Genomic DNA, 220,000 nt, shown 5'->3' with positions numbered 1-220,000 from the left:
GCTGACCCTACCGTGGTCGGCTGCCTCCATTGCTGGTTAGCGCACCGCCTTCAGGTAAAGCCAACTCCCATGGTGTGACGGGCGGTGTGTACAAGGCCCGGGAACGTATTCACCGTGGCGTGCTGATCCACGATTACTAGCGATTCCAACTTCATGGGCTCGAGTTGCAGAGCCCAATCCGAACTGAGACGGTTTTTTGAGATTTGCTAGGACTTGCGTCTTCGCTTCCCATTGTCACCGCCATTGTAGCACGTGTGTAGCCCAGCCCGTAAGGGCCATGAGGACTTGACGTCATCCCCACCTTCCTCGCGGCTTATCACCGGCAGTCTCCTTAGAGTGCTCAACTAAATGGTAGCAACTAAGGACGGGGGTTGCGCTCGTTGCGGGACTTAACCCAACATCTCACGACACGAGCTGACGACAGCCATGCAGCACCTGTGTTCCGGGCTCCGAAGAGAAGGTCACATCTCTGCGACCGGTCCCAGACATGTCAAGGGCTGGTAAGGTTCTGCGCGTTGCGTCGAATTAAACCACATGCTCCACCGCTTGTGCGGGCCCCCGTCAATTCCTTTGAGTTTTAATCTTGCGACCGTACTCCCCAGGCGGAATGCTTAAAGCGTTAGCTGCGCCACTGGTGAGTAAACCCACCAACGGCTGGCATTCATCGTTTACGGCGTGGACTACCAGGGTATCTAATCCTGTTTGCTCCCCACGCTTTCGTGCATCAGCGTCAGTATCGGGCCAGTGAGCCGCCTTCGCCACTGGTGTTCTTGCGAATATCTACGAATTTCACCTCTACACTCGCAGTTCCACTCACCTCTCCCGAACTCAAGATCTTCAGTATCAAAGGCAGTTCTGGAGTTGAGCTCCAGGATTTCACCCCTGACTTAAAGACCCGCCTACGCACCCTTTACGCCCAGTGATTCCGAGCAACGCTAGCCCCCTTCGTATTACCGCGGCTGCTGGCACGAAGTTAGCCGGGGCTTATTCTTGCGGTACCGTCATTATCTTCCCGCACAAAAGAGCTTTACAACCCTAGGGCCTTCATCACTCACGCGGCATGGCTGGATCAGGCTTGCGCCCATTGTCCAATATTCCCCACTGCTGCCTCCCGTAGGAGTTTGGGCCGTGTCTCAGTCCCAATGTGGCTGATCATCCTCTCAGACCAGCTACTGATCGTCGCCTTGGTGGGCCGTTACCCCACCAACTAGCTAATCAGACGCGGGCCGATCTTTCGGCGATAAATCTTTCCCCGTAAGGGCTTATCCGGTATTAGCACAAGTTTCCCTGTGTTGTTCCGAACCAAAAGGTACGTTCCCACGCGTTACTCACCCGTCTGCCGCTGACGTATTGCTACGCCCGCTCGACTTGCATGTGTTAAGCCTGCCGCCAGCGTTCGCTCTGAGCCAGGATCAAACTCTCAAGTTGAACTTGAAGCTTTGAACCGGCTGATCACAACGTTTGACGAGGTCCCACCTATCGATCTCCAACGCTTCACAGCGCTGAAAACCATGGTGTTACCTTTAAAACGTCGACCGCCGAAGTCTTCTCGTCCGATCCCGAAATCAAGCCGAAGCCCAATCCCGAGACCCGCAAGGACTCCGCCGTCCACGTTTCTCTTTCTTCTTCTTCACTTGTCAAACAGCCCGGGGCCGCAGCCCCAACCTCCACGAAGGGAGGGTCGCTCAACTTTTTTCGACGGCAATGAGCAACCGGGTTCTACCGGTTGTGCACCACTCATCAAAAGTGAGGAGCAGAACGGGCGCGAGTGCTTGCCTCGGTCAGTTCCGAAGCAGCGCCGCGCTCAGTGGTCGTGCTTATATGGGGGTCCGATCCGGGTGTCAACGGGCAATGTCAACAAATCGTCGCATCGAATCATTTTTTTGAGGCACGCTGTCCCTCGGCGTCTTTTGCCGGGGTCCCCCGACGGAGTGCCGCACTTGGGCCACAATCCTGCGACGATTTGTTAATACGTAGCTGAATCACCGGATCCGATGGGGGACCGCCGGTGATCCATATCAAGGAAATGGCGAGCCCTTCGCCTGATCCTGTCGGCCGAGACAACATCGAGAGATCCTGCACAAGCGTCGTGGTTCGTGTTTCCGGCTTCCCGGCCCAAGATTCCCGGACCCTCTGCAGCATGCCATCATCTTGAGCCGTTTCTGTTGAACGGTGTGGTGAGCGGGCGCTGCAGGTCATCGGAACAACGCAGGACGCTCGGTGCTGACGGTGAATTTGGGGGACGAGAGGTTGAACCATCGGACGTCACGCGGAGGGAATGGGCGCGAGATCGGCATGATCGATCTCGGCCATGAGCCCCCGCTTTCCGTCGATGGTTCCGAAGCCGCGGTCATCGACCGCCGCCGCGTCTCCGTGCAGTGGTTCAGCGGCACAATTCTGACCGGTCTATGCGGCGCGGCCCTGATCGGCGGCGCCGTTTTCGCATCCCTTGACGGAGAACTGACCTTCGCGCGGATGCCCGAGCGGGTCGAGACCGCGTTGCGCGGCGCCTTCGGCGGCAACGACCACACTGTGACCTTGCGCAAGAGCGACCGGCTGCCGCCGCCGAGCGAAGCCTCCGCAGCCCGCAGCATGGTCCGCATCTCGACCGTGACCCGGGTCGGCGCCCGGGACGTGATCAAGGTCCGCCCCTTCGTCCGCGTCTCCGGCAATCTTGCGATGGCGACCAGCGATCTGTCGGCCAAGATCCCGCCGTTTAATGCCCAGCGCCTGTTGAGCGACGCCGATTCCAACGCGAACGGAACCACCGCGGATCCGAACAATCCAGAGGCCGTCGAGCCCGACGCCGAGGTCTCCTTCGTCACCAAGGATCTCGCCGCGGTTCTGCCCAAGGCCAAGATCGCAGCTGCCGTGCCATTCGACGAGATCGTCATGCGGGTCCGCGACACCGCCAATTGGCGCGGCAATGGCGGCGGCGTTCGTTATGCGGCGCTTGCCAACGCGGCTGCGGATGCGACCGGCGCCCAGGGTGACTTCAAAGGCGACCTGAAACTGGCCTATGCCAATGACGGCAGCCTTCCGCCTGACCCCTACGCCGGCTTCGAGACACGCGTCGTTCCCGAGAACGTCACGCTGCTGCCGAAGACCAAGGAGCAGATCACCGGGGGCAATCCGATCGGCGAGCGGATTCATCTGGTCAAGAAGGGCGACACCGTTATGTCGATCCTGCGCGATCAGGGGGCGACGCCCGACGAGGCAAAAGCGATTGCGGCTACGCTTGGGCCCCGTGGCCGCGACGGCGGCCTGAAGGAAGGCGAGAAACTGCGGATCCTGATGGGGCCGTCGAGCACTGCGCCGGGGGCCCGGCTGCAGCCGTTCCGCGTCATCGTCGCCAACGACACGACAGTCGAAGCGGTCGCCGCGCTCTCCGATCTCGGCAAATATGTCGCCGTCGACGTGCAGAGCATGAACACGGTGACCGACACCGCCGACAACACCAATGACGAGGAGGACGACGGCTCCGGCGTCCGGCTCTATCAGAGCATCTACGAGACCGCGCTGCGCAACAAGGTGCCGACGCCGGTGATCGACGACATGATCCGGGTCTACTCCTACGACGTGGATTTCCAGCGCAAGGTCCAGCCCGGCGATTCCTTCGACGTGTTCTATGCCGGCGACGACGACGACAAGCCCGGCAACACCGACAAGACCGAGGTGCTGTTCGCCTCGCTCACCCTCGGCGGCGAGACCAAGAAATACTACCGCTTCCTGACCCCCGACGACAGCCTGGTCGACTACTACGACGAGACCGGCAAGAGCGCGAAAAAGTTCCTGGTACGCAAGCCCGTTAACACCGCGATCATGCGCTCCGGTTTCGGCGGCCGTCGCCACCCGATCCTGGGCTATGTGAAGATGCACACCGGCGTCGACTGGGCCACCGCCTACGGCACGCCGATCTTTGCCGCCGGCAACGGCGTGATCGAGACGGCGGGCCTCGAAGGCGGCTACGGCAAATATATCCGCATCAAGCACAACAACGGTTACGAGACCGCCTACGGCCACATGTCGGCGTTCGCCAAGGGCATGGAAGCAGGCAAGCGGGTCCGGCAAGGCCAGGTGATCGGCTTCGTCGGCTCGACCGGCCAATCCACCGGCCCCCACGTGCACTATGAAATCCTGGTCAACGGCCGCTTCGTCGATCCGCTGCGCGTGAAGCTGCCGCGCGGACGCTCGCTCGAAGGCCCGATCATGGCGAACTTCGAGAAGGAGCGGGACCGGATCGATCAGATGATGGCCGGCCGCAACGGCGCTTCCCGCCTGTCGGATGCCGGGCCGTTGCAGATGCAGGTCACCAACCGCTGATTCCAGTCTCATCGGCATGCGGCAACGCGGGCGCCGAGACACGACCTCCTGCACCCCTATCTCCGGCGACCCTATCGGCCAACGCAAACGGCCCTCGCCGCTGATGGCAGCGAGGGCCGTCGGTCTTATCCGCGTGGACGCGTAACGTCGGTCGGATCAGTTCAGCTTGCGCTTCGGGATCGGCGCCTCGAACTGCGCGATCTCCGCCGTCTGCGGCGCCTTGCCGTTGAAGGTCAACACATTGCCTTCCGACGAGATCGTCACCTTGTCCCCGTCCTTGATCTCGCCGGCGAGGATCATCTCGGCCAACGGATCCTGCAGATGGCGCTGGATCACCCGCTTCAGAGGACGGGCACCATAGGCCGGGTCCCAGCCCTTGACCGCGAGCCAGTCGCGGGCCGCGCTGTCCAGGCTGAGCTCGATCTTGCGCTCCTCCAGAAGCTTCTGCAGGCGGGCGAATTGGATCTCGACGATCCGTCCCATCTCGCTCTTCTGCAGCCGGTGGAACAGGATGATCTCATCGACGCGGTTCAGGAACTCGGGCCGGAAATGCGCCCGCACCGTCGCCATCACCTGGTCGCGCACCTCCGACGTATCCTCGCCCTCCGGCTGATTGACCAGGAACTCGGAGCCGAGATTGCTGGTCATGATGATCAGCGTGTTGCGGAAGTCGACGGTGCGCCCCTGGCCATCGGTCAGGCGGCCGTCGTCGAGCACCTGCAGCAGCACGTTGAACACATCCGGATGCGCCTTCTCGATCTCGTCGAACAGCACGACCTGGTACGGCCTGCGCCGCACCGCCTCCGTCAGCGCCCCGCCCTCGTCGTAGCCGACATAGCCGGGAGGCGCGCCGATCAGCCGCGACACCGAATGCTTCTCCATGTATTCGGACATGTCGAGGCGGACCATCGCGGTCTCGTCGTTGAACAGGTATTCGGCGAGCGCCTTGGTCAGCTCGGTCTTGCCGACGCCGGTGGGGCCTAGGAACATGAACGATCCGATCGGCCGGTTCGGGTCCTGCAGACCCGCGCGCGAGCGCCGCACGGCGGTCGCGACGGCACGCACGGCTTCGGCCTGGCCGACGACGCGCTTGCCGAGACTCTCCTCCATCTTGAGGAGCTTCTCCTTCTCGCCCTCCAGCATCTTGTCGACGGGAACGCCGGTCCAGCGCGAGACCACCTGCGCGATGTGGTTGGCGGTGACCGCCTCCTCCATCATCTCGCCGGCATTCTCCTTGGCCTCGATATCGGCCAGCCGCTTCTCCAGCTCCGGGATCCGGCCATAGGCCAGCTCGCCCGCCTTCTGGTACTCGCCGCGGCGCTGGGCATTGGCAAGCTCGATGCGCAAAGCATCCAGTTCGCTCTTCAGCTTCTGCGCGTTCGACAGCTTGTCCTTTTCCGCGCTCCACTTCGTAGTCAGCGCCGCCGACCTCTCCTCGAGCTCGGCGAGCTCCTTCTCCAGCGCCTGAAGCCGCGTCTTGGAGCCGATATCGCTCTCCTTCTTCAAGGCCTCCTGCTCGATCTTGAGCCGGATGATTTCGCGATCCAGCGAATCCAGCTCCTCGGGCTTGGAGTCGACCTGCATCTTCAGCCGCGCCGCCGCCTCGTCCATCAGGTCGATGGCCTTGTCGGGCAGGAAGCGGTCGGTGATGTAGCGGTTCGACAGCGTCGCCGACGCCACAAGAGCGGAATCGGTGATCCGCACGCCGTGATGCTGCTCGTATTTGTCCTTCAGCCCGCGCAGGATCGAGATGGTGTCCTCGACCGAAGGCTCATTGACGAAGATCGGCTGGAAGCGCCGCGCCAGTGCGGCGTCCTTCTCGACATGCTTCTGATACTCGTCGAGCGTGGTGGCGCCGATGCAGTGCAACTCGCCGCGCGCCAGCGCCGGCTTCAACAGGTTCGAGGCGTCCATCGCGCCGTCGGCCTTGCCGGCCCCGATCAGCGTGTGCATCTCGTCGATGAACAGGATGAAGCTGCCCTCGGCCGCAGTGACTTCCTGCAGCACGGCCTTCAGCCGCTCCTCGAACTCGCCGCGATATTTCGCGCCCGCAATCAGCGCGCCGAGGTCGAGCGCCAAGAGCCGCTTGTCCTTGAGGCTCTCCGGCACGTCGCCATTGATGATGCGCAGCGCCAAGCCCTCGACGATGGCGGTCTTGCCGACGCCGGGCTCGCCGATCAGCACCGGATTGTTCTTGGTGCGCCGGGACAGCACCTGGATCGTGCGACGGATCTCCTCGTCGCGGCCGATCACCGGATCGAGCTTGCCGTCGCGCGCAGCCTGGGTGAGGTCGCGGGCATATTTCTTCAGCGCGTCATAGGCGTTCTCGGCGGTCGCGGAATCGGCGGTGCGGCCCTTGCGCAAGCTTTCGATCGCCGCGTTCAGGTTCTGCGCGGTCACGCCGCCTTTGTTGAGGATGCCGCCGGCCTCGCCGTTCTTCTCCAGCGTCAGTCCCAGCAGCAGCCGCTCGACGGTGACGAAGCTGTCGCCGGCCTTCTCGGCGGCCTTTTCCGCCGCGTCAAAGGCGCGCGCCAGTTCGGGCGACAGATAGACCTGCCCGGCGCCGCTGCCCGACACTTTCGGCAGCTTGTTAAGCGCATCCTCGGTAGCCTTCAGGATCGCGCGCGAATTGCCGCCGGCGCGGTCGATCAGGCCGGACGCGAGACCTTCATTGTCGTCCAGCAGGACCTTGAGAAGGTGGAGCGGTGAGAATTGCTGATGGCCATCGCGCATGGCCAGCGACTGCGCCGATTGAATGAAGCCTCGTGCGCGCTCGGTATATTTTTCGATGTTCATGACTATCCCTCAGCCTGCCGTTCACGCCCCGAAGGCACGCTTTTGGCATCTTCATTGGGTTTCCGCCCGGCGATGTTGATGTCCGTCAACATCGCAAGCGGCCGCGTCGCCGATCGTTTCCATCGGCTTGACGGAAATGTGGGAAGCGCGGCCTTGAATCGGAAGAGGCAGCTTCACAAATTCGTGTCCGCTGGCACCGGCGCCCGGAATCTCTTAATGAAAGCTGATGTCAGCACATCCGTCAGCCGTGATCGCCGGCCTCTACCGCTACCCAGTCAAGGGCCTTACCCCCGAGCCATTGCAGCGGGTCCCCTTGCGTGTCGGCCAGACCCTACCTGCCGACCGCCGCTACGCCATCGAGAACGGGCCTTCCGGCTTCGATCCAGAGGCGCCCGTCTGGCGGCCCAAGACGGCCTATCTGATGCTGATGCGCAATGAGCGTCTCGCCGGGTTCCAAACCCGGTTCGACGACGCGACAAATGTCCTCACCATCAGCCGCGACGGCGCGGTCGTCGCGAAAGGCGATCTCGAAAGCGCCCAGGGCCGCGCCGACATCGAGGGCTTCTTCGCAAGCCACTTCGCAGACGAGTTGCGCGGGCCGCCGAAATTGCTGTCTGGCGGCGGTTACAATTTTACTGATCTGGCGCGGAAGGTGGTCTCGATCATCAATCTCGCATCCGTTGCTGAGATCGAAAAGCTGGTGGGCGCAGCCGTGCACCCGCTGCGGTTCCGCGCCAATATCTACGTGACAGGCTGGCCGGCCTGGCACGAGGGCTCGCTGCTCGGCGAAACGCTGCGGATCGGATCGGCGCGGCTCAAGGTCGTCAAGACGACGACCCGCTGCGCCGCCATCAACGTCGACCCCGACACCGCCGCGCGCGACCTCGACATTCCGCCCGCGCTCATGCGCCAGCGCGGCAACAATGAATGCGGCATCTATGCCGAAGTGATCGAGGCCGGCAACATCGCGATCGGCGATGCGCTCGCGGCGGAGCAGCCGAGCCTGGTGTAAGGCAGCAATTGCGCAGTTACCGATCGTGATCTCCGCCGTCATTCCGGGGCGGCCGCGCTAGCGGCTGAACCCGGAATCCATCGTGCCGGGAATCATGAGGCAAAATGGATTCCGAGCTCGCCGCGAGGCGGCGCCCCGGAATGACAGCTGGAGAGAACCCGAAGCGACTTATCAGTTCGGCATCACGTAGGCATAGACCCGGCCGCGTGACACCGGCGCCTCTCGCACCCGGTGGCCGCTGTTGCCCGAGATCAGGATCGGATTGCCCTGCGCATCGATGCCGGAGACGACGCCTACATGGCCGCCGCCGTGGCGGCTCATTACCGCGATCGCGCCGACCTGTGGGCCCGAGACGCGATGACCGTAGCTCGCAAAGGAACGTGCCAGATCCGAGCCGGTGCCGTGATGGCCGGTGCGCTCCAGCACCATGTTCATGAAGCGCGCGCACCACAGGCTCGCGCGGCTGGTCGGATTGGTGCCGAGATAACGGCGCGCCTCCGCCACCACGCTGCTATCGCCGAAGCCGCTCGACATGCCCGCGCCGGAGGAGGCTGTGCCAGGCATCATCAGGTTGGCTTGGGCGTTGTCCAGCCCTCGTACGTCGAGCCGGGCTACACGGCGATCCCAGCGCGAGACGCGGGCATATGATCTGACGTGACGGATATGACGCCGCGCGTAGTGGCCTCCATGGCTGCGATGGGCGTGATGCCCCGAGCCGTGATGAGAACGGGCCGAAGCCGGCGTAGCGGCAGCAGCGAGCGTAGCGGAACACAAAGCCAGCGCTGCGATGTGAAGCGACCGGCGAACGATAGACACAACCATACTCAATCCTTTTCTTGTCCCCCTGGTAGCCTGACTTGACACCCCCTGTTCTCTGGCCGGCCCCCGTGTGCGCAGCCAGCAGCGGCGCCCGTTAAAAGGCCCGGTGTGACCAAAACATGACGACGTCAGACGCCACGCCGGCATCGCGAAGGAGATTCCGGGCAGATTCAATGTCCAACAACAACGGAATCTTCCCGCATTGCTGCCTGAAGCATGAACTGCGATGCTGAAGGCACCAATGAGAAGGAACCCCACAATGCCCTACGCGACGGCGAAGGATGGTGTGCATCTTTATTTCGAAGAGGCCGGCAGCGGAACGCCGATCCTGTTCCTGCATGAGTTCGCAGCCGACTACACCAATTGGGAACCGCAGCTGCGCTACTTCTCGCGCGCGCATCGCTGCATCGCCTATTCGGCGCGCGGCTACGCGCCGTCGGATGTCCCGCCCTCACCCGACGTTTACACGTATCAACATTTCTACACCGACGCGCTGGCCGTGCTCGATCATCTCGAGATCGAGAAGGCGCATCTCGTCGGCCTCTCGATGGGCTCGTATTCGTCGCTGCAGGTCGCGTTGCACGCGCCGCAACGGCTGCATTCGATGACGCTGGCTGGTGTAGGCTCCGGCTCCAGCCTGGAGCATCTCGATGACTTCCGCGCGCAGTGTCGCGCCACGGCCGAGCAGTTCGAGACCTTGGGCTCTGTCGAGGTGGCGAAGGTCACGCGCGAGGCGCCGGGCCGGATTCCGTTTCTGGTGAAGGACCCGCGAGGTCACGCCGATTTCTATGCCGCGCTGGCGCGCCACGATGCTCGCGGATCAGCCAATACGATGCGCGGCTTCCAGGCTGGCCGTCCCTCGATCTACACGTTGGCCGAGGCAATCAGGAAAGTGAGCACGCCGGCACTGATCATCTGTGGAGACGAGGACGACGCCTGCATCGCACCGAGCCTGTTTTTGAAGACGCATCTCGCCGCGTCGGGTCTCAGCTTCTTCCCGAAGTCCGGCCACGTCCTGAACCTGGAGGAGCCTGCCCTGTTCAACGAAACGGTCGAGCGCTTCATCGCCATCGTCGAGGCTGGCCGTTGGCATCCGCGCGATCCGCGGTCGGTCATGACATAGAGCGTGATCCGGAAAAGTGCGAAGCGGTTTTCGCTCGTGACAAACGCGGACGCGTTTGTGCGGAGATCACGCTCAATCCAAGGCCTGGAGCGCGAGGGTGATTCGTCCCAATCCCATCGGGCTCTAGGCGCCATACCGCGTCTACGTCCTAAGCTGCGTCACACTGAGAGCTGCAGCTGCCTCACCGTGAGAGCCGCAATCTCCTGCGGATCGCGCGTGCCATCCAACCCGATCTCGATGACCTTGCGCGCGACGATCTCGCATACCGGATCGTTACGGTCGACCAGGTGCAACGTTTTGAGCGCGAGGCAGAACGCCTGTTTCAGCCTTTCGGAATCTGGCGGTCCTATCGCGCGCCTCGTGAGCAGGCGGTCTATCGGCATTGTCCGGCCTTGGCTGCGCTGAGATCCCACGACGCCAGGCGTCTGGCGCCGATGTCAGCGAGCCTGCGCGCCGGAAGACATAAAATCAACTAAACAATAGCCAGTCCAATGCAATAACAGCGACTTCGGCGTTCCTGGCGGATTGTCCACTAACCCATGTAAATGCGATTCGCGAGCTTAGTTAGTAACTGACGCACATTGCGCCTTTTTCCGATTAGGACTGACGCCGATGGGGCAGCTTAATCGAGCCGAGCGCCTCCAAATCATGCTGTCTGCGCAGGAGCTGCGGGCGATCGATACCTGGCGTTTCATGAAGCGGATGCCGAGCAGAGCATCGGCAATCCGGGAGTTGCTGAAGCGCGGCCTCGCCGCCGAAGGATTTTTGGAGGCGGAGGAAAGGCAGAAGTCCAAGGACTTCTCAGTTCTCTCGGATTGAGCCAATTCGCGCGGCCCAGCCGTCAGACCTAGGGTGCCGTCAAGCGCCGGCTAAACCGCGAGCTGCTCCAGGAGATCACGCACCAGGCCTTCGAGCAGATCCAGCTTGTAGGCGGTCATCGGCAGCGGCGTCGCGCCCGACACGGCCTGTCGGGCGGCGTCCGCGATCACAACCGCGTTCACCGCCCTGCCCTGCAGCGTGGCTTCGCAGGCAGCAAGGCGCAGCGGCACAGGCGCGACGCCGCCAGCGGCAAGGCGCACAAACTGAAATTTACCGTCGGCAATCACCGCGCGCGCGCAGAGCTCGACCAGTGGCCATTCGGCGTGAGCACGGCCGATCGCGCGCTTGTAGGCGGCGCGCTCCCCGGGAAGCGGGGGCGGCAAGACGATCCTGGTGATCATCTCCCCGGGCGCGAGCGCGTGGTCGCGTCGCCCATCGGAGCCGTCGCCGAGCAACGCAGTGATGGTCAAGGCGTCACGCTGGTTGGTCATGACGCGCGCATCATAGGCCAGCAGCGCGGCGGCCAAGGTCGAGGGATGCGGTGCGACGCAGCCGCCAAGATCGAAGGCAACGCCGTAGAGATGATTGCCAGTCCGCGCAGGACAGGCGTCGCCGCCTTTCTTCAAGCAGTCGATGTGCGGATTGCGGAAATACCAGCACCGTGAACGCTGAGCGAGGTTGCCGCCGATGGTCGCAAGATGCCGCACCTGCGGCGTGGCGAGACCTTGCGCACTCGCCGCAAGTCCAGGATAGCCAGCCGCGAGGCGCGCGTCCGCCGCGACCGCGGCAGTCGTCGTCAGCGCGCCAATGCTGGCCGCACCATTGGCATCCCAGGATATCCCGCTTTCGCCCGACCGGGTGATGTCGATCAACGGTCCCTTGGAGACGCCGCTCCGGCGGCGTTCGGAAAGATCGGTGCCGGCCGCGCGGAATTCCGCCTCCGGCATCATCACGGGTGCGATGCTCATGCGGCCGTCCTCCGTTTCAGCGCTGCGACCAGCCGATCCGGCCTGAACGGCATTTCGGTCAGGCGAATGCCGGTGGCGTTGCAGATGGCGTTCGCGATCGCGGGCGAGGTGGGAACGGTCGCGACCTCGCCAATGCCGACACTTCCACCGGGCACATGATCGAAGCCGGCCTCGTCGAAATGCACGTCGAGCCGCGGCATGTCGGCGATGCCCGGGATGCGGTAGTCCTCCATGCCGGCCGTGAGCACATGTCCCGTCACAGGATCGACTTCACGCGCCTCATAGAGGGCATAGCCGATGCCCTGGATCAGCGCGCCAGCGGCTTGGCTGCGCGCCAGCGCAGGTGCTGCGAGCCTGCCAATCGCAAGGCCGGTGTGGGCGTTGAGCACGCGCACCTTGCCGAGCCAGGTGTCGACCTCGACCTCGATCACCTGCACCGAGCTCGGTACGCCGGCGCCGACCTCTATATGGTTGAGGATGCGAAATACCCAGCCGAACACCAAGCCCATGAAGCCGGCCTCGCGGAGCGCCGGCCGCACGCCGGGCGGCGGCTTGCCATCGGCTTGACGCTTCGCCGACACGACGAGGTCCGGGGACGCCGCGATCAGGTCGCGCCACGGCGCATTGGAGCCTGGCAATGGCAGCCGCACCGCGCTCCGCTGAATCTCAGTCTTCAACTTCTCGATCGCGAGCAGGGTCGGCGGCACGATCGAAGCGGTGACGCGGCTGCCACCCGACCCCGGTCCCGCCGGCAGGTTCGATTGTCCGATCCGGACGTCGATGTCCTGCGGCTCCAGATCGAATGCCTTTGCAACCGTGTTCGCGATCACGCTGCGGGTGCCGGTGCCGATGTCCTGCACCGCGCAGCTTGCGACGATGCGGCCGCCCTTGATCGCGAGCTCGACGGAAGAGCCGTGCTGCCACAGATAGAGCCAGTAGCCGGTCGCCATGCCGACGCCGCGCCGGTAGCGGCCATCCTGCGCCGAGGCCGGCTTGCGGTTGCGCCAGACCTCCAGACCGGCCGCCCAATCATAGAGCCGCTGGCGGTTGGGATCGTGATCCCAGCGCTTGCGCAGCAGAATGGGATCGACGTTCATTCGCAGCGCAGCCTCGTCGATCGCCTGCTCCAGCGCAAACGCCATCGGCGGCCCGCCAGGGCCACGGAACGGCGCGCCCGGCGGCAGGTTGCTGAGCACGTCGAAGTCGACGAGATCCTTGGCTTGGGCCGGGTAGATCAGGCGCGCCAGTCCGGCGATCAACGAGTTCACGCCGGTGCCGGTGTCAGCATGGGCGGTCAGCGACAGCGCCTGGAGCGATCCGTCCGGCGACGGCAGCAGCGAGATCTGCAATTCCGCAGCCGGGCGATAGCCGGTCACGGACAGCTCTTCCTCCCGGTCGAAGGCGACCCGTACCGGGGCTTTGGCGGCGCGGGCGAGCTCGATCGCGGCGACGGTCTCCAGGCCGAGGCTGCCCTTGGAGCCGAAGCCGCCGCCGACGTGATCGGCGATCACGCGCACCTTGTCGCGGGGCAGATTGTAGCGCTTGGCGATCTTCTCCATCATGTCATGGACGGCTTGCGTCGACATGTGCACGGTGAGTTCGTCGCCGTCGAACCGCGCCACCGCGGCATGCGGCTCGAGGCACGCGTGCTGCTGCGTCGGCACCCGAAAGGTCTGCTCGACGAGGAGAGGGTTGCCGCCGGCCTTTGCCTCAGCGAGCCAGCCTTTCGCGCGTTTGCCCCTTTGCGAGAACACCGCCGAAGGTCCGCGGAGGTTTCCGTTCCACGAAGCCGGGCCGCCCCCGCCCTCGGCCAGGTTGTGCGCGCGTTTGCGGTCCTGCTTTTCGAACACCACCGGCGCATCCTCGCGGCGCGCAGCATCGAGACCGATCACCGCAGGCAACGCCTCACAGTCGAACGTGATGGCGGCGATCGCCTTGAGCGCAGCGTGACGATCCTTGGCGGCGACCGCCGCGATCGGCGCACCGACAAAGCGAACCACCTGGTCATCGGCAAGCAGCGAAACAACCGCGGCAACACTGGCTATAGCGCGCGCCGGCGCAAGGTTGAGGCCGCTGATCCTGGCATGCGCGACGGCTGAGCGCAGGATGACACCTTCGAGCTGTCCATCATGGTGAATGTCGACCGTGTAGCGCGCCAGGCCCGTCACCTTGTCGCGGGCTTCGATGCGCGGGGCGACCGGATCGCCGCCATCGAATCGCCCGGCACACGCATCCGCGACGGCGCGATAGATTCCTTCATAGGCGCCGCAGCGGCAGAGATGTCCCGACAGCGCTGCCGCGATCTCCTCGCGCGTCGGCACTGCCGTGCTGCGGGCTGCGCGCCATTTGTCATGAAAGGCGGCCGCCTCCACCACGAATCCCGGCGTGCAGAAGCCGCATTGAAGCGCATCATGTGCCATGAACGCGCGCTGGATCGGGTGCAGCTCGGCGCCGGCCAGTCCCTCGATCGTCGTCACCGTCTTGCCCGCAGCAGCGCTGGCCGGCAGCAGGCAGCTCACCACCGGCTCGCCGTCGAGCAGCACGGTGCAGGCGCCGCACACGCCGGAGCCGCACACGAGCTTGGTGCCGGTCAGATTCAAGCGATCGCGGATCGCGTCGACCAGGAGCGCCTCCTGATCGTCCGGGAGCGATTCGGCGCGGCCGTTGATGGTCACCGTGCTCATGTCCGGTCTCCTGTCTTGCGCTGGGATTTTCTTGCACGCGGCATCGCGGACGGCGCGAGCGCGCCGGCAACCAGCATCCGCAGCATCACGGCGAGCTGCTTCAGGAACGCGTCGGCCGGCTGCATCGCGGGGTATTGGGATTTGGTGCCGTAGATCGCCATCTCGACGCAGCGCGCCAGCTCATCAACCGATACGCCATTCACCAGCCTCAGCTTTCGTGCGGAGCAGACGCGCGCAATCGTCGCGGCAATCTCCTCGCGGAAACGCGCAGCGTAAGCCTGGTAGAGGTCGCGCGCCTGAGCCAGATGCTCCGAAAGCAGTTCCTCCAGATGCGGCGAGCCCTGCAGCTCGGATGACAGCACGCCGAGGCGGCCCGCGATCTCGGCCAGGATGATTTCGGCGAGATCGCGCCCCGCATCGTCCGCTGCCCTTGCCGCCGCGGCCTCGGCCACGAGCGCCCGCTGATAGAGCCGCTCGATCGCGCCGCGAAACAGCGCCTCCTTCGACGGGAAATGATGATACAGCGCCTGCCGCGTCAGGCCGGCTTCCTCGGCGGTCTGCTCGATCGAGGAGCGGCGAAAGCCATGCCGCCGGAACACGCGCATGGCGGCATCGAGAATACGGTCGTGGGGCAGTTCCCTGGCTTGCATCTTGTCGAATTTGACAAAGATAGCAAAACTGTCAAATCACGGATTAATGATGGGTGGCGACCGAGGGTCGCGGAAAAGAGATCAGTCCAACTGTCCCCCGTTGCCGATGTCAGGCCGCGAACCCGGAAGCTCGGACTGCGTGGCCGGGGGCGACGTCCGTCTCGCGGTGCGGAGATCAGCAGCTGCAAGAGCCAGGAGGCGCGTCAGCTATCAGCCAATGGTGGACTTTGACGGCGATGCGCAACGGCATGGCGGTTCGCCGGGACGACTTAGTGAGCCAAACATCGTCACATCAGGGACTGCGGGTCCGGCGCAGTCGTGAGGCTCAACCGCAGCTCAGTGCACCAGGCGCGCTCTTCATCGGAGAGCGTCAACCGGGCACGAGGGCCAACGCAAATTCACGCGATGCTCTTAGCGACAGAAGCGCCGGGCTGATATCGCTGTTCGCGATATCCATAACGCCTGTCTATCGCTGCGATCAAATCATTTCAATTGCACGATGCGGGAGGCCGGGCTCAATTGTGGGCAACCAACGGCAAGATCCCGGGAGAGGAAATGCATCGATCAGCGCTGCGGCGCGTCGCCATCATTGGCGACAGGGCTTACGACTGTCATCACCCAGTGAATTTCGTAACCGATGCGCTGCTCGCCGATGTCCTGGCGACCGCGGCGTTCGACACCGTGACGCGCTTGGCCGTCTCGGGGGGCGTTTGACCATGATGAAGACCTTCTGCGTCGGATCGCTCGCTTTGCTCTTGAGCGGCGGAGCCTATGCCGGTCAGCCAGCCCCGGCTTGGCTGCATGAACAGCAGGTCGCTCACTACGATGGTAAGACCGACGACCTGGTGACGGCGGGACTGGGTGCTGAGGCCATGATGGGCGCGCCGCCAAGCTTCGCGGACGCCCTGCACCCGACCGTGCAGGAACTGCGCCGCGCCGCGATCTTCTTCCGCGCCAGCAAGGGACAGGGCTATGGTCGGCTGTTCGGACCCAATGTCGATCAGGAGACCGGCAAGCTCCTCGATGACGGCGGCAAGATCGCAGGTGACGAGATTCTCGCCTTCGCCGATGATCGCGATGGCAAGCAGAACGTGGCGATGCTGCTGCAGATTCCCGAAAACCTCGCGACCGACCGGCGCTGCCTGATCGCAATTCCCGTCAACGGCTCTTCGAGCCTGTTCCGCGACATGGTCGACTTCGGCTATTGGGGCCTGCGGCATCGCTGTGCCGTGGTCTACAACGACAAGGGCCACGGCAACGGCTTCCATCTTCTGGAGACCGACTCCGTCAACCTGATCGACGGCCGGCAGGTGCCGGCACAGGACGCCGGCGCAGCTGCGCATTTTCGCGCCGATCTCGACGACGCGGCGCGTTCATCATTCCTGGCCGCGTGGCCGCATCGCGTCGCCTTCAAGGCCGCCCATTCGAAGCAGAACCCGGAGAAGGATTGGGGCACCGATCTGCTGCGATCCGTGGAGTTCGCGTTCTTCGAACTGGCGAAGCGCGATCCCGGCTTCATCCGCGAGAACACCATCGTCATCGCCACCGGAAGCTCGAACGGGGGCGGCGCCGTGCTCTATGGCGCAGAAAAGGACCAGCAGCATCTGCTGGACGGCGTGGTCGCGCGCGAGCCGCAGGTGCAGCTCAAGCCGGATGACCGGGTGGTCGTGACGCGCGGGTCGATGGAGCGCCGCGGCACGGGACGCACCCTGCTCGATTACTTCAGCTTCGGAAACCTCTATCAGCCCTGCGCGGTACTGGCGGTGCCCGATATCCCGCTGAAGGACCGCGTTCCCTACGCCGCCAACCGATGCCAGTCGCTGCACGACAAGGGCCTGCTGACGGCGACGACATTGGACGGCCAGGCGCATGAAGCGCTCGACCGCATGCATGCGTACGGCTGGGATGGCGAAACCGACGTCGGCCATGCCTTCGGCTATTTCGTCGCGCCGGATGCCACCGCGACCAAATACGTCAACGACCACGGCCGCTTCGACGTCCGCGATCGTGTCTGCGGCTACAGCTACGCCGCAACCGATGCCGACGGGCGGCCGGTCGCGGTCCCACCCGCCCTCGCCGCGACGATCTTTTCGGTGGCTCCGGGAGGCGCGCCGGCCGGCGCGATCGACGTGATCAACGACAACGATCCCACCGGACCCCGGCGCAGCTGGCTGTCGGTATCGCCAAGCACGGGCCGGCAGGACTTCGACCTCGATGGTGCCGTCTGCATTCGTGATCTCGTGACCGGCAGTTCGCCGGATGCAAAGCGCGTCAAGGCCGGCATCGATGAGTTCCTCGCATCGGGACATCTGCATGGACTGCCGACGATCATCGTGCACGGCCGCAGCGACGATCGCGTTCCCGCCGGCTTTTCCTCGCGCCCCTATCTGGGCTTGAACAGCATCGTCGATGGCGAGGACTCGAACCTGCGCTATATCGAGGTCACGAACGCCGAGCATTTCGGCACCGACCTGCCCGGCTTCGACACCCGAATGGTGCCGCTGACGCTCTATCACCTTCGCGCTCTCGATCAGATGTGGGCCCATTTGACCAGCAAGGCAGCACTGCCGCCGAGCCAGATCGTCAGGACGACGCCGCGCGGTGGCGAGCCCGGCAAGGCTCCCCCGCTTCAATCATCGAATGTGCCGCCGATCTCGGCGAGCCCATCAGAAGCCGACAGGATCAGCGTGGAAAAAGGGCGCGTGCGGATGCCCGATTGACCGCGGCGGCGAACACCGTCCGAACCGATCGACATCCGCTGCGGCCATCGACGGCGCTACGAGAGATTCGCCTTCACTGTTGCGTGATGTGGCGCATACCCAGCTAGGCGTCGGGGTTCATTGTCCAAACGAGGGAGGCGAAAAGTGAAGACAGCGATAACAACGCTTTCTGCCGCCATGTTCATCGCCGCCGCTCCGGCCGTGCTTGCAAGCAAAGCACCGCACCAGCACCATCAGGCGTCCAGAAAGCATCCGCCGAATATCTCCGGCTACGCCGCGTGGCCCGCTATGCACCCCAACGGCACGATGACGGGCTATCCCGGAGCGTCCGGCTACGCGCCCAGCGCACCCAAAGATTATACGACCGATAGTTCCAGAAATGCTGGCGGTGGCGGTGGTGGTGGTGGTGGTGGTGGTGGTGGTTCGGGCATGTGAGTCGCACGAAAGCTCGCATGCGGGTGACTAAAGCCCGCTTCTTCTGCGAGAGCCGTTCTATCACCGTCCACGACGGACTTCGGCCCGACTCCTCATATCGTGGAGGCTGCTAAGGCGAGAGCAACTGAGCGATCCGGAGATGACCCCGGTCCGAAGACGTCGCCGACGAGGCCACTGCGGAATGGCGAACTTCGGTTCGGGACACCGGCTTTCGAGGAGCAAGACGCGTGATCGGCCGCGGACTGGTCCGGTTGCACGAGGCCGCAGCGCTCCTATCCTCGGAAGAGCGCGCGCCGGTACGCTATTCCCCGATGATCTTGATCAGCACGCGCTTGCGGCGGCCGCCGTCGAACTCGCCGTAGAAAATCTGCTCCCACGGACCGAAATCGAGCTTGCCGTCCGTGATGGCGACGACGACCTCGCGGCCCATGATCTGGCGCTTCATGTGAGCGTCGGCATTGTCCTCGCCGGTCCGGTTGTGCCGATAACCCGATACAGGCTCATGCGGCGCCAGCTTCTCGAGCCAGAGCTCATAATCGGCGTGCAAGCCGCTCTCATCGTCGTTGATGAAAACCGACGCGGTGATGTGCATGGCGTTGACGAGCACGAGACCTTCCCGCACACGGCTCTCCTTCAGCGCCGCCTCGACCTCAGGCGTGATGTTGATGAACGCGCGCCGGCGGGGAATATCGAACCAGAGCTCCTTGCGGTAGGATTTCATGGGGCATCGCTCCAACGTCGTCTATACGACTCAATGTACAGGACGATAGCGACGGCACGGAAGACCCGTCGCGGTCCGCCACTCTGATGCCACGATGACGGGAATGGCCGGCAATGATCGCGCACGAGAAAGCGTCAAGGCGATCGCACCAGATTATGCTTGAACGATGTAAGGATGGTGGAGGACGGCGTGGGCTTCAAGATTTCGTGGATTGGATTTGACGGCACAGGAAAGGCCGCTGCGCTGGTCAAGCTGGGCCTGGTGGATACTGGCGAGCCGGATGAAGCCAATGAAGCTCCGTTCTCCGGAGCGGAAATTCCGGGCAATTGGTTCATCCTGTTCGCCAACGATTTCGGTTTCGTTTCGCATGAACGTCTTGCCGAGCTGTCCGGCGGTTGTCGTGTCGTCGCGTGCCAGGTTCATGAGGGGATCATGGTCAGCGCCTCGTACGCCTATGAGAATGGACGTCGTCTGTGGGAGTTGGTGCACGACGCGCAAGAGAGCATCGACCATCTTTCGGTTCTCGGCTCCCCGCCACCGTCGTTTGAATCAATTCGTCAGCGGGAACTGCAAAATCAACGAACCGCGAGCGGCGTCGATTACATCTTCGACGTCCCGCTCGAGGTCGCCGTGGACCTCTGCAACTATCGACATGATAAATGGAGATTCAACTGGGGCGAGCCGCGGTTCACCAAGCTCGTTCCAGCGCCAAGACGGTTGCACAGTTAATTCTGCACGACGGGCAATTCGCGCATGGACCTCATGCGAAGATTGCCCGTCGTGTTAGTTTGTCGCAGCCCTGTGCGCTTGTGCCGTCGGGCAAATCAGGAGCACCTTTCCGCCCGTCCCGCGCTCGATAAGAGGGGCGTACGCGTCGTCACGATACGTTGAGCGCGGGATGCGGTGGACGCGTCGGTGTTGCAGCGCGCCTTGAGCGAGCGGACGAACGATACTGGCGCGGACGTGAAATCGTGTGGTCCTGGCACCCCGACGCTGGTGTCAAGTTTGCGATGATGCTGCTCGACATCGCTTGGCGATGCGAGGGCATCGCGCGGATGACGGTGGCCAACAAGCCCGGTGCACCGAGGAGAGCACGTATAAGCGCTAAAACCATCGCGCAGGGAAGGTCGGGATGTCTCGGCCAAACCTGTGGTAGCTGCCGCCTGCTTTCTTTGCTGCAGGCGGGCCATGGGGGCGGCAAGCTCCCGGCCTTCCCTGCGCCCTCTTTCTTGGAGAGGGTGGTGAACCGGCAAAGCCCGGGCGCAAATCGCGTCGCGGCAAGGTGGCTGCGCGTCCACCCCCTGCGCATTCGCTGCAGCGGCGGACCAGGCGTTGTGCTAGGATCGCCTTGATATCATGCCGAAAATCCTGGCCGGAGTAGTTGACCATCCATGACCCCGTCGTCCGAAAAAGTCGCTCTCGTCACCGGTGCTGCGCGCGGCATAGGGCTTGCCACGGCAAGACGCTTTCTCGGCGAGGGCTGGCGGGTGGCGCTGCTCGACATCGAGAAGGAGCAGCTGCACGGGGCGGCGGCGGCGCTCAAGCGTCCCGACACGACGTTGGCCCTCGCCTGCGACGTCTCAGATCCGGCCATGGTGATGTCGGCCTTCGAGCAGCTGGCGCAGCGCTTCGGCCGGCTGGATGCGCTGATCAACAACGCGGGCATCGCGCTGTTCGCGCCGCTGATGGAGACCTCCGAACAGGATTGGCACCGGATGCTCGCCGTCAATCTCACCGGCCCGTTTCTGTGCACCCGCGCCGCAGTGCCGCTGCTACGCGAACGGGGCGGCGCCATCGTCAACGTCACCTCGATCTCCGCGGTGCGGGCCTCGACGCTGCGCTCGGCCTACGGCACCAGCAAGGCCGGGCTCGCACACCTGACCAAACAGCTCGCCGTCGAGCTCGCCACGGCCGGCATCCGCGTCAACGCGGTTGCGCCCGGCCCGGTCGACACCGCGATGGCCAAGGCCGTGCATACGCCGGATATCCGTGCCGAGTATCATGACGCGATCCCGCTCAACCGCTACGGCCTCGAAGAGGAGCTGGCGGACGCCATCTTCTTCCTGAGCTGCGAACGCTCCAGTTACATCACGGGCCAGGTGCTTGCGGTGGACGGCGGCTTCGATGCCGCTGGGATCGGATTGCCGGCCCTGCGCGGCGCAGGCCAAAACGGGTGACCTGAAACGGGGGACATCATGTTCAGTTGGACCCGCCTCATTCTGACGCTCGTGCTCGCAGTGACGCTGTGGGCGATCGCCTCGATGCTGGCGCGTGCGGAGGTCCGCATCATCGCAAGCCCTGGCGGCGAGGTCGGACCCTTTCTCGACCTGTTCGAGAAGGTGCGCGAGTCCGGCGAGCGCGTCGTGATCGACGGTCCGTGCCTGTCCGCTTGCACGCTGGTCCTCAGCCTGGTGCCGGAGGACCGCATCTGTGTCACCCGACGTGCGGTGCTCGGCTTTCATGCGGCGCGTTCCATGGATCGCCGCGGCCGCACCTATGCCGAGCCCGAAGCCTCGCAGCTCGTGCTCAGGGCCTATCCATATCCGGTGCGCGCCTGGATCGAACGCCGCGGCGGCCTGACGTCGCGGCTTCTGTTGTTACGCGGGCGCGAGCTCAAAGCGATATACCCGACGTGCCGCTGACATCCTTGCGAGCTCGCGCGGACGCGGGATCAATAGCCCTCGGCCGGGCAGTTGATCATCCAGGGAATGCCGAACCGGTCGGTGCCCATGCCGAACCCCTTGGCCCAGAAGGTCTTGCCGAAGGGCATGGTGATCGTCCCGCCTTCCAGCAGCTTTGCAAACTTCTGCTCGGCCTCCGCAGGATCGGCGACCTGCAGCGACACCGCGAAGCCTTGCGGCTTCTGGAAGTATTCCGGCGGCACATCGGACGCCATGAGCGCCTGTCCGCCGATCGAGATCGTGCCGTGCATGATCTTGTCCTTGCGCTCAGGCGCATACGGCATACCGGGAGGTGCATCCGAGTTACGGAACAGCCCCTTGATCTCGGCGCCGAGCACCTTCTCATAATGCTTGAACGCCTCTTCGCAATTGCCGTCGAAGTTCAGGTATGGATTGAGCATCGCTTCCTCCTTGGTGAAGTCGTTCAGTCGTCAGTGCTGCGAGCCGAGCAGCGTGCGGAGATGACGGTCGCGGAGCCAAAGCCCGCCCCAGACCATCAGCCCGAGATAGAGCCCGAACAGCGCGTAGCTGACCAACGGGCTGCCGATCCGGACGTGAGCGGCGATCGCGCCACCGAGATAGCCGGTGACCAGGATGGCTCCGACCATCGACGTCGGCGGGATCGCATAGAGGACAGTGCAGGCGATCGTGATGAGACCGAGCGCCCGCGCCATTGCCTCGCTCGAGCTATAACCCATCCGATCCATCGTTTCTGTAACACTGGAGAATGGCAACAGCTTGATCGCACCATCGAACAGCAGGAACAGGACGACCAGCCCACTCAGGAGACGTCCACTCCACAAGGCGGCTTTCGAAACGGGTTGTTCCAGCCTCTTTATCGGCATGTTCCGCTCCATCGTGATGCTTCGTCTCAAAGACGAACGAAGCGCACGACGGACGACAGTTCCGGTGAAGATTTTGTCGCGGGGCCGCGTCTGGGCGCGCGCGGAGCTGTTTTATTGGCCGACCTTGGCCCGCGCCTGGGCGCTATCGCGCATCAACCGGTCGATCTGCATGCGGATGTGAGCGGCCTCCGCCGAACTATGGGCGAGCGCAATGGCGCGATCGAAGGAGGTCCGCGCCTCGTCGTTGCGGCCGAGCTGCATCAACAGCGCGCCCCGGACGCCGTAGAAGTAGAAGTAGCTCTGCAGTCGCTCCGCCAGAGGCTCGATCATATCGAGCGCCGCCTGCGGACCGCGGGCCTTCGACACCGCGACCGCGCGGTTCAGGGTCACGATCGGCGACGGCTGCACGACCTCCAGCGCGCCGTAGAGCAGATCGATCTGCGTCCAGTCGGTGTCTTCGGGCGTTGCGGCCCGCGCATGCAGCGCGGCAATGGCGGCCTGGATCTGATAGGGGCCGCTGCGGCGGTGACGCATGGCCTTGTCGATCAGCGCGTACCCCTCCGCGATCATCGGCTGGTTCCACAGCGAACGGTCCTGATCCTCGAGCAGAATGAGCGCGCCGTCGGGATCGAAGCGTGCCGCAGCGCGCGCGTGCTGCAGCAGGAGCAGCGCCGTGAGCCCCATGATCTCCGGCTCGCTCGGAAACAGCCGCAGCAGCAGCCGCGCCAGCCGGATCGCTTCTTCGGAAAGCGGTTGGCGCAGATCGGCGGTTTCCCCGCTCGCGGTATAGCCTTCGTTGAAGATCAGATAGATCATGGCGGCCACGGCCGTGAGCCGCTCGCCGCGCTCGATCGCGCCGGGTGTCTCGAACGGCACATTGGCCTGGGCGACGCGTCCCTTTGCCCGCGTGATCCGCTGCTCCATCGCCGCCTCGCTGACCAGGAAGGCACGCGCGACCTGTTTCACAGTAAGCCCGGATACCACGCGCAACGCCAGCGCGATCTGCTGCGTCGCCGGCAGGTCCTTGTGGCAGCAGATGAACAGGAGCCGCAGGATATCATCGCGATAATGCGAGCCGTCGAGCCGATCGGCGATCTCGGCTTCCGCATCGTCGAGATCGGAGATGGCCTCATCGGCAGGCAACGGCTCCTGCCGACGGCCGCGCCGAACCTCGTCGATGGCCGCATTTCGGCCAACCATGATCAGCCACGCCGCGGGATCGCGCGGCGGGCCCTGCTGCGGCCAGGTCTTCAGCGCGCGCAGGCAGGCATTCTGAAAGGCTTCCTCCGCGGTATCGAGATCGCGGAAATAGCGCAGCAGCGCGCCGACGGCCTGGGGACGCGCCGATGTTAATGCCGCATCGATCCAGGCCGTATCGGTCATTTCAGCTTGCCTCCCGGCGCGAACGTGCCAACGGGGCGGATTTCATAGGCACCGCCGGGATTGGCCTGCCCAAGCTCGCGCGCGACCTCGAGCGCCTCATCCAGGTTCTTGCAGTCGACGATGTAGAAGCCGAGCAGCTGCTCCTTGGTCTCGGCATAGGGGCCGTCGATGACGAGCGGCGGATCCTCCTTGCGCAAGGTCGCGGCCGCGGTGGTCGGCAGCAGCCGCGCCACCGGACCGAGCCGACCCTGCTTCACCAGCTTCTCCTGCACCACGGCGAGCTTGGCCATGACCGCAGCGTCCTGCTCCTTGCTCCAGGAGCCGACAAAATCCTCGTCGTGATAGCAAAGCAGCGCATACAGCATGTGACGGCGTCTCCATTCGTTCTTAAGACGACGCAGTATGCCTTGAGCCGACAGCCCCGCGAAGAAAATTTGGCGGGTTCCAGCCCGCTTGCCGGTGTGGCCCGCCGGCCAGGCCTGTCACGCGATTTCATCGAACCAAGAAGGACGAAACAATGAGCAAGGGCGCGCTGGCGCTTCTGATCCATGGCGGCACCGACAACTGGTCGCCGCAGCGCTGGAAAATGCGTTTCGACGAGGTCTGTGGCGAACGCCGGGTCGCGCTGCTGCCAGACGCCGACCTCGATCCTGCCGATGTTCACTATGCGGCGGTGTGGAAGCCGGTTCCAGGCGAGCTGGCGGCGTTCCCGAACCTGCGCGCGATATTCAACCTTGGGGCCGGCGTCGATGCGCTGATGGCCGACACCACCCTGCCTGATGTGCCGCTGGTGCGGGTTGCGGTCGATGACCTGACCGCGCGCATGACCGAATATGTCGTGCTGCATGTGCTGATGCATCATCGCCAGGAACTCTATTTGCGGGAGTCGCAACGCGAGAAGCGCTGGGCTCCGAAATATCAGTGGCCGGCCTCGGCGCTCGGCGTCGGCATCATGGGCCTGGGGACGCTCGGCGCCGATGCGGCCGATGTGCTGAAGCGACTGGGCTTCCTCGTGGCGGGCTGGAGCCGCAGCGAAAAGCGGATCGATGGCATCGACTGTTTCCATGGCGCGGCGGAGCTCGATGCGTTTCTTGCGCGCACCGACATCCTGGTCGCGCTGCTTCCGTTGACGCCGGACACGCGGGGCATCCTCAACCGCGCCCTGTTCGCGAAGCTCAACCGCGAGAGCCCGCTCGGCGCACCGGTCCTGATCAATGCGGGACGGGGCGGCCTGCAGAACGAGGCCGACATCCTGGCCTGCCTCGACGACGGCACGCTCGGTGCGGCCTCGCTCGACGTGTTCGGACAGGAGCCGCTGCCCGCCGACAGCCGATTCTGGACGCATCCGAGAGTCGTGCTGACGCCGCACAACGCTGCCGATACCGACGCCGACGCCATCTCGCGCTATGTCGCCGAGCAGATCGTGCGTTTCGAGGCCGGCGGCGCGCTGCACAACGTGGTGGACCGCAGGAGGGGCTACTGATGTCCCCGGCTGTCGTCCCCGCGAAAGCGGGGACCCATAACCACAGGCGTTGGTAATGGAAACGGCTGGTCGTTGCAGTCGTGTCCGACCGGCACATCATGCGGTATGGGTCCCGGCGTTGGCCGGGACGACGCGCCTACGTCCTCAGCATCACGTCGATCGCGCCCTTGACGATGGCCTCCAGCTCCTTGCGCGGCGTGCCGGCGCGGGCGCGGACAGCAATGGAGTGGATCGTCGCCGACGCGAGCTGGGCCAGTACGAGCGGATCGGCACCGTCGGGCAGTTCGCCCTTCTCCTTGGCGCGGCGGAAGCAATAGGCGAAGGCCTTGTCGAGCTCGGTCAGCGCATCCTGCACCATGGCGCGGATGTCGGGATCGGCGACGGCCTCGGAGCCCGCCGTCATCACCGTGAAGCAGCCGCGCGGCCCCTCCTCGCCCGACAGATAGATGTCGAGCGCGGTCGCATAGATGCGCTCGAGCTGCTTCCGCACCGGCCAGTCGTTGCGGAATATCTCCGCCGTCCGGGCACGGGCCTCGTCGCGATAGCGCCGATAGCTCTTGATGTAGAGCTCGCGCTTGTCGCCGAAGGCGCCATAGAGGCTCGGCCGGTTCATGCCCGTCGCCGCCGAGAGATCATCGAGCGAGGTCGCTGCAAAACCCGTACGGCGGAACAGGTCCAGCGCCTTGCCGAGCGCGACATCCGGCTCATAGGCGCGCGGCCGGCCGCGTCGCTTCGGCGCGCCAGGCTCGCGCTGCGCCGACGAATCGGACTCATCTTTTCTTTTTTGTACCATATCGCATCAAATTCGTTGACGGCTTCCATATTATGCGAGACAGTATAAAAATCAACAACTGCTCCGGTCAGGAGCTTATGGAGGCGCCCATGGATCTCTATTTCTCGCCGCTCGCCTGCTCGATGGCCACCCGCATCGCGCTCTACGAGGCCGGTGCGCCCGCGACCTATCTCGAGGTCGACCCGAAAACCAAGGTCGTGCTGAAGGACGGGTCAGATTTCCGCGCCGTCAATCCGCTCGGACTGGTGCCGACCCTGCGCACCGATGATGGTCAGGTGCTGACCGAGAATGCCGCTATTCTTCAGTATGTCGCCGACCATCTCGCCGGCGCCAATCTCGGCACCCCACCCGGCATGGATCGCAGCCGGCTGCATCAGTGGCTCTGCTTCATCGGAACCGAACTGCACAAAGGCCTGTTCATTCCGATTCTGGACAGGACCGCGCCCGAGGAAATGAAGGCGCATGTGCTGAAGAAGAACCTCTCGCGGCTCGATTATCTCGAGACCTATCTAAAAGGCCGCGACTATCTGCTCGACCATTTCAGCGTAGCCGACGCCTATCTGGTCACCGTGATCAACTGGACCATGGCAACGCCGCCGGTGGAGCTGGCGAAATGGCCGGCTGTGAAAGCCTATTACGAGCGGCTGCGCGCGCGGCCATCGGTCGCGAAAGCGATGGCGGAGGAATTCGAGCTGTATAAAGCCGAGATCGCCCGCCACAAGGCGGCAGCGTAAGTCATGCCGACCGCGCCGCCCCGACCCTTGCCGAGGCGGCGCGGATGGTCAGAACGGATCGTCGCTCAACCCTGGGACGTCGGCCGGCCGCGGGCCGGGCGCCGGCCAATGAAAGCGGCGGTCCGCCTCTGTGATCACGATATCGTTGATGCTGGCCTCGCGCCGCCGCATCAAGCCTTGTGCATCGAACTCCCACTGCTCATTGCCGTAGGAGCGATGCCACTGCCCGTCGGCGTCGTGCCACTCGTATTGAAAGCGCACCGCGATGCGATTGCCGTCGAAGGCCCAGAGATCCTTGATCAGGCGGTAGTCCAATTCCTTCTGCCACTTGCGCGTCAGGAACGCGACGATGGCCGGCCTACCCTGAAAGAACTCGCCGCGATTGCGCCAGCGGCTGTCCTCGGTATAGGCCAGCGACACGCGCTCGGGATCGCGCGAATTCCAGGCGTCTTCCGCCATCCGGGCTTTCTGGATCGCGGTCTCTTTCGTGAACGGCGGAAATGGCGGGCGCGACATCGGGACCTCGTGATCGTCAATCGAAGCGACGAACACTCTAGCGCCGGAGCGTCGCGAGTCGATGGCGCATTTCCTATCGCGTCATCGCTAAACGATATCGGCCTTCAACAATTCGCGAAGCGCCTTCGGAATCGGATGCGCCCGGCCTTCGCTGATGAAGGCGACCCGCACCTCGGCTTTGACCAGAAGCTCGTCGCCGCGGCGCACCTCCTGCGCCAGCGTAATCGACGCGCCCTTCACGGCCACCGGCCAGGTCACGATGTCGAGCACCTCGTCCATCCGCGCTGGCCTGAGATAGTCGATGCTCATCGAGCGCACCACGAAGGCAAATCCGGGCGCTTCGGCTTCGGCCTGCGCGAACAGCGCATGCTGCTCGGCGCCCATCAGCCGGAGGTGATTAGTTCGCCCGCGCTCCATGAAACGAAGATAATTGGCGTGGTAGACGATCCCGGAAAAGTCCGTGTCCTCGTAATAGACGCGGACCTGCATGTGATGACGGCCGTCGCGAATCTCGCCGTCGAGATGGGGGTATGTCACCGGATGCCCTCAATTGCCGAGCAAAAGCCCGTTTTGCGCAAATCGAGGGACAAGCGCAAGCGCTGCGATGCGCTACGACACGACGCCGGAACCGTCACCGCTGACGGTCACCTGCACGATCTCCGGCGGCACGCCGATGCGGACCGGCATGATGCTGCAGCCGAGGCCACCGGAGACGATGACATCGCAGGCCATCTGTGCGTGGCCGTAAGCGAGCCTGTTGCCATAGCGGGAGGGAACGACCGGGGACCAGCCGAGCAGCCGCACCTGGCCGCCATGCGTATGGCCCGAGAGCTGCAACGACACCCGCCGCGGGACGCGACCCGCAATATCGGGCTCATGGGCAAGCAGGATGATCGGCGCGTCATCCGTGACCTTGTTCAGCGTGGCGGTGAGATCATCGACGCCGATCCGGTTCACAGGGCGAAAATGTCGCGCCGGCACATAGGCCAATTGATCGCCGAGACCCGCAACCCAGAAGGCATGGCCGTCCTTGGAGAGTCGCACGGTGTCGTTCTCATAGACGGGGATGCCGACCGCCTCCAAGGCCCGCCGCGCAGCCGTCGGCCCGCGGCCGGCGCGCTGCACGATGTGATCGTCCCAATAATCATGATTGCCGAGAATAGCGTGCACACCGAGCGGCGCCTTCAGGCCAGCCAGCACAGCGGCCCATTCCGGCGCCTCAATCCGGCCAGTGATATGGCGATGGCCGGCGACATAGTCGCCGAGCATGACGATGATATCAGGCTGCAGCGCATTGGTGCGCGCGACGATCTCTTCGATGTGGGCAAGCGACATCCAGGGATCGCAGGCATGGAGGTCGGCGACCGCGGCGATCTTGAGTGTCAAGCCGGCGGGCCAACGCCGCGGTCGGATTTGATAGTCGGCGACCTGCAGCCGGACGAGCGGCTCGACACCGACGCCATAGCTCGCAGTGGAAAATCCGGCCGCGGCGAAGCCACCGGAGAATCGCAGGAAACGACGACGTGTCAGCATGAATGATGAACCATGAAATCCGGCGCGATAGTTGCGGGGGATTAGAGCCGATTTCGGGTGGCTTGGTGCAGATTCTCTGCAGTTTCGTTAATCTTCGGCATCATCGCCGAACAGCCCGAACTGCGCTGGATCGCGGTTGGGCTCCGTGAGGCCGAGATGGCGGAACGCGTGCGAGGTGAGCAGTCGCCCCCGCGGGGTCCGCTGCAGATAGCCGCATTGGATCAGATAGGGCTCGATGATGTCCTCGATCGCATCGCGCGGCTCGGACAGCGCCGCCGCCATGGTCTCGACGCCGACCGGGCCGCCGCCATAGTTGAGCGCGATGGTCGTCAGATAGCGGCGGTCCATGGCGTCCAGCCCGGCAGCATCGACCTCCAGTGCGCTCAGCGCGTGGTCGGCGATCGCCCGATCGATCGCATCCGCATTGGCAGCGGACGCAAAGTCCCGCACCCGTCGCAGCAGCCGGCCGGCAATGCGCGGCGTGCCGCGCGCACGACGGGCGATCTCGTTGGCGCCATCGGCCGTCATGCCGACCTCCAGCACGCGGGCGCCGCGGGTGACGATCTTCTCCAGCTCCTCGATGGTGTAGAAATTGAGCCGGATCGGAATGCCGAAACGATCGCGCAGCGGATTGGTCAAGAGCCCTGCGCGGGTCGTGGCGCCGACGAGGGTGAATTTCGACAGATCGATCTTCACCGAGCGCGCCGCGGGTCCCTCGCCGATGATGAGATCGAGCTGGAAATCCTCCATCGCAGGATAGAGCACCTCCTCCACCGCAGGGCTCAGGCGATGAATCTCGTCGATGAAGAGGACGTCCCGTTCTTCGAGATTGGTAAGCAGCGCGGCGAGATCGCCGGCTTTCGCGATCACCGGACCGGAGGTGGCCCGAAAGCCGACGCCGAGCTCGCGCGCGACGATCTGCGCCAGCGTGGTCTTGCCGAGCCCCGGCGGGCCGACGAACAGCACATGGTCGAGCGCTTCGCCGCGCTTGCGCGCCGCCTCGATGAAGATCGAGAGGTTGGCGCGCGCCTGCTGCTGCCCGACGAATTCCGACAATTGCTGCGGCCGCAGCGCGGTGTCGCCGACATCGTCAGAGCGGCGTTCCGGGCTGACCATGCGGGAGGGCTGCTTCATTCGCCGCCGCGCCTGTATTTGTTCGGCAGCAGCTCGCCGATCGTCACAACCTCGGGCCCGGCGCCATTCGACGGAACGATCACCCGCGCTTTGGCATCGTAATCATGGATCAATTCGCGACAGGTCCCACAGGGCGAGACCACGGCGACCGACCCGGGTTCGCCGGGCTTGGGATGGCGAACCGCCACGATGGTCTCGATTCCATGATCACCGAATTCGGTGATGGCGCGGCCGATCGCGATCGCCTCGGCACAAACCGCGTTGCGGCCGAGATAGGCATCGATGTTGACGCCGGTAATGATGCGGCCGTCGCGGGTGCGCACGGCCGCGCCGACCTCCTGCCAATCGTTGCGGTAACGGCTTCTGACCGCGGCGGTTGCCGCGTCGATCAATTCCTTGTCCTTCTTGCTCACCATGGTGGAACGGTTGTCCTTTCGCTCGGCCGCGCGGCAACGATAGCCTATTTTGCCAGCTCTTTGAGGCCGAGCCGGATCAGTTGCGCGGTCTCGGCCTTTTCGCCCGCAGCGCGCGCCGCAGCGGCAATGGCGGCGGCGGCCTGCGGCTGGCCGTAGCCGAGGTTCACAAGCGCCGAAATGGCATCCGCCACCGGCTGCGGCGCCCGCGCCTCGTCGATGGCGCCGGACAGGCGGACCACCGTCGGATCGACGCTGGCAAGCTGGGGCGCCTTGTCCTTCAGCTCGGTGACAATACGCTCGGCGACCTTCGGGCCCACGCCGGGCGTACGGGCCACCGCCGCCTTGTCACGCAGCGCGATCGCATTGGCGAGGTCGGCGGGCGGCAAGGTCCCGAGCACGGCAAGCGCAACCTTGGCGCCGACGCCCTGGACCGTCTGCAGCAGGCGAAACCATTCGCGCTCGGCATCGGTCCGAAAACCGAACAGCTTGATCTGATCCTCGCGGACATAGGTCTCGATCGACAACATTGCGGCTTCGCCGGGCGACGGCAGGGCCTGCAAGGTGCGGGCCGAGCAGTGCACTTGGTAGCCGACACCGCCGACGTCAAGGATGACAAAATCATCGCCGTAGGAGTCGATCAGGCCCTTGAGCTTGCCGATCATCGCCCGGCGACCTTCATCCGCAGCGCGGCGCCCTGGCGGTGATGGGCATGCGTGATCGCAATCGCCAGCGCGTCGGCAGCATCCGCCGAACGCGGCTCGGCCTTGGGCAAGAGGATCTTCAGCATCACCGCGACCTGGTTCTTGTCGGCATGCCCGGCCCCGACCACGGTCTTCTTCACCTGGTTCGGCGCATATTCCGCCACATCAATACCGAACATCGCGGGCGCCAGCATGGCGACGCCGCGCGCCTGGCCAAGCTTCAACGTGGCCACGCCGTCCTTGTTGACGAAGGTCTGCTCGACGGCCGCTTCCATCGGCCTGAACTCGCCGAGCATGCGGGCAAGCCCTTCATGGATCGCGAGCAGGCGGCTTGCCAAGGGCAGATCATCGGGGGGCTCCACTGAGCCGCAGCCGACAAAGATCAGGCGATTGCCCTCGCTCTCGATCACACCCCAGCCGGTGCGGCGGAGGCCGGGATCGATCCCGACGATGCGGACGGAGGAGCGAATCGGCTGGGCTGTCATGCTGTACTGATAGCGTCCGCCCGCCCCAAGCGAAACATAAACAGAACGGGCGACGCCCGATGTGCGCGTTTGGTCAACAGGACGCTAGCCGCCCATCTTGGCCATCAGGGCATCGGAGATCTCGAAATTCGCATAGACGTTCTGAACGTCGTCATGCTCGTTCAAGAGATCCATCAGCTTGAGCAGCTTCTCGCCGGTCTCGTCGTCGACGGCGACCGTATTTTGCGGCTTCCAGGTCAGCGCGGCCTTGCGCGGCTCGCCGAACTTGGCTTCCAGGTTCTTGGCGACCTCGCGGAAGTTCTCCGGGGACGCATAGATCTCATGACCGCTTTCGCTCGACATCACATCGTCAGCGCCCGCTTCGATGGCTGCGTCGAGCATGGTGTCGTCGGAGGCAACACTGGAATCGTATTCGATGATGCCAACCCGGTCGAACATGAACGAAACCGAGCCGGTCTCGCCGAGATTGCCGCCCGATTTGGTGAAGTACGAGCGGATGTCGGACGCGGCGCGGTTGCGATTGTCGGTCAGCGCCTCGACGATGACGGCGACGCCACCCGGACCATAACCCTCGTAGCGGATCTCATCGTAGTTATCGCCTTCGCCACCGAGCGCCTTCTTGATTGCGCGCTCGATGTTGTCCTTCGGCATGTTCTCAGCCCGTGCCGCAACCACGGCGGCGCGCAGCCGGGGGTTCATGGCCGGGTCCGGGGTACCGAGCTTGGCCGACACGGTGATTTCGCGCGCCAGCTTGCCGAACAGCTTGGATTTCATCGCATCCTGCCGGCCCTTACGATGCATGATGTTCTTGAACTGGGAATGGCCGGCCATGCGAAGTCTCTTCGGAATCGTCTTGGGAAATGGGGGAGCGCGGCCTTATAGGCCGGAGATCACTAAAATCAAAGATAGGAACGCGAGTGGTATTTCGGTAGAGCAGCCTGAAGCCAATTGTTAACCATCACTTCACACCAAGGTGCAAGGATGAGGCCTCAGCCGTCCATTGCATCCAAGAGAGCCCCCGATGCCGTTCGCCTGGTTCGGAAAAGGCGCGCAACAGCGCGCTGCACAGGTGAAGGAGGTCGAGGTCAAGGACGCGCCGGCCAGGCCGATGCCGGAAACCTCGGTCGACCCTGAGGCCGAATCGGCCAAGTCGATCCTCGATCTTCTCGAGCTGGAACTCGGCGGCATGATCCGTCAGCTCGAGCGCGCCGCAAATTCGGTGGCCAGCGGTGCCGAGGCCACCGCCGGCACCCTTGCCGACATCCGCAAACGGGCCGATGCGCTGACCCAACGCAGCAGCGCCGCTCAGGGGACGGCAGCGACCTTTGCCCGGGCCGCGGAGAAAGTCACCCAATCCGCCCACGATATCGGCGCCCAGGTCCGCGATGCCGGGACACTCGCCGACCAGGCCAGTGCCGCTGCCCAGGAAGCCAGGGCCAATGTCGACCGTCTCCGGGAATCCTCGGCGGCGATCGGCAATGTCGTCAACCTGATCGCCCAGATCGCACGCCAGACCACGCTGCTGGCGCTCAACTCGACAATCGAGGCCGCGCGCGCAGGCGAGGCCGGCCGCGGATTTGCCGTGGTCGCGACCGAGGTCAAGGCACTGGCGGTGCAAACCCAGAACGCGACCGAGGAGATCACCAAGAAGATCGAGGCACTGCAGAACGATGCGACCGGCTCGGCCGACGCCGTGCACCGGATCGCGCAGGCGATCGAGGCGATCCGCCCGGTGTTTGCCCATGTCGACGGGACGATTGCCGAGCAGAACCAGACCACCGGCGAGATCTCCGACAACGCCGCGCAAGCCTCGAGCTTCATCGCCTCCGTCGTCGATAGCGCGGCCGAGATCGATGGTGCCACCAAGCAGGCTGAAAGCTACGGCGAGCGCGTCAGCAGCGCCGGCAAGGCCGTCACCCTGCATGCGCAAAAGCTGAAGGCCCGCGCGGCGGTGCTGCTGCGCCAAGGCGGGCGCGAAGACAAACTATCGAACCAGCGCCTGCCCTGTCATATCAAGGTGGACATCAAGGTCGGTGGCCGCACCATTTCGGCGCCGGTGTACGAGATCAGCAATGATGACATCCTGATCACCGGCCCCGACGCGGGCCGGTTCGCGACCAACGAACGTTTCGATGCGGTGCTGGACGAGGTCGGCCCCTGCAGACTGCGCATCACCGAGCAGGTCAAAGCCGGCGCGCAGGCGAGGTTCGATGCCCCCACAGCGGAGCTCCGCGAGAAGATCGAGGATAGGCTTTGGGCGCTCCATGAGGAGAACAACGAAGCCGTTGCCCGCGCCATGGAAGCCGGGACCGAGCTGACCAGAGTTTTCGAGAACGCCGTCGCCTGCGGCGAGATCTCGATGGAAGACATGTTCGACACCAACTATGTCGCGATCCCCGGCACAGATCCGCAGCAGCACCGCACCAGAATCCTCGACTGGGCCGATCGTGCGCTGCCGCCGTTTCAGGAAGCCTTCCTCATCAAGGACCCGCGAATGGCCTTCTGCGTCGCGATCGACTCCAACGGCTATCTGCCGGTCCACAACAAGATCTATTCCCACCCGCAGCGTCCGGGCGATGTCGCCTTCAACACCGCCAACAGCCGCAACCGTCGTATCTTCAACGATCCCGCCGGCCTTGCCGCTGGGCGGAACCAGCGGCCTTACCTGATCCAGAGCTACGCGCGCGACATGGGCAACGGCAATACCGTGATGATGCGCGAGATCGACGTGCCGATCCGGGTTCGGGGTCGGCACTGGGGGGGCCTCCGTACTGCGTACAAGCTTTGAAGTGGGAATTGGACGAAACAAGCGCTTTCACACTTATCCAACGAGGACCTGACGATGTCACTCGCGCAGCGCGTGATACTGGAAAATGCCGATGCATCCTCCGGCGTCGAACGCCTGATCGACGAGCTCGCCAACCGCATCGGCGGGCTCGGAGTTGAACTCGCCGACGTCGCGGGCAACGTCCAGGAAGTCGCGAACCGCGTCGCTCATCAGTCGGAGCGCTTCATCCATCTTCAGAGCACCGCGAAGACAATGGTCGCGGCCAATCACGACATCGCAGCGGCCTCACAAGCCGTGCAGACCGCCGCCTCGGCCGCAGTCGGCGAGATCACGCAGTCGCGCACGGTGGTCGAAACGGCGGTCAAGCACATCTCCGAGCTGATCGAAGCCGTGGACAGGATCGAAAACAGGCTCGGTTCCGTCGGCTCGGCGCTGTCACAGGTTGCGAAAGTGTCAGTCTCGATCGAGGCCATTGCCAAACAGACCAACCTGCTCGCGTTGAACGCAACCATCGAGGCGGCGCGGGCCGGAACGGCCGGGCGTGGCTTTGCCGTCGTCGCCAGCGAGGTGAAGAGCCTGGCGGAAGCGACGCGCCAGGCGACGCAGCAGATCGGCGACACGCTGCGGGGCCTCGATGGCCAGATCAAGGGCCTGCTCGGCGAAAGCGGCGAGGCGTCCTCGCGCGCCAAAAATGCCGGCGACGGCGCCCATCGGATCGAGGACATCATCGCGCGCGTGCAGGACGGCTTCACCCATGTCGGCCAGGAGATCGACGGGGTGGCGCGCGCGGCGACCTCCAATCTCGCCCATTGCGACATGGTCATCACCGAGCTTGCCGAGCTCGCCGCAGGGGTCGACAAGTCCTCGACCGAGCTGAAACAGGCGGACAGCCGCATCGCAAAACTGCTCGACGTGTCCGAAGGCTTGATCGCGTTGATCGCGGACAGCGGGGTGGAGACCGCGGATGCACCGCTGATCCGCACCGTCGTCGAAATTGCCAAGGTGATATCGGGCGCCTTTGATGCCGCCGTCGAGCGCGGCGAGATCACGCTGGCACAGCTGATGGACGAGAACTACCGCGAAATCCCCGGCACCGATCCCAAGCAGTACATGACCGACTATGTCGAGTTCACAGACCGGATCCTGCCGGCGATCCAGGACCCGATTCAGAAATCAGATCCGCGGATCGTGTTCTGCGTCGCCTGGGCCAAGGGCGGCTATCTGCCCACCCACAATCCGAACTACAGGCAGCCGCAAGGCTCCGACCCGGTCTGGAACAACGCGAATTGCCGCAACCGTCGCCTCTTCAACGATCGCGCGGTCAAGAAGGTCGCCGAGAACAAGCGGCCATTCCTGCTGCAGACCTACCGGCGCGACATGGGCGGCGGTCAGTTCGTGCTGATGAAAGATCTGTCCGCGCCGATCCTGGTCAAGGGCCGCCATTGGGGCGCCTTCCGCATGGGCTTCCGCCAGAGCTGATCAACGCGCCGCGAGCGCGGTTCGGACGCAAGCGCGGTGCAGGCCGGCCTGCACGCGCCGCGCCAGCGCTGATGCGCTTGCCGCCTGAAGCAGCAGCTCCTGCATTCGCCGAATCACGTTCGAGCGATGCCTGACAAAATCGCTCGATTCTATGACGATCGTCATCTAAGATCGCATCTCGGCTTGCGCCATCAGAGCAGACTTGCGCCATCTCGTAAACTCTGCCCGCTCCCGCGCAGGACAGCATTGCAAAAAGCATTCTCGTCCCATCACGACGATATCGTCTTCTATGATGGCACGCTGGCTTACCGCGCACCATCTAATCAACGAGGCTCTCATGGTGACGACGCTGACGGTCAATGGCGAACAGAAATCTTTCGATGCGCCGCCCGACATGCCCCTGCTCTGGGTGCTGCGCGACATTCTCGGCCTGACCGGCACCAAATTCGGCTGCGGCATTGCCCAGTGCGGCGCATGCACCGTGCATGTCGACGGCAAGCCGGTTCGCTCCTGCGTGCTGCCGTTGAGCGCTGTGCGCGATCGTTCGATCACAACCGTCGAAGGCATCAGCGCAACGCCTGCAGGAGCCAAGGTGCAGAAGGCCTGGCTCGATCTCGAAGTCGTGCAATGCGGCTACTGCCAGTCCGGCCAGATCATGTCGGCCGCGGCACTGCTTGCCGCGACGCCCAGTCCCGATGATGCCGATATCGACGCCGCGATGGCGGGCAACATCTGCCGCTGCGGCACCTATGTGCGAATCCGCGCCGCCATCAAGCAGGCGGCCAGCGGCCGGCAATCGTGAGGCGCGCCATGACCGCAACGACAAAGCTCTCCGAAGTCTCCCGTCGCGGCCTGCTTGCGGGCGGATTGGCCACAGGTTTTCTGTTTGCCTTTCATCTTCCGGCGCGCGGCGCCAACGAGCCGCTGCAGCCGGCGGACGTCACTGACGGCAAATTCGCACCCAATGCATTCATCCGCATCGACGAGGCCGGCCGCACCACCTTGGTGATGCCTCAGGTCGAGATGGGACAGGGCATCTATACCTCGATCGCGATGATCCTCGCTGAGGAGCTCGATGCCGACCTGGCCCAAGTGGTGCTCGAACATGCGCCACCGAACGACAAGCTCTACGGCAATCCGGTGTTCGGCCTCCAGGTCACCGGCAATTCCAATTCGGTCCGCGCGTGGTGGAGCGCGCTGCGCAAGGCGGGCGCGAGTGCGCGGGCGCTGCTGGTGCAGGCTGCCGCCGCGGAGTGGCAGGTCGAGCCTTCAAGCTGCACGACGTCAAAGGGCGAGGTCCAGCATCAGGCCAGCGGTCGCGCGCTCGGCTATGGCGCCATAGCCCTTGCGGCTTCCGGCCAGACGGCGCCAAAGGACGTGCCGCTGAAGGACCCCAAAGACTTCGTCTATATCGGCCAACCGCTGAAACGCTTCGACACACCCGACAAGGTCAACGGCAAGGCCGTCTACGGCATCGATGCCATGCTGCCGGGCATGAAATTCGCGACGCTCGCCGCCTGCCCGGTGCTCGGCGGCAAGGTCCGCAAGGTCGACGACAGCGCGGCCAGGACGATTCCGGGCGTGCACAAGGTCGTGGTGCTCGATGATCTGGTGGCCGTCGTGGGTGATCACATGTGGGCGGCGAAGAAGGGCCTGGATGCGCTCACCATCGAATGGGACGAAGGCGCGAACGCCAAGATCGGCACCGACGACATCTGGCGTGACCTGCGCGCCGCCAGCGACAAGGATGGTGCGGTCGCCAAATCGGTCGGCGATATCACCAAGGGGCTGTCGGGCGGCGAGCGGTTCGACGCGTCGTATGAACTGCCGTTCCTGGCGCATGCCACGATGGAGCCGATCAACGCCACCGTCCACCTCCGGCCCGACGCTTGCGAGATCTGGACTGGCACGCAGATCATGACCCGCGTGCAGTCGGAGGCCGCCAAGGCGGCCGGGCTGCCGCTCGAGAAGGTCATCGTCAACAATCACCTGCTCGGCGGCGGCTTCGGACGCAAGCTCGAGCCGGACATGGTGGTCGCCGCGGTACGTATCGCCAAGCAGGTCGACGGCCCCGTGAAGGTGGTGTGGACCCGCGAAGAGGACATGCAGCACGATGTCTATCGGCCGGTCTATCGCGACAGCATCGCAGCGAGCCTTGCGGGCGGCAAGATCGCGGCGATGAAGTACAAGGTCGCGGGCTCCGCGATCCTGGCGCGCTGGCTGCCACCGGCGTTCCAGAAAGGGATCGACATCGATGCGGTCGATTGCGCCGTCGACATGCCCTACGACATCCCGAACTTCCATGTCGAATACGTCCGCGTTGAACCGCCGGCGGTGACGACCGGGTTCTGGCGCGGCGTCGGGCCGAACAACAACGTGTTCGCGATCGAAGCCTTCATGGACGAGGCCGCCCGCAAGGCCGGCAAGGACCCGATCGACTTCCGCCGTGCCATGCTCGGCAAGACGCCCCGGCTGCTGGCAGCCCTTGACCTCGTCGCCGAGAAATCCGGCTGGGGCCAGCCGCTGCCGGCGCGCGCCGGCCGCGGCGTCTGCGTGCAGCCCGCCTTCGGCAGCTTCATCGCAACGGTGGTCGAAGCGGAGGTCGATGCCGAGGGCGAGGTGCATCTGCGCCGCGTCACCTCGGCGGTCGACACTGGCATTGCCGTCAATCCTGATACGGTCAAGGCGCAGATCCAGGGCGGCCTGGTCTTCGGGCTAACGGCTGCGCTCTATGGCGAGATCACGATCGCCAAGGGCCGTGTTCAGCAGTCCAACTTTCATGATTATCGGATGCTGCGCATCGACCAGATCCCGCCGATCGAGGTCCATGTGATCAAGAGCGCCGAAGCGCCCGGCGGCATCGGCGAGGCCGGCGTCACGGCCGCTGCTCCGGCGCTGCGTAACGCGATCTATGCCGCAACTGGCGTGGCGCTGCGCCGTCTGCCGGTCGATCGCAGCCTGATCGCCGCCGGGAGGAAGGCATGAGGAGGTTCGGTCGCATCCTGCTCGGCCTGATCGCCATTGTCGTCATCCTGGTGGCGGCCGGCGTCTGGTATGTCCGCGGCCCCGACCCGATCGCTTTTGCCGGCGGCTCGCGTGTCGCGCTCGCGGATTATCGTGACGGCCAGGTCAGTGGCGTCCCAGCCTCGCTGGCCAAAGCAAGCCTGATCGAACGCGGCGAATATCTGACGCGCGCCGCCGATTGCATGGCCTGCCACACCAGACCCGGCGGCAAGGACTTTGCCGGCGGGCTCGGCTTCACGCTCCCCTTCGGCACGCTGTATTCGACCAACATCACGCCGGACAAGGACACTGGCATCGGCAACTACACCGACCAGGATTTCATCAATGCGCTGCATCGCGGCGTGCGCCGCGACGGGGCGCGGCTCTATCCGGCAATGCCCTTCGCCTCCTACGCCGCCATGACGGAGGAGGATGCGCTGGCGATCAAGGCCTACCTGTTCAGCCTGCCGCCGGTGAAGAGCGCCCCGCCACCCAACACGCTGGAATTCCCCTTCGACCAGCGCTGGGCGATGGCATTCTGGTCAGCCGTATTCGACCGCGACCAGCGCTTCGCGCCGGATACGTCGAAATCGGCGGCCTGGAATCGCGGCGCCTATCTCGCGGAAGCGCTGGCGCATTGCGGCGAATGCCACACTCCGCGCAATCTCGCCTTCGCGCTCGACAACCGCATGAAGTTCGCGGGCGCCGTAACCGCCGGCTGGCGAGCCTTCAACATCACCTCGGACAAGGCGACCGGGATCGGCGGCTGGAGCGACGACGATCTCGCCGCCTATCTATCGACCGGACATGCCGCAGGCCGTGGCACTGCATCGGGCCCGATGGGCGAAGCGGTCGACCATAGCCTGAGCTATCTGGCGGCCTCCGACATCAAGGCGCTGGTCACCTATGTCCGCAGCGTGCCACCGGTATCGTCGCCCGACATCGCCGCCCCGCCGGCCCCGCCCGCACCCACCTCACACAAGGATGGCGGCGGTTCCGGCAACGCCCGCGGCAAGCTGGTGTTCGAAGGCGCCTGCGTCAGCTGTCACGGCTGGAGCGGCGAGAGCCTGGTGGCGGCGACGGCGACCCTGACCGGCGCCGCGGCCGTCAATGACCCCACCGCGCTCAACGTCGCGCAGATCGTGATCTCCGGCACCAAAAGACTGACACCGTCAGGCGCGTTGTCGATGCCGGCCTTCGGCAATGCCTATTCGGACGATGAGGTCGCCGCAGTCGCGAACTACGTGACCGCCCGTTTCGGCGCCAAAGGCTCGAACCTCACCGCACGAGAGGTCGCCGAGCTGCGCAAGCAGACCGCGCAGTAGTTGTCGGTAGCGCAAGCGCGATGATGCTCTGGCATCGTCGCGCGCTGTCGTCGTGCGGTCACTGGCCATCCCTATAACTCGCCGCGCCAATCCATGGACGGGAGTGAGAGATGAGCGACCATCCGGAGCTCGACGCGCTGCAGCAGGCTTACAAGGACGCCGTCGAGGAATGGATCGCGGCGATCCGGAAGGAGGAGGCGCTTGCGTCCGTCACCCACAGCATCGCCGAGGTCGACAAATGGGAGCAGGCGCATTTCGAAGAGGACGCGATGCGCGGGAAGGTCAAGGACGCCAAGGCCGCCTATGAGGACGCGCTGCGGGAGGAATTCTTCGGGTTCTGACCTGCCGTCACGCCGCGCCTCGTCCGCGGGCGTTCAGGGTCATCAGCCCTGCCAAAACTCCGGCATTGCCGGCGACAAGCGGCCGCCGATCCGCACCGGCGCCACCTTCACCGCAAGCCCGGTCGCGTCATCAGTCTCGACCGCAACGCCGCTGAGCGTGGCCGCGCCGGCCGCCGGCTCGAACCGCGACGACGGAATCCCCGAGGTGAAGCGGCGCAGCGGCTCGTCCTTCTGCATGCCAATGACCGAGTCATAATCGCCGGTCATGCCGGCGTCGGTCATGTAAGCAGTCCCGCCCGGCAGGATCTGATGATCGGCGGTCGGCACATGGGTATGGGTGCCGACGACGAGGCTCGCGCGCCCGTCGCAGAAGAAGCCGAGCGCCTGCTTCTCGCTGGTCGCCTCGCAATGAATGTCGACGATGATTGCGTCCGCCGCCTCGCGCAACGGACAGGCCTCGAGCTCAGCGCCGATGCCGGCGAAGGGATCATCGAACGGCGTCATGAACACGCGCCCGATCGCATTGATCACCAGCGCCCGCGCGCCGGTCTTGGTTTCGACCAGCGCCGCGCCGCGGCCGGGCGTGCCGCGTGGGAAATTGGTCGGACGCACTAGGCGCGGCGCCCGCTCGATGAACACCAACGCCTCGCGCTGGTCCCAGGCGTGATTGCCGAGCGTGACCGCGTCGGCCCCGGCGTCGCACAACTCCTGGTAGATAGCCTCGGTGATGCCGAAGCCGCCCGCGGCGTTTTCGCCATTCACAACCACCAGATCGAGCGCCCAATCGCGGACCAGGCCCGGCAGATGGTCTGAGACGGCGGCGCGGCCGGCGCGGCCAACCACGTCGCCGACAAAGAGAATTCGCAAGTTCATTTGCTCCGGAAGTCGAACGTCTGCGTCTCGGTTAGCACAAAATCCAGCGCCACGTCGTGGGCTAATGCCGGAACCGCAGCGGTTTCCTGCACGGCGAAGGCGAGGCCAATGCCGATCACATGTTTGGCCTTACGCAGATGCGAAAAGGTGTAATCGTAGTAACCACCGCCATAGCCGATGCGATGGCCGACGCGGTCGAAGGCGGCGAGCGGCACCAGCATCACATCAGGCGTAACCTCGGCGGATGCCGGCGACGGCTCGGGAATGCCGAGCGAGCCGAGCGTCAGCCTGTCTCCGGGCGACCAGGCGCGGAACGAGAGCGAATGACCGCGGGCCAGGATCACCGGGAGCGCCAGCCGCGCGCCCTCGCCTGCCAGCCGCGACATCAGCGGCATCGGATCGATCTCGCTGCGGATCGGCGCATAGGCGGACACCACCGCACCGGGCTGAAGCGCAAAGGGCAGACCGCGCGTGGCGATGGCTTTTGCAGCGGCCTCCCGCTCCGCTTCGCTCAAGGCCTCCCGAGCGGCGAGCGCGGCGGCGCGCAGCTGCTGCTTGGATTGGCTAGCCGCATTGACAGGCATGATCGATCTCCTGACGTCATCGCCGCCCACAGGGCGCGCCCCAGTATTCCACAAGCGTCGCAATCAAAAGCAACTGTCACGGGAACTGGAGACCCGCTTTCGCGGGGTATGACCGCCTGAGTCGATCAAGTCCGAGGATCATCAGGCCGGAGAAGAATAAGCGCGAAGCCGTAGACGCCGTTGGAACGCTCGATCCCGGAGTTCCCTACGAAAGTAGGTGGGCACCATATGTCCGGATCCACGGACCCGGCCAGGGACAGTTCCCTAAAGGATCGATAAGGCCCCGGGGATATGTTGGTCCCTGACGCGCGTCACAGCCTCGCAAGGCCCAATGTAGCAAAGGCTCTGCCGCTTCGCCAGCGGCAGCGCAGGAGATTGCCGCGCCCTGTTGGCAAATTCATCGGCCGATAGGAAAGGTCCGAGGATATCGATCCCGGCTCGCCGCATTCGCGGCGCCCGGGGATGGCGGTTGCTGAGCCGCCAGAGCCAGTGAAGGATCAATGCGCCTCGCCGGCGGCGACATGGCCGGGCTTTTTCAAGAACAGGGCTGCGACCAGCGCCACGATCAGCGCCACTCCGAGCAGATAGAACGTGTCGCTGAAGGCCTGGATGAAAGCCTGCTTCTGCACGATATGGCCGATTGCCACGAAAGCCCGGCGCGAGGCATCGGCGCGGTCGGGAACGCCGTGAGCGACGAAATATTGCGTGAGCTGGTCGAGCCGTGTCCGCGTCGCCTGCTCGAACAGCGACACCGACTGCATCAGCACGTTGGAATGATACTGCTCGCGCTTGGTCAGCACGGTCTGCAGCAGCGCGATGCCGACCGCGCCGCCGAGGTTGCGCATCATGTTGAACAGGCCGGAGGCAGAGCCCGCGTTCTCCGGCTCGATGCCGGCGGTCGCCACCGCCGACAGCGGCGCCATCACCAGCGCCTGGCCGATGGCGCGCACGACGTTCGGCCAAAACAGCTGATCGGCGGCGTAGTCGTTGGTCATGAAGATGTTCATGAAGTTGGAGCCGGCGAACAGCACGAACCCTACCCCGATCACGATGCGCGCGTCGATCCGCTGCATCAGCCGCGGCACCAGCGGGATCAGGACGAGCTGCGGCAATCCGGTCCAGGCCAGCACCATGCCGATCTGCTCGGCATTGTAGCCCTGAATGCGCGCCAGATATTGCGGCAGGATGAACACCGAGCCATAGAGCGCAACCCCGAGCAGGAAGTTGGCGAGGATGCCGAAGCCAAAATTGCGCCGGAGCAGCAGGCGAAGGTTGAGCAGCGGCTTCTCGACGCTGAACTCGATGATCAGGAAGGCGGACAGCGCGAGCGCGGCGATGACCGAGAGCTTGACGATGAAGGGCGAGCCGAACCAGTCGTCCTTGTTGCCTTCCTCGAGCACGGTCTGCAGCGCCGACAGACCGATCGCCATGGTGATGATGCCCGGCCAGTCGCCTTGGCGCAGCAACGAAAGCTTCATCGGCTTAGGCTCCAGCGCATACCAGAGCATGCCGACCATGATCGCGCCCGGCACGAGGTTGACATAGAAGATGTATTGCCAGCCGAAATTCTCGGTGAGATAGCCGCCGATGGTCGGGCCGATCGCCGGCGCGAACGTTGCCGACAGCGCGAACAGCGCCAGGCCCACCGGCTGTTTGGCGCGCGGCAGCAGCGTGATGATCAGCGTGAACGCCATCGGGATCAACACGCCGCCGGTGAAGCCCTGAATCGCGCGCAGCACGATCATCTGCGGCAGGTCCTGCGCCAGCGCGCAGGCCGCCGACAGGATCAGGAACAGGATCGCGTTGGTCAGAAGATAGAGGCGGATCGAGAACACCTGGGCAAGCCAGCCGCTTAAGGGGATGACGACGATCTCCGCAACCAGATAGGAGGTCGAGATCCAGCCGCCGTCATCGATGCCGGCGCCGATCGCGCCCTGGATGTCGGCGAGCGAGGCGTTGACGATCTGGATGTTCAAGACAGCCATGAAGGCGCCGAGCGTGGCGCCGATCACCGCGATCCAGGTCTTTGCAGAGACTGCCGTCGGCATGGACGGCGCCGCGACCGAGCCGCCGGAGGCTGCTGCAGAACTGGCGGAGAGAGATGATTGAGATGTGCTCATGGAGTGCCTCCTCGCGAACGAGAGACAGGTTGGATTTGTTTGTGAGTGAGCGGTCTGTCCGGCCGAAAGCGATCGTGGCCGGACGGGGAATGTCAGCCGCCGTTGGGCCGTGACGCGTTGCGGGCCAGCCGCTTGGCGTCATCGCGCGCGGCGAGCACGGTGGCCTTGGTATCGACGGTGGGCTCAGCCGACATGCCCGGACGCAACAGCCCGTTCAGGCCGTGATCGTCGAGCACGATCTTCACCGGCACCCGCTGCACGATCTTGGTGAAATTGCCGGTCGCATTGTCCGGCGGCAGCAGCGCGAATTCGAGCCCGCTAGCCGGCGACAGGCTGTCGACATGGCCGCGCAGGGTGTGGTCGCGGAAGCCGTCGATGCTGATCTCGACCGGCTGGCCGGCCCTCACATTCGTGAGCTGGGTCTCCTTGAAATTCGCAACCACATAGACCGCATCCAGCGGCACCACCGCCATCAGCTGCGTGCCGGCCTGCACGAATTGCCCGACGCGCAAGGAGCGCGCCCCGACGGTGCCATCGACCGGCGCGGTGATCTCGGTATAGGACAGGTTCAGAGCGGCCTGCTGCTCGACAGCATGCGCGCGGGCCAACTGCGCCACCGCTTTGGCACGCTCGGTGGTGAGCACGTCGACCTGCCGCTGCGCGGCTGCGAGGCCGGACTTCGCGCGCTGCAGCTGAGCGCTGCCGGCCCGCAGCGCGGCGTCGGTTTGCTGCGCGCGCTGCACCGTGCCGGAGCCCGACTTCATCAGCTCGTCGTAGCGGGCGCGCTCTTCCTGCGCGAATTGGAGATTGGCTTGCGCCGCGGCAACGTCGGCGCCGCCCTGCGCGATCACCTGCTGCTGCAGCTCGAGCTGCGCATCGAGATTGTGGACGGAGGCGTCGGCCGCGGCAACATCGGCGCGGGCCTGATCGAGCGCCGCCTTGAAATCGCGGTCGTCGATCCGCGCCAGGATCTGCCCGGCCTTGACCTTCTCATTGTCGCTGACCAGCACGGCGGCGATGTAGCCCGACACTTTCGGAGCGACGATGGTGGAATCCGCCTTCACATAGGCGTCGTCGGTCGATTCGAGGTACCGGCCGGTGGTCAGATAATCGTAGCCGTAGTGCGCCGCGCCAGCCACGCCGAGCGCGAGCAGCAGCCCCAGCGCTGCCCGCTTGATCGCGGCCCGCGACGGGCGGACAGTGGTTTCTTCTTTCGCTTCAGCGACATAGGTGAGGTTCGACATGGCATCCTCCGGAACGGCGCGCTGCTCGAATGCGCCACCCCCGCCGCCATAGATGCAGTGTCTCGCCTTCCGTGATAATCCCGGCGAAACCGAAAGGATTATCCAGCCAGAGCGGATAATTGGAGGACCTATATGGACCGCTTTGCCAGCCTGACTGCCTTCGTCGGGGTGGTCGACACCGGCGGCTTTTCGGCTGCGGCCCGGCGCCTCAACATGTCGACCACGATGGTCAGCAACCATGTCCAGGCGCTGGAGGACCGGCTCGGCGTCCGGCTCTTGAACCGGACCACGCGCAAGGTCAGTCTCACCGAGATCGGCAAGACCTATTACGAGCGCAGTGCGCAGATCCTCGCCGAATTGGAACAGGCCGACGATATCGCCGGCGCCTTGCAGGCGACGCCGCGCGGCACGCTGCGGGTCCATTCCGCGACCCATATGGTGCCGTTCATCGCTCCCGTCGTCACCCGGCTGCTGTCGGCCCATCCGGACCTCAAGGTCGAATTGATGATGGGAGAGACCAGCGTCGATCTGATCGACGAAGGTTTCGACGTGGCGCTGCGGATGACGACGCCGTCCGACTCCAGCCTGATCGTCCGCAATCTCGCCACGTGGCGACACGTGCTGTGCTGCTCGCTAGGCTACACCGAGACGCATGGGCGCGTGCAGGAGCTCGCCGAACTGTCCGACCGCAACTGCGTCCGTCACGTCAACTACCCGTTCGGCGACGAATGGCGCTTCGTCCACCGCGACGGGCACAAGGCCTCAGTGCGGATTGCGGGCAACCTGGTGTCCAACAGCGGCGAGGCCTTGCGACGGGCAGCTCTCGATGGCGTCGGCATCGTGCTGGCCGCGGGTTTCCTGGTGAGCGATGATCTGGAGGCCGGCCGGCTGGTCCGCCTGCTGCCCCACTATCGTCCGGTCGAACTGTCCATGATCGCGGTCTACCCGCATCGGCACCACGTCTCGGCCAAGGTCAGGGTCTTCATCGACATGCTGGTGCAGCACAGCGCCGAGCAGCAGAAGCTGATCGACCCCTACGCCTGAAACGAGACCGCGCCCGGACTACGCAGGGGCGCGGCGCAGCCGGCCTTTCATCTTGAGACCATCACGCATGTTGAGTGCGAGCAGCGTGAGATTGACGGCACCTGCGACCAGCTCGCACGCCTGCACGATGGAGAAGGCCGCATCAAACTCGCCGGCGCGCGCCTTGGAAGCAAGGAATAGCGCGCAGGGAATCAGGACGAGGATGCCGTTGCCTGCAATGAACGGCATGCGCTTGAGCTTGGCGCCAACCAGACCGGCACGCCGCCCCTTCGCCAGCGCAAATCCGGTCGCGCCGGTGGCGGCCAGTGCTGGAATGAGCAAGAGAAAGCCCCAGGGGATTGTCATCTTGACCAGAGCGATGAGCTGTTCGGACCCGCTCAGCTCCGACCATGCGGTCGAGAGCCAGAAGGTCGCGATCGTGAGAATCGCAACCGTGCCGGCGATCGGATGCAGCCTCTTCATGACACCCTCAGGCAACGCAGATGCCGGGCACCGCCACGGTCTGGAACAGATGCGGCGTCGCGACAGCGGAGGCCGGATAGTCCGAAAGCTTCGCCCTGAACTCGGGATGGCCGAAGGCGGCGCGGAAATGGGCGGTGCTCTCCCACACCGCGTAGTTCAGATAGGTCGGGCTGTCACCGAGCGCACGATGCAGCTGGGTGGAGATGAAGCCGGGCTGCCGCTTCATGAAGACGGCGTCCGCTTGCCAGGCCGCGAGGAAGCTCGGCTCGTCGGCCGGCGCGAGCGTGAACACGTTGACCAGCACGACAGGCTCAACATCGATCGCAAGCTGACGATCGATGGGAAATGCCGGGTCGAGGGGACGCATCATGGACATGGAAACCTCCGTCATATTGGTTCTATGATGTCATTACGAAACGATGGATACATACCCAATTTGACAACACGATGTCAATCGTGATTGATGGAGACAAATGAAGAAAGCGAAACGCACCCCTGCCGGCGACGCCCTGAGCGGGCTCATCCTCGACCTGTTCCGACTCAGCGGAGAACTCGTGACGGCCGGCGACCGCTTGGTCGCGCCGCTCGGCCTCACCAGCGCGCGCTGGCAGATCCTCGGCGCGATCGTCGCCGCCGAGCGCCCCCAGCCGGTGGCGTGGCTGGCGCGCGATCTCGGCGCCAACCGGCAGAACGTGCAACGGATCGTCAACGACCTGCATGCGGACGGGTTGGTCGCATTCGAGATCAACCCGCATCACCGCCGCGCCCAATTGGTGGTTCTCACCGACAAGGGGCGGCAGGCGTTCGAAGCCGCGATGGAGCTGCAGGCGCCCTGGATCAATGCCCTGGCCGAGGGGCTTCCAACGAAGGACCTCGAAGCGGTCGGACGGGTGATGACCAGCCTGCGGGAAAAACTCGAGAGCGCCGAGGCGATCGAGTGACAGGTTTCGCGGGCCGCGACCCGAGTGCGATGCGATCAGACCGATCGCATCATCACCGCACAGAGATATGCTTACCGCGACTGTGACGCCGAAGGCATCACCATCGGGTCAGCCTGAGGTCACGGTGCCAATCGCTTCTCGTAGCGCCAGATCTCCACCGGATACGGCCCCTCGGACGTCTCCGCCATGTTGACGATCGTGCCGGTGCGACACCAGCCGCTCTTCTCGTAGAAGCGAGCCGCACGATCATTGCCGATCGCGCAAGTAAGCCGTGCGATTTCGACGCTACGCTCTGCGAGCCGCGCCTCGGCGTCGGCAATCAATCGCACGGCGACACCCGAGCCCTGCGCCTGCGGTGATACGAACAGCTGATACAGTTCATCGCCCTTCAAAGCGCAAAAACCAACGGGAGCGTCGCGCGGACCAACGACGCGAATATCCGGAAGCACAGCTTGCAACCTATCGCGAAAATTCTCCCGGGTGCGGAACCGGACCAAGTCAGGCGGCGATAGTCGCGCATGCGATTGATGCCAGACATCGAACCACAACTCTGCGAGACAATCGATCTCCGACGTGTTGGCCTCTCTCACCATGATTGGTTTCTCATGACAGCATGATCCGGAAAAGTGCGAAGCGGTTTTCCCTCGCGACAAACGCGGAACGCGTTTGCGCGAAGATCATGCTCAAACAATAACCTAAGGCGCGATGACAAATCACCCTCATCTCATCGCGCTTTAGGCGGACAGTCGGCGGCCTGATGCGAACTTCGAGAACGGAGCTTCAGGGTCGCTTCGGCAGCACGAAGATCTGTCCGGGGTAGATCAGGTTGGGATTGCGGATCTGCTGCCGGTTGGCGTTGTAGATGACAGCGTAGTGAGCGCCGACGCCGAGCGCCTTGCGGCTGATGTTCCAGAGGCTGTCGCCGCGGGAGACGGTGATGCTGGCGATCTTGGGCACGACCACGGACGACGGCTTGCCGCCGTCCGACGCCACGGAGCCGGACCGATCGGCCGACGCGATCTTCGGCGCGGCAACGGTGTCCGCCGTTGCAGCTCCGGACTTGCCGAACGGCAGCGACGCCGTGCTCTCGGGAACCGCGACCGGTACCTCGGCGCGAGAGCGAACCTTGCCAGAGCTGGCGTCCACCTCGTCGAGCCTGACACGATAGCTGCCGGGCACCACCCCTTCGTTGATGGTGAAGGTGACTAGTCCATCGGCGCCGGCCGTCGCAGACGCAACGAAGCTGTTGTTGAGATAGAGCCTCACATCGGCCCCGGGATGCGCGCGGCCGCTGACATGAAGCTTACCGCTCGGATCGACATCGACGGCATCCACCGCCACGCTGTCTGCCGGCGCCGTGGGCCGCGACAACACCACCGTGGGCTTGTCGGGCGTCATCAGCGCCACCATCGGCCGCTCGCCGGGTTTCCGGCCCTGGTTGGCAGGCTCGATCACCACCGCGACACTCTGCTTGGAGGTGACCTCCTTGCCGTCGGGCTGCTTGGCGCGCAAGGTCAGATCGTAGGTCCCGGGCGGCAGCGGCGGTGGGATCATGGCGAATTGCCCGGATTGATCGGCCACGACGCGATCATGCGGTTCGCCGTTGAGTAACAGCTCCACGGTGGCGCCGGGCGCCGCCCGGCCGGCGACCACGGCCGCGCCAGTCGGATCGACATTGACGACGTCAAAGGACGGGGTGCCATCATCCGGCGCGGCGGGCGCGCGCGAGGGCCCCAACGTCGCGGCGAGTTCGCGGGCCTGCTGTTGCACCCCGGCAAGCGCTGAGGTGGCATGATCGGACGCGCTGTCCGGCTGTGTGGCGGCCGGCGGTGCCGCAGCGCTGCCATTGCTCTCCGTAGGCGCTCCGGCACTGGCCGGCTGATCGTGGTGCGTGAACCGGTCCATGAGGTAGAGCGGCGCCAGGCTGGCAGCGATCACAATCGCTGCCAGAGGCAGGACCACTCGGCTGATCGATCGACCGCTCGCGAGATTCATAGGCTGACCAGACGGTTAGCAATCCGCCCACATTGCGCCTCATCGGGGCGCTCATCAAGTCCGTCTTAGCCTCAAATCCCCACGGAGATCGAGGTCCTCGCTAGCTCGCCCAGTTTTCGCGGAATTCCGGAAACAGCGAGACGCCGCCGCAGGCATAGAGAGTCTGGCCGGTGATGTAGCTGGCTTCATCCGAGGCCAGGAACGCGAACACGGCAGCGATCTCCTCCGGCGTACCGACCCGCCCCATGGGAATGTGGGACTCGACCAACGCGCGCTTGACCGGATCATCGGTCCAGGCGGCGTTGATCGGGGTGTCGATCGCGCCGGGGCCGACCGAATTGACACGAATGCCGCGGCCGGCGAATTCCAGCGCCAATGTCCGCGTCAGTCCGGCCAGCGCGCTCTTGGAGATCGAATAAGCGAGATAGCCGGGCTTCGGGATGATCTGGTGGACGCTGGAGGTATTGATGATGTTGCCGCCGCCGGCGCGCGTGACGAAATGCGCCAGCGCCTGCCGGGCGCAGAGCACGGCGCCGGTAAGGTTGACCTCGATGATCTGGCGATAGGTCTCGACATCGAGCCTCTCGCTCGGCGATTCCCGCTGGAAACCGGCGTTGTTGACCAGACAATCGAGCCGCGGCCAGCGCGACAACAGCGTCTCGAACATGGCATTGATATCGGCCTCGACGCCGATGTCGGCATGCACGATGAAATGATCACGCGTGCCATGTCCCCGCTCGGCCGAGGCCGCCTGCACCCGCGCCAACGTGTCCTCCGCGCCCTCGGGCGAGCCGACATAATTGATCGCGACGTGCGCGCCCTCCTGCGCGAAGCGAATCGCAACCGCACGGCCGATGCCCTGTGACGCGCCGGTGACGAGGGCGTAGCGATCGACGAGGCGGGAGGGAAATTGGGACGGATTATTCGAAGGCGACATGCTTTGCTCCGGCTCTGGGACGTCTCAGGCTGTAGCAGACTCCCACGCGAGAATGGAGTTCCACCTTCCTCAATGGCACCTGCAACAGCTCAATGCGAACCAAGGGGGTGACGTGAATGCGCGGTCCGATGACCGGCTCCGCGACGCAATCCAGAACTGCACGAGGATTTCTGGATTGCTTCGGTGCGTGCGCCTCACAATGGGCAGTCGTGTAGGGTGGGCAAAGCGAAGCGTGCCCACCATCGTGATAACTCGAGAGTCGACGGGTGCGGCGCTCAGCACCTTTGCCTGCGCTACAGTGTTGCGGGATTTCGTGATTACCAATCCGCGTCGGTGTGATCACCCGATCGCGACGCCACCGCCGATGGTGCGGTTGAGCACCTGCGTCGTCTTCTCGATGCGCTCGGCGGCGGCATTGAGTGCTTTCGCCACGGCGGCCTGCGTCGCGCGGGCGCGATCGGCGGCGGCGTTGCGCACATTGCGCAGACTATCGAGCTCTTCCTCCAGCACGCGAATGCGCTGGCCCGCATCGAGCAATTCGTCGCAGACAGTGAGCGCCGCCATCACCGTGAGCCTGGCGTCACCGATCTCGCCGAACTTGCCGCGCAAATTCGTGATGCGCGATTCCAGGCTCTCGGCGAGCTTCAGAAGCCGCAACTCCTGGCCCTCCTCGCAGGCCATGCGATATTGCCGGCCGTTGATGGTGACGTTGATGTGGCTCATTCCTCGGCATCCTCGTCGTGGTCTCCGCCGCCATTGAGCACCGCTCGAATGGTGCCGATGGCGACGTCGAGCCGTTCGGCGATCTCGCGATTGGCGCGCTCGAGCTTGCGCGATTTCATCAAGGAACCATCGAGCTCGTCGGCGAGGCGCGAGCGATCGGCGCCGAGCGCCTGGATCCGCGTCGCCAGTTCGTCCTCGTCCCGGTCGGCCTCGCGCCGCCGCTCCACCGCGCTCTCCAATGCATCCAGCGCCCCCATCAGACGACGGGTCGCCGCTTCGAGCTCGATAGCGGCGGGTTCCACCTGTCCGACGGCGTTGGCGGGATGATCACTCATGGGGTCGAATGCGGGCCCTTCGACAAGCGCCCGGATACAAGGCAAAAGCCGTCATCCGGCAAGCGCTTACGCGCAGAACCTTACGTGCCAAGCGAGGCAAGCGCAACGCCGGGACAAAACTATGCACTGCAAAGCCGTGTTTTGCCCGTAACGCGGGTCCCGCGACGTTCCGCTTTGCGGAACGAGGGCGTGGTTTCCGCGTTTGACTGCCTTTCACTCCCGGAACCGAGGTGCTATCCAGCCGGCAAATCGCCCCACCACCCGCCAATACCGGCGGCTCCTCGACAATCGGCACCTCATTTCAAGACGGATCCCCATCATGACGCAGGTCGAACATTCCCGCATGGCCAATGCCATCCGCGCGCTCGCGATGGATGCCGTCGAGAAGGCCAAATCGGGCCATCCCGGCCTGCCGATGGGCGCCGCTGACGTCGCCACCGTGCTGTTCACGCGCTTCCTGAAATATGATGCCGCAGCCCCCGCCTGGCCCGACCGCGACCGATTCGTGCTCTCCGCCGGCCACGGCTCGATGCTGCTCTATGCGCTGCTGTATCTGACCGGCAATGAGCAGATGACGCTCGACCAGATCAAGCGCTTCCGCCAGGTCGATTCGCTCACCCCTGGGCACCCGGAGAATTTCCGCACCAAGGGCATCGAGACCACGACCGGTCCGCTCGGCCAGGGCATTTCGACCGCCGTCGGCATGGCGCTGGCGGAGAAGATGCTCCAGGCCGAATACGGCAAGAAGATCGTCGATCACCACACCTACGTGCTGGCCTCCGACGGCGATTTGATGGAGGGCATCTCGCAGGAAGCGATCGCGATGGCCGGGCACTGGAAGCTGAACAAGCTGATCGTGCTGTATGACGACAACGGCATCTCGATCGACGGCCCGACCTCGATCGCCGATTCGGTCGACCAGGTGAAGCGCTTCAAGGCCTGCGGCTGGGCGGCCGAGCTGATCGACGGGCATGATCCCGCCGCGATCGAGGCCGCGATCACCCGTGCGCAGAAGTCCTCCAAGCCGTCGCTGATTGCGTGCAAGACCACGATCGGCTTCGGCGCGCCGACCAAGGCCGGCACCGCCAAGGCCCATGGCGAGGCGCTCGGCGCCGACGAATTGAAGGGCGCCAAAGAGAAGCTCGGCATTTCGCAGGAGGCCTTCTTCGTGCCGGACGACGTGCTGAAGGCCTGGCGCGAGGCCGGCCGCCGCGGCGTGCCCGCGCGCACCGAATGGGAAGGCCGGCTCGCCGAGATGGGTCCGCGCAAGCGCGCCGAGTTCGAGCGGCGGCTGCGTCATGAGCGTCCTGCGGCGCTGGCGAAAGCGCTGAAGGATCACAAGAAGGCGTTGTTGGAAAATCCGCTCAACGTCGCCACGCGCAAATCCTCGGAAGCCGCGATCGAGGTCATCGCCGCCGCGATGCCGTTCGAGTTCGTCGCCGGCTCGGCCGATCTCACCGGCTCCAACAACAACAAGGCGAAATCGGCGGTCTCGTTCTCCGCCAAGACGCCGAAAGGCCGCTTCATCCACTACGGCATCCGCGAGCACGGCATGGCCGCGTGCATGAACGGCATCTTCCTGCACGGCGGCTTCACGCCGAACGGCGCCACCTTCCTGGTGTTCTCCGATTACGCGCGGCCCGCCATGCGGCTGGCGGCGCTGATGGGCGCCGGCGTCGTCTATGTGATGACGCACGATTCCATCGGCCTCGGCGAGGACGGCCCGACTCACCAGCCGGTCGAGCATCTCGCGGCGCTGCGCGCGATCCCGAACATGCGCGTGTTCCGCCCCTGCGACGCGATCGAGACCGCTGAATGCTGGGAGCTGGCGCTGAACCGCACCAACGGCCCGACCGTGCTGGCGCTGACGCGGCAGAACCTGCCGCAGCTGCGCACCTCGGCGCCGTCAGAGAGCCCGTGCGCGCGCGGCGGCTATGAGCTGGTCGCAGCGCAGGGTGACGCAAAAGTGTCATTGTTCGCCTCCGGCTCGGAGGTCGAAATCGCGGTGGCCGCACAGAAGCAGCTGGCCGAGCGCGGCATTCCCGCCCGTGTCGTCTCGGTCCCCTCGCTGGAGCTGTTGCTGGAGCAGCCGGCCGACACCAAGGCCGCTGTTATCGGCAAGGCGCCGGTCAAGATTGCGATCGAAGCCGCGGTGCGCTGGGGCTGGGACGCCGTGATCGGCCAGGACGGCATCTTCGTGGGCATGCATTCATTCGGCGAGAGCGGCCCCTACAAGGAGCTCTACAAGCATTTCGGCATCACCGCCGAGGCGGCAGTGGAAGCGGCCGTCAAGCGGCTGGGCTAAGCATCAGCAGAGAGACGACCAACGCGGCACGGCCGCGTTGGCTTTCCTGACCGTGAGACACCCCGTCAGTCGCTTGCCCCGTCCTCACCATGGCCTCAGCCGATAACGCCACGACCGAGACGGCCGCAAACGCGCTGGCCGTACTCAATTCGGTGTTCGGGCTGTCAGGTTTTCGCGGCGCGCAGGAAGCGGTCGTCAGGCATGTCACGGACGGCGGCAATTGCCTGGTGCTGATGCCGACCGGCGGCGGCAAGTCGCTGTGCTATCAACTGCCGTCGCTGCTGCGCAAAGGCTGCGGCATCGTGGTCTCGCCGCTGATCGCGCTAATGCGCGACCAGGTCGCCGGCCTGCTCGAGGCCGGCGTCAACGCCGCGGTGCTGAACTCCACGCTGTCGCGGGAGGAAGCCGACGAGGTTGAAAGACGGCTGATATCAGGCGATCTCGATCTGCTCTATGTCGCGCCCGAGCGGCTCGTCACGCCGCGCTGCCTCGCCCTGCTGGATCGCGCTGACATTGCCCTGTTCGCCATCGACGAGGCGCATTGCGTGTCGCAATGGGGGCATGACTTCCGCCCCGAATATATCGGGCTGTCGGTAATTGCGGAGCGCTTTCCCGACGTGCCGCGCATCGCGCTGACCGCAACCGCGGACGAGTTGACCCGCGAGGAGATCGCGGAGCGACTGGGGCTTGTCGACAGCCCGCAATTCGTCGCGAGCTTCGATCGCCCGAACATCCGCTACGAGATCGTCGACAAGCACAACGGGCCGGCCCAGCTCAAATCCTTCATCAGGGAACGCCACCTCGGCGACGCCGGCGTCGTCTACTGCCTGTCGCGCGCCAAAGTCGAGGACGTCGCAGCCGCGCTGACCGAGGCCGGAATCACTGCGCTGCCCTATCACGCCGGGCTCGATGCCAGTGTGCGCGCCCGCAACCAGGACCGCTTCATCAACGAGGACGGCATCGTGGTGGTCGCCACGGTCGCGTTCGGCATGGGCATCGACAAGCCCGACGTGCGCTTCGTTGCGCATCTCGATCTGCCGAAAAGCATCGAGGCGTACTACCAGGAGACCGGACGCGCCGGCCGCGACGGCAAGCCGTCGACCGCCTGGATGACCTACGGTCTTTCCGACGTCGTGCAACAGCGCCGGATGATCGACGAGTCCAACGGTTCGGAGGCGTTCAAGCGGGTGTCGATCCGCAAGCTCGACGCGCTGATCGCGCTGACAGAGGCTGCGGACTGCCGGCGCAAGCGCCTGCTGAGCTATTTCGGCGAGACCGCGACAGGCGAGAGATGCGGCAATTGCGACAACTGCCTGTCGCCGCCGCGTGTCCGCGACGGCAAGGTGATCGCGCAGAAGCTGCTGTCCTGCGCCTATCGCACCGGCCAGCGTTTCGGGGCGATGCACCTGATCGATGTGCTGGTGGGACGTGCGACCGAGCGCGTCAAGCAGTTCGGACACGACAAATTGTCGGTGTTCGGCGTGGGCCGCGAGCTCAACGAGAAGCAGTGGCGCGCCGCGCTGCGCCAGCTGGTGGCGATGGGCCATCTTGCGCCCGACAGCGAAGCCTTCGGCGCGCTGAAGCTGACGGACACGTCACGCGGCGTCTTGAAGGGCGAGACCGCGGTGATGTTGCGCGAGGAGACGGCGAACGCCGCCCGCGCGATCCGAAGCAAATCGCGGCGTGGCGATCTGGTTGCGCGGCCGGGCCAGGCAGTCGATGCACCCCTGCTCGCGAGCTTGCGGGCGTGGCGTTCGGAGGTGGCGCGCAAGCGCGGCGTGCCGGCCTATGTGGTGCTGCACGACACCACCATCGACGGCATCGCGGCCGCACGTCCGTCAACGCTCGGACAACTCCGCGACATCCCCGGGATCGGCGACAAGAAGCTCGAACATTATGGCGACGAGCTGCTGGCGTTGGTCAGGGCGGCGGGGTCGTCAGGATCGCCAGCGTGACAGGATCTGCGAAATGGCTGCCTTGTATACCAAGCCATCGCTGACCGACCGTTGCTGACAATTCCGTCGTGTCGGGAAGCCATCGCAGCCATCCACCCGCGACGCGGTGGCCGTGGGTGCGGTCACAACCGATTGAACAAATTCGGAACCCCGGCCTTCCGTCCCGAATATCCGCGCCCGGCGCTCCCAGTCCTGCGACAGGCGGTTGAGCAATCGCAAAAAAAGGACTACGAAAGGGCCATATTGTCCGCTCCCGTCCGGCAGAACCGGGCGTTAATACCGCGAAACACCCTGGTGGGCCTGTATGGCCTCTCGCAGGGGTGAGAAACGTCATTGAAGGAGACGAAGATGGCAGTCCGGGTCGCAATCAACGGGTTTGGCCGCATTGGCCGCAACATCCTGCGCGCTATCGCAGAGTCCGGCCGCAAGGATATTGAGGTGGTCGGCATCAACGATCTCGGCCCGGTCGAGACCAATGCCCACCTGCTCCGTTACGACTCCGTGCATGGCCGTTTCCCCGGCACCGTGACCGTCGACGGCGACTCCATCAGCCTCGGCAACGGCAAGATCAAGGTCAGCGCCGAGCGCGACCCCGCCAAGCTGCCCTGGAAGGATCTCGGCGTCGACATCGCGCTGGAATGCACCGGCATCTTCACCGCCAAGGAGAAGGCCTCCGCGCATCTGACCGCCGGCGCCAAGCGGGTGCTGGTCTCGGCGCCGGCCGACGGCGCCGACGCCACCATCGTCTTCGGCGTCAATCACGACACGCTGACCAGGGAGCACCTCGTCGTCTCCAACGGCTCCTGCACCACCAACTGCCTGGCGCCGATCGCCAAGGTGCTGAACGACACGGTCGGCATCGAGACCGGCTTCATGACCACGATCCACGCCTATACCGGCGACCAGCCGACGCTCGACACGCTGCACAAGGATCTCTACCGCGGCCGCGCCGCGGCGATGTCGATGATCCCGACCTCGACCGGTGCTGCGAAAGCGATCGGCCTGGTGCTGCCCGAGCTGAAGGGCAAGCTCGACGGCGTCGCGATCCGCGTGCCGACGCCGAACGTCTCGGTCGTCGACCTCAAGATCGTCGCCAAGCGCAACACCGATCCGAAGGAGATCAACGAGGCGATGAAGCGCGCCAGCGAGCAGCAGCTGAAAGGCGTGCTCGGCTACACCACCGCGCCGAACGTCTCGATCGACTTCAACCACGACCCGCATTCGTCCACTTTCCACATGGACCAGACCAAGGTCATGAACGGCAATCTGGTGCGCGTGATGTCCTGGTACGACAACGAATGGGGCTTCTCCAACCGCATGGCCGACACCGCCGTGGCGATGGGCAAGCTGCTGTAACCGCAACAAGTCATTCCGGGGCGACGCGACAGCGTCGAACCCGGTATCTCGGAGATTCCGGGTTCGCCTCTTCGAGGCGCCCCGGAATGACGCCCCCAAAACGATGCCCCGCCCTGACGAGGGAGCTCTCACATGAAACAATTCCGCACCCTCGACGACGTCGACGTGAAGGGCAAACGCGTGCTGTTGCGCGTCGACCTCAACGTGCCCATGGACAACGGCCACGTTACCGACGCCACCCGGCTCGAGCGCGTGGCCCCGACCATCAACGAGATCGCCACCAAGGGCGGCAAGGTCATCCTGCTCGCGCATTTCGGCCGGCCTAAGGGCCGCGACGAAAAGGACTCGCTCAAGCCGGTCGCCGCGGCACTGGCCGATGTCGTGAAGCGTCCCGTCGCGTTCGCCGACGACTGCATCGGCGAGCCCGCTGCAAAGGCGATTGCCGCGATGAAGGACGGCGACATCCTCTGCCTGGAAAACACCCGCTTCCACAAAGAGGAAGAGAAGAACGATCCGGCCTTCGTCGCCGAGTTGGCCAAGCTTGGCGACATCTGGGTCAATGACGCTTTCTCTGCCGCGCATCGCGCGCATGCCTCGACCGAGGGCCTCGGTCACAAGCTGCCGGCCTATGCCGGCCGCACCATGCAGGCCGAGCTGGAGGCGCTGGGCAAGGCGCTGGGCAGCCCGACCCGCCCCGTCATCGCAATCGTCGGCGGCGCAAAAGTCTCGACCAAGATCGACCTTCTCGAAAACCTCGTCACCAAGGTCGATGCGCTGGTGATCGGCGGCGGCATGGCCAACACCTTCCTGCATGCGCAGGGCGTGCAGATCGGCAAGTCGCTGGCCGAGAAGGATCTGGCGCCGACTGCGCTGAAGATCCTGGAGAAGGCCGAAGCCGCGAACTGCGCGATCATCCTCCCGGTGGACGCCACCGTCTCCTATCACTTCGCCGCCAACTCGCCCTCCTTCGCCTATGGGCTCGATGCTATTCCGCCCGACAGCATGATCCTCGACGTCGGCCCGCAATCGACCGCGCGCATCCATGCCGCGATCGACGATGCCGCCACGCTGGTCTGGAACGGCCCGCTGGGCGCCTTCGAGCTGGCGCCGTTCGACCGCGGCACGGTGGTTGCGGCCAAACATGCGGCCGAGCGCACCAAGGCCAAGAAGCTGATTTCGGTGGCCGGTGGCGGCGACACCGTGGCGGCCCTCAACCAGGCCGGCGTGGCGCATGATTTCACCTACGTTTCCACCGCCGGCGGCGCGTTCCTGGAATGGATGGAAGGGAAACCTCTGCCGGGCGTCGAAGTTTTAAAAAATCGCTGACTTAGGACATACGAGGCCCAAGGCTCACACCCAAGGCCCACAACGGAGAACAGGATCGATGGCTCGCATCACGTTGCGTCAATTGCTCGACCACGCGGCGGAGAACGACTACGGCGTCCCTGCCTTCAACATCAACAACATGGAGCAGGCGCTGGCGATCATGGAGGCGGCGAACGCCGTCGATGCGCCGGTCATCATCCAGGCGTCACGCGGCGCCCGCGCTTACGCCAATGACGTGATGCTCAAGCACATGATGGACGCGTTGACCGAGATCTATCCGCACATCCCGGTGTGCGTGCATCTCGACCATGGCAACGAGCCCGCGACCTGCATGACCGCGATCCAGTCCGGCTTCACCTCGGTGATGATGGACGGCTCGCTGAAGGCCGACGGCAAGACCCCGGGCGACTGGGACTACAATGTCGGTGTCACCAGGACCGTGACCACGATGGCGCATCTCGGCGGCATATCAGTCGAGGGCGAGCTCGGCGTGCTCGGCTCGCTCGAGACCGGGATGGGCGACAAGGAAGATGGCCACGGCGCCGAGGGCAAGCTGTCCCACGATCAGCTGCTGACCAATCCCGACGAGGCCGTGAAGTTCGTCACGGAGACCAAGGTCGACGCGCTCGCGATCGCGATGGGCACCTCGCATGGTGCCTACAAGTTCACGCGCAAGCCCGACGGCGACATCCTCGCCATGAACGTGATCGAGGAGATTCACCGCAAGCTGCCGAACATGCATCTCGTCATGCACGGCTCCTCGTCGGTGCCGCAGGAGCTGCAGGAGATCATCAACGCCAATGGCGGCAAGATGAAGCCGACCTGGGGCGTGCCGGTCGCGGAGATCCAGCGCGGCATCAAGAACGGCGTGCGCAAGATCAACATCGATACTGACAACCGCATGGCGATGACCGGCCAGATCCGCAAGGTTCTGACAGAGCACCCCGAGGAGTTCGATCCGCGCAAATATCTGAAGCCCGCGATGGAAGCGATGACCAAGCTCTGCAAGCAGCGGCTCCAGGAGTTCAATACCGCAGGCCAGGCCTCCAAGATCAAGCGCGTGCTGACCACTGCCGAAATGGCCAAACGCTATGCCAAGGGCGAGCTCGACCCGAAGGTGGCGTGAGCGGGCGCCCAAGAGGTTGGCTTCCCTTAAGCCACAACGATAGTGCACCCTCTCCCCTTGTGGGAGAGGGTGCCGAGCGAAGCGAGGCGGGTGAGGGGTTCTCGCGGCACATGCGCTCGCCGAGAGAGGCCCCTCACCCGGCTCGAATTTCGCTTCGCTCATTCTCGCCACCCTCTCCCACAAGGGGAGAGGGTGCACCTCGCTTCTCGGCCGGCAGCTCGTTTCGGCACCAGCGAACGTTCACACCTCTCCGGGAACCGCCTCCTTTCAGGCCAATGTTTTCTCGGCAACTGCCCGAGAACGGTCTATTTTGGCAGGCAGGGCAGGTGCACTCTGGAGCATGCCGTCATGAATCTCCCCGATCTCAACAAGGTCGCTGTTGCCATGGTGACGCCGGGCAAAGGCATCCTGGCCGCCGACGAATCCACCGGGACGATCAAGAAGCGCTTCGATGCGATCAATGTGGAATCGACCGACGAGACCCGGCGCGATTATCGTGAGATGCTGTTCCGCAGCGCCGAAGCGATGAACTACATCTCCGGCGTCATTCTCTATGACGAGACGATCTGGCAGAACGCCAAGGATGGCACGCCGCTGATCCGGCTGATCGAGCAGGCCGGCAGCATTCCCGGCATCAAGGTCGACGAAGGCACGCAGCCGCTGCCCTTCTGTCCCGGCGAGACCGTGACGGTCGGGCTCGACCGGCTGGCGGATCGTTTGACCAAGTATTACGCCCATGGTGCACGCTTCGCCAAATGGCGCGCGGTGATCGATATCGCGGCGGACATTCCGTCTGCGACCGCTGTTCATGTCAATGCGCATGCGCTCGCGCGTTATGCGGCGCTCTGCCAGGCGGCGCATATTGTGCCGATCGTCGAGCCGGAAGTGCTGATGGACGGTGATCACGACATCGACCGCTGCTTCGAGGTGACGCGACACGTGCTCGACGAAGTCTTCCGCGAACTACGCCTCCAGCGCGTCGCGCTCGAAGGCATGATCCTGAAGCCGAACATGGTGGTTGCCGGCAAGAAGTCTCCGAAGCAGGCTTCTGTCGATGAGGTCGCGCACAAGACCATCAGGCTGTTGAAGGAGTGCGTGCCCGCAGCCGTCCCCGGCATTGCGTTTCTGTCCGGCGGGCAGTCGGATGAAGAGGCCACGGCGCATCTCGACGCGATGAACCGGATCGGGCAACTGCCGTGGAAGCTCACCTTCTCCTATGGCCGCGCGCTGCAGGCGGCGCCGCAAAAAGCCTGGTCGGGCAAGGCGGAGAACGTACCCGCCGGCCAGCGAGCCTTCACCCATCGCGCCCATATGAACGGGCTCGCCAGCCTGGGCCAATGGACAGCCCAATTAGAACGGAAGGCGGCATAGAGTGGCCGGCAAGACGACCCCGCCGCGGCCGGCACCGCGGCTTTACCTCGCAACGCCCGTGATCACGGATCCCGCGCCGCTCGCCGCAGAGCTACCGAACATCCTGCGCGGCGGCGATGTCGCCGCTGTGCTGGTGCGGCTCAAGGAGAGCGATCCGCGCAGCATGATCCGATGCGTCAAAGCGCTGGCGCCTGCAATCCAGGACGCTGGTGCAGCGCTGTTGGTCGAGGGGCATGCGGATATCGTGGCGCGCGCCGGCGCCGACGGCGCGCATCTCAATGGGCTCGCCGCGCTCGACGAGGCGCAGCCAGGCCTGAAGCCGGATCGCATCGCCGGCGTCGGCGGGCTCGCGACGCGGCACGATTCGATGACCGCGGGCGAGCGCGGCACCGATTATGTGCTGTTCGGAGAGAAGGATGCGGCCGGCAGGCGGCCGTCCGTGGATGCGATCGTCGAGCGGCTGTCGTGGTGGGCCGAGCTGTTCGAGCCGCCCTGCGTCGGCTATGCCGCCACGCGCGAAGAAGCGACCGAATTTGTGGCCGCCGGCGCCGATTTCATCCTGGTCGATGATCTCGTCTGGAACGATCCGCGCGGTCCTGCCGCGGCGCTCGCCGATATCGACAGCGCCATCAAGCAGGCCTATATGGCGGTCCCCACGGCGGCAGCCGGACAAGGGTAACGCCATTCCGATGACGATGCTGCGCCTGACACCCGTTCTTGCGGTCCTCTTCTTGGCTCCGGCCGGCGCGCTCGCGCAGATCTCGCTGACCCCGCCCGCCGTTCAGCAGCCCCCGGCCGAGAAGCCCAAGCCGGCCGAAAGGGCCGCTGAGAAGCCCAAGCCGCCCGTGGCGAAGAAACCGGCTGCTCCACCTGCGCCCGCGGCGTCCGCGAAGCCCGCCGCGCCGCCGGCAAACCAGCCGGCAGCCAGCGCACCGCCGGCCGCGAACGATCCCAATGTCGATCTGGTCTATGGCGCCTATCAGCGCGGCCAATACAAGACCGCCTTCGACCTCGCGACCACCAAGGCGCAGGCCGGCGATGCCAAGGCCATGACCATGCTGGGCCAGCTCTATGAAAACGCCATGGGCATCCGGCGCGATTACGACAAGGCGGCGCTCTGGTACAAGCGCGCGTCCGAGGCCGGTGACCGCGAGGCGATGTTTGCATTGGCGATGATGCGGCTCGCCGGCCGCGGCGGGCCGGTCGATAAGCAGGAGGCGGTGAAGCTGCTGGCCTCCGCCGCCAAGCTCGGCGAGCCCAAGGCAGCCTATAACCTCGCTCTGCTCTATCTCGACGGCCAGACCCTGCCCCAGGACCTCAAGCGCTCGGCGGAGCTATTGCAGATGGCTGCCGACGCCGGCAACGCCGAGGCGCAATACGCGCTCGCGACCTTCTACAAGGAAGGAACCGGGGTGCCGAAGGATCCGGAGAAGGCCGCACGGCTGCTGCAGGCGGCTGCGGTTGCCGACAATGTCGATGCCGAGGTCGAATATGCGATCACGCTCTACAATGGCACCGGAACGCCCAAGAACGAGGCGGCCGCGGTGGCGTTGCTGCGGAGAGCGGCAAGACAGAACAGCCCGATCGCGCAGAACAGGCTCGCCTGGGTCCTGTTCTACGGTGCGGGGGGGACGCCGGTCGATCGAGCCGAGGCCTATAAATGGCATCTGGTCGCCAAGACCGCCGGCAAGGGCGATACCAAGCTTGATGAAAAATTCGCCGACCTCTCGCCCGAGGAGCGCGCCAAAGGCGAAGCGGCCGCCAAGCGCTGGCTCGGGGCCCAATGATCCGCCCTTGACGTCGGCGCCTGCACAGGGCACCCCACAGCTTCCATTTCACCGTTCCCCTCGCTTTCCGGCGCGAACCTGCGCCGCGAGGGCGCCAGCAGCCGGCCGCATCGAGATCATGATCCATTCCGCTCTCATCAACGTCATGGTCAAGGCCGCGCGCCGCGCCGGCCGCAGCCTCAAGCGCGATCTCGGCGAGATCGAGCATCTGCAGGTGTCGATGAAGGGGCCGGCGAATTTCGTCTCGCGCGCCGACAAGCGCGCCGAGGAGATGCTCTATGAGGACCTCGCCAAGGCGCGGCCCGGCTACGGCTTCATCGGCGAGGAAGGCGGCGCGCGCGAAGGCAGCGACAAGTCGCACACCTGGATCGTCGATCCTCTCGACGGCACCACCAACTTCCTGCACGGCATCCCGCAATTCGCGATCTCGATCGCGCTGCAGCGCGAGGATGCGGTGATCGCGGGCGTCATCTACAATCCCGCCAATGACGAGCTCTATATCGCCGAGCGCGGCAAGGGCGCCTTCCTGAATGACCAGCGGCTGCGCGTCGCCGCCCGCCGCCAGCTCAACGAATGCGTGATCGCCTGCGGTCTGCCGCATATCGGCCGCGGTGATCATGCGCTGTTCATGCGCGAGATGACCTCGCTGCAGACCAAGGTGGCAGGGCTGCGCCGCTTCGGTGCCGCCTCGCTGGATCTCGCGTTTGTCGCGGCGGGCCGCCTCGACGGCTATTGGGAACGCGACCTCGCGGCCTGGGACATCGCCGCCGGATTGATCATGGTGCGCGAGGCCGGCGGCACAGTCTCAGGAATCGACGGCAAAGACGATGCGCTGACCACAGGCCACGTCATCTGCGGCAACGAGGTGATCCACCGCGAGCTGGTGAAGGTGCTGAAGGCCGCGGCATAGCGAGCGGTGGCCACAACTCTGGCCTCACTCACGGTGTCGTCCCGGCCCTGAGCCGGGACCCAGAGCCACCGGCCGTCGTGGCGGGGCGAGAAACGTGCGAACAGCGCGCCTCGAATAGCTTCCTGGGGTTATGGATCCCGGATCTGCGCGCGCGTGCCGCGCGCTTGTCCGGGATGACGGCGAGGATAAGGTCGGGCCCTAGCGACGGCCGCTCGTGAAGGCCGAGGGTGTCTCGCCCGGCAGTGCCTGCGAGCTGATGTCACTGTCGAGACGGTCCGAGCCTTGCTGCGTGTAGCTGAACCCGAGCGACAGGCTGACATTCGGCGCGGGCTGAAACGCCACTCCCGCATGCGCGCGATAGCCGGCAGTCGCGCTGGATCTCGAATCGAACGCGGCAAACGGGCCGCCCGTGCCGGAATCATATTTCAGCGTATCGAAGCCGCCAAAGAGACTGACGCCACTGTTGATCTTGTAGCCGAACTGCGTGCCGTCGACCGAGAGCGAGCCGAGCGATCCATAGCGATTGACGAGCTGCGAGTTCAATCCGACGCCACCGAGCGCCGACCAGTCGGTCGAAAAACTGTAGCGCCGCGTGAAGAAGCCGCTGTCGCGGCCGCTGCCGTCGAAGCTCGGAAAGTTTCCGTAGCTGTCGAGGCCCTGACCACCGCTCCCGACATCGACGGGCCAGCCTGGGACCCAATACTGAATTGGAGCCGTTTGAGCATGAGCCACAGGGCCGCCCAGCGAGAGCGCGGTCAAAACCAGCGCGAGACTCAATCTGCCTGCGAAGTTCGACATGTCATTACCGTCACATGATGCCGGATCATACGCTTGGACCGGCGAGAATGCCAGTGGCGGCATCGTGACCGCGTCGTGGCAGACCCGCACGTCGTTCGGCGTCGTTCGCTATCGTCGTCATCATCCGCGAAAGCAGATGATCCAGTACGCCGAGACGCCGATTGTCAACGTCCGGAGTTTACTGGATGCGCGCCGGAGCCTGTCATCGGGCTCGCCGAAGGCGAGACCCGGTGGCGGTCATGCCGGACATCACGGTTTAACCGGCGTCGGCGGCCCATAGACGTCGCCCTGCCGTTCCGGCGCGGTTGTCTCCCGGTCTCCCGCCAGCACGCGCTGCACCGAGACGAAGAACACCGGCACCATCAAGAGCGCCAGGATCACGACCGCGATCATGCCGCCCATCACGCTGGTGCCGAGCGCCTGCTGGCTGGCGCTGCCCGCGCCTGAGGCGATCGACATCGGCAGCACGCCGCAGACGAAGGCAAGCCCCGTCATCACGATCGGGCGGAAGCGCAAGGAGCAGGCCTCGATCGTCGCCGCGACCAGCGGCTTGCCGTGACTGCGCAGGTCCTTGGCGAACTCGATGATCAGGATCGCATCCTTGGCGGCAAGGCCGATGATCGTGATCAGGCCGACCGTGAAATAGACGTCGTTCGGCAACCCGCGCAGGCTTGCGGCGACCACAGCGCCGAGAATGCCGAGCGGCACCGTCAGCAGCACCGCGAGCGGAATGGTCCAGCTCTCATATAGCGCGGCAAGACACAGGAACACGACGAAAGCCGACAGCGCTAGCAGGAACGGCGCCTGCGAACCCGATAGTTTCTCCTGCAGCGACTGCCCAGTCCATTCATAGCCGAAGCCGCGCGGCAATTTGTCGGCCAGGCGCTCCATCTCGGCGATCGCGTCGCCGGAGGTATAGCCCGGCTTGGCTTCGCCGGAGATGCGGATGGCGGGATAATAGTTGAAGCCGGCGATCTGCATCGGCCCTTTCGCCCATTCCACGGACGCAAAGGACGAGAACGGAACCAGCTGTCCGCTCGCATTCTTGACGCTGTAGTTCAGGATATCGTCCGCATTCATGCGGCTCAGGCGATCCGCCTGCACCACCACGCGCTGCATGCGCCCGCGGTTCGGGAAGTCGTTGACGTAATTGGAGCCGAGATTGGTCGAGATCGTGTTGTTGATGTCTTCGAAGGTCACGCCGAAAGCGCCCGCCTTCTCGCGGTCGATCATCAGGTTCACTTGAGGTCCCGGCGGCAGGCCCTCGATATAGACCTTCTGCAGCACCGGGCTGGCATTGGCCTCCGCGAGCAGCCGGTCGGCGGCAGCCGTCAGCGCCGCATAGCCTTTCTGGCCGCGGTCCTGCAGGCGGAAGCTGAAGCCGGAGGAGTTGCCGAGGTTGTCGATCGGCGGCGGCTGAAGCGCGGTGATCTTGGCGTCGCGGATCGAGGCGAGATCGCGGTTGATATCGGCGACGATCGCTGCCGCGCTATCCTTCGCACCGCGCTCCGACCAGTCCTTGAGCGAGATGAAGGCCTGCGCCGTATTGATGCCCTGCCCGGCATAGCTGAAGCCGGTGAGGAAGGTCACGTTCTCGACGCCGGCCCGCTCCGCCAGATATTTTTCGACCCGCTCGATCGCCCCCAGCGTCCGCGCGTAGGAAGAATCCGAAGGCGTCTGAACGTCGGTGGTGATGAAGCCCTGGTCGTCGACCGGCAGGAAGCCGCCGGGCATCCGCATGAACGCCAAGGTCAAGCCGCCAAGCAGGATCGCATAGATCAGCATCAAGCGGCCGGTGCGCGTCAACGCGCCGCGCACGACGCCGGTGTAGCGGTTGCGGCTGCCGTCCATGAAGCGATTGAACCAGCCGAACAGGCCTTTCCTGGCGTGGCCGTGACCGGTAGCCACTGGTTTCAACAAGGTTGCGCACAGCGCAGGCGTCAGCGACAGCGCCAGCAAGGCCGAGAAGCCGATCGCGGCCACCATGGTCACCGAGAACTGGCGGTAGATGATGCCGACCGAGCCCGGGAAGAACGCCATCGGCACAAACACAGCCATCAGCACCAACGTGATACCGATGATGGCGCTTGTGATCTGCGACATCGCCTTGCGCGTCGCCTCCTTCGGCGGCAGGCCTTCTTCCGCCATGATGCGCTCGACATTCTCGACCACGACGATGGCGTCGTCGACCAGGATACCCACCGCCAGCACCATGCCGAACATGGTCAGCATGTTGATCGAATAGCCCGTCAGCATCAGCGTGGCACAGGCGCCCAACAGCGCCACCGGCACTACGATGGTCGGGATGATGGTGTAACGGATGTTCTGCAGGAACAGGAACATCACGATGAACACGAGCACGACCGCTTCGATCAGCGTATGGATCACCTTCTCGATCGAGGCTTCCACCACCGGGGTGATGTTGTAGGGGATCTCATAGCTGATATTGGCCGGAAAGAACCGCGACAGCTCTTTCATCTTGGCCTCGACCGCCGCTGCCGTCGCCAGCGCGTTGCCGGTCGGCGACATCAGCACCGAGAGACCTGCGGTCGGCTTGCCGTTAAGGCGGGTGTTGAACTGATAGCTCAAGCCGCCGATCTCGAGGCGGGCGACGTCGCGCAGCCGCACCGTCGAACCGTCGGGGTTGGCGCGCAGGATGATCGACCCGAACTCGTCGGGCGAATCGAGCTGACCCTTGACCAGTACCAGCGCCGAGGTGCGCTGTCCTGATGCGGCCGGCTCGGCACCGATCGAACCCGAGGCGACCTGTGCGTTCTGCGCACCGATCGCTTTGGTCACGTCATCGGCGGTAAGGCCGTAGCCGATCAGCTTGGCCGGATCGAGCCAGACCCGCAGCGAGCGCTCGGTCGAATACAGCGTGGCGCGGCCGACGCCGGGAATGCGTCTGATCTCGCCGAGTACGTTGCGGATCATGAAGTCGCCGAGCCCGACCTCGTCGAGGCTGCCGTCGGTCGAGCGCAAGGTGATGATCTGCAGCACCGCGCTGGAGGCTTCCTCGACCAGGATGCCCTGTTGGATCACCGCGCGCGGCAGCCGCGCCTCGACGCGCTTCAGACGGTTCTGCACCTCCACCGAGGCATCGTTGGTCGATGTGCCCGGCACGAAATTCGCGGTGATCTCGACCTGCCCGAGCGAGTCGCTGGTCGATTCAAAATTGAGAATGCCGGAGGCGCCGTTGAGCTCCTCCTCGATCAGCCGCGTGACGCTGTTGTAGAGGTTCTCAGGCGAAGCGCCGGGATAGCTGGTCGAGATCGAGATCGAGGGCGGCGCGATGATCGGATATTGGGCGATCGGAAGCAGCGGGATCGAGATCGCGCCGACCAGACAGATGAACAGCGCGACGACCCAGGCGAAGATCGGCCTGTCGATGAAGAAGCTCGGCATGATCGCTTACCGCGTCGCCGACGATTGCGCCGAGACGTTTTCAGCGGAAGAGACCTCGGTCCAGGCTTGCGGCGCGACCTTGTCGCCGGCAGCGAATTTCTGAAAACCTTCGACAACGACCTTGTCGCCGGCCTTCAGGCCTTCGGTGACCAGCAGCAGGCCGTCCTGAATCGGACCGGTGCGGATCGGCTGCGCAATGACGCGGTTGTCGTCCCTGACAACGAACACCTCGCTGCCGCCGCCGACATTTCGCTGCACCGCCTGCTGCGGCACGCCGACGGAGTCGCTGTCGATGCCCTGCTCGATGCGAACCCGAACATACATGCCCGGCAGCAGCTCGCGCTTCGGATTCTTGAACTCGCCGCGCAACGTGACCTGACCGGTCGCAGCATCGACCTTGGCCTCCGAGAACAGGAGCTTGCCCGCCACCGGATAGGCGGTGCCGTCGTCCATCAACAAGCGCACCTTGATCGCATCGGGCGCGATCCGCTCGAGATCGCCGGATTCGAACGCGCGGCGAAGACGATGAAGCTCGCTGACCGACTGGGTGAAGTCGGCGTAGATCGGATCGAGCTGCTGAATGGTCGCAACCGTGGTTTCATTCTGCACAGCCAGCGCGCCTTCGCTGACCTGCGCAGCGCCCACGATGCCGTCGATCGGTGCGCGCACCGTCGCATAGTCGAGATTGAGATGCGCGCGCGAAAGCTCCGCCTTGCGGGCCTCGACGTCGGCCGCGGCCTCGCGTTCGGTGGCAACCGCCTTCTCGTTCTCGACCTCGGGAGTCGCCTTCTGGCTGAACAACAGGCTGATCCGGCGCGCCTGCTGCACGGCGCGCTCGTGCACGGCTTCGGCCTTGGCGAGCGCGGCCTTCGCAGAGAGCACCTCGACCTCGAACGGCCTGGGATCGATCCGATACAGCGGGTCGCCCGCCTTCACTTCGCTGCCCTGACGGAACAGGCGTTCGACCACGATGCCGGACACCCGTGGCCGCAGGTCCGAAACCCGCGTCGGCGCAATCCGGCCTGGCAGTTCGCGCACGATGGCTCGGGCCTGCTGCTCGACGGTGATGATCCCGACTTCGGGAATATCAACCTGCTCGTTAGATGAAGCCTGAGCCGTGATGGCGTCATCGCAGCCGCCAAGAAGTGGCGCGACGGCCGCGAGCAGCAATGCACTGCAAACCAATGACGCGCGAAGACGAGACATGGAAGAATAAGCCCCTGATGGTTGAAATGAGCGCGGATACGCGACGCCCCGCATGACGCCGTTCTGGCGTGGGTGTCGCCAACATAGAAATGTGCTGCTGCAGCGCAACGCACTTTGCGGCGGCTTGATGTCACACGATGCTATGCGACTGATTAGTTTCTATTATTTCTGATTCACCGGATTGTGAGGTGCAGGGAACCAAGCCGAAACCAAGAAGCCCCACAACAGACCCGCGAATCCCAGTCAGGCTGCCTGCGACGAAATCTCGCAAGCCACGCTGCACACACGGCTTCAACCGGTGCGCGGAGGACTCAGACCACGCTCATATCGCGCTCTGCTTACGGGGCGGCAGCGGAAAGAACGCGCTGGTGCGGTCCTGATAGGCCCGATAGCGCGCGCCGCGCGAGCGCAGCATCTGCTCCTCCAACGGCGGGATGCCGGTCACATGCACCAGGATCCAGTACATGAAGAGTGGCGCCAGTACGCTGGCCAAGCCCCAGGGGTAATCGGGCGCCAGCGCGATCACGGGGTAGGAGAGCCAGCACACCCATTCGAAAAAGTAGTTGGGATGACGCGACCAGCGCCAGAGTCCGACGTCGCAGACCTTTCCGTGGTTGTCTGGATTGGAGCGAAAGGCCTTCAACTGGGCATCCGCCAGCGCTTCTCCCGCAATGCCGATCAACAAGATCAGCGCGCCCAGCCCATCCTGCAGGCGCAGGCCGGCGGCTGGGACATGGGCCGCGACAAAGATTGCGAAGGCGAGCGGAAGCGAGCCCCAGGCCTGCTGCTGCAGAAACAGAAACATGCGACGGGGAGCGTCCTTCCCCCACTGCCTGGCGAATTCGGCATAGCGTGGATCATCGCTGATCTTGGTCGTGCGCCGCGCAACATGCGTGCCCAGCCGAACCGACCAGATCGCAACCAACAGGGCGACCAGCCATTGGCGGCCGTTCGGCGCTTCGCCCGTGACCGGCCATAGCGCGCCGGCCGCGCCGACCAGCCCGACCGAGAATGTCCAGATGGTATCGACCCAACCGGAATTTCCGGTGCGCTGCTGCACGACCCAGGCCAGAGCCATGAGGGCAGAGAGCGACAGCCCGATCAGCAGCAGGGCTTCCAGGTATCCAAGGATCGTCATGACAAACCCCGGGCAATCCCGCTAAATATGACTTGGGATAATTACGGGCCGGTCGCTGACCGGTTTCAGGACACAGTTCCATGCAGAGTCCGGGAATTGCGGCAATCGCCGCTTTTTTCCAGTCCCTGCTATGCCATAGTGAGCCTCAAGACCGGTTTTCCGTAACGGATGTCATCGACAATGCCTCAAGGCTCCTCTACCCGTTCCGCGATGGACGTCGAACTGACCAAATTGTCGTCGCCCCGGATCTTTCTGGTGCGCATGCTGGTCTTCCTGGTGCTCTGCGGCCTGGTCGGCGTCGTGCTGTACAAGCAGATCGTCCAGGCCTTCTTCGCCAATCCCGGCCTCAACGCGCTGATCGGCGCGGTGCTTTTCATTGGGACCATCCTGTCATTCCGCCAAGTCATCCGGCTCTACCCGGAGGTGTCCTGGGTCAACAATTTCCGCATCGCCGACCCGGGGCTCGCGATGGCCCGGCATCCGACCCTGCTGGCGCCGATGGCGGCGATCCTCGGCCGCGAGCGCACCGGGCGGATGACAATCTCGCAACAGACGATGCGGCACCTGCTGGACTCGATCGCCACCCGGCTCGACGAGGCCCGCGACATCTCCCGCTACATGACCGGCCTCCTGGTCTTCCTCGGCCTGCTCGGCACGTTTTGGGGTCTAATCGAGACCGTCGGCTCGGTGGGCAAGGTAATCGACGGATTGAAGGTCGGCGGCGATGCCGGCGCGCTGTTCGACACGTTGAAGGGCGGGCTCGCCGCGCCGCTGGGCGGCATGGGAATTTCGTTTTCGTCCTCGCTGTTCGGTCTCGCCGGCTCCCTGATCCTGGGGTTCCTCGATCTGCAATCCAGCCAGGCCCAGAACCGCTTCTACACCGACCTCGAGGACTGGCTCGCCGGCACGGTTCGCGAATATGGCGCCGGCGACTCGGCCGGCGGCGACCTGTCGGTCGCGATCGAGCGGCTACGCTCGGCGATGGAGGAAGGCTCCAATCGCGGCGCCACTGCCGCGATGGCGAACCTCGCCGAGGCGATCCAGGGTCTGGTGGCCCATATGCGCACCGAGCAGCAGATGATCCGCGAATGGGCCGATGGCCAGGGCGAACAGAACCGTGAGATCAAGCGGCTGCTCGAGCGGCTGGCCCGGCAAACGGAGAAGAGTTGAGCGGCTGGATGGCTGATCGATGAGATCAGCTTGAGTGTCGGAGGTCTCGATCGCTGGTGCCTGTCATGCTGAATGCTCTCGCCACAGCGACGGTGTATCCTCTCCCCTTGTGGGAGAGGGTGGCGGGCATGAGCACAGCGAAATGCGCGCCGGGTGAGGGGTTCTTTCCGTGGAGAGAGACCCCTCACCCGGCATGCTCGCGCTTCGCGCGACCATGCCACCCTCTCCTACAAGGGGAGAGGGTGCACCGAGTTCGCGGATACGCTGTGGATGCCGTCGACCCACAGGCCTATCGTTGTTGAGGAGACACTGAATGGCGCTCGCCCGTACCCGCCGCGACTCCGGCATGAACTATTGGCCGGGCTTCGTCGATGCACTGTCGACGCTGGTGTTGTCGGTCATCTTCCTGCTCACCGTGTTTCTGGTCGTGCAGTTCTTCCTCTCGCAGGAGGTGACGGGCAAAGACGAGGCGCTGCAGCAGCTCAATGCGAAGATCGCCCAGCTCAACGAGATGCTGTCGCTGGAAAAGCTCGGCAAGCTTTCGCTCGACGAGCAGATCGCCCAACTGCGCGCCGGCCTGTCATCGGCCGAGGCCGAGCGCGATCGCGTCAAAGGTCTCTATGAAGGCCTCGCCAATGCCGGCAGCGACGCGACCGGCCGCGCGAACGAGCTCAACAAGGCGTTGGATTCGGAGAAGCAGACGACCGCGCGCGCTCTCGCCCAGATCGAGGTTCTGAACCAGCAGATCAGCGCGCTGCGCCGCCAGCTTGCCGCGCTGGAAGACGCGCTCGATGCATCCGAGAAGCGCGACAAGGAATCGCAGAACCGGATCGCCGATCTGGGCCAGCGCCTCAATGTCGCGCTGGCGCAGCGGGTGCAGGAATTGTCGCGCTATCGCTCCGAGTTCTTCGGGCGGCTGCGCGCGATTCTCGGCAACCGGCCCGATATCCGCGTCGTCGGCGACCGTTTCGTCTTTCAGTCCGAGGTCTTCTTCGACACCGGACAGGCAACACTGTTGCCCGAAGGCCAGCAGGAGCTGAACACCGTCGCGACGGCGCTCATCGACCTCGACAAGCAGATCCCGAGCGAGATCGCCTGGGTGCTGCGGGTCGATGGGCACACCGACATCCGCCCGCTCAACAACAGCCCGCTGTTCAAATCGAACTGGGAATTGTCCTCGGCGCGCGCGATCTCGGTGGTGCAATATCTGATCTCGCTCGGCGTTCCGCCGCAGCGCCTGGTCGCAGCCGGCTTCGCTGAATTCCAGCCGCTCGATCCCGGCAATAACGAGGACGCCTTTCGCCGCAACCGACGCATCGAGCTGAAGCTGACGGAGCGGTGACGACCGCATTCACTCTCCGTCCCTACCGCGTCGCGGACGAAGACGCCACGATCACGCTATGGCAGCGCACATGGCAGCAGGCCTATCCGTCGATCGACTTTGCCAAGCGCGTGGACTGGTGGCGGGCGCGCTGGCGCAACGAGCTGGTACCGAACGCAGCCGTGATCGTTGCCGAGCAGGACGGTCAGATCGCAGGCTTCGTGACCATCGACCCTTCGGGTTATCTCGACCAGCTCGTGGTCGCACCCGAGCGCTGGGGCTCACCGCTCGCCACGGCGCTGGTCGATGCTGCCAAGCAGCGCGCGCCGTCCGGCGTCACGCTGCTGGTCAACAAGGACAATACGCGCGCGATCCGCTTCTATTTGCGGAGCGGCTTCGTCGAGGCCGGCGAGGACGTCAATCCGACCTCGGGCCGGCCCGTGCAGCGCATGGCTTGGAGACCTTGAGATACGACGAGATGCAACGAGACGATAAGAGTCGCAATGCCGCAACATCCACAGATGGGTCCCGGCGAACGCCGGGACCCATACTCCGCGGCAGACGTTGTTGAACGAAGATGCCTCAGGCATCGCGCGTCAAACGCCGGCCGGTAGTTACGGGCCCCTGCGTTCGCAGGAGCGACGGCGAGTATGTTGAAGCATCAAACTACAGCGAAGCGCAACTACACGCCGCGGAAGAGGACGCCGATCGTCAGCACGACAAAAGCGATCGCGAGCGCGTCGAATGCGTGGGCGGTCGAGAGCAGCGGCACGGAGGCATGGGTGTAATGCGCGAGCATGGCGACCAGCGCGAGCAGCAATGCGATGACGAAAATCACCATCGATGGGGGCGTGAGGGCAAAACTACCGCGACGATAGGGCATGTTCATTGTCCTGTCTGAGGGGGCATCCCGACTGACGCGACGCCAGCTGTTTCGCGGCAGGGAACGAACGAGCCCGGGAAAAAGTTGCAGGTACGAGAGCCTAAATTGAGGGCGCGATCACGCGCCCTCAAACTGCAGGCGCGCGAGCCGCGCATAGAGCCCGTTGGCGGCGACCAGGGAGGCGTGGGTGCCCTGCTCGACGATGCGGCCCTGCTCCATCACCAGGATGCGATCACATGACAGCACCGTGGCGAGGCGATGCGCGATGACGAGCGTCGTCCGGTGGCGCATCAGTTCTTCCAACGCAGTCTGGACCAGCGTCTCGCTCTCGGCATCGAGCGCGGAGGTGGCCTCGTCCAACAGCAACAGCGGTGCGTCGCGCAGGATCGCCCGCGCGATCGCGATGCGCTGACGCTGGCCGCCCGACAAGGTCACGCCGCGCTCGCCCAGCGGCGCATCGAACCCCTCCGGCAAACGGCGGATGAATTCGCTGGCATGGGCGAGTTCAGCCGCGCGTTCGACCTCGGCATCGCTGGCCTCGGGCCGGCCAAAGCGGATGTTTTCGCGCGCGCTCGCGGCGAACACGACGGGCTCCTGCGGCACCAGCGCCATGCGTTCGCGTACCTTGCGTGGATCCGCGTCGCGGATCGGCACGCCGTCGACGGAAATCGCACCCGACACCGGGTCGTAGAAGCGCAGCAGCAAATGAAACAGCGTGCTTTTGCCGGCGCCCGACGGTCCGACGATCGCGACCTTCTCGCCGCCTCTGATCGTGAACGAGACATCATCGATCGCTCGAACATCGGGACGCATCGGGTAGGCGAAGCTGACGTGGTCGAAGCTCAGGTCACCGCGCGCGGGCTCGGGCAGCGCACGCGGGTTGGCGGGCGGCGTGATCTCCGGCTTCACATGCAGCAGTTCGAACAGGCGTTCGGCGGCGCCGGAAGCCGCGGACACCTCGCCCCAGACCTCGCTGAGCTGACCGAGCCCTGCAGCCGCAAATGCGGCATAGAGCACGAACTGACCCAGACGTCCGGCGCTGATATGGCCTTCGAGCACGTCATGCGATCCGATCCAGAGAATCGCGACCACGCTGGAGAACACGATGAAGATGATGATTGCGGTCAGGACTGCGCGTGCCTTGGTCGACACTCGCGCCGCCTGATAGGCCTGTTCGGCCTCGCGGCCGAAGCGGTCGCCGGCAAGCCGCTCGCTGGTATAGGCCTGGACCGTCCTGATCGCGCCGACGAGCTCGGATGCATAAGCAGATGCGTCCGCCAAAGTGTCCTGCGCGTTGCGCGACAGCCGCCGCACCCAGCGGCCGAATGCGACCAACGGCAGCACGATCAGCGGAATGGCGAGCAGCACGAACCCGGACAGTTTCGGGCTGGTGAACACCATCATCGCGGTGGCACCAGCAAACATCAGGAGATTGCGCAATGCGATAGAGACCGATGCGCCCGCGGCCGATTTGATCTGGGTGGTGTCGGCAGTCAGCCGCGAGATCAGTTCACCGCTCCGCGCGGAATCGAAAAACGACGGCGACAGCGACATCAGATGCGCGAACACGTCCCGCCTCAGGTCGGCGACGATGCGCTCGCCAATGGTCATCACGAGGTAGTAGCGCGACGCGCTCGCCAGCGCGAGCACGGCCACGACCGCGATCATCACGCTGAAATAGCTGTTGATCAGCGCGATGCCTTTCGGGGTGAACCCGAAATCGATCATCCGGCGCACGGCGACCGGCACCAGCAGGGTCGTCAACGCCGCAACCGTGAGCGCGATCAGCGCCAGGATGGCGCGCCCCCGATAGCGGGCAATATAGGGCGACAATGCAAGCAACGGGCGCAGCCGGGAGCGACGTTCCGGCACGGCATCCTCGGCCAGCGCCTCGACCGCCGCGACGGCATCCCCCACCGGGTCCGGCCGGGTCTCGTCCTGCCTGTCCTCAAGCCGTTCGACTGCGCTCATGAGCCACCTGGAATGCTTCAAAACGTTGCCCGCCCTGATAGGCCTGCGCGGCGGGGCTTGGCAAATCCGGAAAGATACCAAGGTGGGAGAGTGCGGCGGAATTGGAGGCAGGCCGGCAGCATGCACGCCTGAGGGCCAGGAATCAGAGCATCGGCTTGTTTTGGGCAGGACGTTCGGCTATAGAGCGACCAATTGTCCCCCTTCAGTGATGACAGGAATAGGCGCGGTCGCGCCTCACCGTGCCGTAGGATATGCCATGAAAGCCGACATTCACCCGAATTATCATACGATTACCGTCGTGATGACCGACGGAACCGAGTACCAGACCCGCTCGACCTGGGGCAAAGAGGGCGACAAGCTCAACCTCGATATCGACCCGAAATCGCACCCGGCCTGGACCGGCGGCACCCAGCAGATCATGGATCGCGGCGGCCGCGTGTCGCGTTTCCAGAAGAAGTTCCAGGGCTTCCTCAAGAAGGATTGATCCTTCTCGGGCCGCAGCCGCTGCGGGGCTTGGACCGAAAATGCAAAACGCCCCCGATGTCGGGGGCGTTTTTGTTTCGGCTTGATCTCTGACCGCGCCGGCGGCGCGGGGGCCTTACTGCTCGAAGGCGGCCTTGAGCCGGTTGAGATGCGGCACCAGCGGGTTGCCGATCGCGCTCTGGTCCGCCGGCGTGTGGATCGAGCTGTCGAGGCGACGGACGCGGGCCTGCAGGCTCATCGAGCGGGAGATCAGGTCCTGCAGCTGCTGCGGCAGCTTCTCCAAGAGGTCGGTCGGGCCGGGATCGGCGGCCGTGAGCTTCACCTTGGTCTTCTCACGATTGGCCTGGCTCAAGGTCATCTCGCCTTCCTTCACCGCCCGGTGCAACAGCAACCAGGAAGCGAGCTGCATCAGGCGGGTGGTGAGCCGCATGCTCTCGGTGGCGTAGGTCAGGCTGACCGCACGGTCGAGCGCCTTGGCCTCGGTGCGGCCGATGCCGTCGAGATAGGCGGCGGTCTCCTCGACCAGATCCATGCCTTCGCGAAACAAAGTCCCGAATGCAGCGGAATTGGTGAGCCGCTCGTTGAACTGAACAAGAGCGCCATCGCCCTGCAAACGGTCCGACATGGTTAACGCCTCTTACGCGACTGTTTACGAACAACCGGCTTGCCTCGCCGGTATGATAAACAAATCATTGCGCGGGTCGTTGCCAGAGTCCAGCAGCAAGACGGAATATGGTTTCCGTGAAGTGGGAGTGTGCTCTGCAGCGTGCACACGCAGCGCCCGTCATAGCTGAGGCAAAAAAAGAGCCGCCGTTTCCGGCGGCTTTGAAAGTTGATAACAGGGAGGCGTCAAACAGAGTGGACAGGAGCCACTCGGTGTCCAAACGAGGACAGTCCGGTTATAAAGGCGAAAGCTTAATCAACCGTAAATAGCGCGAAAAATTCAGGCTTCGTTAGCCATGTCGGCCATTGGCCGAGCACATTTGCGCCTTCACATTTACGATTTGAAGATGTTGTTCGCCGCGTCGCGCGAGGCACGCTTTTTTGCAACCGCCTGCTGCAGCCGTTCGATCTCGCCCTGCAGCAACGATATCCGCGCGGTCAGCTCCTCGAGCGAGAGCATCGACAGATCCTGACCGATCTCATGCGAGGCCGCCTTGCGCGGCCGCTCGTCGTCTTCGCCTGCCATCCTTCGTCCTCCTTAAATCCTCCTGCCGGTTGCCAGCCGCAGCCCGGCTGGCTAAGCAGCTTGCCAGGATTCCCGCCGTCGCGAAGGACATCTCATGGAACAGCTGCCCGCGCAAATGACCGTCGTCGCCATCAGCAAGCCCGGCGGTCCCGAGGTGCTCAAGCCGGAAACCCGCCCCGTGCCGAAGCCGGGCCCCGGTGAGATCCTGATCAAGGTGAAGGCCGCGGGCGTCAACCGCCCCGATGTGGCGCAGCGCTCCGGCAGCTACCCACCACCGCCCGGCGCCAGCGACCTGCCGGGACTTGAAGTGGCCGGCGAGGTGGTGGCGCTTGGCGAGGGTGCGACGAGGCACAAGCTCGGCGACATCGTGATGTCGCTGGTCGCCGGTGGCGGCTACGCCGAATATTGCATTGCCCAGGACGGCCAGGCGATCGCGGTGCCGCCCTCGTTGTCGGTGCTCCAGGCCGGCGCATTGCCGGAAACCCTGATGACGGTCTGGCACAATGTGTTCGAGCGCGGCGCGCTCAAATCCGGCCAGACGCTGCTGGTGCATGGCGGATCGTCGGGGATCGGCACCATGGCGATCCAGCTCGGCAAGGCCTTTGGCGCGACGGTCATCGTCACCGTCGGCGGCGCCGACAAGGCCGAGGCCTGTCTCAAGCTCGGCGCCGACCATGCGATTAACTATAAGACCGACGATTTCGTCGCCGCGACCAAGGCGGCGACCGGCGGCAAGGGCGCCGACGTGATCCTCGATATGGTCGGCGGCGACTATATCGAGCGCAACTATGACGCCGCTGCAACCGACGGCCGCATCGTCCAGATCGCCTTCCTGGGCGGCCCGAAGGCGACCGTTAATTTCGCCAAGCTGATGGTGAAGCGGCTCGTCCACACCGGCTCGACCCTGCGCCCCCGTAGCAATGCGGAGAAAGCGGCGATGGTCGCAGCGATCGAGCAGAAAGTGATGCCGTTTCTGCGCGAGGGTCGCATCAAGCCACTGATGGATTCGAGCTTCCCGCTCGCGGATGCCGCCAAAGCACACGCACGCATGGAGACCAGTCAACATATTGGCAAAATTGTGTTGGAAGTCTAGGCGAACTCTAAACAGAGTGTGTGTGGAAACCCTTTGATTTTCCACGCTTTCGTGGCAATGATCGCGCAATCCTAAGGACATTGCCATCCCTTCCGGCTGCGCTTTCGGTTTGACCTGTTTCGCTTTGGATTGGCGTCGAACGCGGAGATTTGACATTGCATCTCATCAGGTGCCTTGCGTCCCTTGCGCTGGGCCTCGTGATTGCTGTTGCCGCAGCCCCTGCGCATGCCGTCGACGCGGTCAGCGTCCGCGGTGACGCACCTGCGATCGACCTCACCGGCATCCTTGAACATCAGAAGAGCGAAGGCGATCGCATCCAGGTGTCCACGGCGCCCGGCACCGACGGCATCGTTCGCCGCATCGAGGTGCGGGCGCGTGAGGGCGGCCAAAACTGGGTCGTGTTCGCGCTGGCCAACAACACTGACGACCAGCTCGACCGTCTGATCGTCGCGCCGCATTACCGCGTAGTCGGCTCGGGCGTGTTCTGGCCGGATCTCGGCCTCTCCCGTATCGCCACCATCACGCCCTCGATCGGCGATCTGCCGGAGCGGCAGGAAAGCCCGACCGCGGACGTCTTCCGCGTCACCCTCGATCCCGGCTCCGTCGTCACCTTCGTCGCGGAGCTGCGCACCGATAAGCTGCCGCAGCTCTATCTGTGGGAGCCCGAGGCCTACAAGGACAAGGTCAACTCGTTCACGCTGTACCAGGGCATCGTGATCGGCATCTCCGGACTTCTTGCACTCGTCCTCACCATCCTGTTCGTGGTCAAGGGCAGCATCATGTTCCCGGCGGCCGCCGCGCTGGCCTGGGCGGTGCTGGTCTATATCGGCGTCGATTTCGGCTTCTGGGGCAAGGTGCTCGATATGTCGAACAACGCCGAGCGCGTCTGGCGCGCCTCGGGCGAGGCGATCCTGGCCGCCACCCTGCTCGTCTTCCTGTTCGCTTATCTCAATCTGTCGCGCTGGCATGTGCGCTATTCGCACATCACGGTGGGCTGGCTGTTCTTCCTGGGTTCGCTGGTCGCGGTCGCGCTGTTCGATCCGGCCGTGGCCTCCGGCATCGCGCGCATGTCGCTGCTGTTGATCGCGGTCGCCGGCTTTACGCTGATCGTCTATCTCTCGAGCCACGGCTTCGACCGCGCGGTGCTGTTGATTCCGACCTGGTTCCTGCTGACGGTCTGGGTCGGCGCCGCCGGCATGACGGTCGCGGGCTCCGTCACCAACGACATCGTCGGCCCGGCCCTGCTCGGCGGCCTCGTGCTGATCGTGATGCTGATCGGATTCACGGTCATGCAGCACGCCTTTGCCGGCGGTGGCGCCACCACCGGCATCGTCTCCGACGTCGAGCGCCGCGCGCTGGCCTTGACCGGCTCGGGCGACCTGATCTGGGACTGGGACGTCTCTGCCGACAAGGTGTTCACCAGCCCCGAAACCGAACATCTGCTCGGACTGAAGCGCGGCACGCTCGAAGGGCCGGCGGCGAAGTGGCTCGAAGTGCTGCATCCGCTCGACCAGGACCGCTTCCGCGCCGCGCTCGACAGCGTGCTCGATCAGCGTCGCGGTCGCTTGGTGCAGGATTTCCGTCTGCGAACGCCCGACGGCCATTTCATGTGGTTCGCGCTCAAGGCCCGGCCCGTGGTCGGCTCGGACGGCGAGGTCTCGCGCGTGGTCGGCACGCTGACCGACGTGACGGAGTTCAAGAATGCCGAGGAGCGCATGCTCCACGACTCCGTGCATGACAATCTGACCGGGCTTCCCAACCGCAAGCTGTTCATCGACCGCCTGGCCGCCGTCGCCAATTTCGGCAAGACCATGCCGAACCTGCGGCCGACCCTGATGGTGATCGATCTCGATCGCTTCAAGCAGGTCAACGATTCCGTCGGCATCGCGGTCGGAGATTCCATTCTGCTGACCCTCGCACGACGGCTGTCCCGCATCCTCAAACCACAGGACACCCTGGCGCGGCTTGCCGGCGATCAGTTCGGCCTGATCCTGCTCTCCGAACAGGATCCCGCGCGCATCACCGCCTTTGCCGAAACCATCCGCAAGACCGTCCGCGCGCCGATCGCCTTCAACGAGCGGGAAATCTTCCTCACCGCCTCGATCGGGCTTGCGCTGTCCGACCCGCAGGTTCAGCTCTCGGAAGACATCATCAAGGACGCCGAGCTTGCGATGTATCACTCCAAGCGGATCGGCGGCGACCGTATCGACGTCTACAAGCCGGCGATGCGTGCACGCAAGAACGACCGCCTGACGCTCGAGAGCGAGTTGCGCCGCTCGATCGAGCGCCAGGAGATCACCATCCTCTATCAGCCGATCGTGCGGCTGGAGGATCGCTCGATCGCCGGCTTCGAGGCGCTGGCGCGCTGGGATCATCCCAAGCTCGGCCGGATGTCGCCGATCGAGTTCATCACCATCGCCGAGGAGATCGGTCTCATCGTCGATCTCGGCACCTTCGTGCTCGACCAGACCGCGCGGCAGCTCAGCATCTGGCAGCGCGCGATGCGCTCGCGCGAACCGCTGTTCGCCAGCGTCAACGTCTCCTCGCGGCAGCTGTTGCGCCACGATTTGATCCACGACGTCCGCTCGGTGCTGGCGCGCTCCTCGGTGGCGCGCGGCTCGCTGAAGCTGGAGCTGACGGAATCGCTGGTGATGGAAAATCCCGAGCATGCCGCGCAGATGCTGACCCGCATCCGCGAGCTCGGCGTCGGGCTCTCGATCGACGATTTCGGCACCGGTCATTCCTCGCTCGCCTATCTGCAGCGCTTCCCGTTCGATACGCTGAAGATCGACCAGTCCTTCGTGCGCACCACGACGCGCGGCACGCGCCCGGTGATCCTCAAATCGATCATCGCGCTGGCGCATGATCTCGGCATGGACGTCGTCGCCGAGGGCGCGGAAACGGATTCCGATGCGGTCGAGCTCTATCAGCTCGGCTGCGAATTCGCGCAGGGCTATGCCTTCGGCGAGCCGATGGACGCCGACACCGCGATGCGGCTTTTGACCGAAGTGCGGCTGGAGGCGGCGAGCTGATACTGAGAGTTGGGAGCTTCGCCGGCAGCGGGTGGCAGGCGATGACGGCTGAGTATCAGGAGCCATCATGCCTCTTCCAACCAGACACATGTTTCCACCAGATACATGTTCCCGTTCTCGCGACGCCTTGCGCGTCCGAGCTTTGAAATTCATCGTCCCTCTTCGAAAGAGAGGGCGCAGGGAAGACCGGGTATCGACTGATACCCGCGGCCCCCGTGCGAACAAGATGCACGGGGCAGGAACCACAGGCTCAGCCGGATAACGCCGGCCTTCCCTGCGCAATGGCCTTAACGGCTGCTCCGCGTTCTCCCCGGTGCTCCGGGCGTGTTGGCCACCGTATTGCGCATGACGCTTTCGCATCAGCGCGGCATCAGCGTCGGGATGCCAGGACCACGCGGCTTGACCGTACGCGACGACATCGTTCGTCGGTGTGCTCGCACACACTGCGACATCATCGCGTCCATCGCATCTCAGGCCCGACACTCGTGACGATCGCGAAGCGCCCCTCTTGGTAGGCCGAGACGCGGACAAATGTGCTCGTGATTTGCCCGACACGACAAGGCGCGCAGCCTGCGACACGTTGGCACGACGGGCAATTTGCGCATGGCGGGCATATTCGAACAGCTGCTCGGAGCCCACCAGGAGACGATGAGCTGCATCATCCAGGCCGTCGTCTGCGGCTGCAATCCGAGCACCGGGATTCCAACGCGAGGCGCGCTGCTTCGCCCATACGGTTGACCAATCCTTGTCCCCCGCGGACCAGCTTAACGCCGCGTCAACGGCCTCTTGCTAGTAATTCTCCCAGATACAACCACTCCGTATTTTCCCGGATATTCGATGTCCCGTCTGCGATTGTCCCTCGCTCTTCGCATCTATGCGATCATCGGCCTGTCCTTCTGCGGGCTCGTGGGCCTCGCCGTGACTCAAAGCGGAAATCTGGCGACGGCCCTGAAGGAGCAGCGCCGGAACGAGCTGACGCATCTCGCGCAGACCGCGCTCAGTATCGTGCGCGAAGAGTATGAAACGATCGCCCGTGACAAGATCGCGCCGGAGCTGGCGCAGAAGCGCGCGGCCGAGCGGATCGGCAAGCTCCGCTACGGCAATGGCGACTATTTCTGGATCAACGACATGGGCCCGCGGATGGTGATGCATCCGATCAAGCCCGAACTGAACGGCCAGATGCTCGCCGACAACAAGGACCCGAACGGCAAGCACCTGTTAGTCGAGATGGTCGATGTTGTCAGGCGCGATGGTGCCGGCGTCGTCGAGTATATGTGGCCGAAGCCCGGCAAGGACGCGCCGCAACCCAAACTGTCCTATGTCGCCGGCTTCGAGCCCTGGGGCTGGATCATCGGCACCGGCGTCTATGTCGATGACCTCGAGGCGCAGGTGTGGGACAGCAAGCGCAACGTCGTGATCGCCGCCGTGAGCATCATCGTCGTGCTCGGTGCCATCACGCTGCTGATCGCGCGCCAGATGTCTTCGGCGCTCAAGTCGATGAGCGTAGCCCTGACCCAGCTCAGCCGCGGCAATTTTGACATCGCGCTGCCGGGGCTGAAACGCAGCGACGAGCTCGGCGACATGGCACGATCGATCGAGCAGTTCAGGCAGAAGATCGCGGAGAAGGCGCATGAGACCGCGCTGTTGGAGGATGAACAGCGGCGGGTTGCCGAACAGATCAAGAGCAAGGCGCTGAAGGAGATGGCCGAGGCGGTCGAGCGCGCAGCCAGCACGGCCGTAAGCGAGGTTGCCGACGGCGCCGGCGACATGGCCGGCAATGCAAGATCGATGACCGAGAGCGCGCTGAGCGTGGAGCAGAATTCGAGCAGCGTCGCTGCCGCGGCCGAGCAGGCGCTGGCCAACACGCAGATGGTGGCGAAATCTTCCGCCCAACTTGCGGCCTCGATCGCGCAGATCTCGTCGCAGGTCAGCTCGTCGCGCGAGCTGACCCGCAAAGCCGTTTCCGCGTCAGGCGAAGCGCAATCGACCATCGCCAAGCTCTCGGAAGCGGCCGACAAGGTCGGCGCGGTGACCAGCCTGATCAGCGAGATTGCCGGCCAGACCAACCTGCTGGCGTTGAATGCGACCATCGAGGCGGCGCGCGCCGGAGACGCCGGTCGCGGCTTTGCCGTGGTCGCCTCCGAAGTCAAATCGCTCGCCGAGCAGACCGCGAAAGCGACCAGCGAAATCGCCCAGCAGATCGCCGAAATCCAGGACTCGACGCGCGCCTCCGTGGCCGCGATCGGCGTGATCGGCGAGGTGATCCGCAATGTCGAGACCGTCTCGTCCGGGATCGCGGATGCGATCGACGCGCAGAATGCCGTGACGACGGAGATTTCGCGGACCGTCGAGGAGACCTCGCTTGCGGCGCGCGAGGTGGCCACCCAGATCGCCTCGGTATCGCGCGAAGCCGCCGAGGCCGGCCGGCGCTCGACCGATATTCGCGACGGATCGGCCCAGGTCGCGCACAAGGTCCAGGAGCTGCGGGCCGACCTGGTCCGGGTGATCAGGACGTCGACGGCCGATGTCGACCGCCGACTGGCGTCGCGGCTCAACATCAACCGCCCCGCCACGTTGCAGGTGAACGGCCAGGGCGCGCCGGTCAAGGTCCGCAACATCGCACTCGGCGGCGCGCTGATCGAAGCGATCCCGGTGGAATTGTCGGTCAATACGCCGGTCAGCCTGACGGTGACCGGCATGATGTCCGAGCTGCCGGGAGCGGTGACGCGGGTGAGCGATCACACGGCCGTCGTGCAGTTCTCGCTCAATGACGCGCAGGGCAGCCAGCTGACGAATGTGATCGCCAGCCGCGAGGCGGCGTGAGTTCGAAATAGCTCAACGAATCGGATAGCCCTTGCGCCTTTGAGCGAAGGAATGCACACAGGATAGGAGCTGGTGCACCGTCATTTCGGCGCCAACGACTGCTACGGCGCTCATGACTGCGCCCTCTCCCCTTGCGGGAGAGGGCTACACCGATGCTACTTCATGCTCACTTGGGTGAGGGGTTCGTCTCCGCGAGCGCAGCGTCTCCGCGGAGACACATCCCTCAACCCGCATGATCGCGCTTCGCTGTCCGTGGCGGTGGCGGAATGCCCCATCGCATGGTCGCCCACCTCGGTGCCCGCGTCCGTGTTGCGGACGCCGGAGCCGGATAGTCCGGAAACACGCCCGGCACCGGCGGCAGGTTGCCGACGTGGCGATTGACGACGCGAAACAGCGCAGCAATAGCCGCTTGGTTCGTCGTAATGCTGTAGAGATTGCATATCGCTACTTCTTGAGTTTTCCGCATATCGCGTTAAGGACACCGTCAAGGGTCGAGGCGGGCGTTAGCTGCACGTTATGCGGATCGTCCCCCGGCGCGACGGTCTTATTGACGTTGCTGCCAAGCACGACCTTACTCGAGTGCAGCACGATCCAAGTCCCGTCATCTTTCCGCTGAAACGCCGAGCAGTCTATGTCGATTAATGGCACTTGAATTTTCTGAGCGTTGCTTTCGCGCATCGTTGCGCCAATCAGAGCGACAGAGAGTACAATTCGGATATGCAAGTGTATTCGTGAAACCATCGTTCACCCGACCACCACGTTGACGGCGGGTCGCTCGCCGAAAATCTTCGTCGGCCGCAGCGCGACCAGTGCGCTGCGCTTGTACGGGTAGCTCCATGGCCTCGCGATCAAGCATTCAGAGTCCCCTTTTCCTGCGCGATGTAGAGGGCAAGCATTTCGAATTGGCTGGCGAGAGCACTGTAGCTCCGGCTGATGTTGTTGAGCAGGTTCGCGCTTCTGCGGTATGCCGGGCTGTTGCGCTTGGGATTTGCACTCGGACGAAAGCCGACGGCACTGAGCAGCCGTCTTTTCACTTGCCTTGAGCATCGATCGCGAACAGCACCGCGCCCGTCTCGGTGATCTCCACATACGTGCCGCTTTCATGCAGCCACAGCCAGCCTTGCGCGCTGCGGTCTCGGGCGTCGCTTAGGGGCGTGGTTCAACGAACTTCATCGTCAGGGCTCAAATTGGGAATAGCATTATTGTCAGCAATGCGATTGCGACCGAACCTATCAGAACGACGGCGATAGCGAACAGGCGGTCCGGAATATTCATTCACAACCTCATCGCGGCGCTTTGTGGCCCGGCAACGCTGGGTGTCGATTGTCCCTGAGGACAATGGCGCCTCGTACCGAGATCGACATCATCGATCTGCTGAGTGCGTGACGTGGTGCCAGGGAGGCATGTGCTCGGCAACGTGGCTGGCCCCCTGCATGCTTACCCCCTTTAAGCCCAGGCATGCAGGGGGTAAGGGTGCTACGGCTTTTCAGCGACCAAGCCCTTGATCTAGTCGCCGTCAGGGCCGTCCCCAACGCCTGGGGCGTGGGGAGCATCGACCACAGCCGCGAAAACGTCTGCCGAAGCGGTGAGGTTGTGTTTTCATTTTCTTTCGTCGGCGGAACCAACCCGGCCAGTACGAGTTACGGCCTTTGGCGTGTTGCCGAGGCATGGGCTGGTTTGCGTAAGATGACCGGGAATTTCCTCATCGAAGCGGTGGCCGCGCTGCTCAATATGGCCAAATCAACTTCCGATCCGAACGTTGCTGCGGCGGTGCTCGACAAGGCTGCGGAAATGAACGAGAGGAGGATCGAAACTGGTCCGTTATCACAAGTCGCCGGCCCAAGAGCGCCAGAGCGGACCGGCGATTCATCCTCCTAACATGCACGATCCGGCCAAGGGTCGTGCGTCAAAGGCTCCAGTCCCCGCCAGCCCCGGACTGGAGCCTCTTTCTTTTCCGTATGAAACCGAGGACCGGCGCGACCGACGCACGGGATCAAGATTTTAAGATTCCCCTTTCCTGCGCCCTATAGAGGGCGAGCAGTTCAAATTGGCTAGCGAGAGCACTGTAGGACCGACTGATGTTCTTGAGCAGATTCGCGTGCTTCTTGGGCAGGCCCGGCTGTTGCGCGAGCGTTTTGTACTCGGATGAAAGTTGACGGCACCGCGCAGCCCTCTTTTCAAGTTTCTTGGGCATCGATTGCGAACAGCTCTGCGCCCATCTCGGTGATCTCCACATACGTGCCGCTTTCATGCAGCCACAGCCAGCCTTGCGCGATCGCGTAGTCAAGGCCTGCCTGGTATTCGGCGGGCGTGGCTCCGAACTCCCCGAGCATCGGCCTGTTGACTTTTTCGATGTGAGGGCGGCGGTCTTGGACCGGCTTCAGCGGGCGCGCGATCTCCATCAGCTTGCGCGCTGCGGCTTCCGGGGTTGCGTAAGGGGGTGCTTCAACAAATTTCATGGCGTTACGTCTCAGACTGAATAGTTGCATGGTGAGCAATGCGATTGTAACCGTACCTATCAAGTTGACGCCGACAACGAACACGTGCACCGGAATATTCATCCACAACCTCATGGCGGAGTTTTGTGGGACGGCAACGCTGGGTGTCGATTGTCCTTGAGGACAGTAGCCACACATCCGGAGATCGGCATCATCGACCGGCTGAGCGCGTGATGCGCTGATCACGAGACGCGTGCTCAGCAACACCCCCTGCATGCATTTCCACACGAGCCGGTGTGTGCAGGGGGTTATTCAATCACTTCGCCCATGGCGGCGGTCCTGCCTGGAGCGGATGACTCGATCTGATCCTCTGTCAGTCCGGACGAGGCGAGCACCCTGTTGCTTGGCGGCCTCTTTGTCGACGCGACGAGTGATGGCGCACCGACCCGCATTTTCGTCGAAGTAGAAATAGCTGACCGTGCCGTCCTTCTGTGCCCCATAGCTTTCTAAGTGCACGATGACGCGCGTCACTGATATATATCGAAAAATCCAAAAGCATCTCACTCCCATAAGGGGAGAGGGTGCACCGTCATCGCGGCAGGATGTGTGCTCGGAATGGGCCCCCAAGAGAGAGGGTCAACACTTCCGTTGCGGAAGTGCTTTCAGTCGTCCCTACCTGAAATGGCACGCCACCAGATGGCCCGGTGCGCTTTCCTTCAGCTTCGGCACCTCCGCGCTGCAGATGTCCTTGGCGAGCGGGCAGCGGGTGTGGAAGTGGCAGCCCGACGGAGGATTGATCGGGCTCGGCACTTCGCCCTTCAGGCGGATGCGCTTGCGCTTGACGGATGGGTCGGGGATCGGCACCGCCGACAGCAGCGCTTCCGTGTAAGGGTGCTTCGGCGTCGAATAGAGCTGGCGCGAGGCCGCGGTCTCGACGATGCGGCCGAGATACATCACCGCGACGCGGCGGCTGATGTGCTCGACCACCGACAGGTCATGCGCGACGAACAGATAGGCGATGCCGAATTTCTGCTGCAGATCCTCCAAGAGGTTGATCACCTGCGCCTGGATCGAGACGTCGAGCGCCGACACCGGCTCGTCGCAGATGATCAGCTTGGGCTCGACCGCCAGCGCCCGCGCGATACCGATGCGCTGGCGCTGGCCGCCGGAGAATTCGTGCGGATAGCGCGTCATGTGGTCGGCCTGCAGGCCGACGGTCTCGAGCAGGTGAACGATCCGCGCCTCGTATTGCTGACGGCTGGTGGCCAGCCCATGGATGGTCAGCGCCTCGCCGATGATGGCGCCGACCGTCATGCGCGGATTGAGCGAGGCGTAAGGGTCCTGAAAGATGATCTGGATGTCGCGCCGGAGCGCGCGCAGGCGCTCGCCTGACAGCGACATCACATCCTTGCCTTCGAAGCGCAGCTCGCCCGAACTCGGCTCGATCAGCCGCAGCACGCAGCGGCCGGTGGTCGACTTGCCGCAGCCGGATTCGCCGACCAGGCCGAAGGTCTCGCTGGCACCGATATCGAAATTGACTCCGTCGACCGCGCGCACGCTGCCGATCTCGCGCTTCAACAGCCCGCCGCGGATCGGGAACGCCTTGGTCAGATTGCGGACGCTGAGCAGCGGCTGAGACGCCGTCGCGTCGGTGGCGGCAAGCGCGCTCATTGCAGCAAATTCTCCTCGGCGCGGATGCAGGCCACCTTGTGGCCGGGCTCGATCTCGCGCAGTTCCGGCTGCGCCTTTCGGCAATCAGGAAGCGCGAAGCGGCAGCGCGAGGCGAAGCGGCAGCCCTCCGGCGGATTGACCAGCTTGGGCACGCTGCCAGCGATGCTCTCCAGCCGCGTCTTCTTCACCGCATCGAGATCGATGCGCGGGATCGAGCGGATCAGGCCCTGCGTATAGGGATGGCGCGGATTGGCGAACAGACGATCCACCGGCGCCTCCTCGGCGACCCGGCCCGCATACATCACAACGACCCGCTGCGCGACCTCGGCAACCACACCCATCGCATGCGTGATCAGCATGATCGACATCCCCAGCCGCTCCTTCATGTCGAGCAGGAGATCGAGGATCTGCGCCTGGATGGTCACGTCGAGCGCGGTGGTCGGCTCGTCCGCAATCAGGAGCTTCGGATTGCAGGACAGCGCCATCGCGATCATCACGCGCTGGCGCATGCCGCCGGAGAAGTGATGCGGATAGTCGTGCACGCGGCGCTGCGGGTTCGGGATCTGCACCAGAGCGAGCATCTCCGCCGCCCGCTCCATCGCGGCGCGCTTCGACAGGCCCTGATGCAGCCGGATCACTTCGGCGATCTGGTCGCCGACCGTGTAGACCGGATTGAGCGAGGTCATCGGCTCCTGGAACACGATCGCGATCTCGCTGGCGCGGATCCGATTGAGCTCGGCGCTCGGCAGCGGCACCAGATCGCGGCCCTGCCACAGGATCTGGCCGCCGACGATGCGACCCGGCGGCATCGCGATCAGCTTGAGCACCGACATGGCGGTCACGGTCTTGCCGGAGCCGGACTCGCCGACCACACACAAGGTCTCGCCGCGGCCGATTGCGATATCGACGCCGTCGACCGCCTGCACCCTGCCTTCGTCGCTGTCGAAATAGGTCTTCAGCCCCTTGATCTCGAGCAGCGGAGCTACGCGGGCATCCATCACATCACCTTTCGCGGGTCGAGCGCATCGCGCAGGCCGTCGCCGATGAAGTTGATGGCGATGACGGTGAGGAAGATGGCGCCGCCGGCAAACAGCGCCCAATGCGGCGCGATGTCGAGATAGTCCTTGGCGTCATAGAGCAGCCGGCCCCAGGTCGGAATATCCGGCGGGAACCCGAGGCCGAGAAACGACAGCGTCGATTCCGCGATGATCGCGGCGGCCACATCGATGGTGCCGGCGACAATCACCGGTCCCAGCGCATTGGGCAGGATGTGGCGGACCACGAGGCGCAGGTTGGAAGCGCCGAGCGCGCGCGCCGCCTCCACGAACTCCTTCTCGCGCAGCGACAGGAATTGCGCGCGCACCAGACGCGCCACCGGCATCCAGCGGAAACCGCCGATCACCAGCACGATCAGCACGAACACGCCGCCCTCCGGCCCCAGCCAGCCTTTCAGGAAATCGCGGAACAGATAGATGACGAGCAGCAGCAGCGGCAGCTGCGGCAGCGACAGGAACAAGTCCGTCAGCCACATCAGCGCGGCATCGACGACGCCCCTGGAGGCGCCGGCAATGGCGCCGACGATGATGCCGAAGCACAGGCCGACCGCCATTGCCGCAAAGCCGACCGCGAGCGAGATGCGCCCGCCATAGATCATGCGCGACAGCAGGTCCTGGCCGAGATCGTCGGTGCCGAACGGATGATCCCAGGACGGCGGCGACAGCCGCGCGGTGAAGTCGATCTCGTTGATCGGCACGCGCCACAGCCACGGTCCGACCAGGATCGACAGCGCGAGCAGCGCCAGCACCAGGACGCTGAGCGCGGCAAGGCGGTGGCGAAGGAAGCGCCTGACCGCGTCGCGGCCGGGGGAGAAGCGGCGTTTGCGCGTAACCGGCGCGACAACCGCCTCAACGGAAGGAGATACGTGGGTCAAGCCAGCCATACAGGATATCGGCGATCAGGTTGAACAGGACGACCAGGCAGGCGAACACGAAGGTCACCGCCATGATCACGGGTGTGTCGTTGGCAAGAATGGCACTGATCAGCAGCGAGCCGATGCCGGGAACGCGGAAGATCTGCTCGGTGACGATGGCGCCGCCGAACACGGTCGGCATCTGCAGCGCGACCAGCGTCACCACCGGGATCAGCGCATTGCGCACCACATGCTTGACGATGACCTTGCTCTCGTCGAGCCCCTTGGCGCGCGCCGTGGTGACGTAATCGAGCTTGATGACGTCGAGCACCGCGGAACGGATGTAGCGCGTGTAGGACGCGGCCTGGTACAAGCCGAGCACCGTGACCGGCATGATTGCCTGCTTGATGTTTTCCCAATACCAGAGCCAGCCGGTGGCGTGGATATCGGTGCGATACACGAACGGCAGCCAGCCGAGATTGACGCTGAAGATCAGGATCAACAACAGGCCAGTGAAGAAGGTCGGCAACGAGAAGCCGATGAAGGCGAAGGTGTTGGCGATCTGGTCGAAGATCGAATAGGGCCGCGTCGCTGCCAATACGCCGATCGGCAGCGCCACCGCGAGCGCCAGGAGCTGCGCGGTCCCGACCACGTAGAGCGTAGTCGGGATCCGCTGCAGGATCAGCGTGTCGACATTGACCCGGCTGGCGAACGAGAAGCCCCAATCGCCATGCACCATGGCGACGAGCCAATGCAGATAGCGCACCAGGATCGGGTCATCCATGCCGAACTTGACCCGCAGCGCCTCGCGCACCTCAGGAGGGATGTTCGGATTGCTGGCCAGCTCGCCGAACGGATCGCCCGGGGCGAGCGCCAGCAGCACGAACAGGATCAGGCTGATGCCGAGCAGGCTCGGCACAGCGACGATCAGGCGCCTGAGCAGGTAATTCCCCATCGCTCCCGCCTTAGAATGTTGTGGTGATCATAACAATGGCGCCGGGCGCGTCAGGTCTCGCGGTACCAGCTGGCGATCTGCCAGAGGTCGTTGTCCCAGCCGCTCTTGTTGGCCACCATCCCGTTCTTCAGCCCGATGCAGTTCTTGCGATTGATTTCGGGAAGGATGTAGTTGTCCTGAACGACGAGGTCGTTGAGCCTGACGAACATTGCCGCGCGCTTGACCGGATCGAGCTCGCTCTGCGCCTGGCGATAGGTCTCGTCATACTCCTTGTTCTGCCAGCGCGAGACGTTGCGGCCCTGCCACTTATTCTCCTTGTTCGCGATCTCCCATGAGACGAACTGGTTCATGAAGAATTGCGGATCCGCCTGCGGCATGGTGGTCTGGTACATCTCCATGTCGCAGTAGAAATGCGTGTAGGTGTCCGGATTGGCGGCGTCCGAGGAGAAGAACACGGAGGCCACCACCGATTTCAATTCCACCTCGATGCCGGCTTTCTGACAGGCCTGCTTGATGATCGCCTGGTTCTTCTGGCGCGGCGCATTGATCGAGGTCTGGAACACGACCTTGAGCTGCTTGCCGTCCTTCTCGCGGACGCCGGACGAATTCTTCTTCCAGCCGGCCTCCTCCAGGATCTGGTTGGCCTTCTCGATGTTGAACTCGAACTTGTTGTTCGGCGAGCGGAAGCGCTCGGGGTTGTTGAGGAAGTTCGCGGTCGCGACGCCGGCGCGGCCATAGATGAACTTCTGCACCGAGGCGCGGTCGATCAGCAGGTTCATCGCCTTGCGCACTGCCGGATCGGAGAACAGCGGATGCTTGGTCTTGATGCTGGCGCGCTCGCCGTCGACTTCGGTCCAGGGGTCGGTCACGTTGAGGGCGATGTATTCGATATGGCCGGTCACCGTGAGCTGCGCCTTGCCCTGGCCGCCCGCCTCGAGCTTGGTCAGGATCTCGTCTTCGACCTGCAGCAGATACGCGTAGTCGTATTCGCCGGTCTGCAGCACCGCGCGCGCGGCGGACACCGCATCGCCGCCGCCCTTGACCTCGACCGTATCGAAATACGGCATGTTGGCCTGGTGATAATCGGGATTACGCTTGCCGGCGATGGAATCGCCGGGCTTGAAGTCGACGAACGTATAGGGCCCGGTCCCGATCGGCTTCAGATTGGCCGGCGCCTCGCGCGATTTGCCGCCGATGTAATCGGCGAAGATGTGCTTGGGGATGATCTGGCCGAAAGCGGCGACGAAGGGATCGGCCCAGAACGGCGTCGGCTGCACGAAGGTGACCTTCGCCGTGTGGTCGTCGATCTTTTCGACCGACTTGATCGCCTTGTAGCTGCCGATCGAGACCGCGGCGGTGTCGGGATTGACCGCATACTGCCAGTTGAAGATGATATCGTCAGCCGTGAAAGGCTGACCATCATGCCATTTCACGCCCTTCTTCAGCTTCCAGACCACCCAGGTGTAGTCGGCGGCGAGCCCGCCATTCTCCTTGGTCGGAATCTCGGCGGCGAGGATCGGCACGAGATTGCCGTCGGCATCCCAGCCGGCGAGCGGCTCATAGAACAGACGGCAGGCTTCCTGATCCTTGGTGCCGATCGCGAAATGCGGATTGAGCAGGGTCGGCGCCTGCCAGAACAATAGCTTCAGCGGTCCGCCGCCGCCGGCCTTGGTCGGCTTGTAGACGATCTCTTCCGCCGCCATCGCCACCCCGGAATGGACCAGCATTGCGCCGGCCATCGGCGCGGTCAGCCCCAGGGCGATCATCCGTTGCACAAAATCTCGGCGCGACAAGCGCCCGGATTTGACATCGGCGATCTGGTTGCGAAGGTCGCGCTCGTTCATACAATCGACTCCAGCTGATACTGATCCAAGAAAACCTCGCGCCTCCATGCGGATGCCTGGAGCGATGCGAAATTGGATCAGCGTTCGAAGCGACTGTCAAAGCAGATTCCGGGCCAATCTCGTCCTAACGGATTGGCTTCACGCGTGCTTCGCACCTGCGGAAGGGATTGCTGCAAAGCATACTCGGAAAATGGAACTAACGAGATCGCGACGCCGCGCGGCGATGACAGTTGAGGCCAGCCAAATGCGGCGACGATCGCGGATTCGTTCACACCGTGCGCAGCGGTTGGCCGGCAAGTAGAGCGTGCGCGTCGCGATGATGCTAATCAGCTATGGCCGCTTCAACTTACGAAACCGCACGCCCTTGCCATCCGGCATGCGGGTCGCGACATAGCCGGCCTCGAGGCAGGCCTCACGCTGTGGCATCTTTTCCTGCGGACTGCGCAGACTGTCCCACCAGGAGGCGCGCTGCGCGGCTCGTGGCAGGCTCGCGCCGATGATCTCCTCGATCTGATCGAAGCTGAGCATGAGTTCAGGACGGGTCTGCTGCTTCAGGAAATCGCGCAGCGCGTCGTACTCGTTCACCGATCCCTCGTCGTCGCCCGCATTAGATTGCGGCGGCGACCTTATCCAAACCGATGATGCGCGCAAGCTTGCGCACTTCGTCCTTCTGGTCGTCGCGGAGCTGCCAGAGCAGCGGCATCGCCGCCGATTTCAGCTGCTGCACCTCGTCGGAGTCGGGATCGATCGGCATGCTGCCGGGCTTGGGATTGCTCTGGCGCGTGGCGTGGATCTTCCGGGCCACGGCTCGCAAGGCGGTTTCCACCGCAGGCCAATAATATTCCTGGTCGGGCGACAGCTTCAGGCGATCCTTGATGCCGGCAATCTGGCCGTCGCTGAGCAGCGCATAGGCTTTCTGCACTTCCGGCTTGAGGGCCGCCACGGCAGCGGGCTTCGGCTTCGGCGCCGCAGGTTCGGTGACCTCGGCAGCCGCAGTTGAACCGGTGATCTGGGCAGGCGCGGCTGCCTCGGCGACGTGGCCAGGCGCCGCAATCGGCTTCGGCATTTCGGCGTCAGCCGACGCATAGGCAAAAGCCTGGCGCAACGCGTCCTTCGGGGCCGGAGCCGGTTGCGGTTGCTCCGGAAGCGCCGAAACCCGCGTTACGGTGAGGCGATCCCCTTTGGCCTCGCGGTTGGAAACGGGACTCTTCGCCACCGCCGCCGGCATGGCGATACCGGCCGATGGCACGCTGTCGCGACCCAGAATGCTGGCCACGGCCGCTCCTGCAACCAGCAGGCAGACCAAAGCCAAAGCGGTGATCGACTTCGTCACGTACATCTCCGTATCCCCGGCGGGAACGCCGCACTTTGCCGAAAACTGGGAGCAAATTAAGGCTTTAAGGTGCCCTTGTTGCCGTTAAGCCGCACCGATCGAAAAAAATGACGCAAACCCGTCAGGCCATCGCCACCTGCAGGTCGTACGCCGCCTGAATGTCGGCCACGATATCAGACGCCTCCCACAGCGCGGTCGGCTCGACTGCATGCAGGCTGATGGTCCAGTTCCCGCCGCGGGCCGTGCGCGGAACGCTGACGATATCGAAGCGGACATTGCGGCACAGCGGATGCCGCTGCAGCGCGTGGCCGACCCGAATCCGGATCTCGTCCAACGTCGCCGGCGTTTTGCCCAGAAGCGTCTCGAAGCCCATCGCGCATCCCCAGATGATTGGACCTAGTGAGTCGAGCATTGCGAGTGTCCCGCAAGAGAATGGGATACCGCCATGGACGGGATTGTCGGCCTGGGATGGTTAATGGCGCGTTAAAGTTGTAGTCCGGAGTGTATCCGGAGCGGAGCGTGGTCCCCGTCACGTTGGTCCGCGATCGATATTCGACCGCGCGCACAACATCCCGCCTCAAGCGGGTGACGTGATCATCGGTTGCCGAACAGGCGCCTGGTTGCGCCCTGCCCTTCAATCGTCGCCGAACAGGCTGAAGCGCGGCGCGGGCACATCGACGGGCTCTGCCACATAACCGCGCGGTGCACTGTCCTCGCGCACGGACTGCTCGACGTCGCGCAGATCCGGTTCGCGTCGCCGATACGAGCGCCGCTGCTCGGCCCACTGCTGTCGCTGCTCGCCCCACTGCTGCCGCTGCTCCGCCGGCTGCTGACGCCGTTCGCTGCGCCGTCGCTCCGTGCCGTGCCGGCGTTCACCATTGCGCGGTTTGAGATCGGCATCATCGGCCTTGGCCAAGGCGTTCTCCGGCGCATGCGGCTGCTGTGCCGGCGGCGCCGCCTGCGATGCAGGCTGCGGAGCCGATGCAGCGCTGGCCGTGCTCACCGGCGATGGCGAGGGCTGCCGCGCCGGCTGATCCGCGGCAGGCTGCGGCTGATCTGCCGGCTTCGCCGCAGCCGGCGTCACCACCACCGGCGCGGTCGCCGCCGGGTCAGTCGCCGCAAGATAGGACGAGGGCGATGCGCTCGGCGAAGGCGAAGGATCTGGTGCATGCCGCTCGAGCTTGGTGGATTCCAGCAGCGGCCGGCTCGGACTCATCATCTCCGCGATCACGAGTCCGCCGCCGAGACCCACGGCAACAGCAACGGCGACGGTTCCCGCGCCCGCAAAGAAAGCTGTCGAACTGCGCATGATCCCGCTCCTTATCTGTTGGCCGGCAACGCCCTCATTGCGGCGATGTTCCGGCTGACGGCGCGACCACCATCGCTGCGAAGCAAGGTTTCATGACCAGCGTTGGAACACGCGCCTCAGCGCGGCAACAACGAAGTGTGCAACTCTCCTTCTTCATACGAAGAAAACGACGGGAGAGACCAAGCTGGGCTTCCGGCCGTGCGGAACCGGACCGGCTCATGCACGCGAAGAATCACGCGCAGCCCGGGAACGGCCGCAAGCGTCTTCTCTGTCGCGGCCATTGCTCTCGCGACTGCCGCGTTGATTGCGAATCGAGAGTCCCCGAACACGCGATTGCAATATTATAAAATCACAACTACAACGGATTGGAATAGAAACCGCATTCGCAATCGCGCGGCCGCCGCTCACAATCCTGTTAGAAGCGGCTTGCGAGGAATCATGGCGCGACCGGTCCTCGTCGCCTTGTTAGTTGACGCCGTCCTATTTGCAGCCGCTCGATGCAGATCGCCGTCCAATAGCCACGGCATCGCATTGCTATTTCAAATAATTTATCCTGCGTCATTGTTAAATTTGCGAATCTTGCTCATTGTCGGATTCGTCACCAGTTAGTTGAAAATGGAACAACGCGTCGCCCGAGGTGAATGTCGCCTGCTGCGGACAACGCATGTGATGTAGCGTGTGTTCTCTTATGAACCTGAACCGAGCTGGCCCACGCCTGCGATCGTCAGGACGATCAACGCCGGCGAGCACGCGATGGCGATGAAGCGACGCAGTCTGCATCCGAGTTCCTGACGCACAGATGCGGCGCCCTCCCGGCCCGACTGGTCCAGCGGATCAAATACGGAAAACCAGCCATGCCCGCAGAACAACTTAAGATAGAGGAAATCTGGACCATCGAACGCGTCGAACGCCTCAAAGAACGTTTCCAGGCCGGACTCACCTGCCGCGAGATCGCCCTCGAACTCGGCGTCAGTCGCAATGCCGTGATCGGCAAGGTCTCACGCTTGATGCTCACGCGGGGCGATCGTTATGGCAAACGCCGTCGGCAGCGAAACGCCGCGCCTAAGCCGGCCCGCAAGCGCCATCCGCCCCTGCCCAGGCGCCAGGTTCTCAAGCAGCTTCTCAAGGCGACCAGCGCCCCGCCCATCCTGGTCATCGAGCCGTGCGCGACAGCAGAAGCCCGCGGCTGCTCCCTGCTCGAACTGACAAAGGAGCGCTGCCGCTGGCCACTGTCGACGCCGGGAGCGGCGGACTTCTGCTTCTGCGGCAACACGCCGCTCGATGGCCTGCCTTATTGCGCGGGCCATGCCCGGCTCGCCTATCGCGTGACGTCGTGCGCACACCGTTCGGACGGTGGCCCCACGAGCGCCGACCGGCGCAGGCCCCGCTCAGATATGCGCAGTCGAAACGTAACTCCAAAACGGTGATCGCAACTCGCAATGTGGCGAGCGGCGCCGCTCCGCAGCTCAGGAGGGGATCAGCGCCGAGCCATCAGCATGGGGCCATCAGCGCAAGTCCGATCCTTGTCGTCGCTCCACCACCAGGCTCTGCACCGCGCGGCCGAAATAACCTTTGGTATCGCCGAGCCGCGCCATCGCAAGCCCTGCCCCATCAGGACCGATCCAGCTGTCGGCATCAACCAGGATCCAGTCGCCGACCGGCTCGCGCGACATGTTCACGGTGAGATCGGCATTGAGGAAAGTGTAGAGATCGAAATCCAGCGCCGGCGATGTGCCGTTGCAGAAATCGGCGGCGATCGCTGCGCGCATCGCCTGCGACACCTGGTGCCCATCCACCATCGGCCAATCGACGCGATACCAGATCGCGCCCGGTCCTTTCACGCCGAAGCGGCCGCGCGCGGCGCGCAGCGACATGCCCCTGACGAACGGACTCGAAGAAAAGTCGGCCGGCTCCGGACGCGAGGCGTCGGGACCCGGGTGATCGATTGGCAGATCCGCGATGTCGTCCGGGAGCGGCACGGCGTCCTGCCGCACCTTCAGCACGGTTGCGGCCGCAACGACCACACCGGCGGCGCGCAATCTGATCGCAACGAGTTGGATTTTGCGGCCAACGCGCAGCAACTCGCTCTCGAGCGTGAGCTCGCTCAGCGGCACCGGCCGCATCAGATCGATTGTCAAACGTGCAACGCGCATCGGCGCTTTGGCTGGAATGCGCTCCGCCGCCCAGACCACCAGCGAGGCCGGCGGCGAGCCGTGCTGCATCGTAGGGTCCCACGGACCCGCCGCGTCGGGACTGACCGTGACGCGATTGCCATCGACACGAAAGATCGGTCGCATCAACTCAACACCGCGTCCCGCAATGCGCGCCCCTGCTCGCGCGTCTCGTTGCGGCCGCAAGCGCTCCGCCGACTAGCCGGCGGGTGCAAAGGCGCGATCGGCGCCGTTGGGCAGTTCGATGTCGACCTCAAGCGTGGAAACATGCTTACCCCGATCCATCCGGACGATGACCTTGTCGGGATCGAGTACCACATGGCGCGAGACCACAGCGAGGATTTCCTCGCGTAGTTGCAACAGCAGATCCGGCTGGCCGAGCATGCTGCGCTCATGCGCGAGTAGGATCTGCAGCCGCTCCCGCGCGATCGGCGCCGTGGCCTGACGGCTGGAGGCCTGACGGCTGGAGAAAAGCCGCAGCATGCTCATGCCGCCCTCCGTCCAAGCAACAGTCTGATCAGTCCCTTGGGCTCGGCCGGTACCAGCATCTCGAGCTGCTCGCCGAGCAGACGGCGCATCGCGTCCGAATAGGCGCGCGCCGGCGTGCTCGCCGGATTGTTCAAGGTCACGGGACAGCCGACGTTAGAGGCGCGCAGCACGTCCTGGCTCTCCGGAACGATGCCGAGCAGCGGGGTGGCCAGGATCTCGAGCACGTCGTCGATCGAGAGCATCTCGCCGCGCGCGGCGCGCGCCGGATCATAGCGCGTGATCAGGATGTGCTTCTCGACGCGCTCGCCGTTCTCGGCACGCACCGTCTTGGAATCGAGCATGCCGATGATGCGATCGGAATCGCGCACCGAGGACACTTCCGGATTGGTGACGATGATCGCCTCGTCCGCAAAGCGCATGGCGAGCATGGCGCCGCGCTCGATTCCGGCCGGGCTGTCGCACAGCACATAGTCGAACATCTTGCGCAACTCGGCGATGACGCGGCCGACGCCTTCTTCGGTCAGCGCGTCCTTGTCCTTGGTCTGCGAGGCCGGCAGCAGCCAGAGATTCTCCAGCCGCTTGTCGCGGATCAGGGCCTGCGGCAGCTTGGCGACGCCTTGCACCACATTGATGAGATCGAACACGACGCGACGTTCGGCGCCCAGGACGAGATCGAGATTGCGCAAGCCGACATCGAAGTCCACCACGACAACCTTCTGACCGGCCTGCGCCAGCGCCGCCCCGACGGCGGCCGTGGTCGTGGTCTTGCCGACGCCGCCCTTGCCCGACGTCACTACGAGCACCTTTGCCATTTGATTGCCTCCTGTCGTTCAGTTCAATGGCGTAATTTTCATGGAATTGCCGTCCAGCCGGGCCTGGGCAGGCTTGCCGCGCAACGCGACGTCGATCTGCTCCGCGGTCTGGTAGTAGCCGTCGATCGCGAGCAGCTCGGCCTCGATCTTCTGGCAATAGATCCGCGCAGCCGAGTTGCCGTTCACGCCGGCCATGGCACGACCGCGCAACGCGCCGTACACATGGATCGAGCCTCCCGCGACGATTTCAGCGCCGGACGAAACGGCGCCGAGCACCGTGACGTCGCCGTCGGGAAACACCACCGATTGCCCCGAGCGCACCGGAGTGTCGAGCAGCAGAGATTTCAGAGGCTGCAGCGCCGGCTTGTCCGGCTCGACCTCCAGCACCGCGCATTGACGTCCGCCGGTGAGCAGCGGCGGCATGCCGATCGCGAGCCGCGCGGGCTCGACGCCTTCGAGACCCAGCACGCGGATGTTGCGCGCCTCGATGCTCTTGATGAGATGCGTGATCGCGAGCGGACTGAGATCCACCGCCGACAGATCGAGAACCACCGGCTTGCCGACGAAGAAGCCTGGGGAACCTGCGAGCGTCGCATCGAGCTCGCTGAGCCAACCGGCAATGGGGACAACGGGGGAAAACACAAACGCGACGTAAGAGCGGCCGCGTAAACGAATGAACTGACGTGTCTGTTCGACCTTGACATTCATGACCATCCGACCAGCCTTTCTTAGCGATTGGTTAACTGTCGGACGGCGTTGGTTAATGAGGAGTTAAGAAGGCACCAACCAAATTGAATTAAACCTCTGAAGGTACGAACATACTTTGAAGGTGGCGGAGTAGTGCTTTTTTTGCGACAGAATCGCGGCCAATCTCCAGCTCAGCACAGTCAAGGCGGGATGCGCCTCATTTTAATCACATCCCGCTGATAACCTTAAGGTACATATAACACCGATCCTGAACCGGGCAGGATCGTGCAATCGTTGACACTCGTCAGGGGGCGGGGCATGGGTTCGGAACCGCGGCGGGCACAGTTAACAGCTCGTTACGGGGATGCAGGGGACGATGTGTGGGGCACTGCGACCAGCGAGCGCTCTGCCTCGGACGCTGCAGATATTTCCGGCTCGATGGGGTCGCCCGCGACCCTTCAAGCGCCACTCTTTACCTTAGGACCTTTGTCGCATGCGGCCAGGGCAGCGGCGTATTCGTGTACCGGAGTCGAGCGTTAGAGGAGTAGCGTATGAGTTCCTTGAGTGAGCAGAATCCTACGACGAACCCGCAGGACCCGTTGCATTACGCACCGCGCTGGGTCCGCGAAAGGCCGGAGGCGACCCGCTTGTCTCTGGTCGAGGAAACCCGCGAAAAGCCCCAGGCCGGTACCGACCGGACTCCCTCATCCTCAGCACAAAATACCGTGGAGTCGCGCCTTGAGAACGCAGTGTTCGAATCCCTCCGCCATACGCTGGACCCGCAAGTGATGCGCGAGCCCCCGGATTTCGCACGTGAACGCGACCGCCGCTCGGTGACGTTCAAAATCGCAGGCCGCTTCGCCGCCGCCGCCGGCGTGGCCGCCGTGATCGCCCTGTTCTTCGTGAACATCGTTCCTGCGTCGCGCCAGCAGGACGCCAGCTCCTCCTTCGTGGCGGCGGTCCAGGCCATGAAGACGACGCTGCCGCCGCCGCCTGCCGCGATCGAAGCCAAGGACATCAAGGCCGAGGTGGATGAGCCGCAGACCGATAAGGTCGACGTCAAGACGACGTCCGCATTGGCCCAGTTCCAATCGCTGCTGCCGGCCGACGACCAGCCACAGACGGCCAAGAGCGAAACCGCCGAGAAGCCGCTGCTGCAGCAATTCATGCAGTGGAATCAGAAAGCGGGCCAGCCGGACAAGGTCCAATAATCCGATCCGAAGTTCGCGCCCAACGGCTTTGCAAGCGAACTTCGGCTCGAAGGACACTGAAAATCTTTGATTCTAGTGTGGTTCAGTTCAGGAATGCTGCTTGATCGAATGCGCGACGAAACTGAAGCGAATTTCTGAACCACGACACTAGGCATCACACGAGTTGCGACGGCATCACCATGGCGACTATGTCTGACCTCTGGCCTCGTATGGCCACGGTACGAGACGTGCGTATTTCCGTTCGTCTGACGACGCTCCTGTTCGGCGCGCTGTTCGCGAGCACGGTGCATGCTGCGCCTGGCGACAGCCTCAAAGTGGTGCGCGAACTTAGCAGCAAGGTCGGCCCGATCGTCGGCTCGGCACTCGCCTGCCGCGACATCGCCCGCCCGCGGATCCAGGGGATCATCGAAAAATTCCAGTCCGTGATCCGCGAGGCCTCGACGCTGGAAGCTGATCGTGACGAGCTGACGCGCCTGTTGGATCGTTATGTCGCCGAGGGCCGTGGCGCCGTCACGAGCGGGCGGCTCGACTGCCGCGCCGCCGATCGCCAGCTTGCCGATCTCGAACGATCGATCGCAGCGCCGCCGCAGACCACGTCGGCACTGCCGGAGGTACGGTTCGGACCGCCGGCCGCGATGGCCGCAACTGCGCCCACACAGACATTGCCGCCTCCGATGAACGTACGCGGCGTGACCCAGAGCGAGATCAAGTTCGGCATCGTCATGCCGTTCTCCGGTCCGGTGAAGGAGACCGGCCGGCTGATGAAGCTCGGTATCGAGGCGGCGTTCAATCGCGCCAACGAAGGCGGCGGCATCAACGGCCGCATGCTGAAGCTGGTCGCCGCCGACGATGGATACGATCCCAGCCGCACGCTCGATGCGATGAAAGCGCTCTATGACAAGGAGCAGGTGTTCGGCTTCATCGGCAATTTCGGAACGGCGAATGCCGCAGTGGCGATCCCCTATGCACTGGAACGGCGGGCTCTGTTCTTCAGCGCCTATACCGGCGCCAATGTCGTGCGCCACGACCCGCCCGACCGCTACGTCTTCAACTACCGTCCGAGCTATGCGGAAGAGACCGAGGCGTTGGTGCACTATCTCGTGAAGCTGCGCCGGTTGCAGCCTCGGCAGATTGCCGTGTTCGCGCAGGACGACGCCTATGGCGATGCCGGCTATGCCGGTGTGGCGAAAGCCTTCCGCGCGCTGGGCGTCAACGACAACGGCATTCTGCGTGTCAACTACGCGCGCAACACGCTCGACGTGGACAACGCGATCAACCAGCTGAAGGCGCAACGGGCCCCGATCCGTGCCGTCATCATGGTGGCAACGACGCGGGCCGCAGCCAAGTTCATCGAGAAGGCGCAGGAACAGCTTCCGGGGCTCGTCCTCGCCAACGTATCGGCGGTGGGAGCCTCATCGCTCGCGAGCGAGCTCACACTGCTCGGGCCGCGCTATACCAATGGCGTGATCGTCACCCAGGTCGTGCCCGGCGTATCCGGCTATTCGAGCCTGGTGCTCGACTACAAGAACGCGCTGGCGAAGTACTTCCCCGGCGAGGCGCCCGATTACACCTCGCTGGAAGGCTACGTATCGGCGAGCATCCTGATCGAAGCGCTGAAGCGAGTAGGCCCTACCTTCGACACGGAACAGTTGGTCGACACGCTCGAAAATCTTCGCAATATCGATCTCGGGTTAGGCACGCAGCTTGGCTTCGGCCGCGCCGAGCATCAGGCCTCGCACAAGATCTGGGGTACGGCGCTCGACGAAACCGGCACGTATCAGCCGATCGAACTTGAATAAAATACCGCCACCGGCGGGAAGGCGCCGAAAGTAGGGTTGGGAAACTGGAAATTAATTTGTATGCCAACGAATGGCTGACGTCACGAGGCCCTTGACCTAGAATAAGCGGATATGTCCATGCTCACATGCTGGTCTGCGTTGTTGACCGGGACTTTCCTTGCGGCGGCCGCCGGCTCCGCAATCGCTCCCGTCGACACCGTGCGCGGTCCGGCTTGCGGCCCCGGCGCAATCGTCGGAGCGGCTCCGCTTTGCCAGGACATCGCGCTTTGCCAGAACATTACCCAGAACATCACAGAGGGTCGCGTTGATATGATCCTCGACAAATTCCGCGAGGCGCTGCGGGCGGCCCCCAGTGACCTCGCTCGAACCCCGCCGATGCGCAGCTTCAACCGGGACGTGGCCGGTGGCCATGCGCCGGCGGCTGCGACGCTTCAGAACTACGCAAGCTCAGGCGATCGAACTCGTATCGTGTTGCTCGGAAAGGAGGACGCTCTGGCGACGTGACGCATTAGCGATTTCGAAAGCATGACCAAAAAAAGCGGGGCAAATTACCGAAAAGGTCATGCTCTTTGAAAATGCTAGGAGGTGCACGATGGTGTTCAAGCTCCCGCCATCGTGCACAGGCGTCATTTCACCAGGCGGAGACCTGGATGGGGTCCAAAGTGGGATAGTGGCAAAATGATCTTTCGTTCCAGCGTACTCTTGGTCGCGGCCCTGCTCGCAGGGCCTGCAAGTGCCGCCGGCACCAACGCGGATGTGGTGCGCAATCTCGCCAGCCGGGTCGGGCCGATCGTCGGTGCAGCCTCCGCATGCCAGGCAATCGACCAGGGCCGGGTTCAGGCGATCGTTGACAAGTTCCGCGAGGTGATCCGCGAAGCCTCGGCGGGCGCGTCCGATCGCGACGAGCTCACCCGCGTCTTCAACGGTTTTGTCGCCGACGGCCGCAACCGCGTCGGCGCATCACAGACCGACTGCACCACCGCCGGTCGTCAGCTCGCCGAACTCGAGCGCTCGCTGGGCCAGGCCGCCCCGAGCACGTCCAGCTCCGGCTTCGGCGGCGTGATCGGTTCAACTCCCGCCGCAGCGGCCACGGCGCCGACCGCGACCTTGCCGCCGACCCTCGCCAGCAACGTGCAGGGCGTCACGGCCAACGAGATCCGCTTCGGTATCTGCGGCCCGTTCTCCGGAGCTTCGCGCGAACTCGGCCGGCAGATGAAGCTCGGCATCGACGCCGCCTTCAATCGCACCAACGACGCCGGCGGCGTCGCCGGCCGGTCGCTCCGCCTGTTTGCGGCCGACGACGGCTACGAGCCATCCCGCACGCTCGAGGCGATGCGGCAGCTCTACGAGAAGGACAAGGTGTTCGGCTTCATCGGCAATGTCGGTACGCCGACGGCTGCCGTCGGCATGCCCTACGCGCTGCAGCACCGGGCGCTGTTCTACGGCGCATTCACCGGCGCCAACCTCCTGCGCAACGATCCGCCGGACCGCTACGTCTTCAACTACCGTGCGAGCTATGCGGAGGAGACCAACGAGGTGGTCCACTATCTGCTCAAGCTGCGCCGCCTGCAGCCGCGGGACATCGCGGTCTTCGCCCAGCAGGACGCCTATGGAGACGCAGGCTTCGCTGGTGTCTCCAAGGCCTTCCGTTCGCTCGGCCTGCCCGACTCCGCCATCGTGCGCTTCAACTACAAGCGCAACACGGTCGACGTCGATGAGGCCGTGAACCAGCTGAGGGCGATGAAGAACCCGCCCAAGGCCATCGTCATGGTCGCAACCTATCGCGCGGCCGCGAAGTTCATCGAAAAGACGCGCGACCAGTATCCGAGCATGGTCTACACCAACGTGTCGTTCGTGGGCTCGACCGAGCTGTCGGACGAATTGATGCTGCTCGGGCCGCGCTATGCCAGCGGCGTGATCGTGACCCAGGTGGTGCCGGCGGTCGGCGGCTATTCCAGCGCGGTGCTCGAATACAAGAGCGCGCTGGAAAAATACTTCCCCGGCGAAGCGCCGTCCTACGTTTCGTTCGAGGGCTATGTGGCAGCCAACGTGCTGATCCAGGCCTTGAAGCGCGTCGGCCCGCAGCTCGACACCGAGGCGCTGATCGATACGCTGGAGAATACGCGCGATGTCGATCTCGGCCTCGGCGCCAAGCTCGGCTTCGGCCGTGCCGAGCATCAGGCCTCGCACAAGATCTGGGGCACGGCGCTCGACGAGCGCGGCAAGTATCAGGCGATCGAGCTGGAATAGCTTCGATCCCCGAACACTGAACCTGATCCTAAAAAGCGCGGCAGCCGAAACTGCCGCGCTTTGCACATCACGAGCTCACATCATGAGCTCGCATTATGAGCTCACAAGGACCGGAGCTCACAAAGGCGGATCGATCGCCTCGTCATATTCCTTCTTGAAGCGCGCGATCAGATCGGCCGCGGGCACCACCTTGTCGATGGCGCCAATCCCCTGCCCGCTGCCCCAGATCTCCTTCCAGGCCTTCGGCCTGGCGCGCTCGCCGGACGTATCGGTGCCGAAGCTCATCTTGGACGGGTCGGAGGTCGGCAGATCGTTGGGATCGAGCCCCGCCGCGACGATCGACGGCTTCAGATAGTTGCCGTGCACGCCCGTGAACAAATTCGAATAGACGATGTCATCGGCACCTGAATTGGTGATCATCGCCTTGTAGGCTTCGACCGCGTTCGCCTCTTCGGTCGCGATGAACGCCGAGCCGATATAGGCAAAATCAGCGCCCAGGACGCGGGCAGCGCGAATGGCGCGGCCGTTGGCGATCGCGCCCGACAGCGCGATCGGACCGTCGAACCACGCCCGCGTCTCCGCCACGAAGGCAAACGGCGAGACCGTCCCGGCGTGGCCACCGGCACCGGCCGCAACCAGGATCAGCCCGTCGGCGCCCTTGTCGATCGCCTTGTGCGCGAAGGTCTGGTTGATGACATCATGGAAGACGATGCCGCCCCAGCGGTGGACGGCCTGATTGAGGTCCTCGCGCGCGCCGAGCGAGGTGATGATCATCGGCACCTTGTACTTCTCGCAGAGCGCCAGATCATGCTCGAGCCGGTTGTTGGAGCGGTGCACGATCTGATTCACCGCAAAGGGCGCGGACGGACGTTCAGGGTGTGCGCGGTCATAGGCCGCGAGCTCCTCGGTGATCCGGGCGAGCCACTCGTCCAGCAATTCCGGCGGCCGGGCATTCAGCGCGGGAAACGCGCCGACCACACCGGCCTTGCACTGAGCGATCACGAGATCGGGCACGGAGATGATGAACAGTGGCGACCCGATCACAGGTATCGAGAGACGGCCCTTGAACAAGGCAGGCATGGACATGGACGGGATTTCCTCTTTCGTTCTTCTTCAGACTGTGACGGGCTTCGCCAACGATGCCGGGGATGACGATGCCAGAGATCATGACCGCAACGCAAACCGAAGGGAACCGATCAAGAGACAGCTGCCGGGGTCTTGCGTCGACACGCTGCTGCTCCGCCGGTGCCTGTCGGCCGGCGCAATCATTGGCAGAGGGCTGAGGTGACGTAGGTGTCGGTGCGGCAATCGTCCGGCTTGCGCTGACGGCCAGGGATCAAAACCTTGGCCGAGCAGGTCTCGGCGGCATCGGTGTTGAGGCTCTTGCCTTGCTTGTAGCCTTTGCCCTGACAGAGCCTGTCGGCGGCAGACTGGCAATCCGGCGTGCCATTCGCGGCCATGGGACAGACCGAGCGGCCCGACACCATGCTGGACGGCTTGGTCAGCCGCGACAAGGTCTCGCCGCTGTGCTTGATCGCATCCCTGACCGCGTCGGCGCTGCCGTCCTTGGCCGAGGTTTTCGCGGCATCCTTTGGCGTTCCGCTGGCCGCATCCTTAGCCCCATCCTTGGCTGTCTCCTGGGGGGCGGCGTTCGCATCGCTGCGGCTCTCGCTCGCGCCCTTGAGCGGCAGGATCGACATCTTCTCGAAAAACCTGCCGAGCTCGTCGACGAGCCCCGAACGCTCAGAACCCGTCGGCGCCGCATTTGGCGGCGCCTGCGCGGCCTGTGGCTGCTCCCGCAGGCCGAGCGAAGGCGGCGCCGATTGAGCCCATCCAGCGCCCGGCCCCAGCAGCGACAATGCGACCGCGATCGACGCCATGACCGCTGCGCAGGGCAGGCGAAGGGACGGCGAGCCGGATCGGAGGGTCATGGCATTAATCTAGACTGAAACCAGATGCCGCGGAAAGCGCCCGGGACGCGCAGCAACTGTGCGATCAGATCAGCTTGAACGCCACGACGAAGCCGAGAACCAGAACGGCGGCGCCGAGCGCGACCCACAGCCCGAGATGCTTCTCGATGCGGATCCTGATCCATTCGCCGTAACGATTCAGCAGGATCGCCGCGACGAAGAAGCGGGCGCCGCGCGCCACGATCGAGCACAGCACGAACAGCAGCAGGTTATAGCCGGCAAAGCCCGAGGTGATGGTGACGAGCTTGTACGGGATCGGCGTCAGGCCCTTGAGCAGGATGATGACCGCGCCCCATTCGGCATAGGAGGCCCTGAAAGCCTCGACCTTGTCGGAAAGCCCATACAGCTGGATCAGCCAATGGCCGAGCGAGTCGTAGAGCACGGCGCCGATCGCATAACCGAGCAATCCGCCGGCGACCGAGGCCAGGGTGCAGACGCCGGCAAACAGCCAGGCCCGCTGCGGCTTGGCCAGCGACATCGGGATCAGCATCACGTCCGGCGGGACCGGAAAGAAGGAACTCTCCGCGAAGGCGACCCCGGCCAGGATCCAGAGCGCATACGGCTTGTGGGCGGCGTCGATGCACCAGTCATAGATTCGTTTGAGCATGGCCCGCGATGAAGCAAACCATGGCGGGTTTGTCCATGGTGAGCTTGCCGCTCCTGCCGACGAGAAGGGAACTAGTGCCGTTTCCGTAAGGCGCGCCCCTCGAGCGCGACAATCGGTCGCCGTGCCAGCCGGGCGTTCGCAGATTTCTGGATCTTCACCGGGGATTTGGGCAGCTTCTCGGCGATCCCGAGCAGCACCTCGCGTCGCTCCATTTCGCGCCAGACATCGTCCGGCCGCACGCCGGTCTCCGCCCACAGAACGGCGAGGTTGTAGATCAGGTCGGCGCTCTCACGCACCACCGACTGGGCATCGCCCCGGACCGCATCGATCGCGACCTCGATGGCTTCTTCGGTGAGCTTCTTGGCCATCTTGGCCGTGCCCTGCTGCAACAGCTTGGCCGTGCGCGACCGGCCGGGATCCTGATCCCTGGCCGCCAGCACCGCGAGATAGAGCCGCTCGATCGAATCACTCATCCCGGCATGATAGTTAAAAGCAATGGCAGGGGCGTTAACGCCTGTGTCGAAAACGAAAAAATCCGCCGGCGACGGGCCGACGGATTTTTGCGCAACGGGCCTTGGTTACCAGCCCTGATAGTAAGTGGGGCCGCCGTAATAATAGGGGCCGGGGCCGTAATAGGGGCGCCTGCCGTAATAGTAATCGTCATAATAGGAGCGGCGATTCTGCTCGGCGGCAATGGCAAGGCCGGTGCCGACGATGCCGGCAAAGGCAGCTGCGGCCGCCGCACCCCCGCCGCCACGATAGTGATGCCGGCGCCGGGCGCTGACATCGGTGAGGCCGGTATTGCCTGCCGCGGCAGCTGACACCTGGCTGGAGCGTGAGGTGCCGGCAAAGGCCAGCGTCGGCTGGACTGCGGTGAGGGCTACAGCCGCGACCGTCGCCAGCACGGTCGCTCGGCTGCCCCTTGAGAATTCTCCGCTCTTTGTGATCATCCTGAGATCCTCCGTTCCGATCGATTTGAACCGGCCAACGCGTCAGATGGAGGCTGGGTTCCCGGATCGAAACCGACATTCCGGCGCAAATCGCCGCAGGTGGTGCTCATGGACCGTTCAGCTTCGATCCGGCACAATGCTCTGCCGTCGGCTCTGCTGCTCGATGCGCCATGAATTCCGTCATCAAACTGACACACGGGCAGCCGAGCCGAAAACAGAAACTTGAAAGCGCTTCCATGAGCGGCCGGGGTTCCTCGATACGCGTGCGACGATCTTTCGCCCTCCTCCGTCTGGCACTTCTGGTGATCCTCGGCCTGGCAGGGCTTGATGCGCGCGCATTCGCAGATGACGCCAGACGGCCGGTCGCCATCCAGCTCGCCTTCGAGCGTCCGCTGGAGGCGAGCATGGCGTCGGTCGTGCTGGCAGCAAGCCGCGGACTGTTCGTCGGCGAAGGCCTGGCGGTGACAACCACGGTCGCGAAGGGACCGGCAGATGCGATCGCGCGTGTGGCCTCGGGCGAGAGCGAACTCGCAATAGCCGACATCAACGAATTGATCCGTTACCGCGCCAATACGGCCAACCCGCCGGTCAAAGCGGTGTTCGTGCTGTTCAACAGCGCGCCCTACGCCATCATCGCACGCAAGAGCCGCGGCATTCATACGCTGGCGGACCTCGAAGGCAAAACGCTCGGCGTTGCCGAGGGCGATCTTGCGATCCGGCTGTGGCCGGCGCTGGCGCGGCAGAACGGCATCAAGACCGCTGCCGTCAAGCTGTCGCACGTCGGGGCTGCGGTGCGCGAGCCGATCCTGTCGGCCGGACAGGTCGACGCTGTCAGCGGCTTCTCCTATCTCTCCGCGGTCAATTTGCGCGACCGCGGCGTGCCCGCAGACGATCTCGCCGTGCTGCGCTTCGCCGATTACGGCTGTGAGGCCTATGGCCAGGCCATCATCGTCAACCCGGCCTTCGCGACGGCGCAGCCGGCCGCCGTGAAGGGATTTCTGCGCGCGGTGCTCGGCGGCCTGCATCTTTCCATCAAGGATCCGACAGCTGCCGTGACCGAGGTGGTCAGCCGGATGGATGATGGCTCGCGCGAGCTCGAAATGAGCCGGCTGCAAACGGTGCTGGCCGACAACGTGCTCACGCCCGAGGTCCGGCGCAATGGCATTGGAGGCATCGATCCCGCCCGGCTCGAGCGCGCCATCGACCAGATCGCGGAGGATTACCGATTCCATGCGCGCCCCACGGCGGCCGATATTTTCGACGACAGTTTTCTGCCGCCGGTCGACAGCCGCCTGATCAATTGAATTGTCGCTTCGCTTCCATCCGGGGTTAAATAGCGCCGTTCGCAGGCCCATTCGACCGAACCAAGACCGCTAACCATGTCCCTGCTCCGCATCTATGCCCGTGTACTCCAGCTGCTCGGCAAGGAGGCCCGACTTGGCTGGATTCTCGCTGTCGCCAATCTCGCGCTGGCCGGCACGCAATTCGCCGAGCCCGTGCTGTTCGGCCGCATCGTGGATGCGCTGTCCAGCAACGCATCAGGAGCGTCGGCCTGGCCGCTACTTGCCGCCTGGGTTGCGTTCGGCCTGTTCACGATAGGCGCCGGCGCGGCCGTCGCCCTGCATGCCGACCGCCTGTCGCACCGGCAACGCCAGGCGGTGTTGAGCAGCTATTTCGAGCACATCCTGCAGCTGCCGCTGACCTTCCATTCCGGCACCCATTCCGGGCGGCTGATGAAAGTGATGCTGAATGGCACCGACGCGCTGTGGCGGCTCTGGCTGTCGTTCTTCCGCGAGCATTTTGCGGCGATCATGTCAGTCGTCGTGCTGCTGCCGCTGTCGTTCTATCTCAATTGGCGGCTTGCAATCCTCCTGTTCGTGCTCTGCATCGTCTTCACGGTGCTGACCACGCTGATCGTACGCAAGACCTATGGCATGCAGAGCGAGGTCGAGGAGCATGCCAGCAATCTCTCGGCGCGCGCCTCCGACGCCCTCGGCAACGTCGCGCTGGTACAGAGCTTCGTCCGCATCGATGCCGAGGTGCAGGGCCTGCGCTACGTCGCCAGCCAGCTTCTGGCCGTGCAGATGCCGGTCCTGGGCTGGTGGGCGCTGGTGTCCGTCATCACGCGCGCCTCGACCACGATCACCGTGCTCGCGATCTTCACGCTTGGGATCGCGCTGCACCAAGCCGGGATGAGTTCGGTCGGCGAGATCGTGATGTTCGTCTCCTTCGCGACCATGCTGATCCAGAAGCTCGAACAGGTCGTCGCCTTCATCAACAACGTGTTCATGGAAGCGCCGCGGCTGACCGAATTCTTCACCGTGCTCGACGCGGTGCCGGCGGTGCGCGACCGGCCCGATGCGATCGATACCGGCCGGCTGTCGGGCCTAGTGGAATTCTGCGACGTGTCGTTCTCCTATGACGGCAAGCGGCCGGCGGTCGAGGACATCACCTTCACCGCGCTTCCCGGCCAGACCATCGCGCTGGTCGGGCCGACCGGCGCGGGCAAGTCCACCGCGATCGCGCTGCTTCATCGCGCCTTCGACCCGCAATCGGGCTTCATCAAGATCGACGGCATGGACGTGCGCGGGCTGAAACTGTCGGCCCTGCGCCGAAACATCGGCGTCGTGTTCCAGGAGGCGCTGCTGTTCAACCGCTCGATCCGCGAAAACCTCCTGGTCGGCAAGCCCGATGCGACAGACGAGGAGTTGCGTACCGCGGCCGCTCGCGCACAGGCGCTCGACTTCATCGAACGATCCGAGCGTGGTTTCGACACCAATGCCGGCGAGCGCGGGCGTATGCTGTCGGGTGGCGAGCGCCAACGATTGTCGATCGCTCGCGCGCTGTTGAAGGATCCGCCGATCCTGATTCTCGACGAGGCCACCAGCGCGCTGGATGCCGTGACCGAGGCCAAGCTCAATGCGGCGCTCGATGAAGTGATGAAGGGACGCACCACCTTCGTGATCGCGCACCGGCTTTCGACCATCCGCAACGCGACCAAGATCCTGGTGTTCGAGGCAGGACGCGTGATCGAAAGCGGAACATTCGATGAACTCGTTGCCAAGGGCGGCCATTTCGCGGAACTCGCCAAGGCCCAATTCATGGTACATGAGGACGCGCAAGCCAGCCTTGCGAAGCCGGCAAGCGACAGCCCGGCCGTTACCGTCTAGAGAGCGATCCACCTTCGTCGGGGAATTGAACGGTCGGCCTCTATTCCGAAGCACCAAGCCGTTATAGGTTCGCGAACTGCCGCAGATGTCGGCACCGGATAGCTTGAAACTCGTGAATCACGCGCCCTTCTCTTCACAAAGAGGCGGGTTCTCCAAGGACCGGAATCGAATAGTGCAACCTCGTCATCTGTTGCTTCGCAAATCGCCGTTCAAACTCCTCATCCTCGCTGCAGCCCTGGCGCTGTTTGCGCCACGCCTCGCGCAGGCCGAAGTGCTGCTGCTGGTCGAAGCCGATAGCGGCAAGGTGCTGGAGGCGCAGAACGCGACCGTTCCCTGGCATCCGGCCTCGCTGAGCAAGATGATGACGGCCTACGTCACCTTGAAGGCGGTCAAGGACGGCAAGATCACGTTGGACACGCTGTTCACAGTGTCGCCGCTCGCGGCCTCGCAGGTGCCATCAAAGATGGGCTTCCGCCCGGGCACGCAGGTCACCGTTGATAACGCCTTGAAGATGATGCTGGTAAAATCGGCGAACGACATGGCGGTGGTGCTGGCCGAAGGTGTCGGCGGCTCGATCGAAGGCTTTTCGGCCATGATGAACGACACGGCCCAAAAGCTCGGCATGACGCAGACCAACTATGTCAACCCCAACGGCTTGCCCGACGACGCCCAGATCACGTCGGCGCGCGACTTGGCGATCCTGGCGCGGGCGATCATCCGCGATCTGCCGGACTACGAATATTTCGTGCACATTCCCTCGATCCGCTACGGCCGGCGGATCACGCAGAACTTCAACAAGCTGATCGGCCGCTATCCCGGCGCCGACGGCTTCAAGACAGGCTTCATTTGCGCGTCCGGTTATAATCTGGTGGCTTCCGCCACGCGGAACGGCCGCCGGCTAATCGCAGTCGTGCTCGGCGCCAACTCCGGCAAGGCGCGATCGCTGCGCGCGATGCAGATGCTCGATCGCGGCTTCGGCGGGACACCGCTGACCTGGCTGAAGCCGTCGCTCGGAACAGTCGAAAGCCTGGTCCCGGCAGACGTCCCGGCGCCGGATCTCCACGACGAGGTGTGCAGCGGCAAACGCCATGCCCCCGCCAGTGACGACGACGATGACACGGTTGCAAGCTCGGCCAAAGAATCGCCTGGCAGCGCGTTGCTGGCCGGCCTGCAGGCACCAGCGCTGAAGCCTTCCGAGATCCTGGCTGCGGCGCCCGAACCGTCAGAGCCGATCCTGGTCTATACCGGCCCGACCCGCACCGGCCCGGCGCTGATTGCCGCCATGGCCGCGGATGCCGACGCCCAGACGCCGCCGAAACACCGTGGCAAGAAGGCGCGGCTGGCCTCCCGGAAGGGAGAGACGGACACGGTGGCGACCCGGACCGACGCCAAGAAGTCCGCCAGGACCGAGGTGAAGATCGACGTCAAGCCCGGCAAGGGGGCGAAGCCGGACGCCAAGCCCGCCGTTCACCACGCCAATGCCGGAGGCAAGGCGGCGGACAAGCCGGCTTCCGATCCGGCGACCAAGCCCGCCAAGCCCAAAGCGGCCGCGAAGCCGAAGTCCGGTGCTGGAGCCGGGACCGGCAGCAGCGACGCAAAGCCTGCCCCGAAGAACGGCTGAGCCCGCCGGCGCGCGGCAGCACCCGCGCTTCAGCCGAGGTGCTCCAGACATTCATTCGCGTTTCCGCAATAGTTCCCGACCGCTTGCCTTGAGCGGCCGGAAATTCGATATTGGCCGCCAAGAGCCTCGCCGCACGCGGCGAATATGAGAAACGAGAGAGGAAACCATGGAGCGCATCTGGCTCAAGCACTACCCGGCCGGCGTTCCCGCCGATGTCGATCCGAGCCAATATTCGTCGCTGGTGGAGCTGCTGGAAGAAAGCTTTGCCAAGTACGCCGATCGGCGCGCCTTCATCTGTATGGACAAGGCAATCAGCTACCGTGACCTCGACGAGATGTCGGTGGCGCTGGCCGCCTATCTCCAGGGCCTCGGTTTGGCCAAGGGCGCGCGCGTCGCGCTGATGATGCCCAACGTGCTGCAATATCCGATCGCGATCTCCGCGGTGCTGCGCGCCGGCTTTACCGTCGTCAACGTCAACCCGCTCTATACGCCGCGCGAGCTCGAGCATCAGCTGAAGGATTCCGGCGCCGAGGCGATCCTGGTGCTGGAGAATTTCGCACACACGGTGCAGCAGGTGCTGAGCCATACGCAGGTGAAGCACGTCGTCGTCGCCAGCATGGGCGACCTGCTCGGCTTCAAGGGCGTGATCGTCAACCTGGTGGTCCGCCGGCTGAAGAAGATGGTGCCGGCCTATTCACTGCCCCGCGCCGTTCCGTTCAATGACGCCATTACGGCAGGCCGCGCCAAGCGCTTCGCCAAGCCCGCCATTGCGCCCGACGACGTCGCCTTCCTGCAATATACCGGAGGCACCACCGGCGTCTCGAAGGGCGCAACCCTGCTCCATCGCAACGTCGTCGCCAACGTGCTGCAGAACGATGCCTGGCTGCAGCCCGCGCTGGAGAAGCCGCCGCATGTCGACCAGCTTCTCATCGTCTGTGCGCTGCCGCTCTATCACATCTTCGCGCTGACCGCCTGCTTCCTGCTCGGCGTGCGCGCCGGCGGCGCCAACCTGCTGATCCCGAACCCGCGCGACATCGCGGGCTTCGTCAAGGAGCTGATGAAGTATCAGGTCAACAACTTCCCGGCGGTCAACACGCTCTACAACGGGCTGATGCATCATCCGGATTTCAGGAAAGTCGATTTCACCAAGCTCAAGATCTGCAACGGCGGAGGCATGGCGGTGCAGCGCCCCGTGGCCGACCAGTGGAAACAGCTCACCGGCTGCAGCATCGCAGAAGGCTATGGGCTGTCGGAGACCTCGCCGGTCCTGACCTGCAACCCGCCGTCCGCGACCGAATTCACCGGCACGATCGGCCTGCCGCTGCCGTCAACGTGGCTCTCGATCCGCGACGATGAGGGCAACGAGGTGCCGCTCGGCCAAGCCGGCGAAATCTGCGCCAGGGGTCCGCAGGTGATGGCCGGGTATTGGAATCGTCCCGACGAAACTGCGAAGGTGATGACCGCAGACGGCTACTTCCGCACCGGCGACATCGGCGTGATGGGAGAAGACGGCTCGATCAAGATCGTCGACCGCAAGAAGGACATGATCCTGGTCTCCGGCTTCAACGTCTATCCGAACGAGGTCGAGGAAGTGATCGCGAGCCATCCGGGCGTGCTGGAAACCGCCGTGATCGGCCTGCCGGACGAAAAGTCAGGCGAGGTGGTGAAGGCGTTCGTCGTCAGGAAGGACCCCAATCTCACGGCCGACCAGATCGTCAAGCATTGCCACGAGCAGCTCACCAACTACAAGGTTCCGAAGCAGATCGAGTTCAGGACCGAGCTGCCGAAGACCAATGTCGGCAAGATCCTGCGCCGGGAGCTGCGGGACGAGAAGAAGCCGCCGGCTGCGGCTTGATATAGACCTCGCTACGCGCCATCAGCGGCGATGACGGACACGTGAACGCAGGCCGCCGTTGCCGTTTCCAGGCGTCCGAATATTGTAACGCGGCCACACCTAAGCGATCCACCCAGGGAGATTTGAGGATGACCATCCAAGTAGGCGACAAGCTGCCACAGGCCCAATTTCGCGTCATGACGGGGGAAGGCCCACAGGTCAAAACCACGGACGACATCTTCAAGGGCAAGAAGGTCGCGCTGTTCGCCGTGCCCGGCGCCTATACCGGCACCTGCCACAAGATGCATCTGCCGAGCATCTTCCTCAACGCCTATGCGATGAAGAACAAGGGCGTCGACACCATCGCGATCGTCTCCGTCAACGACGCCTTCGTGATGAATGCCTGGAAGCGCGACACCGACCAGCGCGACGAGGCGACGTTCCTCGCCGACGGCAATGCCGACTTCACCAAGGCGATCGGCATGGAGCTCGATGCCTCCGGCGCCGGGCTCGGCATCCGTTCCAAGCGCTACTCGATGCTGATCGAGGACGGCGTGGTGAAGAAGCTCAACCTCGAGGCCTTACCGGGCAAGGTCGAGGTCTCCGGCGGCGACACGCTGCTCGAGCAGCTGTGAGCGCGCCGGCTCGCTAGCCAATCGAAGCAAGTTGCTTCCCACAACATCACTGTCATTCCCCGCGAAGGCGGGGAATCCAGTACGCCATGGCCTCTCGATTAATCACCACAGTCTCCGGGATACAGGATCGCCCGGTCAAGCCGGGCGATGACGGCGCAGATGGTCACGTGAGACTGTAGGATGGGTTGAGCGCAGCGAAACCCATCAACGATCTCGCAGCGGCCGCAATGGTGGTTTCGCTTCGCTCTACCCACCCTACGCGATTATCAGGATGAGGCACATCGCCTTCTCTATAGCTGTCATTCCCCGCGAAGGCGGGGAATCCAGTACGTCGTGGCCTCTCGATCAATTACCACAGTCTCTGGAATACTGGATCGCCCGGTCAAGCCGGGCGATGACGGCGGAATGAGTCAGCCCCGCACGTTCTGCTGCAACCTTGCCATCGCCACGCCGTCGCGGGCGAGTTGATCGGCGCGCTCGTTCTCGGCGTGGCCGGCATGGCCCTTCACCCAATGCCAGTTGACCTTGTGCGGCTTCAGCGCCGCGTCGAGCCGCTGCCAAAGCTCGGCATTCTTCACCGGCTTCTTGTCCGCGGTCTTCCAGCCGTTCTTCTTCCAGCCGTGAATCCAGCCCGTGATGCCCTGCCGCACATATTGACTGTCGGTGTAGAGCTCGACCTGGCACGGCTTCTTCAGCGCCTCCAGCGCCGAGATCGCGGCCATCAGCTCCATCCGGTTGTTGGTGGTGTGCGGCTCGCCGCCCTTCAATTCCTTTTCCTTGTCGCCGAATTTCAGGATGGCACCCCAGCCGCCCGGGCCGGGATTGCCCGAACAGGCGCCGTCGGTGTGGACGATGACAAGCGGAAGTGCACTCACGCCATCGCTCCGGACGCCGAGAGCCCATAGTCGCGCACGCTGGCGACGCTCTGATGGAAGCGCAGCTTGCGGACATATTCGAGCGGATCCTTCGGCTTCACCAGTGCGCCGGGCGGCACGTTGAGCCAATCGACCAGCCGCGTCAGCAGGAAACGGATCGCAGCGCCGCGCGCGAGCAGCGGCAGCGCCTCCTGCTCGGCCTCGGACAGCGCGCGCTCACGGCCATAGGCATTGAGGAAGGCGCGCGCCTTGGTGACGTTGAAGGAATGATCGGCCTCGAAGCACCAGGCGTTCAGGCAGATCGCGACGTCGTAAGCCAATAGATCGTTGCAGGCGAAGTAGAAGTCGATCAGGCCGGACAGTTGGTCGCCCAGAAACAGCGCATTGTCCGGGAACAGATCGGCATGGATCACGCCGCCGGGCAGCTGCGTCGGCCAGGATTCTTCGAGCTGATCGAGCTCGGCGGCGAGAAAGCTGGCAAGCCCGGCCTGCACGCCGTCGGCACGCGGAGCGGCCTCCGCGAACAAGGGCCGCCAGCCCTTGACCGACAGCGCATTGGCGCGATGCATCGGAAAATCGCCCCCAGCGAGGTGCAGTCTGGCGAGCGCCTGACCGATCGCCGCGCAGTGGGTCGCGTTCGGCTTGCGCGGCCAGACGCCTTCGAGGAAGTCGATGATCGCGGCCGGCCGGCCCGCCAGACTCGACAATATCTCGCCATTCGTCATCCTGACCGGCTGCGGGCAGACGATGCCATGGCCGGCCAGATGCGCCATCAGGCCGAGGAAGAACGGCAGGTCGCCCCTCGCGACGCGCTTCTCGTAGAGCGTCAGGAAGAACGAGCCTTTGGTGGTATGAAGAAGAAAGTTGGAGTTCTCGACCCCCTCGGCGATGCCCTTGTAGGAGAGCAGTTCGCCGATGTCATATTGCCTTAAGAATTCCGCAAGCTCGTCGGCGGCGACGTCGGTATAGACCGCCATGTAGGTCTATTCCGCCGCCGCTTCGGGACGCAGCGAACGCGGCAGCGGGAAGAACTCATTCTCCTCCGCGGCCGACACCGTCTCCACATGCAGCGTATAGCGCTCGGCGAAAGCGCCCATGATCTCCTCGACGATCACTTCTGGAGCCGAGGCGCCGGCCGTGATGCCGAGGCTCTTGATGCCCTCGAAGCGCGTCCAGTCGATCTCCGAGGCACGCTGAGCCAACACTGCAATGGGACAGCCTTCGCGCTCGGCGACCTCACGCAGCCGCTGCGAGTTCGACGAATTCGGCGCGCCGACCACGATCAGGGCGTCGACCACCGGCGCCACCTTCTTCACCGCGAGCTGCCGGTTGGTGGTGGCGTAGCAGATGTCTTCCTTGTGCGGGCCCGAGATATTCGGAAAACGGCCCTTCAGGATGGCCACGATATCCTTGGTGTCGTCGATCGACAGCGTGGTCTGGGTGACGAAGGCCAGGTTGTTCGGGTCCTTCGGCGTAAAGGTCTCGGCATCCTCGGCCGTTTCGATCAAGGTGACGGCGCCGGGCGGCAACTGGCCGACGGTGCCGACCACCTCGGGATGATGGGAATGCCCGATCAGAAGAATCTCGCGGCCGCGCTTGAAGTGGATCGCAGCCTCTCGGTGCACCTTGGTGACCAAGGGACAGGTGGCGTCCAGGGAAAAGAAATTGCGCGCCTGAGCCTCGGCCGGAACCGATTTCGGCACGCCGTGGGCGGAAAATACTACCGGCGCATTGGTACTGTCAGGAATCTCGGAAAGTTCCTCGACGAAAATCGCGCCCTTGGTCTTCAGGCTGTCCACGACGTATTTGTTATGGACGATCTCGTGGCGGACATAGACCGGCGCCCCGTAGATGGCGAGCGCCCGTTCCACGGTGTCGATGGCGCGAACCACGCCGGCGCAGAAGCCGCGCGGCGAGCAAAGCACGATTCTAAGGTCTGGTTTGGCTGCCATGAAGCTGATCTGTGCGGGCTGATTTTTGTGACCGAACAGTCCCCGGAGCCGGCAAGCAGGGGCGGTCATTGCAATAGGCGTCGAGACAGGACTTGGGACCGCTTTCCGGCGCTGTCAAGGCTGTTCTTCAGAGCCATTGCGCCGCGCCCCCCGGACGGCTTATATAGGGCTAATTCCCGTCATCCCCGATGACCGCAGGTTTCGCCTCCGAGGCAGGAGGCGGAGCACAAAGGAGATTTGCCATGAGCAACGCCCCGCTGATGCCAAAGGCAACTGCCGTGTGGCTGGTTGACAATACCGCGCTGACCTTCGACCAGGTCGCTGATTTTACCAAAATGCACCCGCTCGAGGTGCGCGCCATTGCCGACGGGGACGCCGCCCAGGGGATCAAGGGCATGGATCCGATCTCGACGGGCCAGCTCACCCGCGAGGAGATCGAAAAGGGCGAGCGCAACCCGGATTACCGCCTGAGGCTGCAGGAGAGCAAGGTCGTGCTGCCGTCCCAGGGCAAGCGGAAGGGCCCGCGCTATACGCCGGTGTCGCGCCGCCACGAGCGGCCGAGCGCCATTCTCTGGCTGCTGCGCAACCATCCGGAGCTGAAGGACGCGCAGATCATGCGCCTGGTCGGCACCACCAAAAGCACGATCGCCAGCGTCCGCGACCGGACCCATTGGAACGCGCAGACCCTGACCCCGATGGACCCGGTCACCCTCGGCCTGTGCTCGCAGATCGAGCTGGATTTCGAGGTGCAGCGCGCCGCCAAGGAGCGGCCGATCGACGCCCAGTACAGCGGCGCCACCCTGCTGCCGGCTTCCGAGACCACCCGCAAGGACGAGTTCGAGCCGGCCGAGCGCGATCAAGACGATCTCAACGTGGATGCCGTGTTCGCCAAGCTGAAGACGATCGGCGGCAAGAAGCCCGAGGACGAGGAGTAAGCGCGCGGCAAGCCGCGCCACGTCATAACGAACGCGTCACTGCAGAAACAAAAAAGGCGCCGGAGGATCTCCGGCGCCTTTGTTTTGGAAGCGGTTCGACTCAGAAGCGGTAGGTCACGCCGCCGCCGATCAGCCAGGGATCGATATGGGCGGTGCCGTTGACCGGGATGACGCCGTTGACGGTGGCCGAATAGTCCGGTCGCAGCCACAGCTTCTTGACGTCGAAGTTCAAGCCCCAGTGCCGGTCGATCATGTAGTCGAAGCCGAACTGCACCGCGCCACCCCACGCATTGCTGACATGCAGGCTGGTGACGGCCAAGCCGCCGGGCGTCAGCTGGTTGGCCGCGCTATTGTTGAACATCACCGTGTAGTTCACGCCGGCGCCGATATAGGGCTGGAACGCACCGAAATTGGTGAAGTGATATTGCAGGGTCAAGGTCGGCGGCAGCAGCGTGGTCTTGCCGATGTTGAGGCCCGCGAGCGCCCCGGTCCCGCTGATCGAGTGCCGGGTCACACCGAGGATCAGTTCGGCCGCGATGTTCGGGGTGAAATAGTAGCTGATGTCGAGCTCGGGAACGACGGAGTCGCCGATCTTGAGGCCGGAATTCGGCGACGACAGCGCCGGAACGCCCACCACGTTGACCGTGCTGCCGCCCGCATCCGGCAGCACGCCGAGCGCGCGAAGGCGGATCTGCCACGGGCTCCACGTCTCGACCACCGGCGCCTTCGTGTAGACCGGCGCAGCCTGCAGATCGGCCGCTTGCGCGAAGCTCACCGCTCCGCAGATCGCCACTGCCAACCCCAGCAGCGACGACGTCAGTTTCTGGATTTTCGTCATTGAAGTCCCCATAGCCACCCTTCGGCGCGCGACAGATGCGCGTTACGCGTGCAGATGTGGCAGACACGGGAACCCGACGGATTTGATCTCGATCAAATCGTGGCCGACGTGGCGGCATTGTCACCCGACTGTGGCAGTCAGGTCACGAAACATGACAACAGATTTCAGTCGCTGGTCGGTATTTTTACGGCCGATCCGGATGGTTGAGCATGAACTCGCCGAGATCCCGCTGTCTGCGGTCGGCGCGCGCTTCCGCCCGCTGCCGCTGCACGTCGCGGTCCTTGCGGCATGCGACATATTCCGGCGAGCCGGGCGCCACCGTGCCGCCGGCGCGGCAGGCCGAATCATCGTCGTCATTGCCCATCGCCGTGGCCGGCCCCTGGTTGCGCGTCGCGCAGGCGGCAAGCGAGAGGGCAAGGCAGATCGGGAGGATCAAAGGCAGGCGAAGTGGGCGCATCGGACTCTCGGTCTGAATGGGCGCCCTGTTTAGCCGAAAATTCGGATTTTGCCAGTGTCGGGCCCGCGCATCGAACGCGGACCCGGACCAGGCCGCCTCATGCCCGCCCCTTCAGCGCCTCACCGATCTCGTCCAACACCTTGGGATCCTCGATGGTGGCCGGCATGGTCCATTCGTCGCCATCGGCGATCTTCTTGATGGTGCCGCGCAGGATCTTGCCCGAGCGCGTCTTCGGCAGCCGGCCGACGGTGATCGCAAGCTTGAAGGCGGCGACGGGCCCGAGCTTGTCGCGCACCAGCGCCACGATCTCCTTCTCGATCTCGGACGGACTGCGCGTCACGCCGGCCTTGAGCACGATGAAGCCGCAGGGCACCTCGCCCTTGATCGCATCCTTGATGCCGAGCACCGCACATTCGGCAACATCGGCGTGCGAGGCGAGGATCTCCTCCATGCCGCCGGTCGAGAGCCGATGCCCGGCGACATTGATGATGTCGTCGGTGCGGCCCATCACGAAGACATAACCATCCTCGTCCTTGTAGCCGGCATCCGAGGTCTTGTAGTAGCCCGGAAATTCGCTGAGATAAGACTCCTTGAAGCGGTCCTCCTGCTGCCACAGGGTCGGCAGGCAGCCCGGCGGCATCGGCAGCTTGATCACGATCGAGCCCATCGTGTTGATCGGCACAGGCTTGGCGGCCTCGTCCACCACATCGACCTGATAGCCCGGCATCGGCACCGTCGGCGAGCCGTGCTTGACCGGCAAGAGCCCGAGGCCGACCGGATTGCCGGCAATGCACCAGCCGGTCTCGGTCTGCCACCAATGATCGATCACCGGCACCTTGAGCTGCTGCTCCGCCCATTCCACCGTCGGCGGATCGGCGCGCTCGCCCGCCAGAAACAGCGTGCGGAATTGCGACAGGTCGTATTGGCGCAGCAGCTTGCCGTCCGGGTCTTCCTTGCGGATGGCACGAAACGCGGTCGGCGCGGTGAACAGCGCCACCGCCTTGTGCTGGCTGATGACCCGCCAGAACGCGCCGGCGTCGGGCGTGCCGACCGGCTTGCCCTCATACATGACCGAGGTCGCGCCATGGAGCAGAGGTCCGTAGATGATGTAGCTGTGGCCGACCACCCAGCCGATATCGGAGCCACACCACCAGACCTCGCCCGGCTTGATGCCATAGAGATATTCCATCGACCATTTCAGCGCGACCAGATGCCCGCCATTGTCGCGCACCACGCCCTTCGGCTTACCGGTCGTGCCCGAGGTGTAGAGGATGTACAGCGGATCGGTGGCGAGCACCGGCACGCAAGACGCGCGCTTGCCGTTGACGAGCGCGGATTTGCGCAACGCGTTCCAATCGTAGTCGCGTCCCGGGGTGAGCTCGCAGACGTGCTGCGGCCGCTGCAGCACGATGCAGGCTTCGGGCTTGGCGGTCGCAAGCCTGATGGCCTCGTCGAGCAGCGGCTTGTAATGCACGATGCGGCCAGGCTCGATGCCGCAGCTTGCCGAGAGAATCAGCTTCGGGGTCGCATCGTCGATCCGGGTGGCAAGCTCCTTGGCCGCGAAGCCGCCGAACACGACGGAGTGGACCGCGCCGATGCGTGCGCAGGCCAGCATCGCCGTCATCGCCTCCGGCACCATCGGCATATACAGGATGACGCGGTCACCCTTGGTGACCCCGAAATCCTGCATGATGGCGGCCAGCGTCTCGACCTCCTTGAGCATCTCGGCATAGGTGAAGGTCGTGATCGTGTTGGTCAGCGGCGAATCGTGGATCAGCGCCACCTGACTGCCACGGCCACCGGCGACGTGGCGGTCGAGCGCGTTGTAGCAGGTGTTGACGACGGCGCCCGCAAACCATCGGCCGTAAGCGCCGATCGTGGGATCAAAAATTCTCTTTGCCGGCTCGATCCAATCGATCGCGCGCGCAGCCTCGCCCCAGAACCCTTCAGGGTCCTGCAGCGACCGGGCATGAACCTCGTGATACCGGCTCTGTCCCTGGATATTCATGGTCCACCTCCCGCATGTCTTTTGTCCTTATCGACCTGGATCGGCGCCGGCTTTCCGGCCATGATCCGGATCAATTCCAAAGACGATTTGGCGGCATTGTCCCGTGAAGCTGGCGCAATTCAAGCCGGAAAGATGGCGCGCGACCGGCGGCCCCGGTCAGTGTCCGCCGGCTCCCTGCAGCTGATGCAGCCGGTCCCGCATGGTTTTTTTCAGATCGTAGCCGGGACGGCCGAATTCAGCATTGCGTCGGGCGAGATAATCCTCCTGCTCGCGCTGGCGCAGCCTGACCTCGCGGGAACCCAGTTTCGAGGCCTCGCGGATCGCCCAGTCCTGGGAGACGGTGATTTCGCGGTCGAGATCGGCCAATTCGGGGTCGGCACAGATGGCCTTCTCGACCAACCGACGGGCCGTGGCGCAATTGAAGCTCGGCCTGCCCGCAACCGCCATCTGGGCGCCGAGACGCTCGATCTCCGCGGCCAGCGAACGGTAGTTGCTGCGTGCGCTGACATGAGCGGGGTTGAGCTTGAGCGCGGCGGCGAAATCGGCAAGCGCTTTCGGCCGGTCGCCGCGCTGGCGCTGCAGCTCGCCGCGCGCGTTGAAGATGTCCGCGAGCGTGGGATCGAGCTGCAGCACGACGTCGTAGTCGGCGATGGCCCGATCGGGCTGCCCTCTGCTGATCAGGACGGATGCGCGGGCGATCAGCGCATTGATACGGTCGGTCCTGATCGCTTTGGGATCATCGATCAGCACGCTGCATTCACGCAGCACCTTGTCCGCGTCATTGGCCCTGGACGCTGCCAGACAGGCTGCGGGATCGGCTGGCGGCTCCTTGGCCGGATCGGCCGCACCGACGGCATGCGCTTCGGCCGCGAGCAACAGCGCAATGGCACTCACCGTCACATGAAGAAAACGGGTAGCCACGGCATTGAAAGGTCTATGCATCAAGCATCCGAGAATACAAGTCAGTCCATTCACAACCAGTCTGAGGAACAATTTTGCGGCGCTGATATCGGCGGATTTTGGATGCTACACTCGCAGGCACCCATCCATCGTAGCGCAGGACCCCTCGCTTGACGACACTCGAATGGATCATCGGCCTGCTGCTCGGCGCGGTTGTGCTTTCGGCGCTGGCGCGAAAGGTCAAGGTCCCCTATCCGACCTTCCTCGCAATCGCGGGCGTGATGCTCGCATTCGTGCCGGCCGTCCCGTCCTGGACACTCGACCCTGAACTGACACTGGCCCTGTTCGTCGCGCCGGTGCTGCTCGATGCCGGCTACGACACCTCGCTGCGCGACCTCCGCAACAACTGGCTTCCCGTCTCGACGCTGGTCGTCATCGCGGTGGCCGTGACCACAATTGCAGTGGCGATTGTGGCCCGCAGGCTGGTGCCCGATATGCCTTGGTCTGCGGCGGTCGCACTCGGCGCGATCGTTGCGCCACCCGACGCGGCCGCAGCCGTCGCCATTCTTCGCCAGGTCAAGCTGCCCTATCGCCTGCTCAAGGTGCTGGAGGGCGAGAGCCTGCTCAACGATGCCAGCGCACTGTTGATCTACCGCACCGCGGTCGGCGCGGCGGCGATGACGCATCTCGCTTGGCGCGAGATCGCTCCTTCGGTCGCGCTCAGCCTGGCGGGAAGTCCGATCGCCGGCTATGTCGCAGCCAAGCTCTGGCTTCGTCTAACCCCTCGGGTGAACGATGCGCCAACCGCGATCATTCTGCAATTTGCCGGCACGTTCACCATCTGGATCGCGGCCGAACGATTGGGGCTCTCCGCCATCCTGACCACCGTGGTCTATGCCGTCACGCTCGCCCGCACCGCGCCGGCGCGCACCCCGGCACGGCTGCGGGTGCCGTCCTATGCTGTCTGGGAGACCGCGGTCTTCATGCTCAACGTGCTCGCTTTCATGCTGATCGGCATGCAGCTCCGCCCGATCTGGATCCAGCTCGATGACGCCGTGCGGCTGCATTATGCCGAGGTTGCCGGCTGCGTGCTCGCCGTCATCATCGTCGTGCGCATCCTATGGGTCGCCGTGTATGGCCTCATCATGCGCCTCCTGACGGCAAAAGGACTGCTGCGGCAAAGCTTGGCCACAGGCGGCCCGACGCTCAAAGGCGGCATTGTCGTGGGCTGGTGCGGCATGCGGGGAATCGTCACATTGGCATCAGCCTTTGCTCTCCCGGAGGGCTTTCCCTATCGCGAGCTCATCCTGCTGACGGCGTGTTCGGCCGTGCTGGGAACGCTGGTGCTTCAGGGCCTGACCCTGCGACCGCTGATCTTGATGCTCCGGTTGCAGGATGACAATCCCGTTGCGCTCGAAGTCGCACGCGCCCGCGGCGTGGCGTTCCGCGCCGCGCTCGAGGAGATCGACGGCGATCCATCGGAGGCGGCGGATCTGTTGCGGCACGAATATCGCGAGCTCCTGATGCAGGCGGATGGGAGCCCCGACGGCGGCATCGCCGCGACCGAACTACCAGCCGATCCGCTGCGGCGTCGCGCCATCCGCGCCGCCCGCAACGCCGTCCTCGGCTTGCGGAATTCCGAGGAAATCGGCGACGACGCTTTCCACCAGATCGAGGAAGAGCTCGATCGCGCCGAGCTCAGCGCCGAGGGCTAGCAGGCGGAAGATGTCATCGTAACGCATGACGTAACACGTCTGAAATATCCACGCATCCAGCGTTACGTCCGCAACAAACAAGTGCACCGGCTCACCTGATCGCGAGAGATGCGCGCGGAGAGATGATAGCAACGTGACGCGCACCTCCCGAAAATTTCTACTCATCTCGTCGTTAGTCTGCGAACCTTGATCCGCGCAATTGGTGTCCAATCAACGCACTCGTCGCGTGCGACACCTTGCGATGGGATGTCATGATGCGCGTCAATCGACCAACCGGCGTCGGAGCCATGAGCCGCGAAGGCTTCGTCGAGCTCGAACATCACGCCGGTCGTGAGCCTCTTCGCGATGCAGGGATGCGGCCGGTCAAGCCCGATGACGTCGTCTCCTTCTGGCAGGAGGCAGGCATGGAGAGGTGGTTCACCAAGGATGCCGATTTCGACGCTCGCTTCCGTGAGACATTCCTGCATGCCTATGAGCTCGCAAGAGCAGGCCGGCTCGATTGTTGGTCGGCGACGCCGAACGGTGCGCTGGCGCTCCTGATCCTGCTCGACCAGTTCCCGCGCAATTCATTCCGCGCCACCCCGCGCATGTACGAGAGCGATCCTCTGGCACTCATGCTCGCCAAACGCGCCATTGAAGCCGGCCATGACCGGCAACTCAGTCCCGCGCTCCGGAGCTTCCTCTATATGCCGCTATGTCACTCCGAGGATCTCGCCGACCAGGAGCGCGCCGTGGCGCTGTTTCGTCCACTCGGCGAACGACCGGCGCGGGCCGCCGAGCGCCACTGCAACATCATCAGGCGCTTCGGCCGTTTTCCTCACCGCAACCGCATTCTCGGCCGTGTCATGACGGCGGAAGAGCAGCGCTATCTCGACGAGGGCGGCTTCGCGGGATGACGGCCCAAAGCTTGCGACAATCAACTCCGGCAGCTCAGCCCGCCATCGACCACCAGCGTGATGCCGGTGACGTAGCGCGATTCATCCGAAGCGAGATACAACGCGGCGTTGGCGACATCGAAGGCATCGCCCATGTGTCCCATCGGCACCTGGGCGTCGCGCTTCTTCCACATCTCCTCGACATCACCGTTGGCGTAGCCCGCCGCCAGGCCGGCGGAATGCTCGACCATCGGCGTCTTCATCAAACCCGGCAGGATCGCATTCACCCGCACATGTTGGGGCGCGAATTCTACCGCCGAGGTGCGCGTCATCTGGTTCATCGCCGCCTTGCTGGCACCATAGCTGACGTAGGAAATGCCGATATGGCGGATCGAGGCAACGGACGAAATATTGATGATCGAGCCCCCGCCCTGGCCGATCATCACGGGCACGACGTGCTTCATGGCGAGGTAAGCGCTCTTCAGGTTGACCGCGAAGACGCGGTCCCATTCCGCCTCTTCGAAATCGACCACGCTGCCGGTCTCGGCGATGCCGACATTATTGTCGAGCACATCGATGCGGCCGTAACGTTCGAGGCAGGCCCGCACCATGGTGACGATCTCCTCACCACGCGCGACGTCAGCGGTAAAGGCGGTGGCGCGGCCCCCTTCGCCCTCAATGATGCCGACCGTTTCCTGCGCAGCATCCCTGTTGCGGTCGACGCAGAACACCTGCGCACCATGCCGCGCAAAGGTCACTGCAGTCGCCTTGCCATTGCCCCAGCCCGGCCCGATCGAGCCGGCGCCGACGACCATGGCGACCTTGCCCTTGAGACGATCCATCGCTTCCTCACCTGCTTGCACTGATTTTTGCAGGCAAATTGGCCGGATGTGCCGATCCGGTCAACCGATTCGAGAGAACGACGGGGTACGGCGAGCCCTCAACGCATGACGGCCATGCTCAACACCGGAGCCATACTGGCAAGACCTTGCTGGCGGGACCTTACTGGCAGCACCTCACTGGAAGGTCATGTCGAGACATTTGGAGATGTCCGACCCCAACCCGGAGGAGATAGTGATGCAGCCGCGTACCTTCTGCTGGGTGGTGTCGGCAGCCCAGATCGAGTAGCCCCCACTGCCGAAGAAGGAATTGGTGTTCGCGGGCTCGGTCTCGGTGGCATCGAATTCATAGTTGGAATCGGTATCGAACACGCGCGGCTTCTTGGCGCAGCCGCCGTCGGCCTGAACGTTGATGACCTCCTTGTTGTCGCGCGTCAGCGACAGCGAGATCTGGCAGCGAAAATATTCCGAGGTCTTGACGTTGAAGAGGTAGGTGTAGGATTTGCACGTGGCGGTGTTGAGCTTTCCGGGGGACAGGCCGCGGCTGCAGGCAATCCGCTGATTGTTGGAGAGCTTGAACTCGTCGGCGTGCACGGCGGAAACCAGCGTCACCAGCAACAACGCGAAACCAGAGCCGATCTTCGTGACGAGGTTCATGCGAATCATCCCCTACATGCATCTTCTTTGCGGTTCATTTCTAGACCATGGCGCCAACATAGTCGCGAGATCGGGAACGAAAAATCGTAAAATGAATCGCGTTTGGTGGTGTGACAATCCGGACTACTGGCGAACCACTGGCCTTACATTGGCGAGGCGATAATGTTCGTGATTTGTTCGAAATGGCGGCGGCCCGACCGGCCGTGGGAGGATGAGATGACGACCCCAATTTTCAAAGCATTTGTGACGACCGGCCTGTTTGGTGTCCTGGCCGGTATCGCGGCGACAGCGGCCTTCGCCGCGCCGGCCGCACCCACGCCGTGGGAGCTCAAGCCGGACATGGCTTACGCCTATGGCAAGGATGGCAAGACGCTCGCCTACAAGATGGGGACCAAGAACGCCAACATGCTATTCAAAGGCGCCAGGAAGGTGCCGAAGGGCACCATTTTCTTCCTTGGCGAGAACGGCCAGCTCTATATGCGAAGCGGCCCCTATCTAGAAGGCGACGGCAGCTTCTCATTCGGCGCGGACGAATAGATCTCTACTGCTGGCGCAGCGTATCGTTCGGTTGCGGTGCCCCACTCTCTCCCTTCGGGGAGAGGACCATCGCGCGTGTTGCGGCCGCTCGGTCGACAAGTCCGCCTAGAATGCCGCAGCCAAGTCCTTGGACCCCGGAAGTCCGCTCAGCGAGTCCATCCTGGAATCGGTGACCGCCAGCAGCTTCGCCACGGTGTTGTGCCGGACAGCGACGGGATTGCGCTCGTAGCCTGAACGCTGGAAGAAGTTCGAGGTCGGCACCTGCTCGCGCATCGGCTGCGGCATCGTGACCATGTCGAAGCCGGTGCCATCGCCGGTCAGGTTCATCATCTCCAGCTCGGCCGCGGTGAGCGGACGCGCATAGCCCTTGGCGCGGGCGAACAGCACCGAGGTGAGCAGCTTATGGGTCTGCAGCATCGGGCCGACATCGATGTCGAGCACCATCGCATGCATGGCCCAGCCCTGCTCGGTATCGCCGATCTTCTCATGGGCCGACCAGTCGTCCGGTACCGAGCGCGCGACCGCGACCATCTTCTTCAGCACCGACAGCTTCTGTTCCAACACCGCTCGCGCCGGCCCGTTGGTCTGGGTGACGCGCTCACCCAGCAGCCGCACGAATAGCGGTCCCTGCTCGGCCAACAGCTCGACGGTGTTGGTGGTGAGCAGCTGGTTGTAGCCGATCGCGGTCGAGATCGCGCGGTTGCCGCGAAAGCCGGATTGCGAATCGTGCCTGCCATTGCCGCCGGTCTCGAACGCGTAGACCCGCACCGCCTGCTCACGCGTCAGGCCGCTCGCCGCGGCGAAGCGAGCATAGGTGCGTTTGAAATCGATGTCGTTGGCGGGCTGCTGCGGCTGCCATTGGAATTGCTCCCGTGCCGCTTTCAGGAGATCGGCGACAACCGGAATATATTTGCCCTCGCGCGGCGGCCCCTCCGGCTCGGGTTCCGGATTCACTGGTCGCTTCGGTCCATCGTAAACCGGCGGCTGCTCCAGGACGTAGTCGTCGAGCATGATCGGCTGGCGGTCGCGCCGCTTGGCGTTGCGGGTGCGGCGCTTATCGGCGATCAGCTTCCAATAGGCGCCGGCCTGCTGTTCGAATGCGGCGCGCGCCTCCTGGTATTCCGCGAGCTTGCGACGATACTCGGCGATCGCCTCCGGTGAAGCGGCTTGCGCCATCGCCGCGACGGCCCTCGGTGCCCGCACGGCCGGCTCAGCTGCAAGCATCGGCCCTGCAAGCGAGAGGACACCTGCAACGAACCTCAGGGTGGTGCGAATCGGATGGTGATGCATGGCTTGGTTGTAGCCAAAACCGCGGCGACTTCCAGGCCGAGGCCGGTCAGCACCCCGTGACGGCTTGACGCTGCAAAGCCGGCCGGTGATGAGTTCCGTCGCCGCAAGTCGGATGTGGAGGGAACTGCCGCCAATGGCTCAGAAAGTCGCGACCAGGATGACGTCCGACGGCTGGGAGATCGTCGACACCTCGGGCTTCCTGCACCTGATCGGCCCGCTGTGGCAACGCCAGGTCGACGGGGTCAACGAATATGCGCTGGTCGCCGAGGACAAGCATCACAATCGCCGCGGCCTGGTGCAAGGCGGCGTGATCATGACGCTGGCCGACCGGAGCTGCGGCATGACCGCCCGCCACGTCTCGGGCAAGCCGCATATGGCCACAGTCCAGTTCGACACCCATTTCGTCGAGGCCGGCAAGATCGGCGAGACCCTGGTCTCTCGGCCGCATGTGGTGCGCACGACGCGGAGCCTGATCTTCATCACGACCGAGGTGAAGGTCGAGAACCGCGTGATCGCAATGGCATCAGGCGTGTTCAAGATCTTGAAGAGCGAATGAGCTACAACGTCGTTCCGGGGCGATGCGAAGCATCGAACCCGGAACCTCGAGATTCCGGGCTCGGTCCTTGCCCGGAATGACACCATGAAATTCAGCGTCCACCCATCACGAGGCATCCCATGAATTATCGCCAGCTCGGCCGCAGCGGCCTGAAAGTATCGCCGATCTGCCTGGGCACGATGATGTTCGGTGGTCCGACCGACGAGGCGATTTCGGCGCGCATCATTGCCAAAGCGCATGAGGCCGGCATCAACTTCATCGACACCGCGGACGCCTACAACAAGGGCCTATCCGAGCAGGTGGTCGGACGCGCCATCGCGCACCATCGCGACAGCTGGATTCTCGCCACCAAGCTCGCCAACCCGATGGGCGATGATCCGAACCGCGCCGGGCTATCGCGGCGCTGGGTGCTGCAGGCCGCTGATAAGAGTCTGGAGCGGCTCGGCACCGATCACATCGACATCTACTACCTGCACAAGGAAGACCATGCGACGCCACTCGAGGAAACCGTGCGCGCCATCGGCGACCTCATGCGGGCCGGCAAGATCCGCTATTTCGGGGTGTCCAATTATCGCGCCTGGCGCGTCGCCGAGATCTGCAACATCTGCGATGACATCGGCATCGACCGTCCGGTGGTCAGCCAGCCCTATTACAATGCGATGAACCGGATGCCCGAGGTCGAGCATCTGCCGGCGTGCGGCTATTATGGCCTGGGCGTGGTGCCTTACAGCCCGCTGGCGCGTGGCGTGCTCACCGGCAAATACAGTCCCGATGCAGCGCCCGACAAGGACAGCCGCGCCGGACGCAACGACGCCAGGATGATGCAGACCGAGTGGCGGCCGGAATCGTTGCGGCTCGCGCAGGAGATCAAGCATCACGCCGAAGCCAAGGGCTTCACCGCCGGGCAATTCGCGGTGGCCTGGGTGCTGAATTCCTCCTTCGTGAGCTCGGTGATTGCCGGCCCCCGCACCGAGCCCCAATGGGACGACTACATCCGCGCGCTCGACTATCCCTTTGCCGCCGATGACGAGGCGCTGATCGACCGCCTCGTCACGACCGGCCATGCCTCGACACCCGGCTACAACGATCCGGCCTATCCGATCGAGGGCCGCCGGCCGCTTGTGGGGTGAGTGCCGTGGAGCAGGACCGGTACGGACTACCATTATCGACCGACTCGCCGGAGGCGGCGCAGGCCTATCGCGACGGCGTCGATCTGCTGCTGGCGTTCTGGCCGGGCGCCGTGGAGGCGTTCGAACGCGCCATCGCCCGCGATCCCGATCTCGCGCTGGCGCATGCCGCGCGTGCTCGTATCCACGCCATCTATCAGCAGCGCGAGCCTGCCCTGCAGACGATCGGGCGCGCGCGCGAGCTGGTCAAACGGCGCGGTACCGCACGTGAGCAGAGCCATGTCGCGACGCTCTCGCTCGCCATCGAAGGCCGCAGCGCTGAGGCGTTGACCGCGACGCTGTCGCATCTTGAGAGCTGGCCGCGCGACGCGATGGTGATGGCGCTGCCGCTGGGAGCGTTCGGGCTGCTGGCCTTCTCCGGCCGTGCCGACCATGACGCCGCCCGGCGCGAGCTGTGCGACAGATTTGCTGCCGCCTATGGCGAGGACTGGTGGTTCATGTCGAACCACGGCTGGGCGCTGACCGAGGCCGGCGAATTGGCGAAGGGACGCGATATCACCACACGTGCCTTTGCGCTGCGCCGGCACAACGCCTACGCGGTGCACGCGCTGTTGCATGCGATGTTCGAGGATGGCTCGGTCGATGAGGCCGACGCGCTCGTAACCGACTGGATCGGCGACTACGATCGAAGCGGCATGCTGCACGGCCACATCCGCTGGCACCAGGCGCTCGGTGCGCTCGACCGGGGCGATGCCGCGCAGGCGTTTGCGGTGTACACCGATGTGCTGCGGCCGACGATGGAATCGGCGCCGCCGCTCAACGCACTCTCCGACTGCGCCTCGCTGCTGTGGCGGCTCGTCGCTGAGGGCTACCCCGTGCCGCCCAACGCCTGGACCGACGTAGCAGCCTATGCGAACCACCGCTTCACGGGCTCGAGCCTGGCCTTCGCCGAGATGCATCTGGTGATGGTCGCTGCGGCTGTCCATGACAAGGCCGCACTCAAGGGACGCCTCGCGGCGGTGGAGCGGCGGCTGGCCGAGGGCAAGCTCCCGGCCGGTCGCATCGTTCCGCACATGGTACGCGCCCTACGTGCGTTCGCCGACAGCAATTGGCGCGACTGCGTCGACCAGCTCAAGCCCGTCATCGGCGATCTCGCCAGGATCGGCGGCAGCCACGCCCAGCGCGAGGTGATCGAGGATACCTACATCCTGGCGCTGATCCGCAGCGGCGAACTCGCCCAGGCACGCATCGTGCTGGACGCGCGGCTGCATCGCCGCCCATCGGCGCGCGACACGCGCTGGCGGACATTGGCGAGCGGATAGATCTCGACTATCCCTCCGTCTCCAGCCCCGTCGGCATCGGCACGTTTTCGGAGCTCAGCTTGATCCCCGCGGCAAGCGCCACGGTCTCCAGCAGCGCCGCGAAATCCTTGTCCAGATAACCGGCGGGATCAGGCTGCAGGCTGGCTGCACCGACATGGGCCTGCAGCGCCTCGCGGGTCGCCGCCGTCACCGGCATTGCGACGTCGAGCTGACGCGCCGCCGCGAGACCGAGATCGAGATCCTTGCGCAGCAGCGTCGGCGTGAAGGTGGTGGTCCAGTCGAGATTGACCAGCGCATTGCTCTTGTACTTCGTGAACACCGAGCCCATCACGCTCGCATTCATGAAGTCGAGAAAGGCGTGGCGCGGCACGCCGGCCTTCTGTGCAAGAATGGTGATCTCGGCGAGGTTCTGGATCACGACGCCGAGGAAGACGTTGTGGGCGATCTTGCAGATGCGCGCGAGCTCGCCTTCACCCACATACGAGACGCCCGAGGCCGCGATCTTGGCGAGATACGGCTCGATCTGATCGAACGCTGCCTTCGACCCCGACACCACCGAGGACAGCTTGCCGGCCTTGACGCATTTGCCGTTGCCCGAGACCGGCGCGCGCACGAACTCGCAACCAAGCGCCTTCAGCCTTGCTGCGATGGCCTCCGATTGCTCGACGCCAATCGAGGAGCAGTCGACCAGGATCTTCGGGAGCGCGCCGGAGCTCGCCGCGACCAGGCCGTGCTCGCCGAAATAGACCTGCTCGAGATCCTTGCCGGTCGAGACCATCGAGAACACGATGTCGCATCCGGCAAGATCGCTCGGCCGATCGACGATGACACCCCCCTTGGCGGCCAGTGGCTCGGCCTTGGCGCGGGTGCGGTTCCAGATCGACACCTTGTGACCGGCCTTCAACAGCCGTTCGGCCATCGGAAAGCCCATACGGCCCATGCCGATCCAGCCGAGCGTGTGCGTCGCCGTCATCTGACTCTCCGTTATGTTATAGGCTCAGTAGCGGTTGGCGATCGGCAGCTCTTCCGCCGGGAACAGCGTGATCACCTGGCAACCCTTGTCGGTGACCACGACCTCCTCCTCGATGCGCGCCGCGGAGTAGCCGTCGGCCGCGGGGCAATAGGTCTCCAGCGCAAACACCATGCCGGTCTTGATCTCCATCGGGTTTTCCAGCGAGACCAGCCGCGAGATGATCGGACGCTCGTGCAGCGCAAGCCCCAGGCCATGGCCGAATTGCAGGCCGAACGCGGCCATCTCCGAAGGGAAGCCGAACTCCTCCGCCTTGGGCCAGACCTTTGCGACCGTGTCGGTCGAGACCCCCGGCTTGATCAGCGCGATCGCGTTGTCGAGCCATTCGCGGCAGCGCTTATAGGCGTCGTGCTGCACCGGCGTGGCGCGGCCGACATTGAAGGTGCGGTAATAGCAGGTGCGGTAGCCCTGATAGGATTGCAGGATGTCGAAGAAGGCCTGGTCGCCGGGGCGCAGGATGCGATCGGTGAAATTGTGCGGATGCGGATTGCAGCGCTCGCCCGAGATGGCGTTGATCGCCTCGACGTCGTCGGAACCCATCTCATAGAGCATCTTGTTGGCGAGCGCGACGATGTCGTTCTCGCGCACGCCGGGTTTCAGATGCTCGTAGATCGAATGATAGACGCCGTCGACCATGGCGGCAGCCTGGTTCAATAGCATGATCTCGTCGATATTCTTGATCTCGCGCGCGTCCAGCATCACCTGCTGACCGTCGACCACCTTCATGCCGGCCTTCTGCAGCTCGAAGAACATCGCGGTCTCCGCGAGGTCCACGCCGACCGGCATGTCGGCGACGCCGGCGGAGCGCAGCAGGCTCATCACCTCTTCGGCGTGCGCCTTCATCAACCCGACCGCGGGCGGCACGGTGCCGCGCATGCCGAGCATGCCAGCGCGGCAATTGTCCGGAGCCAGCCAGTCGCAATAGATGCGGTGGTGCACGGCCGCCGAGCCGAAATCCCACACGATCGGCTCGCCGTCGCCTGCCAGCAGCGCAAAGCGGCAGAGCTTATCGCGCTCCCATTCGCCGATCTTGGTGCCGGAGACGTAACGGATGTTGTTGACGTCAAACAGCAAGAGCGCGCCGCAGCCGGAGGCCTTCAGCGCCGCCCGCGCCCGCGCCAGCCGGTAGCGGCGCAGCCGGTCGAAATCGACGCGACGCTCGAAATCCACCGAGACGTGACCGTGCGAGGGAATCGCACGACCCCAGCGCCAATGCGGATCGAGATGTTCGGGGCTGACGAGATGCGGCTTGAGCGCGTTGGCGGCCATGTGCGGATCTCCGGCTTGCAATCGATTGCAACACGGGGTTTATTGCAGGTGGCCGAAGCCTGTCAAGGCGACGGGCGAGACAAACGTCGCTGCGTTGCGACATGAAGACACGCATATGAAACGGAACCCGGTGACATCGGCACGAAGGCGCGCAGCACATGCCGGCACATCGCGGCCGACCATCAAGGACATCGCCGAACGCTGCGGCGTGCACCCGTCGACGGTGTCGCGCGCCCTCAGTCCTGCCATGAAGCATCTCGTCGCGGATGAGGTCGCGCGGCGCATCCACGCCGCCGCCAATGCGCTCGGCTATCGGCTGAACACGGCGGCGCAAGGCCTGCGCACCGGCCGCAGCGGGCTGATCGGGGTACTGGCGCCTGACATCGCCGACCCCGGTTTTCCACCGATCCTCTCCGGCATCGCCGAGCAGCTCAATGCGAGCGGCTATGCGACGATCGTCGTCGACATCGGCACTGATGGCTCGCAGCAGGAGTTCGTCGACCGATTGATCGCGCGCGGGGTCGACGGGCTCGTGCTTGGCACGGTCGGCTTGCGCGACGCAATCGTGAGACATTGTCTGGATGCGGCGCTCCCGGTCGTCCTGGTCAATCGCGTCGATGCCGGCGCGCGGCTGCCGTCGGCTGCGAGCGACGACGAAACCGGCATGCGGCTCGCAGTCGAACATCTTGTTGGTCTCGGTCATCGGCGCATCGCCCACATCGCAGGACCCTCGAGCGTCTCGACCGGCGCCCAACGCCGGGCCGGGTTCGAAGCGGCAGCGAAGGATGCGGGGCTGCCATCGCCAGGCATCATGATCGAAACAGCCGAGACCTATACGCGTGAGGCCGGACGCCGGGCAGCGCTGCAACTGCTCGACCGCAAGACGCGGCCGACCGCGATCGTCGCGGCCAACGACCTGTTGGCGCTCGGTGTCTATGACGCGCTCGCCGCGCGCGGGCTTGAGTGCCCGCGCGACATCTCGGTGGTCGGGCATAACGACATGCCCTTTGTCGATATGGTCGCGCCGCCGCTGACCACGGTGCGCATCGCGCAGCGCGAGATGGGCGAAGCCGCGGCAAAGCTGTTGCTTGCACGCATTGCAGATCCCGCCGCCAAGCGCATGCACATCGTGCTGCCGCCGAGCCTGATCGTGCGTGGCTCGACGGCGCCGCCGCGCTGAGTTCGTCGCAGCCGCTAAAGAGACGCGGAGCTTCCCGGCGCGGCGCGGGTGATCACCTGCCCGGCGGTGGCGCCCTGGTGCGCGCCCTGCCACCAGGTCAGGGCGCCGTTGACGATCACTGCCTCGATGCCGGCCGCCGGCACGCAGGGCGCGTCATAGGTCGCGGTGTCACGGACGGTCGCGGCATCGAAGATGGTGAGATCGGCGTGGTTGCCGATCGCGATCGTGCCGCGCTGCTTGATCCCGAAATTCTTCGCGGTCAGTCCGCTCATCTTCCAGACCGCGGTCTCCAGCGGGAACAGCTCGAGCTCGCGGCAGTAATAACCGAGCACGCGCGGGAACGTACCCCACAGCCGCGGATGCGGCCGTTCGCCGAACGGCAGGCCGTCGGAGCCGATCATGGTCGGCTCGAACGCCAGGATGTTCTGCACGTCGGCTTCATCCATCGAGAAGTAGATCGCCGAGGCCGGCTGCAGCCGCTTCGCGGCCTCCAGCCGATCGACGCCCCATTCGACGGCGATGTCGGCAAGATCGCGCCCGGCCATTTCGGGATGTGGCTTCGAGGCGGCAACGACCACCTTCACCTGCAACTTGGCGGGATCAGTGTGCAGCATCGTCGATGAAGCATTGTAGGGATAGCAGTCCAGCGCGACGCATTGGCATTGCATGGCGCCGCGGAGCATGGGCAGCGTGAACTTGGACTTGCCGAAATTCGCCGGCCCGGCCAGCTTGTGATGCGAGATCACGACCGCCACGTCGAGCGCCCGGCCGATGGCAAAGCTCTCTTCGAGCGACTCGGCACAGCGGTCCGCCTCGTTGCGCATATGCGTCGCATACACCGCGCCTGTTCCGGTCAAAGGACGGCAGACCTCGATGATCTCATCAGTCGGCGCGGCTTCCGCGGGCGGATAATAGGTCCCGGTCGAGACGCCCAAGGCGCCTGCATCCAGCGCCTCCTGCACGAGTGTGCGCATCTCGGCGATTTCTGCATCCGTGGCCGCGCGATCGAGATCGCTCATGACGGAGGCGCGCAGCGCCGTGTGTCCTGCCATCGGCGCCACGTTGACCGAGGCCGGCGTGGCGCGCAGCGCACTGATGTATTCGGCAAAGGTGGCGAACTCGGTGTTCCGGCCGTCGCCGGAGGCGAGCAAGCCTAGCGGCATCGGTCGGGACGTCCCCGGCTTGAGTGGCGCAATGCTGACACCGCAATTGCCGGTGACGACCGTGGTCACGCCCTGCGAGATCTTGCAGACCATCTGCGGGTCGAGCAGCACCGCGCCGTCATCATGGGTATGGGAGTCGATGAAGCCCGGAGCGACGATCTTACCGTCAGCCTCAATCGTCCGCGCCGCCGGCTTGCCAGCGAGATCGCCGATGGCGGCAATCCGTCCGTCGCAGATGCCGACATCTGCCGCGAAGCGCGGCGCCTTGGTGCCGTCGATGACCGTGCCGCCGCGGATGAGAAGATCGAAAGCCCTGGCCTGCGCGCTGGACGTCTGTTCAGTCCAACTTGGCTCAGTCCCAGCTAGTTCAGTCCGCGTCTGTTCAACCGTCCTTTTAGCCATGGGCCCTCGCGCCAGCACCTTCTATGACATTCGTAACTTAGCGTTCGCATGTATGGCGACAAGACGCTGTCTTGCGAACGTCCGAAGTCACGAATTTCGGAAAAGTGATGAGCGCGATCCAGTGGGACGGTTCGAAAATCTGCTTCAGTATCACGGTTCAGGCGCGTCAACCGAATTTCGGAACCAAACGGCGCCAGAAGAAAGAACTTCCAGTGTCCTTTGATTCCGAAGTTCGCTTGCGAGATCGCTGAGCAACTGAAGCGAACTTCGGACTCAGGACACTAGCGGCCCCGGATCAGCGCGTTGACGCATGAAACGCCCGCGCGACCCAGGCTTATTTCTTCTTCTTGGACTTGGCCTTCTTGCCGCCCTTCTTGGCCCCCTTCTTCAGGGCGGCCAGGCCCTGATTGGCGTTCTTCAGAGCGTCCATCAGGTCCTCTTTTTGAGCTTCCAACAATTTCTGCAAGGCTTCCCGTTCCTCGTCGGACAGGGCACTGAAATCAATATATTTGACAAAGCCCATAGTAACCTCTTTCCTTCGGCTCGTGGTTGCCGGTTGCAACGGCGCGCACTCTTGCCCGACGCAAGCGAACAATCAAGATCGATTGCGCGGGACTCACAGGCGCGCGTCCCGGTTCGTCTTCACGAACCGGTCATGCCGCCCGGCGGGCGAGCAAGCGTGCCAATGACGTCTGGGGTCCCGCCGCTGCATTCTCGAGGATGGCGCAGAAATCCGCGACCCACTGCACCATCGTGCCGGCCTCGAACAGATCGGCCTTGTAGCCAAGCGTCCCCGTGATGCCCGACGGCCGCTCCTTGAGCATCAGACTGAGCCAAGTCTGATTGACGGGTAGCACCGGCTGGCCTTCGCGGAAAATATCCCCGAACGGCTTCACCGCGACATCAGCAAGTTTCAGCGGTTGCCGCAGCGGATTTTGCAAGGTGCAATAGACCTGGATCAACCCCGCGGGATCGATGCCCTCCTCTTCCGCCAGGCGCTCGGCCAGAACTTGGAACGGCAACTCCTGCCCGGCATGGGCATCGAGCACGGCGTGGCGCACCCGACCGAACGCCGCTGCAAACGACAGTTCGGGCGTGAGCCGGGTACGGATGATCACCGTGTTTTCCAGCGGACCGACCACGCGCTCCGCCCCTGGCTGCACACGATTGGCCATGGAGGTGGCGATGCAGATGTCCTGCCGCCCGGTCCGCATCAGGAGCAATGCATTGAGCGCGGTCAACAGGCCCATGAAAAGCGTCCCGTTCTGTGTTCTGGCGAACGCCTCCAGCGGTTTGATCAGGCTCCGCGTCAGCTGGACGGCTTCATGGCTCGTGCGCGCGCCAGGCCGCGCCGCGGCGCCGCCCTTGTCGCGGCCGAACATCGGCGTTGCGCCGCGCAGCGCCTCGCGCCATTCGCGTAGCTGCGCGGCGGCCTCACGGCTTGCGCACCATGCACGCTGCTGCCGGGCGAGATCGGCGAAGGCCGGCGCCAGCGGGACGCGCGGCTCATGCGCCGGCACCGACAAATAGGCCTGCGTGATCTCCTCCAGCACGAGTCCGATCGACCAGCCATCGACGACCGCGTGATGGAAGGTCAACAGCAGCACATGATCATCGGCTCCGAGCCGCAACAGCCGCGCGCGCAGCAGCGGCGCCTGGCCGACGGCGAATGGGGTCCAGGCCTCCTGCTGTGCCATCAGCTTGGCGGCGTTCAGCCGCAGCCGCTGACTCGCAGTGTCGTCTGCCTCTGCCGAGCCATCGGCGAGATCCTCCACGGACAGCAGTCCCCGCACCTGATCGGCAGCCATGAGTGTGGCCTGAGGCTCGTCGTCGCTCCAACCGAAGCCGGTGCGCAGGGCATCGTGACGGCGCACCACCTCGGCGAGACCGCGCGCGAGCGCGTCGACGTCCATCCGCCCGCGAAGCCGAAACGCGAACGGCAGGTTGAACTGCGGCAAGCCCGGAAGCGCGCGCTCCATTCTGATCATCTGCGCCTGCGCCATCGATATCTGCGGCCCCAAATCCTCTGGGAATGACCGAGTGGGCAGTGTCGGCGACTGGCCCTTCTCGGCGCGAGCCTGATCGATCCGCTGCGCAAACGCCGTCACAGTCGGCGCCTCGAACAGGACCTTCATCGGGAGCGACAGCTGCAAGGCGCCGGCGATCCGAGCCATGACCTGGCCGGCCAGCAAAGAATGCCCGCCGAGCTCGAAGAAATTGTCGGTCGCACTGACGCTGCGCCGCTTGAGCAGCTCGGCCCAGATCTCGCAAACGAGCTTCTCGGTCGCGTGACGCGGCGCAATCGGCGCCGGGCCTTCCGGGACATCTGCGATCGGCCGCGCCCGCAACGCCGCGCGATCCAGCTTGCCATGGGCATTCAGCGGCATGGAATCGAGAAACAGGAAAGCCGCCGGAATCATGTAGCCAGGCAGCTTCACCTTGACGAAGCTGCGCAGCTCGCTCGCGGTCAAGCGGCTTTCAGAAGCGGCCACGATGTGCGCGATCAGCCTGACGTCGCGGTCCGCTCCGCCATGCGGCTCGACGATCGCCTGACGCACCAGCGGATGGTCGAGCAGGACCTGCTCGACCTCCTGCAGCTCGATCCTCTGACCGAGGATCTTCACTTGGCGATCGATGCGACCGAGGCATTCGAAGGTGCCGTCCGCCCGCTGGCGGCCGAGATCGCCGGTGCGGTAGAGCCGCGCACCGGAATCGCCCGAGAACGGATCCGGCATGAAGCGTTCTGCCGTCCGCACGGGATCATTGAGATAGCCGCGGGCGACACCGGCACCGCCGACACAGATTTCTCCGATCACGCCGATCGGCACGGGCTGAAATTGCCCGTCCAGCACGTAGAGCTGCGTGTTCGGCAGCGGCCGGCCGATCGGCACGGCGCCGCCGGGCTCCGGCGCAGACATCATGCGATGCAAGGTGACATCGTCGGAGCATTCCGAGGCGCCGTAGGCATTCACCAGCGGAATCTTGGGAAAGCGCGCAAACCAGCTGCGGCAAAGATCGGCGGTGAGCGGCTCGCCCGTCGCGATCACGATGCGCAGGCCGGACAGCGCGCGCGCCACCGCCTGCTCCTCGGCTCGCTCGAGCAGTGCGCGAAGCAACGACGGCACGATCTGGAGCACGGTGATGCCCTGCGCCTCGACCTCCTGCGCGAGCAGAGCGGGATCCCTCATCACCTCGGTGGCGCAGACATGAACGCGGGCGCCGGCCATCAGCCCGGCCAAGCATTGCCACACCGCGATGACGAAACTCTGTGGCGCGGTCTGCGCGATCACGTCACCAGACTCCAGGCCAAACGCCGCGATCAGCGATCCCAAATGGTTTGCGAGCCCGCGCCGCTCGATCAAGGTCCCTTTCGGCTGGCCAGACGAGCCCGAGGTGTAGATGACGTAGGCAAGACTGGCCATCGCACGGCTCGGCAGCGGAGCGCGATCCGACGGCGGCCTCGCGGCCAAGTCCTCGATGGCCGCAACGCATGGCCGGGCCGCGATGGCAAGTTGATCCATCACAGGCTGCAGCGCCGCGGCCTCGTCGCGCGACGCCAGGATGAAGGCTACGCCGCTATCCTTGAGCATATGCGCAAGACGCGCCGCGGGCTGCGCAGGATCGAGACAGAGGAAAGCCGCGCCGGCGCGGTGCACACCCAGCATCGCTGCAATCAGGTTCAGCGTGCGCGCGCTCCATAGGGCGACCACCACGTCCGGCCCAATGCCTTCGCTGGCGAGCCGATCGGCTATCGCGATGCTCGCTGCCTCGAGCTCGCGATAGCTGAGCTGCCGCCGACCGTCCGACAGTGCGAAGGCCTCCGGATGGTGCGCGGCCTGAGCCGCGAGGCGCGCCGGCGGATCGCTTTGGGCTGCGAGATCGATCCGTGGCCCCGCCGTGCGCTCCAGGACTTCACATCGCTCCGATGCAGGTAGCATCTGCAGCTGCGCGATCGGCGCACCGGGAGCGTCGAGAATGGCCTGAAGCAGTGTGTCGAGCTGCGCAGCCATCCGCGCGATCGTGTCGGCTTCGAACAGATCGGTGCTGTATTCGAGAAAGCCCGAATAGGTTTCCCCGGCATCGTTGAGCTCGAGCGTCAGATCGAAGCGCGAAATGCCGGGATCGACATCGAGGAGTTCGACCGACAGGCCGGGCAACGTCGGCGCGGTGGTCGTGGCATTCTGCAGAATGAACATGACGCGAAACAGCGGCGCCGCATCCTGGCTCCGCAACCGCGACGAGGTCCGCAGCACCTCCTCGATCGGCAGATCCTGGTTGCGGTAGGCGTCGATCGTGACCCCGCGCACACGGGTGAGCAGCTCACGGAAGCTTGGATCGCCCGACAGGTCGGTTCGCAGCACGATCGTGTTGGCGAACATGCCGATCAACCGCTCGATCTCGACCTGGTTGCGGTTGGCGATCAGGGAGCCGACGGCCACATCCACATGACCGGTGAGGCGATAGAGAAGGCACTGGAAGGCGGCGAGCAATGTCATGAACGGCGTCACACCCTGCTCACGGCAGAACGCGCGGATCCGCTCCGACAAAGCTTGCGGGACAATCAGATGATGGCGGGCGCCCTGCCCGCTCGACTGCGCGGGGCGCGGACGATCGGTCCGCAGCGGCAACATCGTCATGCCGTCAAGCTGCGCATGCCAATAGGCCAGCTGCTGCTTGGCCGCGCGCGTGCGCAGCCAGCTCTGCTGCCAGGCAACGAACTGGCGATATTGAATCGCAGGCGGCGCAAGATTTTCGGACGCGAGACCATTCTCAGACGTAAGACCGCGACGGGACGCGTAGTACGCTCTGAGCTCGTCCCAGAACAGACGCTGGGACCAGCCGTCGGTTGCCACATGATGGATGCCGACCACCAGCCCGTGATCGTTCTCATCGAAACGAAACAGCCAGGCTTGAAATGGCGGCTCCTGCGCAAGATCGACGCGCCGTCGCATGATGTGCAACACGTCGTTGTGCAGCACGCCGTCGCGGTCGGCCAGCGAGGTGCCACCGCAGTCGACGTGCTGCAGCTGTGCCGGCGCAGGCTGCACGATCTGAACCGGGCGACCGCGCCGCTCGGAGAACGTGCTGCGCAGCGTCTCATGGCGCGCGCTGATGTCGGCGATGCTGGCCTGAAGCGCCGCACAGTCGAGTGGACCTTTGAGCCGCACCGCTTCCACGACGTTATAGTGGCAGCCGGTCGGATCGAGATTGCTCAGAAAGCGGATTCGCTGCTGCTGGAAGGATAGCGGTGCTGCGGCCTCATCGCGGACTGGCACGCGCCAGCGGGGCGCGGCAACATCGCGCCCTCGCCCGCCCGTCCGCAGGCGCGTCGCGAGCGCGGCCACGGTCCGCGCGTCGAACACATCCTGAAATGAAAGACTGGCCCGGAGCTGGTCGCGTACGCGCGACAGGAATTGCGTCACCAGAATGGAGTCGGCACCGAGCGCAAACACATCCTGATCGACGCCGAGCTCGCCGCATTCGAGCAGGCCGGCCCAGATGGCGGCGAGTTGCGTCTCCTCCTTCGTCCGCGGTGTCGCAGAGCCCACTAGGCGCGCGGCCGGAGCCGGCGCCGCAAATGTCCCTGCCAGGACACTCCGCTTGAGCTTGCCGCTCGCCCCTTTCGGCAGCGCCGCCGCAAAATGGATCACGCTTGGCACTTTATATCCGGCGAGTTGCGTACCAGCGAACTGCCGCAACTGGTCCGCATCGACCGTTGCACCTGGCTTCGGCACGATCGCCGCGGCGACCGCCTCACCAAGCCGCGCATGCGGCATGGCGAAAGCGGCAACTTCCAGAACCGCGGGGTGACGGAGCAGAGCCTGCTCGACCTCTTCCGGTGAGACCTTCTGCCCGCCGCGATTGATGATCTCCTTGATCCGGCCAACGATGAAGAGATATCCGTCCGCATCGAGATAGCCGAGATCGCCGGTCCTGAACCAGCCATCGCGAAACGCGGCGGCGGTCGCGGCAGGATCATCGCAATATCCGCGCGTCATTGTCGGTCCGCGCAGCATGATCTCGCCGCGCTGCCCCGCCGGAAGCGTCCGGCCCTGCTCATCCATGATCGCAATTTCCGGACCGGCAGATCGTCCGACCGACCCGACCTTGCGCAGCTCCAGCGGATTGGCCGCGATCTGTGATGCGCCCTCGGTCATGCCGTAGGTCTCGACGACAGGCACACCGAACAGCGCCTCCAATCCCTCCAGGACCGCCGGTGCCAGCGAGGATGATGCCGAGCGGATGACGCGCAGTGAACAATCCCGAACGGATTCCGGCTCGCGCTCGGCCGCAGAGAGCAGCGCCCGGTGGATCGCCGGCACCGCCGTGTACCAGCTCGGCTTCAGCGCGCGCAGGCAAGCAAGGAAGCTTTGCGGATCGAAGCCAGGCGTGCAGATCACGCTCGATCCGGCGCTCAGCGCGGTCAGCACGCCCGAGATCAGGCCATGCGCATGGAACAAAGGCAGCACATTGAGCAGGCGATCCTCGCCTGTCAGCCGCAACACCGCTCCTGCATTATAGGCCGAACGACAGATGTTGTCGTGGGTCAACGGAACCAGTTTCGGCCGCGAAGCCGTGCCCGATGTCAACAAAATGAAAGCGTCATCCTCGGCCGCAGCCGCACCCGCCGCCATCGCGGCCCGGATCGGACGCCCGGACAATACAAAACCGACACGGCCCGCCGGCGCAATGTCAATGACCGGAATCCCCAGCGTGTGCGCGACGCCGCGGCTGACGGAGGCCATATCCGCTCGCGTCACCAGGGCGGAAAGCCTGAGATCGGCGAAATAGCGTAGCAGCTCGTCGGCCGTGAAATCTGGATTGACGGGAACGCAGACCGCGGCTGTAGCAACGGCAACCAGGACCATCGCGTTCTCAGGGCCGCGCGGCAGCACGACCGCGAGCCGGTCGGCAGAGCCGAGACCCAGTCCGCGCAGATCGCGCATGACGTCAGACGTCAGTGTCCAGAGTTCGGCATAGCTGACGGCCGCTCCCGTCGACCCCAGAATCGCCGCACGATCGGGACTCATTGCTGCATGATATTGCAGAAGAGCTCCAATGCTCGAAAACAACGGCGTGTCGCCGGACTCCGATCCTGGGGACGGATGAAATTGAATGTCTGGCAATTTCGTGCCTTTTCTGAAAGGGTACGCTATTGTTTTTGACGTTTAGGAAAGTGTCTAGTCCAACGTAGAGTGGAGTCCCCAATTTGTCAGATAATGCGGAGACGATACGTTTGCGACGATACTTGAGCCAGATAGGTTGTTATGCCGAAAGAAGAGCTGAGCCCCGGACGAGGGGATAGTTTGAAGCGTTGGCTCGATAACTTCGGACTTGGCCAATATCACGATCTCTTTGTCCTCCATCGCATCGATCTCGACGTCATACCAGATCTGACCGAAAGCGATCTTGCCGAGCTTGGCGTCCCGCTCGGCGATCGCAAGCGGCTGCACCGCGCAGCGGCTCCCTTGCGCGCGGCCGCCGCCGAGACTCGGAACGACTCCAGGGCGGCGGCGCCGCGCACGACCGTGCTGGCCGAGCGGCGGCAGCTCACCGTCATGTTCTGCGACATGGTGGATTCGACGTCGCTGTCCGAACAGTTCGATCCGGAGGACGTGCGTGAGATCATCACGGGCTTCCGCGAGACCTGCGTACATGTGGTCCGCAGCTTCGAAGGCTTTGCGGCGCGCTATGTCGGCGACGGCATTCTGGTCTATTTCGGTTACCCGAACGCGCATGAGGATGACGCCGAGCGTGCCGTGCGGGCCGGCCTCGAGATCGTTCGCACACTGTCGATGGCGCGAGAGGAGGAGCCCGCTGGCCAGCCGAGTCACACGCCGGCGGTGCGCATCGGCATTGCGACGGGGCTCGCCGTGGTCGGCGACCTCATCGGCCAGAGCACCGAGGAGCGCGACTCCGCCGTCGGCGAGACGCTGAATCTAGCCGCGCGGCTGCAGGGGCTGGCACCGACCAACGGCGTCGTCATCGCGCCGTCAACCCAGGCCCTGCTGAAAGGCAAGTTCGACTACCAGGATCTCGGCGCCCACGCGCTCAAAGGAATCTCCGAAAAGGTGCAGGCGTGGCGCGTGGTCCGCCCGTCCCGCGTCGAGACCCGCTTCGCGGCGATGGGGCCGCGCCTGACCCGCCTCGTGAACCGCGATGAGGAGCTTGCCTTGCTGATGGGCCGCTGGCTGCAGGCCAGTGAGGGCAAGGGCCAGGTCGTGCTGCTGTCCGGCGATCCCGGCATCGGAAAATCGCGGATCGTGCAGGAAATCCGCGAGCGGGTGGCGGGCGAGCCGCACGGGCACGTATCGTTCCAGTGCTCGCCTTATTATGCGAGCACCCCGTTTCACCCGTTTGTCGAGCAGCTCAAATTCGCGCTCGGTCTTGACTATGATAGTGCAGAGGCGCCGTCCCTGTCGGGTCTCGAGGCGGCGGTCGCCGCAGCCAAGGGCGATGCGGAGCGCGTGGCACCGCTGTTCGCGGCTCTGCTGTCGATTCCGACCGCGGACCGCTATGCTCCGCTCGGCCTCTCGCCGCAACAGCAGAAGGACGCGATGGTGCTGGCTCTGGTCAACCACCTGACCGGCCTCGCCAGTGATCGGCCGCTGCTGGTCGGCTTTGAAGACGTGCACTGGATCGACCCGTCGTCGCTCGAGGTGCTCGATCTTCTGGTCGAGAAGGTCCAGAACACCCGCATTCTCATCGTGATCACCAGCCGTCCGGAATTTCAGCCAAGCTGGAAAGCCGACCATCACATCGCGATGCTGACCTTGAGCCGGCTCAACCGCGAGCTGCGGACCACCTTGGTCGAACGGGTCGCCGGCCGCACCGAGCTGCCCCGCGAAGTGATCGAAGAGATCATCGTCAAGACCGATGGCGTGCCGCTGTTCCTGGAGGAACTGACCAAGGCGGTGATCGAATCCAACCTGCTGACCGAGAAGCAGGGCCGCTACGTGTTTGCAGGCCCGTGGCGGCAGCTGGCGATCCCGGCAACGCTGACGGACTCGCTGATGGCGCGCATCGACCGCACCGGACCGTTCAAGAAGATCGCGCAGGTCGGCGCCACCATCGGGCGGGAGTTCTCCTACAAGATCCTGCGTGCGGTCGCCGACGCGACGCCCGACCATATCGAAGCGGCGCTCAACCATCTCGAAGAGGCCGGACTGATCGTCTGTCGCGGCTACCTGCCTGAGGCGACCTACACCTTCAAGCACGTGATGATCCAGAATGCCGCGCATGCCAGCCTGCTGCACAGCGACCGGCGCAAGCTGCATGCAAGGATCGCGCAGGTACTGGCGGGCCAGTACCCCGAAAAGACCGAGCGGGAGCCGGAGCTGCTCGCCTATCACCTCACCGAATCCGGCCAGAGCGAACCGGCGGCGGGCTTCTGGCTCAAGGCTGGCAGGCAGGCGGCGCAAGCCGGCGCCAATCTCGAGGCGATCGGCCATCTGCGGCGCGGACTGGGAGTGGTCCAGGGCAATCCGCACATGCGCGGCTGCGACGAGATGGAGCTCGAGCTCCGGCTTGCGCTCGGCACCGCGCTGATTGCCGCCAAAGGTTACGCCGTGCAGGAGGTCGAGGAGAATTTCGCCCGCGCGCTCGAGCTCGGCCAGCGCCTCGACGATGACGCCAAGGTGTTCGCGGCAATACGCGGGCTCTGGGTCTGCCACTTCATCCGCGCCGATCTGAGGAAGAGCCACGATCTCAGCGTCGAGCTTCTGAAATTCGCCAGGCAGGACCGTGCCAACCAGACCCGGCAGCGTGCGCATCAGAGCAAGGAATATCTGATCGAGGCGCACCGGGCGATCGCGATGACCATGCTGTATCGCGGCCGTTTCACGGCATCGCATCACCATCTGCAGCGCTGCATCAATCTTTACGGCACCGATCTCTACGACGATCTGCGCGAGCGCCATGGCATCGATTCCGGCGTCGTGTCGCTGTCCTATCTCGGCTATCTCCTGTGGTTCCTCGGCCATCCCGACATGGCGCGCAAATATAGCGAGCGGGCGATTTCGATCGCCAGCACGCTCCGCCATCCCTTCACCTTGGCCTTCGCCTGCGAGTTCGGCGCCTATCTGTGCCAGCACCTTCGCGACGTGGAGGGCACCATGCGGCACGCCGAACGCGCCTTCATGATCTCATCCGAACACGGCTTCCTGCACTACAAATATCAGGCCAGCATTCTCAAAGGCTGGGCCGCGGCCGAGCTCGGCGAGATCGACGATGGACTGAAACAGTTGCAGACCGGCCTGGATGCCTATGAGGGAACGGATTCCTGGCTCGCCAGCTGCTGGTTCAGAAGCATGCTTGCCAACGCCTATGTCCGGGCCGGACTGCCCGAAGCGGCGCTCCGCGCGCTGGACGGTGCGCTCGCCATCGCCAGGCGCACCGGCGATCATTTCTTTCTCGCCGAAATCTATCGCCTGCAGGGCGACATCACCTTGATGCAGGGTGGTGTGACGGCGGCGCCAGATGCCGAGGAGTTGTTTGGCCAGTCGCTCGAGGTGGCCCGCGAGCAGAACGCACTGTCTTGGGAGCTGCGCAGCTCCGTCAGCCTCGCCCGGCTGCTGCGCGACACCGGACGGCAGCAGCAGGCCGCAGAGCTGATTCTGCCGGTCTGCCGCAAATTCAGCGAAGGGTTCGAGGTGGTCGACATGATGGACGCGATCCAATTGATGGATGAGCTCGGTCTGGACAGCAAGGATCAGCCATGGGGCGAGGCGACCGACTGAGCGAGCTCGCCGACGCGCGCCGGCACTATGTCGCCCGCATTGCGGGCCGGGAGCAGATTGCCTCCTCGCGGCTGCTGGCGGCCCTGGAAGCCGTGCCGCGGGAACACTTCCTCCGCAAAGGTCCCTGGCGGATCAAGAGCGAGTTTTCCCGCAACTACACCAAGACCGAGAGTGCCGATCCAATCCATCTTTACGACAATGTGCTCGTGGCGATCGATGCACGGCGGCGCCTGGACACGGGATTGCCGAGCCTGTGGGCGCATTTCGTCGACGTGCTCGATATTGTGGAAGGTGAGCGCGTCGTTCAGATCGGCTGCGGTCTTGGCTACTACTCCGCGATCCTCTCGGAGATCGTAGGCCCCAAGGGCAAGGTCCGCGCCATCGAGTACGACCCGGCATTTGCCGAGCGCGCGAGGGCCAATCTGCGCAGCTATCCGAACGTCGAGATCGTCTGCGGCGACGGCACCCAAGATATCGGGGCCAAGGCCGACGTCATCATCGTCCATGCTGGGTTTACGCAGCCACATGCGGCATGGATCAGCGGGCTCCGCCCCGGCGGACGGCTGCTGCTGCCGCTCACCGCTCCGTCGCGTGAAGGCACCGTGATCAAAATCAGGCGACTGGACAAGGGCTACCAGGCCGAAGCGATCCGGCGCATCGCGATCTTTCCCGGCCAGGGACGTGGCGGGAGCGCGCTCGACGAGCGGGTGGTCGACTGGTGGGAACAGGCCGCGGCGATCGCGCCGGTGCGCTTTCAACGGATCGAGCACGGACTCCCATGCGGCTGAGCGCGGCAGAGGCGGCGAAGCCGTCGCGGCTCGTACCCACTCTCCGAAGTTCGTGCTCCTCCCGGCAACGCGGTCTCACGAACTACGTGACGTCAGAGTCCTCGCAAATCGATGAACCTCGCGGCAGCTTTGATCGAAAATCCCTGACGACAATCGTGTTACAGCGGCAACATTGCAAGCATGCTCCCCTGTTTGCGGTGGACTGCCGATACGACGTGCTGGTCTGCAGGCGCACGAAACGGTAGCTTGATAGGCATTGAGCACCTCGGTTGAGAGCCTGACGTTTTGAGCGGACGTCGCACAGGGCGAATTGCCGCGAAAGGGATTGCATGATGAGCATGATGGCCGAAACGATTTCCGACCGCAGACCAGCTTCGCCGATCGCCCATGTCGTGAGTGCCAGCGTGCTCGGCACCGCGATCGAGTGGTACGATTTCCTGATCTACGGCATCGCCGCAGCGCTGGTGTTCAACAAGCTGTTCTTCCCGGCCTTCGATCCGCTGATCGGCACGATCGCGGCGTTCGGCACCTATGCCGTGGGCTTCGTCGCCCGGCCGATCGGCGGTGCGATCATCGGCCATTTCGGCGACCGGCTCGGCCGCAAGACCATGCTGATGGCAACCTTGCTCATCATGGGCGCCGGCACGTTCCTGATCGGCTGCCTGCCGACCTATCAGCAGATCGGCATCTGGGCGCCGATCCTGCTGGTCGCGTTGCGCTTCATCCAGGGGATCGGGCTCGGCGGAGAATGGAGTGGCGCTGTCACCATGGTCGCCGAACATGCCGGCGATCGCCGCGGCTTCTGGGGCAGCCTGGTGCAGGTCGGATTTCCGGCTGGTGTCGCGGCCTCCACCGCGATCTTCAGTGCGATGAGCGCGCTTCCCGAGGCGAGCTTCCTGAGCTGGGGCTGGCGGGTGCCGTTCCTGGCAAGCATCCTGATGGTCGCGGTCGGCCTGTTCGTCCGTTTCAGGCTGGCCGAGACGCCCGCCTTCCAGGAGCTGGTGGAGCGCGACGAGCGGGTCGCGCAGCCGGTCATCGAGGTGATCAGGCGCGACTGGTGGAGCTTTCTGCTCGCCGTCGGCGTCACGGTTTCCGAGGTCGGCCTTGCCTATCTGCTGACCGTGTTCGTGATCACCTATTCCACCAGCAAGCTGGCGCTGCCGCGCGAGATCGTGCTCAACGCGGTCGTCTATGCTGCCCTGGTCGAGTTCATCACGCTGCCCCTGGCAGGTTGGCTGTCCGACCTCTACGGACGCAGGGCGCTGTATCTGACCGGCGCGCTGACCACCGTCGTGCTCGCCTTTCCGCTGTTCTGGCTGCTCGACACCAGGGACACGACCATCATCACGATCACGATGATCGTCACGATGACGATGACGCATGCGCTGCTGTTCGGGCCGAAGGCCGCTTTCATGCCGGAGCTGTTCGGCACGCGCGTGCGCTATAGCGGCGCCTCGCTCGGCGCCAATGTGGCGGCCGCGCTCAGCGGCGGCTTCTCGCCTGTCATCGCGACCGCGCTGCTGGTCTGGGCCGGCGCCTCCTGGCCGATCTCGCTCTACATCATCGCGCTGTCGCTGATCAGCGCACTCGCCGTGATCGCGACGCCGGAGACGGCGCGTCGCCCCTTGAAGATCTGAGAAGTTTCGGCCGTGATCAGCCGCCGCGCTGCGCGAGGAGGCTCCGGTAGAGCTCGGCATATCTGCCGGCGCGATGCCGCCATGAGACGTCGGTCAGCATGCCGTTGAGCTGCATGCGCGGCCAGTTCGAGGCGTTGCTGCGCGAGGCGAAGAACGCCGCCGCGGCCCGCCGGATCGCATGGTCGAGATTTTCGGCCGTGACCGGGCTGAAGGTGAAGCCGGTCGCATCACTGCCCGCCTCGCTCTCGTCGCGCACGGTGTCCGCCAGGCCGCCGACCCCGGCCACGATCGGGATCGCGCCATAGCGGAGCGCACAGAGCTGGGTCAGCCCGCACGGCTCGAACCGCGACGGCACGACAAGCGCGTCGCAGCCGGCCTGGATCAAATGCGCCAGCTTCTCGTCATAGCCGGTCACGACGCCAATATGGCCGGGATCGGCAGCTGCAGCCGCCGAGAAGCCGTCGCGCAGATCGGCATCGCCGTCGCCGAGCATCGCCAGCTGCATGCCCCCGCTGGCGAAGGTCGGCAGACAGGTCAGCAACAGATCGAGCCCCTTCTGCCACGACAGCCGGCTGACCACACCGAGCAGGAATGCATCCGGCGACGCTCGCAATCCCATGCGCTGCTGCAGCGCTGCCTTGTTCGGCGCCCGCAGTTCCAGGCAGTCGACTCCATAGGGCGAGGCGATCGCAGCGTCGTTCGCAGGATCCCATACCGCGGTGTCGATCCCATTCAGGATCCCCGAGAGATCACTCGCGCGCTGGCGCAACAGGCCGGCAAGGCCCATGCCGTAATCGTCGCTCTGGATTTCGACCGCGTAGGTCGGCGACACCGTGGTGATGCGGTCGGCGAACTGAATGCCGGCCTTGAGGAAGCTGATATCGCCGTAATATTCGACGCCATAGATCGAGAACGATTCCGGCGGCAGGCCGAGCGGCCCAAGCAGCTCGCGCGGAAAGCGGCCCTGGAACGCCATGTTGTGCACGGTCATCACCGTGACCGGGTGCGGCTGGTGGCTGTAGAGCAGATAGGCCGGCATCAGCCCGGCCTGCCAGTCATGGCCGTGGACCACATCCGGCACAAAGCCCGGCACGGTGCCGAGCCCGATATAGAATGCAGCACGTGCCAGCGCGGCAAACCGGAAGGCGTTGTCCGGCCAATCCTTGCCATCAGCGCCGAGATAGGGGTTACCTTCGCGCGCGTAGAGATGCGGCGCATCGAGCACGAACAGATCGAGCTCGCCATGCGAGCCGCCGACCAGCCGCGCATTGCCGCCGAAGAAATTCGGCAGCGAGCAGATCTCGCTGACTTCCGCCAGCGCCTTCATCACGGCAGGATAGCCCGGCACCAGGGAGCGGACCTCGATGCCTTCGGTCTTGAGCGCAATCGGCAGCGCCCCTGCGACATCGGCAAGCCCGCCGGTCTTCACAATCGGATAGATCTCCGACGTGACCGACAGCACACGCATGGGACTCATCGATTGAGCCCGTCGATCATCGGCTGGGTGATGAGGGTGACGCCGCTCGGCGTGGTGCGGAAGCGCTTGGCGTCGAATTCGGGATCCTCGCCGACCACCAGCCCTTCGGGAATCTGCACGCCGCGATCAACCACCACGTTCTTCAACTGCGCATGGCGGCCGACATTGACGTAGGGCAGCAGCACCGCATTGTGGAGTTTGGAATAGGAATGCAGGTGCACGCCGGTGAACAGCAGCGAACGCTGCACGTTCGCGCCGGAGACGATGCAGCCACCCGACACCAGCGAGCAGGTCGCCTCGCCGCGGCGGCCATCCTCGTCGTGCACGAATTTCGCCGGCGGCGTGATCTCGGAATAGGTCCAGATCGGCCAGGAGCGGTCATAAAGATCGAGCTCGGGCGTCACGTCCGTGAGGTCCAGATTGGCGGCCCAATAGGCGTCGACCGTGCCGACGTCGCGCCAGTAGCTGCGCGGATCATGCTCGGTCCGGACGCAGGAGCGCGTGAACTGATGCGCCACCGCGCGGCCGTTCTTGACGATATAGGGGATGATATCGCGGCCGAAATCGTGGTTCGAATTGGGATCGGCGGCGTCGCGCTTCAGCTCGTCGAACAGGAATTTCGCATCGAAGACATAGATGCCCATGCTGGCGAGCGATGAGTCCGGCTTGCCCGGGATCGGCGGCGGATCGGCCGGCTTCTCGATAAAGTCGCGGATGGTCTCATCCTCGTTCATATGGATGATGCCGAAGCCCGAGGATTCCGCGCGCGGGGTCTCCAGGCAGCCGACAGTGACGTCGGCGCGCTGGTCGACATGCTGCTGAAGCATCAGCTCGTAATCCATCTTGTAGACGTGATCGCCGGCCAGCACGACGATGTATTTGGAATTGTAGCTCTCGAGGATGTCGATGTTCTGATAGACCGCGTCGGCCGTGCCGACATACCACATGGTCTCGGACACACGCTGGCTCGCGGGCAAAATGTCGAAGCTCTCGTTGCGTTCGGGGCGGAAGAAATTCCAGCCCATCTGCAGGTGGCGGATCAGGCTGTGCGCCTTGTATTGCGTCGCCACCGCGATGCGGCGGATACCGGAATTGACCGCGTTCGACAGCGCGAAATCGATGATGCGCGACTTGCCGCCGAAATAGACCGCCGGCTTGGCACGGCGGTCGGTCAGCTCAAGCAGCCGGCTGCCGCGTCCTCCGGCCAGCACGAACGCAAGCGCGTGGCGCGACAGCGGCTCGGTTCCGGCGGGTGCCATGTTGTTCCTCCCTGTTTGATCAGCAACGCGCGATCATGTCGCCGGCTGTGAGCCGGTATTCTAGGCGGTCGCTGCCACCCTTAATATGACGGAGGAACAGCCAACCAGTTCCCAAAGCGTAACGCAATGGCCCCCTCTCAGGCGAGGCCATTCCAGGTAGCGGACATTTCATCGCGGCGAGGCGGGTCGGCTCCGGGGCGGGTGCAGGTCACCGCGGCACAGGCGACGGCGAAGGAGAGCGCCCGGCGCAGCTCGGCCGCGCTGAGCCCGGCCACGTCGTCCCGCCTGATCCGGCCCAGCTCGCGCAGCGCAAACAGCAGGCCGGCCTGGAAGCTGTCGCCGGCCCCGATCGTATCGACGACCTCGATCGCAGGGGCTGCGACCTCGACCGCGCCGGCGCTGCGGTGCCACGCCAGCGCCCCCTTGGGGCCGCGGGTCACGACAAAAAGATGAGGGCTCCCGGTCAGAAGCGCCGCAGCGCGCGCGGCATAATCGTCCCCGCCATGGAGGTAGTCGAAGTCGACATCCGACATCTTGATCATGTCGGCGCGGCCCGCGAACGCATCCATGCGTGCTGCGTAGGCCACCTTGTTCGTCACCAGGTTCGGCCGGCAGTTCGGATCGAAGGAGATCGTCGCGTGATGACGGGCCGCCTCGATCAGCGCGGTTGTCTCGGCCGCGCCCTGATCATGGACCAGGGTGGTCGAACCGACATGGACGGCCTCGATCGTGTCGAACGGGATGCCGCCTTGCCGATAGCTCCATTTCTGCGCTGCCGTCTCGGCATCGTAGAACGCGTATTGCGCCTCGCCGGCAATATGCTGCACGAAGGCCAGCGTGGTCTGGTCCGCGCTCCGGGTGGCGTAGCGCAGGTCGACGCCAGAGGCTTCCGCATGTTGCGCGATCATGCGGCCGAACAGGTCGGTCGAGATGCCGCCGACGAAGCCGGTCGGCACCTCCAGCCGCGCCAGGCCCACCGCGACGTTCAGGCAGGAGCCGCCGACCACCGGCCGCAACGCCGCGCGCCCATCGGCGGTTGTCGCCGGCACGAAGTCGATCAGCGCATCGCCGCAGCTTATGATCATGCCCGCCCCTCCGTCACAATGTCGCGCATCAGCGCGCGGCTGTCACGGTCGAGCCGACGCAACAGCGCGTGGACCTCGCGTTTCCGGCGATGAAAAGCCGCAAGCGTCGGATCGGTCGGATCGCTCCGCCGCCCCAACGCCGACATCGCCGCCATCGTCTCGCCGATCGAGCGATAGGCGCCGCTCGCCACTGCGCCGAGCATGGCCGCGCCCAGCAGCACCGGCTCCTGTGTCCGCGGCAGCGCTACCGCGAGCCCCGTGGTATCGGCCATGATCTGACGCACCAGCGGACTGCGCGAGGCCCCGCCCGCCATCACCACAATGCGGCTCGTCACCTTGTTGGCCGCGAAGGCGTCGATGACATCGGCGAGGCCATAAGCGAGGCCGCAGAGGCCGGCGACGAACAGCCGCTCCATCGCAGCGATATCGGCATCGAGGTCGAGGCCGGCGATCACGGCGCGCGAATCCGGATCGGCATAGGGCGAGCGATTGCCGAGAAATTCGGGGAGGATATGAATGTCGCGCGCGAGGAACGCGGCCGCGCCAGCGCCATTCACCCGCGCCATGATCCGGCGTTCGAGATATTCGATGACGTCGACGCCCTGGCTGCGCGCAGCCGCGCTGGCCTCCCCATAGGACGGATGCGAGCGAAGCAGATGATCGATCGCCGCACCCGCCGCGGATTGACCACCCTCGTTGAGCCAGAACCCCGGCACCATGCCCTGATAATAAGGTCCCCAGACGCCAGGCACGAAGGACGGCTCGACCGTGGTCGCCATGATGCAGGCCGACGTTCCCATGATGTAGGCCAGCCGCTCGCAGACATTGACCTCCACGCCATCAGCATCGCGGCCGCCGATCGCCCCGACGCCGCCGGCGTGGGCGTCGATCAAGGCCGCGCCAACCGGTGTCCCTGCAACGAGGCCGAGATCCTGCGCCGCGGCCTGCGACAAGCCCGAACCCAACGGAGTGCCCGGCGCGACGATCTCGGTGCCGATCCGCGCATAATTCTCGGCGACGAAATCCTGCAGGCCGATGCGCTGGAAAAAATCGGCGCTCCAGCGCCGCTCATGGGCGAGGTAGTTCCACTTGCAGGTGACCGTACACATGGAGCGCGCCAGTGAGCCGGTCGCCCGAAAGGTGAGGAAATCGGCGAGATCGAAGAAATGGCCGGCCGCATCGAAGCTCGCCCTCAGATGCCGCTTCAGCCACAGCAGCTTCGGCATCTCCATCTCCGGCGAGATCACCCCGCCGACATAGCGCAGCACCTCATGGCCTGCTGCGTTGATGGCGCGCGCCTCGGGGATGGCGCGGTGATCCATCCACACGATGACGTTGCGCCTGACATCGCCGGACGTGCTGACGGTGAGCGGTTGCCCGGTCCGGTCGAGGTTGACCAGCGAGCAGGTCGCATCGAAGCCGATGCCCTTGACCATGTCAGGCGCGATGGCGGCTTCCGCCATCGCCGCTCGTACTGCGGTGCAGCAGGCGTTCCAGATATCGTCGGACGACTGCTCGACGATATCGCCCGCCTCGTACCAGGTCTGGATCGGGTGCCGTGCCGATGCGATCAGGTTGCCGGCTTCGTCGAAGATCCCCGCCCGCGTGCTCGACGTTCCGACATCGACGCCGATAAAGGCCTGACGCATGTTTCACTCCCGTCAATGATTTGACGTGAGCTTACCAGCAAGTGTAGCCGCCATCGACCACCACGACACTGCCGGTCATCAGGCTCGCCGCCTCCGAGGCGAGGAACAAGACGACCGACGCGATCTCGTCGACCCGGCCCATCCGCGCCATCGGCGTGCCGCCGATCCAAGCGTCATACATGCGCGGATTGGTCTTCACGAAGGCGTTCAGCGGCGTCTCGATATAAGTCGGCGCCACCGCGTTGACCCGCACGCCCCGCGCGCCCCATTCGGCCGCCAGCGACTTGGTCAGATGGTGCACTGCAGCCTTGGAGGCGTTGTAGAAGCATTGCTCCTGCGGCTTGTTGACGATGAAGCCGGACATTGAGCCGATATTGACGATGTTGCCGGATTTCGCCGCCAGCATGTGCTTGCCGAAGGCGCGACAGCACCAGAACGTGCCGTTGAGGTTCACGTCGATCACGTTGAGCCAGTGTTCGTCGGTGACGGTCTCCGCCGGCGTCTCGCTGCGGGCGATGCCGGCGTTGTTGACGAGGATGTCGATTTTGCCGAACCGCGCCGCTAGTTCGTCCGCGACCTCGGTGACGCGCGCGGAATCCGTGACGTCCATGATCACGGTCTCGGTGTCGAGACCCTTGCCCTTCATCTCGGCCTGCCCCGCGGCCGCAAGCTTCGGATCGCGGTCGGCGATGACGACCTTGGCGCCGGCTTCCGCCAGAGCCTCGACGCAGGCGAGCCCGATGCCCTGCCCGCCGCCTGTCACCAGCGCGATCTGTCCGTTGAGCTTGAATTTTTCCAGATACATGGTCGTCGTCCGTCTTTGTCACTGACGCCCGAAGGGGACGTCACCTCTCACGCAGCAATCGCGTTGCCGCTGCCATCGAACCGGTAGATCCGGTTGGGGTCGGGCTGCAGCGCGATCTGATCACCGGGCTGGACGCCCTTTTCGCCGGCGCAGCGCACAGTGAGCGTGCCGACCGCGCCCGTATCGACATAAAGGAAGGTGTCGCTGCCGAGATGCTCGGCCACCATGACCTTGCCGGGCCAGCCCTGCCCGTCTCCGACGATGTTGAGATGCTCCGGCCGCACGCCGATGGTCGCGGCGCCCCGCTGCGCAGCGTCTGGTCCGGTGATGAAGTTCATCTTCGGCGAGCCGATGAAGCCCGCCACAAAGAGATTGGCCGGTTTCTGATAAAGCTCGATCGGCGAGCCGTACTGCTCGATCTTGCCGCCGTTGAGCACCACGATCTTGTCCGCCATGGTCATGGCCTCGACCTGGTCATGGGTGACATAGATTGCGGTGGTGCCGAGCTGCTTCTGCAGCCGCGTCACCTCGAGCCGCATCTGCACGCGCAACGCGGCATCGAGATTGGACAACGGCTCGTCGAACAGGAACGCCTTTGGCTCGCGCACGATGGCGCGGCCGATCGCCACGCGCTGGCGCTGGCCGCCCGAGAGCTCGCGCGGCTTGCGGTCGAGATAGGGCGTCAGGTTCAAGGTGGCCGCCGCCGCCTCGACCTTGCGGTTGATCTCGTCCTTCGGCAGCCCCGCCATCTTCAGGCCGAAGGCGATATTGCCGCGCACGCTCATATGCGGATAGAGCGCGTAGGACTGGAACACCATGGACAGTCCACGCTTGGCCGGCGGCACGTTCACCACGTTCTTGCCGTCGATCAGGATCTTGCCGTCCGAAACGTCTTCGAGCCCGGCGATCAGCCTCAGCAGCGTGGTCTTGCCGCAGCCGGACGGACCGACGAAGACGACGAACGAGCCGTCCGCGATGTCGAGATCCGCGCCCTTGATGATGTGGACCGGCCCGAACGATTTCTGCACCCCTTCCAACGTGATCCGTCCCATGATCCGGCCTTTCGTTATTTCACTGCGCCGAAGGTCAGCCCGCGCACGAGCTGTTTCTGGCTGAACCAGCCGATGATCATGATCGGCGCGATCGCAAGCGTGGAAGCGGCCGACAGCCGCGCCCAGAACAGGCCTTCCGGGCTCGAATAGGAGGCGATGAAGGTGGTCAGCGGCGCGGCGTCGAGGGTCGACAGGTTCAAGGTCCAGAACGCCTCGTTCCAGGCGAGAATCAGGTTGAGCAGCAAGGTCGAGGCAAGCCCCGGGATCGCCATCGGCGTCAACACATAGATCAGCTCGCGCCCGACCGTGGCGCCGTCCATGCGGGCGGCTTCCAGGATGTCCTTCGGGATTTCCTTGAAGTAGGTGAACAGCATCCAGATCACGATCGGCAGATTGCCGAGGCACAGAATGAAGATCAGCCCCGCGCGCGTGTCGAGCAGCCCGGCATTCTTGTAGATGAGATAGATCGGGACCAGCACGCCGACCGGCGGCATCATCTTGGTCGAGAGCATCCAGAGCAGGACGTCCTTGGTGCGCTTGGTCGGCGAGAACGCCATCGACCAGGCCGCGGGAATGGCGATCAACAGCGCAATCAGGGTCGAGCCGCCGGCGATAATGATCGAATTGAGCGCGTGATGCAGATAGTCGCTGCGCTCCTGCACGGTCGCGTAGTTCTCGGTGGTCCAGTGGAAGAACAGGAACGACGGCGGCGTCGCAAACGCTTCCAGCTCGGTCTTGAAGCTCGCGAGCACCATCCACAGGATCGGGAAGAAGATCAGGAAGCCGACCAGCCAGGCGGCCAGGGTCGAGATCGCAACGTGACGTGCGGTGACTTTCCGTGCCATCTGCTCAGGCCTCCAGATTGCGGCCGACGATCCGCACCAGGAAGAAGGCGACGATGTTGGCGATGACGACCGCGACCAGGCCGCCTGCCGAGGCGCTGCCGACGTCGAACTGGATCAGCGCCTGCGAATAGACCAGGAAGGCGATGTTGGTGGTCTGCAAGCCGGGCCCGCCGCCGGTGGTGACGAAGATCTCGGCAAACACGGTGAGCAGGAAGATCGTCTCGATCAGGATGACGACCGTGATCGGTCGCGCCAGATGCGGCAGCGTCAGATAGATGAAGCGCGACGTCGCGCTGGCACCGTCCATCTCGGCCGCCTCCTTCTGCTCCTCGTCGAGCGATTGCAGCGCGGTCAACAGGATCAGGGTCGCAAACGGCAGCCACTGCCAGGCGACGATGAAGATGATGGCAAGCAGCGGCGCGTCGGTGAACCAGTCGATCGGGGTCAGCCCGAGCGAGGTCGCGATCCACGCGAACAGGCCGGAGACCGGATGCATCAGCAGGTTCTTCCAGACCAGCGCGCTGACGGTCGGCATCACGAAGAACGGCGCGATCACCATCAGCCGGACGAAGTTGCGCCCCACGACCGGCTGGTCGAGCAGGACCGCCAGGGGAATGCCGAGCCCGATCGTCAGCGCCAGCACCGAACCGACCAGCACCAGCGTGTTCTGCAACGAGGCAAGGAAAGCGGGGTCGGTGAGGAAGTAGGTATAGTTATCGAGCCCAACAAAGCTCTCCGACCCCGGATCGAGCAGGCTGTAATGCAGGGTCGAGAAGTAGATCGTGAGCGCAAGCGGCACGATCATCCAGATGAACAGGAGCAGCACCGCCGGCGACAACAGCGCGCGGGCCAAAAATTGCGTCTGTCTGGTGGCCATGCGTTGCTCCAGAACTCAATATGGTGAAGTCGGTCTGCAGCTGCGATTTCAGCTTGTCGGGTGGGCAAAGGCGCAAAGCGCCGTGCCCCTCACGCTTGATGAGCTCCATGCAATGGTGCGCATGCTTCGCTTGCCCACCTGACGCATTCCTCTCGGAGGAGAGGGAGTGCACCGCATCCGCGATGACGAGATTGAAAGGGCGGCCATCCCAAGCTGTACAAGAGATGGCCGCCAGGTATCGGCTCGGGAGGAGATTTACTGAGCCGACGTCGTGGCGCGCATTACTTGATGTAGCCCGCGCGCTTCATCTCTCGTTCGGTCGAGGACTGAGCCGCCGCGAGCGCGGCATCCACCGAGGTCGAACCGGCGAGCGCCGCCGAGAACTGCTGACCGACGGCAGTCCCGATCCCCTGAAATTCAGGGATCGCCGCATATTGCACGCCGACATACGGCACCGGCTTGACGGTCGGATGGTTCGGGTCCGCCGCATCGATCGAGGCCAGCGTCGGCTTGGCGAACGGAGCGACCTTCAGATAGTCCGGATTCTGGTACAGCGAGGTCCGGGTGCCCGGTGGCACATTGGCCCAGCCTTCCTTCGCGGCGACGAGCTTGGTGTAGTCCTTGCTGGTCGCCCAGGCGATGAACTTCTCGGCCGCATCGACCTTCTTGGAACCGGCGGGGATCGCCAGATTCCAGGCCCAGAGCCAGTTGGCGTTCTTGCCGAGGCCCGTGTTCGGCGCCATCGCGAAGCCGACCTTGTCGGCGACCTTGGAGTCCTTCGGGTTGGTGACGAAGGACGCAGCCACCGTGGCGTCGATCCACATCGCGCATTTGCCGGCGTTGAACAGCGCCAGATTCTCGTTGAAGCCGTTCGAGCTGGCACCGGGAGGACCGGCCTCCTTCATCAGGTCGACATAGGTCGACAGCGTCTTCTTCCATTCCGGCGTGTTGAACTGCGGCTCCCACTTCTCGTCGAACCAGCGCGCGCCGTAGGAATTGGACATCGCGGTCAGGAACGCCATGTTCTCGCCCCAGCCCGCCTTGCCGCGCAGGCAGATGCCGAACACGCCGGCCTGCTTGTCGGTCAGCTTCTTGGCCGCGTCGATCACGAAGTCCCAGGTCGGGCTCTCCGGCATCTTCAGCCCGGCCTTCTCGAACAGGTCGGTGCGATACATCACCATCGAGCTCTCGCCATAGAATGGCGCGGCGTAGAGCTTGCCGTCCACGGAGACCGCGTCCTTGATCTTCGGCAGCAGATCGCCGGTATCGTAATCGGCGGGAAGCTTGTCGAGCGGCACCAGCCAGTTCTTCTTGGCCCAGATCGGCACCTCATAGGTGCCGATGGTCAGGATATCGAACTGGCCGCCCTTGGTGGCGATGTCGGTGGTGACGCGCTGGCGCAGCACGTTCTCTTCCAGCGTGACCCATTTGACCGAGATGTCGGGATTGGCCTTGGTGAATTCGCTCGTGAGCCCCTGCATCCGGATCATGTCGCCATTGTTGACCGTGGCGATGGTCAGGGTGGTCTCGGCCTTGGCCGGCATTGCAACGAACAACGCCGCGGCGCCCAGCAGAGCGCCCAGAACTCGTGTCGCAGTGAAGCTGGTCTTCACGCTTTCCCTTACAGGAACGTCCCTCACAGCATCCTCCCTCTGCCCGCGTGTTTTGAACATATGCTCACGCGTTGAGCTGATGTTCACTACAGGGACAGGGCTTTGTCAAGCCGGCGGCCACGCCTTCGAGTTGTGCGGCGCGGCAGTGCGCACGCGCGAGAGAGACTTCGCAAACGCGTTCAGAGCAGAATGAGCGAAGCTGTCAGGCCAGGATCGCGCGCCCGGTGGCTTCGTCGGTGATCAGGCCATTGATCAGGCGCCCGGCAAGCGCGGCGCGGATGGCGGGGAGCTTGGCCGGTCCGAGCGCGGCGGCGATTGTCATCGCTTTCGCCGGCACATCGGGCGGAATGCTGGTGAGCCTGCGGTTGGTGCCACCCTTGATCAGCCGCCCCTTGGCATCATAGGCCCAGCCGGTGATCTCGCCGACCGCGCCCAGCCGCATCATCTCGTAGAGCTCCTCGCGGGTGACGAAGCCGTCGACATGCATCTGCGCCTTCTGATCCATCTGGCCGATGCCGATCAGCTTCAGGTCGGCCTTGTCGGCCACCGCCTTCACCTTCGTGATCGCATCGATCCGCACCATGCGGTCGCGCTCGTCCTGCGAGTCCATCAGAAACGGCAGCGGCATCGGATAATGCCGCGCGCCGGTGCGGTCGGCGAGCCGGCCGACCGTATCGAAGAAGCTGGCCGAGCCGTCGGCCAGGATGTTGCCGACCAGCGACACGATCTGATGTTCAGGCCGATCGACCGGCGAGACCCGCTCGACGGCGGCGCGCACCGCGCGGCCGGTGCCGAGCGCGATGATCACAGGCGTCTCCGCCCGGAGCGTCAGTTCCAGCAGATTGGCGCAACGCTCGGCAATCCCCGCGGCAGAGGACGGCGCCGCCGGATCGGTCGGCACCACCTCGCAATGCACGAGATCAAAGCGGCTCTTGAGCTGCGCGGAAAGCTCCATACAGGAGGCAATCGGATGTTCGAGCCGGAAGGTGATGAGACGCTCGGCAAGACACAGCGAGACCAGCCGCTGCGCCGAGGCACGCGACACCTGCAGCATCCTGGCGATCTCATCCTGGGTGTGACCGGCGATGAAATAGAGCCAGCCGGCGCGCGCGGCGTCGTCGAGACGGGACTTGTCGCTGTCGTTGGCCGCCATGGCGCCGCTCAAAGATCCCCTGAAAAATCCCGCATGCAGTCGAACACACGATCCGCGCCTGCAGCCTGCAATATGCCATGGCCGTCGCGGCCGTGATAATGGCTGCCGCCGGTAAATCCCCAGGCAGTCATGCCGGCCGCCTTGGCGGCCATCACGCCGCTGACGCTGTCTTCGACGACGAGCGTACGCGCGGGCGGTATGCCCATCCGGTCCGCGGCCAACAGAAACAGATCCGGCGCCGGCTTGCCGCGCGCGACCATCTCGGCGCTGTAGAGGCGATCGCCGAAATGATCGATCAGCCCAGTGAACTGCAGTGAGAATTTGATGCGATCGAGATCGCTGGAGGAGGCGACGCAGCACGGCACTGTGAGCGTCGACAACAGCGCGGCGATGCCGGGGATGGGTTGAAGTGAGGCGCTGAAGCTGTCGCGCACCCTCTGCTTCAAATCGGCGAGGAAGCTTTCGGGCAATTCGCGACCGAGGCTGCGATAGTGTTCAAGCACCGCCTTGGTGCTGCGCCCCAGAAACAGCTTGAGCGCCTCGTCCAGGCTGAGTGCAATGCCCGCCACAGCAAGTCCATCGGCAAGCGACTGGCAGCTCAACAGCTCGCTGTCGACGAGCACGCCGTCGCAGTCGAAGATGATCAGCTCTGGCTCGAAAGTCCGCATCCGGACATGAGAACATATGCTCAACGCCTGGGCAATAGCTCGGTCACTGGCCGGCGACGGCTCGCCGCCGGCTGCCCCCTGCGGACAAAGGCTTCGTCCGTCACCTTGATCGCGGTGGCGCGGCCGGGCTGCGGGCGTTGCGGTCCGGACCTGCGACCCCGCCGAGCCTCTCCAGGTCGCGCCAGAGCCGGGAGGCGCGCTCCTTACCCAGCATGGCCACGATCTGCTTGTTGACCCGGTCCATCGCTGCGTCACAGGGCGCCTCGAGCTGCGCGCCCTTTTTGCTTAAATATACCCGGCTCATCCGCCGGTCGCCGCCGGGATCGGCGCGACGCTCCAAGAGACCTGCGGCCTCCATCCGGTCGATGAGCCCGGTCATGGTGGCGCTGTCGAGCACGATCCGCGCGCCGAGCTCGGCGCCGTTCAATCCATCCTGCTCCCAGAGCACCTTCAGGATCGCGAACTGGACCGGTGTCACGCCAAACGGCGCCAGCGCGTCGCGCGAGGCCTTGGCCACCTGCTGCTGCGCCTTGCCGATCAGGAAGCTGATGCAGTCCTCAAGTCGTTCCACGCATCCTCCTTGCCGCATTCGCGGGTCGGCCGCCTCATTTGCTTGTATACAAGCTATCTATCTTGCATGCGAGTAAATTACCTCGTATACGAGCAACTCGTATATCAGCAACTTTGCCACGGGAACCTGCGCATGACAACCGAGCCGCACGAGCCGATGCGCTGCGTGGCCGTGATCGACCAGGCGCTGCCGATCGGGCACGCGGCCAATGCCGCCGCCGTCCTGGCGCTGACCATGGGAAAACGCCAGCCGCATCTCGCGGGCGAGGCGCTGGTGGACGCCTTGGGCGGCGAACATCCCGGGCTGATTCCGATCGGCATTCCCGTGCTCGGCGCGCCCGCCGACGAGCTTCCTGCCCTGCGCGGCAAGGCCGTCGCCGCTGGCCTCGATGTGGTGGATTTTCCCGTCCAGGGTCAACAGACCACGGACTACACCGAATTCCAGCGCCTGGTGCGCGCGACCGATCCCGACGCGTTGCGCTATCTCGGGCTGATGATCTACGGGACCAAGAAGAAGGTCGCGCGCGTGGTCGGGCGCTACAGCCTGTTGAAGCCACCATCGGGCGGCCCCTCGGAACTGAGCTGAATTAGGCCGCCTGCTTCATTGCCTGACGACGCAACGCGGTCAGGCGCGACCGCGTCACTGCGTTTTGCGGTCAGCATACGTCGTCGCGCCAATGACATCCCTTATTACCTTCGCGCCTCTTCAGATTGCGACTGCGTCGCAACAGCGATCGTGAAGCACGCCGTGTCGCATTGGTTTCATCAAACCGACGCACGACTGACAACCCACGGAAATGTGCGGACACGATAAGGGCGGGGAGGATCCTCGCGACACTTCGTCACGCTTCAGCTTTTGCCATTTGGAGACACCCATGAAACTGTCCACAGGGCGGTTCAAGGCGCTTTGCCTTGCCACGTCCGTGCTCTTCACCGCGACCAACATCATGCCGGCCTTCGCCGGCGCGGCGACCGCGACGCCGATCGAGCACGTCATCATTGTCGTCGGCGAGAATCACACCTTCGACAATCTGTTCGGCACCTACAAGCCGAAGGCCGGCCAGAGCATCGACAACCTCCTGAGCAAGGGCATCGTCAACGAGGACGGCACGCCGGGTCCGCAGTTCAAGAAGGCCGAGCAGCGTATCGGCCGCGACGAGGTGCGCTACAACGCCGAGACCGCCTCGACCGGCGCCTACGCCACGCTGCCGCAGCCCTACACCACCTACGGCATCGGCCTGCCGCAGAACGTGCTCGACACCCGCTTCCCCACCAATCTGCCCAACGGCCCCTATCAGATCTCGAAATACGTGCCCTACGCCGCCTACACCGGCGATCCCGTGCACCGCTTCTTCCAGATGTGGCAGGACATCGACGGCGGCAAGCACGACAAGTTCGTCTGGGTCGAGCAGACCATCGGCACCGGCTCCAACGGCGGGCCCGTTCCGGCCGGCGGCTTCAATCCGATGGAGGGCGCGATATCGATGGGCTTCTACAACATGAATCCCTTCACCGACTCGTCCGGCAAGGCGCAGAGCGGCGACGCGCCGTTCTTCAAGCAGCTCGCCGACACCTATGCGATCAGCGACAATTATCACCAGGCGATCATGGGCGGCACGGGCGCCAACTTCCAGGCGCTGGTGAACGGCCACGCCGCCTTCTTCACCAATCCGGACAAGCTCGACGGCTCGGCCGCAGTGCCCTACGCCAACCAGATCGAAAATCCCGACCCGGTTTCCGGCACCAACAACTACTACACGCAGGACGGCTATAGCGGCGGGTCCTACGTCAACTGCTCGGATCCGAGCGCGCCGGGCGTGTCGTCGGTCAACGAGCAGCTCTACAAACATGGCGTCGCGAACAGCAAATGCGCGCCGAACACCTATTATCTCGTCAATAACTACAACATGTATTGGAACCAGACCTCGAGCGTGACCCGCGCGTTGGGCTCGAACCAGTTCACGCTGCCGCCGCAGTCCGCGCCGACCATCGCCGACGTGATGACCAAGCACGGCATCTCCTGGAAGTACTACAGCGCGGACCGCGGCACCGACCCGACCACCTTCGCCAGCGCGGTGGACGGCGTGCAGCTGCTGTTCCACTCCTATTGCGGCATCTGCGATCCGCTGTCGGGCTATCTCAGCATCATGAAGAACCCGACCGAGGAGGCGAAGCTGCAGAACTACGGCGCGTTCATCAACGACGTCCAGAACAACACGCTGCCGGCGGTGTCGTTCGTGCGTCCGTTCGAGGCGCTGGCCGGTCACCCCGCCGACTCCACCACCGATCTCTACGAGAAGTTCCTGGAAGCGCTGATCAATCGCGTCAAGGCCAACCCGCAGCTGTGGGCCAAGACCGCGATCTTCATCACCACCGACGAAGGCGGCGGCTATTACGACTCAGGCTATGTGCAGCCGGTCGACTTCTTCGGCGACGGCACCCGGATCCCGTTCATCGTGGTGTCGCCCTACGCCAAGCAGGGCCACGTCGATCATACCTATTATGATCACGTCTCGCTGCTGAAGTTCATCGAGCGCAACTGGCACCTGCCGACCATCTCCTCGCTCAGCCGCGACCACTTGCCCAACCCGGTCCATGATCGGTTCGAGCACCGCTACAAGCCGCTCAACCGTCCGGCGATCGGCGACCTGATGAACCTCTTCACCTTCGGTGATCGCGACGGCGACCATGATGGCGACGATCATCACGGCTGGAACGAGCACGGCGGCTTTGGCGGCCATCAGGCCTGGAACTGGGGCTGGCGCGACTGAACCGCGGGATCGTCGCTTCGCCAAACAAACAGCCCGCAGCGGTCTCCGCTACGGGCTTTGTCATTGACGCGAAACAACGTCGCGCCGGCGCTTAGCGCTCCAACTCGGTGTCGCGGTGGTCGCCGGCGCCATTCATGTCGAAGGCGAAGCCGCCGCCACTGACGACCCTGGCCGCCCGCATCCATCGTGCGCCCGTAGAATTGCCCCCTCGTGAACGCGCCAACCCGGCAGCCGCTGGCAGCCATGGTAAACGCCGCATGATGCGCTTCGATCGAATTCGACCTCGCAACTTAAGCTTTGGTTGCTGAGATAGCCCTTATGTAGCGCGCTGATGATCTGTCCCGCGGGCCTTCGATGAGCAGCATATCAACGATCGCGTTATCAGGCATGAACGCGGCGGTGCGCCGCCTCGAAGTCTCCGCGAGCAACGTCGCCAATGTGATGAGCACGGGCGCGCTGCCGGGCGCCGACGGCACGGTGGCCCCGGGCGCGCCGCAGGCCTATGCGCCGTTCGACGTCGTTCAGACCGCAACCGCAGGCGGCGGCACGCAGACCAGCGTGAGGACGAGCAATCCGTCCACCGTCGCGACCTCGGACCCGCAGGCGCCGTTTGCCAATCAGGACGGCCAGGTCGCCGCGCCCAATGTCGACCTCTCGCAGGAGATGGTCAACCAGGTCCTGGCGAAGTACAGCTTCACCGCCAATCTCAAGGTCATGAACGCGGACGACCAGATGACCAAGACGCTGATCGACGTGATGGCCTGAGGGCCAGAGCAGCGTGCGCGCGTAGGACGGTTGGCGACCGCCTGGCTGCTGTGCGCTCAGGCGACACGTCGGGCGGCCCCATTGTCCACTATCAGCTGCGCACCTGCGCGACGGCAGGTCAATGCAATCAGCTTCACTCAGCCCGTCACTTCGCCCCTCGGCTCCGGGCTCAGCCAGCGATAGATGAAGCCGCCGGCTGCGCCCCCGATCAGCGGCGCCACCCAGAACAGCCAGAGTTGCGCCAACGCCCAGCCGCCGACGAACAGCGCCGGTCCCGTGCTGCGCGCCGGATTCACCGACGTGTTGGTGACGTGGATGCTGATCAGGTGAATGAGGGTGAGCGCCAGCCCGATGGCAATCGGCGCGAATCCCGCTGGCGCACTGCCATGGGTCGAGCCCATGATGACGAACAGGAACATCATCGTCAGCACGATTTCGCTGAGCAGGCAGGCGCCGAGCCCGTATTTGCCGGGCGAATGATCGGCATAGCCGTTGGCGGCAAAGCCGCCGGCGGTGCTGAAGTCTGGCGCGCCGCTGGCGATCGCGTAGAGCACGGCGGCCCCGACGATCGCGCCGACGACCTGCGCGATGATGTAGGGCAGGATGAGGTTGGTCGGAAACCGGCCGCCGCAGGCCAGCCCCACCGTCACGGCCGGATTGAGATGACAGCCGGAGATGTGTCCAATGGCATAGGCCATGGTCAGCACCGTCAGCCCGAACGCCAGGGCCACGCCGAGCATCCCGATCCCCACCTGGGGCACGCCCGCCGCGATCACCGCACTGCCGCAACCGCCGAATGTCAGCCAGAAGGTGCCGATCGCCTCCGCCGCAAGCTTCTTGCTATTGCCGTTCATCATCGCCTCCCTAGGTTCCGCTTTGACTGCCTCGATGCCGGTACTCCCGTGAGGGGAGATGATGATCACCTCGGCAACCTCAAGTCAAAGGCGCAGTGAGATCGAATGACTTGGGAGAGAGTTCAGAACATCCGACAGATGCGGGCCGATCCTGATTTCCTCTGAGCTTCGATGGACTTGCCGCAGAACATGGTCTGCGCCGCTTCTGACGTCCGGCGGCTGGTTCGATCACGTCCTCGGTGCGGGCGACTCGGACGACAGACCGGCCTTGAAGATCGAAGGCAGCCGCTCGATCAGCCGGCGCGTCGCGATATCAGCAGGACGCTCGGCCATCAGTTTCTGCAGCAGCGGGGCGGCGTGGGCAGCATCACGATCGAGCAGGGCGTAGGCCTTCAGATAGGCTTCCCGCCAGGACGGCGGCACGTCGTCAGGCCACGGTTCAAACAGCGTGATCGGCTCCTCGCGTCCACGGACCGTCAGCTGCCCAAGCGGGCGCAGCAACGACGCCTCACATCGCGCAGCCGCAACCGGCCCGACACAGATCGTCGAACCGAGCTCCTTGTTGCAAGCTTCGAGCCGCGCCGCCATGTTCACGGCGTCGCCGTGAGCCGTGTAGTCGAGCTTGGATTGAGCGCCCACGTCGCCGACAACGGCGGGCCCGGTCTCGATTCCGATGCGCGTGCGGCCGAGCCGGATTGCCACCGCGGGCACGCGTCGGCGAAAACCCTCGCTCCATTCCCGAATGGCGATTGCACATTCGACGGCGCGTTGCGGGTGGTTGTCGAGGTCGAGTGGTGCATTGAACAGCGCATGCAGGCCGTCGCCGACGATCTTGTCGACCATGCCGCCGTGACTGATCACGATGCCGGCAACGCCCTCAAAGTACTGGTCGAGCGTCGCGACCAGTTCCTCAGGGCCGGCGCGATGCATCGTCGCGGTGAAGCCCTCGATATCAGTGAACATCGAGGTGACTTCGCGCCGCTCGCCCGTGAGCTTGATCAGGTCAGGATGTTCGACGATGCGACGGACCACGGCCGGCGCGAGACGCTGTTCGAGCCGATGGCGCACGAATGCTTCCCGCCTGCGAGTCAACGAATAGGCGCTGCCCGCTGTCACGGTGAACACCAACACGGCCGCAATCGACGGCGTCAGCGGATCGACGAGGCGATCGGCGAGCCCTGCCGCGGCGATTGCAGCCATCCAAAGAAGCGCGATAGCGGCTGCCAGGATTGCGCTGCCGGCGGCTGGCGACAAGGCGGCGCCAAGCACGACAGCGAGCATCCCGACCATCAAGACCGCGAGCGGCTGCACCACGGGCTCGATCGCCAGGGTGCGGGGCACGCGGCCGGAAATCATCTGCTCGACCGCGTCCGCCTGGATCTGGACCGACGGCGTCAGCGGGTCCGCCGATGTCTTGCGTAGGCCGCCAAGCTGCGGCGCTGAACCGCCGAGCAACACGATTGCGCCCGCCAACTGGCCGTCGCCTGCCCGTCCCTGAAAAACATCGACGGCAGAGAGCGTGCGGGCGGCGCGACGCGATGGCGCCGCGGGCACGAGCCGCAGCAGCGCGTCGTGCGGCAGCGCAAGCTGCCGGTTGCCGACCACCAGTCTGGGCGGATCGGCTTCAATGCGATAGCTCGCGGCGCCTTCTGCGAGGCGCAGCGCCTCGGCTGCCAAACCAGGCATCAAGACACCACCGGCAGCCACGAAGATCGGAACCTGACGGATGGCACCATCGGCGCTCCCCGGCAGGGAGAGCGCGCCTTGTCCGCTCGCAGCAGCCGCGAGTGAGTCCGTCGGTCCGATCGCGCCCATGGCCTGCCACAGATCATCGAACGGCAGAGGGCCACGGCTCACGATCGCGGCACCAGGCAATGTGCCATTGCGATCAGGATCGAGCACCAGGCCGAGCGCGACTGGTACGGTACTGATGGCTCGCGCCAGCCGCTGATCACCGTCTGGCAGGCCCTCTGCAAGCGCGCTGATCTCGGCACGACCGGTCACCGACCCAAGCCGCCGCGCAAGCGCCGCCGGCGAACGGTCGTCGGGCTCCGCGAGCAGAATGTCGATCGCGATCGCGGCGGGCCGTCCTGCTGCGATCGCCTCCACGAGCTGCGCCATCGTGTCCCGCGGCCAGGGCCAGTCGCCCAATGTATCGATGGAGCGGCGATCGATGTCGACGACGACAACCTTCTGGTCGGACGATGCGGGCTTGCGCAGCCATTGATCGCCGGCGAGCTCGATATCGAAGGCGCGGTCGCGCAAGACGTCGTTGCTGGGAAGCAGCAGGGCCGCCGCAAGGAACGCGGTCAGCGCCGCCAGGCCCGCCACGACCGGCAGACGCTGCTGCAATGCTCCCCGGATCCTACCCATCGAAATGCTGCCGCGCGATCACGCCGAACAGTCTTGCTTGGAACAATACATGAAACCAGTGACCTCAAGATATTCAACTGACGCTCGCAAGCGCGGCGCGGATGCGTTCGGCCCCCCAACGTTTCACCGGGGTCGGCGGCGCGCCCGGCGAGGCGATATCTGTCCCCTCGCCTTCGCGCACGATCACCTGCTGACCCGCCGAGCTCACCGCGACCGAGCCGCGCGCCACGAACACGCCAAAACGGTCGTTGCTCGGCCCCGCGAAAAACCGCGTGCCGCGGACGGCTATCAGTGCGAAGGGGCTGCGAATTTGCACTCCCGCGCGATGCGGATGGCCGTCGAACAGCATTGGCCCCGAGCGCAGCGTCATCTCCCCGCCGGCATTGACCAGAAACCGGTCGATCTTCAGCCGCGCCTGCTCGCCAAGCTTCACGGTCGTCTCGCGACCGAGCCGCATGGCCAGACGGGACGCAAGTCCGGTCACGACTTCCTCGCTCAGAAAAACCGGCGCAGCCCGGTCGAGCGCGCGACGGGCAGACTCAAGCTCGCCGAAGGCCTCGCCCGTGACCTCTTCGACTGAGCCGACCGGCTCGACTGCGCGCAGCGGTCTGAGGGCAAGAACAAGCGGAAGCGCCAGCGCTCCGTGGCGGAGAAGCCAGCGTCGATTGCGGGAATCGTCGCGATTGATCTCGCCGAATGTGGTCATTGTCGATCCCGCTGGTGTTGGTGTTGTGGAGCAATCATTCGTCGCGGATGTTCAGCAACGCGTTCTATCGCCTGGTTCACCGGTTCGGATGCTCAATGAGCCCGCAGCGCTGCTTCGGCACCGTCGATGGGTTCAATGAACACCCGGCGCTTCGGCCTGTCGGCGCGCTGGCAGTCCGGCGTCGATAATTACATCCGACCGGAAAATAGATTTGCAAATGTTCGTCAACGGACCGCTGTCCAGGTAACGAATTGACGCGATAGGAGCTTTGCGCCTAGCGTCGCATCCAGATATTGCGGCAAACGGGTTGCGAATGTCAAATCCGCCCCATGGCATCGTCACCGATGCGACTTGAACCTGTGACCTCGAGATCGCCAGCCTGACTGAGAACCCAGTACGGAGCTGAATGCGTTCCGATGCATGCCAGCCATCCGCAAATTGCCCGTCGTGCCAGTCTGTCGCAGACTGCGCACCTTGCCGTGTCGGGCAAATCACCTGCATTGTCTCGCGCATCCCGCCTCGATGAGAGGGACGTATCGCGATCGTCACGAACGTGGAGCGCGGGGAGCGGTGGCCGCGACGGTGTTGCCCGACGAGCAGCATCGATCGGCTTGCGTAGGACTTCGGTGGGACAGGTACCAAGCCCGTCGGTTCGGTCTTGCGCGAAGCTTCTCGCGGACGGTCAAGCCGTGTGGTCCTGGCGCCTCGGTGCTGGCGCCAAGCTTGCGACGATTCGCAGGCGACGGGGGCAACAACGCCGATCCCCGGGGAGAGCGCGGAGTAAGCCGTAACCCATCGCGCAGGGAAGGCCGGGATGTCTTGGCCGATCCTGTGGTGACTGCCGCCTGCTTTCTTTGATGCAGGCGGGCCATGGGGGCGGCGAGCTCCCGGCCTTCCCTGCACCCTCTCGATTATCAAGAGGGTCTCAATCTCGCAAAGCTCGGGCGTAGCAGCCGCGAGAACGCAGCTCCATGCCGGCGCGGGAGGAGAGCTGTTTGAAGCGAAACCAACTGGACAATTTCAGCTCATTCTTCTCCGCTCGGAATGCTAACCCGTTCAACATCGCGCAGCCGGGATGAAGGTATCTGTCTTTGGCAAAACTTTCGGCACCGTACAGAGCACATTCAATCGCAGTTGAGTCCAAGATGATCGACGTTTTGGTGATCGGCGGCGGCAGTAGCGCGCTTTGCGCCGCCATCGCGGCGCGTCACCACGGTGCATCGGTTCGTCTGATTGAACGGGCGCCGAGACATCTGAGAGGTGGGAACACGCGTCATGCACGAAACTTCCGCCTTATGCATGAGCAGCCGAAACCATGGACGCCCGACACCTATAGCGAAGAGGCCTTCCTCCAGGATCTGATCAGCGTGACCGATGGCGCGACCGACCAGCGGCTGGCGCGTCTGCTCGTTCAAGGCTCTGCAACCATTGCGGACTGGCTCAGCGACAAGGGCGTCCGCCTGCAACGTCCAGCAAACACCTACACGTCATACTCTCAGCGAACCGCTTTCCTACTTGGTGGCGGCAAAGCCATGGTCAACGCGCTCTACGCGGCCGCGGCCCGTCTCGGGATTGCAATAAGCTATGAGAGCGAACTGATCGGGCTCGATTGCGCGGACGAACATCGGTGTCGCGCCAGCATCAGACGCGGCAGCGCCATCGAGAAAATCGTGGCAAAGGCCGCCGTCGTTTGCGCAGGCGGTCATCAAGCCGATCTCGACTGGCTGCGCGAAGACTTTGGCGCCGCAGTCGACGGCTTTGCGGTGCGCGGAACGCCCTACGCTGACGGCGCGGCCTTGCGTCTCCTGCTTGATGCCGGCGCAAAGCCGATCGGCGATCCGGGGCGGTGTCACATCGTTGCAGTCGACGCCCGTGGCCCCAAATTCGACGGTGGGATCGTGACCCGCATCACCGCAATCCCCCACGGCATCGTTGTTGACCGCGACGGCCGGCGATTTGCCGACGAGAGCGCCAACGTCGGCAAGTCGCATTTTGCCGAATGGGGCGCACGTATCGCCAGCTGCGTCGGACAGATTGCGTTTCTGATCCTGGATTCCAGGGGTCTCGCACGGGCGCGGCCTTCGGCACTGCCACCGATCCAAGCCGATAGCATCGCCGGTCTTGCCGCGAAACTGCAGGTCGATCCCGCAGCACTCGAAGCGACCGTGAGAGATTTCAACGCCTCAATCGCAGCGACAGACGGCATGTCGCCACGCCGATGCGCGCTCGCAGAACCGCCGTTTGCCTGCTATCCCCTGCGCCCTGGCCTCACATTCACTCACTACGGCGTCATCGTCGATCCGCAGATGCGTGTCATGACGAACAGCGGGCCGCCCTTCGCCCATGTGTTCGCCGCCGGCATGATCATGGCGGCGAATGTGCTAGGTCGGGGTTATCTCTCCGGCCTAGGCCTCACCATCGCCACGGTATTCGGTCGCCTCGCCGGCGAGGCGGCTGCGCGGCATGCCGCGCGCCTCTGATGCTACCCGACCGGCTTGTCCGATGCGACATAGGAGAATCCCGGCGCGCCGTGAAGGAAACCGTTGGCGACCGGGACATTCGGATAGATCTGTTCGATGTGCCGACAGCCTGCCTCGGCGGATTTGCGACCGTCGAGCACGTCACGAAAAGTCCTGGCGACTTCGACCATGTCGCAGGCCTGGGGCGATAGTCGCAACGAACGGACACCGCCTTGTTCGAGCTTCTCGACATCGCGCAGGAGATTGGTACAGGCGTGCGAAAGTGTTTGCACGCCGTTGATGGTCAGGAAATCCTGGTTGTCGAGGGTCTTCACCACCAGCCCGTCCATATCCTTGTCGCAGACGAACCGGCAATTGTCCTTGGCGAGCTTATGAACCCGCGCATGATAGCAGCGGGCGGAAATCGCAAGCGGCACCCGCCCGAACGCAAACACCTCAATGACCACCTGCGGCACGGCGGCCGCGATGGCTGCGACCGAAGCGAGCGGCAATTCCGGAGGCAGGCAGATCCGCGTGGCGCCTTGTCCTGCATGAAACGATGCGGCCGCCTCGTTATAAATGTTGACGAATGGCCCGATGGCATGAGGCCGTCCGGAGATCGACCTCAGACAGGTCAGGTCATTGACCTCGACCAGCCCGTCCGCGACTTCCGCCAGCGCCGCGGTCTGGCGTCGCTCGCGCGGCTGCGACACCAGAATGAGAGAACCGAGCAACACCGTCTTGCCGGCGTTTTCGAGCCGCTCGATGACCGCAGGCAGGTGCTCATCGAAGAAGGGAGCGCGCTTCGAGCACACGATCTCGCCGACCGCCACCACATCGACGGGCGCCTCGTCGGCGATACGAAAATAGAAGTCGCGCCAGTGGTCCGGCTGCCAATTGTACAGGACGGGCCCGAGACTGAGTTGCATGGTCAACGCCAAATCTTTCAACGCCAAATGTTGTCAACGCCAAGTCTTGCGATAGGCGCCCAGTGTGGATGCCTGGCCTTCGGTGAACGGTTTCAAGCGCGTGACATCCGCCTCGCCTCCCGTTTCAAGCGCGGTCAGCGCGTGGCGGAAATGCCGGACCACGCTTTCCACATAGGCGCGCCCGCGCTGCCGGCCCTCGATCTTCAGTGCGCTGACGCGGGCGTCGCGCAGCCCGGAGAGCAGCCTCGTCGCGTCCAGGCTGACCGGATCCTCGAAGATGTAGCCGGCACCAAGCTCGGTCGAGAATCGTCCCTTGCACAGCGTCGGATAGCCGGCGGGCTCGTCGGGCGCGAATTGATTGATCGTGAAACCACCGAGCCGCGAGCTCACGCCTTGCGCCGTCTGCGCATAGGCCACGTGGCTTGCCGGCGAGCAAACGCCCTGCATGTTTGGCGATTTTGCGGTGGCATAAGACGAGAGCGAGCAGCGCCCCTCCGCCATCACACACAGGCCGCCGAACACGAAGACCTCGGTCTCGCAACTCACCTCCCGCGTGATCGCGGCGATCTCCGGCACGCTGAGCACACGCGGCAACACCACGCGCTGCGCCCCGAAGGTCTCGACGTAGTAGGCGATCGCATCCGGATTGGCTGCGGCGGCCTGCACCGACACGTGCAGGCGCTGGCCGGGATGACGCCGCGCAGCGTAGTCCATCAGCCCGATATCAGCCAGGATCAGTGCGTCCGCGCCGGCCTTGACCGCATCATCCACGGCGCGTTGCCACAGCTCCAGCGCCGACGCGCGCGGAAACGTGTTGATCGCGACCAGGATCTTGACACCGCGGCCATGGGCAAACGTGATCGCCTCGGACAATTCGCTGCGGCTGAAATTGAGGCCCGGAAAGTTTCGGGCGTTGGTTTCGTCGTTGAAGCCGCAATAGATCGCATCGGCACCGGCCTCAATGGCGGATTTCAAGGCCGAAGGCGTGCCAGCCGGACAAATCAGCTCCATCAGCTGAGCCTGTCTTGCAATTGCGCGGACCGAAGAATGGCGTCGCGCGCCGCACCGAGAAGGCGCCTGACCGGCTCGCCCAAGGGTCCAAACAGGCCGCCAATCTCCGCGGCCATGTCGAGCCGCGCGTCGTCAATCGCATTGCGCAAGGCGAGCACGGCCTCCACGTCGCCCTCGATCGCGAGCTGTCGCGAGAACATCAGGGCGTCGCCATCGAGGCGCCCTTCGACCAAGGCAAGCAGATTGGCCATCGAGGACGATATCTGTGCGTCGGCGTCGGCAGATAGCTCCCGCACGACCGACAGGCATGGACGCTGCGCGGCGGCCTCGATCACGAAGATGAAAGGCAGGTCGGTCGGCTTGATTGCGAACCGCTTGCCTGCATGCGGCCCGAGCCGGTCGAAGATTTGTGGATTGCGGCTCAAGATCCGATCCAGGAAGCCATTGAGCACGAATTCGAGAGGCGGCAACGGCAACGGACTGATCGCCCGCCCGAGCAAGGGCGGGATCAAGGGCAACGCATCGGGTGATGTGGAGAAGAGGGATCTCATGCGAAGGCATCTAGGACGGATCGCCCGCCTGCGTATTTGACGCGGAACAATGAGCGCTCGAAATCTCCCGGCTAAGGCTTGTTTTTCTGGAGAGGCTCCTTGCTGCAGCGTGATGTTCCTCGCTTTCGCGAGCTGTCTGATTTTCTGCGCTTTATCGAAAGTCGGGGACAGTTGCGTCGCATTCGCGACAAGGTCTCGGTCGTCCATGACGTGACGGAGATCCATCGCCGCGTCCTCTCCGACGGTGGCCCTGCGCTGCTGTTCGAGCAGCCGGTCAAGGCCGATGGCAGCCCGTCGGCGATGCCGCTGCTGACCAATCTGTTCGGCACCGTCGAACGGGTGGCGTGGGGCCTCGGCATCAAGCCGGAGCGGCTCGAAGAGCTCGGCGGGCTGATGGCCGAACTACGTGCCCCCCGCCCTCCGCAAAATCTCAGGGAGGCCTGGCACAAGCTTCCGCTGGCGCGCGCCGCGCTCGCGACAAGGCCGCGGGCGCGGCCAACCGCTCCCGTGCAGGAATGCGTTGCGACCGGCGAGGCCGTTGATCTCGGCGCCTTGCCCGCGCAAATCTGCTGGCCGGGCGAGCCGGCGCCGCTCATCACCTGGCCATTGGTCATCACGGCGCCGGCGGAGACTTGCATAGGCGAGCAGGAGAATGTCGGCGTCTACCGGATGCAGGTCCTCTCCCGCGACCGCGCCATCATCCGCTGGCTCGCGCATCGCGGTGGCGCTCGCCACCACCAGCAATGGAAGGCGCTCGGCCGCGACATGCCGGTCGCCGTCGTGATCGGCGCCGATCCCGCCACGATCTTGAGTGCCGTGCTGCCCCTGCCCGAGACCATCTCCGAACTGCGTTTTGCCGGCATCTTACGCGACGAGCGGCCCAATCTGATCAGTTGCCGGACCGTGCCGCTATCGGTGCCGGCCGAGGCGGAAATCATCATCGAAGGCTTTGTCTCGGCGACGGACACGGCGCCCGAAGGGCCGTATGGCGATCACACCGGCTACTACAATGCGGTCGAGGCGTTTCCAGTGCTTAAGGTCACGGCGATCACGGCACGGAAGCATCCGATGTATCTCTCCACCTTCACCGGACGCGCGCCCGATGAACCGTCTCGAATTGGGGAGGCGCTGAACCGGCTGTTCGTGCCGCTGATACGCCAGCAATTTCCTGAGGTGGTCGATTGCTTCCTGCCGCCGGAAGCCTGCTCTTACCGGATCGCGATTGCCGCGATCAGGAAGCGCTATCCCGGCCAGGCGCGACGCGTGATGTTGGGCCTGTGGTCGATGCTCCCGCAGCTTATGTACACGAAACTTCTCATCGTCGTCGACGACGACATCGACATCCGCGACTGGCATGCGGTGATGTGGGCGGTTGCGACGCGCACCGACTCCTCGCGCGATCTCGTGACGCTCACCGATACGCCGATCGACTATCTCGACTTCGCCTCGCCGAAATCCGGCCTCGGCGGCAAGCTCGGCATCGATGCCACGACCAAGATTGGACCGGAGACAGAGCGGATCTGGGGTGAGCCGCTTGGCATGGACGCTGCAGTGGTCGCGCGGGTCGACGCCATGTGGCCTCGGCTCGGCCTCGCTGAACCGCTCCGGCAAACGCCGAGGGTCACATGAACGAGCGCCACATGAACGAGCGTCTTGGCGTGATCGTCGGCATCAGCGGCGCGTCCGGCGCGGCAATCGGCGCGCGCATCGTCTCGCGGCTTGCTGCCCATCCGAATTGCGACGTCCATCTCGTGGTCTCGCCGGCGGCCGAACGCACGCTAGCCGAGGAGGTCGGCCGAGATGCACTGGCGCGCCTGAACGGCCTCGTCTTCCGCCACCACGCGCATTCAGACATTGGTGCCAGCATTGCGAGCGGCTCTTATCCAGTCGCGGGCATGATCGTGGCGCCCTGCTCGATCCGCACCTTGTCCGCGATCGCGTGGGGCCAGCTCACCGATCTCCTGGTACGTGCGGCCGACGTGCAGCTCAAGGAGCGGCGCAGGCTGGTCCTGTTGGTGCGCGAGAGTCCGCTGCATCTCGGCCATTTGCGTTCCATGACCCAGGTCGCCGAGATCGGCGCGATCATTGCTCCGCCTGTGCCGGCGTTCTATCTCAAGCCTCAGTCGCTGACCGAAGTCATCGACCAGATGGCCTGTCGCGCGATCAATCTCCTCGATCTGCCGGGCGTACGCGCCCCGGCGCAGGCCTGGCCCGGGCAGCCCTGACAGCCGTCGCATGCGCGGTTCGAACGTCCTGGCGCAAGCCAAGCACAGACCGTCGTCATCAATTGCTGTTGGCGAACCCGAGTTCAGTGCGGGCTTCGTTCGTCATCATGGCTGGCGTCCAGGGCGGCTCGAATGTCATCACGACGTTCACGGAGCGAATGCCAGGTACTGTTGCGGCCCTCGCGACACCATCCTTGAGGAAGACCGCGGCCGGACAGCCGCGGGTCGTCGCCGTCATCGTAATGCACGCTTCACTATTGGTAACCGCAATATCGTAGACAAAGCCGAGATCGACGATGTTGAACCCGAGCTCGGGGTCGATCACGACGCGCAAAGCGTCCCTGATCCGGTCGGTGAGATGTTCGGTCATGCCGGCGCCCGTACGGTCAATTCGTAGGTCGATCCATCGGGTGTGAAGCCGCCGAGCCATCGGAACCCACGCTTCTCCAGTTGCGGGAACAGGAAAACCGGCTCGCGGCGCAGCAACGCGGAGAGGGTTTCGCCGGGACCGAGCTGCTCGGCCGCGCCCAAAATCCTGACCATCGGCTCCGGAGGGTCCAGGTCCCGGTTGTCGAGCATGATCTTCGGCTCAGGCCAATCGTCGAAAGGCTGGGGCGGTGGTGGCGCCGATAACACGGGCCGCGCTTCGGGAGTGAACAGCACTTCCCATTCGCCACGATCGAGCTCTCTTTCGGCGTAAGCAAATCCCTTTTCGGCCATCACTGCGAAGAGTGGAACCGGTTTGAATGGGGCATAAAGGCGAAGTCCCTGGCCAGGTGCGAGCTGAGCGAGCGCAGCCATGATGGCGGAGAACGGCTCATTCCCGGCGCGCAGGATCGGACGGACGTCGAGATCGATGCAGTCGGTCATGGTTGCTTCCTTTTCTAGCGGGCATGCAATAGGCAAGGCTCCGTCACTCCGTTCGGCAGTCGCAACGGCTCGGCGACATCCGTGAGCCGTCGCGTACGGACGAACTCATGGATGATTCCTCCCGTCGCGACCGCCATCGCAAGCGCGGCGACGCGGAATAGCGTCCCTTCTCCTGCGAGCAGAAGCGCGGTTGCGACCCAGACGGCAGCGAAATAGGCACCGAACCATTTCTTGGCGCGCGCTTCGACGACGAGCTCTTGAACACGTGGCATCGGCGCGCGTCCCATGACCGGACCATAAGCCTCCAGCCAGGTGAGGAAGGCCACGATCTTGTGGAGCTTCGCCAGCACAAGACCGGAGAGCCAGCCGAAGGCGATCAGGAAAGCGAACGCGCCGGCATACGGTGCAAAGGAGCCAGTCGCAGCAAGCACAGCTCCCAGCACGGCGGCAACGAGGAGGCTCAAGAACCCATACGCCGCCATCTGGGTGTTGAGCTCGAGCTGCCGCCGTTTGCGTTTTCGGTAGAGTTCGATCACATCGCGACCGTAGAGCGCGATGGTAGCAAGACCAAACACGCCGGCCCATAGAAGCACGGCGCCAAGCCCGCTGGCCGCCTCGATCGCGACGAGACCGCCAATGACGGCGACGCAGAGCGTCAGCGCACCGACGAAAAGCGTGACCCAGCTCTGCCGCTCGTCGAGGTCGGGAGACAGCATGAACATGGCAAGCAACCGATAGCTAACGCCCATCGCGGTCAAAGTGAGCCAGCCGCCAAGGCCGGCGATCGCGTGGATCGGGACGCCGGATTCCAGCACCGAATCGATTGCAGCTCCGCCGTAGCCGGCAAGCTGCGAGGCAAACGTCGCCCCGAGCGCGACCGTAACGCACAGCGATGCCATACCAACGAGCACGAACCGCGCAGATGCGTCCAGCGATTTGGCACTCTGGACCGTGAGCACGACGTCCGCTGCGATCAAACCGAAGCCGGCGATCAGCAGACAGGCTCCGAGCGGCAGCAGCCAGAGCCATGGCGGCAGATGGCCGCCCAGCGGGAGGAAGCCGCATAGCAGTGCGATGAGGCCCGCCGTAAGAAGAACAAGAGCGGGCAACGCCCAGTTTTCGGCGAACAAAGGTCTGGAGACCAGCACTGGAACGAACTGCAGCAAAGCCCCGCACATCGCCGTGCTGAGCCAGCCGATTGAAACCATGTGCACCAGGACGAGCGTATCGGGCGAGGCAAGATCTGCCGACGGAAAGCCGAACCCTGCCGCCATGAGCGCCTCAGCCCCGAACAGCCATGCTGTGGCGGCTGCGAAGTAGCTCATCGTCCATCGTGATATTGCGGCGCCGACCATGGTCGTTTCACATCTCGCGCACGATGCAGGCCAAAAGAGACTGGCGAACCCATTTTCTGGATCGTCGCCGTCGTTACACTAGCCGTCTCGTTTGGGCGCTCTTTGTCTGGGCACAAAGATCGACGACATGGGTCGTGCTGTTTGCTCTCCGAGAAAGGCCGGGATCTGTCCCGCTATGAGTTCCAGCCGCCGAACAGACGGAGGACCATGGATGCGCATGTTCGAGAGCTTACGGATAGGTCTCTGAAGGGGAGCGACCGTCGGACAAAGGCTGCTCGGGGCCGTTACCGCTTATCTGCTAAATTGCCTCGAGCAAGCGACGGCGTCTCCCGTTGCGGAGCCCGCTTACCTTTGATGCCCGTCATTCCGTGCGCAAGCGCAACTTCTGACTATATCAAGGTCTGGCAACCAGGCACCTCGATCCCGAAGGAAGGATCAAGTATTTCAGTGAAAGAGTCCGCAACGGGTGCGAGCTCGCTCGAGCGAGATGCTACTTCAGACTCCCGACCCATGTCTCGATCGCGTTGACATCTTCTGGTAGCTCGAGCGAGAGATCGCCGGCAAAGTCCCTCCACGCCTGCAGATTGGCCCTGGGAACTCCGATAACCACCGTGATTTGCCGATCCATCGCGCTGGCGATCAGGTCGAGCAATCCACCGCCTGAGCACTCAGCTTTGCCGAACTTGTTGAGTACCAGCAGGTTCGGCCTATCCTCCATATTTCCCTCGATGCGGGCGGCGGCCTCGCTCAACGCGACTTCATCGAGCCTGCAGCCGGCAGCACCCGCCCCGCGATCCTCAAAGATGGACGTGCAGTGACCGGTGCTGAGGTCTTCCAGCAGGACATCGCACCGCCGGCCTGGGGCCTCCGAAACCCGGCGCTGCAGGACGCCGGCCAACGACAGCCCGAGGCTGCGGGATCGCTCCACGAGCGCAGCAAAGGCTGCCTCCGGATACACGTTGTCAGTATAGACGATTGCAGCGAGCTGCGGCGCGAGTGAAGCTGACGTATCAAGAGCCGGGTTGGAAATCAGTACAGACATCGGGGATTCACCTTGGAACCTGCGGCTATCGGGCCGAGACAATGGCAAATGATGGCCAAGACGGCGCCTGGATTGAAGCGCGAGCATGACCGAGACGATCGTTGATCACCTTGCCGCGCCTGTGCTCATTTCGATCCTCGATCATAGGCCGTCGTGATCCAGAGCCGGAGACGGCGAAGATGAGAACGGACGCGCTCACGAACATGCTGCTCCGCCGCCGCAGGTGCAGCCGGCATGGACCGGACGTGCCGCCTCATCCTGCTTCAGCGACCATTTGATCATCGTGGTCAGGCAATTGACGCCGGGATCATCGGCGCGCTCGATCGCGTTCATCAAGCTCAGCCAATCTTCGCTCGTTGCGAGATTGGCGAAGCGGCGCACCGCTCCCGCAGCATATTCGCCGACCGTTTCCTCGTAGCGTTCGGCGACCTCGCCAACCCTCGCAAGCAGGGCGATGTCATGACAGGACAGCAAGGCTTCCGTCGCCTTGGCTTCCTGACTGAAGTCCCTGATGATCTCACCAAGCAGCATGGCGCCCCCTACTGCACAAGGGGCGAAGCGGAGGAGGCGAAGCCGACGCCTCTGATCTCCGCACGGCCAGCCAGCAGCGATACATATTGTGCGAGTGCGCGCCGCTGCACGCCGGCCGCGAGATAGTCGGCGATCCGATCACGTACGAGTTCGAACGGCATGACTTGCCCCAGCGCCCGCCGATCGAGACGAACGACATGAAAACCGAAGCGGGTCTCCACGATGGACAACTCGCCCTCGCGCATGCGGGCAAGCGCCGCCTCGAACTCTTCGACCGTCTGACCGCGCGTAATTTGACCGAGGCGACCGCCATTCTCGGCCGACGTCCGGCAGTCGGATCGACCGCGCGCCAGCTCGTCGAACCGCCGAGGATCTTCCCGAACCGAGGACAGGATCGTCTCTGCCGTGGCACGCGCCACGTCGCGCGCGGCCGCCTGCTCGCGCGGCACCGCGATCAGGATATGCGCGGCCTCATAGAGGTCGCCGGTGCGGAAACGCGGTCGGTTCTGCTCGTAGAACCGCAGACATGCGGCCTCGTTGGGATCGGGCGTCACCACCTCGCGTTCGATCAAGGCGCGCATCGCCGCCTCCTCGGGCGTTTCGCTGCGTCCTTCCTCATCGCGCAACGGCTCGGCGATGACGCCGAGTCGCGCCGATTCCTGCAGCAGCAATTCCCGCACCACCAGCGCCCGCGCCGCCGCCTGCCAGGCGAGGATCGGCTTTTCCGCCGGATGGTTCTGCACTTCCCGCGCGATCGCCTCGCGCGGGATGACCGTGCCATTGACGCTGACGGCCCTCGGCTTCGGAAGCGTGTCGACCAGGGAGCAATCCATCTGCCCTACTCCGCCGCCTGCAACCTGCCATTCGGGCGGCTGCGGACCACCTGGTAGCCACGACGGCCGAGATACCAGACCGGGGCGCTCCAGATGTGAACCAGACGCGTGAAGGGAAAGAGCAGAAAGATCGTCATGCCGAGAACGAGATGCGCCTTGAACACCGGGCTCACGTCCAGGATGCTGGCGGCAATGCCGGGCTGAAGCGTGAGGATGCCCTGCGCCCAGCCCATGAACTTCACCATCTCATGGCCGTCGAGATGACCGAGGGACACCGGGATGGTCGCAAGACCCAACAGAAGCTGGGCGAACAGGATCAACAGGATTGCGGTGTCGCCGAACGATGAGTTGGCCCGGATACGCGGGTCGAACAGCCTGCGGTGCGCCAACAGCGCGATCCCGATCAGACACATCAGCCCGGCGCCGCCTCCGGCAACGATCGCCAGCATCTGCTTGAAGCTGTGCGACACGCCCAGCATGTCGAACACCCAGATCGGCGTTAGCAGGCCGACGAAATGACCGAAGAAGATAAAGAGAATGCCGACGTGGAACAGATTCGAGCCCCACATCAGCTGGCGCCGGCGCAACAGCTGGCTCGAGCCGCTACGCCATGTGTATTGCTCACGATCGAACCGGACCAGGCTGCCGAACAGAAACACCGTGAGGCAGAGATAAGGGTACCAGCCGAAGACGATTGAATTGAGCGTTTGCATGGTCGTCCCCTATTGCATTGTTGGCGGCGCCGGGTTGACCGCCCGACGGGCGTGGCGAAGCTTCGCGATCAGCCCCTCCTTACCGCAGGCGCCCTGCCCCTGGGCGCCCGGGCCAAACCTCACTTCTTCCTCTTCCCAGGCTGCATCGAGGGCCTTGAGATCCATCGGATCTGAATCGGGGCTCTTCAACAGCTCGTCGACGACCTCGCGCTGCGGCGCCTCGTCGGCCATAGCGACCAGGGCGTCAAATACCGCTTTGTAGGGCGACTGCCTTCGGCCCAGACGTTCGGCCAAGGCGGCGAGGATATGCGCTGTGTCGGCAAGCAATAGCCGCGCTTCCTCAACGGGCCGCACCGAGAGGAATTCAAGAAAGAGCGGCAGATAGTCCGGCAGTTCGTTGGCGTCGATGACGAGGCCAGCCTTCTCGTACATGGCTCTCAAATCGATCATTGCCTGACCACGGTCCCGGCTCTCTCCATGCACATGCTCGAACAGATAGAGCGCCAGCGTCTTGCTGCGATCGAACAATTGGCCGTACTGTTCCTGCAGATCGTAGACGTCAGTTGTCGAGACTTCATCGATCAGACGATCGAGCGCGCCTCGTTGCGCGGCAGGAACAAGCGCCTCGGTCTCCAGCACGTCGGCGAACTCGGCGGCTGCACCGACCAGTTCCTCGTCCGGATAGGTCAGCAGCGCTGAAAGCACCTTGAAGGTTCTCATCACGCCATCTCCATCGGATTTCTCGCTTTTCGCGGCGTGCCGAACAGGTTGACCTCGTTTTCACCGCCAGAGCAGCCATTGCCGAAGGTGAACCCGCACGAGCCGCGGATATCGAAGGCATCGGCCCCCAATTCTCGATGGGCGGTCGGGATCACGAAGCGATCCTCGTAGTTGGCGATCGCCATGATCTGATACATTTCGTCGATCTGAGCTGAGGTAAGTCCCACCCGCTTTGCGATCACCTCGTCAATCACGCCGTCGATCGTCTTGGCGCGCATGAAGGCGCGCATCGCCAGCATGCGCTCAAGGGCGAGCGCAACCGGCCTTTCGTCGCCAGCGGTCAGGAGATTGGCGAGATAGCGCATGGGAATGCGCAGCGACTTCACGTCCGGCATCTCGCCGTCGAGCCCGATCTTGCCGGCAGCCGCCGCCGAGGTGATCGGCGACAGCGGAGGTACGTACCAGACCATCGGCAGCGTGCGATATTCCGGGTGCAGCGGAAACGCGACCTTCCATTCCATCGCCATCTTCCAGATCGGCGATGCTTTGGCGGCCTCCAGCCATGCATGCGGAATGCCCTGCCGCTCTGCTTCGGCGATGATTGCGGGATCTTTGGGATCGAGGAAGATGTCGAGCTGAGCCTGGTAGAGATCCCGCTCGTCGGGCCGGCTCGCCGCGTCCGCGATGCGATCGGCGTCATACAGGACGACGCCGAGATAACGAATGCGCCCGACGCAGGTCTCCGAGCACACCGTCGGCTGACCGGCCTCGATGCGCGGATAGCAGAAGATGCACTTCTCCGATTTGCCCGAGGACCAGTTGTAATAGATCTTCTTGTACGGACACCCGGAGACGCACATCCGCCAGCCGCGGCACTTGTCCTGATCGATCAGGACGATGCCGTCCTCCTCACGCTTGTAGATCGCGCCGGACGGACAGGATGCAACGCAGGCCGGATTGAGGCAGTGCTCGCACAGCCGCGGCAGATACATCATGAAGGTGTTTTCGAACTGGCCGTAGATGTCCTTCTGCACGCCGTCGAAATTGTAGTCCTGCGAGCGCCTGGCGAACTCGCCGCCGAGGATCTCTTCCCAGTTGGGTCCCCATTCGATCTTTTCCATCCGCTCGCCCGAGACGAGCGAGCGCGGCCGCGCGGTCGGCACCGCCGGCTGTTCCGGCGCCTGCTGCAGATGCGGATAGTCGAACGTGAAAGGCTCGTAGTAGTCGTCGATCTCCGGCAGGTCCGGATTGGCGAAGATGTTAGCCAGCACCCGCCACTTGCCGCCAATGCGTGGCTGGATCGAGCCGTTCCGGTTGCGTTTCCAGCCGCCCTTCCAGCGCGCCTGGTTCTCCCAATCCTTGGGATAGCCAATGCCGGGCTTGGTTTCGACATTGTTGAACCAAGCGTATTCCATGCCCTCGCGGCTGGTCCAGACATTCTTGCAGGTGACGCTGCAGGTGTGACAACCGATGCACTTGTCGAGGTTGAGCACCATCGCAATTTGAGCGCGGATCTTCATTCTGCGGCCTCCAGGCTGCTCTTGCCGGACTGCTCGGTGACGGGTCGATCCAGCCAGTCGATTTTGGACATCTTGCGGACGATGACGAATTCGTCACGGTTGGAGCCGACCGTTCCGTAGTAGTTGAAGCCATACGCCTGCTGCGCATACCCGCCGATCATGTGCGTGGGTTTGACGACCGCGCGCGTGACCGAGTTGTGGATGCCACCTCGCTGCCCGGTCTGCTCCGAACCAGGTACGTTCACGATCTTCTCCTGTGCGTGATACATCATGCACATGCCCTGCTTGACGCGCTGCGAGACCACGGCGCGCGCCACCAGCGCGCCGTTGGTGTTGTAGGCCTCGATCCAGTCGTTATCGACGATGCCGGCGGCCTTGGCATCGATCTCGCTGATCCAGACGATGGGACCACCGCGCGACAACGTCAGCATCAGGAGGTTGTCGGTATAGGTGGAATGGATGCCCCACTTCTGATGCGGCGTGATGAAGTTCAACACCACCTGCGCATTGCCGTTCGGCTTGCGATCGATCACCGGCTTGACCGTCTTGGTGTCGATCGGCGGGCGGTAGACGCAGAAGCCCTCGCCGAAGGCGCGCATCCAGAGATGGTCCTGATAGAGCTGCTGGCGGCCGGTCAACGTACGCCACGGGATCAGTTCATGGACGTTGGTATAGCCTGCGTTGTAACAGACCTTTTCCGACTCGAGGCCGGACCAGATCGGTGACGAGATGATCTTGCGCGGTTGCGCGACGATGTCGCGATAACGGATCTTCTCGTCCTCTTTGGGCAGCGCCAGATGCGTATGATCTCGGCCGGTAAAGCCCTCCAACGAGGTCCAAGCCTTGACCGCCACCTCGCCATTGGTTTCCGGCGCAAGGCTCAGGATCACTTCGCAGGCATCGATGGCGGTATCGATCCGGGCGAGCCCCTTGGTCGGCCCTTCCTCGGTCACCGAGCCGTTGAGCTTCTTGAGCAGGTCGACCTCATGGTCGGTATTCCAGGCCATGCCCTTGCCGCCATTGCCGAGCTTGTTCATGAGCGGTCCGAGAGAGGTGAACCGCTTGTAGAGGTTCGGGTAGTCGCGCTCGACCACGGTCACGGCCGGCATGGTCTTGCCGGGGATCGGCTCGATCTCACCTTTCTTCCAATCCTTCACGTCGAAAGGCTGGGCAATCTCCCCCGCGCTGTCGTGCATGATGGGTGTGAGCACGACATCCTTTTCGACGCCAAGAACCTCCGGGGCGACCTTGGAGAAGGCCTCCGCTATCCCCTTGTAGATGTCCCAATCGCTGCGCGCTTCCCACACCGGATCGATCGCAGCGGACAGCGGGTGAATGAAGGGATGCATGTCCGAGGTATTGAGATCGTTCTTCTCATACCAGGTCGCGGTCGGCAGGACGATGTCGGAATACATGCAGGTGGTCGACATCCGGAAATCGAGCGTGACCAGGAGGTCGAGCTTGCCCTCAGGCGCCTGGTCGCGCCACTTCACGTCAATCGATTTCCTGGCGCCGTGCTCACCCAGATCCTTGCCAAGCACGCCGTGCTTGGTGCCGAGCAGATGTTTCAGGAAGTATTCGTGACCCTTGCCCGAGGCGCCAAGCAGGTTGGAGCGCCAGATGAACATGTTGCGCGGCCAGTTGCTGGGATCGTCGGGATCCTCGCAGGACAGTTGAAGTTCGCCGGACTTCAACGCTTTCGCGACATAATCCTTGGCTTCCAGACCGGAGGCTGCGGCCAGCGCGGCGACCTTGAGAGGATTGGTCTTCAACTGCGGCGCGGACGGCAGCCAGCCCATGCGCTCGGCGCGCGCATTGTAGTCGATCAATGCGCCGTCCCAGGGCCCGGCCGGTGCCGTCGGCGACAGGATCTCGCGTACATCCAGCGTCTCGTAGCGCCACTGATCCGTATGCGCGTAGAACGCCGAGGTCGAGTTCATCTGGCGCGGCGGACGTCCCCAGTCGAGCCCGAAGGCGAGCGGCGTCCAGCCGGACTGCGGACGTAGCTTTTCCTGACCGACATAGTGCGACCAACCGCCGCCGGACTGGCCGACGCAACCGCACATCACCAGCATATTGATGATGCCGCGATAGTTCATATCCATGTGGTACCAGTGGTTCAACCCGGCGCCGACGATGACCATGGAGCGGCCACCGGTCTTTTCGGCGTTGCGGGCAAACTCCCGGGCGACCGTGATGATCTGATCACGCGGCACGCCCGAGATCCGCTCCGCCCATGCCGGCGTGTACGGCTCGATATCGTCGTAGCTCTTGCCCAGATGCTCGCCTCCGAAGCCGCGATCGACTCCGTAGTTGGCGACGAACAGATCGAACACGGACGCCACCAGAACATCGCCATCCTTCAGCGCGAGGCGCTTGGCCGGAACCTTCCGCACCAGGACGTCCGGATGATCGGTGCCACCGAAGTGATCGTGCTCACGATTGCCGAAATAGGGAAAAGCAACGTCGGCCAGTTCGTCCTTGATCTCCGCAAGCGAGAGACGGAGCTTGGTTGCGCGGCTCGTGCTGTCCTTTTCCTCCAGGTTCCACTTGCCCTTCTCGCCCCAACGGAAGCCGACGGAGCCGTTGGGCACGACGACGTCGCCGGTGGTCTCATCGTAAGCCACCGTCTTCCACTCGGGATTGTTCGACTGATCAAGCGAAGTGGCGAAATCCGAGGCGCGCACGAACCGCTCAGGGACGAGCCGGCCCTCGGATTTCACCAAACGCACCAGAAATGGCATGTCCGTATACTGGCGCGCGTAATCGTTGAAATACTTGGACTGACGATCGATGTGGAATTCTTTCAGGATCACGTGGCCCATGGCCATAGCCAGGGCGGCATCGGTTCCCTGCTTCGGCGAGACCCACAAGTCCGCGAATTTCGACGCCTCAGAGTAGTCGGGGCAGATCACCACGCTCTTGGCGCCCTTGTAGCGGACCTCGGTATAGAAGTGCGCATCGGGCGTCCGTGTCTGCGGAACGTTGGACCCCCAGAGAATCAGGAAGCCCGAATTGTACCAATCCGCGCTTTCCGGCACGTCGGTCTGCTCGCCCCAGGTCTGGGGCGATGCCGGCGGCAAGTCGCAATACCAGTCGTAGAAAGACATGCAGACGCCACCGAGCAGCGACAGATAGCGTGCGCCGGCCGCGTAGCTCACCATCGACATGGCCGGGATTGGCGAGAAGCCGAATACGCGATCGGGACCGTAAGTCTTCGCCGTATAGGCATTCGCCGCGGCGATGATCTCGTTCACCTCGGCCCAGTTGGCGCGAACAAAGCCGCCGAGGCCGCGCTTCTGCACATAGGAAGCGCGCTTGTCCGGATTCTCCACGATCGACGTCCAGGCTGCGACCGGCGTCATCGTGGCACGCGCGGCACGCCACAATTTGATGAGGCGCGAGCGCACCAGCGGATATTTCACGCGATTGCCGGAGTAGAGGTACCAGCTATAGCTCGCGCCACGCGCGCAGCCGCGCGGCTCGTGGTTCGGAAGATCGGGCCGCGTGCGCGGATAGTCCGTCTGCTGGGTTTCCCAGGTGACGATGCCGCCTTTGACGTAGACCTTCCACGAGCACGAGCCCGTGCAATTCACCCCGTGGGTGGAGCGCACGATCTTGTCGTGTTGCCACCGCTTCCGGTAACCCTCCTCCCACGAGCGATCCTCGCTCGTGGTCACGCCGTGCCCTCCGGCGAACTCTTCATTTCTCCGGGTGAAGAACGAAAGCCTGTCCAGAAAGTGACTCATCCTCGTCCTCCTTATTCGGCAGGCTGCGCTGCGGCCGGGATCCGGCCACCGCGTTCGATGTCGTGGAGCACGCCACCCTTGCGGGTATAGACGGCCCAGGTGACGACCACACAGATCACGTAGAAGGCGAAGAAGCCCCACAGCGCCGCCTGCACGCCGCCGGTGAAATCGATCGACGTCCCGTAGGACTTCGGAATGAAGAAGGCGCCGAAGGCGGCAATCGCCGAGGTAAAGCCGGTGATCGCAGCCGACTCCTTCTCCGCCTGACGGAGCTTGGTCGTGGCGTCGGCGGTCGGCATCAGGCGGTCCATCTCCTTCCGCATGATGTTCGGGATCATCTGGAAGGTCGACGCGTTACCGACGCCCGTCGCAAAGAACAGCAGCAGGAACATCGCAAAGAAACCCCAGAACGCGCCAGGCTGGTCCTTGATGCCGAGGAAGTACAAGACCCCGAGCACGCCGACCATCATCAGCATGAACACGCCCACCGTGACCCGTCCGCCTCCCCACTTGTCGGCCATCCAGCCGGTGGCCGAACGGGAGAGCGCGCCGACCAGCGGACCAAGGAAGGCGAACTGCAAGGCATCCACGGCCGGGAACTGAGTCTTGGCGAGTAGCGGGAAGCCCGCGGAGTAGCCGATGAACGAGCCGAAGGTTCCGGTGTAGAGCAAGCACATGATCCAGTTGTGCCTGCGTTGGAAGATCACCGCCTGATCAGCGAACGACGCCTTTGCCGAGGCGATGTCGTTCATGCCGAACCAGGCAGCGAAGGCGCTTGCGACGATAAACGGCACCCAGATGAAGCCGGCGTTCTGCAGCCAAAGCGGCGCCTGCTGTGTCCCATTCTTGACCATGGCCGGGTCACCGCCGAACCAGCCGAACACTCCCGCGGTGATCACGAGCGGAACGACGAATTGCACGACGCTGACGCCGAGATTGCCGAGACCGGCATTGAGCGCGAGCGCGTTGCCCTTCTCCGCACGTGGGAAGAAGAAGGAAATGTTGGACATCGAGGAAGCGAAGTTGCCGCCGCCGAAGCCGCACAGCAGCGCAAGCCCAAGGAATAGCGGATAGGGCGTCGCCGGATTTTGCACGGCATAGCCGATACCGACGGCAGGGATCAGCAGCGACCAGGTGGCAAGCGTGGTCCACAGCCGACCGCCGAAAATCGGCACCATGAAGGAGTAGAAGATCCTGAGTACGGCGCCGGAGATACCCGGCAGTGCCGCCAGCCAGAACAGCTCATCAGTCGTGAACTTGAAACCGACCGATGGAAGCTTTGCGACCACCACTGACCACACCTGCCAGATTGCGAAAGACAGCAGCAGCGCCGGGATCGATATCCAGAGGTTGCGCCGCGCGATCGCGCGCCCGCCGCTCTGCCAGAACTCCGAATCCTCCGGCCGCCAGTCGGTCAGCACCACACCCGACAGCACGCCAACATGCTCGGGCTTGTGGATCTCCTCCATCTCGGGAAGCTCGGGAAGCTTCTTCAAGGCTTCGCCGACAACGCCACGCTCCATCTGACGGATCGAGACGTGCATCCAGATCAGCGCCGACGTGACCAACAGGAACAGCAGCATGAAGCAGCTGGTCCAAAGCCCGGTCAGGTCGACGAGCGCGCCGAACGCGATCGGAAGCACGAAGCCGCCGAGTCCGCCGATCATGCCGACCAGGCCGCCGACCGCACCGACGTTGTTCGCATAGTACACTGGAATGTGCTTGTAGACCGCGGCCTTGCCCAGCGCCATGAAGAAGCCGAGCACGAACACCGTCACGGTGAAGGGCACCACACCCATTTCGAGATGGAAGCCGACGGTCCCGTTGACCGTCTTAACAAGATAGTCGGTAGGAGGGTAGGACAACACGAATGTTGACACCACGCCGACCATCAAAGCCCAATACATGACACGCCGCGCGCCATAGCGATCGGAGAGATGGCCGCCATAGGCGCGGAACACACTCGCCGGAAACGAGAACATCGCTGCCATCATGCCGGCGGTCTTGATGTCGACGCCGTACACCTTGATCAGGTATTGCGGCAGCCACAGCGACAGGGCAACAAACGCGCCGAACACGAAGAAGTAGTAGAGCGCAAAGCGCCAGACCTGGATGTTCTTCAGCGGCGCAAGCTCGAGCCAGGCACTCTTCGGCTTTTGGTTGTTCTCGCGCCGCGCGCGAACGACAGGGTCTTCTTCCGAGAAGATCCAGAAAATGATGCCCATTGCGCCGATGGCCAATGCCCAGACCTGCGCAACCGTCTGCCAGCCGTAGGCGACGAGCACGAAGGGCGCCAGGAACTTGGTCACGGCAGCGCCGACGTTGCCAGCACCGAAAATGCCAAGCGCGGTGCCTTGCTTGCCCTGCGGGTAGAATCGGGACACGTAAGCAACCCCTACCGCGAACGACCCGCCCGCGACGCCCACGAAGAGGGCGGCAAGCAGGAACTGCGGATAGTTGTGAGCCCAGGTCAGCAGATATGTCGCGACCGCCGCAGCGAGCATGACGAAGGTGTAGACGCGTCGTCCGCCATATTGGTCGGTCCAGATCCCCAAGACGAGACGGATCAACGAACCGCTGAGGATGGGCGTGCCGACCAGCAGCCCGAACTCGGTGTCGTTGAGCCCGAGTTCCTGCCTTATTCGAATCCCGATGATCGAGAAGATGGTCCAGACGGCAAAGCAAATTGTGAACGCGATGGTCGAGAGCCAAAGGGCCCGACCTCTATGCGCGGCACTTGAACCGACAACGTCCATGATAGCCCCCCGACAAACTGCTTCAGCTTCGGCTGGGGACTGGATTGCCGACTCTGTCGAGTCCTGAATTGCGATGGATCAAGAAGGCCACATGAACCAGCCAGTTCTGTATTTTGCTGCAATGCAAATTATTTGATCCAACACAAACAGTTGACACAAGACTGATGGTTATTTGACGAAAGTCACACGATTCCATTCGGAGGCAAGACAGTTGCGCGCCCAAGAGCTCCTTCAAGTGAAAGCCCTCCCGCTGTTTTCGGAAATGGCCCCGCAGCACCTCGAAAGCCTGCTTGACGCCGCGCTGCTCCAGCAGTTCCCAAGCCACGTGGATCTCATTCACGAAGGACGGTCCGCCGATTTCCTGCATGTGCTTGTCGACGGGCTGGTCGAAATCTTTACTGAACAGGACGACGCCGAGTGGGGAATCACGCTCGTGAAGCCAGTCTCCACCTTCATTCTCGCTGCCGTGGTCAGCGACCAGCCCTATTTGAATTCGGCCCGGACGATCCGGGAGTCACGGATCCTGCTGATCCCAGCGGAGCGGGTTCGTGCCGTGTTCGACCGGGACGTTGCGTTCGCCCGGATCGTGGCAAGGGAGCTCGCCCTCGCCTACCGAGGCGCCGTCAAGAAATTGAAAGGCTACGTGGCAAGGTCGAGTGTCGAACGACTTGCGAACTGGATATTGACCGAGGCCCACAAGGATGGCGCACCGGCCCATATCCTTCTTCCCTTCGATCGGGGTACGCTGGCGTCGCATATCGGCACAACCCGCGAGAATCTATCTCGCGGTCTGACCCAATTGACCGAGCATGGCGTTCGCGTCAGAGGCCGAGAAATCCTGATTGATCGTCACGACCTGCTGGAAACATTCGCGCGACCGCAACGGCTGATTGACGACCCTAGCGCATGATGGACCTGCTCAAGCGCGACGTCGTATCACAGTGCCACCAGACGAATCTGCCCCGCGACCGATCATCGCGTCACTTGGAGGCGCAATATCCGATTCTTGCGATGGAATAGTCCCGGGGTTCGTGGCGTGAGCAACATCGGCACTCCTCTATAGCTTGCGCACCGCGCCATCGGCCGTACCGATCCTGATGTCGGCGTAGCGGCACGCTCCCCGGCCGCGCTGGAAAGGCGTGACCGCCAACAGCCAGATGTGAGAGATCGCCTTCGCCGCCCCTCCTATATGAGCAGCGTAGTCGGAAGCGATGTCGCGCTCAACCTCGTACCATGATCCGAGGTCCTTCGCGCCGGAGTGGACGACCATATGAGTTTCGACTGCGCTCCAGCCGGCCAGCGGACAGCGAAAGACTTTGCCGGTCGGCAGCGCCGCGCTCCAGAAATAAGTGAGGTCCTGTCCATCCTCGAATTTCACGCCGATCGAGAGATAGTCGTGAAAGGGCGCTTGGTCCTCCGCGACCCTTGACGGGAGCTGGTCGATCTTCCAGCGCCAGCCGAGCGTCGGGCGGGAGGCGAATGGTGTCGACAGGGGTCGCTCGATAATCGAGACGCTTCCGGAGCTCTCGCAGACGATCTCGCCATTGGCGTCTCGGCTAAAGGTTTCCGCGCCGCCGCCCAACATGAAGACATTGGACCAGCCTTCCGGCAGCTTGCGGTCGCGCCGCAGGCGCGCGATCTCGGCGGCGATGAGACCGCCGACATCGCCATGCGCGGAGAGGCTCGCAAGACCCGCGGCGGCCTCACCACGCCACATGAGCGCGACGCCCGTGATCTTCACGTCCTGCTTCCGGTAGGCGTCTTCCGGCGTCGCGAGCCTGCCGTCCTCATCGGCGAATTGCGTAGCCGAGCGCGCTGCTTCGAGCGGGCCGTCATGCGAGGCAGTCATCGTGCCTGTATCGGCCCCCGGACTGTACATCGGCCGTCGGCCGCGCGTGCGGGCATGGAAAACCAGCCCGGGATTGAACCAGAGATCAGCTTGCCGGGACACCCACATTCGCCCGGTGAGCAGAAAGGTGATCTGCTGACCTTTCGCGGCGGCAAGGCCGAGATCAATCCACGGCAGGTCATTGCCATTGATCTCGAACACGCGGTAGCCGGCAAGTTCGGGCGAACGCGCCCGCGCGAGCAGGTCCTCGATGCCTTTCACGAACTCTTCCGGCGGCGGACCGCTCTGTTCGGCAGCGAAGGCAGTTCTCGAGGCGCGGCCAGCGAATGGCAGCGCCAGGCCGAGAGTTGCCGCGCTCCGCAACATCTCGCGCCTGGAGAGGCCGCCGCCTGAAGACGGCTGCAGACAATAGAGACACATTCGCGTTCTCCGTGATTTTTTCCCGAACTGGCCTGTGAGTTCGCGGTTCATGAGCAGAGAGCCGAATGCTATTGTCCGTGCCGGATCTCTGCATGCCTCGACATGCCAAAATCGGTGCACTTGTGGCGCGCGAGGGCAGATGCGTCGAACAGGCTACACACGTGCGAGCACGCTCGGGCCGATCGCGGAGGTCGTCACTGCGACCGGCGGATCGATCGAGCGGGTGTTTCGCCGTGCGGAGCTTCCTATCCGCCTGCTGGAATCGCCGGATACGCTCTTGCCTTTGCGCGACCATTTCCGGCTGCTTGCGGCGTCGTCACGCGAGCTGCGCGATGAGGTCTTCGCGGCACGTCTCGGCCGTCGGACTTCGATCGCTGGCCTCGGCGTCTATGGCAAATGGGTCACTCAGGCCCCCACCCTGCTCGAAGCGATCCAGCGCGCAGGGACGAGTTTGCCGCACATGCTGCAGAGCGCGACGAGGCTCCTCGTCCGACGCCATGGCAAAGAGGTGCACTGGTCCTACGAACTGGCCGACACCGCGACGGATGGGCGACCGCAGAACGAGATGCTCGCGATCTGGTACATGATCGCGGTCGTCCGGCATTTTGCCGGCGCCGGCTGGCTGCCGAGCCGGATCATGATCGGCGGCCTGACGGCGCGGGCCCAGCGTTCGATCGATGAGCAGATGGGTGCCGCCACGGTGATCTGCGACGCGCCCGGCACGATCATTTTCGATCGGCGGCTGCTCGTGGCCGTCAATCCGCATCTGGATCGAACGGAAGGGCTCGACGCCGACGAACTCGCTCGGATTTTCGATATACCCGCTCCGGACGATCTACCCGGCAATGTTGCGGCCCTGATCGATCTCGAGCTACTCGGCGCTCGTCCAACCCTTTCCGGCATTGTTCGCCGGGCGGGAGTCTCAAAACGAACGTTGCAGCGCCGACTGGGCGAGATCGGCCTGAGCTACTCCGACCTCTTGCGGAACACGTTGCAGCGGCAGGCGATCAGGCTCCTGTGCCAGTCGGAGCGGCCGATCACCGATATCGCGGGGATGCTCGGCTACCGCGATCCCGCCCATTTCAGCCGGGCCTTCGAAAGCTGGAGCGGAATCGCGCCGAGTCGCTGGCGTGAATTGGTGAAATCCGCCGGATGAGCGTTCGAAATCGCCGAAAACCTGCTCGTTCGCGTTGCCCCTGCGCGTTGGTGCTCACAGATCAATAGTCGGACCTCGGAAACAACGACCCGGCAATCCCAGAGGATTGCCGGCTCATTGTTTAGTTGGTTACGGGGCTGGATTTGAACGCATGTCAACTTAGCGAGCCCCGGAAAGAGAAAATCCGCGAACGCCCTTCGCGCCGATCACCCAGCGAACGCAATCGTACAAGATCGTGCTCTAGCGGGGAAAAGCGCAGTTATGGTGCCCAGGGAGGGAATCATACGCAACCACCGACACGAGGAACTGCTGTTTATTCTCAGTATGGTGGCGTGAGCGCTTGGCATGATGGCGGCGATTGCATCCCGAAACCCAATCGCGGGAGCCCCGCTCCGTTATTGGCTGGCAGCCTGGCTCGCTGGGAAGCAACTCTTATGGCCACCCGGAACCCGCCGCTTGTTCGCCCCCAACGAGGTTCAAATCCTGGAGGCGCAACTACCGACATCCGCTTCAAGTGCTGATTTGACGAAGGTGTCGACCGCTCAAGGCTTCTCGTTGACGCGCTTTTCGAGCGCCAACGTTCGCTCGACCAAGTCATCCAGTTCAAAAGACTGCGATTCGAGGAATGCGACGGACCCATTGTTGGGGTCGACAGCCAGACGGTGGGTCTCGCTCAAATGATGTTTAAGCCAGGCGCGCTGCTCTTGCTGCAATTGCGCTCGCTGCTTGCCCTCGGACCTATGCAGAAGCGTCTGATAGGCGGCATTCAGCCTCGAGTCCCACTTATCGATTTCGACTTTGCCGCAATCCAACATTTTCGAGGAAACACCGTCGGCTTTGGCCATGCACGCGTCGATCTCCGCGCCCTGCTGCGCGCTTGCAGGAAATGCGGCGATATAGAGGGCGGCTCCCAAAGCGCGAGATGATTTCCAGAACATCGTAGCAGTCCTATGCCTTTTCCGACCTGAGTAAAATTTGACCTACCTGTTGTGGCTATTTCGCGATGAGACTAGGAAGGTTGCTGGCGGCCACCACGGAAGACGCACAGCGAGGGAAACTCGAAAAAGCCGTAGGCGACCGGCGGAGGGGCTGCTGTCAGTTGGTGAGGTGCTGATCAGTGCGAGAGACGTGACAGACAGCGAGATCGAAACACGTACCGCGCAATTTTGATCATCGCGACCCGAGCGCTTGCTCCCAGATGACTGGCACAAGGCAGTCTACGGTCGCTTGCCTGATCCACAGCGCGACGCACGGGCCGTGACGGAGCGAATTGTGCACCAGGGTGAACGCGTTGGACAGATCGATCACCGCTTCGCCGGCTGCAATCATCCCGAAAGAAGCAGCGGCTAGCTCAAATGGAGCGCTTTTCGTCACGTGACAAGCGCTATTCGTCCCAGCACTCATTCTCTCATCCCTGTTTCCGTGCCGGTGATCCCCCAATACTTGTCCGCCCAGACGGTCCAATCATAGTCGGGCTTCACCCTCCGGGAAATACCGGCGGTAAGACCAAACGGTTTGACCAACAATAAGCGGTCAGGTGTGAGACAGATGCAGAAGAGATACATGCCCCGAATTGGGCGGGCCATCATGGTCGTGCTCGCCACGGTCGTAGCCGCGCAGTCCTTGCGATACTACGCCGCGCTGGGAAATGTGTGGTTCGGCATCGATCCGAATATTAAGGCAGTCATACTGCAAGTGCCTCTGCAAGCGCTAATGCACATGCTCGTAGCTCCTGCCGCTTTGGTCCTAGGACCGCTCCAATTCTTTCCGGGGCTACGAGCGCGCCATCCAACGCTGCATCGTTGTTCCGGCCGAGTTTACGTCCTAGCGTGCGTTATAGGTGGCACAGGAGCGTTGGCTACGTCACCATTTGCTTCGGGTGGCTGGGTAGCTGGTCTCGGCTTCGGGATTCTCGCGGTATTGTGGATCGGCACTACTATGGCCGCTTGGATTTCGGTCGTACGGGGAAGGCTTGAGTGGCATCGGCTACTTATGCGATTCAGCTACGCGATGACCTTCGGAGCCGTTGTCCTTCGCCTGCAGATTCCGATCGGTTTCGCGTTGGGGTACGGCAGCTATTCCAGCATGTCTCCGATTCTGGCGTTTACCTCGTGGATACCCAACGTCTTAGTAGTTGCCCTGTATTCGACGTTAGAAGCTCGGTGGCGTTCTCGTGGATTCAATGAACCCTCTGTACCCAGCGCGCCAAACATGGCCGGTCAATGAGTCCGCAATTGTGGACGCTAATCGCCTAGCTTAGGAGGTCAATCTTGCAGGGCCGATGACAGCGAAGAGCACGGTCGGACACAGGACCACGGCGATCTGCACGCTTACGAGCGCGTCGGGAGAGAAATTCGCGAACGCCCTTCGCGCCGATCATCCAGCGAACGCAATCGTACACTAGCGTGGGAAAGCGCAGTTATGGTGCCCAGGGGCGGAATCGAACCACCGACACTGCGATTTTCAGTCGCATGCTCTACCAACTGAGCTACCTGGGCGAGGTCTCTTAGGGGCGAAAAAGCCCGACGAGCCGGCGGGTTATAGTGGGCCGGGACGGCGATGTCTACCGCCTGGAGGCGGATTGTTTCCACATTGCTGGGACGCGCGTGCCGACCGCATCGGGGCAGCCGGGGAGCGCGCCGTCATCGACCTTAAACCATTGAAAGGCTGACCTATTCGACGTCATCCGCGTCGTCGGAGGCCGGGATGACATAGGCGCCGGCGAGCCAGCGATGGAGGTCGACATCGCGGCAGCGGGCTGAGCAGAACGGGCGCAGGTCCTCCGCCGCGGTGCGGCCGCAGATCGGGCAACGGCGGACGGATTTGGCGGCGTCCTTGGTCCTGATGGGCGATTCGTTCGGCATCGGCGCTTATCTAGGCACGATTACCGGCCAGCGCACCCCCAAAACGGCCTTAGGCTGGCAGGACAATCCCGCGGGAAACCGGTCCCGCGTTGCCGTGTCGAGCGTCACACGGCGACCGCGTTGAGCCAGCCGAAGCGGATCGGAAACCCCTCGCCGGCGAGCAGGCTCACCGTCTCATAGAGCGGAAGCCCCACCACATTGGTGTAGGAGCCGACCAGCTTGACCACGAACGAGCCGGCAATGCCCTGCACCGCGTAGCCGCCGGCCTTCCCGCGCCATTCGCCGGAGCCGATATAGGCCTGAATATCTTCCTCGCCCAAGCGCTTGAAGCGGACCCGGGTCTCGACCAGCCTTTGACGAAAGGCCTCCCGCGGCGTCACCAGGGTGATCGCGGTGTAGACGCGGTGGTTGCGGCCTGAGAGCAATCGCAGGCATTGCGCGGCCTCGTCGACCAGATTGGCCTTGGGCAGGATGCGGCGGCCGACCGCAACCACGGTATCGGCGGCGAGGATGAAGGAGCCGCGCAGCTCATCATCGAGCTGGATCGATTTCAGCGCCGCCTCGGCCTTGACCCGCGCCAACCGATTGGCACAGGCGCGCGGCAGCTCGCCGCGCTTGGGGGTCTCGTCGACGTCAGCCGGACGCAGCGCGTCGGGCTCGATGCCGGCCTGATTGAGCAGCGCCAGACGCCGCGGCGAACCGGAAGCAAGAACGATTTTGGGGCGGCCGAGCATGCGTGAGGTGGCTGAGGGATTCGGAATGGGAAGGGCGCGCGGAACCTATCGGATGGGCTGTCATTCCACAACCCGAAGCCGGCGCTTGCGAGTGGGGCGGTCGGCGGTTCGTCTAAGACGGTAACGTGAGCAGGACGCGACGGGGATGTTTCGGTTCGATGACAGCTGTGCGCAACTTGGCATCTCCAGCACCCTCATAGCCCCGCGGGACCAGGCTTGGCAAAGCGTTTCCGGATCCGGGCATAGAGCGCGTCACAGACCTCGCGATAGGCGGCGAGCTTCTGCTCGCGATTGCCGTCGGTGCCGGTGGGATCCGGCGTCGGCCAATATTCGACATCAGCGGCAACCGTTCGGGTCAGCTCCAGCGCCTTGTGATGCGCCTCCGGCGACAGGGTGATGATGAGATCGAAATTCAGCCCCTCCCAGTCCTCCAGCTCCGCGAAGGTGGTCGGCTTATGGCCGGATATGTCTTGGCCGAGCTCGGCCATGACGGAGACCGCGAACGGGTCGAGCTCGCCCTTCTTAACCCCGGCGGAGCGGACATAGAGGGCTTGCGGGAACATATGCTGCAGGAGGCTCTCGGCCATCGGCGAGCGAACGCTGTTCTGGCCACAGGCGAACAGCACCGCCTGCGGATTGCGCGCACGCGGAGCCTCCGCCATGCGCTTACGGGCCCTCGGCCCGGAGGGCGGCCGCGATATGCGGAATCACATGCCTCATGCGCCCTCACCTTTCCAGTGCAGGACGGTGATCAGGGTGAACAGCCGCCGCGCGGTCTCGAAATCGATCCGCACCTTGCCCTTGAGCCGCTCCTGCAGCGTCCGCGAGCCCTCATCGTGAATGCCGCGGCGGCCCATGTCGATCGCCTCGATCTTGTCGGGGGTCGCGGTGCGGATCGCCTGGTAATAGCTGTCGCAGATCATGAAATAATCCTTCACGATCCGCCGGAACGGCGTCAGCGACAACAGATGCGTCACCACCGGCGTGCCGTCCTGGCGTTTGATGTCGAACATCAGCCGGTTGGCGGTGATGCCGAGATGCAGCGTGAACGGGCCGGTGCCTTCAGCGCCTTCGGGCGCGAACACGTTCTGCTCGATCAGGTCGTAGATCGCGATCGCCCGCTCGTGCTCGATATCGGGCCCTGACCGGCCGATCGACTCCTCGTCGAGCGTCACCGCGACGATCTGGTTGGTCGCATCATCGCCTGGCGGGTGCTGGGTCATGGCAGGTTGAGGCGTAATCCCACCGAGCGTGAATGGGCCTCCAGGCCTTCCGCCTGGCCCAGCGTCATCGCCGCAGGGCCAAGCGCGCGCAGCTGCTCAGGCCCGCATTTCAAAAGCGAGGTCCGCTTCATGAAGTCGAGCACCCCGAGGCCGGACGAGAACCGCGCCGAACGCGCGGTCGGCAACACGTGATTGGAGCCGCCGACATAGTCGCCGATCGCTTCCGGCGTATGGGCGCCCAGGAAGATCGCACCGGCGTTGCGGACCTTGGCGGCGAAGGCATCGGGGTCGCGCGTCATGATCTCCAGATGCTCGGCGGCGATGGCGTCCGCCAGCGGCACCGCCTGATCCAGATGCTCGACCTCGATGATGGCGCCGAAATCGGCCCAGGAGGCGCCGGCGATCTGAGCGCGCGGGAGCGTCTTGAGCTGACCTTCGACCGCCCGAGCGACGTCGTCCGCGAGCCGCCGGCTGTCGGTGATCAGGATCGATTGCGCGCTGGTATCATGCTCGGCCTGAGCCAGCAGGTCGGCCGCGATCCAGTCGGCGTTGCCGGTGTCGTCGGCGATCACCAGCACCTCGGAGGGGCCGGCGATCATGTCAATGCCGACCTTGCCGAACACGAGCCGCTTGGCGGCGGCGACATAGGCGTTACCGGGGCCGACGATCTTGGCGACCGGCGCGATGGTCGCGGTGCCATGGGCCAGCGCGGCCACGGCCTGGGCGCCGCCGACGCGGTAGATCTCGGAGACGCCGCCGAGCTGGGCTGCAGCCAGCACCAGCGGATTGAGCTTGCCATCGGGCGCCGGGACCACCATCACCAGGCGCGCAACGCCTGCCACCTTGGCCGGGACAGCATTCATCAGCACCGAGGACGGATAGGCGGCGGTCCCGCCCGGGACATAGAGGCCGGCGGATTCGATCGCGCTCCAGCGCCAGCCGAGCTCGACACCGGCATCGTCGACGAACAGCTGGTCTTTCGGCAGCTGCTTCAGGTGAAAGGATTCGATGCGGTCGCGGGCGAATCGCAATGCATCGACCGTTGCGGGATCACACGCCTTCACGGCCGCGTCGATCTCCGCAGAAGTGACCCGCAGACCGGCGGCATCGAGCGCGAGCCGGTCGAACTTTTTCGTCGCCTCGATCAGCGCCGCATCGCCGCGCTTGGCGACGTCGTCGACGATTGCGCGCGCGGCGGCCTCGACATCGGCGGAGACCTCGCGTTTGGCGGCGAGAAACCGCCGGAACGTCTCGTCAAAATCGGCGCTGCTGCGGGTCAGTCGAATCGGCATCTGGAGCTTTCCGGCGGGCTTCGGGCGTGCTGCCCATGCCTGCTCAATGGCGCGGCCGCGAGAGGCCGTCAACCCTTCGCGCCCGGCCCTGCCTCCTCGCCAAGATCAGCAGCCCCCAGATCGTCCGGCCCCAGATCGGTCAGCTCGCATTCCAGGCACTCGAGGTCGAGCCGGAGCGCCCCGCCATGGGAAAATAACAAGAGCGCGCTGCCCCCGGGAGGCTCGGAGGAATGGAATTCGATCCCGATCAGCTCCAGCACCGCATCGGGTGCCTCAAGATCAATCTTGCGAGACTTGCAGGCCAGCACCCGGTCGAACCGGAGCGCCGCCACCAGCCGGCGCGGCTTGGCCTCGCCGGCCAGGGTCTGCTCCCAATCCAGCCGGTTCATGCCGATCACCAGCCGCTTCTCGGCCTGCCGCCAGACGATGTCGGCGATCTGCACCCGCGCGTCCTGCACATGGGTGGAGATGACGGCGAGATCGTCGGCGTCGAGCGCGATCAGTTTGAGCCGGTCGGTCACGGCATCCCCGTCCTCATTCCTCTAATCGCGGATGCGCTCGATCGCGGCGCCGCAGGCCTTCAGCTTCTCCTCGAGCCGCTCGAAACCCCGATCGAGATGGTAGACGCGATTGACCATGGTTTCGCCTTCGGCGGCAAGTCCCGCAATGACAAGGGATACGGAGGCGCGCAGATCGGTCGCCATGACCGGCGCCCCGCGCAAGGTCGAAATCCCCTCGATGCGGGCGGTCTCGCCGTCGAGGCTGATCCTGGCGCCGAAACGCGCGAGCTCCTGCACATGCATGAAGCGGTTCTCGAAGATGGTCTCGGTGATCGCGGACGCCCCTTGCGCCCGCACCATCAAGGCCATCAGTTGCGCCTGCAGGTCGGTCGGAAAGCCGGGGAACGGTGCGGTGGTGACCTGAACCGGCTTGATGCCATTGCCATTGCGGACGACGCGAATGCCCTCGTGGTTGACCGTGATCTCGGCGCCGGCTTCCGCCAGCACGTCGAGCGCGGATTGCAGCAATTCGGGCCGGGCGCCCGCGAGCTGGACATTGCCACCGGTCATCGCGGTCGCGATCGCATAGGTCCCGGCCTCGATCCGGTCGGGCAGCACGGTGTGGCGGGCGCCGTGCAGCGCCTCGACGCCCTCCACGACGATGCGCGGCGTGCCCGCGCCCTCGATCCGCGCCCCCATCTTGTTGAGGCACTCGGCCAGATCCTTGACCTCGGGCTCGCAGGCCGCGTTGCTGATCACGCTCGTGCCCTTGGCGAGGGTCGCGGCCATGAGCGCGACATGGGTGCCGCCCACGGTCACCTTGGGAAAGATGATCTCCGCCCCGCGCAAGCCGCCGGGCGCCTTGGCCACCGCATAGCCGCCGTCGATCTCGATTTGCGCGCCGAGCCGTTCCAGCGCCATGATCAAGAGATCGACCGGCCGGGTCCCGATCGCGCATCCGCCCGGCAGGGACACCCGCGCCTCGTGCATCCGCGCCACCAGCGGCGCGATCACCCAGAAACTCGCCCGCATCCGCGACACCAGCTCGTAGGGCGCCGTGGTGTCGATGATCTCGGCGGCCGAGATCTGCAGCGTCTGGCCCTGATACTCGCCGTCGCCGAGCCGCTTGCCGACCGCGGTGATGTCGACGCCGTGATTGCCGAGGATGCGCTGCAGCTGGGCGACGTCGGCCAGCCGCGGCACATTGTCCAGAATCAGCGTCTCCGGGGTCAAAAGACCTGCGATCATCAACGGCAGCGCGGCGTTCTTCGCCCCCGAAATCGGAATGGTGCCATTGAGCGGGTTGCCGCCGACGATGCGAATGCGATCCATGCTGATCCTGCTGAGACTGCCGGGAAGGGAGAAGAGGTTCCGGCAACAGTCCCGAGATTACGGCGATTTCATGGGATCGCAAACTGGGCCGGCGACGCGCCCCGTCACGCCGCCAGCGGCTTCGGCCTGAACCGCCACAAGACGCCGGCGACCAGGCCCACGAAGAACAGCAAGAGGATTCCCTGAACGATCAGGAAGACGGTGCCATCCGGCGGATTGCCCGGCGCCAGCGCATGCAGGGTCGGGACTTTCAGGAAGCCCTGCACCACCAGCACGACCACGTTGAGATAGAGCGCGAGCAGCGCGGTCAACAGATAGATCGGACGCCACAGGCCGTTCAGCTTCATCGCATAGAGCGCGACGCAGGCCACCGCGAGCAGCACCAGCGAGGCAATGCCGAACATGTGCGACAGCAGCAGCTGGGTGAACGGAAACATGAAGCCCGTCACGCTGGTCAGAATCGTAAATAACAGGAAGATCGCCGTCAGCACGGGCAGCCGCGCGGATGTGAGCATGCCGAACATCACGACCAATCCGGTGACGATCGCGATCAGGCTGATGACGACATGAAGGGTAGTGAAAGCAGACAGACTCAAACCCAACATCATGGCGCAGGCTCCCCCCTTTTAAGAGCGCGCCACAATGCCACAACTGATGTGGCGAAATTACCGACGAAGCGTGGAACCCAGAGCAGTTCCACATGGTACGTCACCACCTCATTCGCCCAGCTAATCAGTTCCCGAGCTAACTCGCAGGCTTCAGCGTGTCGGAGAGGAACCCATGCAGTGCAGCGACGACCTGCGCGCCTTCGCCGATCGCGCCGCCCACCCGCTTGACGGAACCCGACCTCACATCGCCGACGGCGTAGACGCCGGGAACCGAGGTCTCCAGCTGTGACACCAGCCGTCCGGCGTTCTGCTCTGATTGCGCGCCGGTCACGACGAAACCCGCGCGATCGAGCGTGACGCCACAGCCATCGAGCCACCCCGTTGCGGGATCAGCGCCGACGAACAGGAACATATTGCGGATCTCGGCCGTGGTCAGTTCGGCCGACAGCCGGCTCTTCCAGGTGATTCGCTCCAGTCCCGTCTCGGCCCCGCCGTCGAGCGCGGTGATCTCGGTGTTGAACATCAGCTCGATGTTCGGCGTCGCCTCGATGCGCTCGATCAGATAGCGCGACATGCTGGCGGCAAGCCCGCCGCCGCGGATGATCATCCGCACCTTCTTGACGTGGCCCGACAAAAAGACCGCCGCCTGGCCTGCCGAGTTGCCGCCGCCGACCAGCACGACCTCCTGTCCCGCGCACAGCCGCGCCTCGATCGGCGAAGCCCAGTACCAGACACCGCGGCCCTCGAAATCCTTCAGGCGATGGATGTCGGGACGCCGGTAGCGCGCCCCGCTCGCCACCACGATCGAGCGCGCCCGCACCTCGTCGCCGCAATCGAGCGACAGCACGAAAGCGCCGTTCTTGCGCTCGCAGTCGAGCGCAGTCACCGAGACCGGGATCATGATCTCGGCGCCGAATTTCTGCGCCTGGTTGAAGGCGCGCGCCGTCAGCGCCAGCCCGGTGATGCCGGTGGGAAAGCCGAAATAATTCTCGATACGCGCGCTGGCGCCAGCCTGGCCGCCGAAGGCGCGGGAATCCAGCACCGTGACCGACAGCCCTTCCGAAGCGCCATACACGGCGGTGGCCAGTCCCGCCGGCCCGCAGCCGACGACCGCGACGTCGTAGATCTTTTCGCCGCGCGGCCCGCCAATCATGCCGATGGCATGCGCAAGCTCGGTCTCGCTCGGATTGCGCAGCACGCTGCCGTCCGAGACGACGACCAGAGGCAGGTCGGACGGTTGCGGCGAATAGCGCGCGATCAGCTCGGCGGCATCGTGATCGGTAGCGGGATCGATCAGATGGTGCGGAAAACCGTTGCGGGTGAGAAAGCTCTGCAGCCGCGCCGTTGCTGCCGATTGCGGCGGCCCGATCATCACCGGTCCCCCGGCGCCGCCCTGGATCAGGTTGACCCGGCGCAGGATCAGCGCGCGCATGATCCGCTCGCCAAGCTCAGCCTCGGCGATCAGGAGCGCGCGCAGCCGCTCCGGCGGAATCAGGATCACCTCGACATCGCCCTCGGCATGGCCATCGACCAGCGCGACGCGGCCAGAGAGCTGGGCGATCTCGGCCAGGAACTGGCCGGGGCCCTGGTCGATGACGGGCGTGACCCGGCCAAGGCCATCGCGCTGGGTGATCGCGACCTGGCCGGACAGGATCACGAACATGCCGGGACCCGGCTTGCCGGTCGCAAACAGCTGCTCGCCGTCGCGATAGGACCGGAGCTCGCCGAAGCCGCGCAGCCGCTCGATCTCCTGGACGGTCAGCTCCGGAAAGGTCTGCTCGAAGCGCGGCATGGTCTTGGCGAGCTCGGCACGCCTCGTGGCGGCATTGTCCAAACCGTTGTCCGCGCCCATCGCTGTCCCCTCGTCACTCAATGTCCACACCTCCCGCGGGACCGTCCGGCCCGCCGTCGGCGGTATCATCTAATCCAGCTTCGTGAAGGTTGGTAGGCACCGCCGACCCCGGCTTGCGCCCCCGCTCCTGCGCCTTGCGACGCTTCAGGTTCTCGCGCAATGCCTGCTTCAACCGGTCCTGCCGCGATCCCTTGGCCGGCGTGGCGTCCCTCTTCTGCTCCGTCATCCCCAATCCCCCGCACTTCCGGGTCCTGCGATTCCGGAACCCGCGCTCTCGGGTCCCGTCGGGTCGTTTCACGGCACAATTGGGGCCAATCCGCCGAAAGCCAAGGCCGAAACAGGCGGCGAACGTAAGTTCCGTCCGGCCGCCGGTCTCCTGCCCGGATGGGGAGGGTGCGGCCGGCCACAGGGCGTCCCCGTTGCAACGGCAGAGCCGGTAGCAGGCCGAAGCTGGGCCTTTGGTCCGGCAAGGCCGTGATTTTCGTCGATTTGCCCCAACAGCTCGGCCTTTCTTGGCCCGAACACCCTGCCGCCGCGCTTGCGCCTGGGGAGACCTTGTGGCAAGAACCGCCCGCGCTTGGTCGCGGCCCTGAGGGCCGATTCTCGCGATGTCCCGTCTGCTGCCGTAGCTCAGTGGTAGAGCACTCCCTTGGTAAGGGAGAGGTCGACAGTTCAATCCTGTCCGGCAGCACCATGGGCCAACCGCTCCTTCGCTTCCTGCTACCGTTGCTGCCATATCGAGTTTGGCTGAGCGCGCAGCTTCGAGTCTCGCGGCGCGCTTGCGTCCGAGCTGTGCTGGTCGATCACCCTCGCGACAACGCAAGGGCGCAGGGAAGGCCGGGCGCTGGCCGCGCCCGTGGCCCGCCTGCAGAAAGAAAAGCAGGCGGCAGTCACCACAGGTCTGGCCGAGAACACCCGGCCCTCCCCGCGCGATGGGCTTACGGCTTATACGTGATCTCCCCGGGGACCGGCTTGATTGCCCCCGTCACCCGCATGCTCGTCGAAGCACACGAGCTTGGCGCCAGCACCGGGGCGCCAGGACCACACGATTTCGCCGTCCGCACGAGCCCGTTCGTCCGCATCCAATAAAGAATGCTGCGCGCCCGCGCGGCCACCGCTCCCCGCCTCCACGTTCGTGACGACCGCGATACGCCCCTCGCACCGAGGCGGGATGTGGATGTGTAGCACGATTTCTGAAAAAGCGAAAGATAAATTTTTGCCGCCGCGGCGAACGTTATTCCTCAGTCTCGCGACAGCCCCCGTCCGAACAGCGAATGTGAGTTGGCCTGCTGCAATCGCGGTGGAGTTCGTTTCTCGCGCGTATAGCGATGTCCTGAGCGCCGCAGTCATCGGCCGGTTCGCACCATGCGAACGGCAAACCGGGACGTCTTCAGAAAATTCCACGTTGGCATTCCGGTTCGGAAGAACACAACCCATGCATAGGAGGGGCCGCTTGCGGTGCTTGTCCAGAACTGCATCGACGGTGTCGCTGGAAACACCGTCTCGTCGATCGCCGGTCTCTTGCAGTTCTGCGCCACGATGCTCTGCAGTTCGTCTCGCTCCGGAAGCCGCCAGTTTGCGCCATCCGGCAAATGAAGTCCCACTGCGCTTTCCCAGTCCAACAGTTCGACCGATCCAAGACAGCCACCGGCTTCTGTCCACTGCTGGCCATAGCTGCACCGCATCCAGGTAAGATCGGTGCTGGTGTCATAGGCTGTTTCACCGTGGACCTCGAAGCGTGAAGCCAACGGCTGAACTGGCTTAGCTCGGTCGCATTCGGCCCGAGCGATATCGGGTGTGGCAACAAGACTGGCGCCGAACGCTGCAGCCACCACAACGCACCTGTGTCGTCCCATCTACCACCTCCATGTTCCCGGATCGGGCTGGCCGACCGCGCCGCAGGGGATGCACAGCGACGTATTACCACGACAGCAGATTTAATTCGATTTCAGCACCGATGGGACACGCGCGCTATACGATCTGCGCTCAGCTAGGCGGCTACTGCGCCTCCGCTATTGCACAGTGGACCAAGGCCAATCCACAACGGCCGGAATAACCAGCCGATCCGTGAATGAGTTGAAAGCACCTCATCACCGGGGTGTCACGCCCGATCAGACGCGCGAGATCGGCCGATTATCCGGTAAGCTGCCTGCGAACGGGGAAACCGTTTTGCATCGGCATCTCAGACGCAAGCATTGATCGCGCCGTTGTGGTCTAGGCGCGCGCCGCCGAAGCTTGTCGGTCTCGCCCAGTTCGGGCAGATTGAGCCACTGCAGGAACGGAGGGCTTGAGGATGCGTTCGCCGAAGTTCGCCATTCGGACTGGCACTGCAGCGCGTTGTGTCTTCCTCTCGTTCTCTCTGTTCTGTATTTCGGCGACTGCCGCGCACGATTTGCCGCGACGCCCGTTTCTGGGCGTGACTGGCCAGCCTGCGCCCGACAAGCACGTACGTGTCGGCAAGATTTTTCCTGGGAGCCCTGCCGCACGATCCGAGCTCGCGGTCGGCGACATTCTACTGGCGCTCAACGGCGCCCCGATCACGTCCGTCGACGACTTCCTTGCCGGGGTAAAATCCCTCAAATCCAAGGACCGCGCCGTTTATCATGTGCAGCGAGGCGGCAATGAATTGGATGTCGAGGTGACGGCGGGGGAATTTCCTCGCGAACAGCCGAGCGGCATTCAAGTCCTCTACGACTCCGTCGAAACGCCCAAGGCCGAGGTGCGAAGCATCCTGACGCTACCAATCGGCAACACGGGCAAGCTGCCGACCATTTTCTACGTCCAAGGGTGGGACTGTTCTTCGGTTGACTGGCCGTTACCCGATCCAAATCTTGCCCGTGAGCTGGTCTACGGGCTGACAAGGGCGGGATTTGCCGTCATGCGGGCCGAAAAGAGCGGCACCGGCGACAGCACAGGCACGCCATGTCGCGACGTGGATTTTCACGACGAAGTTGCGCTGTTCACGAGCGCGCTGAAAAAGCTGAAGACATATGATTTCGTGGACACCGGAAATGTCTTCATCTTCGGACACAGCGCCGGTGGCTGGGTTGCCCCGTTGATGGCCGAACAGGAGCCGGTCAAGGGCATCGTCGTCTACGGCACGGTGGTGCGGCCCTTCGCGGAGTATCTCGTCGAAAATTGGCGACGCAATCGTTGGCTCAGATCGCAATCTGACTTGTTGCAATTTGACCTGGCCAAGGTCGAGGACGAACAGCGTCTTTACGCACAACTTCTCCACTACCTTCTCGTGGAGAAGAGCTCCGTGCACGACGCCACAATCAAGCACCCTGAGCTCTCGGCAATGGCAAAGAGGCTGTTCCCGCAGGACGATGAGCACTTCGACAATCTGAGAACGTTGCAGCACGTGCGGCAACTGAATGACCAGAACGTCGCACGCGTCTGGGCATCCTTGGACGCTCACGTGCTCGCCCTCTTTGGCGAATACGACATCAGGACGCTCGCAATGGATCACGAATACATTGCGGCCATCATCAACGCTCGGCACCCGAGCATGGGGTCCTGGCGGCTGCTGCCGAAGATGGACCACGGTTTTGCCCTGCATGATTCACTGCACGACAGCGCTGTGCACGAATTTGCAGGACCATTTGGCGATCAGGTCCTGCAGGAAACCGTGACTTGGATACGCGGTATCGTCGGATAAGCTATGCGCAGAGCTCTTGCGACCTTTTCGATAGTGTCCTTGATGTCCATGCCGAATGCTCAGAGCCAGCCGCTCACGGTCGACCCCGAATCGATCGTTCCGTTACCCGACAAGTTCGATATGGAGACGCCGGCGACGGACGTTCCGCCCAACATTGCCCGCTTTCAGGGCGCGTGGATCGGCACCTGGCACGACGATAGGCATATTCTTGTCGTTGAGCGAGTCTCGGCCGACGGGCATGCAAGCGTCGTTTTCGCACAGTCGGACTCATCCTTCTACGGCATGAACCGGGAGTGGTGGCGGGACGAAGCGCAAGTGGTCGACGGCGTTCTGACCATGACGGGCTTTCGGATCTTCCGCTACGCCTTTGATGGTCCAGACCGGTTGTATCTGACTGCTACGCTCAAGTCCGGCGGTGTCAGTTCCGGCGTTCTGGTCCGGACCGATGCCGCACGACTTGCCGCGGGCGATCGACCGGTCGAATGGCCTTGGCCCGGCGAGCGGGTGTGGATTCCGCATCTGACGCTTCGGACTCCCGACGGCACGCGGCCGATCATGCTTGAAGGGACCTTCTATCCGCCTGCTGGCCCTGGGCTTGCTCCGCTCGCGATCTTCACCCACGGCTCCGACGTTGGCCGCAGCCAATTGAGGAGCTGGTCGTTCTCGACCGAGGCGCACTGGCTTCGCGACAACGGCTTTGCCGTGCTGGCGCTGATGCGCCGAGGGCGCGGCAGGTCTGAGGGAATCAATGGAGAGGAGGATTTCGGGCGCGCTCACGATGGGAGCCTCATCGATGTTTCGGCGGGAATAGCTCAGGCGGTCGATGACCTGGACTCCGCAATTGCCTATGGCCGGACACTGCCCGGCATACGGCCGGGGCCGGTGCTGCTCGCCGGTCAGTCACGCGGCGGGTTTCTCGGTGTGCACTATGCCGGCCTGAGGCCCGGCGAGGTGATGGGCGTGGTGAATTTCTCCGGCGGGTGGTACCCCTACGGACCGGTGACGACGCCTTACTACGCGAACGCGGGCCACGGCGCGGCCGACAAGGTCCCGCAGCTCTGGCTCTATGCGGATAACGACCACCTTTATAGTGAGGCCTTGATCCGTGAATATGACCAAGCATTCACTGCGGCCGGCGGCCGCGCGCATTTCGAGCTGCTCCACGGCGTCCCCGGCGACGGCCATTTGCTTCGGCTCTACCCCGAGCGGTGGCGAGCGATCGCCGACGAATTCTTCTCACTCATTCGGCAACATCCGTGATGCGCTCAATCACGCCGGTGGAATCCTGACACGGGCTAATTCGCGACTGGGCAATCGCTGGTGTCGTCAGGCCCAGAGCATCGGCATCTCGAGATTCCGGGTTCAGCCCTGATGGGCTGCCCCGGAATGCGGCGGTTATGTCTGAGGCTGAGCGCGCCTTAAGCGACCGTGCGCGCATGCGCGATTGAAAGCTACCGCCGAAGCGTGCCATCTGGTCGGGCTGCAAAAGTATCGAGGGAAGCACCATGGCTGCGGACATCCGGCTGAATGCGTTTGCGATGAACTGCGTGGGGCACCAATCGCCCGGCCTGTGGCGACATCCGCGCGACCGCTCGAGCGAGTATCATCGCCTGCCCTATTGGCTCGACCTCGCCAGGACGCTGGAGCGCGGCCGCTTCGACGGGCTTTTCTTGGCCGACGTGCTCGGAGTCTACGACGTCTATGGCGGCAATCCGGACGCGGCGCTGCGCCACGCGATACAGGTGCCGGTCAATGATCCGATGATGCTGATCTCGGCAATGGCCGCGGTCACCGAGCATCTCGGCTTCGGCGTGACCTGCACCCTGTCCTACGAGCCGCCCTACCCTTTCGCGCGGCGCATGTCGACGCTCGATCACCTGACCGAGGGACGGATCGGCTGGAACATCGTGACCGGTTATCTCGACAGCGCGGCGCGCGGCATGGGCCGCGACCGGCAGGCGGCGCACGACGATCGCTACGACGTGGCCGACGAGTACATGGAGGTGGTCTACAAATTGTGGGAAGGCAGCTGGGAGGACGACGCGGTCAAGCGCGACCGCATCAGCGGCATTTTCACCGATCCGGCCAAGGTGCACCGCGTCACGCACCAGGGCCCGAACTATCAGCTCGACGCCATTCATCTGTGCGAGCCGTCGCCGCAGCGGACGCCGGTGCTGTATCAGGCCGGCACCTCGCCGCGCGGTCGTGTGTTCGCCGGCCGCCATGCCGAATGCGTGTTCATGTCCGGCCCCTCGGCCAAGATCATCGCGCCGCGCGTCGCCGCGATCCGCCAGGCGGCGCTCGAGGCCGGGCGCGCGGGTGACGACATCATCATCTTCAGCATCGCCACCGTCGTGCTCGGCGAGACCGATGCGGAAGCGGAAGCCAAGTTTGCCGACTATCGGCGCTACATCGATCACGAGGCGTCGCTGACCCTGATGTCGGGCTGGACCGGCGTCGACTTCTCGACCTACGACCTCGACCAAGAGGTCCGCCACGTGCTCAACGATGCCGGCCGCAGCGCCATGGACAACGTCACCCGCGCCGATCCGGACCGGGTGTGGACCGTGCGCGAGGTCGCCGAGCATGTCGGCATTGGCGGCATCGGCCCGGTGTTCGTCGGCTCGCCGGCAAAGGTCGCCGATACCATCGAAAGCTGGATCGAGCAGACCGGCGTCGACGGCCTCAATCTCGCCTTTGCGCTGTCGCCCGAGAGCTTTGCCGACGTCGCCGACATGCTGGTGCCGGAGCTGACGCGGCGCGGCCGCTACAAGAAGGCCTATCAACCCGGCACCTTGCGCGAGAAGATGTTCGGCCGCGCGCGGCTCGCCGCGCCGCACCCGGCCGCGCGCTATCGGCCGTGACGGACGATCTCGCTCCGTCGCGGCGCGCTCATAAGTCTACGGTCTCACTAACTCTCAATTGGTAGCGTCGGACCGGACGTCGCCGGTCCGATCATGCGGCTGCTACCAGCACACGTTCACCCGCACCAGGCGCCAACCCCAGCCGGTCCAGACCCGGCGCCATCGCGTGCAGTTATCCCAGCCGGCATATCCCCACCCCGGCCCACCCCATCCCCAGCCGGGAGCGCCCCAGCCTGGACCCCAGGCCGCGGCGCTGGCGAGCCCCAATCCGAGGCCGATCCCGACCGCGGGTGCGCCCCAGCCCCACCCGCCGCCCCGCCAGCCGCCACCACGCCAACCACCGCCACCCCAACCGCCCCCAAATCCGCGGCTGAACCCGCCGCCGTGAAAGCCGCGCTGCGCGGAAGCAGCGCTCGGTGCGAGCGCGAGGACCGCGGCAACGCCGAGGGCGAAAAGCGTCTTTCTGACCATGAAGAATTCCTCCTTTGGATGGACCGCTCATGAGAGCCGCAGTGCCATCCCCCAACAGCCACCGGGTTCGAGCTATCTATTGGGGTAGTTGTCCCTCCTCAGGAACAACATCCGACGAAACCCTGAGCAGCAGGCGGAGATATCCCCCCGGCTTGTTAGCAACACCGCGCCGCGAACCTACCCCGCGAAACGTAGCAGCAGCTTTCCAACGCCATCGGCAACCCTAGGCGCGCAGGTGTTGCATTTGACGATGGACGAGCAGTTCAGCTTGGCCTCTGCCGGGGTCTCGCGCGCACAGGCTTGGCACCCGGCCACGTGCTGGAACCGGCGAGATCATCTGCCAGCTTCTGCAATTCGCTCGTCGCGCGCCGCTTGGTGGTGTTTGACACAAAGCGAACCTGGCCCCTGCCCTTGCGGAACGGAAACACCACGAGAACGAAGCCAAACTTGCGGCGCTTGGGTCCGTCAATCGACTTGCCGTTGAACAGCTGGTCGACCCCATCAGCGACCGCCTTCATCTCTCTCCGGAACCACGAGTCATTGAGCATATCGGCCGTCCTTGTTCTCTCGACAGAGTCCCCGAAGGTGCAGCGACGCGATCCGGGCACAGGGGACAGGACGGATTGCGCCGGGATCGCTGAGTCGCCGAAACCATTGGCTCGCCGCAAGGACGTAACCCCATCCTCCCGAATTGCATCTATGCTGTCGCGCAACCTCAACGGAGGCAAGAGAATCGGGGTTGATATGTCGAGCGACGGTTAACCCTGAAAAATTGCGGCCAATCGTATCGATGCGGAACAAACTCTTCGCAGCCCGCATCGCGATTATCGATCTCACGCGATGTTGTTGGATTAAGACGACGACAATTCGATCTCCGAAGATGAGCGAGCCCCTCAGCGCCGCATCATCGTATGCCGCGACCCTCGGCACGGAGACCTGCAATGACAGCTGATAAATTACGACGTGCTATTCTCGTCTATGCACTGCTTGCGACAAGGACGATCGCACTTGGCGCGCCCACCGCGCTTGCGGCTGAGGCGCCCCCGCCGCTTCACAGCGGACCCTGGCCGATCCACAACGGTCGGACTCATCAGCCAACCGAGGATGAGCTGAGAGCGCTGCATCTGCAGGATGTCACGCCCGATCAGACGCGCGAGATCGACAGATTGTACGACCAGCTGCTGGCTGACAGCCAGAAAGGTCTGAACCGGCATCTCACGCGCAAACGCTAGACCCCGGTGTTGCCCAACAGCATACGACCGTTGCCCAGCGCGTCGACGTCAGTTCAGAGAACAGCGGCCAACACCTTGGCCCGCTCGGCAGCGAAACGCGCCTTCAAGTCCATTGCGGCCAGCTTTGTAGCGGCAGCCTCGGCATCGCCAACTGCGCGCGCCGCCCCGTCGGCATCGCCCAAGGCGGCAAGCGACACGGCTCGCGCCAAATGAAGCAGCGCGGCATCGAGCGGACGCTCGCCATTGGCAGCGATGATCGCGAGCGCCGTGTCAGCATGCGTCAGACCCGGCTCGGGATTTCCGGTGACATTGGCGACCAGCGCGTTGAGATAATGCCCGCGCTCGGCATTGGTCCAATTGCCGCATTTGAGCCAGAACTTGAGACTGGTCTCGGCCGAGAGTTGCATCAAGGCGCCCTCATCCGCCGTGCGCGGCGACATCTCGTAGAGCTCCCAAGCGAGATTGTTGCTGGCGACTGCGATGGTGCGGTCCAAACGCGCCGACGGCTGGACGTGGCCGACGACATCCAGCGCGCGACGATAAAGTCGTGCGCCTTCACCAACGCGTTTCGAGCCGACCAAGGCCTCGGACAGCATGAAGCGCAGCTCCAGCAGGGCCGCACCGAAATCGTCCCCGGCGGCTTTGAGATAAGAAAGTTCGACATCCGCCGCTTCGACCAAATCGCCGCTGAGGACGGCGGCAACATAGAGCCACCCCCAGGCCTTCATCGTTTCGAGGTCGGGCGCATGGCCTGCGGCAATACGTTTGCCTAGGATGAGCGCGCGCGGCCAATCGCCCAAATGCGTCCCGATCGTGTGGATGGAGAGATGGAGGAAGGGCGCAAGCAGGCGGGGCAACACGGCCGCCGGGCTCACCGCTTCGAGCTCGCTCGCAAGGCGCACACTCTCCTGGTCATGATAGTCCCAGGCGTCATTGAGCAGCTGTTCCAGCAAGCGGGATTCGTCACTTTCAATCATCTGAAGTCCTTCGCCGGGCTCCCGAGCATGGCGAGTTTGGGGCTGGGTTGGCGCGCAACATTTAGCCGCGCGGTCAGCTCGGTCGGAAGTGAAAGGCCCGTGATTGTGCGCCATCCGTGCAGGCCGGTGGCGGCAGTCGAGCATCCCGCGGAGGGTCGGATCGAATGGCCAGTTGCGCTACGCCGCGTAATCGGGCTGGCGATAGATGCCAGCCCGATCGTCGTGCTGATCAGTTGGAACTGTTGGGCATGCAAGGAGGTTCGGTGTAGGGCGCCGTGGCATACGCGCCCACATTCGGAGCCCGCACGCAATCGGTGGTGATGGTATGGCTCTTGTTCGTGGCGTGCCGCGCCGCGGCATTGCTGCTGCGGGCGGCCTGAGCTTGAGTGGTGACTGCGATTGCCGCGATCAGCGCGACTGATGCAAAGGTAACTCTGGTCATTTGTCTTCTCCCTATGACAGGAGCCGAGCAGTCTCAGCTCCATGCTGTCTGGAGCGTCGGGCCATAGGAGAAATGTCATCACGCGCTATCAACAAAGCGCGAACCGGTGCCATCGATCGGAGGTCGCTGGCTCACTTGCCGCAAGACCTTTTCAGGCGACCAAGGAACCTGCAGGTGTGTGTGACTTTGCCGTCGCAACTTACGCCCGGCATACGGATCGTGCGATTCACCTATACGAATGCGACGAAGGCCGATCGGGTGCCAATCTCGCGAGTTGTCTCTACGAGTCCGGTGTCCCCGAGCTACACTTCGCGGCACAAGGCAGGGATGCGGGGTGAGGCTCGGGTGGCCTGTTCCCAGCCTGGGCGGAACGACGTCACCGGCTTTTGTGAGCCCGGGCATCGGGAGTGGCGAGATGGCAAGCGACGACCTGGGGAGCGACCCGGAAGAAACCGGTTTCGAACGCGTATCCACCGGCAGTGAGGGCCTGGACGACATCCTGGGCGGCGGGTTCGATCCCAATCGGATGTATCTGTATGAAGGCCGTCCGGGCACCGGCAAGACCACGATCGCGCTTCAGTTCCTGCTCGCGGGCGTACGGCGCGGTGAGCGGGTGCTCTACATCACCCTATCGGAAACCCGCCGCGAATTGGCCCTGGTCGCGAAGCGCCATGGCTGGACGCTTGACGGCATCGATGTCTTCGAGCTGGTGCCGCCGGAAACGTCCCTCGATCCTGACCAGCAACTGACGATCTTGCACCCCGCCGAGATCGAGCTCAGCGAGACCACCAAACTCGTGTTCGAGAAGGTCACGGCGCTCGACCCCTCCAGGGTCGTGTTCGACAGCCTCTCCGAGCTGCGGCTGCTGGCGCAGAATCCGCTGCGATACCGGCGCCAGGTCCTCGCGCTCAAGCATTTCTTCGCCGCACGCAACTGCACCGTGGTCGTCTTGGACGACCTCTCATCGGCGGATACCGACCTTCAACTGCACTCGATCGCGCACGGGGTCATCAGTCTCGAGCAGGTCGCCATCGACTATGGCGCCGAGCGCCGCCGCATTCGCGTGGTGAAGATGCGGGGCATCAAGTTCCGCGGCGGCTATCACGACTTCACGATTCGGACAGGTGGCCTCAAGATCTTCCCGCGCCTGATCGCCGCCGAGCATCATGGCGACTTCCGCGGCGACTTCGCGCCGAGCGGCAATTCCGAACTGGACAAGCTGCTGGGCGGCGGCCTCGAGCGCGGCACCAATGCCTTGTTCATCGGCTCCGCAGGTGTCGGCAAATCATCGGTCGCGTTGTCCTTTGCGCTGGCCGCAGCGAATCGCGGCGAACACGCGGTCTATTTCGCCTTCGACGAGGGCCGCGGCACGCTGGAGGCGCGCGCCCGCACGCTCGGCCTGCCGCTCGACCAGGCAATGGCATCGGGCAAGCTGCGGTTCCAGCAGATCGATCCCGCCGAGCTCTCGCCCGGAGAATTCGCCGCCAACGTACGCGCCAGCGTCGAGGACGATGGTGCGCGGATCATCGTCATCGACAGTCTCAACGGCTACCTTGCCGCCATGCCGGACGAGCGTTTTCTGGTTCTGCAGATGCATGAACTGCTGACTTATCTCGGGCAGAAGGGTGTGCTGACCATTCTCGTGCTGGCACAGCACGGCCTGGTCGGCCCGATGGATACGCCGCTGGACATCAGCTATCTGAGCGATGCCGTCGTGATGCTCAGATATTTCGAAGTTGGCGGTTCGGTGCGGCGCGCGCTTTCCGTGGTCAAGAAGCGAAGCGGACACCACGAGCACACGATACGTGAATTCCGGCTCACCAGGAGTGGCATCGCGCTCGGTCCGCCGCTCGCCCAGTTCTCCGGGATCTTCTCAGGCACGCCGGTCTACCGCGGCGAGCAGGAACTACCAACGATAAAGGAACCGAGCAATTAGGTCTGAGATGGATGGCGGCACAGTCTTGATCCTCGCTCCGGTCGGCCGAGATGGGCCGGCCACGGCGGACATCTTGGCGCGGATCGGTATCACCGCGACGATATGCGCCGATCATACGGCGCTGGTCGATCGACTGAGCGCGGACTGCCTGGCCGTGGTCGCGACCGAAGAGGGACTGTTCGGCCGCGATCTCGCGCCATTGACCGCGTGGGTCCGGAACCAGCCGGCCTGGTCGGACCTGCCCTTCGTCATTCTCACGAGTCATCTGCCGCAGCGACGCGTCGCCGTCTGGCGGGCGGAGCTGGTGACATCGCTTCGCAACGTGACGCTGCTGGAGCGACCGGTTCAGGTGATCACCTTGACCAGCTCGATCCGCGCGGCGTTGCGCGCGCGAGACCGGCAGTATGAGCTTCAGGCGCTGCTCGGCGAGTTGGAGACCGGCAACGAGCGCCTCCGTCTCATTGCCGAGAACGCCAGCGACTACGCGATCATGTTCAGCGATGCCGAGGACAACATCATCAGCTGGCTGCCCGGCGCTGCCGCCGTCTTCGGCTGGGACGAGCAGGAGATGCTGGGGCGGCCGGCCTCCGGCATCTTCACGCCGCAAGATCGGGCGAAGGGCGTACCGGAACAGGAGCTGAGCCGGGCCCGCGCCGACGGCGAGGCGCCCAACACGCGCTGGCACATGCGGAAGGACGGTGGGCTGGTCTTTCTCGACGGAAAAACGGTGGCATTGCGCAACGGTGACGGCACGATCCGCGGCTTCCTCAAGATCGGACAGGATGTGACCGAGCGGCAACGCAACGAGGAGCGCCAGGCGGTGCTTCTCGCCGAATTGCAGCACCGGGTCCGCAACGTTCTCGCGATGGTCGGATCGCTGGTCAACCGCGGCGACAGTGGCAGCACAACGCGGGAGTTCCGCGAACGGCTGGGCGGCCGAATTGCCGCCCTGGCGCGAACCCAGGCGCTGCTCACGCGTGGAGCAGGGGTCGGCGTGGACCTGGAGAGCTTGATCCATGACGAACTGCTGAGTCAGGCGGCCGACGCAGCACGCGTGACGATCGGCGGGCCCCGGCTCACGCTCGCGCCCAAGGCCGCCGAGGTGCTAACGCTCGCGATCCATGAACTCGCGACCAATGCCGTGAAATATGGCGCCCTCCGCGTCCCCACCGGCCGGATTGCCTCGCTGTGGAAAGTTGAGCCGGTCGACGGCCAGAGCTGGCTCGAACTGGATTGGCAGGAGAGCGGCGTGGAGATCGCGCCGCAGCAGGACCGCCGTAAGGGTTTCGGGACTGAGCTGATCACCCGACGCGTTCCCTACGAGCTGAAAGGCCGGGGTGCGTTGGATCTCGATGCCGGCGGACTTCGTTGTCGCATCGCGTTCCCGCTCAAGGCCGGGGAAAGCATCCTGCAAACCGATGTCCCCCCC

The 220,000-nt window shown here is 64.2% G+C and carries 192 protein-coding genes, 2 tRNA genes, 1 rRNA gene, 1 other RNA gene and 1 pseudogene (1 of these 197 cut by a window edge); 74 read left to right on the top strand and 123 right to left on the bottom strand.

The window, feature by feature from the left end; genetic code table 11:
- A 16S ribosomal RNA gene (locus ACQR1W_RS26830) occupies positions 1-1,428 on the bottom strand; it reaches 61 nt to the left of the window's first position.
- Between the two features lie 822 nt (positions 1,429-2,250).
- Here ACQR1W_RS26830 and ACQR1W_RS26825 point away from each other — a divergent pair.
- Positions 2,251-4,323 (top strand): peptidoglycan DD-metalloendopeptidase family protein, encoded by a 2,073-nt coding sequence (locus ACQR1W_RS26825; protein WP_434853625.1) that lies wholly within the window; start codon positions 2,251-2,253, stop codon positions 4,321-4,323.
- Positions 4,324-4,479: 156 nt separating this feature from the next.
- Here ACQR1W_RS26825 and clpB read toward each other — a convergent pair whose 3' ends face one another.
- Positions 4,480-7,119 carry an ATP-dependent chaperone ClpB gene (clpB, locus tag ACQR1W_RS26820; RefSeq protein WP_434853624.1) on the bottom strand — a complete coding sequence of 880 codons (2,640 nt, stop codon included), beginning with the start codon at positions 7,117-7,119 and terminating at the stop codon, positions 4,480-4,482.
- A 226-nt stretch (positions 7,120-7,345) separates the two neighbouring features.
- Between clpB and ACQR1W_RS26815 the strand changes: the two genes are divergently transcribed.
- Entirely contained in the window at positions 7,346-8,131 is a 786-nt protein-coding gene (locus ACQR1W_RS26815) for an MOSC domain-containing protein (protein ID WP_434853623.1), read from the top strand.
- A gap of 171 nt (positions 8,132-8,302) precedes the next feature.
- Here the strand turns inward: ACQR1W_RS26815 and ACQR1W_RS26810 are convergent, their stop codons facing one another.
- Positions 8,303-8,953 (bottom strand): TIGR02594 family protein, encoded by a 651-nt coding sequence (locus tag ACQR1W_RS26810; RefSeq protein ID WP_434853622.1) that lies wholly within the window; start codon positions 8,951-8,953, stop codon positions 8,303-8,305.
- Positions 8,954-9,209: 256 nt separating this feature from the next.
- Here ACQR1W_RS26810 and ACQR1W_RS26805 point away from each other — a divergent pair, with 256 nt between their 5' ends.
- Positions 9,210-10,073, top strand: coding sequence for an alpha/beta fold hydrolase (locus ACQR1W_RS26805; protein ID WP_434853621.1), 864 nt, complete (start codon positions 9,210-9,212; stop codon positions 10,071-10,073).
- A 158-nt stretch (positions 10,074-10,231) separates the two neighbouring features.
- On the opposite strand, the gene ACQR1W_RS26800 is transcribed toward ACQR1W_RS26805, so the two are convergent.
- Complete coding sequence (locus ACQR1W_RS26800) at positions 10,232-10,456, bottom strand: hypothetical protein (protein ID WP_008971597.1); 225 nt, start codon at positions 10,454-10,456, stop codon at positions 10,232-10,234.
- A gap of 229 nt (positions 10,457-10,685) precedes the next feature.
- Here ACQR1W_RS26800 and ACQR1W_RS26795 point away from each other — a divergent pair, with 229 nt between their 5' ends.
- Complete coding sequence (locus tag ACQR1W_RS26795) at positions 10,686-10,892, top strand: hypothetical protein (RefSeq protein ID WP_008971596.1); 207 nt, start codon at positions 10,686-10,688, stop codon at positions 10,890-10,892.
- Between the two features lie 50 nt (positions 10,893-10,942).
- Here ACQR1W_RS26795 and ACQR1W_RS26790 read toward each other — a convergent pair whose 3' ends face one another.
- Genes ACQR1W_RS26790 through ACQR1W_RS26780 form a run of 3 tightly spaced genes read right to left on the bottom strand, consistent with a single transcriptional unit; the run spans position 10,943 to position 15,194 of the window.
- Complete coding sequence (locus tag ACQR1W_RS26790; RefSeq protein ID WP_434853620.1) at positions 10,943-11,860, bottom strand: FAD binding domain-containing protein; 918 nt, start codon at positions 11,858-11,860, stop codon at positions 10,943-10,945.
- Entirely contained in the window at positions 11,857-14,544 is a 2,688-nt protein-coding gene (locus tag ACQR1W_RS26785; RefSeq protein WP_434853619.1) for a molybdopterin-dependent oxidoreductase, read from the bottom strand. The genes ACQR1W_RS26790 and ACQR1W_RS26785 overlap by 4 nt, the downstream gene beginning before the upstream one ends.
- Positions 14,541-15,194, bottom strand: coding sequence for a TetR/AcrR family transcriptional regulator (locus ACQR1W_RS26780; RefSeq protein WP_434853618.1), 654 nt, complete (start codon positions 15,192-15,194; stop codon positions 14,541-14,543). Before ACQR1W_RS26780 ends, ACQR1W_RS26785 begins: the two co-directional genes overlap by 4 nt.
- A 555-nt stretch (positions 15,195-15,749) precedes the next feature.
- Between ACQR1W_RS26780 and ACQR1W_RS26775 the strand changes: the two genes are divergently transcribed.
- The 3 genes from ACQR1W_RS26775 (at position 15,750) to ACQR1W_RS26765 (ending at position 18,349) form a co-directional block, all read left to right on the top strand.
- Positions 15,750-15,908, top strand: a complete 159-nt coding sequence (locus ACQR1W_RS26775) for a hypothetical protein (RefSeq protein WP_434853617.1) — start codon at positions 15,750-15,752, stop codon at positions 15,906-15,908.
- Positions 15,909-15,910: 2 nt separating this feature from the next.
- The gene (locus ACQR1W_RS26770; protein WP_434853616.1) at positions 15,911-17,914 is read left to right on the top strand and encodes a 3-hydroxybutyrate oligomer hydrolase family protein; all 2,004 of its coding nucleotides are present in this window, start codon (positions 15,911-15,913) and stop codon (positions 17,912-17,914) included.
- Between the two features lie 144 nt (positions 17,915-18,058).
- On the top strand, positions 18,059-18,349 hold the full coding sequence (locus ACQR1W_RS26765; protein ID WP_434853615.1) for a hypothetical protein: 291 nt from the start codon (positions 18,059-18,061) through the stop codon (positions 18,347-18,349).
- A gap of 301 nt (positions 18,350-18,650) precedes the next feature.
- On the opposite strand, the gene ACQR1W_RS26760 is transcribed toward ACQR1W_RS26765, so the two are convergent.
- The gene (locus tag ACQR1W_RS26760) at positions 18,651-19,070 is read right to left on the bottom strand and encodes a secondary thiamine-phosphate synthase enzyme YjbQ (protein ID WP_434853614.1); all 420 of its coding nucleotides are present in this window, start codon (positions 19,068-19,070) and stop codon (positions 18,651-18,653) included.
- Between the two features lie 174 nt (positions 19,071-19,244).
- Between ACQR1W_RS26760 and ACQR1W_RS26755 the strand changes: the two genes are divergently transcribed.
- The 3 genes from ACQR1W_RS26755 (at position 19,245) to ACQR1W_RS26745 (ending at position 21,712) form a co-directional block, all read left to right on the top strand.
- A complete protein-coding gene (locus ACQR1W_RS26755; protein ID WP_434853613.1) occupies positions 19,245-19,799 on the top strand; it encodes a hypothetical protein in 555 nt (184 codons plus the stop codon).
- Positions 19,800-20,461: 662 nt separating this feature from the next.
- On the top strand, positions 20,462-21,247 hold the full coding sequence (locus ACQR1W_RS26750) for an SDR family NAD(P)-dependent oxidoreductase (RefSeq protein ID WP_434853612.1): 786 nt from the start codon (positions 20,462-20,464) through the stop codon (positions 21,245-21,247).
- 18 nt (positions 21,248-21,265) lie between these two features.
- Positions 21,266-21,712, top strand: a complete 447-nt coding sequence (locus tag ACQR1W_RS26745) for a hypothetical protein (protein WP_434853611.1) — start codon at positions 21,266-21,268, stop codon at positions 21,710-21,712.
- Between the two features lie 29 nt (positions 21,713-21,741).
- Here the strand turns inward: ACQR1W_RS26745 and ACQR1W_RS26740 are convergent, their stop codons facing one another.
- From ACQR1W_RS26740 to ACQR1W_RS26725, 4 genes are all read right to left on the bottom strand, one after another.
- On the bottom strand, positions 21,742-22,152 hold the full coding sequence (locus ACQR1W_RS26740) for a VOC family protein (protein ID WP_434853610.1): 411 nt from the start codon (positions 22,150-22,152) through the stop codon (positions 21,742-21,744).
- A gap of 30 nt (positions 22,153-22,182) precedes the next feature.
- Positions 22,183-22,554, bottom strand: coding sequence for a DoxX family protein (locus ACQR1W_RS26735; protein WP_434853737.1), 372 nt, complete (start codon positions 22,552-22,554; stop codon positions 22,183-22,185).
- 153 nt (positions 22,555-22,707) lie between these two features.
- On the bottom strand, positions 22,708-23,979 hold the full coding sequence (locus tag ACQR1W_RS26730) for an RNA polymerase sigma factor (RefSeq protein WP_434853609.1): 1,272 nt from the start codon (positions 23,977-23,979) through the stop codon (positions 22,708-22,710).
- On the bottom strand, positions 23,976-24,344 hold the full coding sequence (locus ACQR1W_RS26725; RefSeq protein ID WP_008972463.1) for a YciI family protein: 369 nt from the start codon (positions 24,342-24,344) through the stop codon (positions 23,976-23,978). The genes ACQR1W_RS26730 and ACQR1W_RS26725 overlap by 4 nt, the downstream gene beginning before the upstream one ends.
- A 152-nt stretch (positions 24,345-24,496) precedes the next feature.
- Here ACQR1W_RS26725 and ACQR1W_RS26720 point away from each other — a divergent pair, with 152 nt between their 5' ends.
- Positions 24,497-25,462, top strand: a complete 966-nt coding sequence (locus tag ACQR1W_RS26720; RefSeq protein WP_434853608.1) for a 2-hydroxyacid dehydrogenase — start codon at positions 24,497-24,499, stop codon at positions 25,460-25,462.
- Between the two features lie 136 nt (positions 25,463-25,598).
- Here ACQR1W_RS26720 and ACQR1W_RS26715 read toward each other — a convergent pair whose 3' ends face one another.
- Positions 25,599-26,255: a TetR/AcrR family transcriptional regulator gene (locus ACQR1W_RS26715; RefSeq protein ID WP_434853607.1), complete on the bottom strand. Its 657-nt coding sequence runs from the start codon at positions 26,253-26,255 to the stop codon at positions 25,599-25,601.
- 89 nt (positions 26,256-26,344) lie between these two features.
- Here ACQR1W_RS26715 and ACQR1W_RS26710 point away from each other — a divergent pair, with 89 nt between their 5' ends.
- Complete coding sequence (locus tag ACQR1W_RS26710; protein WP_434853606.1) at positions 26,345-26,989, top strand: glutathione binding-like protein; 645 nt, start codon at positions 26,345-26,347, stop codon at positions 26,987-26,989.
- A gap of 48 nt (positions 26,990-27,037) precedes the next feature.
- Here the strand turns inward: ACQR1W_RS26710 and ACQR1W_RS26705 are convergent, their stop codons facing one another.
- From ACQR1W_RS26705 to ACQR1W_RS26670, 8 genes are all read right to left on the bottom strand, one after another.
- Positions 27,038-27,505, bottom strand: coding sequence for a DUF1348 family protein (locus tag ACQR1W_RS26705; protein ID WP_434853605.1), 468 nt, complete (start codon positions 27,503-27,505; stop codon positions 27,038-27,040).
- An 87-nt stretch (positions 27,506-27,592) separates the two neighbouring features.
- Positions 27,593-28,042 (bottom strand): tol-pal system-associated acyl-CoA thioesterase, encoded by a 450-nt coding sequence (gene ybgC, locus ACQR1W_RS26700; protein WP_434853604.1) that lies wholly within the window; start codon positions 28,040-28,042, stop codon positions 27,593-27,595.
- Positions 28,043-28,114: 72 nt separating this feature from the next.
- Positions 28,115-29,038, bottom strand: a complete 924-nt coding sequence (locus ACQR1W_RS26695; RefSeq protein ID WP_434853603.1) for a metallophosphoesterase — start codon at positions 29,036-29,038, stop codon at positions 28,115-28,117.
- Positions 29,039-29,125: 87 nt separating this feature from the next.
- Positions 29,126-30,172 carry a Holliday junction branch migration DNA helicase RuvB gene (ruvB, locus tag ACQR1W_RS26690; RefSeq protein WP_008969859.1) on the bottom strand — a complete coding sequence of 349 codons (1,047 nt, stop codon included), beginning with the start codon at positions 30,170-30,172 and terminating at the stop codon, positions 29,126-29,128.
- Positions 30,169-30,588: a cytidine deaminase gene (locus ACQR1W_RS26685; RefSeq protein ID WP_434853602.1), complete on the bottom strand. Its 420-nt coding sequence runs from the start codon at positions 30,586-30,588 to the stop codon at positions 30,169-30,171. Before ACQR1W_RS26685 ends, ruvB begins: the two co-directional genes overlap by 4 nt.
- A 44-nt stretch (positions 30,589-30,632) precedes the next feature.
- Entirely contained in the window at positions 30,633-31,250 is a 618-nt protein-coding gene (ruvA, locus tag ACQR1W_RS26680; protein ID WP_008969857.1) for a Holliday junction branch migration protein RuvA, read from the bottom strand.
- A complete protein-coding gene (gene ruvC / locus ACQR1W_RS26675; protein WP_008969856.1) occupies positions 31,247-31,774 on the bottom strand; it encodes a crossover junction endodeoxyribonuclease RuvC in 528 nt (175 codons plus the stop codon). Before ruvC ends, ruvA begins: the two co-directional genes overlap by 4 nt.
- Positions 31,775-31,858: 84 nt before the next feature.
- A complete protein-coding gene (locus ACQR1W_RS26670) occupies positions 31,859-32,605 on the bottom strand; it encodes a YebC/PmpR family DNA-binding transcriptional regulator (protein WP_008969855.1) in 747 nt (248 codons plus the stop codon).
- A 190-nt stretch (positions 32,606-32,795) separates the two neighbouring features.
- Between ACQR1W_RS26670 and ACQR1W_RS26665 the strand changes: the two genes are divergently transcribed.
- The 6 genes from ACQR1W_RS26665 to ACQR1W_RS26640 all read left to right on the top strand — a co-directional run bounded on the left by ACQR1W_RS26665 (position 32,796) and on the right by ACQR1W_RS26640 (position 40,710).
- Positions 32,796-34,562: a methyl-accepting chemotaxis protein gene (locus ACQR1W_RS26665; protein WP_434853601.1), complete on the top strand. Its 1,767-nt coding sequence runs from the start codon at positions 32,796-32,798 to the stop codon at positions 34,560-34,562.
- Between the two features lie 54 nt (positions 34,563-34,616).
- On the top strand, positions 34,617-36,041 hold the full coding sequence (locus tag ACQR1W_RS26660) for a methyl-accepting chemotaxis protein (protein WP_434853600.1): 1,425 nt from the start codon (positions 34,617-34,619) through the stop codon (positions 36,039-36,041).
- A 337-nt stretch (positions 36,042-36,378) separates the two neighbouring features.
- Positions 36,379-36,843, top strand: a complete 465-nt coding sequence (locus ACQR1W_RS26655; protein ID WP_434853599.1) for a (2Fe-2S)-binding protein — start codon at positions 36,379-36,381, stop codon at positions 36,841-36,843.
- Positions 36,844-36,851: 8 nt separating this feature from the next.
- Positions 36,852-39,026, top strand: a complete 2,175-nt coding sequence (locus ACQR1W_RS26650) for a molybdopterin cofactor-binding domain-containing protein (protein ID WP_434853598.1) — start codon at positions 36,852-36,854, stop codon at positions 39,024-39,026.
- The gene (locus ACQR1W_RS26645) at positions 39,023-40,369 is read left to right on the top strand and encodes a c-type cytochrome (protein ID WP_434853597.1); all 1,347 of its coding nucleotides are present in this window, start codon (positions 39,023-39,025) and stop codon (positions 40,367-40,369) included. The genes ACQR1W_RS26650 and ACQR1W_RS26645 overlap by 4 nt, the downstream gene beginning before the upstream one ends.
- Before the next feature lie 110 nt (positions 40,370-40,479).
- Positions 40,480-40,710: a hypothetical protein gene (locus ACQR1W_RS26640; protein WP_434853596.1), complete on the top strand. Its 231-nt coding sequence runs from the start codon at positions 40,480-40,482 to the stop codon at positions 40,708-40,710.
- 42 nt (positions 40,711-40,752) lie between these two features.
- On the opposite strand, the gene ACQR1W_RS26635 is transcribed toward ACQR1W_RS26640, so the two are convergent.
- The 5 genes from ACQR1W_RS26635 to ACQR1W_RS26615 form a co-directional block, all read right to left on the bottom strand.
- Complete coding sequence (locus ACQR1W_RS26635; protein WP_434853595.1) at positions 40,753-41,577, bottom strand: TIGR00282 family metallophosphoesterase; 825 nt, start codon at positions 41,575-41,577, stop codon at positions 40,753-40,755.
- Between the two features lie 2 nt (positions 41,578-41,579).
- The gene (locus ACQR1W_RS26630) at positions 41,580-42,167 is read right to left on the bottom strand and encodes a 5-formyltetrahydrofolate cyclo-ligase (protein WP_434853594.1); all 588 of its coding nucleotides are present in this window, start codon (positions 42,165-42,167) and stop codon (positions 41,580-41,582) included.
- Positions 42,168-42,328: 161 nt separating this feature from the next.
- A non-coding RNA gene (gene ssrS, locus ACQR1W_RS26625) (6S RNA) lies at positions 42,329-42,490 on the bottom strand.
- Between the two features lie 174 nt (positions 42,491-42,664).
- Positions 42,665-44,287 carry an MDR family MFS transporter gene (locus ACQR1W_RS26620; protein ID WP_434853593.1) on the bottom strand — a complete coding sequence of 541 codons (1,623 nt, stop codon included), beginning with the start codon at positions 44,285-44,287 and terminating at the stop codon, positions 42,665-42,667.
- Positions 44,288-44,379: 92 nt separating this feature from the next.
- Entirely contained in the window at positions 44,380-45,531 is a 1,152-nt protein-coding gene (locus ACQR1W_RS26615; protein ID WP_434853592.1) for an HlyD family secretion protein, read from the bottom strand.
- A 132-nt stretch (positions 45,532-45,663) separates the two neighbouring features.
- Here ACQR1W_RS26615 and ACQR1W_RS26610 point away from each other — a divergent pair, with 132 nt between their 5' ends.
- A complete protein-coding gene (locus tag ACQR1W_RS26610; RefSeq protein WP_434853591.1) occupies positions 45,664-46,575 on the top strand; it encodes a LysR family transcriptional regulator in 912 nt (303 codons plus the stop codon).
- 18 nt (positions 46,576-46,593) lie between these two features.
- Here ACQR1W_RS26610 and ACQR1W_RS26605 read toward each other — a convergent pair whose 3' ends face one another.
- Both ACQR1W_RS26605 and ACQR1W_RS26600 read right to left on the bottom strand, forming a co-directional pair.
- Entirely contained in the window at positions 46,594-47,037 is a 444-nt protein-coding gene (locus tag ACQR1W_RS26605; RefSeq protein WP_434853590.1) for a hypothetical protein, read from the bottom strand.
- 7 nt (positions 47,038-47,044) lie between these two features.
- Complete coding sequence (locus tag ACQR1W_RS26600) at positions 47,045-47,413, bottom strand: antibiotic biosynthesis monooxygenase family protein (protein ID WP_008974561.1); 369 nt, start codon at positions 47,411-47,413, stop codon at positions 47,045-47,047.
- A gap of 97 nt (positions 47,414-47,510) precedes the next feature.
- Here ACQR1W_RS26600 and ACQR1W_RS26595 point away from each other — a divergent pair, with 97 nt between their 5' ends.
- Positions 47,511-47,978: a MarR family winged helix-turn-helix transcriptional regulator gene (locus ACQR1W_RS26595; protein ID WP_434853589.1), complete on the top strand. Its 468-nt coding sequence runs from the start codon at positions 47,511-47,513 to the stop codon at positions 47,976-47,978.
- A gap of 119 nt (positions 47,979-48,097) precedes the next feature.
- On the opposite strand, the gene ACQR1W_RS26590 is transcribed toward ACQR1W_RS26595, so the two are convergent.
- From ACQR1W_RS26590 to ACQR1W_RS26570, 5 genes are all read right to left on the bottom strand, one after another.
- A complete protein-coding gene (locus ACQR1W_RS26590; RefSeq protein ID WP_434853588.1) occupies positions 48,098-48,571 on the bottom strand; it encodes a GNAT family N-acetyltransferase in 474 nt (157 codons plus the stop codon).
- Between the two features lie 187 nt (positions 48,572-48,758).
- Positions 48,759-49,940, bottom strand: a complete 1,182-nt coding sequence (locus ACQR1W_RS26585) for a LysM peptidoglycan-binding domain-containing protein (protein ID WP_434853587.1) — start codon at positions 49,938-49,940, stop codon at positions 48,759-48,761.
- A gap of 133 nt (positions 49,941-50,073) precedes the next feature.
- Positions 50,074-50,910, bottom strand: coding sequence for an SDR family oxidoreductase (locus ACQR1W_RS26580; protein WP_434853586.1), 837 nt, complete (start codon positions 50,908-50,910; stop codon positions 50,074-50,076).
- 339 nt (positions 50,911-51,249) lie between these two features.
- Positions 51,250-51,633, bottom strand: coding sequence for a cell division protein ZapA (locus ACQR1W_RS26575; RefSeq protein WP_008974566.1), 384 nt, complete (start codon positions 51,631-51,633; stop codon positions 51,250-51,252).
- A complete protein-coding gene (locus ACQR1W_RS26570) occupies positions 51,630-51,968 on the bottom strand; it encodes a DUF4164 domain-containing protein (RefSeq protein ID WP_434853585.1) in 339 nt (112 codons plus the stop codon). Before ACQR1W_RS26570 ends, ACQR1W_RS26575 begins: the two co-directional genes overlap by 4 nt.
- A gap of 319 nt (positions 51,969-52,287) precedes the next feature.
- On the opposite strand from ACQR1W_RS26570, the gene tkt reads away from it, so the two are divergent.
- From tkt to ACQR1W_RS26525, 9 genes are all read left to right on the top strand, one after another.
- Positions 52,288-54,273, top strand: coding sequence for a transketolase (gene tkt / locus ACQR1W_RS26565; protein ID WP_434853584.1), 1,986 nt, complete (start codon positions 52,288-52,290; stop codon positions 54,271-54,273).
- 89 nt (positions 54,274-54,362) lie between these two features.
- Positions 54,363-56,228 carry a DNA helicase RecQ gene (gene recQ / locus ACQR1W_RS26560; RefSeq protein ID WP_434853583.1) on the top strand — a complete coding sequence of 622 codons (1,866 nt, stop codon included), beginning with the start codon at positions 54,363-54,365 and terminating at the stop codon, positions 56,226-56,228.
- A 348-nt stretch (positions 56,229-56,576) separates the two neighbouring features.
- Entirely contained in the window at positions 56,577-57,584 is a 1,008-nt protein-coding gene (gene gap, locus ACQR1W_RS26555; protein ID WP_434853582.1) for a type I glyceraldehyde-3-phosphate dehydrogenase, read from the top strand.
- 132 nt (positions 57,585-57,716) lie between these two features.
- Entirely contained in the window at positions 57,717-58,910 is a 1,194-nt protein-coding gene (locus ACQR1W_RS26550; protein ID WP_434853581.1) for a phosphoglycerate kinase, read from the top strand.
- A 58-nt stretch (positions 58,911-58,968) separates the two neighbouring features.
- Positions 58,969-60,036 (top strand): class II fructose-bisphosphate aldolase, encoded by a 1,068-nt coding sequence (gene fba / locus ACQR1W_RS26545; protein WP_434853580.1) that lies wholly within the window; start codon positions 58,969-58,971, stop codon positions 60,034-60,036.
- A 348-nt stretch (positions 60,037-60,384) separates the two neighbouring features.
- On the top strand, positions 60,385-61,407 hold the full coding sequence (locus tag ACQR1W_RS26540) for a class I fructose-bisphosphate aldolase (RefSeq protein ID WP_434853579.1): 1,023 nt from the start codon (positions 60,385-60,387) through the stop codon (positions 61,405-61,407).
- Between the two features lies 1 nt (position 61,408).
- Complete coding sequence (locus ACQR1W_RS26535; protein WP_434853578.1) at positions 61,409-62,086, top strand: thiamine phosphate synthase; 678 nt, start codon at positions 61,409-61,411, stop codon at positions 62,084-62,086.
- Positions 62,087-62,096: 10 nt separating this feature from the next.
- Positions 62,097-63,194 carry a tetratricopeptide repeat protein gene (locus ACQR1W_RS26530; protein WP_434853577.1) on the top strand — a complete coding sequence of 366 codons (1,098 nt, stop codon included), beginning with the start codon at positions 62,097-62,099 and terminating at the stop codon, positions 63,192-63,194.
- 118 nt (positions 63,195-63,312) lie between these two features.
- Positions 63,313-64,104 carry an inositol monophosphatase family protein gene (locus tag ACQR1W_RS26525; RefSeq protein WP_434853576.1) on the top strand — a complete coding sequence of 264 codons (792 nt, stop codon included), beginning with the start codon at positions 63,313-63,315 and terminating at the stop codon, positions 64,102-64,104.
- 198 nt (positions 64,105-64,302) lie between these two features.
- Here the strand turns inward: ACQR1W_RS26525 and ACQR1W_RS26520 are convergent, their stop codons facing one another.
- The 4 genes from ACQR1W_RS26520 to ACQR1W_RS26505 all read right to left on the bottom strand — a co-directional run bounded on the left by ACQR1W_RS26520 (position 64,303) and on the right by ACQR1W_RS26505 (position 70,651).
- Complete coding sequence (locus ACQR1W_RS26520; protein ID WP_434853575.1) at positions 64,303-64,902, bottom strand: outer membrane protein; 600 nt, start codon at positions 64,900-64,902, stop codon at positions 64,303-64,305.
- 249 nt (positions 64,903-65,151) lie between these two features.
- Positions 65,152-68,307: a multidrug efflux RND transporter permease subunit gene (locus tag ACQR1W_RS26515; protein ID WP_434853574.1), complete on the bottom strand. Its 3,156-nt coding sequence runs from the start codon at positions 68,305-68,307 to the stop codon at positions 65,152-65,154.
- Positions 68,308-68,313: 6 nt separating this feature from the next.
- A complete protein-coding gene (locus tag ACQR1W_RS26510; RefSeq protein ID WP_434853573.1) occupies positions 68,314-69,513 on the bottom strand; it encodes an efflux RND transporter periplasmic adaptor subunit in 1,200 nt (399 codons plus the stop codon).
- A gap of 322 nt (positions 69,514-69,835) precedes the next feature.
- On the bottom strand, positions 69,836-70,651 hold the full coding sequence (locus ACQR1W_RS26505; RefSeq protein ID WP_434853572.1) for a DUF1295 domain-containing protein: 816 nt from the start codon (positions 70,649-70,651) through the stop codon (positions 69,836-69,838).
- Positions 70,652-70,831: 180 nt separating this feature from the next.
- Here ACQR1W_RS26505 and ACQR1W_RS26500 point away from each other — a divergent pair, with 180 nt between their 5' ends.
- From ACQR1W_RS26500 to ACQR1W_RS26490, 3 genes are all read left to right on the top strand, one after another.
- Positions 70,832-71,821 (top strand): hypothetical protein, encoded by a 990-nt coding sequence (locus tag ACQR1W_RS26500; RefSeq protein WP_008969831.1) that lies wholly within the window; start codon positions 70,832-70,834, stop codon positions 71,819-71,821.
- 313 nt (positions 71,822-72,134) lie between these two features.
- Complete coding sequence (locus ACQR1W_RS26495) at positions 72,135-73,163, top strand: peptidoglycan -binding protein (protein WP_008969830.1); 1,029 nt, start codon at positions 72,135-72,137, stop codon at positions 73,161-73,163.
- Positions 73,160-73,609 (top strand): GNAT family N-acetyltransferase, encoded by a 450-nt coding sequence (locus tag ACQR1W_RS26490; RefSeq protein WP_434853571.1) that lies wholly within the window; start codon positions 73,160-73,162, stop codon positions 73,607-73,609. Before ACQR1W_RS26495 ends, ACQR1W_RS26490 begins: the two co-directional genes overlap by 4 nt.
- 215 nt (positions 73,610-73,824) lie before the next feature.
- Here the strand turns inward: ACQR1W_RS26490 and ACQR1W_RS26485 are convergent, their stop codons facing one another.
- Together ACQR1W_RS26485 and ACQR1W_RS26480 are read right to left on the bottom strand one after the other, a co-directional pair.
- The gene (locus tag ACQR1W_RS26485; RefSeq protein WP_008969828.1) at positions 73,825-74,025 is read right to left on the bottom strand and encodes a hypothetical protein; all 201 of its coding nucleotides are present in this window, start codon (positions 74,023-74,025) and stop codon (positions 73,825-73,827) included.
- 117 nt (positions 74,026-74,142) lie between these two features.
- Positions 74,143-75,996 carry an ABC transporter ATP-binding protein/permease gene (locus ACQR1W_RS26480; RefSeq protein ID WP_434853570.1) on the bottom strand — a complete coding sequence of 618 codons (1,854 nt, stop codon included), beginning with the start codon at positions 75,994-75,996 and terminating at the stop codon, positions 74,143-74,145.
- Positions 75,997-76,252: 256 nt separating this feature from the next.
- Here ACQR1W_RS26480 and rpmE point away from each other — a divergent pair, with 256 nt between their 5' ends.
- Positions 76,253-76,480, top strand: coding sequence for a 50S ribosomal protein L31 (gene rpmE / locus ACQR1W_RS26475; protein ID WP_012046762.1), 228 nt, complete (start codon positions 76,253-76,255; stop codon positions 76,478-76,480).
- A gap of 114 nt (positions 76,481-76,594) precedes the next feature.
- On the opposite strand, the gene ACQR1W_RS26470 is transcribed toward rpmE, so the two are convergent.
- Positions 76,595-77,104 carry a DUF1465 family protein gene (locus ACQR1W_RS26470; protein WP_008974450.1) on the bottom strand — a complete coding sequence of 170 codons (510 nt, stop codon included), beginning with the start codon at positions 77,102-77,104 and terminating at the stop codon, positions 76,595-76,597.
- Positions 77,105-77,476: 372 nt separating this feature from the next.
- Complete coding sequence (locus tag ACQR1W_RS26465) at positions 77,477-77,668, bottom strand: DUF1192 domain-containing protein (protein WP_434853569.1); 192 nt, start codon at positions 77,666-77,668, stop codon at positions 77,477-77,479.
- A gap of 94 nt (positions 77,669-77,762) precedes the next feature.
- On the opposite strand from ACQR1W_RS26465, the gene ACQR1W_RS26460 reads away from it, so the two are divergent.
- The 3 genes from ACQR1W_RS26460 (at position 77,763) to ACQR1W_RS26450 (ending at position 84,616) form a co-directional block, all read left to right on the top strand.
- On the top strand, positions 77,763-78,761 hold the full coding sequence (locus tag ACQR1W_RS26460; protein ID WP_434853568.1) for an NAD(P)H-quinone oxidoreductase: 999 nt from the start codon (positions 77,763-77,765) through the stop codon (positions 78,759-78,761).
- A 155-nt stretch (positions 78,762-78,916) separates the two neighbouring features.
- A complete protein-coding gene (locus tag ACQR1W_RS26455) occupies positions 78,917-81,793 on the top strand; it encodes an EAL domain-containing protein (RefSeq protein WP_434853567.1) in 2,877 nt (958 codons plus the stop codon).
- Positions 81,794-82,630: 837 nt separating this feature from the next.
- The gene (locus tag ACQR1W_RS26450; protein WP_434853566.1) at positions 82,631-84,616 is read left to right on the top strand and encodes a cache domain-containing protein; all 1,986 of its coding nucleotides are present in this window, start codon (positions 82,631-82,633) and stop codon (positions 84,614-84,616) included.
- A gap of 247 nt (positions 84,617-84,863) precedes the next feature.
- On the opposite strand, the pseudogene ACQR1W_RS26445 reads toward ACQR1W_RS26450, so the two are convergent.
- Positions 84,864-85,058, bottom strand: a pseudogene (locus ACQR1W_RS26445) (SOS response-associated peptidase); the annotation flags it as partial.
- 1,031 nt (positions 85,059-86,089) lie between these two features.
- Between ACQR1W_RS26445 and ACQR1W_RS26440 the strand changes: the two are divergent.
- Complete coding sequence (locus ACQR1W_RS26440; RefSeq protein WP_434853565.1) at positions 86,090-86,494, top strand: hypothetical protein; 405 nt, start codon at positions 86,090-86,092, stop codon at positions 86,492-86,494.
- 299 nt (positions 86,495-86,793) lie between these two features.
- On the opposite strand, the gene ACQR1W_RS26435 is transcribed toward ACQR1W_RS26440, so the two are convergent.
- From ACQR1W_RS26435 to ACQR1W_RS26390, 10 genes are all read right to left on the bottom strand, one after another.
- Positions 86,794-87,177: a hypothetical protein gene (locus tag ACQR1W_RS26435; RefSeq protein WP_434853564.1), complete on the bottom strand. Its 384-nt coding sequence runs from the start codon at positions 87,175-87,177 to the stop codon at positions 86,794-86,796.
- Positions 87,178-87,726: 549 nt separating this feature from the next.
- Positions 87,727-88,725 (bottom strand): ABC transporter ATP-binding protein, encoded by a 999-nt coding sequence (locus ACQR1W_RS26430; protein WP_434853563.1) that lies wholly within the window; start codon positions 88,723-88,725, stop codon positions 87,727-87,729.
- The gene (locus ACQR1W_RS26425; RefSeq protein ID WP_434853562.1) at positions 88,722-89,723 is read right to left on the bottom strand and encodes an ABC transporter ATP-binding protein; all 1,002 of its coding nucleotides are present in this window, start codon (positions 89,721-89,723) and stop codon (positions 88,722-88,724) included. The genes ACQR1W_RS26430 and ACQR1W_RS26425 overlap by 4 nt, the downstream gene beginning before the upstream one ends.
- Positions 89,723-90,664: an ABC transporter permease gene (locus ACQR1W_RS26420; protein ID WP_434853561.1), complete on the bottom strand. Its 942-nt coding sequence runs from the start codon at positions 90,662-90,664 to the stop codon at positions 89,723-89,725. The genes ACQR1W_RS26425 and ACQR1W_RS26420 overlap by 1 nt, the downstream gene beginning before the upstream one ends.
- Positions 90,630-91,589, bottom strand: coding sequence for an ABC transporter permease (locus tag ACQR1W_RS26415; RefSeq protein ID WP_008974457.1), 960 nt, complete (start codon positions 91,587-91,589; stop codon positions 90,630-90,632). Before ACQR1W_RS26415 ends, ACQR1W_RS26420 begins: the two co-directional genes overlap by 35 nt.
- Positions 91,590-91,639: 50 nt before the next feature.
- Complete coding sequence (locus ACQR1W_RS26410; RefSeq protein ID WP_434853560.1) at positions 91,640-93,433, bottom strand: peptide ABC transporter substrate-binding protein; 1,794 nt, start codon at positions 93,431-93,433, stop codon at positions 91,640-91,642.
- 330 nt (positions 93,434-93,763) lie between these two features.
- The gene (locus ACQR1W_RS26405) at positions 93,764-94,018 is read right to left on the bottom strand and encodes a DUF7662 domain-containing protein (protein ID WP_434853559.1); all 255 of its coding nucleotides are present in this window, start codon (positions 94,016-94,018) and stop codon (positions 93,764-93,766) included.
- A gap of 22 nt (positions 94,019-94,040) precedes the next feature.
- On the bottom strand, positions 94,041-94,766 hold the full coding sequence (locus tag ACQR1W_RS26400; RefSeq protein WP_434853736.1) for a hypothetical protein: 726 nt from the start codon (positions 94,764-94,766) through the stop codon (positions 94,041-94,043).
- Between the two features lie 121 nt (positions 94,767-94,887).
- Positions 94,888-95,139 carry a hypothetical protein gene (locus ACQR1W_RS26395; RefSeq protein ID WP_434853558.1) on the bottom strand — a complete coding sequence of 84 codons (252 nt, stop codon included), beginning with the start codon at positions 95,137-95,139 and terminating at the stop codon, positions 94,888-94,890.
- A 261-nt stretch (positions 95,140-95,400) separates the two neighbouring features.
- On the bottom strand, positions 95,401-96,075 hold the full coding sequence (locus tag ACQR1W_RS26390; RefSeq protein ID WP_434853557.1) for a hypothetical protein: 675 nt from the start codon (positions 96,073-96,075) through the stop codon (positions 95,401-95,403).
- Positions 96,076-96,929: 854 nt separating this feature from the next.
- Here ACQR1W_RS26390 and ACQR1W_RS26385 point away from each other — a divergent pair.
- Positions 96,930-97,502, top strand: coding sequence for a GcrA family cell cycle regulator (locus tag ACQR1W_RS26385; RefSeq protein ID WP_434853556.1), 573 nt, complete (start codon positions 96,930-96,932; stop codon positions 97,500-97,502).
- Between the two features lie 78 nt (positions 97,503-97,580).
- Here ACQR1W_RS26385 and ACQR1W_RS26380 read toward each other — a convergent pair whose 3' ends face one another.
- The 4 genes from ACQR1W_RS26380 to minC all read right to left on the bottom strand — a co-directional run bounded on the left by ACQR1W_RS26380 (position 97,581) and on the right by minC (position 100,255).
- Positions 97,581-98,372, bottom strand: coding sequence for a thioesterase family protein (locus ACQR1W_RS26380; RefSeq protein ID WP_434853555.1), 792 nt, complete (start codon positions 98,370-98,372; stop codon positions 97,581-97,583).
- A gap of 72 nt (positions 98,373-98,444) precedes the next feature.
- Positions 98,445-98,735 carry a cell division topological specificity factor MinE gene (minE, locus tag ACQR1W_RS26375; protein WP_434853554.1) on the bottom strand — a complete coding sequence of 97 codons (291 nt, stop codon included), beginning with the start codon at positions 98,733-98,735 and terminating at the stop codon, positions 98,445-98,447.
- On the bottom strand, positions 98,732-99,547 hold the full coding sequence (gene minD / locus ACQR1W_RS26370; protein ID WP_008970676.1) for a septum site-determining protein MinD: 816 nt from the start codon (positions 99,545-99,547) through the stop codon (positions 98,732-98,734). The genes minE and minD overlap by 4 nt, the downstream gene beginning before the upstream one ends.
- An 18-nt stretch (positions 99,548-99,565) precedes the next feature.
- Positions 99,566-100,255, bottom strand: coding sequence for a septum site-determining protein MinC (gene minC, locus ACQR1W_RS26365; protein WP_139024918.1), 690 nt, complete (start codon positions 100,253-100,255; stop codon positions 99,566-99,568).
- Between the two features lie 530 nt (positions 100,256-100,785).
- Here minC and ACQR1W_RS26360 point away from each other — a divergent pair.
- From ACQR1W_RS26360 to ACQR1W_RS26345, 4 genes are all read left to right on the top strand, one after another.
- Positions 100,786-101,445: a hypothetical protein gene (locus ACQR1W_RS26360; RefSeq protein WP_434853553.1), complete on the top strand. Its 660-nt coding sequence runs from the start codon at positions 100,786-100,788 to the stop codon at positions 101,443-101,445.
- A gap of 188 nt (positions 101,446-101,633) precedes the next feature.
- A complete protein-coding gene (locus tag ACQR1W_RS26355) occupies positions 101,634-103,244 on the top strand; it encodes an ABC transporter substrate-binding protein (protein WP_434853552.1) in 1,611 nt (536 codons plus the stop codon).
- 111 nt (positions 103,245-103,355) lie between these two features.
- Entirely contained in the window at positions 103,356-103,748 is a 393-nt protein-coding gene (locus tag ACQR1W_RS26350) for a hypothetical protein (protein WP_434853551.1), read from the top strand.
- Between the two features lie 174 nt (positions 103,749-103,922).
- Positions 103,923-105,494, top strand: a complete 1,572-nt coding sequence (locus ACQR1W_RS26345) for an ABC transporter substrate-binding protein (RefSeq protein WP_434853550.1) — start codon at positions 103,923-103,925, stop codon at positions 105,492-105,494.
- Between the two features lie 117 nt (positions 105,495-105,611).
- On the opposite strand, the gene ACQR1W_RS26340 is transcribed toward ACQR1W_RS26345, so the two are convergent.
- The 5 genes from ACQR1W_RS26340 to ACQR1W_RS26320 all read right to left on the bottom strand — a co-directional run bounded on the left by ACQR1W_RS26340 (position 105,612) and on the right by ACQR1W_RS26320 (position 109,021).
- A complete protein-coding gene (locus ACQR1W_RS26340) occupies positions 105,612-106,580 on the bottom strand; it encodes an NAD(P)H-dependent flavin oxidoreductase (RefSeq protein ID WP_434853549.1) in 969 nt (322 codons plus the stop codon).
- A 179-nt stretch (positions 106,581-106,759) separates the two neighbouring features.
- Complete coding sequence (locus tag ACQR1W_RS26335) at positions 106,760-107,425, bottom strand: hypothetical protein (protein WP_434853548.1); 666 nt, start codon at positions 107,423-107,425, stop codon at positions 106,760-106,762.
- Between the two features lie 64 nt (positions 107,426-107,489).
- Positions 107,490-108,071 (bottom strand): YqaA family protein, encoded by a 582-nt coding sequence (locus ACQR1W_RS26330; RefSeq protein ID WP_008970685.1) that lies wholly within the window; start codon positions 108,069-108,071, stop codon positions 107,490-107,492.
- Between the two features lie 71 nt (positions 108,072-108,142).
- Positions 108,143-108,544 carry a phosphoribosyl-ATP diphosphatase gene (hisE, locus tag ACQR1W_RS26325; RefSeq protein WP_008970686.1) on the bottom strand — a complete coding sequence of 134 codons (402 nt, stop codon included), beginning with the start codon at positions 108,542-108,544 and terminating at the stop codon, positions 108,143-108,145.
- Between the two features lie 105 nt (positions 108,545-108,649).
- A complete protein-coding gene (locus ACQR1W_RS26320) occupies positions 108,650-109,021 on the bottom strand; it encodes a hypothetical protein (protein WP_434853547.1) in 372 nt (123 codons plus the stop codon).
- Between the two features lie 236 nt (positions 109,022-109,257).
- Here ACQR1W_RS26320 and ACQR1W_RS26315 point away from each other — a divergent pair, with 236 nt between their 5' ends.
- The 5 genes from ACQR1W_RS26315 to ACQR1W_RS26295 all read left to right on the top strand — a co-directional run bounded on the left by ACQR1W_RS26315 (position 109,258) and on the right by ACQR1W_RS26295 (position 116,281).
- Positions 109,258-110,325: an ABC transporter substrate-binding protein gene (locus ACQR1W_RS26315; protein WP_434853546.1), complete on the top strand. Its 1,068-nt coding sequence runs from the start codon at positions 109,258-109,260 to the stop codon at positions 110,323-110,325.
- A gap of 75 nt (positions 110,326-110,400) precedes the next feature.
- Positions 110,401-112,191, top strand: a complete 1,791-nt coding sequence (locus ACQR1W_RS26310; RefSeq protein ID WP_434853545.1) for a glucan ABC transporter ATP-binding protein/ permease — start codon at positions 110,401-110,403, stop codon at positions 112,189-112,191.
- A gap of 172 nt (positions 112,192-112,363) precedes the next feature.
- A complete protein-coding gene (locus tag ACQR1W_RS26305; RefSeq protein ID WP_434853544.1) occupies positions 112,364-113,812 on the top strand; it encodes a serine hydrolase in 1,449 nt (482 codons plus the stop codon).
- Between the two features lie 166 nt (positions 113,813-113,978).
- Positions 113,979-115,667, top strand: a complete 1,689-nt coding sequence (locus tag ACQR1W_RS26300) for a long-chain fatty acid--CoA ligase (protein ID WP_008971157.1) — start codon at positions 113,979-113,981, stop codon at positions 115,665-115,667.
- 128 nt (positions 115,668-115,795) lie between these two features.
- The gene (locus ACQR1W_RS26295; RefSeq protein ID WP_434853543.1) at positions 115,796-116,281 is read left to right on the top strand and encodes a peroxiredoxin; all 486 of its coding nucleotides are present in this window, start codon (positions 115,796-115,798) and stop codon (positions 116,279-116,281) included.
- Positions 116,282-116,691: 410 nt separating this feature from the next.
- On the opposite strand, the gene rnhA is transcribed toward ACQR1W_RS26295, so the two are convergent.
- From rnhA to ispH, 3 genes are read right to left on the bottom strand one after another with little or no spacing between them, the layout of a single operon-like run.
- Positions 116,692-117,156 (bottom strand): ribonuclease HI, encoded by a 465-nt coding sequence (gene rnhA, locus ACQR1W_RS26290; protein ID WP_008971155.1) that lies wholly within the window; start codon positions 117,154-117,156, stop codon positions 116,692-116,694.
- Positions 117,153-118,133, bottom strand: coding sequence for a homoserine kinase (locus ACQR1W_RS26285; protein WP_434853542.1), 981 nt, complete (start codon positions 118,131-118,133; stop codon positions 117,153-117,155). Before ACQR1W_RS26285 ends, rnhA begins: the two co-directional genes overlap by 4 nt.
- Positions 118,134-118,139: 6 nt before the next feature.
- Positions 118,140-119,108, bottom strand: coding sequence for a 4-hydroxy-3-methylbut-2-enyl diphosphate reductase (gene ispH / locus ACQR1W_RS26280; protein WP_434853541.1), 969 nt, complete (start codon positions 119,106-119,108; stop codon positions 118,140-118,142).
- 242 nt (positions 119,109-119,350) lie between these two features.
- Here ispH and ACQR1W_RS26275 point away from each other — a divergent pair, with 242 nt between their 5' ends.
- Positions 119,351-120,043, top strand: a complete 693-nt coding sequence (locus ACQR1W_RS26275) for a DUF1013 domain-containing protein (RefSeq protein WP_434853540.1) — start codon at positions 119,351-119,353, stop codon at positions 120,041-120,043.
- A 100-nt stretch (positions 120,044-120,143) separates the two neighbouring features.
- On the opposite strand, the gene ACQR1W_RS26270 is transcribed toward ACQR1W_RS26275, so the two are convergent.
- From ACQR1W_RS26270 to ACQR1W_RS26255, 4 genes are all read right to left on the bottom strand, one after another.
- On the bottom strand, positions 120,144-120,881 hold the full coding sequence (locus ACQR1W_RS26270; protein WP_008971151.1) for an OmpW/AlkL family protein: 738 nt from the start codon (positions 120,879-120,881) through the stop codon (positions 120,144-120,146).
- Between the two features lie 184 nt (positions 120,882-121,065).
- Positions 121,066-121,338, bottom strand: coding sequence for a hypothetical protein (locus ACQR1W_RS26265; RefSeq protein WP_434853539.1), 273 nt, complete (start codon positions 121,336-121,338; stop codon positions 121,066-121,068).
- A 97-nt stretch (positions 121,339-121,435) separates the two neighbouring features.
- Positions 121,436-123,346, bottom strand: a complete 1,911-nt coding sequence (locus tag ACQR1W_RS26260) for a propionyl-CoA synthetase (RefSeq protein ID WP_434853538.1) — start codon at positions 123,344-123,346, stop codon at positions 121,436-121,438.
- 156 nt (positions 123,347-123,502) lie between these two features.
- The gene (locus ACQR1W_RS26255; RefSeq protein ID WP_434853537.1) at positions 123,503-124,288 is read right to left on the bottom strand and encodes a hypothetical protein; all 786 of its coding nucleotides are present in this window, start codon (positions 124,286-124,288) and stop codon (positions 123,503-123,505) included.
- Between the two features lie 128 nt (positions 124,289-124,416).
- Here ACQR1W_RS26255 and ACQR1W_RS26250 point away from each other — a divergent pair, with 128 nt between their 5' ends.
- Positions 124,417-125,961 carry a cation:proton antiporter gene (locus tag ACQR1W_RS26250; RefSeq protein WP_434853536.1) on the top strand — a complete coding sequence of 515 codons (1,545 nt, stop codon included), beginning with the start codon at positions 124,417-124,419 and terminating at the stop codon, positions 125,959-125,961.
- A 353-nt stretch (positions 125,962-126,314) separates the two neighbouring features.
- A complete protein-coding gene (locus tag ACQR1W_RS26245; RefSeq protein ID WP_434853735.1) occupies positions 126,315-126,857 on the top strand; it encodes a DUF924 family protein in 543 nt (180 codons plus the stop codon).
- Between the two features lie 20 nt (positions 126,858-126,877).
- Here ACQR1W_RS26245 and ACQR1W_RS26240 read toward each other — a convergent pair whose 3' ends face one another.
- Together ACQR1W_RS26240 and ACQR1W_RS26235 are read right to left on the bottom strand one after the other, a co-directional pair.
- Positions 126,878-127,678 (bottom strand): SDR family NAD(P)-dependent oxidoreductase, encoded by an 801-nt coding sequence (locus ACQR1W_RS26240; RefSeq protein WP_434853535.1) that lies wholly within the window; start codon positions 127,676-127,678, stop codon positions 126,878-126,880.
- Positions 127,679-127,852: 174 nt separating this feature from the next.
- Complete coding sequence (locus ACQR1W_RS26235) at positions 127,853-128,332, bottom strand: hypothetical protein (RefSeq protein WP_008971432.1); 480 nt, start codon at positions 128,330-128,332, stop codon at positions 127,853-127,855.
- Between the two features lie 216 nt (positions 128,333-128,548).
- On the opposite strand from ACQR1W_RS26235, the gene ACQR1W_RS26230 reads away from it, so the two are divergent.
- Positions 128,549-128,869 carry a hypothetical protein gene (locus ACQR1W_RS26230; protein WP_434853534.1) on the top strand — a complete coding sequence of 107 codons (321 nt, stop codon included), beginning with the start codon at positions 128,549-128,551 and terminating at the stop codon, positions 128,867-128,869.
- A 105-nt stretch (positions 128,870-128,974) separates the two neighbouring features.
- Here ACQR1W_RS26230 and ACQR1W_RS26225 read toward each other — a convergent pair whose 3' ends face one another.
- Positions 128,975-130,159: a hypothetical protein gene (locus tag ACQR1W_RS26225; RefSeq protein WP_434853533.1), complete on the bottom strand. Its 1,185-nt coding sequence runs from the start codon at positions 130,157-130,159 to the stop codon at positions 128,975-128,977.
- A gap of 133 nt (positions 130,160-130,292) precedes the next feature.
- Between ACQR1W_RS26225 and ACQR1W_RS26220 the strand changes: the two genes are divergently transcribed.
- The 3 genes from ACQR1W_RS26220 (at position 130,293) to ACQR1W_RS26210 (ending at position 133,164) form a co-directional block, all read left to right on the top strand.
- On the top strand, positions 130,293-130,715 hold the full coding sequence (locus ACQR1W_RS26220; RefSeq protein ID WP_434853532.1) for a PaaI family thioesterase: 423 nt from the start codon (positions 130,293-130,295) through the stop codon (positions 130,713-130,715).
- Between the two features lie 119 nt (positions 130,716-130,834).
- A complete protein-coding gene (locus ACQR1W_RS26215; RefSeq protein ID WP_434853531.1) occupies positions 130,835-131,845 on the top strand; it encodes an aldo/keto reductase in 1,011 nt (336 codons plus the stop codon).
- Between the two features lie 5 nt (positions 131,846-131,850).
- Positions 131,851-133,164 (top strand): tetratricopeptide repeat protein, encoded by a 1,314-nt coding sequence (locus tag ACQR1W_RS26210; protein WP_434853530.1) that lies wholly within the window; start codon positions 131,851-131,853, stop codon positions 133,162-133,164.
- A gap of 7 nt (positions 133,165-133,171) precedes the next feature.
- On the opposite strand, the gene ACQR1W_RS26205 is transcribed toward ACQR1W_RS26210, so the two are convergent.
- Positions 133,172-134,137 carry an NAD(P)-dependent oxidoreductase gene (locus ACQR1W_RS26205; RefSeq protein ID WP_434853529.1) on the bottom strand — a complete coding sequence of 322 codons (966 nt, stop codon included), beginning with the start codon at positions 134,135-134,137 and terminating at the stop codon, positions 133,172-133,174.
- A gap of 24 nt (positions 134,138-134,161) precedes the next feature.
- A complete protein-coding gene (locus tag ACQR1W_RS26200) occupies positions 134,162-135,463 on the bottom strand; it encodes a M24 family metallopeptidase (protein WP_434853528.1) in 1,302 nt (433 codons plus the stop codon).
- Between the two features lie 115 nt (positions 135,464-135,578).
- On the opposite strand from ACQR1W_RS26200, the gene ACQR1W_RS26195 reads away from it, so the two are divergent.
- Positions 135,579-136,643 carry a LacI family DNA-binding transcriptional regulator gene (locus ACQR1W_RS26195; protein WP_434853527.1) on the top strand — a complete coding sequence of 355 codons (1,065 nt, stop codon included), beginning with the start codon at positions 135,579-135,581 and terminating at the stop codon, positions 136,641-136,643.
- A 14-nt stretch (positions 136,644-136,657) separates the two neighbouring features.
- Here ACQR1W_RS26195 and ACQR1W_RS26190 read toward each other — a convergent pair whose 3' ends face one another.
- From ACQR1W_RS26190 to ACQR1W_RS26180, 3 genes are all read right to left on the bottom strand, one after another.
- Entirely contained in the window at positions 136,658-138,208 is a 1,551-nt protein-coding gene (locus ACQR1W_RS26190) for an N-acyl-D-amino-acid deacylase family protein (RefSeq protein ID WP_434853526.1), read from the bottom strand.
- 334 nt (positions 138,209-138,542) lie between these two features.
- Positions 138,543-138,731 carry a hypothetical protein gene (locus ACQR1W_RS26185; RefSeq protein WP_008971421.1) on the bottom strand — a complete coding sequence of 63 codons (189 nt, stop codon included), beginning with the start codon at positions 138,729-138,731 and terminating at the stop codon, positions 138,543-138,545.
- A gap of 130 nt (positions 138,732-138,861) precedes the next feature.
- The gene (locus ACQR1W_RS26180; RefSeq protein WP_434853525.1) at positions 138,862-145,281 is read right to left on the bottom strand and encodes an amino acid adenylation domain-containing protein; all 6,420 of its coding nucleotides are present in this window, start codon (positions 145,279-145,281) and stop codon (positions 138,862-138,864) included.
- A 195-nt stretch (positions 145,282-145,476) separates the two neighbouring features.
- Here ACQR1W_RS26180 and ACQR1W_RS26175 point away from each other — a divergent pair, with 195 nt between their 5' ends.
- The 3 genes from ACQR1W_RS26175 (at position 145,477) to ACQR1W_RS26165 (ending at position 151,372) form a co-directional block, all read left to right on the top strand.
- The gene (locus ACQR1W_RS26175; protein ID WP_434853524.1) at positions 145,477-148,947 is read left to right on the top strand and encodes an AAA family ATPase; all 3,471 of its coding nucleotides are present in this window, start codon (positions 145,477-145,479) and stop codon (positions 148,945-148,947) included.
- Positions 148,944-149,735, top strand: a complete 792-nt coding sequence (locus ACQR1W_RS26170; protein WP_434853734.1) for a protein-L-isoaspartate O-methyltransferase family protein — start codon at positions 148,944-148,946, stop codon at positions 149,733-149,735. Before ACQR1W_RS26175 ends, ACQR1W_RS26170 begins: the two co-directional genes overlap by 4 nt.
- A gap of 332 nt (positions 149,736-150,067) precedes the next feature.
- On the top strand, positions 150,068-151,372 hold the full coding sequence (locus ACQR1W_RS26165) for an MFS transporter (protein WP_434853523.1): 1,305 nt from the start codon (positions 150,068-150,070) through the stop codon (positions 151,370-151,372).
- 16 nt (positions 151,373-151,388) lie between these two features.
- Here the strand turns inward: ACQR1W_RS26165 and glgA are convergent, their stop codons facing one another.
- The 12 genes from glgA to ACQR1W_RS26105 form a co-directional block, all read right to left on the bottom strand.
- Positions 151,389-152,849 (bottom strand): glycogen synthase GlgA, encoded by a 1,461-nt coding sequence (gene glgA / locus ACQR1W_RS26160; RefSeq protein ID WP_434853522.1) that lies wholly within the window; start codon positions 152,847-152,849, stop codon positions 151,389-151,391.
- Positions 152,846-154,108, bottom strand: a complete 1,263-nt coding sequence (glgC, locus tag ACQR1W_RS26155; protein ID WP_434853521.1) for a glucose-1-phosphate adenylyltransferase — start codon at positions 154,106-154,108, stop codon at positions 152,846-152,848. Before glgC ends, glgA begins: the two co-directional genes overlap by 4 nt.
- Before the next feature lie 137 nt (positions 154,109-154,245).
- Positions 154,246-155,193 (bottom strand): carbohydrate kinase family protein, encoded by a 948-nt coding sequence (locus ACQR1W_RS26150; protein ID WP_434853520.1) that lies wholly within the window; start codon positions 155,191-155,193, stop codon positions 154,246-154,248.
- Complete coding sequence (locus ACQR1W_RS26145) at positions 155,190-156,842, bottom strand: FGGY-family carbohydrate kinase (protein WP_434853519.1); 1,653 nt, start codon at positions 156,840-156,842, stop codon at positions 155,190-155,192. The genes ACQR1W_RS26150 and ACQR1W_RS26145 overlap by 4 nt, the downstream gene beginning before the upstream one ends.
- Before the next feature lie 31 nt (positions 156,843-156,873).
- Positions 156,874-157,647 (bottom strand): SDR family NAD(P)-dependent oxidoreductase, encoded by a 774-nt coding sequence (locus tag ACQR1W_RS26140; protein ID WP_434853518.1) that lies wholly within the window; start codon positions 157,645-157,647, stop codon positions 156,874-156,876.
- Between the two features lie 47 nt (positions 157,648-157,694).
- Positions 157,695-158,699, bottom strand: a complete 1,005-nt coding sequence (locus ACQR1W_RS26135; RefSeq protein ID WP_434853517.1) for an ABC transporter ATP-binding protein — start codon at positions 158,697-158,699, stop codon at positions 157,695-157,697.
- A 14-nt stretch (positions 158,700-158,713) separates the two neighbouring features.
- On the bottom strand, positions 158,714-159,544 hold the full coding sequence (locus ACQR1W_RS26130; RefSeq protein WP_434853516.1) for a carbohydrate ABC transporter permease: 831 nt from the start codon (positions 159,542-159,544) through the stop codon (positions 158,714-158,716).
- A 4-nt stretch (positions 159,545-159,548) separates the two neighbouring features.
- Positions 159,549-160,421, bottom strand: coding sequence for a carbohydrate ABC transporter permease (locus tag ACQR1W_RS26125; protein ID WP_008971409.1), 873 nt, complete (start codon positions 160,419-160,421; stop codon positions 159,549-159,551).
- 281 nt (positions 160,422-160,702) lie between these two features.
- Entirely contained in the window at positions 160,703-162,034 is a 1,332-nt protein-coding gene (locus ACQR1W_RS26120; protein ID WP_434853733.1) for an ABC transporter substrate-binding protein, read from the bottom strand.
- Between the two features lie 202 nt (positions 162,035-162,236).
- A complete protein-coding gene (locus tag ACQR1W_RS26115; RefSeq protein ID WP_008971405.1) occupies positions 162,237-163,187 on the bottom strand; it encodes a sugar-binding transcriptional regulator in 951 nt (316 codons plus the stop codon).
- A gap of 8 nt (positions 163,188-163,195) precedes the next feature.
- Complete coding sequence (locus ACQR1W_RS26110; RefSeq protein WP_434853515.1) at positions 163,196-163,855, bottom strand: HAD family hydrolase; 660 nt, start codon at positions 163,853-163,855, stop codon at positions 163,196-163,198.
- 100 nt (positions 163,856-163,955) lie between these two features.
- Positions 163,956-164,426 (bottom strand): MarR family winged helix-turn-helix transcriptional regulator, encoded by a 471-nt coding sequence (locus tag ACQR1W_RS26105; RefSeq protein ID WP_434853514.1) that lies wholly within the window; start codon positions 164,424-164,426, stop codon positions 163,956-163,958.
- A 132-nt stretch (positions 164,427-164,558) separates the two neighbouring features.
- Between ACQR1W_RS26105 and ACQR1W_RS26100 the strand changes: the two genes are divergently transcribed.
- The 3 genes from ACQR1W_RS26100 (at position 164,559) to ACQR1W_RS26090 (ending at position 167,961) form a co-directional block, all read left to right on the top strand.
- Entirely contained in the window at positions 164,559-165,011 is a 453-nt protein-coding gene (locus ACQR1W_RS26100; protein WP_434853513.1) for a DUF2000 domain-containing protein, read from the top strand.
- A gap of 289 nt (positions 165,012-165,300) precedes the next feature.
- On the top strand, positions 165,301-167,196 hold the full coding sequence (locus tag ACQR1W_RS26095) for an alkaline phosphatase family protein (protein WP_434853512.1): 1,896 nt from the start codon (positions 165,301-165,303) through the stop codon (positions 167,194-167,196).
- Between the two features lie 354 nt (positions 167,197-167,550).
- On the top strand, positions 167,551-167,961 hold the full coding sequence (locus ACQR1W_RS26090; RefSeq protein WP_434853511.1) for a flagellar basal body rod protein FlgC: 411 nt from the start codon (positions 167,551-167,553) through the stop codon (positions 167,959-167,961).
- A gap of 137 nt (positions 167,962-168,098) precedes the next feature.
- Here ACQR1W_RS26090 and aqpZ read toward each other — a convergent pair whose 3' ends face one another.
- The 4 genes from aqpZ to ACQR1W_RS26070 all read right to left on the bottom strand — a co-directional run bounded on the left by aqpZ (position 168,099) and on the right by ACQR1W_RS26070 (position 173,092).
- The gene (gene aqpZ, locus ACQR1W_RS26085) at positions 168,099-168,815 is read right to left on the bottom strand and encodes an aquaporin Z (protein ID WP_434853510.1); all 717 of its coding nucleotides are present in this window, start codon (positions 168,813-168,815) and stop codon (positions 168,099-168,101) included.
- 228 nt (positions 168,816-169,043) lie between these two features.
- Positions 169,044-171,188: a CHASE2 domain-containing protein gene (locus ACQR1W_RS26080; RefSeq protein WP_434853509.1), complete on the bottom strand. Its 2,145-nt coding sequence runs from the start codon at positions 171,186-171,188 to the stop codon at positions 169,044-169,046.
- Positions 171,189-171,261: 73 nt separating this feature from the next.
- Positions 171,262-171,894, bottom strand: a complete 633-nt coding sequence (locus ACQR1W_RS26075; RefSeq protein WP_434853508.1) for a FecR family protein — start codon at positions 171,892-171,894, stop codon at positions 171,262-171,264.
- A gap of 925 nt (positions 171,895-172,819) precedes the next feature.
- The gene (locus ACQR1W_RS26070) at positions 172,820-173,092 is read right to left on the bottom strand and encodes a hypothetical protein (protein ID WP_434853745.1); all 273 of its coding nucleotides are present in this window, start codon (positions 173,090-173,092) and stop codon (positions 172,820-172,822) included.
- Here ACQR1W_RS26070 and tcuA point away from each other — a divergent pair.
- The gene (tcuA, locus tag ACQR1W_RS26065; protein ID WP_434853507.1) at positions 173,040-174,374 is read left to right on the top strand and encodes an FAD-dependent tricarballylate dehydrogenase TcuA; all 1,335 of its coding nucleotides are present in this window, start codon (positions 173,040-173,042) and stop codon (positions 174,372-174,374) included. The two genes, ACQR1W_RS26070 and tcuA, sit on opposite strands and share 53 nt — an antisense overlap.
- Positions 174,375-174,376: 2 nt before the next feature.
- Here tcuA and ubiV read toward each other — a convergent pair whose 3' ends face one another.
- Genes ubiV through ubiT form a run of 3 tightly spaced genes read right to left on the bottom strand, consistent with a single transcriptional unit; the run spans position 174,377 to position 177,051 of the window.
- Positions 174,377-175,282: a ubiquinone anaerobic biosynthesis protein UbiV gene (ubiV, locus tag ACQR1W_RS26060; RefSeq protein WP_434853506.1), complete on the bottom strand. Its 906-nt coding sequence runs from the start codon at positions 175,280-175,282 to the stop codon at positions 174,377-174,379.
- Between the two features lie 33 nt (positions 175,283-175,315).
- A complete protein-coding gene (gene ubiU, locus ACQR1W_RS26055) occupies positions 175,316-176,293 on the bottom strand; it encodes a ubiquinone anaerobic biosynthesis protein UbiU (protein WP_434853505.1) in 978 nt (325 codons plus the stop codon).
- A complete protein-coding gene (gene ubiT / locus ACQR1W_RS26050; RefSeq protein ID WP_434853504.1) occupies positions 176,293-177,051 on the bottom strand; it encodes a ubiquinone anaerobic biosynthesis accessory factor UbiT in 759 nt (252 codons plus the stop codon). Before ubiT ends, ubiU begins: the two co-directional genes overlap by 1 nt.
- On the opposite strand from ubiT, the gene ACQR1W_RS26045 reads away from it, so the two are divergent.
- Both ACQR1W_RS26045 and ACQR1W_RS26040 read left to right on the top strand, forming a co-directional pair.
- The gene (locus ACQR1W_RS26045) at positions 176,944-178,473 is read left to right on the top strand and encodes a UbiD family decarboxylase (protein WP_434853503.1); all 1,530 of its coding nucleotides are present in this window, start codon (positions 176,944-176,946) and stop codon (positions 178,471-178,473) included. The two genes, ubiT and ACQR1W_RS26045, sit on opposite strands and share 108 nt — an antisense overlap.
- A gap of 11 nt (positions 178,474-178,484) precedes the next feature.
- Positions 178,485-179,069 (top strand): UbiX family flavin prenyltransferase, encoded by a 585-nt coding sequence (locus tag ACQR1W_RS26040; RefSeq protein ID WP_434853502.1) that lies wholly within the window; start codon positions 178,485-178,487, stop codon positions 179,067-179,069.
- 58 nt (positions 179,070-179,127) lie between these two features.
- On the opposite strand, the gene ACQR1W_RS26035 is transcribed toward ACQR1W_RS26040, so the two are convergent.
- From ACQR1W_RS26035 to ACQR1W_RS25985, 11 genes are all read right to left on the bottom strand, one after another.
- Complete coding sequence (locus ACQR1W_RS26035; RefSeq protein ID WP_434853501.1) at positions 179,128-179,439, bottom strand: metal-sulfur cluster assembly factor; 312 nt, start codon at positions 179,437-179,439, stop codon at positions 179,128-179,130.
- Positions 179,436-179,939: a DUF2249 domain-containing protein gene (locus ACQR1W_RS26030; protein WP_434853500.1), complete on the bottom strand. Its 504-nt coding sequence runs from the start codon at positions 179,937-179,939 to the stop codon at positions 179,436-179,438. Before ACQR1W_RS26030 ends, ACQR1W_RS26035 begins: the two co-directional genes overlap by 4 nt.
- 14 nt (positions 179,940-179,953) lie before the next feature.
- Positions 179,954-181,264: a hypothetical protein gene (locus ACQR1W_RS26025; protein ID WP_434853499.1), complete on the bottom strand. Its 1,311-nt coding sequence runs from the start codon at positions 181,262-181,264 to the stop codon at positions 179,954-179,956.
- A 520-nt stretch (positions 181,265-181,784) separates the two neighbouring features.
- Positions 181,785-182,336, bottom strand: coding sequence for a DUF2478 domain-containing protein (locus ACQR1W_RS26020; RefSeq protein ID WP_434853498.1), 552 nt, complete (start codon positions 182,334-182,336; stop codon positions 181,785-181,787).
- A gap of 195 nt (positions 182,337-182,531) precedes the next feature.
- A complete protein-coding gene (locus ACQR1W_RS26015) occupies positions 182,532-182,867 on the bottom strand; it encodes a hypothetical protein (protein WP_434853497.1) in 336 nt (111 codons plus the stop codon).
- 8 nt (positions 182,868-182,875) lie between these two features.
- A complete protein-coding gene (locus ACQR1W_RS26010; RefSeq protein ID WP_434853496.1) occupies positions 182,876-183,700 on the bottom strand; it encodes a peptidylprolyl isomerase in 825 nt (274 codons plus the stop codon).
- A gap of 5 nt (positions 183,701-183,705) precedes the next feature.
- Positions 183,706-184,413 carry a respiratory nitrate reductase subunit gamma gene (gene narI / locus ACQR1W_RS26005; RefSeq protein ID WP_434853495.1) on the bottom strand — a complete coding sequence of 236 codons (708 nt, stop codon included), beginning with the start codon at positions 184,411-184,413 and terminating at the stop codon, positions 183,706-183,708.
- A gap of 9 nt (positions 184,414-184,422) precedes the next feature.
- Positions 184,423-185,133, bottom strand: a complete 711-nt coding sequence (gene narJ, locus ACQR1W_RS26000) for a nitrate reductase molybdenum cofactor assembly chaperone (RefSeq protein WP_434853494.1) — start codon at positions 185,131-185,133, stop codon at positions 184,423-184,425.
- Entirely contained in the window at positions 185,133-186,653 is a 1,521-nt protein-coding gene (narH, locus tag ACQR1W_RS25995) for a nitrate reductase subunit beta (protein WP_434853493.1), read from the bottom strand. Before narH ends, narJ begins: the two co-directional genes overlap by 1 nt.
- Complete coding sequence (locus tag ACQR1W_RS25990; protein WP_434853492.1) at positions 186,650-190,402, bottom strand: nitrate reductase subunit alpha; 3,753 nt, start codon at positions 190,400-190,402, stop codon at positions 186,650-186,652. Before ACQR1W_RS25990 ends, narH begins: the two co-directional genes overlap by 4 nt.
- 11 nt (positions 190,403-190,413) lie before the next feature.
- Positions 190,414-193,158, bottom strand: coding sequence for a nitrate/nitrite transporter (locus ACQR1W_RS25985; protein ID WP_434853491.1), 2,745 nt, complete (start codon positions 193,156-193,158; stop codon positions 190,414-190,416).
- Between the two features lie 172 nt (positions 193,159-193,330).
- Between ACQR1W_RS25985 and ACQR1W_RS25980 the strand changes: the two genes are divergently transcribed.
- Complete coding sequence (locus ACQR1W_RS25980; protein ID WP_434853490.1) at positions 193,331-194,068, top strand: helix-turn-helix domain-containing protein; 738 nt, start codon at positions 193,331-193,333, stop codon at positions 194,066-194,068.
- Between the two features lie 147 nt (positions 194,069-194,215).
- Here the strand turns inward: ACQR1W_RS25980 and ACQR1W_RS25975 are convergent, their stop codons facing one another.
- The gene (locus ACQR1W_RS25975) at positions 194,216-195,427 is read right to left on the bottom strand and encodes a DUF3047 domain-containing protein (protein WP_434853489.1); all 1,212 of its coding nucleotides are present in this window, start codon (positions 195,425-195,427) and stop codon (positions 194,216-194,218) included.
- 139 nt (positions 195,428-195,566) lie between these two features.
- Between ACQR1W_RS25975 and ACQR1W_RS25970 the strand changes: the two genes are divergently transcribed.
- Positions 195,567-196,583, top strand: a complete 1,017-nt coding sequence (locus tag ACQR1W_RS25970; RefSeq protein ID WP_434853488.1) for an AraC family transcriptional regulator ligand-binding domain-containing protein — start codon at positions 195,567-195,569, stop codon at positions 196,581-196,583.
- Positions 196,584-197,125: 542 nt separating this feature from the next.
- On the opposite strand, the gene ACQR1W_RS25965 is transcribed toward ACQR1W_RS25970, so the two are convergent.
- Positions 197,126-197,521 (bottom strand): lysozyme inhibitor LprI family protein, encoded by a 396-nt coding sequence (locus tag ACQR1W_RS25965; protein ID WP_434853487.1) that lies wholly within the window; start codon positions 197,519-197,521, stop codon positions 197,126-197,128.
- A gap of 610 nt (positions 197,522-198,131) precedes the next feature.
- Between ACQR1W_RS25965 and ACQR1W_RS25960 the strand changes: the two genes are divergently transcribed.
- Positions 198,132-198,809: a DUF2306 domain-containing protein gene (locus ACQR1W_RS25960; RefSeq protein ID WP_434853486.1), complete on the top strand. Its 678-nt coding sequence runs from the start codon at positions 198,132-198,134 to the stop codon at positions 198,807-198,809.
- A gap of 196 nt (positions 198,810-199,005) precedes the next feature.
- Here ACQR1W_RS25960 and ACQR1W_RS25955 read toward each other — a convergent pair.
- From ACQR1W_RS25955 to ACQR1W_RS25905, 11 genes are all read right to left on the bottom strand, one after another.
- Positions 199,006-199,081 (bottom strand) — tRNA-Phe (locus tag ACQR1W_RS25955).
- A 174-nt stretch (positions 199,082-199,255) separates the two neighbouring features.
- Positions 199,256-199,447: a DNA gyrase inhibitor YacG gene (yacG, locus tag ACQR1W_RS25950; protein ID WP_434853485.1), complete on the bottom strand. Its 192-nt coding sequence runs from the start codon at positions 199,445-199,447 to the stop codon at positions 199,256-199,258.
- 104 nt (positions 199,448-199,551) lie between these two features.
- On the bottom strand, positions 199,552-200,181 hold the full coding sequence (locus ACQR1W_RS25945; RefSeq protein ID WP_008967125.1) for a Maf-like protein: 630 nt from the start codon (positions 200,179-200,181) through the stop codon (positions 199,552-199,554).
- Positions 200,182-200,375: 194 nt separating this feature from the next.
- Positions 200,376-200,843: a low molecular weight phosphatase family protein gene (locus tag ACQR1W_RS25940; protein WP_008967124.1), complete on the bottom strand. Its 468-nt coding sequence runs from the start codon at positions 200,841-200,843 to the stop codon at positions 200,376-200,378.
- A gap of 54 nt (positions 200,844-200,897) precedes the next feature.
- Complete coding sequence (locus ACQR1W_RS25935) at positions 200,898-201,404, bottom strand: UPF0262 family protein (protein ID WP_008967123.1); 507 nt, start codon at positions 201,402-201,404, stop codon at positions 200,898-200,900.
- Positions 201,401-202,696, bottom strand: a complete 1,296-nt coding sequence (gene hisD, locus ACQR1W_RS25930; protein ID WP_434853484.1) for a histidinol dehydrogenase — start codon at positions 202,694-202,696, stop codon at positions 201,401-201,403. Before hisD ends, ACQR1W_RS25935 begins: the two co-directional genes overlap by 4 nt.
- A 68-nt stretch (positions 202,697-202,764) precedes the next feature.
- Entirely contained in the window at positions 202,765-203,217 is a 453-nt protein-coding gene (locus tag ACQR1W_RS25925) for a DUF2948 family protein (protein WP_434853483.1), read from the bottom strand.
- Between the two features lie 21 nt (positions 203,218-203,238).
- Positions 203,239-204,528 (bottom strand): UDP-N-acetylglucosamine 1-carboxyvinyltransferase, encoded by a 1,290-nt coding sequence (gene murA / locus ACQR1W_RS25920; protein WP_434853482.1) that lies wholly within the window; start codon positions 204,526-204,528, stop codon positions 203,239-203,241.
- Between the two features lie 104 nt (positions 204,529-204,632).
- Positions 204,633-205,136, bottom strand: a complete 504-nt coding sequence (locus tag ACQR1W_RS25915) for a hypothetical protein (protein ID WP_434853481.1) — start codon at positions 205,134-205,136, stop codon at positions 204,633-204,635.
- 136 nt (positions 205,137-205,272) lie between these two features.
- Positions 205,273-206,988, bottom strand: a complete 1,716-nt coding sequence (locus tag ACQR1W_RS25910) for an FAD-dependent oxidoreductase (protein ID WP_434853480.1) — start codon at positions 206,986-206,988, stop codon at positions 205,273-205,275.
- Positions 206,989-207,001: 13 nt separating this feature from the next.
- On the bottom strand, positions 207,002-207,214 hold the full coding sequence (locus ACQR1W_RS25905) for a hypothetical protein (protein ID WP_434853479.1): 213 nt from the start codon (positions 207,212-207,214) through the stop codon (positions 207,002-207,004).
- Between the two features lie 393 nt (positions 207,215-207,607).
- Here ACQR1W_RS25905 and ACQR1W_RS25900 point away from each other — a divergent pair.
- Positions 207,608-207,682: transfer RNA gene (locus ACQR1W_RS25900), tRNA-Thr, on the top strand.
- Positions 207,683-208,334: 652 nt separating this feature from the next.
- Here the strand turns inward: ACQR1W_RS25900 and ACQR1W_RS25895 are convergent.
- Complete coding sequence (locus ACQR1W_RS25895) at positions 208,335-208,820, bottom strand: DUF1566 domain-containing protein (RefSeq protein ID WP_434853478.1); 486 nt, start codon at positions 208,818-208,820, stop codon at positions 208,335-208,337.
- Between the two features lie 461 nt (positions 208,821-209,281).
- Here ACQR1W_RS25895 and ACQR1W_RS25890 point away from each other — a divergent pair, with 461 nt between their 5' ends.
- The 3 genes from ACQR1W_RS25890 (at position 209,282) to ACQR1W_RS25880 (ending at position 213,513) form a co-directional block, all read left to right on the top strand.
- Complete coding sequence (locus ACQR1W_RS25890) at positions 209,282-210,649, top strand: alpha/beta fold hydrolase (protein ID WP_434853477.1); 1,368 nt, start codon at positions 209,282-209,284, stop codon at positions 210,647-210,649.
- A 42-nt stretch (positions 210,650-210,691) separates the two neighbouring features.
- Positions 210,692-211,909 carry a dienelactone hydrolase family protein gene (locus ACQR1W_RS25885; protein ID WP_434853476.1) on the top strand — a complete coding sequence of 406 codons (1,218 nt, stop codon included), beginning with the start codon at positions 210,692-210,694 and terminating at the stop codon, positions 211,907-211,909.
- Between the two features lie 245 nt (positions 211,910-212,154).
- Positions 212,155-213,513 (top strand): LLM class flavin-dependent oxidoreductase, encoded by a 1,359-nt coding sequence (locus ACQR1W_RS25880; protein WP_434853475.1) that lies wholly within the window; start codon positions 212,155-212,157, stop codon positions 213,511-213,513.
- Between the two features lie 734 nt (positions 213,514-214,247).
- Here ACQR1W_RS25880 and ACQR1W_RS25875 read toward each other — a convergent pair.
- Entirely contained in the window at positions 214,248-214,532 is a 285-nt protein-coding gene (locus ACQR1W_RS25875) for a hypothetical protein (protein WP_434853474.1), read from the bottom strand.
- Positions 214,533-214,925: 393 nt separating this feature from the next.
- Between ACQR1W_RS25875 and ACQR1W_RS25870 the strand changes: the two genes are divergently transcribed.
- Positions 214,926-215,216: a hypothetical protein gene (locus tag ACQR1W_RS25870; protein WP_434853473.1), complete on the top strand. Its 291-nt coding sequence runs from the start codon at positions 214,926-214,928 to the stop codon at positions 215,214-215,216.
- Between the two features lie 53 nt (positions 215,217-215,269).
- Here ACQR1W_RS25870 and ACQR1W_RS25865 read toward each other — a convergent pair whose 3' ends face one another.
- Both ACQR1W_RS25865 and ACQR1W_RS25860 read right to left on the bottom strand, forming a co-directional pair.
- Positions 215,270-216,193, bottom strand: a complete 924-nt coding sequence (locus ACQR1W_RS25865) for a hypothetical protein (RefSeq protein ID WP_434853472.1) — start codon at positions 216,191-216,193, stop codon at positions 215,270-215,272.
- A gap of 229 nt (positions 216,194-216,422) precedes the next feature.
- A complete protein-coding gene (locus ACQR1W_RS25860; protein WP_434853471.1) occupies positions 216,423-216,635 on the bottom strand; it encodes a hypothetical protein in 213 nt (70 codons plus the stop codon).
- A 415-nt stretch (positions 216,636-217,050) separates the two neighbouring features.
- On the opposite strand from ACQR1W_RS25860, the gene ACQR1W_RS25855 reads away from it, so the two are divergent.
- Together ACQR1W_RS25855 and ACQR1W_RS25850 are read left to right on the top strand one after the other, a co-directional pair.
- Positions 217,051-218,571, top strand: a complete 1,521-nt coding sequence (locus ACQR1W_RS25855) for an ATPase domain-containing protein (RefSeq protein WP_434853470.1) — start codon at positions 217,051-217,053, stop codon at positions 218,569-218,571.
- A 322-nt stretch (positions 218,572-218,893) separates the two neighbouring features.
- On the top strand, positions 218,894-220,000 hold a 1,107-nt coding region (locus tag ACQR1W_RS25850; RefSeq protein WP_434853469.1), incomplete at its 3' end, for a sensor histidine kinase.

The organism is Bradyrhizobium sp. HKCCYLS1011, assembly GCF_051167795.1.
In the GTDB taxonomy this organism is placed as follows: Bacteria; Pseudomonadota; Alphaproteobacteria; order Rhizobiales; family Xanthobacteraceae; genus Bradyrhizobium.
This window is presented reverse-complemented; position numbering and strand designations above follow the sequence as displayed.

Bases quoted from the DNA above. Each gene is read 5' to 3' on its own strand.
- ACQR1W_RS25885 (WP_434853476.1), top strand. From the start codon at position 210,692: ATGTCCATGCCGAATGCTCAGAGCCAGCCGCTCACGGTCGACCCCGAA.
- ACQR1W_RS26125 (WP_008971409.1), bottom strand. From the start codon at position 160,421: ATGGCCACCAGACAGACGCAATTTTTGGCCCGCGCGCTGTTGTCGCCG.
- ACQR1W_RS25910 (WP_434853480.1), bottom strand. From the start codon at position 206,988: ATGGGCGCGGACAACGGTTTGGACAATGCCGCCACGAGGCGTGCCGAG.
- ACQR1W_RS26200 (WP_434853528.1), bottom strand. From the start codon at position 135,463: ATGGCCGCCAACGCGCTCAAGCCGCATCTCGTCAGCCCCGAACATCTC.
- ACQR1W_RS26460 (WP_434853568.1), top strand. From the start codon at position 77,763: ATGGAACAGCTGCCCGCGCAAATGACCGTCGTCGCCATCAGCAAGCCC.
- ACQR1W_RS25975 (WP_434853489.1), bottom strand. From the start codon at position 195,427: ATGTGTCTCTATTGTCTGCAGCCGTCTTCAGGCGGCGGCCTCTCCAGG.
- ACQR1W_RS26725 (WP_008972463.1), bottom strand. From the start codon at position 24,344: ATGCTGTATGCGCTGCTTTGCTATCACGACGAGGATTTTGTCGGCTCC.
- ACQR1W_RS26515 (WP_434853574.1), bottom strand. From the start codon at position 68,307: ATGCCGAGCTTCTTCATCGACAGGCCGATCTTCGCCTGGGTCGTCGCG.
- ACQR1W_RS26540 (WP_434853579.1), top strand. From the start codon at position 60,385: ATGAATCTCCCCGATCTCAACAAGGTCGCTGTTGCCATGGTGACGCCG.
- ACQR1W_RS26650 (WP_434853598.1), top strand. From the start codon at position 36,852: ATGACCGCAACGACAAAGCTCTCCGAAGTCTCCCGTCGCGGCCTGCTT.
- ACQR1W_RS26240 (WP_434853535.1), bottom strand. From the start codon at position 127,678: ATGGATCGTCTCAAGGGCAAGGTCGCCATGGTCGTCGGCGCCGGCTCG.
- ACQR1W_RS26095 (WP_434853512.1), top strand. From the start codon at position 165,301: ATGAAACTGTCCACAGGGCGGTTCAAGGCGCTTTGCCTTGCCACGTCC.
- ACQR1W_RS26615 (WP_434853592.1), bottom strand. From the start codon at position 45,531: ATGTCGAACCTCACCTATGTCGCTGAAGCGAAAGAAGAAACCACTGTC.
- ACQR1W_RS26610 (WP_434853591.1), top strand. From the start codon at position 45,664: ATGGACCGCTTTGCCAGCCTGACTGCCTTCGTCGGGGTGGTCGACACC.
- ACQR1W_RS25940 (WP_008967124.1), bottom strand. From the start codon at position 200,843: ATGGCGGAGGCTCCGCGTGCGCGCAATCCGCAGGCGGTGCTGTTCGCC.
- yacG (WP_434853485.1), bottom strand. From the start codon at position 199,447: ATGCCGAACGAATCGCCCATCAGGACCAAGGACGCCGCCAAATCCGTC.
- ACQR1W_RS26035 (WP_434853501.1), bottom strand. From the start codon at position 179,439: ATGACCGAACATCTCACCGACCGGATCAGGGACGCTTTGCGCGTCGTG.
- ACQR1W_RS26190 (WP_434853526.1), bottom strand. From the start codon at position 138,208: ATGGCTAAAAGGACGGTTGAACAGACGCGGACTGAACTAGCTGGGACT.
- ACQR1W_RS26550 (WP_434853581.1), top strand. From the start codon at position 57,717: ATGAAACAATTCCGCACCCTCGACGACGTCGACGTGAAGGGCAAACGC.
- ACQR1W_RS26220 (WP_434853532.1), top strand. From the start codon at position 130,293: ATGGCTCAGAAAGTCGCGACCAGGATGACGTCCGACGGCTGGGAGATC.
- ACQR1W_RS26670 (WP_008969855.1), bottom strand. From the start codon at position 32,605: ATGGCCGGCCATTCCCAGTTCAAGAACATCATGCATCGTAAGGGCCGG.
- ACQR1W_RS26195 (WP_434853527.1), top strand. From the start codon at position 135,579: ATGAAACGGAACCCGGTGACATCGGCACGAAGGCGCGCAGCACATGCC.
- ACQR1W_RS26010 (WP_434853496.1), bottom strand. From the start codon at position 183,700: ATGGATTGCTCCCTGGTCGACACGCTTCCGAAGCCGAGGGCCGTCAGC.
- glgC (WP_434853521.1), bottom strand. From the start codon at position 154,108: ATGGCACCCGCCGGAACCGAGCCGCTGTCGCGCCACGCGCTTGCGTTC.
- ACQR1W_RS26770 (WP_434853616.1), top strand. From the start codon at position 15,911: ATGATGAAGACCTTCTGCGTCGGATCGCTCGCTTTGCTCTTGAGCGGC.
- ACQR1W_RS26645 (WP_434853597.1), top strand. From the start codon at position 39,023: ATGAGGAGGTTCGGTCGCATCCTGCTCGGCCTGATCGCCATTGTCGTC.
- ACQR1W_RS26270 (WP_008971151.1), bottom strand. From the start codon at position 120,881: ATGACGAAAATCCAGAAACTGACGTCGTCGCTGCTGGGGTTGGCAGTG.
- ACQR1W_RS26720 (WP_434853608.1), top strand. From the start codon at position 24,497: ATGAGCAAGGGCGCGCTGGCGCTTCTGATCCATGGCGGCACCGACAAC.
- ACQR1W_RS26080 (WP_434853509.1), bottom strand. From the start codon at position 171,188: ATGGGTAGGATCCGGGGAGCATTGCAGCAGCGTCTGCCGGTCGTGGCG.
- ACQR1W_RS26110 (WP_434853515.1), bottom strand. From the start codon at position 163,855: ATGCGGACTTTCGAGCCAGAGCTGATCATCTTCGACTGCGACGGCGTG.
- ACQR1W_RS26395 (WP_434853558.1), bottom strand. From the start codon at position 95,139: ATGGGCTTCGAGACGCTTCTGGGCAAAACGCCGGCGACGTTGGACGAG.
- ACQR1W_RS26245 (WP_434853735.1), top strand. From the start codon at position 126,315: ATGCGGCCGGTCAAGCCCGATGACGTCGTCTCCTTCTGGCAGGAGGCA.
- minE (WP_434853554.1), bottom strand. From the start codon at position 98,735: ATGAGCATGCTGCGGCTTTTCTCCAGCCGTCAGGCCTCCAGCCGTCAG.
- ACQR1W_RS26785 (WP_434853619.1), bottom strand. From the start codon at position 14,544: ATGAGCACGGTGACCATCAACGGCCGCGCCGAATCGCTCCCGGACGAT.
- ACQR1W_RS26710 (WP_434853606.1), top strand. From the start codon at position 26,345: ATGGATCTCTATTTCTCGCCGCTCGCCTGCTCGATGGCCACCCGCATC.
- ACQR1W_RS26235 (WP_008971432.1), bottom strand. From the start codon at position 128,332: ATGAACCTCGTCACGAAGATCGGCTCTGGTTTCGCGTTGTTGCTGGTG.
- ACQR1W_RS26480 (WP_434853570.1), bottom strand. From the start codon at position 75,996: ATGAGCGCAGTCGAACGGCTTGAGGACAGGCAGGACGAGACCCGGCCG.
- ACQR1W_RS26810 (WP_434853622.1), bottom strand. From the start codon at position 8,953: ATGGTTGTGTCTATCGTTCGCCGGTCGCTTCACATCGCAGCGCTGGCT.
- ACQR1W_RS26260 (WP_434853538.1), bottom strand. From the start codon at position 123,346: ATGAATATCCAGGGACAGAGCCGGTATCACGAGGTTCATGCCCGGTCG.
- ACQR1W_RS26420 (WP_434853561.1), bottom strand. From the start codon at position 90,664: ATGGCTGGCTTGACCCACGTATCTCCTTCCGTTGAGGCGGTTGTCGCG.
- ACQR1W_RS25860 (WP_434853471.1), bottom strand. From the start codon at position 216,635: ATGACCAGAGTTACCTTTGCATCAGTCGCGCTGATCGCGGCAATCGCA.
- ACQR1W_RS26435 (WP_434853564.1), bottom strand. From the start codon at position 87,177: ATGAATATTCCGGTGCACGTGTTCGTTGTCGGCGTCAACTTGATAGGT.
- ACQR1W_RS26575 (WP_008974566.1), bottom strand. From the start codon at position 51,633: ATGAGCCACATCAACGTCACCATCAACGGCCGGCAATATCGCATGGCC.
- ACQR1W_RS26800 (WP_008971597.1), bottom strand. From the start codon at position 10,456: ATGCCGATAGACCGCCTGCTCACGAGGCGCGCGATAGGACCGCCAGAT.
- ACQR1W_RS26100 (WP_434853513.1), top strand. From the start codon at position 164,559: ATGACAACCGAGCCGCACGAGCCGATGCGCTGCGTGGCCGTGATCGAC.
- ACQR1W_RS26075 (WP_434853508.1), bottom strand. From the start codon at position 171,894: ATGACCACATTCGGCGAGATCAATCGCGACGATTCCCGCAATCGACGC.
- ACQR1W_RS26020 (WP_434853498.1), bottom strand. From the start codon at position 182,336: ATGTCTGTACTGATTTCCAACCCGGCTCTTGATACGTCAGCTTCACTC.
- ACQR1W_RS26255 (WP_434853537.1), bottom strand. From the start codon at position 124,288: ATGCATAGACCTTTCAATGCCGTGGCTACCCGTTTTCTTCATGTGACG.
- ACQR1W_RS26030 (WP_434853500.1), bottom strand. From the start codon at position 179,939: ATGACCGACTGCATCGATCTCGACGTCCGTCCGATCCTGCGCGCCGGG.
- ACQR1W_RS26070 (WP_434853745.1), bottom strand. From the start codon at position 173,092: ATGGCGGCGCAAAGCGCGCTACTGCCGCCGCCGATCACCAAAACGTCG.
- ACQR1W_RS26385 (WP_434853556.1), top strand. From the start codon at position 96,930: ATGCCCGCAGAACAACTTAAGATAGAGGAAATCTGGACCATCGAACGC.
- ACQR1W_RS25875 (WP_434853474.1), bottom strand. From the start codon at position 214,532: ATGCTCAATGACTCGTGGTTCCGGAGAGAGATGAAGGCGGTCGCTGAT.
- ACQR1W_RS26135 (WP_434853517.1), bottom strand. From the start codon at position 158,699: ATGGGACGGATCACGTTGGAAGGGGTGCAGAAATCGTTCGGGCCGGTC.
- ACQR1W_RS26410 (WP_434853560.1), bottom strand. From the start codon at position 93,433: ATGAACGAGCGCGACCTTCGCAACCAGATCGCCGATGTCAAATCCGGG.
- ACQR1W_RS25880 (WP_434853475.1), top strand. From the start codon at position 212,155: ATGGCTGCGGACATCCGGCTGAATGCGTTTGCGATGAACTGCGTGGGG.
- ACQR1W_RS26430 (WP_434853563.1), bottom strand. From the start codon at position 88,725: ATGAGCGCGCTTGCCGCCACCGACGCGACGGCGTCTCAGCCGCTGCTC.
- ACQR1W_RS26150 (WP_434853520.1), bottom strand. From the start codon at position 155,193: ATGATCATAAGCTGCGGCGATGCGCTGATCGACTTCGTGCCGGCGACA.
- ACQR1W_RS25855 (WP_434853470.1), top strand. From the start codon at position 217,051: ATGGCAAGCGACGACCTGGGGAGCGACCCGGAAGAAACCGGTTTCGAA.
- ACQR1W_RS26165 (WP_434853523.1), top strand. From the start codon at position 150,068: ATGAGCATGATGGCCGAAACGATTTCCGACCGCAGACCAGCTTCGCCG.
- ACQR1W_RS26660 (WP_434853600.1), top strand. From the start codon at position 34,617: ATGTCACTCGCGCAGCGCGTGATACTGGAAAATGCCGATGCATCCTCC.
- ACQR1W_RS25990 (WP_434853492.1), bottom strand. From the start codon at position 190,402: ATGAGTCACTTTCTGGACAGGCTTTCGTTCTTCACCCGGAGAAATGAA.
- ispH (WP_434853541.1), bottom strand. From the start codon at position 119,108: ATGGCAGCCAAACCAGACCTTAGAATCGTGCTTTGCTCGCCGCGCGGC.
- ACQR1W_RS26140 (WP_434853518.1), bottom strand. From the start codon at position 157,647: ATGTATCTGGAAAAATTCAAGCTCAACGGACAGATCGCGCTGGTGACA.
- ACQR1W_RS26685 (WP_434853602.1), bottom strand. From the start codon at position 30,588: ATGGTGAGCAAGAAGGACAAGGAATTGATCGACGCGGCAACCGCCGCG.
- ruvA (WP_008969857.1), bottom strand. From the start codon at position 31,250: ATGATCGGCAAGCTCAAGGGCCTGATCGACTCCTACGGCGATGATTTT.
- ACQR1W_RS26790 (WP_434853620.1), bottom strand. From the start codon at position 11,860: ATGAGCATCGCACCCGTGATGATGCCGGAGGCGGAATTCCGCGCGGCC.
- ACQR1W_RS26340 (WP_434853549.1), bottom strand. From the start codon at position 106,580: ATGTCCATGCCTGCCTTGTTCAAGGGCCGTCTCTCGATACCTGTGATC.
- ACQR1W_RS26730 (WP_434853609.1), bottom strand. From the start codon at position 23,979: ATGACCGATACGGCCTGGATCGATGCGGCATTAACATCGGCGCGTCCC.
- ruvC (WP_008969856.1), bottom strand. From the start codon at position 31,774: ATGACAGCCCAGCCGATTCGCTCCTCCGTCCGCATCGTCGGGATCGAT.
- ACQR1W_RS26600 (WP_008974561.1), bottom strand. From the start codon at position 47,413: ATGTCCATGATGCGTCCCCTCGACCCGGCATTTCCCATCGATCGTCAG.
- ACQR1W_RS25960 (WP_434853486.1), top strand. From the start codon at position 198,132: ATGCAGAAGAGATACATGCCCCGAATTGGGCGGGCCATCATGGTCGTG.
- narJ (WP_434853494.1), bottom strand. From the start codon at position 185,133: ATGAGAACCTTCAAGGTGCTTTCAGCGCTGCTGACCTATCCGGACGAG.
- fba (WP_434853580.1), top strand. From the start codon at position 58,969: ATGGCTCGCATCACGTTGCGTCAATTGCTCGACCACGCGGCGGAGAAC.
- murA (WP_434853482.1), bottom strand. From the start codon at position 204,528: ATGGATCGCATTCGCATCGTCGGCGGCAACCCGCTCAATGGCACCATT.
- ACQR1W_RS26300 (WP_008971157.1), top strand. From the start codon at position 113,979: ATGGAGCGCATCTGGCTCAAGCACTACCCGGCCGGCGTTCCCGCCGAT.
- ACQR1W_RS26415 (WP_008974457.1), bottom strand. From the start codon at position 91,589: ATGGGGAATTACCTGCTCAGGCGCCTGATCGTCGCTGTGCCGAGCCTG.
- ACQR1W_RS26740 (WP_434853610.1), bottom strand. From the start codon at position 22,152: ATGCTCAATCCATACCTGAACTTCGACGGCAATTGCGAAGAGGCGTTC.
- ACQR1W_RS26695 (WP_434853603.1), bottom strand. From the start codon at position 29,038: ATGCTGACACGTCGTCGTTTCCTGCGATTCTCCGGTGGCTTCGCCGCG.
- minD (WP_008970676.1), bottom strand. From the start codon at position 99,547: ATGGCAAAGGTGCTCGTAGTGACGTCGGGCAAGGGCGGCGTCGGCAAG.
- ACQR1W_RS26215 (WP_434853531.1), top strand. From the start codon at position 130,835: ATGAATTATCGCCAGCTCGGCCGCAGCGGCCTGAAAGTATCGCCGATC.
- ACQR1W_RS26750 (WP_434853612.1), top strand. From the start codon at position 20,462: ATGACCCCGTCGTCCGAAAAAGTCGCTCTCGTCACCGGTGCTGCGCGC.
- ACQR1W_RS26505 (WP_434853572.1), bottom strand. From the start codon at position 70,651: ATGACGATCCTTGGATACCTGGAAGCCCTGCTGCTGATCGGGCTGTCG.
- ACQR1W_RS26315 (WP_434853546.1), top strand. From the start codon at position 109,258: ATGAGCGGCCGGGGTTCCTCGATACGCGTGCGACGATCTTTCGCCCTC.
- ACQR1W_RS26470 (WP_008974450.1), bottom strand. From the start codon at position 77,104: ATGTCGGACCGTTTGCAGGGCGATGGCGCTCTTGTTCAGTTCAACGAG.
- ACQR1W_RS26310 (WP_434853545.1), top strand. From the start codon at position 110,401: ATGTCCCTGCTCCGCATCTATGCCCGTGTACTCCAGCTGCTCGGCAAG.
- ACQR1W_RS26705 (WP_434853605.1), bottom strand. From the start codon at position 27,505: ATGTCGCGCCCGCCATTTCCGCCGTTCACGAAAGAGACCGCGATCCAG.
- ACQR1W_RS26630 (WP_434853594.1), bottom strand. From the start codon at position 42,167: ATGCCTGTCAATGCGGCTAGCCAATCCAAGCAGCAGCTGCGCGCCGCC.
- ACQR1W_RS26130 (WP_434853516.1), bottom strand. From the start codon at position 159,544: ATGGCACGGAAAGTCACCGCACGTCACGTTGCGATCTCGACCCTGGCC.
- ACQR1W_RS26640 (WP_434853596.1), top strand. From the start codon at position 40,480: ATGAGCGACCATCCGGAGCTCGACGCGCTGCAGCAGGCTTACAAGGAC.
- ACQR1W_RS25945 (WP_008967125.1), bottom strand. From the start codon at position 200,181: ATGCTCGGCCGCCCCAAAATCGTTCTTGCTTCCGGTTCGCCGCGGCGT.
- gap (WP_434853582.1), top strand. From the start codon at position 56,577: ATGGCAGTCCGGGTCGCAATCAACGGGTTTGGCCGCATTGGCCGCAAC.
- glgA (WP_434853522.1), bottom strand. From the start codon at position 152,849: ATGAGTCCCATGCGTGTGCTGTCGGTCACGTCGGAGATCTATCCGATT.
- ACQR1W_RS26760 (WP_434853614.1), bottom strand. From the start codon at position 19,070: ATGAAATCCTACCGCAAGGAGCTCTGGTTCGATATTCCCCGCCGGCGC.
- ACQR1W_RS26510 (WP_434853573.1), bottom strand. From the start codon at position 69,513: ATGTCTCGTCTTCGCGCGTCATTGGTTTGCAGTGCATTGCTGCTCGCG.
- ACQR1W_RS26265 (WP_434853539.1), bottom strand. From the start codon at position 121,338: ATGCGCCCACTTCGCCTGCCTTTGATCCTCCCGATCTGCCTTGCCCTC.
- ACQR1W_RS26360 (WP_434853553.1), top strand. From the start codon at position 100,786: ATGAGTTCCTTGAGTGAGCAGAATCCTACGACGAACCCGCAGGACCCG.
- ACQR1W_RS26500 (WP_008969831.1), top strand. From the start codon at position 70,832: ATGCCTCAAGGCTCCTCTACCCGTTCCGCGATGGACGTCGAACTGACC.
- ACQR1W_RS25935 (WP_008967123.1), bottom strand. From the start codon at position 201,404: ATGACCCAGCACCCGCCAGGCGATGATGCGACCAACCAGATCGTCGCG.
- ACQR1W_RS26485 (WP_008969828.1), bottom strand. From the start codon at position 74,025: ATGCCCTATCGTCGCGGTAGTTTTGCCCTCACGCCCCCATCGATGGTG.
- narH (WP_434853493.1), bottom strand. From the start codon at position 186,653: ATGAAGATCCGCGCTCAAATTGCGATGGTGCTCAACCTCGACAAGTGC.
- ubiT (WP_434853504.1), bottom strand. From the start codon at position 177,051: ATGGACGACCGAGACCTTGTCGCGAATGCGACGCAACTGTCCCCGACT.
- ACQR1W_RS26815 (WP_434853623.1), top strand. From the start codon at position 7,346: ATGTCAGCACATCCGTCAGCCGTGATCGCCGGCCTCTACCGCTACCCA.
- ACQR1W_RS25905 (WP_434853479.1), bottom strand. From the start codon at position 207,214: ATGACGGAGCAGAAGAGGGACGCCACGCCGGCCAAGGGATCGCGGCAG.
- ACQR1W_RS26230 (WP_434853534.1), top strand. From the start codon at position 128,549: ATGACGACCCCAATTTTCAAAGCATTTGTGACGACCGGCCTGTTTGGT.
- ACQR1W_RS26590 (WP_434853588.1), bottom strand. From the start codon at position 48,571: ATGGTGAGAGAGGCCAACACGTCGGAGATCGATTGTCTCGCAGAGTTG.
- ACQR1W_RS26805 (WP_434853621.1), top strand. From the start codon at position 9,210: ATGCCCTACGCGACGGCGAAGGATGGTGTGCATCTTTATTTCGAAGAG.
- ACQR1W_RS26175 (WP_434853524.1), top strand. From the start codon at position 145,477: ATGCCGAAAGAAGAGCTGAGCCCCGGACGAGGGGATAGTTTGAAGCGT.
- ACQR1W_RS26570 (WP_434853585.1), bottom strand. From the start codon at position 51,968: ATGAGTGATCATCCCGCCAACGCCGTCGGACAGGTGGAACCCGCCGCT.
- ACQR1W_RS26025 (WP_434853499.1), bottom strand. From the start codon at position 181,264: ATGAGCTACTTCGCAGCCGCCACAGCATGGCTGTTCGGGGCTGAGGCG.
- hisD (WP_434853484.1), bottom strand. From the start codon at position 202,696: ATGCCGATTCGACTGACCCGCAGCAGCGCCGATTTTGACGAGACGTTC.
- ACQR1W_RS26450 (WP_434853566.1), top strand. From the start codon at position 82,631: ATGTCCCGTCTGCGATTGTCCCTCGCTCTTCGCATCTATGCGATCATC.
- recQ (WP_434853583.1), top strand. From the start codon at position 54,363: ATGGCCTCAGCCGATAACGCCACGACCGAGACGGCCGCAAACGCGCTG.
- aqpZ (WP_434853510.1), bottom strand. From the start codon at position 168,815: ATGAACGGCAATAGCAAGAAGCTTGCGGCGGAGGCGATCGGCACCTTC.
- ACQR1W_RS26745 (WP_434853611.1), top strand. From the start codon at position 21,266: ATGTTCAGTTGGACCCGCCTCATTCTGACGCTCGTGCTCGCAGTGACG.
- ACQR1W_RS26620 (WP_434853593.1), bottom strand. From the start codon at position 44,287: ATGAGCACATCTCAATCATCTCTCTCCGCCAGTTCTGCAGCAGCCTCC.
- ACQR1W_RS26755 (WP_434853613.1), top strand. From the start codon at position 19,245: ATGGTGGAGGACGGCGTGGGCTTCAAGATTTCGTGGATTGGATTTGAC.
- ACQR1W_RS26465 (WP_434853569.1), bottom strand. From the start codon at position 77,668: ATGGCAGGCGAAGACGACGAGCGGCCGCGCAAGGCGGCCTCGCATGAG.
- ACQR1W_RS25865 (WP_434853472.1), bottom strand. From the start codon at position 216,193: ATGATTGAAAGTGACGAATCCCGCTTGCTGGAACAGCTGCTCAATGAC.
- ACQR1W_RS26425 (WP_434853562.1), bottom strand. From the start codon at position 89,723: ATGGATGCCCGCGTAGCTCCGCTGCTCGAGATCAAGGGGCTGAAGACC.
- ACQR1W_RS26275 (WP_434853540.1), top strand. From the start codon at position 119,351: ATGAGCAACGCCCCGCTGATGCCAAAGGCAACTGCCGTGTGGCTGGTT.
- ACQR1W_RS25870 (WP_434853473.1), top strand. From the start codon at position 214,926: ATGACAGCTGATAAATTACGACGTGCTATTCTCGTCTATGCACTGCTT.
- hisE (WP_008970686.1), bottom strand. From the start codon at position 108,544: ATGAGTGATTCGATCGAGCGGCTCTATCTCGCGGTGCTGGCGGCCAGG.
- tkt (WP_434853584.1), top strand. From the start codon at position 52,288: ATGACGCAGGTCGAACATTCCCGCATGGCCAATGCCATCCGCGCGCTC.
- ubiV (WP_434853506.1), bottom strand. From the start codon at position 175,282: ATGCAACTCAGTCTCGGGCCCGTCCTGTACAATTGGCAGCCGGACCAC.
- ACQR1W_RS26345 (WP_434853550.1), top strand. From the start codon at position 103,923: ATGATCTTTCGTTCCAGCGTACTCTTGGTCGCGGCCCTGCTCGCAGGG.
- ACQR1W_RS26665 (WP_434853601.1), top strand. From the start codon at position 32,796: ATGCCGTTCGCCTGGTTCGGAAAAGGCGCGCAACAGCGCGCTGCACAG.
- ACQR1W_RS26090 (WP_434853511.1), top strand. From the start codon at position 167,551: ATGAGCAGCATATCAACGATCGCGTTATCAGGCATGAACGCGGCGGTG.
- ACQR1W_RS26495 (WP_008969830.1), top strand. From the start codon at position 72,135: ATGGCGCTCGCCCGTACCCGCCGCGACTCCGGCATGAACTATTGGCCG.
- ACQR1W_RS26795 (WP_008971596.1), top strand. From the start codon at position 10,686: ATGGGGCAGCTTAATCGAGCCGAGCGCCTCCAAATCATGCTGTCTGCG.
- ACQR1W_RS26205 (WP_434853529.1), bottom strand. From the start codon at position 134,137: ATGACGGCGACGCACACGCTCGGCTGGATCGGCATGGGCCGTATGGGC.
- ACQR1W_RS25915 (WP_434853481.1), bottom strand. From the start codon at position 205,136: ATGATGTTGGGTTTGAGTCTGTCTGCTTTCACTACCCTTCATGTCGTC.
- ACQR1W_RS26520 (WP_434853575.1), bottom strand. From the start codon at position 64,902: ATGTCGAACTTCGCAGGCAGATTGAGTCTCGCGCTGGTTTTGACCGCG.
- ACQR1W_RS26390 (WP_434853557.1), bottom strand. From the start codon at position 96,075: ATGCGCAGTTCGACAGCTTTCTTTGCGGGCGCGGGAACCGTCGCCGTT.
- ubiU (WP_434853505.1), bottom strand. From the start codon at position 176,293: ATGGAGCTGATTTGTCCGGCTGGCACGCCTTCGGCCTTGAAATCCGCC.
- ACQR1W_RS26780 (WP_434853618.1), bottom strand. From the start codon at position 15,194: ATGCAAGCCAGGGAACTGCCCCACGACCGTATTCTCGATGCCGCCATG.
- ACQR1W_RS26015 (WP_434853497.1), bottom strand. From the start codon at position 182,867: ATGCTGCTTGGTGAGATCATCAGGGACTTCAGTCAGGAAGCCAAGGCG.
- ACQR1W_RS26185 (WP_008971421.1), bottom strand. From the start codon at position 138,731: ATGGGCTTTGTCAAATATATTGATTTCAGTGCCCTGTCCGACGAGGAA.
- tcuA (WP_434853507.1), top strand. From the start codon at position 173,040: ATGATCGACGTTTTGGTGATCGGCGGCGGCAGTAGCGCGCTTTGCGCC.
- ACQR1W_RS26330 (WP_008970685.1), bottom strand. From the start codon at position 108,071: ATGCTCAAACGAATCTATGACTGGTGCATCGACGCCGCCCACAAGCCG.
- ACQR1W_RS26285 (WP_434853542.1), bottom strand. From the start codon at position 118,133: ATGGCGGTCTATACCGACGTCGCCGCCGACGAGCTTGCGGAATTCTTA.
- clpB (WP_434853624.1), bottom strand. From the start codon at position 7,119: ATGAACATCGAAAAATATACCGAGCGCGCACGAGGCTTCATTCAATCG.
- ruvB (WP_008969859.1), bottom strand. From the start codon at position 30,172: ATGAAGCAGCCCTCCCGCATGGTCAGCCCGGAACGCCGCTCTGACGAT.
- minC (WP_139024918.1), bottom strand. From the start codon at position 100,255: ATGAATGTCAAGGTCGAACAGACACGTCAGTTCATTCGTTTACGCGGC.
- ACQR1W_RS26115 (WP_008971405.1), bottom strand. From the start codon at position 163,187: ATGGCGGCCAACGACAGCGACAAGTCCCGTCTCGACGACGCCGCGCGC.
- ACQR1W_RS26350 (WP_434853551.1), top strand. From the start codon at position 103,356: ATGTCCATGCTCACATGCTGGTCTGCGTTGTTGACCGGGACTTTCCTT.
- ACQR1W_RS26380 (WP_434853555.1), bottom strand. From the start codon at position 98,372: ATGCGACCGATCTTTCGTGTCGATGGCAATCGCGTCACGGTCAGTCCC.
- ACQR1W_RS26335 (WP_434853548.1), bottom strand. From the start codon at position 107,425: ATGACCCTCCGATCCGGCTCGCCGTCCCTTCGCCTGCCCTGCGCAGCG.
- ACQR1W_RS26525 (WP_434853576.1), top strand. From the start codon at position 63,313: ATGATCCATTCCGCTCTCATCAACGTCATGGTCAAGGCCGCGCGCCGC.
- ACQR1W_RS25890 (WP_434853477.1), top strand. From the start codon at position 209,282: ATGCGTTCGCCGAAGTTCGCCATTCGGACTGGCACTGCAGCGCGTTGT.
- ACQR1W_RS26775 (WP_434853617.1), top strand. From the start codon at position 15,750: ATGCATCGATCAGCGCTGCGGCGCGTCGCCATCATTGGCGACAGGGCT.
- ACQR1W_RS26355 (WP_434853552.1), top strand. From the start codon at position 101,634: ATGTCTGACCTCTGGCCTCGTATGGCCACGGTACGAGACGTGCGTATT.
- ACQR1W_RS26605 (WP_434853590.1), bottom strand. From the start codon at position 47,037: ATGAAGAGGCTGCATCCGATCGCCGGCACGGTTGCGATTCTCACGATC.
- ACQR1W_RS26580 (WP_434853586.1), bottom strand. From the start codon at position 50,910: ATGTCGCCTTCGAATAATCCGTCCCAATTTCCCTCCCGCCTCGTCGAT.
- ACQR1W_RS26320 (WP_434853547.1), bottom strand. From the start codon at position 109,021: ATGATCACAAAGAGCGGAGAATTCTCAAGGGGCAGCCGAGCGACCGTG.
- rpmE (WP_012046762.1), top strand. From the start codon at position 76,253: ATGAAAGCCGACATTCACCCGAATTATCATACGATTACCGTCGTGATG.
- ACQR1W_RS26595 (WP_434853589.1), top strand. From the start codon at position 47,511: ATGAAGAAAGCGAAACGCACCCCTGCCGGCGACGCCCTGAGCGGGCTC.
- ACQR1W_RS26145 (WP_434853519.1), bottom strand. From the start codon at position 156,842: ATGCGTCAGGCCTTTATCGGCGTCGATGTCGGAACGTCGAGCACGCGG.
- ACQR1W_RS26715 (WP_434853607.1), bottom strand. From the start codon at position 26,255: ATGGTACAAAAAAGAAAAGATGAGTCCGATTCGTCGGCGCAGCGCGAG.
- ACQR1W_RS25985 (WP_434853491.1), bottom strand. From the start codon at position 193,158: ATGGACGTTGTCGGTTCAAGTGCCGCGCATAGAGGTCGGGCCCTTTGG.
- ACQR1W_RS26655 (WP_434853599.1), top strand. From the start codon at position 36,379: ATGGTGACGACGCTGACGGTCAATGGCGAACAGAAATCTTTCGATGCG.
- narI (WP_434853495.1), bottom strand. From the start codon at position 184,413: ATGCAAACGCTCAATTCAATCGTCTTCGGCTGGTACCCTTATCTCTGC.
- ACQR1W_RS25970 (WP_434853488.1), top strand. From the start codon at position 195,567: ATGCGTCGAACAGGCTACACACGTGCGAGCACGCTCGGGCCGATCGCG.
- ACQR1W_RS26295 (WP_434853543.1), top strand. From the start codon at position 115,796: ATGACCATCCAAGTAGGCGACAAGCTGCCACAGGCCCAATTTCGCGTC.
- ACQR1W_RS25965 (WP_434853487.1), bottom strand. From the start codon at position 197,521: ATGTTCTGGAAATCATCTCGCGCTTTGGGAGCCGCCCTCTATATCGCC.
- ACQR1W_RS26040 (WP_434853502.1), top strand. From the start codon at position 178,485: ATGAACGAGCGTCTTGGCGTGATCGTCGGCATCAGCGGCGCGTCCGGC.
- ACQR1W_RS26530 (WP_434853577.1), top strand. From the start codon at position 62,097: ATGACGATGCTGCGCCTGACACCCGTTCTTGCGGTCCTCTTCTTGGCT.
- ACQR1W_RS26225 (WP_434853533.1), bottom strand. From the start codon at position 130,159: ATGCATCACCATCCGATTCGCACCACCCTGAGGTTCGTTGCAGGTGTC.